The organism is Agrobacterium sp. RAC06 (assembly GCF_001713475.1).
Taxonomy (GTDB): domain Bacteria; phylum Pseudomonadota; class Alphaproteobacteria; order Rhizobiales; family Rhizobiaceae; genus Allorhizobium.
In genome coordinates, this window is sequence record NZ_CP016499.1 from 908726 (window position 1) to 1133646 (window position 224921).

The 224921-nt window shown below is 61.3% G+C and carries 222 protein-coding genes, 10 tRNA genes and 2 pseudogenes (2 of these 234 running past the window's edge); 89 read left to right on the forward strand and 145 right to left on the reverse strand.

The window, feature by feature from the left end:
- The 7 genes from BSY240_RS04300 to BSY240_RS04335 all read right to left on the reverse strand — a co-directional run.
- Positions 1-996: the 5' portion of an ABC transporter ATP-binding protein gene (locus tag BSY240_RS04300; RefSeq protein ID WP_069043820.1), read on the reverse strand. 132 nt of this gene lie to the left of the window's left edge; only the first 996 of its 1128 coding nucleotides appear in the window; its start codon is at positions 994-996; the stop codon falls past the left edge of the window.
- Between the two features lie 89 nt (positions 997-1085).
- A complete protein-coding gene (scpB, locus tag BSY240_RS04305) occupies positions 1086-1811 on the reverse strand; it encodes an SMC-Scp complex subunit ScpB (protein WP_371418477.1) in 726 nt (241 codons plus the stop codon).
- A gap of 12 nt (positions 1812-1823) precedes the next feature.
- A complete protein-coding gene (locus tag BSY240_RS04310; protein WP_069041524.1) occupies positions 1824-2693 on the reverse strand; it encodes a segregation and condensation protein A in 870 nt (289 codons plus the stop codon).
- Positions 2693-3721: a beta-N-acetylhexosaminidase gene (gene nagZ, locus BSY240_RS04315; protein ID WP_069041525.1), complete on the reverse strand. Its 1029-nt coding sequence runs from the start codon at positions 3719-3721 to the stop codon at positions 2693-2695. Before nagZ ends, BSY240_RS04310 begins: the two co-directional genes overlap by 1 nt.
- 126 nt (positions 3722-3847) lie before the next feature.
- A complete protein-coding gene (locus tag BSY240_RS24535; RefSeq protein WP_171901547.1) occupies positions 3848-6043 on the reverse strand; it encodes an SPOR domain-containing protein in 2196 nt (731 codons plus the stop codon).
- A gap of 924 nt (positions 6044-6967) precedes the next feature.
- Positions 6968-8728, reverse strand: a complete 1761-nt coding sequence (gene argS, locus BSY240_RS04330; RefSeq protein ID WP_069041528.1) for an arginine--tRNA ligase — start codon at positions 8726-8728, stop codon at positions 6968-6970.
- A 60-nt stretch (positions 8729-8788) separates the two neighbouring features.
- The gene (locus BSY240_RS04335; RefSeq protein ID WP_069041529.1) at positions 8789-10006 is read right to left on the reverse strand and encodes a deoxyguanosinetriphosphate triphosphohydrolase; all 1218 of its coding nucleotides are present in this window, start codon (positions 10004-10006) and stop codon (positions 8789-8791) included.
- A gap of 197 nt (positions 10007-10203) precedes the next feature.
- Between BSY240_RS04335 and erpA the strand changes: the two genes are divergently transcribed.
- Entirely contained in the window at positions 10204-10536 is a 333-nt protein-coding gene (gene erpA, locus BSY240_RS04340) for an iron-sulfur cluster insertion protein ErpA (RefSeq protein ID WP_054150140.1), read from the forward strand.
- 5 nt (positions 10537-10541) lie between these two features.
- Entirely contained in the window at positions 10542-11327 is a 786-nt protein-coding gene (xth, locus tag BSY240_RS04345) for an exodeoxyribonuclease III (RefSeq protein WP_054150223.1), read from the forward strand.
- A gap of 75 nt (positions 11328-11402) precedes the next feature.
- Here the strand turns inward: xth and exoR are convergent, their stop codons facing one another.
- The 8 genes and pseudogenes from exoR to BSY240_RS04385 form a co-directional block, all read right to left on the reverse strand.
- The gene (gene exoR / locus BSY240_RS04350; protein WP_236759355.1) at positions 11403-12164 is read right to left on the reverse strand and encodes an exopolysaccharide production regulator ExoR; all 762 of its coding nucleotides are present in this window, start codon (positions 12162-12164) and stop codon (positions 11403-11405) included.
- A gap of 574 nt (positions 12165-12738) precedes the next feature.
- Positions 12739-13964: pseudogene (locus BSY240_RS04355) on the reverse strand (OmpP1/FadL family transporter).
- Positions 13965-14399: 435 nt separating this feature from the next.
- The gene (locus BSY240_RS04360; RefSeq protein ID WP_069041530.1) at positions 14400-17330 is read right to left on the reverse strand and encodes a valine--tRNA ligase; all 2931 of its coding nucleotides are present in this window, start codon (positions 17328-17330) and stop codon (positions 14400-14402) included.
- 114 nt (positions 17331-17444) lie between these two features.
- Entirely contained in the window at positions 17445-18407 is a 963-nt protein-coding gene (locus tag BSY240_RS04365; protein ID WP_069041531.1) for a PopZ family protein, read from the reverse strand.
- 195 nt (positions 18408-18602) lie between these two features.
- Positions 18603-19271 carry a protein-L-isoaspartate O-methyltransferase family protein gene (locus tag BSY240_RS04370; protein WP_069041532.1) on the reverse strand — a complete coding sequence of 223 codons (669 nt, stop codon included), beginning with the start codon at positions 19269-19271 and terminating at the stop codon, positions 18603-18605.
- Between the two features lie 211 nt (positions 19272-19482).
- Positions 19483-19556, reverse strand: a tRNA-Cys gene (locus BSY240_RS04375).
- A 129-nt stretch (positions 19557-19685) separates the two neighbouring features.
- Entirely contained in the window at positions 19686-19910 is a 225-nt protein-coding gene (locus tag BSY240_RS04380; RefSeq protein ID WP_150127398.1) for a hypothetical protein, read from the reverse strand.
- 155 nt (positions 19911-20065) lie between these two features.
- The gene (locus BSY240_RS04385; protein ID WP_069041534.1) at positions 20066-20347 is read right to left on the reverse strand and encodes a hypothetical protein; all 282 of its coding nucleotides are present in this window, start codon (positions 20345-20347) and stop codon (positions 20066-20068) included.
- A 164-nt stretch (positions 20348-20511) separates the two neighbouring features.
- Between BSY240_RS04385 and BSY240_RS04390 the strand changes: the two genes are divergently transcribed.
- The 10 genes from BSY240_RS04390 (at position 20512) to sseA (ending at position 27393) form a co-directional block, all read left to right on the forward strand.
- A tRNA-Asn gene (locus BSY240_RS04390) sits at positions 20512-20586 on the forward strand.
- Between the two features lie 170 nt (positions 20587-20756).
- On the forward strand, positions 20757-20981 hold the full coding sequence (locus tag BSY240_RS04395; RefSeq protein WP_054150124.1) for a hypothetical protein: 225 nt from the start codon (positions 20757-20759) through the stop codon (positions 20979-20981).
- A 108-nt stretch (positions 20982-21089) separates the two neighbouring features.
- Positions 21090-22535: a cryptochrome/photolyase family protein gene (locus BSY240_RS04400; RefSeq protein WP_069043822.1), complete on the forward strand. Its 1446-nt coding sequence runs from the start codon at positions 21090-21092 to the stop codon at positions 22533-22535.
- 90 nt (positions 22536-22625) lie between these two features.
- On the forward strand, positions 22626-22880 hold the full coding sequence (locus tag BSY240_RS04405; protein ID WP_054150137.1) for a type II toxin-antitoxin system Phd/YefM family antitoxin: 255 nt from the start codon (positions 22626-22628) through the stop codon (positions 22878-22880).
- On the forward strand, positions 22877-23131 hold the full coding sequence (locus tag BSY240_RS04410) for a Txe/YoeB family addiction module toxin (protein ID WP_069041535.1): 255 nt from the start codon (positions 22877-22879) through the stop codon (positions 23129-23131). The genes BSY240_RS04405 and BSY240_RS04410 overlap by 4 nt, the downstream gene beginning before the upstream one ends.
- Positions 23132-23250: 119 nt before the next feature.
- Complete coding sequence (locus tag BSY240_RS04415) at positions 23251-23505, forward strand: type II toxin-antitoxin system Phd/YefM family antitoxin (protein WP_054150122.1); 255 nt, start codon at positions 23251-23253, stop codon at positions 23503-23505.
- Positions 23498-23944, forward strand: a complete 447-nt coding sequence (locus BSY240_RS04420; protein ID WP_069041536.1) for a type II toxin-antitoxin system VapC family toxin — start codon at positions 23498-23500, stop codon at positions 23942-23944. The genes BSY240_RS04415 and BSY240_RS04420 overlap by 8 nt, the downstream gene beginning before the upstream one ends.
- Before the next feature lie 208 nt (positions 23945-24152).
- Positions 24153-25190, forward strand: a complete 1038-nt coding sequence (locus BSY240_RS04425) for a cysteine synthase A (RefSeq protein WP_069041537.1) — start codon at positions 24153-24155, stop codon at positions 25188-25190.
- Positions 25191-25210: 20 nt separating this feature from the next.
- Positions 25211-25942 (forward strand): alanyl-tRNA editing protein, encoded by a 732-nt coding sequence (locus BSY240_RS04430; RefSeq protein ID WP_069041538.1) that lies wholly within the window; start codon positions 25211-25213, stop codon positions 25940-25942.
- A gap of 26 nt (positions 25943-25968) precedes the next feature.
- Complete coding sequence (sseA, locus tag BSY240_RS24540) at positions 25969-27393, forward strand: 3-mercaptopyruvate sulfurtransferase (RefSeq protein ID WP_069041539.1); 1425 nt, start codon at positions 25969-25971, stop codon at positions 27391-27393.
- Between the two features lie 12 nt (positions 27394-27405).
- Here sseA and BSY240_RS04440 read toward each other — a convergent pair whose 3' ends face one another.
- Positions 27406-28305 carry a DUF4344 domain-containing metallopeptidase gene (locus tag BSY240_RS04440; RefSeq protein WP_069041540.1) on the reverse strand — a complete coding sequence of 300 codons (900 nt, stop codon included), beginning with the start codon at positions 28303-28305 and terminating at the stop codon, positions 27406-27408.
- Between the two features lie 166 nt (positions 28306-28471).
- Here BSY240_RS04440 and BSY240_RS04445 point away from each other — a divergent pair, with 166 nt between their 5' ends.
- From BSY240_RS04445 to BSY240_RS04455, 3 genes are all read left to right on the forward strand, one after another.
- Positions 28472-28972: a DUF1203 domain-containing protein gene (locus tag BSY240_RS04445; protein WP_069043823.1), complete on the forward strand. Its 501-nt coding sequence runs from the start codon at positions 28472-28474 to the stop codon at positions 28970-28972.
- Positions 28969-29919, forward strand: a complete 951-nt coding sequence (locus BSY240_RS04450; protein WP_069041541.1) for a DMT family transporter — start codon at positions 28969-28971, stop codon at positions 29917-29919. The genes BSY240_RS04445 and BSY240_RS04450 overlap by 4 nt, the downstream gene beginning before the upstream one ends.
- 81 nt (positions 29920-30000) lie before the next feature.
- Positions 30001-31098 carry a catalase family protein gene (locus BSY240_RS04455; protein WP_069041542.1) on the forward strand — a complete coding sequence of 366 codons (1098 nt, stop codon included), beginning with the start codon at positions 30001-30003 and terminating at the stop codon, positions 31096-31098.
- Between the two features lie 110 nt (positions 31099-31208).
- Here the strand turns inward: BSY240_RS04455 and ald are convergent, their stop codons facing one another.
- The gene (gene ald / locus BSY240_RS04460) at positions 31209-32327 is read right to left on the reverse strand and encodes an alanine dehydrogenase (protein WP_069041543.1); all 1119 of its coding nucleotides are present in this window, start codon (positions 32325-32327) and stop codon (positions 31209-31211) included.
- A 159-nt stretch (positions 32328-32486) separates the two neighbouring features.
- On the opposite strand from ald, the gene BSY240_RS04465 reads away from it, so the two are divergent.
- The 4 genes from BSY240_RS04465 to BSY240_RS04480 all read left to right on the forward strand — a co-directional run bounded on the left by BSY240_RS04465 (position 32487) and on the right by BSY240_RS04480 (position 35975).
- Complete coding sequence (locus tag BSY240_RS04465; RefSeq protein WP_054150114.1) at positions 32487-32948, forward strand: Lrp/AsnC family transcriptional regulator; 462 nt, start codon at positions 32487-32489, stop codon at positions 32946-32948.
- A gap of 95 nt (positions 32949-33043) precedes the next feature.
- Entirely contained in the window at positions 33044-33379 is a 336-nt protein-coding gene (locus tag BSY240_RS04470) for a PilZ domain-containing protein (RefSeq protein WP_054150113.1), read from the forward strand.
- A gap of 164 nt (positions 33380-33543) precedes the next feature.
- A complete protein-coding gene (locus BSY240_RS04475) occupies positions 33544-33882 on the forward strand; it encodes a PilZ domain-containing protein (protein ID WP_069043824.1) in 339 nt (112 codons plus the stop codon).
- A 104-nt stretch (positions 33883-33986) separates the two neighbouring features.
- A complete protein-coding gene (locus BSY240_RS04480) occupies positions 33987-35975 on the forward strand; it encodes a bifunctional 2',3'-cyclic-nucleotide 2'-phosphodiesterase/3'-nucleotidase (protein ID WP_069041544.1) in 1989 nt (662 codons plus the stop codon).
- Positions 35976-36038: 63 nt separating this feature from the next.
- Here BSY240_RS04480 and BSY240_RS04485 read toward each other — a convergent pair whose 3' ends face one another.
- Positions 36039-36980, reverse strand: a complete 942-nt coding sequence (locus BSY240_RS04485; RefSeq protein WP_069041545.1) for a LysR family transcriptional regulator — start codon at positions 36978-36980, stop codon at positions 36039-36041.
- A gap of 129 nt (positions 36981-37109) precedes the next feature.
- Here BSY240_RS04485 and BSY240_RS04490 point away from each other — a divergent pair, with 129 nt between their 5' ends.
- On the forward strand, positions 37110-37721 hold the full coding sequence (locus tag BSY240_RS04490) for an FMN-dependent NADH-azoreductase (protein WP_054150110.1): 612 nt from the start codon (positions 37110-37112) through the stop codon (positions 37719-37721).
- Positions 37722-37783: 62 nt separating this feature from the next.
- Here the strand turns inward: BSY240_RS04490 and amt are convergent, their stop codons facing one another.
- Positions 37784-40963, reverse strand: a complete 3180-nt coding sequence (gene amt, locus BSY240_RS04495; RefSeq protein WP_442855998.1) for an ammonium transporter — start codon at positions 40961-40963, stop codon at positions 37784-37786.
- A gap of 159 nt (positions 40964-41122) precedes the next feature.
- Positions 41123-41443 (reverse strand): HlyU family transcriptional regulator, encoded by a 321-nt coding sequence (locus BSY240_RS04500; RefSeq protein ID WP_069043825.1) that lies wholly within the window; start codon positions 41441-41443, stop codon positions 41123-41125.
- A gap of 114 nt (positions 41444-41557) precedes the next feature.
- Here BSY240_RS04500 and BSY240_RS04505 point away from each other — a divergent pair, with 114 nt between their 5' ends.
- Positions 41558-42547, forward strand: coding sequence for an alpha/beta hydrolase (locus BSY240_RS04505; protein ID WP_083229552.1), 990 nt, complete (start codon positions 41558-41560; stop codon positions 42545-42547).
- Here BSY240_RS04505 and ilvA read toward each other — a convergent pair.
- Positions 42540-43754, reverse strand: a complete 1215-nt coding sequence (gene ilvA / locus BSY240_RS04510) for a threonine ammonia-lyase (protein ID WP_377278530.1) — start codon at positions 43752-43754, stop codon at positions 42540-42542. The genes BSY240_RS04505 and ilvA overlap by 8 nt on opposite strands.
- Positions 43755-43886: 132 nt before the next feature.
- Here ilvA and BSY240_RS04515 point away from each other — a divergent pair, with 132 nt between their 5' ends.
- On the forward strand, positions 43887-45341 hold the full coding sequence (locus tag BSY240_RS04515) for a TrkH family potassium uptake protein (protein ID WP_054150107.1): 1455 nt from the start codon (positions 43887-43889) through the stop codon (positions 45339-45341).
- 104 nt (positions 45342-45445) lie between these two features.
- The gene (locus tag BSY240_RS04520; protein WP_069043827.1) at positions 45446-46036 is read left to right on the forward strand and encodes a hypothetical protein; all 591 of its coding nucleotides are present in this window, start codon (positions 45446-45448) and stop codon (positions 46034-46036) included.
- A gap of 30 nt (positions 46037-46066) precedes the next feature.
- On the opposite strand, the gene BSY240_RS04525 is transcribed toward BSY240_RS04520, so the two are convergent.
- From BSY240_RS04525 to wrbA, 6 genes are all read right to left on the reverse strand, one after another.
- On the reverse strand, positions 46067-46885 hold the full coding sequence (locus BSY240_RS04525) for an ABC transporter permease (protein ID WP_054150105.1): 819 nt from the start codon (positions 46883-46885) through the stop codon (positions 46067-46069).
- Positions 46882-47670, reverse strand: a complete 789-nt coding sequence (locus BSY240_RS04530; protein WP_069041548.1) for an ABC transporter ATP-binding protein — start codon at positions 47668-47670, stop codon at positions 46882-46884. The genes BSY240_RS04525 and BSY240_RS04530 overlap by 4 nt, the downstream gene beginning before the upstream one ends.
- A 145-nt stretch (positions 47671-47815) precedes the next feature.
- The gene (locus BSY240_RS04535) at positions 47816-48850 is read right to left on the reverse strand and encodes an ABC transporter substrate-binding protein (RefSeq protein ID WP_054150103.1); all 1035 of its coding nucleotides are present in this window, start codon (positions 48848-48850) and stop codon (positions 47816-47818) included.
- A gap of 194 nt (positions 48851-49044) precedes the next feature.
- A tRNA-Leu gene (locus tag BSY240_RS04540) sits at positions 49045-49130 on the reverse strand.
- Positions 49131-49213: 83 nt separating this feature from the next.
- Positions 49214-49477, reverse strand: a complete 264-nt coding sequence (locus BSY240_RS04545) for a PilZ domain-containing protein (protein WP_054150102.1) — start codon at positions 49475-49477, stop codon at positions 49214-49216.
- Positions 49478-49640: 163 nt separating this feature from the next.
- Positions 49641-50237, reverse strand: a complete 597-nt coding sequence (gene wrbA, locus BSY240_RS04550; RefSeq protein ID WP_069041549.1) for an NAD(P)H:quinone oxidoreductase — start codon at positions 50235-50237, stop codon at positions 49641-49643.
- Between the two features lie 190 nt (positions 50238-50427).
- Here wrbA and BSY240_RS04555 point away from each other — a divergent pair, with 190 nt between their 5' ends.
- The 5 genes from BSY240_RS04555 to BSY240_RS04575 all read left to right on the forward strand — a co-directional run bounded on the left by BSY240_RS04555 (position 50428) and on the right by BSY240_RS04575 (position 55211).
- The gene (locus BSY240_RS04555; protein ID WP_069041550.1) at positions 50428-51213 is read left to right on the forward strand and encodes a competence/damage-inducible protein A; all 786 of its coding nucleotides are present in this window, start codon (positions 50428-50430) and stop codon (positions 51211-51213) included.
- A gap of 121 nt (positions 51214-51334) precedes the next feature.
- The gene (locus tag BSY240_RS04560; protein ID WP_069041551.1) at positions 51335-52177 is read left to right on the forward strand and encodes a universal stress protein; all 843 of its coding nucleotides are present in this window, start codon (positions 51335-51337) and stop codon (positions 52175-52177) included.
- A gap of 224 nt (positions 52178-52401) precedes the next feature.
- Positions 52402-52899: a xanthine phosphoribosyltransferase gene (gene gpt, locus BSY240_RS04565; protein WP_054150099.1), complete on the forward strand. Its 498-nt coding sequence runs from the start codon at positions 52402-52404 to the stop codon at positions 52897-52899.
- 195 nt (positions 52900-53094) lie between these two features.
- A complete protein-coding gene (locus BSY240_RS04570) occupies positions 53095-53535 on the forward strand; it encodes a DUF2231 domain-containing protein (protein ID WP_069041552.1) in 441 nt (146 codons plus the stop codon).
- Positions 53532-55211, forward strand: a complete 1680-nt coding sequence (locus tag BSY240_RS04575; protein WP_069041553.1) for a PQQ-dependent sugar dehydrogenase — start codon at positions 53532-53534, stop codon at positions 55209-55211. Before BSY240_RS04570 ends, BSY240_RS04575 begins: the two co-directional genes overlap by 4 nt.
- Positions 55212-55292: 81 nt before the next feature.
- Here BSY240_RS04575 and BSY240_RS04580 read toward each other — a convergent pair whose 3' ends face one another.
- From BSY240_RS04580 to BSY240_RS24080, 3 genes are all read right to left on the reverse strand, one after another.
- Positions 55293-55832, reverse strand: coding sequence for an SRPBCC family protein (locus BSY240_RS04580; RefSeq protein ID WP_442855999.1), 540 nt, complete (start codon positions 55830-55832; stop codon positions 55293-55295).
- Positions 55829-56191: an ArsR/SmtB family transcription factor gene (locus BSY240_RS04585; RefSeq protein ID WP_069041555.1), complete on the reverse strand. Its 363-nt coding sequence runs from the start codon at positions 56189-56191 to the stop codon at positions 55829-55831. The genes BSY240_RS04580 and BSY240_RS04585 overlap by 4 nt, the downstream gene beginning before the upstream one ends.
- A gap of 69 nt (positions 56192-56260) precedes the next feature.
- The gene (locus BSY240_RS24080; RefSeq protein ID WP_156322874.1) at positions 56261-56431 is read right to left on the reverse strand and encodes a hypothetical protein; all 171 of its coding nucleotides are present in this window, start codon (positions 56429-56431) and stop codon (positions 56261-56263) included.
- 142 nt (positions 56432-56573) lie between these two features.
- On the opposite strand from BSY240_RS24080, the gene BSY240_RS04590 reads away from it, so the two are divergent.
- Positions 56574-57401: a DUF1206 domain-containing protein gene (locus BSY240_RS04590; RefSeq protein WP_069041556.1), complete on the forward strand. Its 828-nt coding sequence runs from the start codon at positions 56574-56576 to the stop codon at positions 57399-57401.
- A 26-nt stretch (positions 57402-57427) separates the two neighbouring features.
- On the opposite strand, the gene BSY240_RS04595 is transcribed toward BSY240_RS04590, so the two are convergent.
- Both BSY240_RS04595 and BSY240_RS04600 read right to left on the reverse strand, forming a co-directional pair.
- Complete coding sequence (locus BSY240_RS04595) at positions 57428-58057, reverse strand: oxidoreductase (RefSeq protein ID WP_069041557.1); 630 nt, start codon at positions 58055-58057, stop codon at positions 57428-57430.
- A gap of 164 nt (positions 58058-58221) precedes the next feature.
- Positions 58222-60132, reverse strand: coding sequence for a methyl-accepting chemotaxis protein (locus BSY240_RS04600; RefSeq protein ID WP_054150092.1), 1911 nt, complete (start codon positions 60130-60132; stop codon positions 58222-58224).
- 846 nt (positions 60133-60978) lie between these two features.
- Between BSY240_RS04600 and BSY240_RS04605 the strand changes: the two genes are divergently transcribed.
- Positions 60979-64761, forward strand: coding sequence for a vitamin B12-dependent ribonucleotide reductase (locus tag BSY240_RS04605; protein WP_069041558.1), 3783 nt, complete (start codon positions 60979-60981; stop codon positions 64759-64761).
- A gap of 73 nt (positions 64762-64834) precedes the next feature.
- Positions 64835-65569: a DUF4145 domain-containing protein gene (locus tag BSY240_RS04610; RefSeq protein WP_069041559.1), complete on the forward strand. Its 735-nt coding sequence runs from the start codon at positions 64835-64837 to the stop codon at positions 65567-65569.
- Positions 65570-66111: 542 nt separating this feature from the next.
- On the opposite strand, the gene BSY240_RS04615 is transcribed toward BSY240_RS04610, so the two are convergent.
- Positions 66112-66393 (reverse strand): GIY-YIG nuclease family protein, encoded by a 282-nt coding sequence (locus tag BSY240_RS04615; RefSeq protein ID WP_069041560.1) that lies wholly within the window; start codon positions 66391-66393, stop codon positions 66112-66114.
- Between the two features lie 1202 nt (positions 66394-67595).
- Between BSY240_RS04615 and BSY240_RS04620 the strand changes: the two genes are divergently transcribed.
- Positions 67596-67835, forward strand: a complete 240-nt coding sequence (locus tag BSY240_RS04620) for a DUF378 domain-containing protein (RefSeq protein WP_054150998.1) — start codon at positions 67596-67598, stop codon at positions 67833-67835.
- A gap of 222 nt (positions 67836-68057) precedes the next feature.
- Complete coding sequence (locus BSY240_RS04625) at positions 68058-68369, forward strand: DUF1883 domain-containing protein (RefSeq protein ID WP_054150997.1); 312 nt, start codon at positions 68058-68060, stop codon at positions 68367-68369.
- Between the two features lie 32 nt (positions 68370-68401).
- Here BSY240_RS04625 and BSY240_RS04630 read toward each other — a convergent pair whose 3' ends face one another.
- The 5 genes from BSY240_RS04630 to BSY240_RS04650 all read right to left on the reverse strand — a co-directional run bounded on the left by BSY240_RS04630 (position 68402) and on the right by BSY240_RS04650 (position 75300).
- A complete protein-coding gene (locus BSY240_RS04630) occupies positions 68402-69814 on the reverse strand; it encodes a flavin monoamine oxidase family protein (RefSeq protein WP_171901548.1) in 1413 nt (470 codons plus the stop codon).
- Positions 69804-71285, reverse strand: coding sequence for a diguanylate cyclase domain-containing protein (locus BSY240_RS04635; protein ID WP_069041561.1), 1482 nt, complete (start codon positions 71283-71285; stop codon positions 69804-69806). The genes BSY240_RS04630 and BSY240_RS04635 overlap by 11 nt, the downstream gene beginning before the upstream one ends.
- 82 nt (positions 71286-71367) lie before the next feature.
- Positions 71368-72678 (reverse strand): replication-associated recombination protein A, encoded by a 1311-nt coding sequence (locus tag BSY240_RS04640; protein WP_069041562.1) that lies wholly within the window; start codon positions 72676-72678, stop codon positions 71368-71370.
- The gene (locus tag BSY240_RS04645) at positions 72675-74081 is read right to left on the reverse strand and encodes a DegQ family serine endoprotease (protein ID WP_069041563.1); all 1407 of its coding nucleotides are present in this window, start codon (positions 74079-74081) and stop codon (positions 72675-72677) included. Before BSY240_RS04645 ends, BSY240_RS04640 begins: the two co-directional genes overlap by 4 nt.
- A gap of 106 nt (positions 74082-74187) precedes the next feature.
- Positions 74188-75300, reverse strand: coding sequence for a serine hydrolase domain-containing protein (locus BSY240_RS04650; RefSeq protein ID WP_150127401.1), 1113 nt, complete (start codon positions 75298-75300; stop codon positions 74188-74190).
- 144 nt (positions 75301-75444) lie between these two features.
- Between BSY240_RS04650 and BSY240_RS04655 the strand changes: the two genes are divergently transcribed.
- Complete coding sequence (locus BSY240_RS04655; RefSeq protein WP_236759311.1) at positions 75445-75843, forward strand: lysozyme inhibitor LprI family protein; 399 nt, start codon at positions 75445-75447, stop codon at positions 75841-75843.
- Positions 75844-75851: 8 nt separating this feature from the next.
- Here the strand turns inward: BSY240_RS04655 and BSY240_RS04660 are convergent, their stop codons facing one another.
- Entirely contained in the window at positions 75852-77336 is a 1485-nt protein-coding gene (locus tag BSY240_RS04660) for a ferredoxin reductase family protein (RefSeq protein WP_069041564.1), read from the reverse strand.
- 126 nt (positions 77337-77462) lie between these two features.
- Here BSY240_RS04660 and BSY240_RS04665 point away from each other — a divergent pair, with 126 nt between their 5' ends.
- On the forward strand, positions 77463-78569 hold the full coding sequence (locus BSY240_RS04665) for a polyheme membrane-associated cytochrome C (RefSeq protein ID WP_236759312.1): 1107 nt from the start codon (positions 77463-77465) through the stop codon (positions 78567-78569).
- A 7-nt stretch (positions 78570-78576) separates the two neighbouring features.
- Here the strand turns inward: BSY240_RS04665 and BSY240_RS04670 are convergent, their stop codons facing one another.
- Entirely contained in the window at positions 78577-79479 is a 903-nt protein-coding gene (locus BSY240_RS04670) for a LysR substrate-binding domain-containing protein (protein WP_069041566.1), read from the reverse strand.
- A 117-nt stretch (positions 79480-79596) separates the two neighbouring features.
- Between BSY240_RS04670 and BSY240_RS04675 the strand changes: the two genes are divergently transcribed.
- Together BSY240_RS04675 and BSY240_RS04680 are read left to right on the forward strand one after the other, a co-directional pair.
- Positions 79597-80733: a TauD/TfdA family dioxygenase gene (locus tag BSY240_RS04675; protein ID WP_069041567.1), complete on the forward strand. Its 1137-nt coding sequence runs from the start codon at positions 79597-79599 to the stop codon at positions 80731-80733.
- Entirely contained in the window at positions 80730-81494 is a 765-nt protein-coding gene (locus BSY240_RS04680; protein ID WP_054150991.1) for a class II aldolase/adducin family protein, read from the forward strand. Before BSY240_RS04675 ends, BSY240_RS04680 begins: the two co-directional genes overlap by 4 nt.
- An 85-nt stretch (positions 81495-81579) precedes the next feature.
- Here BSY240_RS04680 and ilvD read toward each other — a convergent pair whose 3' ends face one another.
- Positions 81580-83415 carry a dihydroxy-acid dehydratase gene (ilvD, locus tag BSY240_RS04685; protein ID WP_054150990.1) on the reverse strand — a complete coding sequence of 612 codons (1836 nt, stop codon included), beginning with the start codon at positions 83413-83415 and terminating at the stop codon, positions 81580-81582.
- Positions 83416-83647: 232 nt separating this feature from the next.
- Here ilvD and BSY240_RS04690 point away from each other — a divergent pair, with 232 nt between their 5' ends.
- The 5 genes from BSY240_RS04690 to BSY240_RS04710 all read left to right on the forward strand — a co-directional run bounded on the left by BSY240_RS04690 (position 83648) and on the right by BSY240_RS04710 (position 87170).
- A complete protein-coding gene (locus BSY240_RS04690) occupies positions 83648-84250 on the forward strand; it encodes a thermonuclease family protein (RefSeq protein ID WP_171901549.1) in 603 nt (200 codons plus the stop codon).
- A gap of 158 nt (positions 84251-84408) precedes the next feature.
- Positions 84409-85359, forward strand: coding sequence for a protein-methionine-sulfoxide reductase catalytic subunit MsrP (gene msrP, locus BSY240_RS04695; protein WP_069041568.1), 951 nt, complete (start codon positions 84409-84411; stop codon positions 85357-85359).
- A complete protein-coding gene (gene msrQ, locus BSY240_RS04700; RefSeq protein WP_171901614.1) occupies positions 85356-86003 on the forward strand; it encodes a protein-methionine-sulfoxide reductase heme-binding subunit MsrQ in 648 nt (215 codons plus the stop codon). Before msrP ends, msrQ begins: the two co-directional genes overlap by 4 nt.
- Positions 86004-86041: 38 nt before the next feature.
- Positions 86042-86446, forward strand: a complete 405-nt coding sequence (locus BSY240_RS04705) for a thioredoxin family protein (RefSeq protein ID WP_069041570.1) — start codon at positions 86042-86044, stop codon at positions 86444-86446.
- Positions 86447-86450: 4 nt separating this feature from the next.
- Entirely contained in the window at positions 86451-87170 is a 720-nt protein-coding gene (locus BSY240_RS04710; protein WP_069041571.1) for a cytochrome c biogenesis CcdA family protein, read from the forward strand.
- 22 nt (positions 87171-87192) lie between these two features.
- On the opposite strand, the gene BSY240_RS04715 is transcribed toward BSY240_RS04710, so the two are convergent.
- Positions 87193-87612 carry a ribosomal maturation YjgA family protein gene (locus BSY240_RS04715; protein ID WP_069041572.1) on the reverse strand — a complete coding sequence of 140 codons (420 nt, stop codon included), beginning with the start codon at positions 87610-87612 and terminating at the stop codon, positions 87193-87195.
- Between the two features lie 49 nt (positions 87613-87661).
- Between BSY240_RS04715 and BSY240_RS04720 the strand changes: the two genes are divergently transcribed.
- The 4 genes from BSY240_RS04720 (at position 87662) to BSY240_RS04735 (ending at position 90876) form a co-directional block, all read left to right on the forward strand.
- On the forward strand, positions 87662-88534 hold the full coding sequence (locus BSY240_RS04720; protein WP_069041573.1) for a DUF817 domain-containing protein: 873 nt from the start codon (positions 87662-87664) through the stop codon (positions 88532-88534).
- A gap of 112 nt (positions 88535-88646) precedes the next feature.
- Positions 88647-89084, forward strand: a complete 438-nt coding sequence (locus BSY240_RS04725; RefSeq protein ID WP_069041574.1) for a YciI family protein — start codon at positions 88647-88649, stop codon at positions 89082-89084.
- Between the two features lie 6 nt (positions 89085-89090).
- The gene (locus tag BSY240_RS04730) at positions 89091-89519 is read left to right on the forward strand and encodes a VOC family protein (RefSeq protein ID WP_069041575.1); all 429 of its coding nucleotides are present in this window, start codon (positions 89091-89093) and stop codon (positions 89517-89519) included.
- A 31-nt stretch (positions 89520-89550) separates the two neighbouring features.
- Complete coding sequence (locus tag BSY240_RS04735; protein WP_335622535.1) at positions 89551-90876, forward strand: RNA polymerase sigma factor; 1326 nt, start codon at positions 89551-89553, stop codon at positions 90874-90876.
- 49 nt (positions 90877-90925) lie between these two features.
- On the opposite strand, the gene BSY240_RS04740 is transcribed toward BSY240_RS04735, so the two are convergent.
- From BSY240_RS04740 to rpsL, 32 genes are all read right to left on the reverse strand, one after another.
- Entirely contained in the window at positions 90926-91504 is a 579-nt protein-coding gene (locus BSY240_RS04740) for a DoxX family protein (RefSeq protein WP_069041577.1), read from the reverse strand.
- Positions 91505-91787: 283 nt separating this feature from the next.
- Complete coding sequence (gene rplQ, locus BSY240_RS04745) at positions 91788-92210, reverse strand: 50S ribosomal protein L17 (protein ID WP_054150978.1); 423 nt, start codon at positions 92208-92210, stop codon at positions 91788-91790.
- Positions 92211-92326: 116 nt separating this feature from the next.
- A complete protein-coding gene (locus BSY240_RS04750; RefSeq protein WP_006728661.1) occupies positions 92327-93337 on the reverse strand; it encodes a DNA-directed RNA polymerase subunit alpha in 1011 nt (336 codons plus the stop codon).
- Positions 93338-93434: 97 nt separating this feature from the next.
- Complete coding sequence (gene rpsK, locus BSY240_RS04755; RefSeq protein WP_006728663.1) at positions 93435-93824, reverse strand: 30S ribosomal protein S11; 390 nt, start codon at positions 93822-93824, stop codon at positions 93435-93437.
- A 129-nt stretch (positions 93825-93953) separates the two neighbouring features.
- Positions 93954-94322 (reverse strand): 30S ribosomal protein S13, encoded by a 369-nt coding sequence (rpsM, locus tag BSY240_RS04760; RefSeq protein ID WP_054150977.1) that lies wholly within the window; start codon positions 94320-94322, stop codon positions 93954-93956.
- A gap of 230 nt (positions 94323-94552) precedes the next feature.
- On the reverse strand, positions 94553-95203 hold the full coding sequence (locus tag BSY240_RS04765; RefSeq protein ID WP_054150976.1) for an adenylate kinase: 651 nt from the start codon (positions 95201-95203) through the stop codon (positions 94553-94555).
- On the reverse strand, positions 95200-96540 hold the full coding sequence (gene secY / locus BSY240_RS04770) for a preprotein translocase subunit SecY (RefSeq protein ID WP_069041578.1): 1341 nt from the start codon (positions 96538-96540) through the stop codon (positions 95200-95202). Before secY ends, BSY240_RS04765 begins: the two co-directional genes overlap by 4 nt.
- A gap of 238 nt (positions 96541-96778) precedes the next feature.
- Positions 96779-97258, reverse strand: coding sequence for a 50S ribosomal protein L15 (rplO, locus tag BSY240_RS04775; protein ID WP_069041579.1), 480 nt, complete (start codon positions 97256-97258; stop codon positions 96779-96781).
- 16 nt (positions 97259-97274) lie between these two features.
- Positions 97275-97484: a 50S ribosomal protein L30 gene (gene rpmD / locus BSY240_RS04780; protein ID WP_006728669.1), complete on the reverse strand. Its 210-nt coding sequence runs from the start codon at positions 97482-97484 to the stop codon at positions 97275-97277.
- A 14-nt stretch (positions 97485-97498) separates the two neighbouring features.
- On the reverse strand, positions 97499-98068 hold the full coding sequence (rpsE, locus tag BSY240_RS04785) for a 30S ribosomal protein S5 (RefSeq protein WP_054150973.1): 570 nt from the start codon (positions 98066-98068) through the stop codon (positions 97499-97501).
- A 143-nt stretch (positions 98069-98211) separates the two neighbouring features.
- On the reverse strand, positions 98212-98574 hold the full coding sequence (rplR, locus tag BSY240_RS04790) for a 50S ribosomal protein L18 (protein ID WP_054150972.1): 363 nt from the start codon (positions 98572-98574) through the stop codon (positions 98212-98214).
- Between the two features lie 12 nt (positions 98575-98586).
- Positions 98587-99120: a 50S ribosomal protein L6 gene (rplF, locus tag BSY240_RS04795; RefSeq protein ID WP_006728672.1), complete on the reverse strand. Its 534-nt coding sequence runs from the start codon at positions 99118-99120 to the stop codon at positions 98587-98589.
- Between the two features lie 43 nt (positions 99121-99163).
- Positions 99164-99562 (reverse strand): 30S ribosomal protein S8, encoded by a 399-nt coding sequence (gene rpsH, locus BSY240_RS04800; protein ID WP_006728673.1) that lies wholly within the window; start codon positions 99560-99562, stop codon positions 99164-99166.
- A gap of 12 nt (positions 99563-99574) precedes the next feature.
- Positions 99575-99880, reverse strand: coding sequence for a 30S ribosomal protein S14 (rpsN, locus tag BSY240_RS04805; RefSeq protein ID WP_054150971.1), 306 nt, complete (start codon positions 99878-99880; stop codon positions 99575-99577).
- Positions 99881-99913: 33 nt separating this feature from the next.
- The gene (rplE, locus tag BSY240_RS04810) at positions 99914-100471 is read right to left on the reverse strand and encodes a 50S ribosomal protein L5 (RefSeq protein WP_054150970.1); all 558 of its coding nucleotides are present in this window, start codon (positions 100469-100471) and stop codon (positions 99914-99916) included.
- Positions 100464-100772 carry a 50S ribosomal protein L24 gene (gene rplX, locus BSY240_RS04815; protein WP_054150969.1) on the reverse strand — a complete coding sequence of 103 codons (309 nt, stop codon included), beginning with the start codon at positions 100770-100772 and terminating at the stop codon, positions 100464-100466. Before rplX ends, rplE begins: the two co-directional genes overlap by 8 nt.
- A gap of 14 nt (positions 100773-100786) precedes the next feature.
- Positions 100787-101155, reverse strand: coding sequence for a 50S ribosomal protein L14 (gene rplN / locus BSY240_RS04820; protein ID WP_006728677.1), 369 nt, complete (start codon positions 101153-101155; stop codon positions 100787-100789).
- A gap of 229 nt (positions 101156-101384) precedes the next feature.
- The gene (gene rpsQ / locus BSY240_RS04825; protein WP_054150968.1) at positions 101385-101621 is read right to left on the reverse strand and encodes a 30S ribosomal protein S17; all 237 of its coding nucleotides are present in this window, start codon (positions 101619-101621) and stop codon (positions 101385-101387) included.
- A 12-nt stretch (positions 101622-101633) separates the two neighbouring features.
- Positions 101634-101834, reverse strand: a complete 201-nt coding sequence (rpmC, locus tag BSY240_RS04830) for a 50S ribosomal protein L29 (RefSeq protein ID WP_006728679.1) — start codon at positions 101832-101834, stop codon at positions 101634-101636.
- An 11-nt stretch (positions 101835-101845) separates the two neighbouring features.
- The gene (gene rplP / locus BSY240_RS04835) at positions 101846-102259 is read right to left on the reverse strand and encodes a 50S ribosomal protein L16 (RefSeq protein ID WP_006728680.1); all 414 of its coding nucleotides are present in this window, start codon (positions 102257-102259) and stop codon (positions 101846-101848) included.
- Positions 102260-102298: 39 nt separating this feature from the next.
- Positions 102299-103030, reverse strand: coding sequence for a 30S ribosomal protein S3 (rpsC, locus tag BSY240_RS04840; RefSeq protein ID WP_054150967.1), 732 nt, complete (start codon positions 103028-103030; stop codon positions 102299-102301).
- Positions 103030-103419 (reverse strand): 50S ribosomal protein L22, encoded by a 390-nt coding sequence (rplV, locus tag BSY240_RS04845; protein WP_054150966.1) that lies wholly within the window; start codon positions 103417-103419, stop codon positions 103030-103032. The genes rpsC and rplV overlap by 1 nt, the downstream gene beginning before the upstream one ends.
- Positions 103420-103421: 2 nt before the next feature.
- Positions 103422-103700 (reverse strand): 30S ribosomal protein S19, encoded by a 279-nt coding sequence (gene rpsS / locus BSY240_RS04850; RefSeq protein ID WP_006728683.1) that lies wholly within the window; start codon positions 103698-103700, stop codon positions 103422-103424.
- A 15-nt stretch (positions 103701-103715) separates the two neighbouring features.
- Positions 103716-104552: a 50S ribosomal protein L2 gene (rplB, locus tag BSY240_RS04855; protein WP_006728684.1), complete on the reverse strand. Its 837-nt coding sequence runs from the start codon at positions 104550-104552 to the stop codon at positions 103716-103718.
- Between the two features lie 17 nt (positions 104553-104569).
- The gene (locus BSY240_RS04860; RefSeq protein WP_006728685.1) at positions 104570-104863 is read right to left on the reverse strand and encodes a 50S ribosomal protein L23; all 294 of its coding nucleotides are present in this window, start codon (positions 104861-104863) and stop codon (positions 104570-104572) included.
- The gene (gene rplD, locus BSY240_RS04865; RefSeq protein WP_054150965.1) at positions 104860-105480 is read right to left on the reverse strand and encodes a 50S ribosomal protein L4; all 621 of its coding nucleotides are present in this window, start codon (positions 105478-105480) and stop codon (positions 104860-104862) included. The genes BSY240_RS04860 and rplD overlap by 4 nt, the downstream gene beginning before the upstream one ends.
- 13 nt (positions 105481-105493) lie before the next feature.
- The gene (gene rplC, locus BSY240_RS04870) at positions 105494-106132 is read right to left on the reverse strand and encodes a 50S ribosomal protein L3 (protein ID WP_006728687.1); all 639 of its coding nucleotides are present in this window, start codon (positions 106130-106132) and stop codon (positions 105494-105496) included.
- 172 nt (positions 106133-106304) lie between these two features.
- Positions 106305-106613 (reverse strand): 30S ribosomal protein S10, encoded by a 309-nt coding sequence (gene rpsJ, locus BSY240_RS04875; RefSeq protein WP_009109911.1) that lies wholly within the window; start codon positions 106611-106613, stop codon positions 106305-106307.
- A gap of 376 nt (positions 106614-106989) precedes the next feature.
- A complete protein-coding gene (gene tuf, locus BSY240_RS04880; RefSeq protein WP_069041580.1) occupies positions 106990-108165 on the reverse strand; it encodes an elongation factor Tu in 1176 nt (391 codons plus the stop codon).
- A 72-nt stretch (positions 108166-108237) separates the two neighbouring features.
- Positions 108238-110337, reverse strand: coding sequence for an elongation factor G (gene fusA / locus BSY240_RS04885; protein ID WP_054149590.1), 2100 nt, complete (start codon positions 110335-110337; stop codon positions 108238-108240).
- 32 nt (positions 110338-110369) lie between these two features.
- Entirely contained in the window at positions 110370-110840 is a 471-nt protein-coding gene (gene rpsG, locus BSY240_RS04890) for a 30S ribosomal protein S7 (RefSeq protein ID WP_006728778.1), read from the reverse strand.
- An 86-nt stretch (positions 110841-110926) separates the two neighbouring features.
- Entirely contained in the window at positions 110927-111298 is a 372-nt protein-coding gene (gene rpsL / locus BSY240_RS04895) for a 30S ribosomal protein S12 (RefSeq protein WP_003507760.1), read from the reverse strand.
- Positions 111299-111807: 509 nt separating this feature from the next.
- Between rpsL and BSY240_RS04900 the strand changes: the two genes are divergently transcribed.
- Positions 111808-112101, forward strand: a complete 294-nt coding sequence (locus BSY240_RS04900; protein ID WP_054149591.1) for a hypothetical protein — start codon at positions 111808-111810, stop codon at positions 112099-112101.
- 201 nt (positions 112102-112302) lie between these two features.
- Here BSY240_RS04900 and rpoC read toward each other — a convergent pair whose 3' ends face one another.
- From rpoC to BSY240_RS04950, 10 genes are all read right to left on the reverse strand, one after another.
- On the reverse strand, positions 112303-116514 hold the full coding sequence (gene rpoC, locus BSY240_RS04905; RefSeq protein ID WP_054149592.1) for a DNA-directed RNA polymerase subunit beta': 4212 nt from the start codon (positions 116512-116514) through the stop codon (positions 112303-112305).
- A gap of 196 nt (positions 116515-116710) precedes the next feature.
- Positions 116711-120844, reverse strand: a complete 4134-nt coding sequence (rpoB, locus tag BSY240_RS04910; protein WP_054149593.1) for a DNA-directed RNA polymerase subunit beta — start codon at positions 120842-120844, stop codon at positions 116711-116713.
- A gap of 246 nt (positions 120845-121090) precedes the next feature.
- Positions 121091-121465 (reverse strand): 50S ribosomal protein L7/L12, encoded by a 375-nt coding sequence (rplL, locus tag BSY240_RS04915; RefSeq protein ID WP_054149594.1) that lies wholly within the window; start codon positions 121463-121465, stop codon positions 121091-121093.
- A 69-nt stretch (positions 121466-121534) separates the two neighbouring features.
- Positions 121535-122053 carry a 50S ribosomal protein L10 gene (gene rplJ, locus BSY240_RS04920; RefSeq protein ID WP_054149595.1) on the reverse strand — a complete coding sequence of 173 codons (519 nt, stop codon included), beginning with the start codon at positions 122051-122053 and terminating at the stop codon, positions 121535-121537.
- A 342-nt stretch (positions 122054-122395) separates the two neighbouring features.
- On the reverse strand, positions 122396-123091 hold the full coding sequence (gene rplA / locus BSY240_RS04925) for a 50S ribosomal protein L1 (protein ID WP_069041581.1): 696 nt from the start codon (positions 123089-123091) through the stop codon (positions 122396-122398).
- A gap of 2 nt (positions 123092-123093) precedes the next feature.
- Positions 123094-123525: a 50S ribosomal protein L11 gene (gene rplK / locus BSY240_RS04930; protein WP_006728786.1), complete on the reverse strand. Its 432-nt coding sequence runs from the start codon at positions 123523-123525 to the stop codon at positions 123094-123096.
- A 149-nt stretch (positions 123526-123674) separates the two neighbouring features.
- On the reverse strand, positions 123675-124205 hold the full coding sequence (gene nusG, locus BSY240_RS04935) for a transcription termination/antitermination protein NusG (RefSeq protein ID WP_054149597.1): 531 nt from the start codon (positions 124203-124205) through the stop codon (positions 123675-123677).
- A gap of 16 nt (positions 124206-124221) precedes the next feature.
- Positions 124222-124422, reverse strand: coding sequence for a preprotein translocase subunit SecE (gene secE, locus BSY240_RS04940; RefSeq protein ID WP_054149598.1), 201 nt, complete (start codon positions 124420-124422; stop codon positions 124222-124224).
- Between the two features lie 179 nt (positions 124423-124601).
- A tRNA-Trp gene (locus BSY240_RS04945) sits at positions 124602-124677 on the reverse strand.
- 117 nt (positions 124678-124794) lie between these two features.
- A complete protein-coding gene (locus BSY240_RS04950) occupies positions 124795-125424 on the reverse strand; it encodes a hypothetical protein (RefSeq protein ID WP_069041582.1) in 630 nt (209 codons plus the stop codon).
- Positions 125425-125659: 235 nt separating this feature from the next.
- On the opposite strand from BSY240_RS04950, the gene BSY240_RS04955 reads away from it, so the two are divergent.
- A complete protein-coding gene (locus BSY240_RS04955) occupies positions 125660-126034 on the forward strand; it encodes a pentapeptide repeat-containing protein (protein WP_006728790.1) in 375 nt (124 codons plus the stop codon).
- 10 nt (positions 126035-126044) lie between these two features.
- Here BSY240_RS04955 and BSY240_RS04960 read toward each other — a convergent pair whose 3' ends face one another.
- The 4 genes from BSY240_RS04960 to BSY240_RS04975 form a co-directional block, all read right to left on the reverse strand.
- Positions 126045-126575, reverse strand: a complete 531-nt coding sequence (locus tag BSY240_RS04960) for a hypothetical protein (protein WP_150127402.1) — start codon at positions 126573-126575, stop codon at positions 126045-126047.
- Positions 126576-126652: 77 nt separating this feature from the next.
- Positions 126653-127828: an elongation factor Tu gene (gene tuf / locus BSY240_RS04965; RefSeq protein WP_069041580.1), complete on the reverse strand. Its 1176-nt coding sequence runs from the start codon at positions 127826-127828 to the stop codon at positions 126653-126655.
- A gap of 224 nt (positions 127829-128052) precedes the next feature.
- Positions 128053-128126, reverse strand: a tRNA-Gly gene (locus BSY240_RS04970).
- A gap of 21 nt (positions 128127-128147) precedes the next feature.
- Positions 128148-128232, reverse strand: a tRNA-Tyr gene (locus BSY240_RS04975).
- Positions 128233-128450: 218 nt separating this feature from the next.
- Between BSY240_RS04975 and rlmB the strand changes: the two genes are divergently transcribed.
- The 3 genes from rlmB to BSY240_RS04990 are packed head-to-tail and all read left to right on the forward strand — an operon-like array spanning position 128451 to position 131379.
- Positions 128451-129332 carry a 23S rRNA (guanosine(2251)-2'-O)-methyltransferase RlmB gene (rlmB, locus tag BSY240_RS04980; protein WP_069041584.1) on the forward strand — a complete coding sequence of 294 codons (882 nt, stop codon included), beginning with the start codon at positions 128451-128453 and terminating at the stop codon, positions 129330-129332.
- Positions 129332-130126 (forward strand): HAD-IIB family hydrolase, encoded by a 795-nt coding sequence (locus BSY240_RS04985; RefSeq protein WP_069041585.1) that lies wholly within the window; start codon positions 129332-129334, stop codon positions 130124-130126. Before rlmB ends, BSY240_RS04985 begins: the two co-directional genes overlap by 1 nt.
- Positions 130127-130164: 38 nt before the next feature.
- Positions 130165-131379, forward strand: coding sequence for a glycosyl transferase (locus tag BSY240_RS04990; protein ID WP_069041586.1), 1215 nt, complete (start codon positions 130165-130167; stop codon positions 131377-131379).
- Positions 131380-131403: 24 nt separating this feature from the next.
- Here the strand turns inward: BSY240_RS04990 and BSY240_RS04995 are convergent, their stop codons facing one another.
- Together BSY240_RS04995 and BSY240_RS05000 are read right to left on the reverse strand one after the other, a co-directional pair.
- Positions 131404-132378 (reverse strand): MliC family protein, encoded by a 975-nt coding sequence (locus BSY240_RS04995; RefSeq protein WP_054150699.1) that lies wholly within the window; start codon positions 132376-132378, stop codon positions 131404-131406.
- Between the two features lie 85 nt (positions 132379-132463).
- A tRNA-Thr gene (locus BSY240_RS05000) sits at positions 132464-132539 on the reverse strand.
- 194 nt (positions 132540-132733) lie between these two features.
- On the opposite strand from BSY240_RS05000, the gene BSY240_RS05005 reads away from it, so the two are divergent.
- The 3 genes from BSY240_RS05005 to BSY240_RS05015 all read left to right on the forward strand — a co-directional run bounded on the left by BSY240_RS05005 (position 132734) and on the right by BSY240_RS05015 (position 134803).
- Positions 132734-133507: an NAD kinase gene (locus BSY240_RS05005; protein ID WP_054150698.1), complete on the forward strand. Its 774-nt coding sequence runs from the start codon at positions 132734-132736 to the stop codon at positions 133505-133507.
- An 8-nt stretch (positions 133508-133515) separates the two neighbouring features.
- Positions 133516-133992 carry a hypothetical protein gene (locus tag BSY240_RS05010; RefSeq protein ID WP_069041587.1) on the forward strand — a complete coding sequence of 159 codons (477 nt, stop codon included), beginning with the start codon at positions 133516-133518 and terminating at the stop codon, positions 133990-133992.
- Between the two features lie 91 nt (positions 133993-134083).
- On the forward strand, positions 134084-134803 hold the full coding sequence (locus tag BSY240_RS05015; RefSeq protein ID WP_236759313.1) for a class I SAM-dependent methyltransferase: 720 nt from the start codon (positions 134084-134086) through the stop codon (positions 134801-134803).
- Positions 134804-134858: 55 nt separating this feature from the next.
- On the opposite strand, the gene prfB is transcribed toward BSY240_RS05015, so the two are convergent.
- The 3 genes from prfB to BSY240_RS05030 form a co-directional block, all read right to left on the reverse strand.
- A protein-coding gene (prfB, locus tag BSY240_RS05020) for a peptide chain release factor 2 (RefSeq protein WP_171901550.1) occupies positions 134859-135987 on the reverse strand; the annotation gives its coding sequence in 2 pieces (ribosomal slippage) (positions 134859-135917 and positions 135919-135987; 1128 coding nt in all).
- A 104-nt stretch (positions 135988-136091) separates the two neighbouring features.
- Positions 136092-138545: a penicillin-binding protein 1A gene (locus BSY240_RS05025; protein ID WP_069041588.1), complete on the reverse strand. Its 2454-nt coding sequence runs from the start codon at positions 138543-138545 to the stop codon at positions 136092-136094.
- Between the two features lie 242 nt (positions 138546-138787).
- The gene (locus tag BSY240_RS05030) at positions 138788-140056 is read right to left on the reverse strand and encodes an N-acetylmuramoyl-L-alanine amidase (protein WP_069041589.1); all 1269 of its coding nucleotides are present in this window, start codon (positions 140054-140056) and stop codon (positions 138788-138790) included.
- A 675-nt stretch (positions 140057-140731) separates the two neighbouring features.
- On the opposite strand from BSY240_RS05030, the gene BSY240_RS05035 reads away from it, so the two are divergent.
- On the forward strand, positions 140732-143656 hold the full coding sequence (locus BSY240_RS05035; RefSeq protein WP_069041590.1) for an Rne/Rng family ribonuclease: 2925 nt from the start codon (positions 140732-140734) through the stop codon (positions 143654-143656).
- A 74-nt stretch (positions 143657-143730) separates the two neighbouring features.
- On the opposite strand, the gene BSY240_RS05040 is transcribed toward BSY240_RS05035, so the two are convergent.
- Positions 143731-144288: a GNAT family N-acetyltransferase gene (locus tag BSY240_RS05040; protein ID WP_083229557.1), complete on the reverse strand. Its 558-nt coding sequence runs from the start codon at positions 144286-144288 to the stop codon at positions 143731-143733.
- A gap of 115 nt (positions 144289-144403) precedes the next feature.
- On the reverse strand, positions 144404-145570 hold the full coding sequence (locus BSY240_RS05045; RefSeq protein WP_069041591.1) for a pyridoxal phosphate-dependent aminotransferase: 1167 nt from the start codon (positions 145568-145570) through the stop codon (positions 144404-144406).
- A 191-nt stretch (positions 145571-145761) separates the two neighbouring features.
- Between BSY240_RS05045 and BSY240_RS05050 the strand changes: the two genes are divergently transcribed.
- From BSY240_RS05050 to aat, 5 genes are all read left to right on the forward strand, one after another.
- Entirely contained in the window at positions 145762-146523 is a 762-nt protein-coding gene (locus BSY240_RS05050) for a DsbA family protein (RefSeq protein WP_069041592.1), read from the forward strand.
- Positions 146524-146680: 157 nt separating this feature from the next.
- Positions 146681-147121 carry a type II 3-dehydroquinate dehydratase gene (gene aroQ, locus BSY240_RS05055; protein WP_054150689.1) on the forward strand — a complete coding sequence of 147 codons (441 nt, stop codon included), beginning with the start codon at positions 146681-146683 and terminating at the stop codon, positions 147119-147121.
- A gap of 23 nt (positions 147122-147144) precedes the next feature.
- Positions 147145-147621 carry an acetyl-CoA carboxylase biotin carboxyl carrier protein gene (accB, locus tag BSY240_RS05060; protein WP_054150688.1) on the forward strand — a complete coding sequence of 159 codons (477 nt, stop codon included), beginning with the start codon at positions 147145-147147 and terminating at the stop codon, positions 147619-147621.
- A 4-nt stretch (positions 147622-147625) separates the two neighbouring features.
- Positions 147626-148978: an acetyl-CoA carboxylase biotin carboxylase subunit gene (gene accC, locus BSY240_RS05065; protein WP_054150687.1), complete on the forward strand. Its 1353-nt coding sequence runs from the start codon at positions 147626-147628 to the stop codon at positions 148976-148978.
- 3 nt (positions 148979-148981) lie between these two features.
- A complete protein-coding gene (gene aat, locus BSY240_RS05070) occupies positions 148982-149596 on the forward strand; it encodes a leucyl/phenylalanyl-tRNA--protein transferase (RefSeq protein WP_069041593.1) in 615 nt (204 codons plus the stop codon).
- Positions 149597-149631: 35 nt separating this feature from the next.
- Here aat and BSY240_RS05075 read toward each other — a convergent pair whose 3' ends face one another.
- Entirely contained in the window at positions 149632-151116 is a 1485-nt protein-coding gene (locus tag BSY240_RS05075; RefSeq protein ID WP_069041594.1) for a phospholipase D-like domain-containing protein, read from the reverse strand.
- A 248-nt stretch (positions 151117-151364) separates the two neighbouring features.
- Between BSY240_RS05075 and BSY240_RS05080 the strand changes: the two genes are divergently transcribed.
- From BSY240_RS05080 to BSY240_RS05090, 3 genes are all read left to right on the forward strand, one after another.
- Positions 151365-153644 carry an FdhF/YdeP family oxidoreductase gene (locus BSY240_RS05080; protein WP_069041595.1) on the forward strand — a complete coding sequence of 760 codons (2280 nt, stop codon included), beginning with the start codon at positions 151365-151367 and terminating at the stop codon, positions 153642-153644.
- Between the two features lie 145 nt (positions 153645-153789).
- On the forward strand, positions 153790-154533 hold the full coding sequence (locus tag BSY240_RS05085) for a cytochrome c oxidase assembly protein (RefSeq protein WP_069041596.1): 744 nt from the start codon (positions 153790-153792) through the stop codon (positions 154531-154533).
- Positions 154533-155033, forward strand: coding sequence for a CopD family protein (locus tag BSY240_RS05090; protein WP_054150680.1), 501 nt, complete (start codon positions 154533-154535; stop codon positions 155031-155033). The genes BSY240_RS05085 and BSY240_RS05090 overlap by 1 nt, the downstream gene beginning before the upstream one ends.
- Here the strand turns inward: BSY240_RS05090 and BSY240_RS05095 are convergent.
- A complete protein-coding gene (locus BSY240_RS05095; RefSeq protein WP_054150679.1) occupies positions 155011-155517 on the reverse strand; it encodes a DUF2231 domain-containing protein in 507 nt (168 codons plus the stop codon). The two genes, BSY240_RS05090 and BSY240_RS05095, sit on opposite strands and share 23 nt — an antisense overlap.
- Positions 155518-155559: 42 nt before the next feature.
- On the opposite strand from BSY240_RS05095, the gene coxB reads away from it, so the two are divergent.
- Genes coxB through BSY240_RS05110 form a run of 3 tightly spaced genes read left to right on the forward strand, consistent with a single transcriptional unit; the run spans position 155560 to position 159117 of the window.
- A complete protein-coding gene (coxB, locus tag BSY240_RS05100) occupies positions 155560-156258 on the forward strand; it encodes a cytochrome c oxidase subunit II (RefSeq protein ID WP_069043834.1) in 699 nt (232 codons plus the stop codon).
- A complete protein-coding gene (gene ctaD / locus BSY240_RS05105; protein ID WP_069041597.1) occupies positions 156255-158780 on the forward strand; it encodes a cytochrome c oxidase subunit I in 2526 nt (841 codons plus the stop codon). Before coxB ends, ctaD begins: the two co-directional genes overlap by 4 nt.
- A gap of 1 nt (position 158781) precedes the next feature.
- Positions 158782-159117 carry a hypothetical protein gene (locus BSY240_RS05110; protein WP_069041598.1) on the forward strand — a complete coding sequence of 112 codons (336 nt, stop codon included), beginning with the start codon at positions 158782-158784 and terminating at the stop codon, positions 159115-159117.
- Between the two features lie 164 nt (positions 159118-159281).
- Here BSY240_RS05110 and BSY240_RS05115 read toward each other — a convergent pair whose 3' ends face one another.
- The 5 genes and pseudogenes from BSY240_RS05115 to BSY240_RS05135 all read right to left on the reverse strand — a co-directional run bounded on the left by BSY240_RS05115 (position 159282) and on the right by BSY240_RS05135 (position 162737).
- Positions 159282-160316: a sensor histidine kinase gene (locus BSY240_RS05115; protein ID WP_069041599.1), complete on the reverse strand. Its 1035-nt coding sequence runs from the start codon at positions 160314-160316 to the stop codon at positions 159282-159284.
- A 122-nt stretch (positions 160317-160438) separates the two neighbouring features.
- A complete protein-coding gene (locus BSY240_RS05120; RefSeq protein WP_054150675.1) occupies positions 160439-160678 on the reverse strand; it encodes a hypothetical protein in 240 nt (79 codons plus the stop codon).
- Between the two features lie 542 nt (positions 160679-161220).
- Positions 161221-161655, reverse strand: a pseudogene (locus tag BSY240_RS24325) (DUF2155 domain-containing protein); the annotation flags it as partial.
- 107 nt (positions 161656-161762) lie between these two features.
- Complete coding sequence (locus BSY240_RS05130) at positions 161763-162161, reverse strand: NADH:ubiquinone oxidoreductase subunit NDUFA12 (RefSeq protein ID WP_054150672.1); 399 nt, start codon at positions 162159-162161, stop codon at positions 161763-161765.
- A 108-nt stretch (positions 162162-162269) separates the two neighbouring features.
- A complete protein-coding gene (locus BSY240_RS05135; RefSeq protein ID WP_069041600.1) occupies positions 162270-162737 on the reverse strand; it encodes a GNAT family N-acetyltransferase in 468 nt (155 codons plus the stop codon).
- A 57-nt stretch (positions 162738-162794) separates the two neighbouring features.
- Here BSY240_RS05135 and BSY240_RS05140 point away from each other — a divergent pair, with 57 nt between their 5' ends.
- Positions 162795-163229: a hypothetical protein gene (locus tag BSY240_RS05140; RefSeq protein WP_150127404.1), complete on the forward strand. Its 435-nt coding sequence runs from the start codon at positions 162795-162797 to the stop codon at positions 163227-163229.
- Positions 163230-163256: 27 nt separating this feature from the next.
- Here BSY240_RS05140 and BSY240_RS05145 read toward each other — a convergent pair whose 3' ends face one another.
- Both BSY240_RS05145 and gatB read right to left on the reverse strand, forming a co-directional pair.
- Positions 163257-163754 (reverse strand): GNAT family N-acetyltransferase, encoded by a 498-nt coding sequence (locus BSY240_RS05145; protein WP_069041602.1) that lies wholly within the window; start codon positions 163752-163754, stop codon positions 163257-163259.
- Positions 163755-163759: 5 nt separating this feature from the next.
- Entirely contained in the window at positions 163760-165265 is a 1506-nt protein-coding gene (gene gatB, locus BSY240_RS05150; protein ID WP_069041603.1) for an Asp-tRNA(Asn)/Glu-tRNA(Gln) amidotransferase subunit GatB, read from the reverse strand.
- A gap of 138 nt (positions 165266-165403) precedes the next feature.
- Here gatB and BSY240_RS05155 point away from each other — a divergent pair, with 138 nt between their 5' ends.
- Positions 165404-165739: a DUF1294 domain-containing protein gene (locus BSY240_RS05155; protein ID WP_069041604.1), complete on the forward strand. Its 336-nt coding sequence runs from the start codon at positions 165404-165406 to the stop codon at positions 165737-165739.
- On the opposite strand, the gene BSY240_RS05160 is transcribed toward BSY240_RS05155, so the two are convergent.
- On the reverse strand, positions 165736-166245 hold the full coding sequence (locus tag BSY240_RS05160) for a GNAT family N-acetyltransferase (protein ID WP_069041605.1): 510 nt from the start codon (positions 166243-166245) through the stop codon (positions 165736-165738). The genes BSY240_RS05155 and BSY240_RS05160 overlap by 4 nt on opposite strands.
- A gap of 274 nt (positions 166246-166519) precedes the next feature.
- Here BSY240_RS05160 and BSY240_RS05165 point away from each other — a divergent pair, with 274 nt between their 5' ends.
- Genes BSY240_RS05165 through BSY240_RS05175 form a run of 3 tightly spaced genes read left to right on the forward strand, consistent with a single transcriptional unit; the run spans position 166520 to position 167344 of the window.
- Positions 166520-166777, forward strand: coding sequence for a YjhX family toxin (locus tag BSY240_RS05165; RefSeq protein WP_069041606.1), 258 nt, complete (start codon positions 166520-166522; stop codon positions 166775-166777).
- Between the two features lie 50 nt (positions 166778-166827).
- Positions 166828-167112: a BrnT family toxin gene (locus tag BSY240_RS05170; protein WP_069041607.1), complete on the forward strand. Its 285-nt coding sequence runs from the start codon at positions 166828-166830 to the stop codon at positions 167110-167112.
- Positions 167087-167344 (forward strand): BrnA antitoxin family protein, encoded by a 258-nt coding sequence (locus tag BSY240_RS05175; RefSeq protein WP_069041608.1) that lies wholly within the window; start codon positions 167087-167089, stop codon positions 167342-167344. Before BSY240_RS05170 ends, BSY240_RS05175 begins: the two co-directional genes overlap by 26 nt.
- Here the strand turns inward: BSY240_RS05175 and BSY240_RS05180 are convergent.
- The 4 genes from BSY240_RS05180 to BSY240_RS05195 all read right to left on the reverse strand — a co-directional run bounded on the left by BSY240_RS05180 (position 167341) and on the right by BSY240_RS05195 (position 170435).
- Positions 167341-167823: a GNAT family N-acetyltransferase gene (locus BSY240_RS05180; protein ID WP_083229559.1), complete on the reverse strand. Its 483-nt coding sequence runs from the start codon at positions 167821-167823 to the stop codon at positions 167341-167343. The genes BSY240_RS05175 and BSY240_RS05180 overlap by 4 nt on opposite strands.
- A complete protein-coding gene (gene gatA, locus BSY240_RS05185) occupies positions 167817-169298 on the reverse strand; it encodes an Asp-tRNA(Asn)/Glu-tRNA(Gln) amidotransferase subunit GatA (protein ID WP_054150662.1) in 1482 nt (493 codons plus the stop codon). Before gatA ends, BSY240_RS05180 begins: the two co-directional genes overlap by 7 nt.
- Before the next feature lie 78 nt (positions 169299-169376).
- Entirely contained in the window at positions 169377-169664 is a 288-nt protein-coding gene (gatC, locus tag BSY240_RS05190; RefSeq protein WP_054150661.1) for an Asp-tRNA(Asn)/Glu-tRNA(Gln) amidotransferase subunit GatC, read from the reverse strand.
- 66 nt (positions 169665-169730) lie between these two features.
- Complete coding sequence (locus tag BSY240_RS05195; RefSeq protein ID WP_069041609.1) at positions 169731-170435, reverse strand: metal-dependent hydrolase; 705 nt, start codon at positions 170433-170435, stop codon at positions 169731-169733.
- A gap of 147 nt (positions 170436-170582) precedes the next feature.
- Here BSY240_RS05195 and BSY240_RS05200 point away from each other — a divergent pair, with 147 nt between their 5' ends.
- On the forward strand, positions 170583-170879 hold the full coding sequence (locus BSY240_RS05200; RefSeq protein ID WP_054150659.1) for an alkylphosphonate utilization protein: 297 nt from the start codon (positions 170583-170585) through the stop codon (positions 170877-170879).
- Between the two features lie 13 nt (positions 170880-170892).
- Positions 170893-171390, forward strand: a complete 498-nt coding sequence (gene ruvX / locus BSY240_RS05205; protein WP_069041610.1) for a Holliday junction resolvase RuvX — start codon at positions 170893-170895, stop codon at positions 171388-171390.
- Here ruvX and BSY240_RS05210 read toward each other — a convergent pair.
- Together BSY240_RS05210 and BSY240_RS05215 are read right to left on the reverse strand one after the other, a co-directional pair.
- Positions 171324-171659, reverse strand: coding sequence for a DUF6105 family protein (locus BSY240_RS05210; protein WP_054150657.1), 336 nt, complete (start codon positions 171657-171659; stop codon positions 171324-171326). The two genes, ruvX and BSY240_RS05210, sit on opposite strands and share 67 nt — an antisense overlap.
- Positions 171656-171838, reverse strand: a complete 183-nt coding sequence (locus BSY240_RS05215; protein WP_236759315.1) for a hypothetical protein — start codon at positions 171836-171838, stop codon at positions 171656-171658. Before BSY240_RS05215 ends, BSY240_RS05210 begins: the two co-directional genes overlap by 4 nt.
- Positions 171839-172041: 203 nt before the next feature.
- Between BSY240_RS05215 and BSY240_RS05220 the strand changes: the two genes are divergently transcribed.
- A complete protein-coding gene (locus BSY240_RS05220; RefSeq protein WP_069041611.1) occupies positions 172042-172977 on the forward strand; it encodes an AEC family transporter in 936 nt (311 codons plus the stop codon).
- On the opposite strand, the gene BSY240_RS05225 is transcribed toward BSY240_RS05220, so the two are convergent.
- Entirely contained in the window at positions 172959-174602 is a 1644-nt protein-coding gene (locus tag BSY240_RS05225) for an acyl-CoA dehydrogenase family protein (protein ID WP_069041612.1), read from the reverse strand. The genes BSY240_RS05220 and BSY240_RS05225 overlap by 19 nt on opposite strands.
- Before the next feature lie 217 nt (positions 174603-174819).
- Here BSY240_RS05225 and BSY240_RS05230 point away from each other — a divergent pair, with 217 nt between their 5' ends.
- From BSY240_RS05230 to dprA, 4 genes are read left to right on the forward strand one after another with little or no spacing between them, the layout of a single operon-like run.
- A complete protein-coding gene (locus BSY240_RS05230) occupies positions 174820-175776 on the forward strand; it encodes an aspartate carbamoyltransferase catalytic subunit (RefSeq protein ID WP_069041613.1) in 957 nt (318 codons plus the stop codon).
- A complete protein-coding gene (locus tag BSY240_RS05235) occupies positions 175773-177065 on the forward strand; it encodes a dihydroorotase (protein ID WP_069041614.1) in 1293 nt (430 codons plus the stop codon). The genes BSY240_RS05230 and BSY240_RS05235 overlap by 4 nt, the downstream gene beginning before the upstream one ends.
- A gap of 22 nt (positions 177066-177087) precedes the next feature.
- Positions 177088-177699, forward strand: a complete 612-nt coding sequence (plsY, locus tag BSY240_RS05240) for a glycerol-3-phosphate 1-O-acyltransferase PlsY (RefSeq protein WP_069041615.1) — start codon at positions 177088-177090, stop codon at positions 177697-177699.
- A 9-nt stretch (positions 177700-177708) separates the two neighbouring features.
- Positions 177709-178863, forward strand: coding sequence for a DNA-processing protein DprA (gene dprA / locus BSY240_RS05245; protein ID WP_069041616.1), 1155 nt, complete (start codon positions 177709-177711; stop codon positions 178861-178863).
- On the opposite strand, the gene BSY240_RS05250 is transcribed toward dprA, so the two are convergent.
- Positions 178816-179049: a hypothetical protein gene (locus BSY240_RS05250; protein ID WP_054150650.1), complete on the reverse strand. Its 234-nt coding sequence runs from the start codon at positions 179047-179049 to the stop codon at positions 178816-178818. The genes dprA and BSY240_RS05250 overlap by 48 nt on opposite strands.
- A 245-nt stretch (positions 179050-179294) precedes the next feature.
- Here BSY240_RS05250 and topA point away from each other — a divergent pair, with 245 nt between their 5' ends.
- The 5 genes from topA to rpmG all read left to right on the forward strand — a co-directional run bounded on the left by topA (position 179295) and on the right by rpmG (position 186509).
- Positions 179295-181994, forward strand: coding sequence for a type I DNA topoisomerase (gene topA / locus BSY240_RS05255; RefSeq protein ID WP_069041617.1), 2700 nt, complete (start codon positions 179295-179297; stop codon positions 181992-181994).
- Between the two features lie 137 nt (positions 181995-182131).
- Complete coding sequence (gene rnr, locus BSY240_RS05260) at positions 182132-184354, forward strand: ribonuclease R (RefSeq protein ID WP_236759356.1); 2223 nt, start codon at positions 182132-182134, stop codon at positions 184352-184354.
- Between the two features lie 23 nt (positions 184355-184377).
- Entirely contained in the window at positions 184378-184827 is a 450-nt protein-coding gene (locus BSY240_RS05265; protein WP_054150647.1) for a DUF983 domain-containing protein, read from the forward strand.
- Between the two features lie 239 nt (positions 184828-185066).
- Positions 185067-186251 (forward strand): MFS transporter, encoded by a 1185-nt coding sequence (locus tag BSY240_RS05270; RefSeq protein WP_069041619.1) that lies wholly within the window; start codon positions 185067-185069, stop codon positions 186249-186251.
- A 90-nt stretch (positions 186252-186341) separates the two neighbouring features.
- A complete protein-coding gene (gene rpmG / locus BSY240_RS05275; RefSeq protein WP_006727600.1) occupies positions 186342-186509 on the forward strand; it encodes a 50S ribosomal protein L33 in 168 nt (55 codons plus the stop codon).
- Between the two features lie 751 nt (positions 186510-187260).
- Here rpmG and BSY240_RS05280 read toward each other — a convergent pair.
- Both BSY240_RS05280 and BSY240_RS05285 read right to left on the reverse strand, forming a co-directional pair.
- Positions 187261-188634, reverse strand: a complete 1374-nt coding sequence (locus BSY240_RS05280) for a PleD family two-component system response regulator (RefSeq protein ID WP_069041620.1) — start codon at positions 188632-188634, stop codon at positions 187261-187263.
- 12 nt (positions 188635-188646) lie between these two features.
- The gene (locus tag BSY240_RS05285; RefSeq protein WP_054150644.1) at positions 188647-189018 is read right to left on the reverse strand and encodes a response regulator; all 372 of its coding nucleotides are present in this window, start codon (positions 189016-189018) and stop codon (positions 188647-188649) included.
- Positions 189019-189156: 138 nt separating this feature from the next.
- On the opposite strand from BSY240_RS05285, the gene BSY240_RS05290 reads away from it, so the two are divergent.
- From BSY240_RS05290 to BSY240_RS05310, 5 genes are all read left to right on the forward strand, one after another.
- A complete protein-coding gene (locus BSY240_RS05290; RefSeq protein WP_054150643.1) occupies positions 189157-189450 on the forward strand; it encodes a DUF3572 domain-containing protein in 294 nt (97 codons plus the stop codon).
- Positions 189450-190085, forward strand: a complete 636-nt coding sequence (locus BSY240_RS05295) for a hypothetical protein (RefSeq protein ID WP_054150642.1) — start codon at positions 189450-189452, stop codon at positions 190083-190085. The genes BSY240_RS05290 and BSY240_RS05295 overlap by 1 nt, the downstream gene beginning before the upstream one ends.
- Positions 190086-190175: 90 nt before the next feature.
- A complete protein-coding gene (locus BSY240_RS05300) occupies positions 190176-191459 on the forward strand; it encodes a DNA polymerase IV (protein ID WP_069041621.1) in 1284 nt (427 codons plus the stop codon).
- A 71-nt stretch (positions 191460-191530) separates the two neighbouring features.
- On the forward strand, positions 191531-192262 hold the full coding sequence (locus BSY240_RS05305; RefSeq protein WP_236759316.1) for a YoaK family protein: 732 nt from the start codon (positions 191531-191533) through the stop codon (positions 192260-192262).
- A gap of 139 nt (positions 192263-192401) precedes the next feature.
- On the forward strand, positions 192402-193634 hold the full coding sequence (locus tag BSY240_RS05310; protein WP_069043837.1) for a L,D-transpeptidase family protein: 1233 nt from the start codon (positions 192402-192404) through the stop codon (positions 193632-193634).
- 3 nt (positions 193635-193637) lie between these two features.
- On the opposite strand, the gene dnaE is transcribed toward BSY240_RS05310, so the two are convergent.
- The 26 genes from dnaE to BSY240_RS05440 form a co-directional block, all read right to left on the reverse strand.
- A complete protein-coding gene (dnaE, locus tag BSY240_RS05315; RefSeq protein ID WP_069041623.1) occupies positions 193638-197138 on the reverse strand; it encodes a DNA polymerase III subunit alpha in 3501 nt (1166 codons plus the stop codon).
- A 340-nt stretch (positions 197139-197478) separates the two neighbouring features.
- The gene (locus BSY240_RS05320) at positions 197479-198168 is read right to left on the reverse strand and encodes an ABC transporter ATP-binding protein (protein WP_054150637.1); all 690 of its coding nucleotides are present in this window, start codon (positions 198166-198168) and stop codon (positions 197479-197481) included.
- 14 nt (positions 198169-198182) lie between these two features.
- The gene (locus BSY240_RS05325; RefSeq protein ID WP_054150636.1) at positions 198183-199490 is read right to left on the reverse strand and encodes a lipoprotein-releasing ABC transporter permease subunit; all 1308 of its coding nucleotides are present in this window, start codon (positions 199488-199490) and stop codon (positions 198183-198185) included.
- Positions 199491-199554: 64 nt separating this feature from the next.
- Positions 199555-200877, reverse strand: coding sequence for a proline--tRNA ligase (gene proS / locus BSY240_RS05330; protein WP_069041624.1), 1323 nt, complete (start codon positions 200875-200877; stop codon positions 199555-199557).
- A 503-nt stretch (positions 200878-201380) separates the two neighbouring features.
- Positions 201381-201659 (reverse strand): DUF1467 family protein, encoded by a 279-nt coding sequence (locus BSY240_RS05335; RefSeq protein ID WP_054150634.1) that lies wholly within the window; start codon positions 201657-201659, stop codon positions 201381-201383.
- A 155-nt stretch (positions 201660-201814) separates the two neighbouring features.
- The gene (mce, locus tag BSY240_RS05340; protein WP_069041625.1) at positions 201815-202219 is read right to left on the reverse strand and encodes a methylmalonyl-CoA epimerase; all 405 of its coding nucleotides are present in this window, start codon (positions 202217-202219) and stop codon (positions 201815-201817) included.
- A 55-nt stretch (positions 202220-202274) separates the two neighbouring features.
- Entirely contained in the window at positions 202275-203942 is a 1668-nt protein-coding gene (locus tag BSY240_RS05345; protein ID WP_069041626.1) for a ribonuclease J, read from the reverse strand.
- Positions 203943-203960: 18 nt separating this feature from the next.
- Entirely contained in the window at positions 203961-204728 is a 768-nt protein-coding gene (locus BSY240_RS05350) for a biotin--[acetyl-CoA-carboxylase] ligase (protein WP_069041627.1), read from the reverse strand.
- Entirely contained in the window at positions 204725-206170 is a 1446-nt protein-coding gene (gene nuoN, locus BSY240_RS05355) for an NADH-quinone oxidoreductase subunit NuoN (protein ID WP_054150630.1), read from the reverse strand. Before nuoN ends, BSY240_RS05350 begins: the two co-directional genes overlap by 4 nt.
- 18 nt (positions 206171-206188) lie before the next feature.
- A complete protein-coding gene (locus BSY240_RS05360) occupies positions 206189-207700 on the reverse strand; it encodes an NADH-quinone oxidoreductase subunit M (protein ID WP_069041628.1) in 1512 nt (503 codons plus the stop codon).
- On the reverse strand, positions 207700-209694 hold the full coding sequence (gene nuoL, locus BSY240_RS05365) for an NADH-quinone oxidoreductase subunit L (RefSeq protein ID WP_069041629.1): 1995 nt from the start codon (positions 209692-209694) through the stop codon (positions 207700-207702). The genes BSY240_RS05360 and nuoL overlap by 1 nt, the downstream gene beginning before the upstream one ends.
- A gap of 7 nt (positions 209695-209701) precedes the next feature.
- The gene (gene nuoK / locus BSY240_RS05370) at positions 209702-210010 is read right to left on the reverse strand and encodes an NADH-quinone oxidoreductase subunit NuoK (RefSeq protein ID WP_054150627.1); all 309 of its coding nucleotides are present in this window, start codon (positions 210008-210010) and stop codon (positions 209702-209704) included.
- A 29-nt stretch (positions 210011-210039) separates the two neighbouring features.
- Positions 210040-210654 (reverse strand): NADH-quinone oxidoreductase subunit J, encoded by a 615-nt coding sequence (locus BSY240_RS05375; RefSeq protein ID WP_069041630.1) that lies wholly within the window; start codon positions 210652-210654, stop codon positions 210040-210042.
- 151 nt (positions 210655-210805) lie between these two features.
- Positions 210806-211294, reverse strand: coding sequence for an NADH-quinone oxidoreductase subunit NuoI (gene nuoI, locus BSY240_RS05380; RefSeq protein WP_054150625.1), 489 nt, complete (start codon positions 211292-211294; stop codon positions 210806-210808).
- 39 nt (positions 211295-211333) lie between these two features.
- Positions 211334-212377: an NADH-quinone oxidoreductase subunit NuoH gene (gene nuoH / locus BSY240_RS05385; protein ID WP_069041631.1), complete on the reverse strand. Its 1044-nt coding sequence runs from the start codon at positions 212375-212377 to the stop codon at positions 211334-211336.
- Between the two features lie 12 nt (positions 212378-212389).
- Positions 212390-214471, reverse strand: a complete 2082-nt coding sequence (gene nuoG / locus BSY240_RS05390; protein WP_054150623.1) for an NADH-quinone oxidoreductase subunit NuoG — start codon at positions 214469-214471, stop codon at positions 212390-212392.
- Between the two features lie 142 nt (positions 214472-214613).
- Positions 214614-215369, reverse strand: a complete 756-nt coding sequence (locus tag BSY240_RS05395; RefSeq protein WP_069041632.1) for a hypothetical protein — start codon at positions 215367-215369, stop codon at positions 214614-214616.
- A 12-nt stretch (positions 215370-215381) separates the two neighbouring features.
- Positions 215382-216686, reverse strand: a complete 1305-nt coding sequence (gene nuoF, locus BSY240_RS05400) for an NADH-quinone oxidoreductase subunit NuoF (protein WP_054150621.1) — start codon at positions 216684-216686, stop codon at positions 215382-215384.
- A gap of 11 nt (positions 216687-216697) precedes the next feature.
- Positions 216698-217819 (reverse strand): NADH-quinone oxidoreductase subunit E, encoded by a 1122-nt coding sequence (locus tag BSY240_RS05405; RefSeq protein ID WP_069041633.1) that lies wholly within the window; start codon positions 217817-217819, stop codon positions 216698-216700.
- A gap of 18 nt (positions 217820-217837) precedes the next feature.
- Entirely contained in the window at positions 217838-218080 is a 243-nt protein-coding gene (locus BSY240_RS05410) for a hypothetical protein (RefSeq protein WP_083229560.1), read from the reverse strand.
- A complete protein-coding gene (locus BSY240_RS05415) occupies positions 218080-219270 on the reverse strand; it encodes an NADH-quinone oxidoreductase subunit D (RefSeq protein ID WP_054150618.1) in 1191 nt (396 codons plus the stop codon). Before BSY240_RS05415 ends, BSY240_RS05410 begins: the two co-directional genes overlap by 1 nt.
- A 17-nt stretch (positions 219271-219287) precedes the next feature.
- Positions 219288-219890, reverse strand: a complete 603-nt coding sequence (locus BSY240_RS05420; RefSeq protein WP_069041635.1) for an NADH-quinone oxidoreductase subunit C — start codon at positions 219888-219890, stop codon at positions 219288-219290.
- Between the two features lie 18 nt (positions 219891-219908).
- Positions 219909-220490: a NuoB/complex I 20 kDa subunit family protein gene (locus BSY240_RS05425; RefSeq protein ID WP_069041636.1), complete on the reverse strand. Its 582-nt coding sequence runs from the start codon at positions 220488-220490 to the stop codon at positions 219909-219911.
- Entirely contained in the window at positions 220481-220846 is a 366-nt protein-coding gene (locus BSY240_RS05430) for an NADH-quinone oxidoreductase subunit A (protein ID WP_069043838.1), read from the reverse strand. The genes BSY240_RS05425 and BSY240_RS05430 overlap by 10 nt, the downstream gene beginning before the upstream one ends.
- Before the next feature lie 262 nt (positions 220847-221108).
- A tRNA-Asp gene (locus BSY240_RS05435) sits at positions 221109-221185 on the reverse strand.
- A 64-nt stretch (positions 221186-221249) separates the two neighbouring features.
- Positions 221250-221326: transfer RNA gene (locus BSY240_RS05440), tRNA-Asp, on the reverse strand.
- A 336-nt stretch (positions 221327-221662) separates the two neighbouring features.
- Here BSY240_RS05440 and BSY240_RS05445 point away from each other — a divergent pair.
- Positions 221663-221738 (forward strand) — tRNA-Val (locus tag BSY240_RS05445).
- An 18-nt stretch (positions 221739-221756) separates the two neighbouring features.
- Here BSY240_RS05445 and BSY240_RS05450 read toward each other — a convergent pair.
- The 4 genes from BSY240_RS05450 to BSY240_RS05465 all read right to left on the reverse strand — a co-directional run.
- Complete coding sequence (locus tag BSY240_RS05450) at positions 221757-222479, reverse strand: NYN domain-containing protein (RefSeq protein ID WP_069041637.1); 723 nt, start codon at positions 222477-222479, stop codon at positions 221757-221759.
- A gap of 151 nt (positions 222480-222630) precedes the next feature.
- Entirely contained in the window at positions 222631-223533 is a 903-nt protein-coding gene (locus BSY240_RS05455; protein ID WP_069041638.1) for a dihydrodipicolinate synthase family protein, read from the reverse strand.
- Between the two features lie 96 nt (positions 223534-223629).
- On the reverse strand, positions 223630-224367 hold the full coding sequence (locus BSY240_RS05460) for a GntR family transcriptional regulator (RefSeq protein ID WP_083229561.1): 738 nt from the start codon (positions 224365-224367) through the stop codon (positions 223630-223632).
- Between the two features lie 95 nt (positions 224368-224462).
- On the reverse strand, positions 224463-224921 hold the end of the coding sequence (locus BSY240_RS05465) for a UDP-glucose dehydrogenase family protein (protein WP_069041640.1). It continues 951 nt past the right edge of the window; the window shows 459 of its 1410 coding nt (coding positions 952-1410); its start codon lies beyond the right edge, outside the window; its stop codon occupies positions 224463-224465.

The window sequence follows — 224921 nt, forward strand, 5'->3', positions numbered from 1 at the left end:
CGGTCGCTCTGTGCCGGGAACGGCAAGATCGAGCAACTCGACGACGCCAAGGAAGCGCCGCGCGATGATGCGGGCCGGAATAGGACCGCCGCTTTCGCGAACCGACAGACCGGAGAGCCGCACGGCGACCTCAACCTCGGCGCCTTCGGCAATGTCTCCGGAATCGGCGGCCCCCAAGGGCGTCTCGACGCGACCGCCACGCACTCTCCCGGAGAATTCGTTAATCTCCGAGAAGAAGGCAGCCGCGAAAATGTCGTTGGGCCGGCGATAGAGATCGTCCGAGGTCCCAACCTGCACGAGCCGACCATTCTTCAGCAATGCAATCCTGTCGGCCATGCGCATGGCTTCCTCGGCGTCATGGGTGACGACGACGGCAGTCGCGCGGGTCTCACGAAGAATTGCGAGCGTGTCCGCCCGCACGGTGTCTTTCAGGCGCGAATCGAGGCCGGAAAAGGGCTCGTCCATCAAGAGCACGCTCGGCCGGGGTGCGAGCGCTCTCGCCAGTGCCACGCGCTGCTGCTCGCCGCCCGACAGGGCATGCGGAAACTTCTCGGCATAATGCGCGAGGCCGACGCGCTCCAGCGCAACCATGGCTTCGGCCACAGCCTCTTTGCGTGGCAGTGCAGTCAGGCCGAAGCGGGCATTGTCGAGAACGCTCATGTGCGGGAATAGGGCAAAATCCTGAAACATCAGCCCGATGCCACGCTTCTCCGGCGGCAGAAAGGTTTGGGGACCGGCCACTTCGCGATCGTTGATCAGAACCCGGCCTGCGGCCTGCGCCTCAATACCGGCAGCGATCCTGAGCAGTGTCGTCTTACCCGATCCGGAGGGACCCAGCAGGCAAAGCACTTCGCCCGGTTGGGCGGTCAGCGACACGCCACGGATCGTCTCCTTGCCGTGATAGCGATGCTGAATGTCCTCGAAGGTCAGGCGCGCGGCAAAGGTTACGCCCGCCGTGCGCTGGCCGTCTCCATGCTGGATCTTCGCTGGGTTCATTCTGCCGTCCGCGCGGCTCATCCCGGATCGTTGCGGATTTTTGGAGCCGCACGACCCGGCATCACCGGTCACCGTTGAAAAAGCTGACCCTATTCCTCTGCTTCACCGCCCGGAGTCAAGAGGCCGAGTTCCTCAAGGTCGAGCTGGGTAATCGGATCTTCCTCGTCGGTCAGATCGTCGTGGGCCATGGGAAGCGGTATGTTGAAGTTGGCGGGGATGCGGCCAGACAGCAGCCCTGCCCCCTTCAATTCTTCGAGACCGGGCAAATCACGCAGCTCTTCCAATCCGAAATGGTCGAGGAAATCGCGGGTCGTGCCGAGCGTGACAGGACGGCCGGGCGAACGACGGCGACCGCGAAACCGCACCCAGCCGGCCTCCATCAGCACGTCGAGCGTGCCCTTGGAGGTCTGGACGCCTCTGATGTCCTCGATCTCGGCGCGCGTTACCGGCTGGTGATAGGCAATGATCGCAAGCACTTCGAGGGCGGCACGCGAGAGCTTCTTGACCTCCGCCTCGTCGTTGCGGATGGCAAAGGACAGGTCTGCGGCTGTGCGAAAGGCCCAGTGGTCATCGACCTGCACGAGGTTCACCCCGCGCGCCGCGTAGTCCTGCTTCAGCTGGTGGAGGATTTCGGGCGCGGAAATACCGCGTGGCAGGCGCTCCTCGATAAAGCTTGTCGAGACGGGCTGGGCCGAGGCGAAGACGAGGGCTTCAGCGATCCTCAGCGCCTCGCGGCGATCGAGCTCGGCGCGCAGGGATGCGGAATGACCGCCCTCCTCTGGTTCCATGCCCTCCTCCGGCTCGAGATCGTCCACATCGGCCACGGCTTACTCCACCGCCTTGAGCGCCTCGGCCCTCGGGCCGCTGCGCATGTAGATCGGCTGAAAGGCACCGTCCTGGCGGAGTTCGAGGCGGCCCTCGCGCACCAGCTCAAGCGAGGCTGCGAAGGCACTGGCGATCGCGGTCACCCGCTCCTCCGGGCTCGGCAAGTAGCGCAGCAGGAAATGGTCGAGCGCCGTCCAGTCGGAGATCTCGCCGATCATGCGGGTGAGAATGCCGCGCGCGTCCGAGAGTGACCAGACGCGCCGCTTCTCAATGGTCACCTGCGTGATCGCCTGGCGTTGACGCAGTGAGGCGTAGGCGGTCAACAGATCGTAGAGCGACGCCTCATAGGCACTCACCGCGCGCGAGGGCACATGCTCCGGCGCCCCGCGCTGGTGGACATCACGACCGAGACGATTGCGATTGATGAGGCGGCTTGCGGCCTCGCGCATCGCCTCCAGCCGCTTCAGGCGGAAGGCAAGCGTCTGGGCCATTTCCTCGCCCGAGGGACCATCGTCCTTCGGCTGCTGCGGGATCAGAAGACGCGACTTCAGATAGGCGAGCCAGGCGGCCATCACGAGATAATCGGCGGCAAGCTCGATGCGAATGCGCCGCGCACTTTCAATGAAAAGAAGATATTGCTCCGCCAATGCCAGCACCGAGATGCGGGCGAGATCGACCTTCTGGTTTCGGGCGAGGAAGAGCAGCAGATCCAGCGGCCCTTCGAAGCCGGCGACATCGATCAGCAGCGCGGGGTCGCTTGCGGCCCTCTCCTCGGCCGTATCCTGCCAGAGGCTGTCCATCGGCGTCGGTGCCGGTGTCTCCCCGTTGGAAGTCCGGTTCAAAACCGTCGGCTGGACGGGGCCACGCACCATCAGGCCACCGCCATCAGGTTGGCGAATTCGTCGCGAAGGGCCTGCTCGTCGGCAGCTTCCGGAACACCAAATGCCGCCTCGACGGCATCCGCCCGCTCCCGTGCCTTCCGGGAGAGCTCCGACACGGCTGCTGCAACGCCTTTCATCTCGTCCATATGGCCATGGCAATGCAGGACAACGTCAAGGGCCGCAGCGACACGCACCGCCCGCTCGCCGATCGTGCCCTTCAGTGCATTCATCGAGATATCGTCGGACATCAGCAGCCCCTCGAAGCCGATCGCCTTGCGCACGATTTCCTCGGTGACAATCTGGGAGGTCGAGGCGGGATGATCGGGGTCGATGTCGGTATACACGACATGGCAGCTCATGCCCATCAACTCGTGGGCCAGCGCCTTGAAGGGCACGAAATCATGGGCTTCGAGTTCAGCCCGCGGCACGGTCACAACAGGCAATTCGTGGTGGCTGTCGGCCATACCCCGACCGTGGCCAGGGATGTGCTTGATGACCGGCAGCACGCCGCCGGCCTTCAGGCCATCGGCTGCCGCCTGCCCCATCTTGGCAACGACATGCGGATCGTTGGAATAGGCCCTGTCGCCGATGACGTTGGAGGCACCGACGATCGGCACATCCAGCACCGGGAGGCAGTCGACATTGATGCCGAGGCGATAGAGATCGAAGGCGTGCAGGCGCGACATCAGCCATGCGGCGCGCAGCCCCTTCTCAGCGTTCCGGTCATAGAGCGCACCGAGATCGGAGCCGGAGGGATAACGCGGTGCGATCGGCTCGCGGATGCGCTGCACGCGCCCGCCTTCCTGGTCGATCAGCACCGGAACTTCGTGACCGCCACCGACCGTCTCGCGCATTTCGGCGACCAAATCCTTGACCTGCTCCGCCTCGCCGATGTTGCGCCCGAAGAGGATGAAACCCCAGGGCTGTTCATCACGATAGAAAGCCTTCTCGTCAGGGCTCAAGCGCTGGCCGAGGCAACCGAGGATCATGGCTTTGGCGGGTCGGGACTGTGTTGTCATGGCAAGACCATATCGAGAGGGAGAGGAAAGCGAAGGGCCCGGCAGTGAGCGCCAAGCCCTCATACACAAAAAAAGAGGCGGAACACGCGGTTCCGCCTCTCGAAGATCTGAAAATTGGGTCTGACCTCAGCGTGAGACGAGGCAGCTTCCGCCGGCGGCGCGATACTGCTCACAGAGCGCCACGGCGTCATCCTTGGAGCCCGCGACGACCCGCACGCGGTAGAAGGTGCCCTTGCCGGGAATGTCCGCCTGACGGATTTCCCAGGGCTTGCCACCCAATACGCCAGCAAACTTGGTGGACAGGTTGCGATAGCTCTTCTGGGCGTCGGCCTCGGACGGCAGGGACGCGATCTGAACGCCGAAGCTGCCCGCCGGTGCTGCAGTGGCAGGAGCAGGCGTTGCCGCGGCCGGTGATGCGGCAGCAACCTCAGTCGGGGCTGCTGGCTGCGCCGGTGCCGTGGCAGCAGGAGCAGACGGACGAAGATTGCCCTGATCCGTTACGGTGCCGACGACGTTGACCGGCTGGTCGGCCGGGCGGGTCGTCGGGACCGGCGCACGCGATGCGGTTGTATCTGCGGGAGCCGCTACCGTCTCTGCCGTCACAGGCGTTGCGGCAGCCAGCTCAGCTGCAGCGGTCGTCGTGGCGGCAGGGGCAGTCGCCGACGCCGCAGCGTCGGTCGTACCACCCGGGGTCACGACGCGGGTATCGACGGTCCTCACAGTATCGGCGGCATTGGTGTTCGGGACGCTCGGCGGTGCAAGCACCGGAGCGTCGGCTGTCGATTGCGACGAAGGCGCAGACGCCGTCTCGACCGGAGCCGGTGTCGGCTCGGCTGGGACTTCCTGAGCGACTAGCGTGCCGTCGGGGCGAACGATCATCGTGCGCACCTTGCGCGGCGTGATCGTCGCCGGGTCTTCGGCGGCGGCCTGCGGCAGCTGGCCATCGGGGAGCAGGCGCGGATCCTCGGTTTCGCCAACAGGCGTCGCCAGGGCTTCGCTTCCACCATCCATCGGCAGCGTTTCCGGAATCAGGGTACGCTGGACAACATCGATCGGCTGCTCTTGCGAGGAAATCAGGCTGGGCTGCGTGGGATCCTCGACCCCATTGCCGGCCACGCGATCATAAACTGCCTTGTCCTGGTTCGGGACGGACTTGCCGCCCGGGTCCTCGGGGACAATCTTGACCGGAGACTTGTCAGCAGCGATCACCTGCGGCTCGCCGCTGCTCAGCGTGCCAACTGCTCCGCTGCCGAGCCAGGCAAAGAGGCCGCCTGCACCAGCGAGCAGCACGATGACGGCCGTGCCTGCCATCAAATACGGCTTGATGTGACGGAAACGGAAGCCCTGCCCCTCACCTGAAATGGTGATGTGGCCACGACTTTCAGGCTCCAGAGCCCCCGAGGAGGTCATCGAGCTGCGGAAATCTTCCTCCAATGCCTTCTCGAAAGCGTCGAAGTCATCCAGCGGTGCGCCAGGTGCTCGGGCGCCCGTTGCTGCGGCCGGTGCAACCTCTGCAGCAACACGGCTCACTGCGGTCGGGTTCGGCTGGCGTGCTGCCGGTACCACGGGCTGCTCGAACAAGGTTGCCAATTCCGCATCGATGTCGATGTCGTAATCTGGCTGGGGCGCCTGTGCAGGGCGTGCATCAGCCACCGGAACGTCCGGCACGTCCATGCCGCTCAGGGTTTCCAGCAAATCGTCCTGCTCGGAGATCTCGGACGGATCGAAGGCAAAGCTGTCGTCGACCGGCGTTGCAGGGCGCGCGGGCGCGCTTGGCATGGCGGGCGTAGCCACTTGGCTTTCAAAAGCCGGGCGAGCGACGGCCGCTGCAAAGGCGGAGGCCGATACGGTCGGCGCGGCAACATAGGCAGGTGCCGAGGTGCTGGCGCCGTAGGACGGTGCCGTGACAGCAGGCTCGACGCGGGCCGGTGCGACAGCAGGGGCAGTGGCAGCCGCGAACGCAGCAGCGCTGACGGCCGGTGCAGGCTGCGGCACAGATTTCTGAGGTGCGACGTCGAGTTCGGAAAGATCGAGCTCGATATCGTCAAGCTGCAGATCGAATTCCTGGTCATGGAAAGGATCGAATTCCTCGTCGGCAATCACAGGGGCCGCGCGCTGAACGACCGGCTCTGCGGCCTGGGGCTGAACGACAACATCCTCGTCGATAGCCAGTTCGTCGAGAAAATCGAAGCTGAAATCGACGTCGTCGCGGTCCGCTACAGGCGCTGCCGGAATGGGCGCAGGTGCCGCAACCGTCGAGGTGGTACGCGGCTCCCGCCTGCACGGCGAAGCCTTCGAAATCAGCCGAAACGGCAGGAGCAACAACGGGCTCGATCCGCTGCGGAGCGGGAGTGCTTGTCGGAATGGGCTCTACCGGACCCGCAGCCCAGTCAAAGCTTGCCTTGCCGAAATCAAGCGCCATCGGCTCCTTCTCGACCGAAATCGACTGAACGCTCGGGGCATCGTAACCCTGCAGATCGAGTGCCGGAATTTCGCGTGGCGGCTCGACCGCGAGCTGCGGCTCCGGGCGACGGGCCGGCTGGGCGGAAAAATTGGCGAGCGGCAGCCGCAGACGCGGCGGCTCGACCTGAGCCGGCTGCGGCGGCGCGACCGGGCGCAGATCAGCATCGGCGACAGCGAATTCAAGCTCGTCGGCAAGATCGAACGTCACTTCCGGCTCGACCTGCTCCGCGACAGGCGCGTGATCGACACGACCCGGCTCCTGGGCATCGGCCACGTACAGATCCATATCCGATACATAGGCGTCTTCATAAGCCGAGACGGACTTAGAATATTCGACCGATTCGGGCGCATAGGCCGCCTGCGGCGCAGAATAGGAAACGGTCGGCTCCGACTCGAAACGCGGCTCTTCGCGGTACTGAGCCACAGGAACGCTCTCGACGATGGCCGGACGCGCGACGACCGGCTCGGGCACAGACAGCGGCGGCGCATAGGACGGCGGCGCGGGCGAGGCCTCATAGCCCTCGAACTCGCGCATCAATTCGTCTTCGAGATTGAATTCGGCCGAGCGCATGTCGGGCGCCTGCGGAAGCGAGACAACCGGCTCACGCTTCAGCGGCTGATCGAACCCAACGATGCGGGCGAGTTCCGCCAACGGATCATCATCCGCGAAACCGTCGCCCTGCGATCGAATGCTGTTTGCAGCCTGCTTCTGTACCATTACCTGTTCCACTCACTCACGCGACTCAACGCCTGCCAGCGCAATGTGGGGAATTGGTGACGATACTATCGCATTTCTACCGGAGCTTCGGTGCCAGTAATGGCCAGTCCCGACTTCAACACGGAGGCGACAGCATGCACCAGCCCAAGCCTGGCGATGGTTAATTCTCTATGTTTATCGTTAACAAAGCGTAATTCGGGCGAATCCTTGCCCTTGTTCCAGTGAGTATGGAGCGAGCTTGCCAGATCATGCAGGTAAAATGCAAGTCGATGCGGCTCCTGCGACAGTGCGGCCGCCTCGATGATTCGGGGATATTCGGCAAGCTTGGCAATCAGGGCGAGTTCCGTCGGATCTTCGATCTGTCCCATTACGGCACCGGCAAGGTCGAGCTGCTCGATATCGAGATCGGGCAAGGCTTCCTTCGCCTGGCGCATGATCGACATGCAGCGGGCATGGGCATACTGCACGTAGAAGACCGGGTTGTCCTTCGACTGCTCGGTTACCTTGGCGAAGTCGAAATCGAGCGGTTCGGAGTTCTTCCGGTAGAGCATCATGAAGCGCACCGAATCGCGGCCGACTTCCTCAACCACTTCACGCAGCGTTACGAAGTCGCCCGAGCGCTTCGACATCTTCACCGGCTCGCCGTCGCGGTAGAGCTTGACCAGCTGGCAGAGCAGCACGGTCAGCTTCGACTTGCCTTCCGAGACCGCGCGGTTTACGGCTTCCAACCGCTTCACATAGCCGCCGTGGTCGGCACCGAGCACGTAGATCATCTCGGAGAAGCCGCGGTCGAACTTGTCCTTGAAGTAGGCGACGTCGGCGGCAAAGTAAGTGTAGGAGCCGTCAGACTTCATCAACGGACGGTCGATGTCGTCACCGACCTCGGTCGAGCGGAACAACGTCTGCTCGCGGTCTTCCCAGTCTTCCGGCAGTTGCCCCTTCGGCGGCGGCAGCGTGCCGCGATAGACGTGGCCCTTGAAGGTCAGGTCGTTGATGGCGGTACGGATCTTGGCGGCACCATTGGCATGCAATGTGCGCTCAGAGAAGAAGATGTCGTGATGCACATTCAGCGTGGCGAGATCGTCGCGGATCATCACCATCATCGCATCGATGGCCTTTTCCTTGACGATGGCCAGCATGTCCTCTTCCGGCATGCCGTAAAGCTTGGTGCCGTATTCGTCGGCAAGCGCCTTGCCGACCGGTACGAGATAATCGCCCGGATAAAGCCCCGTCGGGATCTCGCCGATATCCTCACCGAGCGCCTCGCGATAGCGCAGGAAGGCCGAGCGGGCGAGCACGTCGATCTGTGCGCCGGCGTCGTTGATGTAGTATTCTTTGATTACCTCATAGCCGGCAAAGCCAAGCAGGTTGGCGAGTGTGTCACCGACGACGGCGCCACGGCAGTGGCCGACATGCATCGGCCCGGTCGGATTGGCCGAGACATATTCGACATTGACCTTGTGGCCGGCACCGACGGTCGCGCGACCGAAATCGGTCCCCTGACGGATCATGGTCGCCAGCAGACGCTGCCAATAGGGCACCGACAGGCGGATGTTGATGAAGCCTGGACCGGCGACGCCGACGTCTGCGATGTCGGGATCCTGCTTCAGCTTTTCGCCGATCAGGTCGGCGAGCGCGCGCGGGTTCATGCCCATGCCCTTGGCGAGCACCATCGCGGCATTGGTCGCGGCATCGCCATGGCTCGGATCGCGTGGCGGCTCGACAACGATGCGGCTGAAGTCGAGGCTGTCGCGCTTCTCGCGCACCGCCTCGATCTCGTCGAGCGCTGCTTTGATCCGGATTTCGAAATCGGCGAAAAGGTTCATGGCGTGTCCCTGCGCGCCGGAGCTCAGTCCCGGCGTTCTCTAAAGAATTTCGTCGGGTGCCTATCGCAATTCAGGAGTCCGGTCAAACAGCTCGCGATGCGTTCGCACCGCATAGGTGTCGGTCATGCCGGCCAGATAGTCCCCGACATGGCGGGCCTTCTGGCCATCGTTGAGGCCCGAGATATGGTTCACCCAGAAGTGGCTCTTCATCAGCTTCGGGTCGTTCATATAGGCATTGAAAAGATCGGTGACGATCTCGGCCGCCGCGGCCCGGATGCGCATGATGTCGGGGTGGCGGTAGATACGGCTGAACAACAGCTTCTTGATTGCCTTATCGGTCTCGGCCATCTGATCGGAGAAGGTCGCGATCGTCATTGAGGCCGCCCTCACCTCCTCGACGCTCTGCGGTTGGACCGTCTTCAGCCGCTCCTGCGCCACGCTGATCACGTCCTCAACCATGCGGGTGATCTGCCGGCGCATGATCTCGTGGGTGAACCTGTCAGGATCGAGATGCGGATAACGGTCGCGCACCTCCTTCATCAGGCCGGCGAGGAAGGGAACGTCTTCCAACATCTCGAAGGTCAGGTAGCCCGAGCGCAGGCCGTCGTCGATGTCATGGGTGTTGTAGGCGATGTCATCGGCAATCGCTGCGACCTGCGCTTCCAGACCGGCGAAACTTGCCAGTTCCAGATCGTGGATTTCGCAATAGTCGAGGATCGGCTGCGGAACCGGGCCACGCGTCCCCTGCCCGTCCCTGGTCAGCAGAGGCCCGTTGTGCTTGACCAAACCTTCAAGCGCTTCCCAGGTGAGGTTCAGCCCGTCAAAATCCGCATAGCGGCGCTCCAGCTTGGTGACGATGCGCAACGACTGGGCATTGTGGTCGAAGCCGCCATAGGGTTTCAGCACCTCGTGCAGCGCATCCTCGCCCGTATGCCCGAATGGCGTATGACCGAAGTCGTGAACCAGCGCCACACCTTCTGCCAGGTCCTCGTCGAGCTTCAGGGCGCGGGCGAGAGCACGGGCGATCTGGGCCACCTCGATCGTATGGGTAAGCCGGGTGCGGTAGTGGTCGCCATCCGGGCCGATGAAGACCTGGGTCTTGTGCTTGAGGCGGCGAAAGGCGGTCGTATGGACGATGCGGTCACGGTCGCGCTGGAATTCGGAGCGGGTGAGGCTGCCGCCCTCTTCGAAGAGACGGCCGCGGCTCGCCCACGGATTGGTCGCGTAGATCGCCCGTTCTCCGGTCCCGAAACCCAATGCTGCTTGATCGATCGTCATGCGCGTGCCGCCTGCTCCCCATTGACGCAACTCGTGTGCCTTCATACCTATAGCGGACAAAGCCGCAAGGCGATGCAGGTTCCGAAGGGTCTTCGGGCCGTCTCGCCGGATCAAAAGTCGCGCAATTGCGTGACATTGTGGTGATTTGCGCCGAATAGAACCGTTTTCACCGGGCCTTGAACCCGGCAGGAGGCAGAATGAGCACCGAAACCGTTACCCTTTCCGAAGCCGCAGCGAAGCGAATCGCCGCAATCGTCGCAGCCGATGCCGACAAGCAGGCGCTGCGCGTGTCCGTCGAAGGCGGCGGCTGTTCCGGCTTTTCCTATAAGTTTGACCTGGACGGCCAGCCTGCTGGCGACGACATCGTGATCAGCCGTGACGGCGCCACGGTGCTGATCGACCCGATGTCGATCATCTACATGGCTGGCTCCGAGATCGACTTCGTCGACAACCTGCTCGGCCAGTCCTTCCAGATCAAGAACCCCAACGCGGTGGCGAGCTGCGGCTGCGGCACCAGCTTCTCCGTATGAGCATGATGAAAATAGCCACCTGGAACATCAACGGCGTCAAGGCGCGCATCGAGAACCTGTGCCAGTGGCTGAAGGATAGCCAACCGGATATTGCCTGCCTGCAGGAGATCAAGTCGGTCGACGAAGGGTTTCCGCGTGGAGAGATCGAGGCGCTTGGCTATCACGTCGAGACCCATGGTCAGAAGGGCTTCAACGGCGTGGCGCTCCTCTCGAAGATGAAGCCCGACGAAGTGAACCGCGGCCTGCCGGGTGACGAGACCGACGAGCAGGCGCGCTTCATCGAAGGCGTCTTCTCCGTCGAGGGCGGCGTCCTTCGTGTCGTCTCGCTCTATCTACCCAACGGCAATCCGTCTGACGACCCGGTGAAATATCCCTATAAGCTCGCCTGGATGGCACGCCTTGAGGCCTTTGCGCGCGATCGTATGGCGCTCGAAGAGCCGCTGATCCTTGCCGGTGACTACAATGTCATCCCCGAGCCGCATGATGCCAAGGACCCGAGCCAGTGGGTCACGGATGCACTCTTCCTTCCGCAGACACGGGCGGCCTTTCGCCGCCTGGAAAACCTCGGCTTCGTTGACGCCGTTCGTGCGACCAATGACGAGACGCCGCTGTTTTCCTTCTGGGACTATCAGGCGGGTGCCTGGCAGAAGAACAATGGCATCCGCATCGACCACCTGATGCTTTCGCCCGAGGCGTCCGACCGGCTGCGTTCGACGGCGATCGAAAAACACGTGCGGGCCTGGGAAAAGCCATCCGACCACGTGCCGGTCGTCGGGCATTTCGCGTTCTGAGACAGCGACGGATCGCAGACACAGAAATGGGCGCCGAGGCGCCCATTTTCATATGCACCATCAGCCACAAAGGGTTCAGTCGCCCTGCTCGTAGACCTGTGGCGCAAGCGCCACCGCCACCCTGCGGTCGTCTTCGGTGGCGAGGGAAAACGCCCGCTCCTGCAATTCCTGCATCCAGGGACAATCCTTGGCGCTGCAACGATCCAGGGCTGCAGTCAGGAAAGCGAGCCCGCGCACCGTCTGGCCTTCTTCGAACAGTACATTGCCGAAGATCGACATGGCGCCGGCATGGCCGCTCTTGCGGGCCATGTTCAGCCACTTCTTGGCCTGCTGGACATTCACCCTGCCGCCCTCGCCAGCAAGGATCATACGCGCCAGCTGGAATTGCGCTTCCGGCACACCAAAGGTCGATGCTACCTGGAAATAGATCTGCCGTGCCTGCGCGAGGTCCGCCTTGACGGGGCTGTCCGGGATCCCCTGCCGGTAATAGCGGGCAAGCGAAAGAAGCGCGTTGACGAAGAAACCGGTATCCGCCGACCCCGGCTCGACACCCTGATTGGCAATCTCCGCATAGATCTTGAAGGCCTCGAAGTCGTTTTCGACGACGCCGTCGCCAGCCGCATACATGTTGGCCAGCGCCCAGCGCGAGCCGGTATGGCCCTTTTCCGCTGCGTAGCGATAGGCCTCAACCGCCTCTTCCTTCTGGCCCTTCTTGTAGGCGTTGAAGCCGAACTTGAAGAGATCGAAGGGACCGGATTCCTTATTCACGCCGGCGTTCATATCGAATGCACGAGCAGACGGGCTCGAGGACAGCAGAAGAGCCGCCGTCAGAAGCATTGCCGAAGTCTTCCAGTCACCGAGACGCATGGGTCCGCACAATTTCCAAGTCATGATGGACATCAGAAGCCTCGCCCCACGTGTGCGACGAGTTCACCTGCGCCCGATCCGAAGAATACATCCAACCGATGAATAGACGGTTCATGACCGATTGCCCGGTCGGAGCTTCCGTCATCGCTCCTTCTTGTTCTCGTCTGCATGGAAGAGAGACTAGACTCGATTTCCGGCAAGACCGGGGCGATCGATCGCGCCCGATCCATTTTCCCTTCGAGACAGTCTGGACGCTCCCCAAAAGCGACCGAAGTCATTGCTATCAGCACCGAATTTTCGCCCCAGAGGCTCATGTGAAACTCTTAACACCACGCTCGGAAACAGCCCCCGCCGTTCCACGCAACACCGGTGCTCTTCGTTTGTGGCGGGAAATGGACAAATTCGCCCGATGAGCGGCCTGACAGGAAGGATAGAGGCGATGTTGCAGAATCATCACATTCCGGAAAGCTGAAAGACCGTTGCACGGGCTTAAACGAAAGAAGCCCGGACAAGCCGGGCTTCGATCAATTCGATGTCGCAGAGATCAGAAGCGAACCTTGAGCGAGGTCGAGACTGCTGCGGCGAGGTCGGTGCCGAAGTCGTAGGAGACGTCGCTGCCATAGGTTTCACCGCCAGTGGTGATCTGGCCCGAACTACCCGACGTGAGCACGCTGACAGCACCTGCGAGACGGAATTCAACATTCTCCGTCGGCGTGTAGGAAACACCGGTGCCGAAGATCCACGTGTCGCTCTGAGCACCAAAGCCCTGAGAGGTGCCACGATCCCAGGTCACGGAACCTGCAACGCTCCACTGGTCATTAAGCTTGTGCCCGATGCCGCCACTGACCGTCCAACCGTCACGATAGGCCAGATCAAGCGAGGTGCGCTCAGTGGTAGTCCCTACACGGTAGAAAACGCACTTTCTGCAACTGGCTCCAATCGGTCCACTTAACCGAACCGAAGGCCAACCAGTCAGGGGCAATACCTGACTGAATCTTCATTTCGATGGAGTCTGGCATCGCCGCCGAGCCATAGACATTTTCGAGGGTCTGACCAACTTGCCTTAAGTCAAGTGTGCCGGTGATGTCATCCAACTTCACCTGGCTGTTGTAAACAAGGCTTGCACGAAGCGCATACTCGGGAATTTCGTATGCGGCACCAATCCTCCAGCCGTAACCATCGCCCTCAAGATCCAGGCGCCCAACCCCCGTCAAGGTACCGAGGCCGGCTTGAACAGGATCGATTACAAGCCGCTCCTTGAATCCGTCAACTTCCTGATAGAAGCCGCCGCCGATGATCCTTGCCTGTCCAGGACCAAGATCGAACTTGTAAGAGCAGGTCAGCCCGTAATTGTGGCTATTGACCTTCGTCTCGATATTTTGGTTTGCGCCAGCCCAGTTAGATCCAGGCTTGGTATGGGCACCCCATGGCTGGGAGTAGTCCGCGACGCAATCAACGCCCTCGACAAGTCTTGCCTTGACGCCGATCCGTGGCACGAAATAGCTTTCGGTCTCCCCGACGCTCGTGGCGCGGTTATTCAAGTTACCACCCTGAATTGCGTTAACGCCAGTTTGCGTATCGCGTACGTTCTTAAGCGTGCGGTCCGGCGCGACATACGTCACGCCACTCTCGAACACATACTGGCCCGGATCGAAACAGAAGGTCGATGTTGTAACCGCCACGTTCAAGACCGCCTGCCTGCGCGCCTCCCACGAATGCGCATGCTGCGATCAGCCCGAGGGCCGTTGTCTTCATCAAATGGTTCGCCATGTCTCTCCCCAATTCAGGCAAAACTGTGATTGGCATACTAGACATGTGCGAGAGGATGGCAATCCGGTGACGGCCATCACAGGATTGTTCCCTCACCCAAATTTTTACGTAACGATCCTTACGCGCACGTCAAAACGCCGGGGCCATGGACAAAAATTCTCCAATGCCGCCCAAAGATCCTGATCCGTGAGAAAAAAATTTTACACAAAACACCATGCGTTGCGCGTGCGCCACAGTATTGCCGATCATCACCTTGGTCGAATTTTATGCATCTCGCCCGACCCAGGCAGGCAATGAGGACCTTGGCAACGAGATAACGCTCAGAATCAATATGAAATAGAGCAAAACACCCTTTTCAGCATGGTGCAGCGCAAAAAAGAAAAGGCCGGATGCAAGATCCGGCCTTTAGAATTTCATTCCTGAAGCTTTTGCAGATCAACCTGCCTCGATAACCCGCGAAAGCGCGGTCAGGAGGCTCGCCTTCTGCACTTCAAGCTCCTGCTGGCGTTCGCGCTCGGCAGCCACCACCTCCGGATTGGCATTGGCGACGAACTTCTCGTTGCCCAGCTTTCCGGCGATGCGGCCCAGTTCCTGGTCCACCTTGGCGATTGCCTTTTCGATTCGGGCCTTTTCGGCAGAGAGATCGATCAAGGCCCCCAGCGGCAGGCAGGCGGTTGCCTCACCGACGACGATCTGGGCAGCGCCCTTCGGTGCGACATCGGCAACGGTAATCGCCTCGACACGGGCGAGACGCTTGATCGCCGCATCATGGCGGATCAACCGCTCCTGGGTCACGCCATTGGCGCCGACGACGACGAGCGGGGCTGTCGCGCCCGGCGGCACATTCATTTCCGAACGGGCAGAGCGGATACCGGTGACCAGATCGATCAGCCAGTTGATGTCAGCTGCCGAATTCTCATCGGAGAATTCCGGCGTCGGCCAGTCGGCGTGGCAGAGTAGCATATCGCGGGACACACCCTCGCCTGCCGTATGGGCCCAGAGCTCTTCCGTCATGAAGGGCATGAAGGGATGCAAGAGCTTGTAGATCTGCTCAAGCACAAAGGCCGCGCAGGCCTGCGCTTCCTTCTTGGCGCTTTCGTCCTCGCCCATGAAGACGGGCTTGAGCAATTCCAGATACCAGTCGCAGAACTGGTTCCAGACGAAGCGATAGAGGCTGCCGGCGGCGTCGTTGAAACGATAGTTCTCGATCGCCTCTGTCACCTCGGCTTCCGTGCGGGCAAGCTCGGTGAGGATCCAGCGGTTGATGGCGAGCGAGGTTGTCTCCGGCAGGAATGCCGGATCGGCCTTCACGCCGTTCATTTCGGCAAAACGCGTGGCGTTCCACAGCTTGGTGCCGAAGTTACGGTAGCCAGCAATACGTGCCGGGTCGAGCTTCACGTCGCGACCCTGGGCTGCCATGATCGCCAGCGTAAAGCGCAGCGCGTCGGCACCGTATTCGTCGATCAGCTCCAGCGGGTCGATGACGTTGCCCTTGGACTTCGACATCTTCTGGCCGTTCTTGTCGCGAACCAGCGCATGCACATAGACCGTGTGGAAGGGCTCGACCGGCTTGCCGTCCTCGTCCTTCATGAAGTGCAGGCCCATCATCATCATCCGGGCGACCCAGAAGAAGATGATGTCGAAGCCGGTGACCAGCACGTCGGTCTGGTAATACTTCGCCAGTTCCGGCGTCTCGTCCGGCCATCCGAGCGTCGAGAAGGGCCAGAGTGCGGACGAGAACCAGGTGTCGAGCACGTCCTCGTCGCGAGTCAGGATCTCGCCGGGCTGGAAATTCTCGAGCTTCTCTTCGACCCAAGCCTTCCAGGGGCCTTCATGGGCGATGTAGTGCTGGATCGCCGAATGCAGCGCCTCTTCCTCGGTCTTCTCGACGAAGACCTGACCGTCGGGACCATACCAGGCAGGGATCTGGTGACCCCACCAGAGCTGGCGGGAAATACACCAGGGCTCGATATTCTCCATCCACTCGAAGTAGGTCTTTTCCCAGTTCTTCGGCACGAAGTTGGTGCGGCCTTCGCGCACGGAAGCAATCGCCGGCTCGGCCAGCGTCTTTGCGTCAGCAAACCACTGGTCGGTCAGCATCGGCTCGATGACGACGCCGGAACGGTCGCCGAAGGGCTGCATGATTTTCTTGTTCTCGACGAAGGGCATGTCATTGCCTTCGGCGTCCTTCACCGTGACGGCGAGACCTTCCGCATTGATCGTCTCAACGATGCGTTTGCGGGCTTCGTAACGGTCGAGGCCGCGATACTCTTCCGGGACCAGATTGATATCGTCAACCTCGGTCTCGTTCGGCAGTTCGCCTGATTTGGCGATGTCGAGGGCACGCGCGGCGTAGACGGCATAATCCTCGCCATCGGCGCGCATCTTCGCCTGGGTGTCCATCAAGCGGTAGAGCGGGATCTTGTTGCGGCGGGCGACCTGGTAGTCGTTGAAGTCATGCGCGCCGGTAATCTTCACCGCACCCGAGCCAAACTTCGGATCCGGATATTCGTCGGTGATGATCGGGATCAGACGACGATGCTCCTTGGGTCCAACAGGGATCTCGCAGAGCTTGCCGACGATCGCCGCGTAACGCTCATCCGAGGGATGGACGGCCACCGCGCCATCGCCGAGCATGGTCTCAGGCCGCGTCGTTGCGATCGCGATATAGTCGCGCTCCTCCTGGAAAGTGACGTTGCCGTCCTCATCCTTCTCGACATAGGTATAGGTCGCACCACCGGCGAGCGGATATTTGAAGTGCCACATATGGCCTTCAACTTCCTTGTTCTCGACCTCGAGGTCGGAGATCGCCGTCTCGAACTTCGGATCCCAGTTGACCAGCCGCTTGCCGCGATAGATCAGGCCCTCTTTATAAAGCGAAACGAAAACTTCGAGGACTGCGGCCGACAGACCCTCATCCATGGTGAAGCGCTCGCGCGACCAGTCACAGGAGGCGCCGAGGCGCTTCAGCTGGTTGAAGATCAACCCGCCCGATTCTTCCTTCCATTCCCAGACCTTCTCGATAAAGGCCTCACGGCCCATGTCACGGCGCGAAAGGTTCTGGCCGTTTTCAGCAAGCTTGCGCTCGACGACCATCTGGGTCGCAATGCCGGCATGGTCCATGCCCGGCTGCCACAGCACATCCTTGCCGCGCATACGCTCGAAGCGGACCATGATGTCCTGCAGCGTGTTGTTCAGCGCGTGACCCATATGCAGCGAACCGGTGACGTTCGGCGGCGGGATCACGATGGTGAAGGTGTCCTCGCCCGGCTTCGCATTGGCGCCGGCACGAAACGCATCGGCGTCTTCCCATGCTTTCGCGATTTTCGGTTCGACGGCGGCTGAATCATAGGTCTTTTCGAGCATTTTCCGACCGGATTTTCGAGTTCTGGATGTGGCTTGGTAAATAGGACTGACAAAACCAAGTCAATAAAAAAGGCCGCTCTTGCGAGCGGCCCATGATCCCCAAAGGGAGTTCAATCAGCGTCGCGGGCCGCGGGCGACGCGTTCGATTTCCTCGCGCACGAGACGCTCCACCAGCGTCGGCAGATTGTCGTCGAGCCAGTCCTTGAGCATCGGACGCAGCATCTCCTCGGCAACCTCGTCGAGTGAACGGCGCTCGCTGCCGTCAAAGGCGGCCGCGAGTTCGGAGAAGGAGCGCGAAACCTGCTCGACTGTTGCGGCGGAAACAAGGGCGGTCAGATCCCGTCCCTCGTTTTCCGTCTTCTGATGCATATCGGTGGCGGCGGACGTCGTCTGCATGTCCACCTCGAACGATGGCTCTGCCTGCTCCGTGGCGGGTTCCAGGAATGTCGGCTCCCTGCGTTCAGCGCGAACCTCAACATGGGCCATGCGCCCGATCGGCGACGGTTCTGCGGGGCGCTCGGCTTCCCGTTCGACACGCGGCGCTGGTGCCTGAGCCGGTTCGGCGGCGTTCGTCGGGCGCAGCTGCTGGTCGCGCATCTCGGAGAGACGCGTCGACATGACAGGCACCCTATGCTGCGCCTCGTCGGCCGAAATTTCGCTGTCGCGACGTGGCTGCGAGACCGTCACATGGGCAGTCGTGTTGGACAATTGCGGCGGGCTCGGACGTTCGGTGCGTTCGGAGGCGGATCGTACACGGGCGGCGAGATCGGCAAGCGACACGCTCTTGGGTGCTTCCGGAGCCTGTTCGAGGACCGGCTCGCGACGCGGCTCGACTTCGGCGCGCTCCATGTCCCGCTGCGGAAACAGGGGGAAAGCGGAACCGGCATCGTTGGCCGGGACGAATTCGCCGCCGTCATAGCCCATGTCCTCGTCGCTTTCGCCCTGATCGTCGGTCAGCGACGCTGCATCCTGCGTCAGGCTTCCACCGTTCACGGGATCATTGCTCTCGATGATCCGGCGGATGGATGCCAGGATCTCTTCCATGGACGGTTCACGCGCTACGCTTGGCTGAGCCATACTAATCCCCGTTGTCCTCAGAAATTCTCGGTCGGGAGATAAGCACCCACACCGATTCGCGCTCACCCTAGGATACGCGCCTCTCGAAAAAAATCACGTGCGCAGAATGAATTGCCGTGATGCACAGCTTTGTTGCGCACCAACGAAAAGGCCCGCACGCGGCGGGCCTCAAACGCACTCGTTGAACGTCGAGCTTCAGAAGACGAATTCGGCTGCCTTACGGAAACCGGGCAACGGCTTCACGGCGGCATTGAAATATTCGGTGTGGGAGGTGATGCCGCTATTCTTGACATAGAGGCGGGCGCGGGCCGCATTGCCATAACCGACGACGGCGACAAGACGACCACCCTCGCGCAGCTGCGCCAGCAGGGCTTCCGCCAGCTCCTCGACGGCACCGTTGACGAAGATGACATCATAGGGTGCTTCGGCGGCATAGCCGTCCTCCAGCTTGGCGGAGACGACGGCGACATTGTCATAACCGAGTTCGGAGAGCGTTTCGGTCGACCGGGCCACAAGCGCCTCGTCGCTCTCGGTCGCCACGACGGAACCGGCGAGCAGCGACAGGAGCGCTGCGGCGTAACCTGCACCACAGCCGATCTCGAGCACCAGGTCATCCTTGGTGATGGCGGCCAGCTGCAGAAGCTTGGCGAGCGGCGACGGCTCCATGATGTAGCGAGCCGGATTGCCATTGGCGGCGGGCGCCACCTGCATATCCTCGTCGATATAGGCGAGCGGCTTCAGCTCGGCTGCAACGAAGGCTTCGCGCGGCACCGAAAGAAAGGCGGTCAGCACGGAATGGGACGTGACGTCCGTCGTCCTGATCTGGTTGTCCACCATCTTGGTGCGTGCTGCTACGTAATCCATCATTTCATTCGCGCCCCGTGTCGACCGGCCATAGCGGCTTATTCCACCCGTGTCTTTAATTGCAGGGCGAGGCGCTTTCAAGCCGGTCTTCTTCTCGCACACGAGAATATCGCGGTCGCGAAGTGACGCAGTCGCTCTTGCGGAACGCGCAAAGACGACATCACCGATGCCGCCGGGATAAGGTCGATTGTATCTATGGAGAGAGTTCGGATGGAGGCCTCGCCCGGAATTGAACCGGGGTACAAGGATTTGCAGTCCTCTGCGTCACCACTCCGCCACGAGGCCATCCGAGTAGAAAAGTGCGTGTGGTGGGCGGCATTTAGAACGGATCGAGAGTGAGCGCAAGGGGAAATTCATCAAATTTCGCGGCGCTCCTGTGGATGCCCGAAGGCGCCCTTCCCCGCCCGATTTTCCTTAAGAGTCCTCTCGCCAGCGACGACGATCAAGCAGGCGTGTTGCGGCCATGGTGCTGGCGGCTTCGGCCAGGCGTCCGGGATCGGTCATGCCCGATGTATAAAGCCGGATCACCGCCTTGCCCACCGCTTCGCGATGGCCGTCATCGGAATAAGCGGGCTGTGCCGGTTCGGCCGCCCGCATCGCGTGATCGATAATGTGAAAATCTCTTGGCGTCAGAATCAAGGAACTCTCCGCCTGGATTAATATGTTCATGTCGTATGACCTTTCCGGGAACCAGACGGCGAGCGCCGCGTTCGGTATCCCCGATTGAGTCCGCCCAGGGTATCGGGTTGGAACCATCAGGTCATTTCACTATGACATGTGCCGCGTTGTGGGAGTCAGCTCCCGCTGCCGGGGCGTGACGCGTCCTTGCGGCGACTCCACCAGACGGTCAAACGCCGACGACGGCGTCGAACGGCCGGTAGGTCATGCGAGAGAACGATCAGGCCAAGCGGCACCATCCAGAAGCCCAGGATCGGCAGGAAGCCCAGAAAGCCACCGCCGACGAGTGCCGTTCCCGTCACGATTCGACCGGCCTTGGAGCGCGGAACGGGGATCTCGAGCCTGCCGAGGACAAGGCGCCCTCGCTGTTGGTCGAGCCGATACCGACGTTCTGGCATTCACGAGACTCCCTACGTTTCAGCGGTTTTGGGCCCCCTTCCCACGGCCCTCCAGATGGTGAGCCCACAAATAAAAACAAGACGATGACATTTTTTTTGAAAAACCGCTTGGCAAACGGAGCGAGCATCAGTATTACCCCGCTCACACCGCGGCAAGCGGCTGTTCCCTGGTAGCTCAGCGGTAGAGCATTCGACTGTTAATCGACAGGTCGCCGGTTCGAATCCGGCCCGGGGAGCCATCTAATTTCAAAGCCCGCGCCTCACAAAGGCAGCGGGCTTTTTAATTGAATGCTCGTTGCCGGCCCACAAGATCCAATGTGGACTTTCCGGCAATGGTTCCGAAACCCCCTCTTCACCTTTCGCTGCTATCTCCCTCCTCGTACGGAAAAGAATGCAAGGAGGACGGCCGATGTGGCTTGAGCTTCACGATGGGGACGGCTTTCCCTTCTACGTCAACATGGACAATGTGGTGGATTTCCGCTGGTACGAGCGGGAAGGCTATACCTGCCTGCTGACCACCGCCCCGGTCGCCGAAAAGCTGCATCGCCTCTATGTCCGCGAAAACGCCCAGGAAATCATGGCCATGCTTCGGGCCGAACAGGCCCGTCGCATCCCTGCACGCTCCGCCGCCTGACAGACCGGGCTGCAGGCGCATGCCAGAGTGTGAGATTCGTGACAGCGGCGTGATCTTGTCGCGGTAACCCTTCGTATGGCTTTGAAAGCCAACGAAGAAGAACAACGCATGCCGCAATCCGCCAAGACGCTCATCCTCTGGTTCCGCAAGGATCTCCGGATCTCCGACCACGCCGCGCTCGCAACCGCGGCGGACGAGGGGTTTCGCATCGTCCCTCTTTATATAAGGGAGCCGGAGCACGCCGGCACCGGACCGCTCGGCGCGGCGCAAGCCTGGTGGCTGCATCACTCGCTTGAAGCCTTCGGGGAATCGCTGGCAAGGCTCGGCTCCAATCTGATCCTGCGCAGCGGCGCCGCAGACGCCATGCTCGCCGATCTCATCACAGAAACCGGCGCTTCGGCCGTCTTCTGGAATCGTCGTTATGATCCCTCAGGCATTGCTGTCGACAAGGCGTTGAAGGCAAAACTGATCGCTGATGGCATCGACGTGCGCACCTTTGCCGGCCAGATCCTGCACGAGCCGACCAAGCTCAAGACCGGCGCCGGCGGCCATTTTCGCGTCTATACGCCCTTCTGGAAGGCGCTGGACGGGTCCGGCGAGCCGCCCGAGCCGATCCCTGCCCCGAAGTCGCTCACCGCACCTGAGCATTGGCCGAAGAGCGAGACGCTTTCGGACTGGAACCTGCTGCCGACCAGGCCGAACTGGGCGAAAGGCTTTGAAAGCGAATGGCAGCCCGGCGAAGACGGCGCAAGCAAGCGCCTCGCCGCTTTCATCGCATCCGGCCTCAAGGGCTATCGCACCCGCCGCGATTTTCCCGGTGAAGCGCATGTCTCGATGCTCTCGCCGCACTTAGCGCTGGGCGAAATTTCGCCCGCGTCCGTCTGGCACGCGACGCGCGGGCTGCCGGACGCCTATTCGAGTGAGGACTATATCCACTTCCGCAAGGAGCTCGTCTGGCGCGATTTTTCCTATCATCTGCTCTTCCATTTTCCCGATCTCGCGACCAAAAACTGGAACGCCAAGTTCGACGTCTTCCCCTGGCGCGACGCGCCGGATCTGCTCGAAAAGTGGCAGCGTGGCCAGACCGGCTACCCGATCGTCGATGCCGGCATGCGCCAGCTCTGGCAGACGGGCTTCATGCACAACCGCGTGCGCATGATTGTCGCCTCCTTCCTGATCAAGGACCTTTTGATCGACTGGCGCGAAGGCGAACGCTGGTTCCGCGACACGCTTGTCGATGCCGACCCGGCCTCGAATGCAGCCAGCTGGCAATGGGTCGCCGGCTCCGGCGCCGATGCCGCTCCCTTTTTCCGCATCTTCAACCCCACCAGCCAGGGCGAGAAATTCGATCCCGAAGGGGCTTACATCCGTCGCTTCGTACCGGAGCTGAGAGGCATGTCGAACAAGTTCATCCACAAGCCATCGGAGGCGCCCTTCGCGATGCTGAAGGAAGCAGGCGTGAGCCTCGGCAAGACCTATCCGCTGCCGATCGTCGATCACGGCAAGGCAAGGGATGCGGCGATGGCGGCGTTTCAGGGGTTGAGGGGGGAGTGATGCGGCCACGCCGAGTTGTGCAAATCGACGGGCGCCCAGCAAAAAGAGAGCAAGAGTTGCTTCTTGTACGCGATCAAGTACAATAAAGGGATGAGAACGACATCCTACAGCGACCTGCGCAAGAACCTGGCCTCTCTGCTCGACAGCGTGACTGAGGACCGGACGCCTGTGCTGATCACCCGTGATCGCGGAAAACCAGCTGCCGTTCTGATGTCGGTGGAGGATTTTGCGTCCTATGAGGAAACGCAGCATCTCCTAAAGAGCCCCCGCAACGCCGAACGCCTGCTTGAAGCGGTGCGGGACCTCGATGAAGGCAAGGGCGAGGCGCGCGAGCTCTCGGAGTGAAGCTCATCTTCCATGCGCGTGCCTGGGAGGACTACCTGTATTGGCAGTCTACCGATCCGAAGATGCTGGCGCGCGTCAATCAATTGATCAAGGACAGCAGCCGATCACCCTTTCATGGCATCGGCAAACCGGAGCCGCTGCGGGGCGAGTTGCGCGGCTGGTTGTCGCGGCGGATCGATCAGGAGCATCGGCTCGTCTATCGTCCGAAGGAAGACGGGCTCCTGATCGCGCAGTGCCGCCATCACTACTGATCGACTTTGGGAAGGACCCTAGTGGCCAGTTCGACGGCCAGCAAACTCAGCCCCCCGCACTGGACCTTGATCCATCTCTCCGCTAAAATGACCATACATAGTCATTTTAGGAGATCCACATGTCGAGCATGAGTGTTGCCGATGCCAAGGCAGGATTCGCCAGCCTCGTCGATGATGCCGCCAACGGCGAATTCGTTACGATTACCCGTCACGGGAAGCCTGCCGCCATGTTGGTCAGCGTCGAGGCCGGAGAGGCGGCGAAACGGGCGATGTCGAAGCCGAGACCGAATTTCGGAGAGTTCCTGATGTCTTATCCCGGCCCCGCCGATCTAGTCCGCAATCCATCCCCCATGCGGGACGTCGAGCTTGAGTAACGGCTTCGTCATCGACACCAACATTATCTCGCTCTTTTCGCCCGACCGGAAGCAGGCGCCATCAGAGGCGATGCGGATGTGGTTTCGAAATGAAGGCGAAGTCCTCTATGTGTCGGCCATCACGCTGGCGGAGATCGAGAAGGGCCTGCGCAGATTGTATCGTCGCGGCAGCTTCGAGCGGTCGCAGCGCTTAAGCGACTGGCTCGATACGATCACTGAAACCTTCGGCGACCGAATCTTGCCCGTCGACCCCATCGTTGCCCGGATCGCCGGCGGGCTCGACGATGTCGCTACCGCGAGCGGCGCGCATCCCGGGTTCGCCGACATCCTGATTGCCGCCACAGCAAAGGCTTACGGGCTGACAGTGATTACCGCCAATCTGAAGCACTTCATGCCTCTTGGCGTGGCCTGTGATTTTCCAGAAGCCCTTAAATCCTAGTCCCGAACGCATTTTCCCTCTCTCCGCCGCCACGCGAAAAGCCATTCCTTGCCTTTGCCTGCCCTCGGGCGGAAAAGACCTGTCCACGTTTCGCGCTGACCGCTGCCCCGCAGAATCTTGCCCAGAAGGACAAAATTGCGCGGCATACCGGTTTTCTTCCCCGCGCATTTGGTTCTAGTGTCCGCGTCAGACAAAAAAGGCAGGCATCATGGCATTTCACCCCTCCGTGCTCGAGGCGATCGGCAATACGCCCCTCATCCGGCTGAAAGGCGCCTCGCAGGCGACCGGCTGCACCATTCTCGGCAAGGCCGAATTCCTCAATCCCGGCCAGTCGGTCAAGGATCGCGCGGCGCTGTTCATCATCCGTGATGCCGAGCGGCGCGGGCTGTTGCGCCCCGGCGGCGTGATCGTCGAGGGCACGGCCGGCAATACCGGCATTGGGCTGACCATGGTGGCCAAGGCGCTTGGCTACCGCACCGTGATCGTCATCCCCGAGACCCAGAGCCAGGAAAAGAAGGATGCGCTGAAGCTGCTCGGCGCCGAACTCGTCGAAGTGCCGGCGGTGCCGTACAAGAACCCGAACAACTATGTGAAGATCTCCGGCCGTCTCGCCGCCCAGCTAGCGAAGAGCGAGCCCAACGGTGCGATCTGGGCGAACCAGTTCGACAACACCGTCAACCGTGACGCCCATATAGAGACGACGGCGAAAGAGATCTATGAGCAGACCGGCGGCGCCGTCGATGGCTTCATCTGCGCGGTAGGCTCAGGCGGCACGCTCGCCGGCACCGGCATCGGTCTTCGCAACATGAAACCATCCGTCAAGATCGGCCTTGCCGATCCGGAGGGTGCTGCGCTCTTTGAGTATTACAAGAACGGCGAGCTCAAGTCCTCGGGATCCTCGATCACCGAGGGTATTGGCCAGGGCCGCATCACCGCGAACCTTGAAGGTTTTGCGCCTGACTTCGCCTATCAGATCCCCGATTCCGAAGCGCTCGACATTGTCTTCGACATCGTCGAGAACGAGGGCATCTGCCTCGGCGGCTCGTCAGGCATCAACATTGCGGGTGCCATGCGTCTGGCTCGCGAACTCGGCCCCGGCCACACGATCGTGACGATCCTCTGCGACTACGGCAACCGCTATCAGTCGAAGCTCTACAACCCGGATTTCCTGCGTTCGAAGGGTCTGCCGGTTCCGGCCTGGCTGGAAAAGCGCCCCGCCTTCGACCTGCCCTTCGAAACTGCCTGATTGTTATTGAAAGCATAGCCATGACCACCATCGCCCTCTACCGCGACGATTTCTATCTCTCGACGGCGGAAGCGGTGGTCACGGCCGTGCATGAAGACGGCGCGGTCGAACTCGACCAGACCTGTTTCTATGCGGCCTCCGGCGGGCAACCGGGCGATACCGGTTTCCTGGAGCGGGAGGATGGCAGCCACATTCAGCTTGCCGAGACGCGCCACGGCGCCAGCAAGGATATCATTTTGCACCGCCCTCTCGACGGCGAGCCTCTGCCCGCAGTCGGCGAAAAGCTCGTGCTGCATGTCGACTGGGCGCGCCGTTACAAGCTGATGCGCATGCACACAGCCTGCCACCTGCTCTCCGTCGTCTGCTCCTATCCGATCACGGGGGCCGCCGTCGGCGAGGAGGAAAGCCGCGTCGATTTCGACATGGGCGAGACCATCGACAAGGATCAGGTCACGGCAGACCTGATGAAGCTCGTCGGCGAAAATCACCCCGTTTATCTCCAGTGGATCACCGACGAGGAGCTCGCGGCCAACCCCGGCATCGTCAAGTCGAAGAATGTCCGCCCGCCCGTCGGCCTTGGTCGGGTGTCTTTGGTCTGTATCGGCGAGCATTCCGCCGTTGACAGTCAGCCCTGCGGGGGCACACATGTTTCCGAGACCCAGGAGGTCGGTGCGATTCATATCGCCAAGATCGAAAAGAAGGGCAAGGAGAACCGCCGGTTCCGCATTCGCTTTGGAGCCCCGGAGACCTAAGCCATAGGAACGTACGGGAGAAGTGCATGTCCGGTGAAAGAAGCCGTTTCGTCGTTTCGGCGGATTGGGTGGAAAAGAACCTCGGGTCTCCCGGCTTCAAGCTCGTCGATGCCTCCTGGTATTTGCCGGCTCATAACCGCAACGGCGCCGTGGAATATGCCTCCGGCCACATTCCAGGTGCGGTCTTCTTTGATCAGGACGTGATTGCCGACACGACCACCGGCCTGCCCCATTCCCTGCCCTCGCCCTCCTTTTTTGCCCAGGCCGTCGGCCAGCTCGGCATTTCCGCCGAGGATACGATCGTCGTTTATGATGGTCCCGGCTTCTTTTCGGCGCCGCGTGTCTGGTGGATGTTCCGTGTCATGGGCGCGCGGCGCGTCTACGTGCTTGAAGGCGGCATCGATGGCTGGAAGGCGGAAGGGCGAAAGCTTGAAACCGACCTGCCGGAACCGGCACCTGTTACCTTCGAGGCGCAGTTCGACCGCTCGAGACTCACCTCCTTCGACCAGATGTCGGCGATTTCAGACGAGGGCGACAAGCAGATTGCCGACGCCCGTCCTGCCGGCCGCTTCACCGGCGAAGAGCCTGAGCCTCGCGAAGGCATGCGCTCCGGCCATATCCCCGGGGCACGCAGCGTGCCTGCATCATCGCTGTCGGAAAACGGCCGCTTGAAGGATCTCGCCACGCTGCGCTCGATCTTCACCAGTGCCGGTATCGATCTCAACAATCCGGTGGTGACGTCCTGCGGCTCAGGTGTGACGGCAGCCGTCGTGACGCTGGCGCTCGAAAGCCTGGGGCATACCGACAATTCGCTCTATGACGGCTCCTGGTCGGAATGGGGGTCGAAGACCGATACGCCTGTCGTCACCGGCGACGCTTCATCGCTCAGCTCGAAGACGTCGGGGCCGCTGACCGCCCATGTCACGCGGCTCGAAATGACGGCCCCGCCGAAATCCAGCCTTCCGGTGCCGGTCAACATTCAGACGGCAATCATGCGCACGCATGAAATCCCGCTTTCCTTCTACCGCTTCCTGCACCGCCAGGTTGGTGCACGCTGGCACTGGTATGAGCGCCTGCGTTTGCCCGACGAGCAGCTGAAGGCGATCATCCATGCCGAGAAGGTGTCGATCTCAGTTCTCTATGTGAACGGGGCGCCGGCCGGCTTCTACGAGCTCTCACAGGAAAGCGACGATCTCGTCGAGCTCTCCTATTTCGGCCTCTTCGAACATGCGCTGGGGCTCGGCATCGGCAAGTGGTTTCTGCTCCAGTGTCTCTATGCCGCATGGGCGAGTAATCCGAAGACAGTCACCGTCACCACCAATTCGCTCGACCATCCGCGCGCGCTGCAGCTCTACCAGCAGTTTGGCTTCTCGCCCGTCGGCACCTATGACGCCCTGGTCGATCCCCTGACCGATCAGGAGCTGTTGGCGCTCATCAAGCGCGACGGCTGACGCCGCCGTCGCTCATTCCTTCCTCTTCAGCTTGACGGACGTCGCCTCATCGCCGGAACCGGTCGCGTCGTCGTCGCTCGAGGTCTCCTCTGAGCCCTGGTTCTCGAACCAGTTGGCGATGAGACCGGCATGGAAGGCGGCCATCTCGTAGCAGTAGGTGATTTCGCGCGCCTCTGGATCCCAGAAGGCATTCTCAACGCCACAGGCCGTGCCGGTGATCTTGATGCCGTCCTTCAGATTGTAGCCCTCGCCGAAGACGGTGGCGATCGTCTCCAGAGCGCCAGCGCTCTTCAGCAGATCGGCAAAAGCCTGCAGATCCGCGTCACCCGCCGGTTCGTAGCGGACGTCGAAGCGGGTCTTGGCGCCTTCCTTCATGTTGGCAGCGAGCAGGCTCATCCAGCTGTCGCGCGCCTTCTCGTATTCGAAGAGGCATTCCTCGCGACGATCCTCGGGAAATTCAAGCGAGTCGGCAAACTCATCGAAGAACTCCGCATTCGCCCCGGTCATCATGCAGACGATCGAATAGGCACGCTGGCGATCCAGGCCATGGGTGCCCATGAAGTCATCTTCCTGCGGACCATCCTCATTGGCTTCATCGAGCAGGAACCAGCCATCGGCGGCATCCTGCATGGTCGTGTAGAGATCCTCGTCCTCGGCGCCGAGCAATAGCACAGAGGAGAGCGCATCGACCGCGTCCTCCTCGCGTCCGAGCACCGGCAGATTGAACTCGGAGACCAGCATGTGGCCGGCCTCGTGGAAGAGGATGAAGATGGCATTGTTGACAACGAATTGCTGGCCTTCCTCCACCTGTTCGGCAGTCAAATCTTCTGCCTGAACACGCGTGGTTGGCTGGAAAAGCCATGCTGCAGCGAAGGCCAGCATGACTGTTGTGACGGACTTGAGCGACAGCATATGAGAGACCCCGAACCCCTGATACCTCGCCCATTCTCTACAGCAGAGATGCGGCGAGAGAGAAGCACCATTTCTGACCGCACGAACGCACGCAGGAATCGGGTGGCCGCAGATGCCTCAGTGACAGAAGCTAGCCTATCTCAACTGTCGACATGAGGCTTCCATGATGTCCGATCTCCGTTTTCTCGCCATGCCTTCGCAACAGGCCGCAGCCTATCGTCAGGGGGCCCCCGACGCCTATGGGCTCGCGCCCGAGCGTCGCATCTCCCCCGGCGGTTATCCCTGCCGCCATTGCCTAGGCGTCATTGCCGAAGGTGAGGCCTATCTGACGCTCGCCTATCGCCCTTTTCCCACGCTCCAGCCCTATGCCGAGACCGGGCCGGTCTTCCTGCATGCCGATGCCTGCCCGCGCTATGAAGCAAGCGACGTCCTGCCGCCGATGCTGGAAAGCCCCGACTACATCGTGCGCGGCTATGGCGCGGACGACCGGATCGTCTACGGCAGCGGTAGCGTGGTCCAGACAGAGGCCATCATCGCGCGGGCGCAGGAACTGCTCGCCAGTCCAGGGATCGCCTATCTGCATGTCCGATCGGCACGCAATAACTGCTATCAATGCCGGATCGAGCGCGGCGACACGGCAGTGACCGACGGCCGGAGACAAGCATGACTACCGCCCGCCCCTCCATGACCGCCACCGAATGGGGCCTGCTGCTCTTGCTTTCCGTCATCTGGGGCGGATCCTTCTTCTTCACCGGTGTTGCCGTTCGCGAATTGCCGCCGCTCACGATCGTCGCAGCGCGCGTTGGTCTTGCTGCCCTTGCCCTGCACGCCGTGGTGCGCCTCTCCGGAAAACACATGCCGACTTCACCGAAGATCTGGCTCGGCTTTCTCGGCATGGGGCTTCTCAACAACATCCTGCCTTTCAGCCTGATCGTCTGGGCGCAGACCCATATCGAAAGCGGCCTCGCCTCGATCCTGAATGCCACGACGCCCCTGTTCGGCGTGGTTGTGGCGCATCTGCTGACGAGCGACGAGAAGATGACGGGTAACCGCCTCTCAGGCGTGCTTGTGGGCTTTGCCGGCGTTGCCGTGATGATCGGCCCATCTTCGCTGTCCCATCTTGGACAGGATCTGCTCGCACAGATCGCCATCCTCTGCGCCGCTCTCTCCTATGCTTTCGCAGGCGTGTATGGCCGTCGGTTTCGGCTCTGGGGGCTCAGCCCGATGGTCACCGCCTGCGGCCAGCTCACGGCGTCGAGCGTCGTCATGCTGATCTTCGCCATGGCTTTCGATCACCCTTGGACCCTTCCGGCTCCAAGTGCTGCCACCATCGCCGCCGTGATCGCCATCGCGCTCATCTCGACTGCGCTTGCCTATGTCATCTTCTTTCGCATTCTGGCGAGCGCCGGCGCCACCAATATCATGCTGGTGACCTTCCTGATCCCAGTCAGCGCCATCATGCTCGGCGCCGTCTTTCTGGGTGAACGCCTTGATCCGGAGGATTTTACCGGCATGGCGATCATCCTTCTCGGCCTCGCCCTGATCGACGGTCGGGCATGGCCTCGTGTGCGACGCATCGCGACCCATGCTCTTGATCGCAGCGGGCGGGGCTGAAGCAACGGCCTTTCGTCTCTGAGGAACCCCGGTCACTGGCGCTGCGTTCCGTCCGCTTGTCTACAGAGAACGGAGCCCTTGATGCAGCCCACCCCGCCAATCCGCTACCATGCCGACCTCGAAAGTCCCTCCGCCGACGAAAAGGAGGCGATCGAGGATATCAAGGAGAGCATGCTCTACATCATCGAGAAGACACACGAGGATCTTGGCCATGCGCAGCGCAGCGTACATGCCAAGAGCCACGCCCTGCTCGAAGCCTCTGTCACCGTCCATCCGGATCTTTCGGCCGAACTGCGGCAGGGGATCTTCGCCGAACCGGGTCGGACCTATCCGGCGATCATCCGCATATCCACCATCCCTGGCGATCCCTTGCGCGACAGTGTTTCACTGCCGCGCGGTTTCGCCATCAAGCTCTTCGACGTCGAGGGCACGCGGTTGCCAGGCAGCGAAGGCGATCTCACGCAGGATTTCCTCTTTGCCTCCGCGCCGGCTTTTGCTGCACCGGATGCCGCAGGTTTTGCCAAAAACCTGAAACTGATTTCCCGCACCACCGATCGGGTGGAATGGGCCAAGAGTGCGCTCAGCTGGATCCTGAGACCCATCGTCCGTGGACTGGAAGCCATGGGCGCGGATGCCGGAGCGTTGAAGGCGATGGGCGGCTATCCGGAGACCCATCCACTCGGCGAGCACTACTACACCCAGGTTCCCTTGCGCTTCGGCGAGTATGTGGCAAAGCTCGACATCGTGCCACGGTCCGAGAGCTTCAAGCGCCTGGTCGACGACAGAATCGATCTATCCGAGGGGCCCGACGTGCTGCGCGAAGCGGTTGCCGAGGTGATGGCGCGCGATGGCGGAGAATGGACCTTGCGCGCACAGCTCTGTCGCAATCTCGAAACACAGCCGATCGAGGATGCTTCCGTCGTCTGGCCAGAGGAAGACAGCCCCTATCTGGAGATCGCGACCATCAGTGTTGCTCCGCAGACGGGCTGGTCGGAAGGTCGTTCGCGTGCCGTCGATGACGGACTGACCTTCCGCCCCTGGCGCGGCATCGAGCAGCATCGACCCCTCGGCAATGTCATGCGGGCCCGCAGAGAGGTCTATCCGGTGGCGGCGGCAAAGCGCAGCGCCTTGATCGGCTGCCCGATGCATGAGCCGAAGAGCCGGCCCGATCTGCCTTGATCTAGGCATAAAAAAACGGGCCGGCCGATGGGAAGGCCGGCCCGGATCGGCCGCTTTACACGTTACATTCGCGGACCTGACGCCGCGTGAGGCGACCGGAGAGTGCAGCCTTACGCAACGTTGAGTACGGATTCCGGCGCATGGGCCGGATAACCCAGGGCATCGGCCACCGGCTTGTTGGTGATCCGGCCCTTGTGAACGTTGAGACCGTTGCGCAGGTGACGATCCTCGGCAATCGCGCGCAGACCGCGATCGGCGAGCGCCAGACCGTTGACCAGCGTTGCATTGTTGAGGGCATGCGCCGAGGTAATCGGAACCGCGCCCGGCATGTTGGCGACACAGTAATGCACGATGCCGTCGACGACATAGGTCGGATCGGAATGGGTCGTGGCATGCGAGGTCTCGAAGCAACCGCCCTGGTCGATGGCGACGTCGACTATGACAGCGCCCTTCTTCATGCCGGACAGCATCTCGCGCGTGACGAGCTTCGGGGCAGCCGCACCGGGGATCAGGACCGCGCCGATGACGAGATCGGCGGAGAAGGTTTCCTGCTCAAGCGCATCGATGGTGGAGTAAACGGTGTGAACGCGACCGCCGAAGATGTCGTCGAGCTGGCGCAGACGCGGCAGCGAGCGATCGAGGATTGTGACATCGGCGCCGAGACCGACGGCCATCTTGGCCGCATGCAGGCCGACAACGCCGCCACCGATGACGGTGACCTTGGCCGGCAGCACGCCTGGCACGCCGCCAAGCAGGATGCCGCGGCCGCCATGGGCCTTCTGCAGGGCCGTCGCACCCGCCTGGATCGCCAGGCGTCCGGCGACTTCCGACATCGGCGCCAAAAGCGGCAGGCCGCCACGCTCGTCGGTTACAGTTTCATAGGCGATGGCAGTCACGCCCGAATCGAGCAGCCCCTTGGTCTGGTCCGGATCCGGCGCTAGATGGAGATAGGTATAGAGAATCTGGCCTTCGCGCAGCTGCACCCATTCGGAGGGCTGCGGCTCCTTGACCTTAACGATCATGTCGGACTTTTCGAACACGTCCTTGGCCGAGGCTGCGATCTTCGCGCCAGCGGCGATATAGGCGTGGTCGTCTGCGCCGATGCCGGCGCCTGCTCCCGTTTCGATCAGGACATCATGGCCATGAGCCACATATTCTCTGACGGCACCGGGGGTCAGACCGACACGGTATTCATGGTTTTTGATTTCCTTCGGGCAACCGACACGCATGAAGCGTTCCTCTCTCTTATTCGCAGCCGAAGCTGCTTTGTTTCAGATACGGAAATTCAAACATTCTCCGCGCAAAATGTCCTTGCAAAGTGAAGCCTGGGACATCAGACAATTCGCAGCTTCTTGCGTCAGGCAGCTGCAAAACGGAGAAATCTACGAATGGCGGAACTGGATGCCATTGATCGTGCCATTCTGAAGGCGCTTCAGGAGAATGGACGGATGACCAATGCCGAGCTCGCCGAAACGGTGGGCTTATCGCCCTCCGCCTGCTCGCGACGCCATGACATGCTCGAAAAATCGGGCGTGATCAGCGGCTATCATGCGCGCCTGTCGCACAAGGCGATCGACTACAAGATGATGGTGATCGTGCACATCTCGCTGTCCGGCCAGTTCGCCAAGACGCTGACCGAATTCGAGGCCGCCGTGAAGCGCTGTCCGAACGTGCTTGTGTGCTATCTGATGTCGGGAGAATACGATTACATTCTGCGTGTGGCCGCCAAGGATCTCGAGGATTACGAGCGCATCCATCGCGACTGGCTCTCGGCGCTGCCGCATGTGGTGAAGATCAATTCGAGCTTTGCGCTGCGCGAAGTGATCGAACGTCCAAATGTGGGTCTTTGATGGGGGATCCTGAAAATCCTAATGAATTGATTTAGGCCATTCTCACAGATCGGGCGTAGGTTCGTGCCATTCCCTTTTCTATTCAGGACGGCATCATGAGCAATAATCTCGGTATGGATGTTCGTAAATCACCCCGCAACCGCTGCCGGATCGATAGCAAGATCCGCTATTTTCAGCAGCAGGCGGATGCGCGCGTGATCAATATTTCGCGCACCGGCCTCGCCCTGGAGCTCGCCACCAAGCTGACCGCCGCCGCCGGCAGCCAGGTGACCATCGAGAACGCGGATATCGGCCATCTCGAAGGCGTAGTCCGCTGGAATTATGGTGGCCGCATCGGCATCATGTTCCGCCCGAACAGCAACTCGATCGCCAAGGTCGCGGCCTATTTCCGCAACTACCACCAGGAAGTCCGGCCGGTCCTGCGCGGCTGACCCTGCCGAGCGGAAGTTAACGGTAAACACCCCGCATAACTGGCAAAACCCCCAAAATCTCCTGAGGAGATCGCTCGCATTCTAATGACCTTGGCCAGATGCCGTTAAGGCGCCTGACCGAGGTTTTCTGCGTTTCTTTCATCAATTTGACGGAGCGCAATTTTATGCTTGCTGCCAAACTCAATCCGGACGGCCGCCGAAGCCACCGTATCCGCTGTCACATCAGGGGCACGCTGGAATTCATCGGCCAGAAGTTCAACGTCCGTATTCTCGATATTTCCCGAACCGGCATGGCCCTGCATCTGGAGGGCTGGATCGAAGCCAAGCGCGGCGCGACTGTTACCGTCAGCTGCGCCGAACTCGGTCACATCGAATGCACCGTCCGCTGGTACCGCGCCGGCAAGATGGGGCTCGAATTCGAGCAGACCACCAATGCGGTTGCGCAGGTCACCGCCTATTTCCGCCACTTCCATCGGGATCCGCGGAACCTCGTGCCGAGCTAGACACGGCCATGGCAACGTCTCACCCCTGTCATTTTACAGGTGCAAGCCTCTTGAAAGCGACTTAACCTCTGTCGCTTTCAGAACCTGTTCTTCGCGAGGCCCCCATGCCGTCTTTGCTCGATCTTCATCCGATTTCCCGCCGATCTTTGCTCAGCGGCGTCGCGGCCTCCGCGGCGCTAATCACGCTTCATCCGTTTGCGGCGCGCGCCAATGGCAATCAGGCGCATCTCAGGCTGATGGAGACCACCGACATCCACGTCAACGTGATGCCTTACGACTACTATGCCGACAAGCCGAACGACACGATGGGCCTTTCGCGCACCGCAAGCCTGATCGATTCCATCCGCGCCGAGGCCGGCAATTCGATGCTGATCGACAATGGCGACTTCCTGCAGGGCAATCCGATGGGCGACTATATGGCCTATCAGAAGGGCATGAAGCCAGGCGACGTACATCCGGTGATCAAGGCGATGAACGTGCTCGGCTATGATTGCGGAACGCTCGGCAATCACGAATTCAACTACGGCCTCGACTTCATGTTCAACACGCTGGCGGGTGCGCAGTTTCCCTTCGTTTGTGCCAACCTGACCAAGGGCCAGCTTGCGGCCGATCCCAAGCAGGATCCACTCTATTTCAAGCCCTACCACATCATCGAAAAGCAGATCCGCGACGGATCCGGGGCCACCAGCCCGATCAAGGTCGGCTTCATCGGCTTCGTGCCACCACAGATCATGCTCTGGGATGCGAAGAACCTCGAGGGCAAGGCGATGACGCGCGACATCCTGCAGGCGGCCCGCGCCTGGGTGCCGCAGATGAAGGAAGAAGGCGCCGACATCGTGATTGCCCTTTCCCATTCCGGGATCGACGGGCAAGGCGAAACAGAAGGCATGGAAAATGCCTCGCTGTATCTCGCAGGCGTCGAAGGTATCGACGCGATCTTCACCGGCCACCAGCATCTCGTCTTCCCCGGCCCGAAGGATTTCGAGGACGTGCCTGGCGCGGACGCCGTCAAGGGCACGCTGCTCGGCAAGCCTGCCGTGATGGCCGGTTTCTGGGGCTCGCATATGGGGCTGATCGACCTGCTTCTCGAAAAGGACGGCGCAAGCTGGAAGATCGTCGACTTCACCTGCGAGGCACGCCCGATCTATCATCGCGACGACAATCGCAAGGTCGTTGCCGACGTCAAGGACAAGCCCGAGGTCATCGCCTCGGTCGCGACAGAACATCAGGCGACACTCGACTACGTGCGCACGCCGGTCGGCAAGTCGTCTGCTCCCCTCTATTCCTATTTCGCCCTCGTGGCCGACGATCCCTCGATCCAGATCGTCTCGATTGCGCAGTCCTGGTACATCAAGGACATGTTGAAAGACGGTCCGCACAAGGATCTGCCGGTGCTGTCGGCGGCGGCCCCGTTCAAGGCCGGCGGTCGTGGCGGCGCCGATTACTTCACCGACGTGCCGGCCGGCGATATCGCGATCAAGAACGTCGCCGATCTCTATCTCTATCCGAACACCATCCAGGCCGTGTCGATCACCGGCGAACAGGTGAAGAACTGGCTTGAAATGTCGGCCGGCATCTTCAACCAGATCGAGAAGGGCGCGAAGGACGCGGCACTGATCAATCCGGATTTCCCGTCCTACAATTACGACGTCATCGACGGCGTGACCTATCAGATCGATCTCACCAAGCCCGCCCGCTACGACAAGGACGGCGTGGTCGTCCATCCGGAGGCGAGCCGCATCGTCAACCTGCAGTTCGACGGCAAGCCGATCGACCCCGGCCAGACCTTTGCGGTCGCGACGAACAACTACCGCGCCGGCGGCGGCGGCAAGTTCCCGGAGATTGCCTCCGACAAGGTGATCTTCGTCGGCCCGGATACCAACCGGGACATCATCGTTCGCTACATCGTCGAACAGGGCACGATCAATCCGTCAGCCGACGGCAACTGGTCGTTTGCACCGATCGGCGAGACCAGCGTGATCTTCGAGACCGGCCCGAAGGCACGCGAATTCCTCGCCGACTTCAAGGGCGGCCAAATCGAAGATGCCGGCGAAGCGGCGGAAGGTTTCGCGAAGTTCCGGCTGATGCTCTGAGCAGGGCCAGCATGATGCTGATCCATCAAGAACGGAGTCGATTCAGGATGTTGAATCGATTCCTTAAACTACCGTTGCAAGTGGCGGTGGGGATGCCAGATCCATGGGGCAGTTCGAAAGCTGTTCTTCGAAGGCCCGGATCAGCCAGGTTCCGGCGGGGCCCGGCGGATTGTCGGTCCGCCTGATGGCATAGAGATTGTAGGACCCCTGCTCATAGGCCGGCAGATCGAGATGCACGATCCGGCCGCTTGCCATGTCTTCGCGAATGATCGAGGCCGGCAGCCCGCCCCAGCCGAGACCGCCACGGATCAGCTGATGTTTCGTTGCCATGTCGCTCACGCGCCAGGTCTTGAACGACAGGACGTTGAAATCACGTCCCGACGTCAGATCCGAGGCGTCGCTGACGACGATCTGGGTTTCCTCACGCACATCCTGCAGGGACAGCGTGCCTCTGCGCTCAGCGAGCGGATGATCGGCCGCGGCAGCCGGCAACAGGAAATTGTGGCCAATGCGGGTGACGATCAGCGTGTCGTCCTGCCGGGTCGGCGCACCGCCGATGCCGATGGTCGCCCTGCCGCTCATCACCAGCTCGACCAGCCGTCCGAGTTCGCCCACTTCCAGTCGCAGCGAAACGGACGGAAACTGCCGCTGAAACTCGCGGAGCACCGCCAGCATGGCGCCGGTCGGCACGAGTACGCTGATGGCCACCGACAACTCCGCCTCCAGCCCCTGATGCATGCTGCGCACCTTGGCGCGCATCACCTGCAGATCGCCGACGATGCGGCGGGCATCGGTCAGCATCGCTCTGCCCTCTTCCGTCAACTTGGGTTGCCGTGTGCCGGTCCGCTCGAACAGCGTCACGCCGAGCTGGCTTTCGAGATTGCCGATCGTATAGCTTACTACGGATTGGGCGCGATTGAGCTGCCGGGCGGCCGCGGAAAAGCTGCCGGTATCAGCCACGGTGAGAAAGACCTGCAACTGGTCGAGAGTGGGATTGGCATCCATGCGATCGGGCATCCATCCAGTTATTCGATATGACCGATCTAGATTATCACAGTTTCATTGATGCGTGCTCGGACATAGATGCATGGCAGGCCTGCTCCCAAGGGCCCACCACCATTCGAGGAATTGCACATGTCTTCCATCCTTCTCGTCACCTCCAGCCCGCGCGGCTCGGAATCCCTCTCGAACGCGATCGCCACCGAGCTCGCCGAGAAGTTCGCCGGTCAAACCGGTACGCTGGTCCGCCGGGATCTCGTCGAAACCCAGCTCGACCACGTCGACGGCGCCTTCACCACTGCGATCCGCAAGTCGGCCGATGCACGCACCGCTGAAGAAACCGCTTCTGTTGCTATCTCCGACGCGCTCGTCGCCGAACTGATGGCCGCCGACACGATCGTCATCGGCACCGGCCTCATCAACTTCAACATCTATTCTTCGCTGAAGAGCTGGATCGACCACATCGCCCGTGCCGGCCTCACCTTCAGCTACACGGAAAACGGCCCGGTCGGCCTCGCCAAGGGCAAGAAGGCCTATCTGGTTCTCGCCGCCGGCGGCATCTACTCCTCCGGCCCCGGCGCCCCGATGAACCATGCCGAACCCTATCTCAAGACGGTTCTCGGCTTCCTCGGCATCGAGCTGGTCGAGACTGTCTATGTCGAAGGCGTGGCATACGGTCCGGAAGCCGCCGAAAAGGCCGTGGCTTCAGCCAAGGCCAAGGTCGAGGAACTGGCGCGCGCCGCCTGATCCATTGACGATCCAGCGCGGCAGCCTCGCTGCCGCCCCACTTCTGCAAACGGCAAGAACCTTCAGTTGCCGTTTGCCGCCAGAGCAAGCCCTGTCTCGCTCCCCGTTCGGGACAGGCGCTTGTGGCGATGCGCTGCCAGCCGCGCGACACTGGTCAGCTCGGAGACAATCTCTGCGCTCACCTCGGATGCGACGCTGTCGAGCGGCTGAGGCCGGCCGAGCAGATATCCCTGCAGCTCGTCACAGCCCGCGACGCTCAGGTAACGAGCCTGGTCCACCGTCTCCACACCTTCCGCCACGACCCGCATGCCGAGCCCGCTGCCGAGATCGATGATGGTGCGGACGATGGCGTCGGCGGTCTCCTCTGTGCCGAGGGCAGACACGAAGCTGCGATCAATCTTGATCACGTCGAAGGGGTAGCGGCTCAGATAGCTGAGCGACGAATAGCCGGTGCCAAAATCGTCGAGCGCAATCCTCAAGCCCAGGGTCTTCAGATGGCCGAGAATGAGGCGCGCCCGTTGATCGTCGTCGATCAGCACGCTCTCCGTGATCTCAAGCTCCAGCTGATGCGGCGAAACCCCGGACGCATCCAGGATCGCTTCGATCCGTTCCAGAAACTGCGGATGGCGGAACTGCACCGGCGAGACGTTGACGCTGATATGCAGATGCTCTGGGAAATCGGTTGCCAGACGGCAGGCTTCGATCAGTACCCATTCTCCCAGTTCGATGATCTTGCCGGACACCTCGGCGACCGGGATGAAATCACCCGGCTGCACCATGCCGCGCTCCGGATGTTTCCAGCGCACCAGCGCCTCGTATCCGACGATCAGAGCATCCGATGCCGAGACCCGAGGCTGGAGATAGAGCTCGAACTCACCGCGCTCCAGTCCGCGCTCGATATCGGCTTCGAGCGCACGTCGCTTCTCGATCAGTTCGTCCATGCCCCTGCGGTAGGATCTGAACGTGTTCCGACCGGACTTCTTGGCGTGATAGAGGGCGATGTCAGCACGGCCGATCAGTTCGTCGAGCTCGCCCGCATGCTCCGGGCAAAGCGCACCGCCGATGCTGACACCGCATTTGATGCGTTCGCCCTGGCCGGTGTCAAAGGGTTGCCGGAAGGCTTCAACCAGGCGGCGACCGAAATCTTCGCATTGGGCTTCGAAATGGCAATTGCCGAGGATGATCGCGAACTCGTCACCGCCGAGGCGAGCCGCCATGTCGGCGGGACCGAGTGCTGCGGACAGACGCCGCGCCGTCTCTCTGATCACCTCGTCGCCAGCAGGGTGCCCGTAAAGATCGTTGACGTCCTTGAAATGGTCGAGATCGACCAGAAGAACCCCGCAACCCCACCCGTCATTCGCCTGTTTGACATGGGCGGCGAGCGTTTCGGTAAACAGCGCACGGTTCGCAAGCCCTGTCAGCGGATCGTGCTGCGCCAGATGGCGCATGCGGCTTTCGACGGCCTTGCGCTCACGAAGATCGACGAGGCAGCTGATCCGGATATGCCGGCCGCGATATTCTATATTGCGGCCCCGAGCCTCGATCGGGATGCTTGAGCCGTCGGCGCGGACGATCTGGAACTCTCGCGACACGTCGGGCGCCGGATTGGGATCCTCGATGAGCATGCGCCGCCCGGTCTGGTCGACAACATCGAGGATCGACGTTCCGATGAGATCTGCAATCTTGCGACCAGTCAGCACCTCGAACTGCTCGTTGCCGTCAATGATCACGCCGCCTTCGTGCATGACGATCGCTTCAAAGGTGGCGTTGGCGAGCGCCGACACCCGATCCGCCTCTTCCTGGTCGCGGACCTGGGATTCGAGTACGCTTCGATTGCGTTCCTGTTGCTGGATATTGTCCATCAGGTGGTTGAACAGCCGGGTCAGCTTCTCCGCCTCGTCGCCCGGATCGACCGGTAACCGGTCGCCCAGATCGGCCTTGCCGGAAACGAGCTTTGAAAGAGCGTCCTCGACATGGCCGACACCGAGCCGCGTCCCATGTTCGGCGACGTTCAGGCCGATGTCTTCGGCCTCGGCCGTGACGCGAACCGGCACGAGTTTGTCGAGCGTCCAGAAGAAGGCATAGCCGAGGCCGAAGGCCCAGTAGAAGTTCAGCGCGGAGCCAAAGATCTGGATGTAGAGCTGATCGAATCGTCCACCGAGCGGCAGCCGATCGACCGGCGCCAGCAGTGCAAGTGCCACGGTTCCGGCGACACCGGCGAAAGCGTGCACGCCGACGGCTCCGACGGCATCGTCGACCTTGAGCTTCTCTTCGAGATACTGGTTGCCGACGATGGCGACGATGGCGCCGAGCGCGCCCGTGATGAGGGCCCCACCCGGCTCAAGCAGGTGGCAGCCCGCCGTGACGGCGACCAGCGCACCCAGCATGCCACACAGCGCCTTTTCCGGCAGCACCACACCATCTTGCCTCGCACCGATCACATAGCCGACGCAGGTGCCCATTCCGCCGGCGAGAACCGTGTTGAGAATGATCGGCGCCACATCCGCATTGGCTGCCAGGGTGGAACCGCCATTGAAGCCAATCCAGCCGAAAAACAGGATGAGGCCTCCGGTGGTCGCCAGAACCGGATTGTTGCCGGCAAGGCGCACCGGGCGTCCCTCGGCATCAAAACGCCCGCGTCTTGCGCCGATCACCAGGCATGCAGCAAGTGCTACCCAGCCACCCGTGGCGTGCACCACCGTGGAGCCGGCAAAATCGACGAAGCCGAGATTGGCGAGAAAGGCACCTGAGTTCGGCCCGATCGCCGCTCCCCAGACCCAGTGCACGAAAATCGGATAGATCAGCGTCGACAGGATGATTGACCCGAGAACATAGGCCGAGAGTGTCATGCGCTCGGCGACGGCACCGGAAACGATGGTCGCCGCCGTACCGCAGAACATCACCTGAAAGACGAAGAACCCGGCGAGCCAGCTATCGAGGTCCTGCAGCAGGAAATAGTCAGGATCGAGCCCGACCGGCAGGAAGCCGGAGCGGCCGAAGGCGAGCATGAAACCCGCGACCGCGAAGCCGACAACGCCGAAGACAAAATCCAGGAGGTTCTTCTGGGCGACATTGATGGAATTCTTCGAGCGCACCATGCCGGCTTCAAGAAGCAGGAATCCCACCTGCATCATCATCACCATGCCGGCCGCCGCCATCAGCCAGGCGAGATCGGCAGAAGCCTTGGCCGCCTGAACGGACACTGCGTCAGCGGCATGAACAGGGAAAGCTGCGCCCAACACGAGGCTCGCTGCCAAACCGTGAAAAGCAAGGAATGAAACGGAGCGAAACGCAATGATCACTGGAAAACCCGGACAATATCTCAGGGGCCAGTGTTGCGACGCATCATTAACATTCGGTGATCGCGAAGAAACATTTCTTCGCAATATCAAAGTGCAACGTCAGACGATGCGCGTTTCCTCGCCATCACCGAACAGCGAGGGGCCATTCTGATCGATGATCTGCTGCGCCTTGCGGAAGGTGCAATCGAGGGCATCATCGAGCGAGGTGAAGACGTCGGCGCGGATGAACTTGCGCTCGAGCACCCGACCATCCACGGTCTGTAAGATGCGACCGGCCAGACGATACTGACTGCCTTCACGCATGGGTTCGGCATGGATGACGCAGTCCTTATAGGTCTGCGGCTCGGCCAGGGGCTTGGCAGCGGTCTCGGAAGAGGAACCACCGGTGAAAATGGAGAGGATGCTGGACAGAATAGACATGGCCTGACCTAGCATAACCGGGCCTGCCGAGGAAGAGCAGGTGGGACGGCTTCCCGCATCATGATGGCGTGATACAGTCGGCACCGGTCGGGAGGGACCGTGGGAGGCTTGAGGATGCGGATCGTCATGGGCTTGTTGCTTGCACTCGTTTTTCTCAGCATCGCGGCTATCGTCTTTCTCTATCTCAGACCTCCGGTACTCGCCCTGGAACGAGAGGCAGAGATCGGTGCGGACACGCCGCTCGATTCGCTTGAAGCCCTGATCGCCGACAATGAGCATGACGCAGGCCGCATCCGCGAAGGGCTTGCCAAGCAGATCGTCTGGGCGGACCCCATCCGCAAAGCGAAGACGCCGCTCGCGGTGGTCTATGTGCACGGCTTTTCCGCCTCATCCGCCGAGGTTCGCCCCCTGCCCGACCTCGTGGCACAAGCGCTCGGCGCCAATCTCTTTCTCACCCGGCTCACCGGTCATGGCCTTGATGATCCCGATGCCATGGGCCTCGCGACGATCGATGACTGGGCGGCGGATGTGGGTGAAGCGCTGGCCATCGGTAAACATCTGGGGGAGCGCGTCGTCATTATCTCGACATCCACCGGCGCCTCGCTTGTCACCTGGGCGCTCGGTCGCCCTAAGCTTGCGGACAAGATCGCGGCTTCGGTGTTCCTCTCACCCAATTATGGCGTACAGGCATCCGGCAGCTTCCTGCTGACAGGCCCGTTCGGCGCCCAACTGGCCCGCCTGATCATCGGCAAGCGCACGGGATTTGAACCGATCAGCCCGCTCAACGCGCACAACTGGACGACAAGTTACCCGGTGGCCGCGCTCATTCCCATGGCGCAATCGGTCCAACTGGCCAACCACACACCGGTTCGGGAGATCCGCGTCCCCGCCCTCTTCCTCCAGTCGGCCGAGGACAAGGTTGTCAGGCCGGATCGGACGGCGGCGGTTGCGGCGCGCTGGGGTGCCGATCACAAGCTCGTCGATCCAGGCCCGACCGGCGACGCCAACAACCATGTAATTGCCGGCGACACCTATTCGCCCGAGACCACCGAGCCGATTGCGAAGATCATCGTGGACTGGCTCGCCGGCCAGGGCATCAGATGATCAGGTTGGCCAGGATCTCGTTCTCGGTGATGTCCTCGAAGCCAAGACCTGCCTGATCGAAACGGTCGAACAGCTCTGCGAAGTTCTCGCGCTTGCCCGTCTCGATGCCGATCAGGATCGAACCGAAGTTGCGCGCCGACTTCTTCAGATATTCGAAGCGGGCGATATCGTCTTCGGGCCCGAGAAGATTGAGGAAATCCCGCAGGGCGCCTGGACGCTGCGGCAGACGCAGGATGAAGTATTTCTTCAAGCCGGCGTAGCGCATGGCGCGTTCCTTGACGTCAGGCAGCCGCTCGAAATCGAAATTGCCGCCGGAGACGACGGCGACGATTGTCCGCCCACTCAGGGCAACCCGCGGCAGAAGGTCGAGTGCGGCAAGTGCCAGCGCGCCTGCCGGCTCCAGAACCACGCCCTCGACATTCAGCATGTCGGTCATCGTCACGCAGATCGCGTTTTCCGGCACGATCAGCACCTGATCGGGGCGGAAAGCCTTCAGCGCCTCGAAATTATGGTCACCGATCCGGGCGACGGCTGCCCCATCGACGAAGTTGTCGACCTTGGGGAGCGTGACGACCTTGCCGGCCTCGAGGCTCTTCTTCAGGCTCGGCGCGCCCTGGGGCTCGCAGAAGATCATCGCCTCGGGCGAAACCTTGCCGGCGAGATAGCCGGTCATGCCCGACGAGAGCCCGCCACCGCCGACCGGCATGATGACGAGATCCGGCGTCACGCCTTCCGGCAACTGCTGCATCATTTCAGCCGCGACCGTCGCCTGGCCTTCGATGATATCGGGATGGTCGAAAGGCGGGACCATGTAGCCGCCGATCGCCTCGACATGTTCGCGGGCAGCCTGATAGCACTGATCGAAAATGTCGCCGATCAGGCGGATGGTGATGAATTCGCCGCCGAAGATGCGGGTCTTGTCGATCTTCTGCTGCGGCGTCGTCACCGGCATGAAGACCACGCCCTGAACGCCGAAATGGCGGCAGACATAGGCAAAGCCCTGGGCATGATTGCCGGCAGAGGCGCAGACGAAGGTGGTACCGGAAGGGCTGTCTTCGACGATCTTGCGGAAGAAATTGAAGGCGCCGCGAATCTTGTAAGAGCGAACCGGCGTCAGGTCCTCGCGCTTCAGGTAGACATTGGCACCGTAACGGGCACTCAAATGCTCGTTGAGTTGCAGCGGTGTCTCGGGAAAAAGCCCGCGCATGGCTTCCAGCGCTTCGTCGACCTGATTGGGGGTCACGTCAGCCTCCGTTGAATTTTGGACAGAGCCCCGCTATGGCATAGACATCGGGCAGAGACAAAGCCTCTTTGCGCTGCAACAGACGGAAGTCATTCCTTGAACACCAATCTGCTCCGCTCCGTCGTCTATATCGCAGCCCTTTGCGGGCTCTATCTGTCCACGGCCATGCTGATCCCGGCCATGGTGGACCTCTATTACGGCGACCCGCACTGGTCTGTCTTCACGGTGTCTGCCGCCATGGTCGGCGGTCTATCGGTCACGGCTGCCATGGCGACGCGGGGGCCGCCGCCGGCCTTCTCCAAGCGCATGGGCTTTCTGCTCGTCAACGTGCTCTGGGCCACCTTTTCGCTGGTCGGTGCGATCCCGATCTATTTCTCCGAACTGGACCTGACCTTCGCCCAGGCCCTGTTCGAATCGGTTTCGGCCATCACCACGACAGGCTCGACGGTTCTTGCCGGACTGGACGACATGGCGCCCGGGCTTCTCGTCTGGCGCTCGCTGCTACAATGGCTGGGCGGCATCGGGATTGTGGCGCTCGGGCTGTTCGTGCTGCCATTCCTGAGAGTGGGCGGGGTCTCCTTCTTCAAGATGGAATCCTCCGACATCGCAGACAAGCCGTTCGCGCGGATCGCCACCTTTACCAGCGCCTTCGTCGCCATCTATGTCGCGATCACCCTGATTTGCATGATCGCCTACGACATCTTCGGCATGAGTCATTTCGATGCGCTCAACCATGCCCTGACAACGATCGCCACAGGTGGCTTCTCCACCCATGACGCCTCCTTCGGCTATTTCGACAGCTATGCGCTTCGCGGGATCGCAACCTTCTTCATGACGGTCTGCAGCCTGCCTTTCTCGATCCTGATCGTCTTCTTCATAAAGGGGCGCCTCGACGCCCTGCGCGATCCACAGATTCTCGTCTTTCTTGGCTATCTCGCAGCCTTCGCCGTATCTGCAGCACTCTACAACCACCTGCGCAATGGCGTGGACCTGCCGCTCGCGCTGTCGCATTCCTTGTTCAATTTCGCATCGATCCTGTCGACCACCGGCTATGCCAGTGAAGACTACACTCTGTGGGGGCCGTTTGCAGTGGCCGCAGCCTATTTCGCCACCTTCATGGGCGGCTGCTCCGGCTCGACGGCCGGGGGCATCAAGGCCTACCGTTTCGTCATCATTTTCAACATCATCGTGACGGGGCTGAAGCGGCTCATCTATCCGAACGCCGTCTATTCTGTCCGCTACGGCAACCAGATCGTCGATGCAGACACGCAGCGCGCCGTGTTCCTGTTCTTCAGCGCCTATATCTTCATCTGGGTGATCGGCAGCCTCGCCATGGCGCTGGCCGGCTACGATTTCGCCACTGCCTCATCCGCCATGATCACGGCGCTCTCGAATGTCGGCCCCGGCATCGGGTCGCTGATCGGCCCGGCCGGCAACTTCGCCACGATGCACGATCCGGAACTCTACATCCTGTCGCTTGCCATGCTGCTCGGTCGTCTCGAAGTGCTGACCGTCATGGTGCTGCTGGTGCCAATGTTCTGGCGCTCGTGACCATCAGGCCAACGTGATCGCACAGAACCGCTCTGCGCTTGACGCCCGGGCCTGGTTCTTCCCACACTCCCGCAAGATCAATGCGGGAGAATCACGTGTCCCTGATGCCCTCAGCCCCTGCCCGCGGCCTTGCCGTCACCCTGATCGGCGCATTCCTTTCTGCGGCACCGGTTGCGGCCGGCCCGCTTCTCGATGCGGCGATCGAGGCGGAGAAACTTGCGGCACAAAACGATGCGAAGGGCGCCTTCGAGGCCATGCGTTCGGGGCTTGCAGCCTTCAGCCAGAGCTTGCCGCTCACGGTCCCGCGCGCCGTCTTCATCACGGAAGTCCCGAAGGCCTACAGGGCCTATACCGCAAAAGCGGAGCCGGTCTTCGTCACCGGCGAGAAGCTCATCACCTATGTCGAGGTGGCTGGGCTCAAATGGCAACAGGCGCCTAACAACCAGCGGCAATCGCATTTCACCGTCGATCTCGAACTCACCGACGACGAAGGCAAGACGCTCGCGCTGCAAAAGGAATTCGGCAACTTCACCTTCACCGGCCATTCGGATGCGATCGAGGTCTATACCCATCTGACGCTCGACGTCGATGGCGCCAAGCCCGGCGCCTATGTGCTGCGCTATACGGTGAACGACGTGATCGCCGAACGCTCGACGCCTTTCGAACTGGCCTTCACGCTGAAGGACAAGAGCTGAACGCCCACATCGGGCGTCCAGTTTTTCGGATCAATTCGCCATGGTCGAGCGATGCGCCCAGCCGGTCATGCGCTTTTCGAGCCAGGCCATCAGCGCATACATGGCGATGCCCTCGACGGCGAGCGCCAGAAGCCCGGCAAAGACCAGGGGCACGTTGAACTGGCTCTGGGCCGAGCTCATCATGTTGCCGAGGCCGTAATTCGAGGCCACCGTCTCCGAAACAACAGAGCCGACGAAGGCGAGCGTGATCGCAATCTTCAGCGAGCCGAAGAAATAGGGCATCGACCGGGGAATGCCGACCTTCAGCATGATGTCGAGCTTCCTGGCGCCCAGCGCCCGCAGCACGTCTTCCGTCTCCGGCTCGATCGTGGCGAGACCCGTCGCGACATTGACGACGATCGGGAAGAAGGAAATCAGGAAGGCGGTCAGCACCGCCGGCACGGTGCCGATGCCGAACCAAATGACGAGGATCGGCACGAGCGCCACCTTGGGGATCGCATTGAAGCCGATCATCAGGGGATAGAGCCCGGCATAGATGGACTTCGACCAGCCGATGAAGAGACCGAGCCCCAGTCCGGCGACAACGGCGATCATGAAGCCGAGCGTCGTCGTGTAGAGCGTCTGCAGCGAGTTCTTCCAGATCGGCGACCAGTATTGCACCACCGCTTCAAAGACCCGTGACGGTGCCGGCAGGATGGTCGGCGGCATGTCGAGCACGATGACCGTCAGTTCCCAGATGGCGAAAAGCGCCAGCGTGTAGAGGAAGGGTGCGGCCCGCACCCAGTTGATGCGCTGCATCAGGGGCTTTACGACCGGGCGGGTCGGCGCTGTCTCGATCGTCATCGTCATGCCGCAACCCTCGCCTTTGCGATCTCGCCGTGCAGCACATGCACCATGTCGTTGAATTCGGTCTGGTACATCAATTCCAGATCCCTTGGTCGCGCGAAGGGCACTGTGTGTTCCTTGACCACCTTGCCGGGTCTGGCACTCATCACGAAAATCCGGTCGGCGAGGAAGACTGCCTCGCGCAGGTCATGGGTCACAAGCACGATCGTCACGCCCTGGGCCGCATGCAGATCGCGGATGACGCACCACAGCTCCTCGCGGGTGAAGGCATCCAGCGCACCGAAGGGCTCGTCGAGCATCAGGAGTTCCGGTTCGTGGATCAGCGCCCGGCAGAGATTGGCGCGCTGCTGCATGCCACCCGACAGCTGCCAGGGGAATTTCGAGCCGACGCCCTTCAGGCCGACGATCTCCAGGAGGTTCTCGGCCTTTTCGACATATTCCTTCTTGTTCGCTCGCAGGCGATGCCGATGCTTCTCGACGATTTCGAGCGGCAGGAGAATGTTCTCGAGCGTCGTGCGCCAGGGCAACATGGTCGGGTTCTGGAAGGCCATGCCGACGATCGACACCGGCTTGGTCACCTGCTGGCCGGCGACGATGACGACGCCGGATTGCGGGATGTGCAGCCCGGTCACGAGCTTCATCAGGGTGGACTTGCCACAGCCGGACGGGCCGACCACGGCGGAGAATTCGCCCTTGTCGACGCGCATGGTAAGGCCGGATACGGCAAGCGTTCCGTCGGCGCCGCCATAGCGCATGTCGACATTGTCGATGGAAACGAGGTGGGACATCGGGGCTCCGGTCTAAATGGGATTACCCAACCTCCCCTTGAGGGGGAGGTCGCTGCGAAGCGGCGGGTGGGGTGATCTCGCAAAAAGGTCACCCCACCCCGAACCTGCGGTTCGACCCTCCCCCCTCAAGGGGAGGGTGAGGTCATCAAGGCAACATCCGCTCTTCCTTGGCCGGCAGGAAGCTTGCATCGAAGACCTGCTCGGCCGTGACATTGCCCTTAAGGCCCATGGAGACCTTGAGGGTCTCGATCGAGGCGGAAAGGCGCGCCATGTCGACGCTGCCCATGCCGTTTTCGACAACATAGGGCGTCTTGATATTCATGGCGTTGGCCATTTCGAGACGTTCCTTCTCGATGTCGACATTCAGCGTCTCGTTGCGCTTCAGGACAGCGGCGGCACCCTCTTCCGGATTGGCAACGGCATCGGCAAAGCCCTTGGCCAGCGCCCTCAGGAAGCCTTTCACAGCCTCAGGGTTTTCGGCGGCGAAGTCGGAGTTCACCAGAACGCTGTTGCCATAGAGGTTCAGGCCGTTATCGGCCATCAGGATGGTCGCGATGTCGTCTGCCGGGATGCCTTGCGCCTTGAGGTTCAGGATGACCGAGAAGGCAAAGCCGAAGACGGCATCGACGTCGCCCTTGGCGAGCATCGGCTCGCGCACGGGAAAGCCGATCGATTCGATGGTGATGCCGCTGTCGTCGATGCCGGCGGCCTGCTTGAAGGCCGGCCACTGGGCAAACGCGCCATCCGGCGGCGGTGCGCCGAGCTTCTTGCCTTCCAGCGACTTCGGATCTTCCGTCACGCCGAGCGACTTGCGGCCGACGACCGAGAAGACGGGCTTGTCATAGACCATCATCACGGCCTTGACCTTCTGGGACGGATCCTCATCGAGGAACTTGATCACCGAGTTGATGTCGCCGAAGCCCATCTGATAGGCGCCGGTTGCCACGCGCGGAATCGCCTCGACCGAGCCATTGCCCGAATCGATCGTCACATCCAGGCCTTCCGCTGCGAAATATCCCTTGTCCTGCGCCAGCAGGAAGCCGGCGGCCGGGCCCTCGAACTTCCAGTCGAGCGTGAACTTGATGGCCGTCTCGGCATGCGCCTGACCGACCGGCAGCGTCACGCCGGCAAGCAGACCCGCCGCCACAACGGCGGCCGAAAAGAGACGTCTTGATATCATGGATTTGAGCTCCCCTTGTTTTTGGTGGGAGCATCAAAGCAGGAAATAGCGAGGCCGCAAAGCGGAAAATGCTCAAACTTTCGTCAAAAATAGATCTGCACAAATTTGGCGCATTGAGTGCAAAGAGATGTACGACACCAAGAACCTGTCCCGAAGAGAACGGGCCAGCGCTAACAGTCAAAACACAGGAAGTTTGGTGCGGACGGCGGGGATCGAACCCGCATGACCTAAGGCCGAGAGATTTTAAGTCTCTTGCGTCTACCAGTTTCGCCACGTCCGCGTGCGGGCCCTGTTTCGATCAGATCGGCGGACGCGTCAAGGGTAGTGGGCCAATGCTGTGGCCCGCCCCGTGTCATCGATCACTCAGCTTGCGAGCGCATCCAGGAATTCGACGCCGATCTCGCGGGGGCTGCGCCATTTGACGGCGCAGTCATGGGTCGTGCCGTCCTCCAGGCGCAGGCGGAACTGAGGGGGAATGTCGGCGGTCGATTCGAAGCTCATCTTGGCGCCGAGAGGCGACAGATTGCGAATCATGCAGTCGAAGGTGGAATGGCCGCCGGGGAGGATGGCGCGGCCGGCTTTGAGCGCCCGCAGGCGGGGCTGGCGACGACGATCTGGCTGTTCCATGGCATGCGTCCTTTCAGGTCTTACAACCCGAAGCATGCGCCAAAGCGCTCAAGAGACCCTTGAAACGATCGATCGCCTTTTACCGATCGGGTGGCCCAGTTGCCCCAAAGACGAAAAAAGGCGGAGCTTGCGCCCCACCTTTTGACGATAGTCAATTCTATGCTCAGGCCAGCTTGGCAGCTAGCTTCGCCACATGGGCACCCTGATAGCGAGCACCTTCGAGTTCGATCTCGGAGGGCTGGCGCGAACCGTCGCCGGCCGTGATCGTGGAGGCGCCGTAGGGCGAGTTACCCATGACTTCGCTCACACCCATCTGGCCCTGGAAGGCGTAAGGCAGGCCTGCATAGAGCATGCCGTGATGCAGGAAGGTCGGGATGAAGCCCATGATGGTGGTTTCCTGGCCGCCATGCTGGGTCGCGGTCGAGGTGAACATCGAGCCGAGCTTGCCGGTCAGCTTGCCCTGCGCCCAGAGGCCGCCGGTCTGATCCCAGAAATTGCGCATCTGCGAGGCGACCGTGCCGTAACGGGTGCCGGCGCCGACGATGATGGCGTCATACTGATCGAGCTCGGTCGGGTCGGCGATCGGCGCCTGCTGGTCCATCTTGTAATAGGAAGCCTTGGCGACATCGTCCGGCACCAGTTCCGGAACGCGCTTGACAGTGACGTCGGCACCGGCCGACTTTGCGCCTTCGGCAACGGCATAGGCCATGGTTTCGATGTGACCGTAAGCGGAATAATAGAGAACCAGTATCTTGGCCATGTCGTATCTCCCTTTGAACATGCGGCCCTGCCGCGCTGTGGATGTGCGAGATGTAGCGCATTCCGCATCGGGAACCAGTCGCGGCTGCGGGAACGCAGTGTTCAATCAATGAGTGCCTTTACTTCTCTTCACGGACATAAAACGGTAACCTCTCGGTCCCCGCCTGCCCCATTCCCATAGGACTTAATCCATGACCTCGACGATCAAGACCGCCGCCATGCTCGCCATCGGCGACGAACTCCTGTCCGGCCGCACCAAGGACAAGAATATCGGCCATCTCGCCGACCTGCTGACGGTTGCCGGCATCGATCTGAAAGAGGTCCGCATCGTCTCGGACGAGGAGGATGCGATCGTCGAGGCGCTGAATGCGCTCAGGTCGAAATACACCTATGTCTTCACCTCGGGCGGCATCGGCCCGACGCATGACGACATCACGGCCGATGCCGTGTCGAAGGCCTTCGGCGTGCCCTGCCTGCACGACCCTGACGCCATGAAGCTGCTCGGCGACATGTATGCCGGCCGAGGACTGGAATTCACCGAGGCCCGCCAGCGCATGGCGCGCATGCCGCAAGGCAGCCGCCATATCCCGAACCCGGTCTCGACCGCCCCCGGCTTCATCATCGGCAATGTGCATGTCATGGCCGGCGTGCCGCAGGTCTTCCAGGCGATGATGGCGCATGTGATCGAAACACTGCCGGCCGGCCAGCGCGTGCTGTCGCGCTCGATTGCCTGCCCCTTCGGTGAAGGCGATATCGGCACGGCACTTGGCGCGATCCAGAAAGCGCATCCGGAAACCTCGATCGGCTCCTATCCGCATTTCGACGGTCGGCGCTTCTCGACCGAACTCATTGTCCGGGCGCGCGACCAGGCGATCGTCGATGCGGCAGCCGCCGATGTCGAGGCGATGATCGATGCGATCCGGAACGAGAAGGATGCGGCCGCCACGCGCGATCTCGGCACCGGCGAGGTGGCCTGAGCCCGCTTTCCTTTGTGCCTCAAACCCCTCCCGACTTGACCTCGGTCAAGGCGGAACCTGGTGATGGAACCCATAGTTATCTCATGCGGACATTAAATAAGGGCCGCAAGAGGAGACGACCATGGGTTACCGCACACTTCTTGCCATATTGGACACACCCAAAACCACGCAACAGGTGACGGATTTTGCCGTCGCCATTGCCAACCAGTTTCAATCGCATGTGATCGGCGCCCATGCGGAGGCCGTGGCCATGGTGCCGCTGGTCGCGCCGATGGAAATACCGGACCCTGCGACCGTGCAGGCGCTGCAGGACATGGCGCATCAGGAGACGGAAAGCGTGGAGCGGATCTTCCGCGAGATCGGCAACCGCGAAGGCTTCTCCCATGAATGGCGCAGCTTCGTCACATCCTCGGGCTTCAATTCCGCCGCCCTGATCGACAGTGCGCGCAGCGTCGATCTCGTCATCGCCGCCCAGGGTGAAGCGGGTATGCTGTCGGAGACCCGCTCGGAACTCGAAAGCTTCCTGTTCGAAAGCGGGCGGCCGGTACTGCTCATCCCGCATATCCTGAAGGCGCCGAAGCCGATCCGCCGGGTGCTCGTTGCCTGGAACGGCTCGCGCGAGGCGGCCCGCGCCACCTTCGATGCCCTGCCCTTCCTGATGGCGGCGGAAGAGGTCGAGATCTTCACCGTCGACGCCTCCGACACCTCCACACAGACCGGCGCAATCGCCGGCGCCGAGATCGCCGCTTCGCTTGCCCGTCATGGAATCAAGGTCACGGTCACGGCGTCGGAAAAGACCGGCCTCGACCCGGCGATCGCCATCGAGAACCGGCTGTCGGACAGCTCCATCGATCTCCTGGTCATGGGCGCCTATGGCAACAAACGCTGGTGGGAAATGCTGTTCGGCGGCGTCACCCGCACGCTGCTCGATTCGATGACGGCACTGACGCTTCTGTCGCGCTGATTGATCGGCTGACCGGGCGGGAACGCGAGGCCTTGCCAGAGGCTTCGGATTCCCGCTAATAGCAACGGCCAAAGACTGGAACCCTTTGAGGGGACGAGGTTCGCGCGGTATCTGCCGCGCGAAACGCGTTTCGGGACCGCGCAAGACGGTCCGCCTGAAAGGATCCGGTCGACGGCGCCGCAATCCGGCGCGGACGATATCATCCAGCCAGCGGAGCCCCGTGCATGTCTCTCCCCGATAAAGCCTTTCCCGTTTCCTGGGATCAGTTCCACCGCGATGCGCGTGCGCTCGCCTGGCGCCTCGCCGGCCTCGGCCAGGACTTCCGCGCCATCGTCTGCATCACCCGCGGCGGCCTGGTACCCGCGGCGATCATCTCGCGCGAACTCAACATCCGCCTGATCGAGACGGTCTGCATCGCCTCCTACCATGACTACGTCAACCAGGGCGAAATGAACCTCCTGAAGGGCATCACCGCCGAGCTGATGGTCAATGGCGGCGAAGGCGTGCTCGTGGTCGACGATCTGACAGACACCGGCAAGACCGCACTTGAAGTGCGCGAAATGATGCCGAAGGCGCATTTCGCCTGCGTCTATGCCAAGCCGAAGGGCGTGCCGACCATCGACACCTTCGTTACCGAAGTGTCCCAGGACACCTGGATCTATTTCCCCTGGGACATGGGCTTCACCTATCAGGAGCCGATCGCCAAGGGCTCGAAGGGCTGATCCAAGCCCCGCCGCCAGCATCAAACCCGCCTGTCACCGCAGGCGGGTTTTTTCTTGGCCGGCAAAAGCCCTCCTACCCTCCAATATCTCGGCCAGCCGCCTCGCTTGTTGCGCACGCGTGGTGATGGGACGGAACAATTCGGCCGCTCGGCCGTATGGCTCTCATGTTCCACTCCCAACGGTAGAGAGCAACTGATGGCCACCTTCCACTCGCCGCCGACAGCCTCGAACGCCTATCCGGCTTCGGCGCTATTCGTCCCCTTCCCCTTCGTCTGCTTCACGCTGACGCTGATCACCGACATCCTCTACTGGCGGACGTCACATCTGATGTGGAGCAACTTCTCCGACTGGCTCTTGTTTTTCGGCCTGATCTTCGGCGGCTTGTCCATCCTGGCCGGCCTCGTCGATCTCGCCCGCCCGGCAACTCGTGCCCTGCGCCCGAGCTGGCCTGCAGTGCTGGCCTATCTCGCGGTTCTGGTGCTCGCCTTCATCAACAGCTTCATTCACGCCGGCGACGGCTGGACGGCGATCGTACCTTACGGTCTTGCCGCATCCCTGATCACCGTGATCGCGATGATCGCCTGCGTCTACCTCACCGCCGAACAGCGCAGCGCCGACGCCTGGAGAACACCATGACCCGCACCACCTTCACGCTCCGTCACGCCGCCCTCGCCTCGACCGCCGTCCTGGCGCTGGCGCTTGCCGGCTGCAGCGACGACAACGGCAATTTTGACGTCACCAGCCAGATCGGCCCCGACCCCGTCCTGCCCGAACCGAGCCAGTCGCTTGTGCCCGACCTCAAGGTCGCGGAGGTCATTGGCTGGGGTGCGGACGAAACACCCGACGTCATCGACGGCTTCACGATCACGGCCTATGCGAAAGATCTCGTCAATCCGCGCACGGTGCACACGCTGCCGAATGGCGATGTGCTTGTCGTGCAGAGCAAGGCACCTCCCGGCAAGCCGGTCGAGCGACCGAAGGACGTCATTCGCGGCTTCATCATGTCGATGGCATCGGGTGGCGGTGGCGGCGACAAGCCGACCAACCTCATCACCCTGCTGCGCGACACGGACCGCGACGGCACAGTCGATGAACGGCACGATCTGCTCACCGATCTCAATTCGCCCTTCGGCCTCGCCTTCGCCGACGACACGCTTTATGTCGCGGCCGCCGACGCGGTGCTCGCTTACGACTACCAACTCGGGCAGAACGCGATCACCACGCCACCGCGCGTGCTCAGCCCCTTGCCGGGTGGCCCGATCAATCACCACTGGACCAAGGATCTGGCGCTCAGCCCCGACGGTCGTTTCCTCTACGCCTCGGTCGGCTCGAACTCGAATGCCGGCGAACGCGGTCTGGAGGCCGAGAAAGGCCGCGCCGCGATCTGGCAGATCGACCGGGAAACCGGTGCCTCGCGCGTCTATGCATCAGGCCTGCGCAATCCGAACGGCCTGACGATCAATCCGGAGAGCGGCGCGCTCTGGACCGTCGTCAACGAGCGCGACGAACTCGGCCCCAATCTCGTGCCCGACTACATGACCTCGGTGCAGGACCGCGGCTTTTACGGCTGGCCGTGGAGCTATTATGGTCAGCATGTCGATCCGCGCCTGCATCCGCCACGGCCTGACATGGTCGAGCAGGCGATCAAGCCGGACTATGCGCTCTCGAGCCATGTCGCCGCGCTCGGTCTCGCCTTCTCCATGGGCATGGCCATGCCTGAGGATTTTGCCAACGGCGCCTTTGTCGGCAATCGCGGCAGCTGGAACCGCGACCAGTTCAACGGTTACAAGGTGCTTTACGTGCCCTTCGAGAACGGCGCACCCGCAGGCGAGGCGCGTGATGTCGTGACCGGCTTCCTCAATGGCGAGGAACAGGCGCGCGGCCGCCCCGTCGGCCTCGGCTTCGATGGCACCGGCGCCCTGCTTGTCGCCGACGATGCCGGCAATACGGTCTGGCGGGTCGCGGCGCAGAATGCGACGGCGCTTGCCGAACCACTCGGCACGGACGAAATGCCGCCGGGCTCCCCGGTTGCTGCTGAACAGGCTGCCGCGGCGGAAGCCTTGGAAGGCACGCCTCCGGCGAACGCACCGGCCGAGGGCACACCAGCCAGCGACACCCCTGCGCCGGACGCCACAACGCCGTCCTCCACGCCGCCGACCTTAGAAGATCCGGCGGTAGCACCAACCCCGGATGCGCCGGCCAATACTGGCGATGGCACGCTCGCAGCCCCGACCCCGCCACAGACGGATGTCCCGGCAACGGGACCGGAGGGTGCTGTCCAGGATGCAACGCCAGCGCCTGCACAGCCCTGACCTTTTGCGGCTTCGAAAGACCAGAAAGCCCTCTGCCGATAAGGCGGAGGGCTTTCGATTTGGTTGAGCTCACTTCTGTGGTCAGGCTGGCAAACGCCGATCGTATTCGCCCTTGAGCTTGAGCCAGCCATCCCAGAACGGTTCCGCCCGCGTGCCGTCGAGCTTGGCCTTGAGAATGTCGATATGCATGTGCCAGCCGGCACCGACCATGAGCAGATTGGCACGATCAGAAATGCGGCGATGGGTGATCGTCAGGAGCACCTCATCCCCGTCCGCCTGCAGATCGAAGGCGACCTCACCACTCTCGCCCCAGGTGAAAACGAGGCGTTTCTCCGTCTGCACCTCGAGCACGCGGCTCGTCATCCGCATCTCCTCACTGAACCCTTCCGGCCTATGCCCGGGCGGGTCCGTCAGTTCCTCGTTGCGCCATACCAATTCAAAGGTCGAACCCGCCTTTGCTTCCATCGCGCCTGCCGCCAGCCATTTGCGCCGCATCTCGCCATCGGTCAGGTATGACCAGATTCGCGAAGCGGGTCCGGGCAACAGCCGTTCGATCACCAGCGTTGCGGGCTCGGTCAGTCGGCCATAGGGATTTATGTCCAGTCTTTCCGTCATCGTCATTCTCCATCAGGTTTCTGTCGGGGAAATGCGGCATCCTCCGCGTGAAGGAGCCGTTCGAGGACATCCAGCCGGCCGGTCCAGAAGTGCTCGTAGGCGCTCAGCCACTGGTGGGCACCGGCGAGCGGTCCCGGATCCAATCGGCAGAGATGGGTGCGGCCCCGGATCTCGCGGCGGATGAGGCCGGCGGCTTCCAGGACCTTGATGTGTTTGGAGGCGGCGGCCAGCGACATGGAAAAAGGCTCGGCCAGTTCGCCGACGCTCCTTTCTCCTTGCGACAGGGCCGCCAGCATGCGCCGACGCGTTTCGTCGCCCAGCGCGTGAAAGATCATGTCCAAGGGGTTTTGCGCAATATCAACCATGTGGTTGAATATCTGCGGACATCACTCGATTGTCAACCTCTTGGTTTAATGACGGATGATCTGGGAGCTCTAGAAGAGTAGCAGCCCAGCGACAAACAGCAGGATGAAGCCGCCGCCGATGACGAGTGACCAGGCCGAGAGCGCAAAGCCGGGCTTTGCGCCACTGTCTGACTGGGCGGAGTAATCGGTGGTCCGTAGCACCTCCGTGCCTTCGCCGTTTTCGCTTGGCTCCGTCGCCATCAGTGTCTCCCTTGTCGTTACCTCAGCAGGTAACCCGTCGATTATCCCTTGGTTCCGATGACCGTCCGGTTGGCTGACGCAAGAAGGCAAGGAACCCTGCCTCCCCTCCTCCGTTTCTTCCTCACAGCAGGAGAGGATTTCCATGAACACGCGGTCGAAATTTCAACTGATGGCACGGGCCGGTTATGGCGCCCGTGGCATCGTATTTCTGATGATTGCAGCTATCGCTCTGTTTTCGAGCTTCGCCGGGTCGAAGCCGGACACCAATTCGGCGCTGGAGACAATCCTGCAGCAGCCATTCGGACGGATCTGGATCGGCCTCATCGGCCTTGGCCTTGCGGGCTTCGTCGTCTGGCGTCTCGCCCAGTCGCTCGCCAATGCCGACGGACAGGACGACGACATGAAGGGCTATGCGATCCGCGCCGCCCTGTTCGGCAGCGCGATTACCTATGCGGGTCTTGCGATGACAAGCCTGTTGATGGCGCTGCAGATGCCCGGCGGCGGTGGCTCCGGCGGCGAGGAAGGCCTTGCCGCCTGGGTAATGGCCCAGCCCTTCGGTCGCTATCTCGCCGGTATCATCGGCATCGGCTTTGTCATCGGCGGTATCGTCACGGCCATGAAGGGGATCAAACGCAAGTTCGGCCGCTATCTCGACCTCGACGCAGAGAAGAACTCGCCGGCCGTGCTGATTTCGATCTACGGGCTCGTCGCGCGCGGCCTGGTCTTCGGCATCATCGGGGTCTTCTTCCTCTATGCCGCTTTCACTGTTGATCCTGACCAGGCCGGCGGCATGGCCGACGCTCTGGCCTGGGTGCAGAGCCTGCCCTTCGGCGGCATCATCTATGCCGTGGTCGCAGTCGGCCTCGCCGCCTTCGGTGTCTACAACTTCGTGGAGGCCCGCTACCGGCACATCAATGCACCCGAAGCCGACGACCTGCGCCGTCATCTACCGATCGGTGGCACGAACTGACCTTTGAGAAGGTGTTACGCGTGCCGTCACAGCAGAGCCTGTGACGGCACGATGGTCACCCCCGATGTCGTCGACACGGCGGCATCGAGCATGGCACGGGCGATCGCGTCCGGCGGGTTCGGCTTGATGGAGGGCGGCAGGATCGGATCCAGAATCGAAAGCACCCTGCCCGCCCAATGCTCCATAGGCCGCCGCTCGGGGCGCGGACCATCGATGAGCCCGGGACGAACCAGCACGGTCCGTTCGAAGCCGAGCTGAAGGATATCACGCTCCGTCTCTCCCTTGACCCGACTGTAGAAAAAGAGCGACGTCACATCCGCTCCCTTTGCCGAATTGAGAACGAAGGTCCGCGCGCCATGGGCCTTTGCCAGCCTTGCAATCTCCAGAGGATAGTCGTGGTCGACCTGACGGAAGCGCTCGCGTGATCCGGCCGTCTTCAGCGTTGTGCCGAGAGCACAGATCACCGCATCGACGGCCCAGATCGACGGATCCTGCGGAAGATTGTCGAAATCCACCACCGGCGCCGAAAGGCCAGCTCGTTCCGGCAGCGGCCGGCGGGTCGGGGCGGTTACCGCCGATACGCGTGGGTCGGCGAGCGCCAGGTTGAGGACATGACTGCCGACAAGTCCGGTGGCGCCCAACAGCAACAGATGCATGATCCCGTCTCCTTCGTTCCGATGTCTCGCCTCAAGGCCAGTGCCAAGGCGCAATGCAGGCCTCAATGCACGCCAAGACTGCCCGTTCCATCACACAAACGAAAGAAGCGCCGCATCGCTGCGGCGCCTCTGTATTTAACTAGTTAGCAATTTCCCGAAGTTTCTCAGGCGGCCGTGCGATAGCCGGCCGAGCCGGCCGATGCGCCACCTTCCAGCTTGAAGCGGGCGAGCTGCGCCTGCAGCTGGCGGGCTTCGCTGGCGAGAACCTGGCTGGCCGCCGTTGTCTCTTCGACCATGGCGGCGTTCTGCTGGGTCATCTGGTCCATGTGGTTGACCGAGGTGTTGATCTCGCCGAGCGCTGCCGACTGCTCTTCGGCAGCACGGGCAATCGTCACGACGTGATCGTTGACGCGGTTGACCAGCGATTCGATTTCCTTCAGCGCCTCGCCGGTGGACAGAACGAGCGACACGCCGCCCTTCACTTCCTCGGCCGAGGTGTTGATCAGGGTCTTGATCTCCTTCGCAGCATTCGCCGAGCGCTGGGCCAGTTCACGCACTTCCTGAGCGACGACGGCGAAACCACGACCGGCTTCACCGGCGCGCGCAGCTTCGACGCCTGCGTTCAGCGCCAAGAGGTTGGTCTGGAAGGCGATCTCGTCGATCACGGAGATGATCTGGCTGATCTTCTGCGAGGACTGCTCGATGCGGCCCATGGCGTCGATCGCGTTGCGAACGATATCGCCCGACTTGCCAGCGCTCGACTTGGTCTCGTCGACCATGTGCGAGGCTTCCTTGGCGCGCTGGGTCGAGGTCTTGACCGTTGTGGTGATTTCCTCAAGCGCTGCGGCGGTCTCTTCCAGCGAAGCAGCCTGCTGCTCGGTGCGGCGGGCGAGCTGGTTGGCGGCCGACGACAGCTCGCCGGAATTGCCGGTGATGGTGCCAGCAGCGCTCAGGATGTTCTGCATGGTCTGGCGCAGAACGGCCATGGTCTGGTTGACGTTGCCCTGCAGTTCGGCAAAGGCGCCCTGGAACTGGCCCTGCATGTCATGCGTGAGGTCAGCATCGGCAAGCGCTGCAATGACGCGGCGCACTTCGGTCACGCCGCGATCGACGCTTTCGACCAGCTCGTTGACCGAGGCTGCAAAGCGCTGCAGGTCCGCATCCTCATAGGTCTTGGAGATGCGCTTTGAGAAGTCGCCGGCAGCAGCAGCGGCGACGATATCGCTGATCGAGGTTTGCAGGTCACGGCTCTGGGCGTGGAGGGCCGCTTCCTGCGCTTCCATGGCACGCATCTGCGCTTCATTGGTTCGGAAGACTTCGAGCGCACGCGCCATCTCGCCGATCTCATCCTTGCGCTCGGTACCGGCAATCGCGTTGCCGAGCTTGCCGGAGGCCATTTCCGTCATGACGGCGGTCAGGCTGCGGATCGGGTTGACGATGCCGCGGCGGGCAAGCAGGAAGCTGATCGCGACGCCTGCGAGAATGCAGACGGCGGCGGTGACGATCTGGACCAGCATGGTGAAGCCAGAGGCGGCCAGCGCGTTTTCACGCGAACCTGTCAGGCTCTCGGCCGACGAGGTCGAATATTCCTTGACGACTGATGTCACTGTCTTCTGCGCCTCGAGCGCCTTGGCGAGCTCGGCCTTCATGACGGCGAGATCCTGACCAGCCGGCGTGGCGGCGACGGCCACCATGGCGCGGATCTGGTTGAAATAGGCATCCAGCGCCTGCTTGGTGCGATCGAGGATCTGGGCTTCGGCCGGGCTCGCGGTGGTCGCGATCTTCGGCAGGCGTGCGAGCATCTCGGCGGCACGCTTGTCGGTTTCGGCCGCGAAATCTGCGGCCTTTTCAGGCGCCAGCGCCAGTTGGTAGGTCATGCGCGAAATGGCGATGATGTCGACGCGCAGGTCCATGGCCTCGCGGGCCACCTCCTCGCGGGCGCCGGTATCCTTGAGGGCCGCGCCCAGCGAGGAGAGACCGCTTGCGCCGACGGCTGCAATCGCGGCAGCCGCCACGCCCATCAGGACGACGACAAGGCTGACCTTCTTCAGAATGGAAAGATTGGCAATACTCATGGAAAATCTCACTCCGTGCGAACCCGCCATCCTGGCAGGCGGCCCTGACCGGCCGGGCATGGAGCTCATTCCATACGTCTGCACCTCTTCTACGCGTCACATGTTGCAATTTCGTTGCTGCGCAATACAGGAAAGACGCAGATGATTTTTAGGCCACTCCCCGCGGGGCGCGGACGGGGCGGGCGATGCAGCGTGTCAATGAGCAAATTCTTGGCAGGCCTAATCCCCAGGTTTTTGAGCAACAGGTGCAGCCTTTCGCGAAAGCCCCCAAATGCGGGGCGCCGTTTGCCCCGGCGGCTCATTTCGGCACGAATTTTATCCCGTGACATCTGGTTGACGGAGCGACATGCGGGGCCGCTTGCATCACATCGTCCGAGAAAGCCCTTTCATTCCCGTGACTTCGCTCTTTTGCCCGTTATCCACAATCCAACACCACAAGATATAGCGTTAACATTTCCTTCACAGACCACCCCTTGACGGAATCAGTCGGGACGATGTTAATGGACCCTGTTGCGGCGGCGACTGGACCGGGCATTAACGAGGCCGGGTTTCATCAAACATTGTGGCGGCTTTCTTTGAGGTGGAACGGCGTTCTGACGGCGCCCTCCACGGCAGGAAATTTGTGCGATTTTTGACCGCCGGACAGGGGGTCTGGGTCTGGCGGCAATTGTGTGGTAAAACTATATTTAGTATTTGCAGCCACCATCACCACAAGATAGAGGGTGCACTCATCTCCGGATGAATCACCTGACGGACGAACCAGTGAACGGCTGCGCGACCCATCGTGCGACCGAACGAAATTTCTCGCGCCGATTTCCGGCGCCCTAGATCGAGGGACACAGGCAGATGCGCATTGAACGTCGCTTCACCAAACCGGGACAGTCCGCTTACGCGGAGATCGAGTTCCGCAAGGCCATCAGCGAAATCAAGAACCCCGACGGCTCAATCGTATTTCGTCTTGCCGACATCGACGTCCCCGCCCAGTTCAGCCAGGTGGCGGCGGACATTCTCGCCCAGAAGTATTTCCGCAAGGCCGGCGTGCCGAAGGTGCTGAAGAAGGTTGAGGAGAACGATGTTCCTTCCTTCCTCTGGCGCTCGGTTGCCGATGAAAAGGCACTCGCTGCCCTCCCCGAGAACGAGCGTTATGGCTCGGAAACCGATGCTCGCCAGGTCTTCGATCGCCTGGCCGGCACCTGGGCCTATTGGGGCTGGAAGGGCAAATATTTCTCATCCGAAGAAGATGCTGCCGCCTTCAAGGACGAGCTCGCCTATATGCTCGCCACCCAGCGCGTCGCACCGAATTCGCCGCAGTGGTTCAACACCGGCCTGCACTGGGCCTATGGCATCGACGGCCCCGGCCAGGGCCATTTCTATGTCGACCCCTTCACCGGCAAGCTCGTCAAGTCGAAGTCGGCCTATGAGCACCCGCAGCCGCATGCCTGCTTCATCCAGTCCGTCGAGGACGATCTCGTCAACGAGGGCGGCATCATGGACCTCTGGGTCCGCGAAGCCCGTCTGTTCAAGTACGGCTCCGGCACCGGCTCCAACTTCTCCTATCTGCGCGGCGAAGGCGAAAAGCTGTCCGGCGGCGGTCGCTCGTCCGGCCTCATGTCCTTCCTGAAGATCGGCGACCGTGCAGCGGGCGCCATCAAGTCTGGCGGCACCACGCGTCGTGCGGCCAAGATGGTCGTCGTCGACATCGACCATCCGGATATCGAAGCCTATATCGACTGGAAGGTGAAGGAAGAGCAGAAGGTTGCCGCCCTCGTCACCGGTTCCAAGGTCGTCGCCAAGCATCTGAAGGCGATCATGAAGGCCTGCGTCAACTGCGAGGCTGACAACGGCGCCTGCTTCGACCCGAACGAGAACCCTGCCCTCAAGCGCGAAATCAAGGCCGCGAAGAAGGACCAGGTTCCGGAAAACTACATCAAGCGCGTCATCCAGTTCGCCCAGCAGGGCTACAAGGATCTCGACTTCAAGACCTATGACACGGACTGGGATTCGGAAGCCTATCTCACGGTCTCCGGCCAGAACTCCAACAACTCGGTCTCGCTGAAGGACGACTTCCTACGCGCCGTCGAGAATGATGGCGACTGGAACCTGACCGCCCGCAAGGACGGCAAGGTGATGAAGACGCTGAAGGCCCGCGACCTCTGGGACAAGATCTCCTATGCCGCCTGGGCATCGGCAGATCCTGGCCTGCACTTCAACACGACGATGAATGACTGGCACACCTCGCCGGCAGCGGGCCCGATCCGCGCGTCGAACCCGTGCTCGGAATACATGTTCCTCGATGACACGGCCTGCAACCTGGCTTCGCTGAACCTGCTCCGCTTCAAGGATCAGAAGACCAAGAACATCGACATCGCCGACTACGAACATGCCGTTCGTCTGTGGACCGTCGTTCTCGAAGTCTCCGTGATGATGGCGCAGTTCCCGTCGCGCCAGATCGCCGAACGCTCCTATGAATACCGCACGCTCGGCCTCGGCTACGCAAACATCGGCGGCCTGCTGATGTCCTCGGGCATCCCGTATGATAGCGCCGAAGGCCGTGCCATCGCCGGTGCGCTCACCGCCATCATGACCGGCGTCTCCTATGCGACGTCAGCCGAAATCGCCTCGGAACTCGGCCCCTTCCCGGGCTTTGCGCCGAACCGCGACAACATGCTGCGCGTCATCCGCAACCATCGCCGCGCAGCACTCGGCCTGTCGGACGGCTATGAAGGCCTCTCGGTCAACCCAGTCCCGCTCGTCCATGCCGAATGCACGGATCCGGCCCTGATCGCCCATGCCACGGCTGCCTGGGACAAGGCTTTGGCGCTCGGCGAAAAGCATGGCTACCGCAATGCCCAGGTCTCGGTCATCGCGCCCACAGGCACGATCGGTCTCGTCATGGACTGCGACACGACCGGCATCGAGCCCGACTTTGCGCTGGTCAAGTTCAAGAAGCTCGCCGGTGGCGGTTACTTCAAGATCATCAACGCTGCCGTTCCGGAAGCGCTGCGCTCGCTCGGCTATTCGGAAAGCCAGATCGCCGAAATCGACGCCTATGCCGTCGGCCATGGCAACCTGAACCAGGCGCCGGGCATCAATCCCTCGACGCTCAAGGCCAAGGGCTTCACCGACGAGAAGATCGAAGCCGTCAACGGCGCGCTGAAGGCCGCCTTCGACATCAAGTTCGTCTTCAACCAGTGGACGCTCGGCGCTGACTTCCTGAAAGAGACCCTCAAGGTCTCCGACGAGCAGCTCGCCGACATGAGCTTCAACCTGCTCGACCACATGGGCTTCTCGAAGAAGGACATCGAGGCCGCCAACATCCATGTCTGCGGTGCGATGACGCTGGAAGGCGCCCCCTTCCTCAAGAAGGAGCACCTGCCCGTCTTCGATTGCGCCAACCCCTGCGGCAAGATCGGCAAGCGTTATCTCTCGGTCGAATCCCACATCCGCATGATGGCGGCTGCCCAGCCGTTCATCTCGGGCGCGATCTCCAAGACGATCAACATGCCGAACGAAGCCACCGTCGAAGATTGCGGCTCCGCCTACATGCTGTCCTGGAAGCTGGCACTGAAGGCCAACGCGCTTTACCGCGACGGCTCGAAGCTCTCCCAGCCGCTCAATGCCTCGCTGATCGAGGACGAGGATGACGAGGACGGCGTCGACGAACTGCTCCAGCAGCCGATGGCGGCCCAGGCGGTCACCATCACGGAACGCATCGTCGAGCGTATCGTCGATCGTGTCGTGCGCGAGCAGGAAAAGCTGCCGACCCGCCGCAAGGGTTACACCCAGAAGGCCAAGATCGGTGGTCACACCATCTTCCTGCGCACCGGCGAATATGACGACGGCCGTCTCGGCGAAATCTTCCTTGACATGAACAAGGAAGGCTCGGCCCTTCGCGCCTTCATCAACAACTTCGCCATCTCCGTCTCGCTCGGCCTGCAATATGGCGTGCCGCTCGAGGAATATGTCGACGCCTTCACCTTCACCAAGTTCGAGCCGGCCGGCATGGTCACCGGCAACGACGCGATCAAGAATGCGACGTCGATCCTCGACTACGTCTTCCGCGAGCTGGCGATCTCCTATCTCGGTCGCCACGATCTCGCCCATGTCGACACCTCTGACTTCTCGACCACGGCACTTGGCCGCGGCATGAAGGAAGGCAAGGCAGACGTCGTCTCCAAGGGCCTGACCCGCGGTTACAAGCCGACGCTCGTCTCCAGCCACATGCCGGCAGCGGCGGGCAGCGAGCCCAAGGGTGCCGCCACCGCCCTCCCCGCCAAGGCGTCTGCCACCGTCACCGCCTTCTCCTCTTCGGGCGCCACCGCCCGCAAGCTCGAAGTGACGACCGCTGTTGCAACCTCTGAAGTCGTTTCCTTCAAGCGCGACTACGAGGAGCGCGCCGTGGAACTGGCCGAGGAGATCGCCTCCGAAAGCGTCTTCACCGACGCTGCGGCGGATGAGGCGGCAGCTGCCAAGGCCGACGCCAAGAAGCTCGAGGCCTCCCGCCGCATGCGCTCGATCGCGCAGGGGTATACGGGCAACATGTGCTCGGAATGCCAGAACTTCACGATGGTGCGGAACGGCACCTGCGAGAAGTGCGACACGTGTGGCGCGACGAGCGGGTGCAGCTGATTAGCTGAGAATTGAACGAGATTTCGGCCCGGGGGAAACCTCGGGCCTTTTGTTGCGATGATGAGGTCAGCCAATGAATGAATTCAACTGGACGTGTCCTTACTGTTCAAATCATCAAACCGTGGTCAGCGCCAAGTTCGATGCCTCCACAGTACGCCTTAATGTCGGAGATACAGCCGATGGAAACTGTGTTGGCGTGAAAATCACGTCAATCGGATGCTCTAATACCTCGTGCAAGAACGTAACAATCGATGTTTCTTATGGAAAGCTGACTCAAAGCCAGTTCACTCATGACTACATACTTAGCAGAGCGACACTAACCGTACCAATAAAGCCGGAGAGCCGTGCGCGCGCGCTGCCACAGTGTATTCCCGCGCCAATTGCCAATGACTATTCCGAAGCTTGCCGGATTTCAAATCTGAGCCCGAAAGCATCAGCGACCCTTGCAAGACGTTGCTTGCAAGGCATGCTTAGAGATTTTTGCGGCATTACAAAGCCGACCCTCCATCAGGAAATCAACGACCTCAAGAAGCAATTCGATGAAGGACATGCCCCCAGGGGCGTATCTGAAGAGAGCTTCGAAGCCATTGAAGCGATCCGTAAGATTGGCAATATCGGTGCTCATATGGAGAAAGACATTAACGTGATCGTCGATGTCGAACCGGATGAAGCAGAACTGCTACTCAGTCTCGTGGAGAACTTGTTCGACGATTGGTACATTGCCCGCCAAAAGCGGCAAGACAGATTAGCACGCGTAACCGCGAGTGTTGAAGAGAAAGAAGTCATCCGGAAGGGTCCTTCGGAATAGCATCTGAGGGGACCCCACCTCCCCATGCGGGGGAGGCCGGAAAATCGAAGGCTTAGGCCAGCGCAAGCGGCCTAAACTTCAGATTTTCCTGGAGAGGGGCGCGGTTCCGTTGCCACCCGCCTCACCGAGCCCCTCTCTTGCGAAATCTGAGGTTTGGCCCTGATCGGCGAAGGTCTAGGCTTGCGTCTGGATCCTCGGGTCAAGCCCGAGGATGACGGAGTGTGGGGAGGCTGCGGGTATCCTCCTCCACCGTCTTCATCGCACGAGGCCTGAGGAGAATACCTAGCCACACCCCTAAGGTCGTCATCCTCGGGCTTGACCCGAGGATCCAAACACAAGCCCTTCAGCGGCAGCGACTGGCACAAGTGCCACCGGAACCCTAACATCAACTCGTAACGCTAGCTGCTGGGTATCCTTCCCTACCCGTCTTCATCGCACAAGGCCTGCGGAGAATACCCTTCCACTCCCCCATACTCCGTCATCCTCGGGCTTGACCCGAGGATCCAGACACAAGCCGTTCAACGACCGCGGCAAGCTCACCCTCACAACTCGTAATACAGATCCCGCCAGTCGGGATTGAACCCCTCGATCAACTCGATCTTCCATTGCCGATACCAGCGCTTCAGCAACTTCTCCCGCTGGATCGCCGTGCCGATACGGTCGTGCTCTTCGTACCAGACCAGTTGCCGGCAGCCATACTTGGACGCGAAGCCTGGCGTCTGACCTTCCCGATGCTCGTAAATCCGCCGCTCCAGATCGGATGTCACACCGATATAGAGGGTGCCGCGTTTGTGGTTGGTGACGATGTAGACATATCCCGCCATGCGTGCAGTGTGCTTGTGACTGGATCCTCGGGTCAAGCCCGAGAATGACGGAGTGTGGGGGAGCTATCCTCCTCTACCGTTTCAATCGCCTAACGCCGGAGGAGAATACTTGCGCCTCCCTGAAGGTCGTCATCCTCGTCCTCGGGTTTAACCCGAGGATGACCCGAGGATCCAGACACAAGCCTTTCAGGCCAGCCGGTCACGTCAGCCCCCCACTTCCCGAAAAAAAGGGGGACGACTTCCGAAAATCCTCCAACAAAATCAACAAAACAAAGTTTTTTCATCCCCGCCCATTTCCACCCCTTTACCCTAGTCCCAGTCCCGCCCTCGGATACACCTGACGATGCGATGTCAGGCGAGGCGGGGCCGGCGCCGGGGTGATGGGCTTTCGCAGGCACGAATCCCCGGCCCGCTGCAACGGTCTCCCTCTGGACGTGGGGCTGGTAACGAAGGTGAAGGGGTCGGATGCCCCGACGCCGGATACCCCGATCGGAAGGACGTGCCTCAGAGGCACACAGACAAGGCGCCCACGCCGTCGCGAACTTGACCAGACGGCGGGGCGGATAAAACGGCGGGGATGATCGGCCGAGGTCGCCAATGACCGGAGCCCCCATCCCCCGGGCGAGGGTCCCGGTCGGAATGGTGCACCATCCGGCGGGAACCTCCCGGGCCACCGGCCAGGCTCTGGCAGAACACTCTTCGGAGGACTCTGTCAAAGCCGGACCCTACGCCCGGTCATCCTCGGTCCTCGGGTCAAGCCCGAGGATGACGAGACCGTCGCCGCCTTGCCAGAGAGACGCATGCAGTGGGAATAGACGCCGAACGAGGCGCCGGAAGGAGCCACATACATTACTTAGACAGGTTGCTTCTGGCGCCTCGTCCGATCCCTCGGGTCAAGCCCGAGGACAAGTTTCAAACCACCCGGAGGGAGTTGATCCCGACCGGCGGCGAAGCTTGGGGTTTTTGAAATCGACAGATCACCCTCACCCTGAGGTGCCCGACACATCAGGGCCTCGAAGGGCGAGGCCGCCGTACATCAATGCAGAGGAATGCTTCGAGGCCCGCGCTTCACGCGGGCACCTCAGCATGAGGGCGTTCAACCGCCCGCAGTCCCCGTGGGCCCCGTGGGGCGAGAAGCAGGACACCGGAACCAATTGCAATTGAAACTGTTAGCCCCTTACAACAGCCAAGGAGAGAACATCATGCGCGCACTCAACCTCGTCACCCTGCTGCTCGTCATCGTCGGCGGCGTCAACTGGCTGCTCGTCGGGCTGGCCGATTTCGACCTCGTCGCCACCCTGTTCGGCGGTCAGGATACAGCACTTGCCACGATCGTTTACGTTCTGGTCGGCCTGTCGGCCCTCTGGCAGATCGTCCCCTTCGCGAAGGCCATGCAGGTCGGCGAGACGCGGGCAGAAGCCAATATCGGCGGTCATCGCTGATTGAAGCCATCTTCCGGATTGCAGCCCCATTTCAGGCTGCAACTCACAGGGCCAGCCACGCCGGCCCTGTTTTCGTTCGGATGGCACCTTTCATTCCGATGAACCCCGCGTCCCAAAAAAGTCCGCCCTGCCCCGTCCTTCGGCACCGCCCGGCCAACGCTTCCTTAACGGCCTTGCGGTACATTATGATAGATTAAAAGACTGGACGGAGACCCAAGCGAAATGTCCAAACCGACCTTCCGCTTCACCCATTACGACCTGAAAGAACAGCGCGCCGGAACGATCATCGAGGTGACGCTGTCGGCCGTGAACAATGTGCGGCTAATGACGCCGACAAATTTCCAGCGGTTCAAGGAAACGCTGGACTTCAAGTTCCTCGGTGGCGTGGCGAAGAAATCGCCGATCAATATCGTCATTCCCGAGAGTGGCCACTGGCACTTGATCGTCGACATGGAGGGCCATCACGGACTGGCCGAATCCAAGGTCAAGATGATCGCGGCCCCTGCCGTGCAGCCGAAGCAGAAGGCCTCCTAAGGCCTCCATCCCCTTCCGCCAAACCTTGACCGTCAGCCCCTGCCGCGCTCGAGGACGGCCAAGGCGGCGCGTTGGCCGCTTTCCAGCGCGCCATGCACCGTGCCGAAATGGTCGCGGCTGGTATGCTCGCCGGCAAGCAGCAGCCGGCCTGAAGCCGGTCCCGCCAGGACATCGTGATCCCCAGGCCTCGCCCCGACGGCAGGATAGGAATAGGTCCCCAGCGCCAGAGGGTCGGTCGACCAGGCGTGGCGGGTGATGGCTTCAGGTGCCGGCACCGCCTGCCCGAACATCTCGCGCAGCACCGCCGTCACATCGGCGCGCAGGGCCGCCTCGTCCATGGCATCCACCTTGTCGGCGTAATCGCCGCTCGCCATCAGCGTGAGCACCGGAGCGTCGTGGATCGGCACCAGGCTGAGCATGTCGGCAAAGCGGCCACGCTCCTTGCCGGCATAGCCGAGATAATGCAGGTCCGTCGGCCAGAAGACCCTGTCGAACAGCACGGAAACCTTGGCGAGATTGCCGAAGCCGATGGCGGCAATCGCGGCCTGATGTTCCGGCGGCAGCGGCGGATCGAAGGTGATGGTGCCAGCCTTCAATACGCCGAGAGGCACGGCAACCACACAGTGGTCGGCCTCGAACCGTGCCGTTGCGGTCTCCACGGTCACGGCATCTCCCGCATGGCGGATGTGGCGGACCGCCTCGCCCAGCCTGATGTCGAGACCGTCGGCAAGATGGCGCGGCAGGAGATCATAGCCCTGGAGCAACACGGCGTCCGGACCCGGATAGACCTCGCCGGCATTGAAATGCAGCGCCGAAATCGCCGAGAGCGGCGCACCGAGCTCGTTCTCCCACATGTCGGTGAGGCCCCATTTGCCGATCGGCTCCTGCAAGAGTGCAGGGTCGAGCAGTTCGATGATGTCGAGGAGCGAGAGTGCGGCATCACCATCGGCTTCCTCGGCCGCCTTTTCCTCGATGCGCTCGATCTCCTCCCAGAGATCATCGATCTCGAAATCCTCGGGCTCCTCGCCGCCCGAAAGCAGGACGGAGGACTGCTCCTCGTCGACAAAGAAGGGCATGCCACCTGCCTTGGAGGCGAGCGCCGCGACGGGATTGCCGTTGAAACCGTGGATGAAATTGGCACCCTGCTCGACCGGCACACCGAGGCTGCGGTCGGTGAAGATTCGGCCACCGATCCGGTCACGGGCCTCGAGAACAACGACTTCGGCACCGGCTGCAACCAGCGTTGCGGCGGCAGAAAGGCCGGCCATGCCCGCGCCGACAACCACGACCTTCAGCCCCTTGCCGGCATCGGATGCTGGCGCCTGTGTGCCACCGAGTGAGGGCCGCGCGGCCTCGGCGAGCGCCCGGCGTGCAAGCGGTGCGGAATACAGTGTTGAGGCCGTGAGCAACAGCAACAGGCGGCGTCGACGCAGGTCAGGCCGCATGCACCGCCTCCCCGGGGGGCAGGTCCTCGGCAAAGAAGGCGCGGCCGCGGCCACCTTGCTTGGATGCATAGAGCGCCCGGTCGGCGTTCGACATGATGGCACGGGCCGAAGCGCCGTCTTCCGGCGCCGTGGCAATGCCAAGGCTGATGCCGACATCGACGTCGGCTCCGTTCGACAGCGTCATGGGCTGGGAGACCGAGGCGATGGTCGACTGGGCGAGCATCGACAAGCGCGCCCTGTCGCGGAAGGCATGGACGAGGATGACGAATTCGTCGCCGCCGACCCGGCCGACCAGACCGTTTTCACCAACGGCCTCGCGGAGCCGCTCGGCCACCACGCGGATGACCTCGTCGCCGGCGCCGTGGCCATGGAGATCGTTGACGGCCTTGAAGCGGTCGAGATCACAGGCGATCACCGCAAACGGCGCATGGGCCAGCCGATCCGCGGCCTCGTTCAGCGCCTTGTCGAAGCAGAGGCGGTTGGCAAGGCCCGAGAGCGCATCCCGATGGGCGAGCTCGCGATTGCGCCACTCGCTCTCCTCCAGACGCTCCGACAGCCGGCCGATATAGCGGCCGAGCACGAAGCTTGCGGCGAACATGAGGCCGCAGAGCAAGACGACGGCGGGAACGACGATGGTCCAGATATCGGCACCCGGCTTGAACAGCGTGAAGTCGAAACTGCCGAGTGCCTGACCATCGGCGCTTTTCACCGTCAGCAAGCCGTCGCCATTGCGGTTGAACTGCAGGTATTCATATTCGAGTTGCGAATTGAGGTCCGCCACCAGATCGGCATCGATCGGACGGGCGGAAACCAGGATGACCGGATCGCCTTCCGGCAGCGCCACCTCGCCGTCATCGGGCACGATCGCCATGGCGGTCGCCAGCATGACCTCTCCCTCGACTTCGGCAAAGCCGAAAGCCGCGATGGCATGGACCTGCGATGCCGGCACCGGCCGCTGGCCGAAACCGCCGTCGATCGTGGTGCGATGCGCATGGTGGCGGGTCAGCGCGAGTTCGGCGATTGCCCTCAGGTCATCGCCGGGCTTGAGATCGCGGGCGGTCAGATCCACCTCGTCCTGCCAGGCCGACATCAAGACACGGCCATCAGGGCCGATCAGGAAACTGCGCTCATGGCCAAAATCGTACCAGAGCGAAGAGACGAATTCCTCGATGACGTAGGAGGCGTGGAATTTGAGGGTGATGTATTTGACCGAGCGATCCCAGCGCGCCAGACCCAGCTGGTCGCGCGCCAGCAGGCTCTGGCGATCGCGCAGCACATTCTCCAGCAGTATGATCTGCTTTTTGGCAGCGATATCGTCGGCCTTGCGTGAGGCGATATAGCCGATGAAGAGCAGCGACAGAGCTGAAAGCGTGATGAGCACAATAGAGAACAGCTTGACCATGGCCGGCAGGCCAAAACGCGGCGCGACGGTCGCGCCCTGCATGTGCCATCCATCCATCTCTTTCGCCATGCACGATCCCCTGTTCGACCAGGAGCCTAGAGCACAGCGCTTAAATTCGGCTTAAGCTGAAATGACGATAAGCAAGTCTGTTTCAGCCGCCTCGCTCGCGGCGAAGCTTCGCCCACCAGTCGAGGCGCTTCTTGATCTCCCGCTCGAAGCCACGCTCCGGCGGATCGTAAAAGGTCTTGCGGCCCATCTTCTCCGGGAAATAGTCCTGGCCGGAAAAGGCGTCCGGCTGATCATGGTCGTAGAGATAGCCTTCGTTATAGCCTTCCGCCTTCATCAGCTTGGTCGGGGCGTTCAGGATATGCTTGGGCGGCAGAAGCGAGCCGTGCTCCTTGGCGGCGCGCATGGCGGCCTTGTAGGCGACATAGACGCCGTTCGACTTCGGGGCCGTCGCGAGATAGACGCAAGCCTGCGCCAACGCCAGCTCACCTTCCGGGGAGCCCAGATAGTCATAGGCGTCCTTGGCGGCATTGCAGACGACAAGCGCCTGCGGATCGGCAAGCCCGATGTCCTCGACGGCCATGCGGACCAGGCGACGGCCGAGATAAAGCGGATCTTCGCCTGCATCGAACATGCGGCAGAGATAGTAGAGCGCCGCATCCGGATCCGAGCCGCGGACGGCCTTGTGGAGGGCCGAGATCAGATTGTAATGGCCGTCCTGACCCTTGTCGTAGACGGGCGCGCGGCGCTGGACGATGCGGCCGAGGCCCTCGGTGTCGAAGACCTCATCCGGACGGGCGGCGCGCCAGACTTCCTCGGCCAAGGTGAGCGACGCCCGGCCGTCACCATCGGCCATGCGGATGAGGGCCTGACGGGCATCGGCATCCAGTGGCAGCGGCTTGGCTTCGGCTTCCTCGGCGCGTATCAAAAGCGTCTCGATGCTTTCGGCATCATGGCTCTTGAAGGTGAGGACCCGGGCACGGGACAAAAGAGCGGCGTTCAGTTCGAAGCTCGGATTTTCCGTCGTGGCACCGACCAGAATGACGGTGCCATCCTCCATGACGGGCAGGAAACTGTCCTGCTGGGCGCGATTGAAACGGTGGATCTCGTCGACGAAGAGCAGCGTCTGGCGGCCTTCCATGCGCCGCAGGCGGGCACTTTCGAAAACTTTCTTGAGGTCGGCGACGCCGGAAAAGATCGCCGAGATCTGCTCGAAGGCAAGGCCCGCCTCGCCGGACAGGAGCCGGGCGACGGTGGTCTTGCCGGTACCCGGCGGCCCCCAGAAGATCATCGAACCGAGCGAGCCGGAGGCGATCATGCGGGCGAGCACGCCATCCTCGCCGGTCAGGTGCTCCTGGCCCGTGACTTCACTCAGGCTTTTCGGCCGCAGACGATCGGCGAGCGGACGGCGCTCGGCCATTTCCTTCGACATCTGCGGCGCAAAGAGATCACTCATCGGAAGATCTGCCGGATGCGCTGACCGCCACGCTCGATCTCGACGCGCCAGAAACCGGGATCGCTTTCGGCCATGGTTTGCAGGTCATCAACCGAATTGATCGCCTCGCCATTGACCGAGACGACAATATCGCGCGGTGCAAAGCCGAGCCGGGCGGATGGAGAACCGCGCAAGACTTCGGTGACGACAACGCCGGTTACGTCGGAGGGCATCTTCAGCTCAGAGGCAAGACGCGGCGACAGATTGCCGGCACGGATGCCGGCAAAGGGGCTGCGGCCTTCGATCAGCTGGATATCACGCGGGCGGGTTTCAGGCGCGGAGGCAAGTTGAAGCGCCATAGTTTCCTGCGCGCCGTCCTGCTGGATCGTCAGTTCGGCCCGTTTGCCAAGACCGGCTGTGGACAGGCGGTACCCCAGGGCATCGGGATGCTCGACGGGGATGCCATTGACGGCGGTGATGACCTGGCCGGGTTTCAAGCCCGCCTTTTCCGCCGGGCCGCCTTCGACCACGCTCACCACGAGCGCGCCGCGCACGGTCTTCAGCCCGAGTGCTTCGGCAACGTCGGAGGTGACAGGCTCGAAACTTGCGCCGATATAGGGGCGCTCGAAGGAGGCATCGCCGCGGTCGGCTGCATCGAGGAAGACGCGAACGAGATTAGCGGGAATGGCGAAGCCGACGCCGTTGGAGCCGCCGCCGCGCGAGAAGATCGCCGTGTTGATGCCGATCAGTTCGCCATTCATGTTGACCAGCGCGCCACCGGAGTTACCAGGATTGATCGCGGCATCGGTCTGGATGAAGAAGCCGAAATCGCCTTCCGTCACCTGGTTTCTGGCAAGTGCCGAAACGATGCCCGAAGTCACCGTCTGGCCGACACCAAAGGGGTTGCCGATGGCCAGCACGAGATCGCCGACCTCGGTCGCATCGGAATTGCCGATCGGCAGCGTCGGCATGGCCTCGTTGGTCTCGAATTTCAAAACCGCGAGATCGAGCCGGTCGTCCTTCAGCACAACCTTGACCGGAAACTCGCGGCCGTCAGCGAGCGCCACCTTGATATCGTCGGCGCCATCAATGACGTGGTTGTTGGTGACGACGACGCCATCCGCCTCGACGATGACGCCGGAGCCGAGCGAAGACTGCTTCTCCGTGCGGTTCGGCATGCGCTGGCCGAAGAACTGTTCGAAGAAGGGGTCGCCGGCAAACAGGCTGGAGCGGGTCTGAACGAGGCGCTCGGCATAGACGTTCACGACGGCGCCCCGCGCCTGCTTGACCAGAGGCGCGAAGGAGAGCTGCATCTCGATCTGGCTTTGCGGCACCGCCTTGTCCTGGGCAAGCGCCGGCGATGCGACAGGCGCGATCAGGGCGATGATGACGGCAACAGGTTTGAGGCAGTCGAAGCGCGGCATTCGAAGATCCTTCATGCGATATGGACGTTCTAGACCCGGTTCGTGCGCCGTCAAATAGGCAGAACCAAGGAAGGTGTATCGCAGATGGGGATAACGCGCGTCGGCCTCAAGTGCTGACGGTTTCGATGATGCGTGTCATGAGGCCGTGAAGCTCGTCCCGGTAGCCGGTGCGTGCCGATGGGGCGCTCTCATTCGATGTCATGGTGACGGTTACACCAAGGCTCGGTGTGATGTAGAGCATCTGGCCGCCATAGCCCCAGGCATAGTTCACCTGCTCGCCGGCCATTTCCTTGAGGAACCAGGCGTAGCCATAGCCATCGCCGTTGAAAACGGAGTTGGTGCGGCGGATCCAGCTTTCGCGGATCCATTCTTCCGAGATCAGCCGTGTACCGTCCTCGGTGACGCCACCGCGTCGATACAGTTCGCCGAAGGCGTGGAGCGACCGCGGCGTCATCGCCATCTGATTGCCGCCGAGATAGTAGCCCTGCGGGTCGCGGTGCCAGGAGCCGATGCGGAAACCTTCAAGCGGCTCCAGCCATTCACGGGCGAGCGCCAGCGTCGGCTTGCCGGAGACCTTGGTGAGGATGACGGAGAGGAGGTGGGTGGACGCGGTCGAATAGAGCATGCCGCCGCCGGGCTCCCCGACGAAATCGGCGGCGAGCGCGAAACGGGTCCAGTTCCGGCTCGCGACCCAGCGGCCATAATTGGGGCCGGACATGCGATCAAGGCCAGCGCGCATCGAGAGCAGGTGGCCGATCGTGATCTGTGACAGGCGGGGATCGGGATCGGCGGGAAACTCCGAGCGCAAGACAGTTTCGATGCGCTGGTCAACGCCTTCCAGAAGCCCCTTGTCGATGGCGATACCGACCAGCGCGGAGACGACGCATTTCGACGCCGACTTGATGTTGGTCGAACCTGTCAGCGAGTTGTTGCCATAGGCGCGCTCGGCGAGCGTCTCCCCATTGCGCGTGACGATCACCGTTTCCAGCGTCTCCAGGCGGCGCGCCTCCTCCAGCAGATTAGCGATTCGTGGTCGCAAAGCATCGAGATCCAAGGGGGCTGCTGTGGCCGGGGCTGCTGTTGCCGGCGTTGTCGCAGGCGACGGCTCAACCGTGGGCCCGGCCTCCGGCGCGGCGGTTTGTGCCAAGGCGTGTCGGCCGGAGATGACGGAGACAGCACCGGAGGCGCCGAGGATGGAAAGGAATGTTCTTCTCTGCATGTGTCCCAAGGTAGTGAGCATCGCGCGTGAGGGAAGCCTGAGCAGCCAAGATCTCACCGGATCGTGACGGATTTGCAAGAGACGTCGCGCGGAACGTTCTCCACGCGGCAACCGTTGCCCTGTTATCAGGAAAGGAGACCGACCATGTCCCGAACCCGCCCAGTTATATCCACCCTTGCCGCCTTCACGCTGACCAGCGCCCTGTTGATCGCCCTTCCCCAACCGCTCCAGGCCGCCAGTTTCGATTGCCGTACGCCTGGCCTTGCGCCCGACGAGGCGGCGATCTGCCAGAACATCGACCTCAACGACATGGATGTGCGCATGGTGACGACGTTCGAACTGTTGCGCGAAGTCTTGCCGATGGGCAGCCGTGGCGCGTTGGAAGCCTCTCAAATCGAATGGCTGGAAAAGCGCCGAGCATGTGAGGCGAACCTCGACTGTCTGGCCGCCGCCTATGCCAGCCGCATGGCAGAGCTGCGCAATGGCGTGGGCGAAGTGCTGAGCCTCATCGAGGGCGTGCCGCCCATCCAGAAAGTCAATTAGCATATTGCCTAAGTGGCGAAATAATACAGCCACAGGACAGCAGCCAGCAGTGCCGCGACGCTGCCAAAGACGAGGCTCCGACGACGATCTTGGCGCGAGGTCGCTCCTCCGGCGTAGTCGAACCGCTCGTAGACCACGTTCTTCATCGGAAGGCCGAGATCAAGCAAGGTGTCGGACACAGCCGTAACCATGCCGCCGGGGCCACACATCATTGCGACACAGCTGCGCGGCTCGATCCCGACAAGGAGATCCTTCAGCCGGGCATGATCGAGCCGACCGACCGCACCCTCGTAGCCGGGCGGCGAATCCTCACTGATCAACACGACTTCCAAGTCGAGCGCAGCACCGGCAGCGGCTATTTCGTCCAGACAGGCGAAATTGCTTGGCGTTCCCACAGCATAGGCGAGCCGGATGGGCCGCTTGTCGCGCCGTGCGGTCAGATCCCTCAGCATGCCGATGATGGGCGCAATCCCGACACCACCGGCGATAAGGAGGACGGCATCGCCTGGATGTGCCTCCATGGCGAATTCGCCATAGGGCCCGTCAATGCCGATGGGGGTGCCGGGTTGCAGATTGCCGATGCGACGGGTGAAATCGCCGACCTCCTTGATGATCAGGCTCAAGCCCGGACGAGTCGGGCTGTCGGCGATCGAAAACGGATGATCAAACAGCGGGAAGCGCCTTCGGCCTTCCGTCATCCAGACGAACTGGCCGGCATGATAATCGAGCGTCGGAGTGTTGTCGGCGGGCTGGATGTCGAGCTCCCACAGACGATCGGCGCGGCGCGTGACAGACCGAAGCCGCCACGGCTTGCGATGCAGATTGAGCCAGCGATAACCATAGAGGATCGCAAGCACAGCAAGAATCGTGGCGGCGATCAGGAACCAGTAGATCTCCAGAGGCCCCCTCGCCGCAAATCGGCCCGTGGAAATGGCATGGAGCAGCCCGCCGGCGGTTGCCACTGTGCCGAGAACGAGATGCGTTCCCCGCCAGACTTCGTAACGCCAGGGCAGACGGTTGCGCAACACTGACGACAGGACCAGGAGGATCAGGGCTGCCCAGGCAACCACGCCAGAGCGATAATGCGGCTGGGTCAGGTATGCGACCAGACGCTCCGTACCGAGGTTGGGATCCTCAAGCCAGGTCGGAGCGACATAGGCCAGAGGATGAAGGACGATGGCCAGAAGGATCCACCAGGCGGCAAGCTTGTGAAAGGCCATGATCTTGTCGATGCCGAGACGGCCGGAGACTACTTCGAAACGGCCGGAGGTCACAAACTGCACGGCCATGGCAGCCAGTCCGACCATGCCGAGGCCGGCGGCCAGTCGCTCCAGCGGATCGTGCGGCGAAACATCCGTCATCAGGGAGAGAGCAAGTGGCAGGGTGCATAGCCCGAGATAAAGGGCTGCCAGAAGGCTGGCCGGCAGACGGGGCAAGCGGCGGGCGGAGCGTTGCGACATGGTGGCGATGTCAGGCGTCACGGTTTCGGTCATGAGGTCCTCCTGAATGCCTTTCTAGCAGAAGAACGCGGTCCGGATTTGATCTCGGTCATGTCGCGACGTCGCTTTGCAGCGCATCATGCTCCCATCGCCACGACGCATACGACCGAGGAGGATCCCATGACGCCGCGACGACCAACCCGCATTTTCACCCTTTTCGCCAGCCTGGCGGCATGGACCGCCGTACTGATCGCCGCACCGTCCGTGCAGGCGAGCGACGACAGTCCGATCAGCAAACTGGTCGAAGCCTGGCTCTCTTCGCCACATGGCAACTACCATTCCCCGTCCTTCACTTACTGGAACAAGGAAGGGGAAGTTCCGAAGAACTGTGCCACCTGCCACTCCGAGACGGGCTTCCTCGATTTTCTCGGCGCAGACGGCAGCGCTGCAGGCAGCATCGAGCAGCCGGGTGTGATCAATTCGCCGATCGGCTGTGCCTCCTGTCATGCCGAGGCGGCGCATGCGCTGGATGCGGTGCGCTTCCCATCCGGCACGCAGGTGAGCGGACTGGGTAGTTCCGCGACCTGCACCGTCTGCCATCAGGGTCGGCAGTCGGGCGCTTCGGTCACCAAGGCGGTCGGCACGCTCGGGGAGGACGAGGTTTCGGCCGATCTCTCCTTCATCAACATCCATTATGCCGTGGCCGCCGCGACCCTGCATGGAGCGGATACGGCAAGCGGCTATCACTATCCCGGCAAGACCTATGCAGGGCGCTTCCAACATGTGCCAAGCGCCAACAGCTGTGTCGCCTGTCATGATCCGCACACCACCAACGTGGCTGAAGACAGCTGCATGACCTGTCACAGGGGCGTCGAGACCATTCGCGACATCCGCATGCGGCATGCCGATTACGATGGTGACGGCAATACCAAGGAAGGCGTGCATGGCGAGATCGGCACGCTGCATGAACGGCTCTACGCCGCGATCCGGGCCTATGGCGACGCCGTGCTCGACACGCCGATTGGCTATCACAAGGGACGTCATCCCTATTTCTTCGGGGATACGAACGGAGACGGGATCATCGGCGACGACGAGGCAGTGCGCGACAATGCCTACAAGGCCTGGACCCCTCGCCTGCTCAAGGCCGCCTACAACTACCAGGTCGCGATGAAGGACCCGGCGGGCTATGTCCACAACCCGGCCTATCTCCTGCAATTGCTATATGACAGCCTCGAAAGCCTGTCATCGGCGGTGGAGATCGACATGCCCCAAATCTCCCGGCCTTGAGGTGGCGTCAGCGGGTTGAACTCTCCGCCTCCGCCCCAAGCCACGCCACGAAAGCGTTCACGGGAGGCCGCTTTGCCGCTGCCGGCGCGACCGTTGCGAAATAGGCGGTGCCGAGATCGAGGGCGCCATCGGGCCAGGACTTGAGGCTGCCATCGGCAACGAGTTTTTCGGTGATCGAGCGCCAGCCGAGCATCAAGCCACGGCTGTCGAGTGCAGCCTGAACCGCCTGCACGTAGTTGTCGAAGACATGGGACTGGCCGCGCTGCTTAGGCAGGCCGCGTCTTGCGAGATAATCGCTCCAACCTTCCCAGTGTCGCGCCTCCACTGTACGCACATGAATGAGCGGCGCGGCGTCCAGCCCGGCGCCCCTGGCCAAGAGGTCGTTGACCAGAGCCGGATGGCCGACAGGGCAAACGGTTTCGGAAAAAAGGCGCTGGGTCGTGCCATCTGTCCAGGTGCCACGGCCGTAGCGCAGGACGAGATCGGTGCCCGGCCAGATCTGCGGCAGGTCGGTGGGCGGCACCTGCACATTGACGAAGAGACCGGGATGGCGGGCGTAGAAATCGCTGAGGCGCGGCATCAACCAATGGGTGGCGAAACCCATGGTGCAGGCAACGGTCAAGCGCTGGTCTTCGAGGCCGCTGCTGGTGCGGATCTCCTCGATCGTCTCGGCGATCAGGTCGAGGCCATCGCGGGTAGCGCGGGCGAGTTGCTGACCGGGTTCGGTGAGCCTGGCCGGCCGGGTCGAGCGGTCGATCAGGACGGCGCCGACATGGTCTTCCAGCGCCTTCAGCGCCTGGGTGACGGCGGGCTGGGTGACATTCAAGGCGGCGGTTGCCTCGCGCATCGAGCCGAGCCGCGCGACGGCTTCGAAAGTGGTCAGCAGACGCAGGGGCGGCAGACGGCTCAACTTAACCTCCAGCTTAACTCAGCATAAGCATAATCGCTCTGTTTTCCCCTGGGAAGTCGGATGATGATCGCCAGATCAGATCTGCTCTCTCGCCAGCCAGACTTAAGGAAAACCGCGATGAACATGCATGTTGCGACCGGGGCCGTCACACTCGCCGAAAAAGGCCTGCACCTGCCGCTCGCTGACGGCAAACAGGCTTACTTCAATTATTACTGGCTGCGCGACAATTGCCCCACTTCGTTCGACAGCAAGACTCGCGAGAGGAGCTTCGACATTTTTCATCTCTCAGCTGCCCCGCGCGCGGAGAGCGCCGAGTTGGAGGGCGATACACTCGTCATCCGCTGGGCGGGCGAGAACCACGTGTCACGTTTTCAGCTCGCGCTGCTTGAGCTCTACAGCGAAGGCAAACAGCGGCCGGATCCGGCCGACCTGCCGCGCAAGGCGTGGTTCAGCGACCACTATCCTGACATTCCGCGTTTCTTGCAGGCGGAGCTGATGCGCGATCCGGCCAAGGTTGCGGAGTGGATCGAGGCGATGATCGTAGAGGGCCTGACGATCGTGACCGACATGCCCGATAGTAACGAAGGACTGACCGAGACGGTCAAGCTGATGGGCCATGTACGGCCGACCTTCTTCGGCGAATATTTCGACGTCAAGACGCATATCAACCCGACCAACACCGCCTACACGGCGAAGGCCTTGGAGCTGCATACCGATACCCCGGCAGAGGAACATGCGCCGGGCATCCAGTTCCTGCATTGCCGGGCCAATACCGTCGAGGGCGGCATGAGCATCTATTCCGACGGCGTCGCAGTCGCCAATGCTTTCCGCGAGATCGATCCTGATGGCTTCAAGCTGCTGTCAGAAATCGACATTCCGTTCTTCTGCGAGCATGACACTTATGACATGCGCTCGCGGCAGCGGGTGATCGAGCTCGACAAACATGGCGAGGTCTCCGGGCTGACGATCAGCCAGCATATGGCTGATCTGTTCGACCTGCCGCAGACGGTGCTCGACGATTACTATCCGGCCTTCTGCCGTTTTGGCAAAATGCTGCAGGACGACAAGTTCATGATGCGCTTCCTGATGAAGGCGGGTGACTGCATGGTGTTCGACAACCACCGCATCGTGCATGGACGGATGGCCTATTCGGCGACCAGCGGCGATCGCTATCTGCGCGGCTGTTATGCCGACCGCGAGGAGATGCGTTCGACCTACCGCGCGCTGACGACGGAAGGACGGTTCAAGACATGAATATCGCAGCTTCCGGAAACGATATGCTCGACGATGCGGCGCTGACCACGCTGCGTCAGGATCTCGCCGCTGCCTTCCGGCTCTGCCATCGCTTTGGCTGGAGCGAGTCGGTCGGCAATCATTTCAGCGCGGCGGTCTCGGCGAATGGGCGCAAGTTCCTTCTCAATGCGCGCTGGCAGCATTTTGCGACGATCAAGGCGAGCGATCTGCTGCTGCTCGATGCCGACGATCCCGATGTGATGAACCGACCGAATGCCCCCGACCCTTCAGCCTGGACCGTACATGGCACGCTGCACCGGATGCTGCCGGAGGCACGCGTGATCCTGCATTGCCATTCGCCCTATGCGGTGGCGCTTTCCTGCCTCAAGGACCCGACGCTTCTGCCGCTCGACAACAACACGGCACGTTTTTTCGGTCGGATCGGCTACGACCTCGACTTCGGCGGGATCGCCGATGCGGCGGAAGAAGGCGAGCGGCTTGTCGAGATGATACGCGGCAAGGCGGTGCTGGTCATGGGCAATCACGGCGTGTCGGTTGCGGGCGAGACGGTGGCGGATGCTTTCGAGGACCTCTATTTCTTCGAAAAGGCGGCGCAGACCATGGTACTGGCGCTCTCGACCGGCCAGCCGTTGGCCGTGCTTTCGGACGATATCGCGCAAGGCACGTCAGACGGCTGGCTCCCCTATCGCGGCATGGCGGAAAAGCATTTCGCCTATCTGAAATCGTGCCTGGATAAGGAAGATTCGTCCTGGCGGGATTAGAGTTCACAGATAAACGGGAATGACAAAGACCCGCCGGATCGCTCCGGCGGGTCTTTGATTTTGCAGGTGGCAGGACCGTTGACGTTTATTCCGGCAGCTGGCGCACCGCGCCCTTGTCGGCGGACGAGGCGAAGGCGGCGTAGGCCTTGAGTGCTGTCGTGACGTTGCGCTTGCGCTTTTCTTCGGGGAACCAGCCCTTGGCATCCTGTTCGGCGCGGCGGCGGTCCAGCTCGGCGGGGTCGACGACGAGGTTGATCGTGCGGTTCGGGATGTCGATGTCGATCAGGTCGCCTTCGCGCACCAGGCCGATCGCGCCGCCCTGGGCGGCTTCCGGCGAGGCATGACCGATCGAAAGACCGGAGGTGCCGCCGGAGAAGCGACCGTCGGTGACCAGCGCGCAGGCCTTGCCGAGGCCTTTCGACTTCAGATAGCTCGTCGGATAGAGCATTTCCTGCATGCCGGGGCCGCCCTTCGGGCCTTCGTAGCGGATGACGACGACGTCGCCGGCGACGACCTTGTTCGACAGGATGGCCTTGACGGCGTCATCCTGGCTTTCGAAGACGCGGGCCGGGCCCTTGAACTTCAGGATCGATTCATCGACGCCGGCCGTCTTCACGATGCAGCCGTCGAGCGCGATGTTGCCCTTCAGAACGGCGAGACCGCCGTCCTTGGAGAACGGGTGATCGACCGAGCGGATGACCCCCTTTTCGCCGTCGGTGTCGAGATCATCCCAGCGCGAGGCCTGCGAGAAGGCCTGGGTGGTGCGAACGCCACCGGGGGCGGCCTTGAAGAATTCGCGAACCGTTTCCGAATTGGTGCGGGTGATGTCCCAGCGGTCGATGGCATGGCCGAGGGTTTCGGCATGCACGGTCGGGCAATCGCGGTTGATCAGGCCGCCGCGATCGAGTTCGCCGAGGATGCGCATGATGCCGCCAGCGCGGTGGACGTCTTCCATGTGCACGTCCTGCTTGGCAGGCGCCACCTTGGACAGGCAGGGCACCTTGCGCGACAGGCGGTCGATATCGTCCATGGTGAAGTCGATACCGCCTTCATGGGCAGCGGCCAGGATGTGCAGAACCGTGTTGGTCGAGCCGCCCATGGCGATGTCGAGAGCCATGGCGTTTTCAAAAGCCTGCTTGGAGGCAACGTTGCGCGGCAGCACGCTTTCGTCGTTCTGTTCATAGTAGCGGCGGGTGATGTCGACGATCAGGTGGCCGGCCTCGACGAAGAGGCGCTTGCGGTCGGCATGGGTGGCGAGCGTCGAGCCATTGCCGGGCAGCGACAGGCCAAGCGCTTCGGTGAGGCAGTTCATCGAATTTGCGGTGAACATTCCGGAGCAGGAGCCGCAGGTCGGACAGGCGGCCTTTTCGATCTCATCTACTTCAGCATCGGAGATGCTGTCGTCGGCAGCGGCAACCATGGCATCGACCAGATCGAGTGCCACCTTGCGGCCCTGCAGGATCGCCTTGCCGGCCTCCATCGGACCGCCGGACACGAAGACGGCGGGGATGTTGAGGCGCATGGCGGCCGACAGCATGCCGGGCGTGATCTTGTCGCAGTTGGAGATGCAGACCATGGCGTCGGCGCAGTGGGCGTTGACCATGTATTCGACCGAGTCGGAGATGATTTCGCGCGACGGCAGCGAATAGAGCATGCCGTCATGGCCCATGGCGATGCCGTCATCGACGGCGATCGTGTTGAATTCCTTGGCCACGCCGCCGGCGGCTTCGATTTCACGGGCAACGAGCTGGCCGAGGTCCTTCAGGTGGACGTGGCCTGGCACGAACTGGGTAAAGGAGTTGACGACCGCGATGATCGGCTTACCGAAATCGCCGTCCTTCATGCCGGTCGCGCGCCAGAGGCCGCGGGCACCGGCCATATTGCGGCCGTGGGTGGTGGTTCTCGAACGATAGACGGGCATGGGTGTCACCTCGATGGCTTGTTCGCCGCCATGCCTGCACCCTCGGCGCCAAGGCAAGGCGGCCATTTTGGAACTGGTCTAAGCCATGTCCCCTGCCCTGTCACTAGCATCCAAGGGCAAATCGGTACGCCTTGACCTCACGGAGGGTGCGTCTTTGTTCGCATTTTAGTGATCGGCTTAAGCCTGCGGCAAGATGTGTTTACTAGAGTTTACCGCGGAAAGGGGAGTCATGATGACCCGGAAACCTGCCCGCGTGATTCTGCTGAAAGATGCCCGCCAGAAGCTCAATCCCGAGCCTGCGCCGCGCTGGAACCCGTTCAAAGCACTCTACCGGATGCGCCGCATCCTGATGATGGCCTGCCTTGCGGTGCTGGCCGTCATTCATTTCGAAAAGCTTCCCTATTCCTATCTGGTTGTCCCGGCATCGAACAAGCTGATCGACTACGCCATCACCGGCGCGGTCGCGCCCCGTACCGAGCCAATCGAAGGCCGCTTCGTTACCTGTGTCGGGGCGCAGCGGATCAACTGCGTCGTCGACGGCGATACCTTCTGGTATCGGGCGGTGAAATACCGGATCTCTGATATCAATACGCCGGAGATCGGGCGCCCTGCCTGCGAGCGGGAACGCGCGCTCGGGCTCGAGGCGCAGGTTGCGCTGCTTGATGCCCTGAATGGCGGCGATCTCGTGATGGAGCGCCGTGAGCGTCGCGACACCGATCGGTATGGCCGCAAGCTTAGGGTGGTCCTTCACGACGGACGCTCTGTCGGCGATGATATGATCGCACGCGGCATCGCTCATCGGTGGGAAGGGCACAAGCAGAACTGGTGCAGCTGAGGCGTGTCGGCGAACAACGCCGATCCTTACACGCGCCGGCCGGCGCGGACCTACACGAAATTGTTCCTGTCGGACTTCTTTTCCAGACGATGAAACTCTGGTCTCTATGCTCCCGTCTTCTATTTTAGAGTGACAGAGAAAGCCTCAAGAGGTCTGCCATGCCGGTCTACCATCCGCCGAAGATTGCAAGTTCCGAGATCACGCCAAAGTCGCTCTATCTCAAGCGACGGCATTTCATGGGTGTAGCGGCCGGCGGCATCGCCGCGGCCGGGCTCGGCGCTCCGGCTTTGGCGGCGCCACTGGCTGCAAAACCCAGCATCTACAAGCTCGATGAGAAGCTGACCTCGAAAGAGGACGTGACGACCTACAACAACTTCTATGAGTTCGGCACGGGCAAGGAAGATCCGTCCCGCAATGCAGGGTCTCTGACCACGCGGCCCTGGACGATCGAAGTGGGCGGACTGGTCGCCAAGCCGCAGGTGATCGACATCGAAACGATCATGAGCGAGATTGAGATGGAAGAGCGCGTCTACCGGATGCGCTGCGTGGAAGCCTGGTCGATGGTAATCCCGTGGATCGGCTTCCCGATCTCGGCTCTGCTCGACCGGGTCGAGCCTCTGGGTTCGGCGAAATATGTGGCGTTCGAAACGCTTGTGAGGCCTGAGGAGATGCAGGGCCAGGCCGGCATCTTTCAGGCGCTGGAATGGCCCTATCGCGAGGGCCTGCGCCTCGATGAGGCACGCCATCCGCTGGCGATCCTTGCGACCGGCCTTTACGGCGAGACGCTGCCCAACCAGAACGGAGCCCCGATCCGCCTCGTCGTGCCGTGGAAATACGGCTTCAAGGGCATCAAGTCGATCGTCAAGATCACGCTGACGGAAGAGGAGCCGGTGTCGACCTGGAATAAGCTTCAGCCGTCCGAGTATGGCTTCTACGCCAACGTCAATCCTGCTGTCGATCACCCCCGCTGGAGCCAGGCGACCGAGCGGCGGATCGGCGAAGCGGACGGGCTCTTCGGTGGCGCGCGGATCGATACGCTGCCGTTCAACGGTTATGCCGACGAGGTCGCAAGTCTCTATGACGGCATGGACCTAACGAAGTTCTACTGATGGCTGCGCTTGCACTCCCTGCCCTGCCCGCCCGCTACAAGCCGGCGTCGATCTGGGCGCTTTATGCCATCGGGCTGGTGCCGGGGCTCTACGCCTTCTATCTCGGGATCTATGGTGGCCTGGGCGCTGATCCCGTGCGTGCCTTCGAGCATCTGCTGGGGCTCTGGGCCTTCCGTTTCCTGTGCCTCGGGCTTGCGGTCACGCCATTGCGTGATCTGTTCGGGATCAATCTCATCGCCTATCGGCGGGCGCTCGGTCTGTTGGCATTCTACTACGTGCTGGCGCATTTTGCCGTCTACCTGACGCTGGACCGGGGTCTGATCCTGTCCTCGATCGTCGGCGACATCCTGAAGCGTCCCTACATCATGCTCGGCATGGCGGGGCTCTTGATGCTGATTCCGCTGGCGCTGACCTCCAACCAGTGGTCGATCCGAAGGCTCGGTTCGCGGTGGAACAGACTGCACAAGCTGACCTATCCGATCCTGCTCGTGGCAATCCTGCACTACGCGCTGTCGCTGAAGGTGATCGATCCGGAGGCGGCCTTCTATATCACAGTCACGATCCTGTTGCTCGGTTACCGGCTGCTACGGCCGAAGATCATGGAGCGGAAACGGGCCAAGCGCGTTGCGACGACGCGGGCCTGACAGCTTTTTCGACAATCGACAAACAAGGGGTGTAACCGATGAGAAGCCTTCGAAAGACATGGAGTGCGGCGCTTGCCGGTGCCGTGATGCTCGCCACGGCCGGTATTGCCAATGCGATCGAGATTGCGCCCTTCCAAGCTTCGGCTTTCGAAGCTGCGAAAGCGGAAGGTAAATCGGTGGTCGTCGACGTCACAGCCAGCTGGTGCAGCACCTGCAGGGCCCAGACCAAGATCATCGACACGCTGGCGGCCAAGCCGGAATTCAAGGACGTCCTCGTCCTGAAGCTCGACTACGACAAGCAAAAGGACGAGATGCGCAGTCTTGGGGCACAGAACCGCTCGACGCTGATCGCGTTCAAGGGTGCAGACGAGACGGGCCGCAGTGTCGCGGACACGAACCCGGCCTCGGTCGAACAGCTCTTCGCCTCGACCCTGGGACAATGATGCCATGCTGGGCAGCGCTCTGCTTGCCTTTCTCGCGGGCGTGCTGTCCCTTCTCAATCCCTGCACACTGCCGCTGATCCCGATTGTTCTGGGAACAGCGATCAACCGTCATCGCTACGGACCCGTCGCGCTTGCGGCGGGGCTGACGCTTTCCTTCGTGACGATCGGCCTCTTCGTCGCGCTGGTCGGCTTCTCGGTCGGTCTCGACTTCACCGTCTTCCGGATGGTGGCCGGCATCATCATGATCCTGTTCGGCGCGGTTCTCATCGTGCCGATCGCTCAGCACCGGGTGGCTGCCGCCGCCGGACCGGTTGCGGCGTGGTCGCAGGCACGGTTCGGTCAGGTCGACGACAAGGGTCTCAAGGGGCAGTTTCTGGTCGGTCTGCTTCTTGGCGCCGTCTGGAGCCCCTGTGTCGGTCCTACTCTGGGGGCTGCCTCGCTGATGGCGTCCCGTGGCGAAAACCTGCTGCAGGTGATCACGACCATGATCGCCTTCGGCTTCGGCGCGGCGCTGCCGCTGCTCCTGATCGGCATGCTGTCTCGCGAGACGCTTGCGCGGTCGCGTCATCGTCTGCTGACGCTGGGTCAGGCGGGAAAAAGCCTGATGGGCGGGCTGCTGATCGTTACGGGTGCGCTCGTTGTCTCAGGCTTCGACAAGACCATTGAGATCTGGATGTTGGAAAACTCGCCGGAGTGGCTGATCGACCTGACCACACGCATCTAGCTCGGATGGCAAGCGCCACGCGTCAGCCAGGCTTGCTGGCGCGGGCCGAATGGCGGTTCTCGAGCAGGGCAGCGATCACAATACCGACGGCATAGGCGACAATGTTCCACCAGGAGAAGATGCGCCCGAGCAGCAGAGCGCCAGCCAATGTCAGGCGGAATTCATCGAGCCAGGGCGTGTGATAGAGGCGGCTGAACTCGATGAGGGCTGCCGCGATGATGGACAAGAGCGCAAGGCGGCCGAGGGGCTGGCGGGGCAAAAGCGAGGCGAGGAGGAAAAAGACCATGCCGCCCCAGAGCGTCGAACCACCGTATTTCACCAGAAAAAACGGCAGTCCGATCTCATAACCGCCGAGCCTCAAAGCCACGCCACACGCGATGATGGCAAGCGCTATCCCCAGCCGGCGCATGCGTTGTGACATCGTTGCCTTGATTTCGTCCATCAGCGCTTAGTACTGAGGTTGCAACGGAATGCAACAGCGGGGCTGGCAAATGACATTGGTGGCAGAGGGGCGCAGGGATCTGCTGAGTGCGCTGGATCGGCGACTGATCGACAATGCCCCGCACCCTCATCTCACCGGCATCAGGCGATTCGTCGTCGAGTTCGTCATGTTCGGCATCAAGGAGGCGCGCGCCTGCCTGTTTGCCGGCCTGTTCTTCATCTCGATATTTGCGGTGCCACGCGCCGGCCTCTTCGGTATTCCGCGCTACGACGTGCTGCTGATCATCGCGCTTGCCATACAGATCTGGATGGTCTGGACCAAGCTCGAGACGATGGACGAATTGAAGGCGATCTGCCTCTTCCACGTGGTCGGTTTCGCGCTTGAAGCCTTCAAGACCGCTGGCGCCAATCCGTCCTGGACCTATCAGGACTTCGCCTATACGAAGCTGCTCGGCGTGCCCCTGTTCTCCGGTTTCATGTATGCTGCGGTCGGCAGCTACATCATCCAGGCCTGGCGATTGCTCGATGTCAGGATCCGCCATCACCCGCCCTACTGGATGGCGATTGGCGTGGCTGTCGCGATCTATCTGAACTTCTTCACCCACCATTATATCGGCGATTATCGCTGGTATCTGGCAGCGCTTGCCATCGGGCTCTATGCGCGCACCACCGTCATCTACCGGCCCTTCGACCGCGACCGGCAGATGCCGATGCTGCTTGCCTTCATCCTGATCGGCTTCTTCATCTGGGTGGCGGAGAACATCTCGACCTTCTTTGCAATCTGGCACTATCCGAACCAGCTGGGCGCCTGGTCGACCGTGCATCTGGGCAAATGGAGTTCCTGGACGCTGCTGGTGATGATGACGTTCACGATCGTCGCCTCACTCAAGCATATACGCGCGACGATCCATATTCCGAAGTGACAGACATAGACCGCGATAGATTTTTTTCGCATGTCGTGTCGAAATGGGTTTAGCTCATTCGTTGGGGGAGCAGGATCGCAAGGGCGGTCCTGACAACGAGAGGAGTGAAGACATGCGTGTCATGGTGATGGTGAAGGCGACCGAAGATAGCGAAGAAGGGATCATGCCGCCGCCCGAATTGTTCGAGGCCATGGGCAAGTTCAACGAGGAACTGGTGCAGGCCGGGATCATGCTCTCGGGCGACGGCTTGAAACCCTCGAAGATGGGCAAGCGGATCGCCTTCGACGGTCCGGACCGCCGGGTGATCGACGGGCCCTTTGCCGAGACCCGGGAGCTGGTTGCCGGCTACTGGATCTGGGAGGTCAAGGACATGGACGAGGCCGTTGCCTGGGTCAAACGCTGCCCGAATCCGATGATGACACCGAGCGAGATCGAAATCCGGCCCTTCTACGAGATGGAAGATTTCGCCGATGTCGCCTCCCCTGAGGGACAGGCGAGCCATGACCGCGCGGCGGAAGGGCTTGCAACTCAGCAGAAGTCTAAGGGCTGAACCGTCATGAGCAAGATGATCTTCATCAACCTGCCGGTGACGGATCTTGGTGCCTCGACCCGCTTCTACGAGGCGCTGGGGGGGACGAAGAACCCGCAATTCTCGAACGACAACGCCACCTGCATGATGCTGACCGATACGATCGGCGTGATGATCCTGACGCATGACTTCTATCGGACCTTCACCAGCCGTCCGATTGCAGACGCCAAGGCGACGAGCCAGACGCTTCTGGCGCTGACTGTCGAAGCGCATGCGGATGTCGACCGGGTTGTGGGGGCAGCGAGCGCTGCCGGCGGGCGGGCCGACCCCAACCCGCCGCAGGATCACGGCTTCATGTGGAGCCGTTCGGTGGAGGACCCGGATGGACATGTCTGGGAGATCTTCTGGATGGACCCGGCGGCTGCCGGTGGCGACACGACTGGTGTTGACGCCTGACACGATGACCGCGGTTGACCGGGCTCAAGCCGTGTCCATACTCCGGACCATGACACGAAACGGACAGGCGGGGCCGAACGTTGCAGACAGCCAGGCGCTGGCGCCCCCGGACATCGAGAGGATCTATCGTATGGAGCGGGTCCGGCTGGTCGCCGGGCTCGCAAGACATGTCCGCGATCTGAGCCTCGCCGAGGACCTGGCGCAGGAAGCGCTTGTGGCGGCACTCGCGGCATGGCCGGCTTCCGGCATACCGCCCAATCCCGGCGGCTGGCTGATGACGACGGCGAAGCGCCGGGCCGTCGATCTCTGGCGCCGACGGCGGATGATGGCCCGGCACGAGGCCGCATTGGCGCATGACATCGAGACCGGCAGGGCGGACGAACAGGCTGCCATCGAGGCCGCGCTCGACAACGAGATCGGCGACGAGCGGCTGTCGCTGATCTTTACTGCCTGCCATCCGCTCCTATCCCGCGACCAGCGCACGGCGCTGACGCTGAAGGTCATCGGCGGACTGGCGACGGAGGAGATCGCCCGGGCCTTTCTCACGCAGGAAACGACAGTGGCGCAGCGGATCGTGCGGGCGAAGAAGATCCTGTGCGAGGGCGATGTGGCGTTTGAAGTACCTGTGGGTGAGGCGCGCAGTGCCCGCCTCGCCTCGGTGCTGGAAGTCATCTACCTGATCTTCAACGAGGGTTATGCGGCGAGCTCAGGCGAAGACTTGATCCGACCGCAGCTTTGCGAAGAGGCGATGCGGCTCGGACGCATCCTGGTGGGGCTGGCACCGGAGGAACCGGAGGCGCATGGCCTGCTGGCACTGATGGAGTTGCAGACCTCGCGCTTAAAGGCGCGGATCGGACCGGATGGCAGCGCTCAGACACTCGAGACCCAGAACCGGCGGCTTTGGGACAGGTTGCTGATCCAGCGCGGGCTGGACGGCTTGTTAGCGGTGAAGCGGCTTAGCGGCGAAGACGGGATCTATGCGCTGCAGGCGGCGCTCGCAGCCGTGCATGCGCGGGCGGCAAGGTTTGAGGATACGGACTGGGCGCTGAGTGCTGCGCTTTACGACAAGCTGTTGGCACGCTCCCCCTCGCCCGTGGTGGCGCTGAACCGGGCGGTGGCGCATGCGATGGCGTTTGGACCCGAGACGGGTCTGCTGCTGCTGGCGGAGATCGAGGCAGAGCCGCAGCTTGCGGGTTACGCGGCGCTCTATGCCGCGAAGGGCGATTTTCTGATGCGGCTGGGACGGATGTTTGAGGCGCGCGTGGAGTTTGAGCGAGCGGCTGAATTGAGTGGGAACGAGACAGAGCGGTCGTTTCTGATGGGGCGGGTGCGTAGCTGCACCGAGGCACCAGACTGAATAAACGACACCCGGCCATTCGACCGGGTGTCCTTGTGCTTCGCAAGTATCAGAACTGCTTCTTGAACAGCAGCCGGTCGAGCGAGAGGTAACCGCCACCAAAGGCGGCGAAAAGGAAGGCGCCACCCGTCCAGAAGAGCGAAGCGAGTTCTGCCTTGCTCTGCACCTGATGCAGGAAGACATGGCCGCCATCAGCAAGCCGTGCCATGGCCTGCGGCGTGAAGAAATCGCTGCCAGCCTTCAGCGCATCGATGCCGGCCTGGGTGAGGAAGGCGTCGCCATACGGGTTGGCCATGTGGAAATAGAGGGTGATTGCCAGCATCACGCCATTGGCCAGCGCTGCGGGCCTCGTGAAGAGGCCGAGCGCGATCAGGAGGCCGCCCAAGACCTGCATGACGGCCAATGTCGGGGACCAGAGCCAGCCCGGATAGAAACCGAGCTTCTCGACGAAACCAACCTGGGCGAAAGGCGCCATGATTTTCGGCAAGCCTTCGATAACCAGCATGCCGCCGACAGCAAGGCGGAAGATCGTCCAGGCCATGGGCTGGGCAACCTTATCATAAAAGGTCGAGAGCGGCGGGATGATGAGCTTGTCTTTGTCATTGCTGAAAATGGATGCAGTAATCATTGGGAACCTCGCTTACATCGATAATTCGATGCAGGGAGATTAGCGCTGTTCGTCAGCTTGACCTTGACGCAGATCAATTAGTTATATTGCACATCTATTAGCATTCAATTTCTAATATAGATACCCCTACCCCATCGGCGGGCTCCCTGCGGCTGGCCTTGCAGACGCCTCACGCCACTCAACGCTGAGGAAAGAAGCGCCCATGCCAGAGATACCCCAACGTCAAAAGGCCGGGTGATCGCTCACCCGGCCTTTTGCACATCCTTCCCTTAGGGGAAGTAACTTACGCTGCTTCAGCTTCGGCTTCAGCGGCGACGCGGGCCTTGTCGGCTGCGCCCTTGGCATCAACGTCGCGCTCGACGAACTCGATGACAGCCATGGCGGCATTGTCGCCCTGACGGAAACCGGCCTTCATGATACGCAGGTAGCCGCCGTTGCGGGTGGCGTAGCGCGTCGCGATGGCGTCGAACAGCTTGGCAACGACGGTAACGTCGCGGATCTGCGAGATCGCCTGGCGGCGAGCATGCAGGTCGCCGCGCTTGCCGAGCGTTACGAGCTTTTCGACGATCGGGCGAATTTCCTTCGCCTTCGGCAGGGTGGTGACGATCTGCTCATGCAGGATGAGCGAAGCCGCCATGTTGGCGAACATCGCCTTACGGTGGCTGGCGGTACGGTTCAGCTTGCGGCCGGCTTTCTGGTGGCGCATTGCTATTCTCCTTTAAGTGCAGGCTCTGTCTCAGAGGCTGCCGTTTCCTGACACATACGGGCATTCACCCGCAGTTTGACGGGGAAAGGCAGATTTAGAGGCTGCCTTCACTGTTATTAATACTGGTCTTCGTAACGCTTCGCGAGATCTTCGATGTTCTCGGGCGGCCATGCCGGTACTTCCATACCGAGGTGCAGGCCCATGGAAGCGAGAACTTCCTTGATTTCGTTCAGCGACTTGCGGCCGAAGTTCGGCGTGCGCAGCATCTCTGCCTCGGTCTTCTGGATCAGATCGCCGATGTAAACGATGTTGTCGTTCTTCAGGCAGTTTGCCGAGCGGACCGAAAGCTCCAGCTCGTCGACCTTCTTGAGCAGCGCCGGGTTGAAGGCGAGCTCGGTGACGGCTTCCTCTTCGGCTTCCTTCTGCGGTTCGTCGAAGTTGACGAAAACGCCGAGCTGGTCCTGAAGGATGCGGGCAGCGAAAGCGACAGCGTCCTCACCGGTGACGGAACCATCGGTTTCGATGGTCATCAGCAGCTTGTCATAGTCGAGAACCTGGCCCTCACGGGTGTTTTCGACCTTGTAGGACACCTTCTTGACCGGCGAATAGAGGCTATCGACCGGGATGAGACCGATCGGTGCATCTTCCGCGCGGTTGCGCTCGGCCGGCACGTAACCCTTGCCGTTGTTCACCGTGAACTCCATACGGATTTCGGCTCCCTCGTCGAGGGTGCAGATCACGTGGTTGGGGTTCAGGATCTCAATGTCGCCGACCGTCTGGATGTCACCGGCGGTTACAACGCCCGGACCCTGCTTGCGGACAACCATGCGCTTGGCATCGTCGCCGTCCATCTTGATGGCGATTTCCTTGATGTTCAGGACGATGTCGGTGACATCTTCGCGAACGCCCGGGATAGACGAGAACTCGTGCAGAACGCCGTCGATCTGGACAGCCGTGACGGCTGCACCACGAAGCGACGACAGGAGAACGCGACGCAGAGCGTTGCCGAGCGTCAGGCCGAAGCCACGCTCAAGCGGCTCAGCGACGAGCGTCGCCTTGGTGCGGCCGGAGGAGGAGAATTCCACCTTGTTCGGCTTGATCAGTTCCTGCCAATTCTTCTGAATCATGATTTTACCTTCCGTTCGCCATCACCATTCAATCGTGACGGCCGAATATGAGAAGCACCGGGAAGGCGAACCGCCTGCCCGGCAAAACGAAGAATGATTAGACGCGACGCTTCTTGCGCGGACGGCAGCCATTGTGCGGGATCGGGGTCACGTCGCGGATGGACGTGATCATGAAGCCGGCAGCCTGGAGGGCGCGCAGAGCGGATTCACGACCGGAGCCCGGACCGCAAACTTCAACTTCCAGCGTCTTCATGCCGTGTTCCTGGGCCTTCTTGGCGCAGTCTTCAGCAGCGATCTGGGCAGCGAACGGGGTCGACTTACGCGAACCCTTGAAGCCCTTGGCACCAGCAGACGACCAGGCAATTGCGTTGCCCTGTGCGTCGGTGATGGTGATCATCGTGTTGTTGAAGGTCGAGTTGACGTGAGCAACGCCCGACGAGATATTTTTACGTTCGCGACGGCGAACGCGTGTGGCTTCCTTGGCCATGGTCTTCCTTTCAGTTGATCTAAGCACCGCCGTAATGCCAGCGGCTACACCAATCGCGGCAACAGGATGAAGGCAGTGGGCATCAGGTCACCCTGACGCCCACTGCCCTTTTCCGAATGCCGCGAAAAATTACTTCTTCTTACCAGCGATCGCCTTCGCCGGACCCTTGCGGGTGCGGGCGTTGGTGTGCGTGCGCTGACCGCGAACCGGCAGACCACGACGGTGGCGCAGGCCACGGTAGCAGCCGAGGTCCATCAAACGCTTGATGTTCATCGCGGTATCGCGACGCAGGTCACCTTCGACCTGGTAGTCGCGGTCGATGGTTTCGCGGATCTGAAGAACTTCAGCGTCGGTCAGCTGGTGAACGCGCTTGTCAGCCGGAAGACCGACCTTCTCCATGATTTCAGATGCGAACTTCGGTCCAATCCCGTGAATGTAGGTCAGCGCGATAACAACGCGCTTCGCAGTCGGGATGTTGACGCCAGCGATACGTGCCACGCCTATTCTCCTTGCTTCCAGTTGCCATCCGGCAAGTGGTGTCTCGTTACACGGCCCAAAGGGACCGCAATTACAATTCGGGTTCTCGACAAACCAAAACGATCGAACCCGGTCTCCCAGCGTTTTGGAAGAACGCGCCGATCGCAGTCATGTCGCGAGTTGGCGCGGTCTTTAGCGGAATCGGCTGCCAAAAGCAACCGGCCCCGCGAAGATTCTTGGACTGCCAGCCTTTAGAGCTTGGCGAGAATGGCCTCGATCTCGCCGGTGACGGCATCGATCTCACCCATGCCGTCGACCGAATGCAGCTTACCCTTGGCGTGGTAATAGCCGATCAGCGGCGAGGTTTCCTTGTAATAGGCCTGCAAGCGGGTGCGGACCGTATCACGGTTATCGTCGGGACGACGCTTGAAATGGGTCGAACCACACTTGTCGCAGACGCCATCCACCTTCGGCTTCAGGTTCTCGTCGTGATAACCGGCGCCACAGTTTGCGCAGGTGTAGCGGCCGGCGATTCGATCCGCGAGGATCTCGTCATCGACGCGGATCTCGACGACTGCCGACAGATCGAGGTCCTTGCCCTTGAGCATCGCCTCGGTGGCATCCGCCTGGACGAGCGTCCGGGGAAAGCCATCGAGGATGAAGCCATTGGCACAGTCGGGCGCATCGATGCGCTCGGAGACGATGGCGATGACGATATCGTCGGAAACCAACTTGCCAGCATCCATGACGGCCTTGGCGCGCTTGCCGACCTCCGTGCCCGCGGATACCGCGGCACGGAGCATGTCACCGGTGGAGAGCTGCGGAATGCCGTGCTTCTCCACGATCCGCTGGGCTTGGGTTCCCTTCCCCGCGCCCGGCGGTCCTAACAGAATCAGTCTCATCGTCCCCTCTTTCCTCCACGCAACTTCGACTTCTTGATCAGGCCCTCATATTGCTGGGCGATCAGATGTCCCTGAACCTGTGCTACAGTATCAAGGGTCACGCTGACAACAATCAAAAGCGAAGTACCACCAAGGGCTAATGGGATCCCGGTGCGTGCGATGAGGATTTCGGGCAGTACGCAGACGAAAACGAGGTAGGCGGCGCCAACGACCGTAATACGGGTCAGCACGTAGTCGATGTACTCGGCAGTGCGCTCACCCGGGCGGATGCCGGGGATGAAGCCGCCATGCTTCTTCAGGTTGTCAGCCGTATCCTTCGGGTTGAAGACGATGGCCGTGTAGAAGAAGGCGAAGAAGGCGATCAACGCGCCGTAGAGCATCATATAGACCGGGTGACCGTGCTGCAGAGCGGCGATCACAGTGGTCGCCCAGCCCGGAAGCTGACTGTTGCCGGAGAAGCCAGCGGCGGTGGCCGGCAGGAGCAGAAGCGACGAGGCAAAGATCGCCGGAATGACGCCTGCAGTGTTCAGCTTCAGCGGCAGGTGCGAGGTGTCGCCCTGGAACATGCGGTTGCCGACCTGGCGCTTCGGATACTGGATCAGAAGACGGCGCTGAGCACGCTCGACGAAGACGATCAGCGCGATGACGGCGATGGCCACGAAGATGACGGTGAGAATCATCAGGGTGGACAGCGCGCCGGTGCGGCCGAGTTCAAGCGTCTGGGCGACAGCGGCCGGCAAACCGGCCGCGATGCCGGCGAAGATGATCAGCGAAATACCATTGCCGATGCCGCGCGAGGTGATCTGCTCACCGAGCCACATCAGGAACATGGTGCCGCCAAGCAGCGTCAGAACGGTCGAAATGCGGAAGAACCAGCCTGGATCGGCAACGATTCCCTGACCCGATTCGAGACCGACGGCAATGCCGTAGGCCTGCAGCGTGCCGAGAAGCACGGTGCCGTAGCGGGTATACTGGTTGATGATCTTGCGGCCCTGCTCGCCCTCTTTCTTGAGCTGCTCGAGGGACGGCACGACCGACGTCATCAGCTGCACGATGATCGACGCGGAGATGTAGGGCATGATGCCCAGCGCGAAGATCGCCATGCGCTCGACGGCGCCACCGGCAAACATGTTGAAAAGACCGAGGAGACCACCGGACTGGCCCTGGAAGGCCGCGGCATAAGCCTCCGGGTTGAGGCCGGGCAGCGGAATATGCGTGCCGAGGCGATAAACCAGCAATGCGGCCAGAGTGAACCACAGACGCTTCTTCAGATCTTCCGCCTTGGCGAAAGTCGAGAAGTTGAGGTTCGAGGCCAGTTGTTCCGCTGCAGAAGCCATAGAATTCTCCGCAAACCTAAACCGGCGACGGTAATCCGTCGAAACCGGAGGCTATTCGTTCAAACTGTTTTTAAGAAAACAGGGCGCGGGAGAAGTTGCGAACAACCGCATGCCTCACACTCGTGTTTTCCAGATGACCCGGAAGACGAAACGACGTCCATTCCGTCCTGGGATCGTGAGGCTCACATATGGGAGCAAAATCGCCCGGTGTGAAGCACCCCGGGCGATTGTCTTTCACTTATTCAGCGGCTTCCTTGGCTGCTTCGAGCAGCTTGATGGAACCGCCGGCCTTTTCGATCTTCTCGACGGCTGCCTTGGAGGCGCCGGCGACTTCGATCGTGACCTTGGCCTTCAGTTCGCCATCGGAGAGCACGCGCACGCCGTCCTTGGTGCGACGGATCACGCCGGCTGCCTTGAGCGAAGCGGCATCAACCGTTGCCTTGGCGTCGAGCTTGCCAGCATCGATCGCGGTCTGAATACGGCCGAGCGAAACGGTGACGTATTCCGATGCGAAGATGTTGTTGAAGCCGCGCTTCGGCAGACGACGGTAGATAGGCATCTGACCGCCTTCGAAGCCGTTGATGGCAACGCCAGAACGAGCCTTCTGACCCTTGACGCCGCGACCACCGGTCTTGCCCTTGCCAGAACCGATACCGCGACCTACGCGGATACGTTCCTTGGAAGCGCCTTCGTTGTCTTTGATTTCATTCAGTTTCATGATGACTTCCCCCGTCTCACTTCTCGTCGACGACGCGAACGAGATGCTGGACAGCACGGATCATGCCACGAACGGAAGGTGTATCTTCCAGGGTGCGGACCCGGTGCATCTTGTTGAGGCCCAGACCAACCAGCGTTGCGCGCTGGACAGCCGGACGGCGAATAGGCGAACCGATCTGCTCGACCGTGATCGTCTTTGCTTCAGTCTTCTTCGTAGCCTTGGCCATGGATCAGACTCCTCTTATTCTTCAGCTGCGTTGCCAGAAGCAGCGCGGCGAGCCTGGAGGGTAGCATACTTCAGACCACGCTGAGCAGCGACGTCCTTCGGATGCACCTGGTGCTTCAGGGCGTCGAAGGTAGCGCGAACCATGTTGTACGGGTTCGACGAACCGGTCGACTTGGCGACAACGTCGGACATGCCGAGCGTTTCGAACACGGCGCGCATCGGACCACCGGCGATGATACCGGTACCGGCCTTGGCGGAGCGCAGCAGAACCTTGCCGGCGCCGTGGCGGCCATTGACGTCGTGATGCAGCGTACGGCCGTCACGCAGGGGAACGAAGATCAAGTCGCGCTTTGCAGCTTCGGTCGCCTTGCGGATGGCTTCCGGCACTTCACGTGCCTTGCCATGACCGAAGCCTACACGGCCCTTCTGGTCGCCGACGACGACGAGGGCTGCGAAGCCGAAACGACGGCCGCCCTTGACGACCTTGGCGACGCGGTTGATGGCGACCAGCTTGTCGACAAACTCGCTATCGCGCTCTTCACGGTTCTGACGGTCATCCCGCGAACCACGCTTTTCTTGTGCCATTGTCCTTTTCCTTTTTCTTTTCCGGGTGCAATCGGCAGATTACGCAAAGTTCCACCCTGCCCTGTCGGGTCAAGGTGGAATCCGGTGTGACCGGCATAAAGCCGGAAATCCACCCGGACGCAAGCCCGGGTGGAAATTCAGTCTTAGAAGGTCAGACCACCTTCACGCGCCGCTTCGGCGAGAGCCTTGATGCGGCCGTGATAGATGAAGGCGCCACGGTCGAAGACAACTTCGTTCACGCCAGCCTTGACGGCGCGCTCGGCAACCAGCTTGCCAACGGCAGCAGCTGCTGCGATGTCGGCTCCGGTCTTGAGCTCGGCCTTCAGGCCACCATCGAGGGTCGAGGCAGCCGCAAGGGTCTTGCCAGCGACGTCGTCGATGATCTGAGCGTAGATGTTCTTCGAAGAGCGATGTACCGACAGACGCGGACGGCCATTTGCCACCGCCTTGATCTGACGCCGTACGCGGTTCGCACGGCGAACAAGTGCTTCTTTTCTGCTTGCCATTTCGCGCGATCCTTACTTCTTCTTGCCTTCTTTGCGGACGATCCGCTCTTCGGCATACTTGACGCCCTTGCCCTTGTAGGGCTCCGGACCGCGATATTCGCGGATCTCGGCGGCAACCTGGCCGACCTGCTGCTTGTTGATGCCGGACACGATGATTTCGGTCGGCTTCGGAACAGCAATCGAGATGCCAACCGGCGGCTCATAGACGACATCATGGCTGAAGCCGAGTGCCAGCTGCAGGTTCTTGCCCTGAAGCGACGCACGGTAACCAACGCCGTTGATTTCGAGCTTGCGCTCGTAACCGTCCTTAACACCCTTCAGGATGTTTTCGATCATCGTGCGGGACATGCCCCACTTCGAACGAGCATCCTTGGAGTCGTTGTTCGGCTGAACGACAACAGCGTTGTCTTCGAGCTTCACGGAGATTTCGTCGTTTGCGACGAAGAAAAGTTCACCCTTCGGGCCCTTGACGGAGACCTTCTGGCCTTCGACAGAGGCGGTCACACCAGCCGGAACCGGAACGGGCTTCTTACCGATACGAGACATAGTTTTTATCCTGTCTGTTCGCTATGGAGATCACCTGCCCGTCTTAGAAGACGGAGCAGAGTACCTCACCACCAACGTTCTGTTCGCGAGCCTGGTGATCGGCCATCACACCCTTCGGAGTCGAAAGGATGGTGATGCCGAGGCCGTTCGCGACCTGCGGGATGGACTTAACCGAGACATAAACTCGGCGGCCCGGCTTGGATACGCGGCCGATTTCGCGAATGACCGAAGAACCTTCGTAGTACTTCAGTTCGATCGTGATCTCGGACTTGCCATTGTCGTAATCGACCTGGCTGTAGCCACGGATGTAGCCTTCGGCCTGCAGAACGTCGAGAACGCGGGCACGGAGCTTGGAGGCCGGGGTGGTGACAGAGCTCTTGCGGCGAGCGGCACCATTCCGGATACGGGTGAGCATATCGCCCAACGGATCAGTCATCGTCATATTGGCGTCTCCTTACCAGCTCGACTTCACAACGCCCGGCACCTTGCCGGTGTTGCCAAGCTCACGAAGCGCGATACGCGACATTCCAAGCTTGCGGTAGAATGCACGCGGACGACCAGTGACTTCGCAACGGTTGCGAATACGGGTCTTGGAGCCATCGCGCGGCAGTTCTGCCAGCTTCAGGGTGGCCTTGAACCGCTCTTCAATCGAAAGAGACTGGTTCATGATGATCGCCTTGAGCCCGGCGCGCTTTGCGGCCTGGTTTGCGACGATCTTGCGGCGGCGCTTGTTCTTTTCAACTGCGCTTGTCTTCGCCATATTGAAGTTCCTCTTCTACGCTCGTCGTTACGGTTACTGACGGAACGGGAAGTTGAACTCTTTCAGAAGAGCCCGAGCTTCGTCGTCGTTGGTCGCCGTCGTGCAAACGATGATGTCCATGCCCCACATCTGATCAACCTTATCGTAGTTGATCTCCGGGAACACAATGTGCTCCTTGATGCCCATGGCGAAGTTGCCACGGCCGTCAAAGGACTTCGGGTTCAGGCCGCGGAAGTCGCGAACGCGCGGAAGCGCGATGTTGACCAGGCGGTCCAGGAACTCATACATGCGGGCGCCGCGCAGGGTGACCTTTGCGCCGATCGGCATGTGCTCGCGAACCTTGAAGCCAGCGATCGAGTTGCGGGCCTTGGTGATGACCGGCTTCTGGCCGGCGATCGCAGCAAGGTCAGCAGCAGCAACGGTGGGCTTCTTGGAGTCGGCAGTTGCCTCACCCACGCCCATGTTGATGACGATCTTGTCCAGCTTCGGGATCTGCATCTCGTTGGCGAAGGAGAACTGCTCCTGCATCGCCTTGCGGATGCGGTTTACGTATTCAACCTTGAGCCGCGGCTCGTACTTGGACTCAGCCATCGATCACTTCTCCCGAACGCTTGGCCACACGAACCTTCTTGCCGTCGACGACCTGGAAACCGACGCGGGTCGGCTTGCCGTCCTTGTCGACGATCGCGATGTTCGACAGATGGATCGAAGCTTCCTTGCTGATGATGCCGGCTTCCGCGGTCTGCGTCTGGCGCTGGTGGCGCTTGACAACATTGATGCCACGGACGACCGCACGGTCTTCCTTCGGCATGACCTGGAGGACTTCGCCCGAACGGCCCTTGTCCTTGCCAGCGAGTACGACGACCTTGTCGCCCTTACGAATCTTGTTCATCGCTCGTCGCTCCCTTACAGTACTTCCGGAGCCAGCGAGATGATCTTCATGTGGTTCTTGGCGCGAAGTTCGCGCGGAACCGGTCCGAAGATACGGGTGCCGATGGGCTCTTTCTTGTTGTCGATAAGAACAGCTGCGTTGTTATCGAATCTGATGACGCTGCCGTCGGCGCGACGGATGTCCTTGGCGGTGCGCACGACAACCGCCTTCATCACGTCACCCTTCTTCACGCGGCCGCGCGGAATGGCTTCCTTGATCGAAACGACAATAATGTCGCCGATGGAAGCGTACTTGCGCTTGGAGCCGCCCAGCACCTTGATGCACATGACACGACGTGCGCCGGAATTATCCGCCACGTCGAGGTTAGTCTGCATCTGAATCATGTCAGGTCGCCTTCTTGTTGTAACCCGAACGGTTGGGCCGAGGCCCCCTATTCCGGCTTATGATAAATTTCTGGTGTGCGCGGGAAGACAAATACAGGGTGGTTTCCCATATGGGACCTTCCGTGCGCTCAAAGCAAAAGAACGCCCGATTCCGAGCGTTCTCAGCCAGTGGCCTGCTTCATACAGATTTCTGCGCAAGGTGCAAGCCCTTGCGCAGGAAGTCCGTAAATTAAGCCTGGGCGGTGATAACCGTCCAGCACTTGTCCTTGGAGATCGGAGCGCATTCCTGGATGGAAACGACGTCACCGGTCTTGAACTGATTGTTTTCGTCATGTGCCTTGTACTTCTTGGACCGGCGAACGGTCTTCTGAAGCAGAGGATGGGCGAATCGACGCTCAACGCGAACAACGATGGTCTTGTCGTTCTTATCGCTGACAACTACGCCCTGCAGAATGCGTTTCGGCATATTTCTCGGTCCTTAGGCCTTGGCTTCTGCCGCCTTCTGGCGGGCAATGGTTTTCACGCGTGCGATGTCACGACGGACTTCCTGAATACGGGAAGACTTCTCGAGCTGGCCGGTGGCCTTCTGGAAGCGCAGGTTGAACTGCTCCTTCTTCAGCTTTGCAAGCTCGTCGTTCAGCTGGTCAGCGCTCATGGCGCGTACGTCTACGGCTTTCATCGACTTGATCCTCACTCTGCAATGCGCTGTACGAAGCGCGTCGTGACAGAGAGCTTGGCGGAACCGAGGCGGAGAGCCTCGCGCGCGATCTCTTCCGATACGCCGTCGATCTCGAACATGATACGGCCGGGCTTGACCTTGCATGCCCAGTATTCGACCGAACCCTTACCCTTACCCATACGAACTTCGGTCGGCTTGGCCGTGACCGGAACGTCAGGGAATACGCGGATCCACACGCGACCAGCACGCTTCATGTAGCGGGTGATCGCACGACGGGCTGCTTCAATTTCGCGAGCGTTCACGCGGTTCGGTTCCAGAGCCTTCAGGCCGAATTCACCGAATGCCAGATCAAAACCGCCCTTGGCGACGCCCTTGATGCGGCCCTTGAACTGCTTGCGGTACTTTGTACGCTTTGGCTGCAACATTTTCTTACTTCTCCGAGCTTATCTTTCGCCAGCGTTCAATCAAGCGTTCTCGCGGCGACGGTCGCCACGATCACCGCGTTCGCGGCTTGCGGGACCCTGGGCATCGCCCTCCATCGCACGGCGTTCCGATGCCATCGGATCGTGCTCGAGGATTTCGCCCTTGAAGATCCAGACCTTCACGCCGCAGATGCCGTATGCGGTTTCGGCTTCAGCCGTACCGTAATCGATGTCTGCACGCAGGGTGTGGAGCGGAACGCGACCTTCGCGGTACCATTCGGTACGAGCGATTTCGGCACCACCGAGACGGCCGGCGCAGGTGATCTTGATGCCTTCGGCACCGAGACGCATGGCCGACTGAACGGCGCGCTTCATGGCGCGACGGAATGCAATACGACGCTCGAGCTGCTGGGTGATCGACTGAGCAACGAGCGTTGCGTCGACTTCCGGCTTGCGCACTTCAACGATGTTGAGGTGGGTTTCCGAGTTGGTCATCGAGGAGATCTTCTTGCGAAGCTTCTCGATGTCTGCACCCTTCTTGCCGATGATCAGACCCGGGCGAGCCGAGTGGATCGTGACGCGGCACTTCTTGTGCGGACGCTCGATGACAACCTTGGCGATGCCGGCCTGCTTCAGCTCGTCCATCAGATACTTGCGGATCTTCAGGTCTTCGTGGAGCAGCTTGCCGTATTCGGCGTTGTCGGCGAACCAACGGCTATCCCAGGTGCGATTGATCCCGAGGCGGAAGCCAATCGGATTGATTTTCTGACCCATTATGCGGCCTCCCCTTTGGCTTCGACTTCACGCACCACGATGGTGAGGTGCGAGAACGGCTTTTCGATGCGCGATGCGCGGCCGCGGCCACGAGCGTGGAAACGCTTCATGGTGATCGACTTGCCAACATAGGCTTCGGCGACGACCAGCTGGTCGACGTCGAGGTCATGGTTGTTCTCGGCGTTGGCGATCGCAGACTCGAGAGTCTTGCGAACGGTCGCGGCGATACGCTTGCGGGAGAATTCCAGCTCAGCGAGAGCGCGCTCGACCTTCTTGCCGCGGATGAGCGCGGCAACCAGGTTGAGCTTCTGGGGGCTGACGCGGATCGTGCGGGCGACTGCCTGCGCTTCGTTGTCCTTGAGCCGGCGTTCGGTTTTAGCCTTGCCCATCGTTACTTCCTCTTCGCCTTCTTGTCCGCACCGTGACCGTAATAGGTCCGGGTGGGAGCGAATTCACCAAACTTGTGTCCGACCATGTCTTCGTTGACCGAGACGGGCACATGCTTCGAGCCGTTGTAAACGCCGAAGGTGAGACCTACGAACTGCGGCAGGATGGTAGAGCGACGGCTCCACATCTTGATCACTTCACTGCGGCCGGTCTCGCGAACCTTCTCAGCCTTCTTGAGAAGATAGCCGTCGACGAACGGGCCTTTCCATACTGAACGAGCCATTTCTGACTACCTCTCTTACTTCTTCTTCAGGTGGCGCGAACGCATGATGAACTTGTCAGTCGACTTGTTCGAGCGAGTCCGCTTGCCCTTGGTCGGCTTACCCCACGGGGAAACCGGGTGACGACCACCGGATGTGCGGCCTTCACCACCACCGTGCGGGTGGTCGACTGGGTTCATGACGACACCGCGGTTGTGCGGGGTCTTGCCGCGCCAACGGGTACGACCGGCCTTGCCGTCGTTGGTGTTGCCGTGGTCCGGGTTGGAAACGGCGCCGATGGTTGCCAGGCAGGAGCCCGGAACCAGACGCTGCTCACCCGAGTTCAGGCGCAGGATTGCCATGCCGGCATCGCGGCCGACCAGCTGGACGTAGGTGCCAGCCGAACGTGCAATCTGACCGCCCTTGCCAGGCTTCATCTCGACGTTGTGGACGATCGAACCGACCGGGATGTACTGCAGCGGCATGGTGTTGCCGGGCTTTACGTCGACAGCCTTTTCCGATGCGATGACCTTGTCGCCGGCAGCGATGCGCTGCGGAGCAAGGATGTAGGCCTGCTCGCCGTCGGTGTAGGTGACGAGAGCGATAAAGGCCGAACGGTTCGGGTCGTATTCCAGGCGCTCGACGGTGCCTTCGACGTCGAACTTGCGACGCTTGAAGTCAACCAGACGATAGGTGCGCTTATGACCACCACCGATGAAGCGAGCGGTGATGCGACCGTAGTTGTTACGGCCACCGCTCTTCGAGAGACCTTCCGTCAGCGCCTTGACCGGCTTGCCCTTCCAGAGGCCAGAGCGGTCGACGATGACCAGCTGACGCTGGCTGGGGGTCGTCGGATTGTAGCTTTTCAATGCCATTGTTCTTGTTCCCTACCTCAGACGCCCGTCGACACGTCGATGGACTGACCTTCGGCGAGCGTCACGACGGCTTTCTTGACGTCCTTCTGCTTGCCGGCGAAGCCGCGGAAACGCTTGGTCTTGCCCTTGCGGACGAGCGTATTGACGGCGGTGACCTTGACGCCGAAGAGGGCTTCGACAGCAGCCTTGATTTCCGGCTTGCTTGCACCCTTGGCGACGTTGAAGACGACCTGGTTGAACTCAGACACCATGGTCGACTTTTCCGTGATCGACGGAGATACGATCACATCATAGTGGCGAAGATCCGTCATTTGAACCGCTCCTCCAGAGCTTCCACCGCAGCCTTGGAAAGCACGAGCTTGCCACGGCGCAGGATGTCATAAACGTTGATGCCCTGAACCGGCAGAACATCGATGTTCGGGATGTTCGAAGCGGCGAGCTTGAAGTTGCTGTCGATTTCGGCGCCGCCGATGACGAGAGCGTTGGTGAGGCCGAGCGAGGCGAAGCTACCGACGAGCAGCTTGGTCTTGGCTTCAGCCGCAACCAGGTTGTCGACGATGATCACGTCTTCCGACTTCATCTTGGCAGAGAGAGCGTGGCGCAGAGCGAGCGCACGAACCTTCTTCGGCAGATCATGAGCGTGGCTGCGAACAACCGGGCCATGAGCCTTACCACCGCCGCGGAACTGCGGAGCGCGGGCCGAATGGTGACGAGCACGACCGGTGCCCTTCTGCTTGTACATCTTGGAGCCAGTGCGGGAAACTTCCGAACGGCCCTTGGTCTTGTGCGTACCGGCGCGCTTCTTGGCGAGCTGGTAGCGGATCATGCGAGCGATCAGGTCTTCGCGGGGCTCAAGGCCGAAGATTTCGTCCGACAGAGAAAGCTTGCCGGCGTCCTTGCCCTCGAGGGTCTTGACGTTCAATTCCATGTGCTTGGCTCCCTTACTTCGCCGACTTCACGGCGTCGCGGACGATGATCCAGGAACCCTTGGAGCCGGGAACGGCGCCCTTCACAAGGATAAGACCACGATCTTCATCGGTCGAAACGACTTCGAGGTTCTGGGTGGTGACGCGCGTCTGGCCCATGTGACCAGCCATGCGCTTGCCCTTCCAGACCTTGCCCGGATCCTGGTTCGAACCGGTCGAACCATGCGAGCGGTGCGAAACGGAAACACCGTGGGTCGCACGAAGACCACCGAAGTTGTGACGCTTCATGGCACCGGCGAAACCCTTACCGATCGTCGTGCCCGTGACGTCGACCAGCTGGCCGGCTTCAAAATGGCTCGCGGTCAGCTGTGCGCCGACATCGATGAGGTTGTCTTCGGAAACGCGGAATTCAACGAGCTTGGCCTTGGGCTCAACGCTCGCAGCTGCGAAGTGACCACGAAGGCCCTTCGACGTGTTCTTGACCTTCGACGTACCGGCACCGAGCTGAAGCGCGACATAGCCGTTCTTGTCGGCCGTGCGCTGAGCCACGACCTGTACGTTATCCAGACGCAGAACTGTTACCGGGATATGTTCGCCGGCGTCGTTATAGACGCGGGTCATTCCCACTTTCTGTGCAATCACACCTGAACGCATTGGTTCATTCCTCTTGAGAGTCGCGGCCGGGAAAAGTGATCCAGGCCTTTCCTCTTTGTTTAAGGATTCCACTCAGGCCCTTCCGAACCATCGGGTTTCCCGTTTCGAGAAGTCGTTGGCAGGTCTTGCCACGTACCTTCCTTGTTATTACGGCTCTCGCCGGAATTTCTTCTTAGAGCTTGATCTCGACGTCAACGCCGGCAGCCAGGTCGAGCTTCATCAGCGCGTCCACGGTCTGCGGGGTCGGGTCTACGATGTCGAGCAGGCGCTTATGCGTGCGCATTTCGAACTGTTCGCGGCTCTTCTTGTCGACGTGCGGCGAACGGTTGACGGTAAATTTTTCAATGCGTGTCGGGAGCGGTACCGGGCCGCGAACGCTTGCACCGGTGCGCTTTGCCGTCTGCACGATCTCGCGCGTGGAGGCATCGAGAACCCGGTGATCAAACGCCTTCAGGCGGATGCGGATATTCTGGCCGTTCATTCGACTTGTCCTTGTTTCTTTTCTTGCGTCCCGCATACGCAGAGACAGTGAATTACCATGACTGGCCGGCCCCTAATTTTCAAAAATCACAGCAGCACCGCGGGGTGCCCCTGTCACTCTCTTCATTCATGAGGAGCCCTGCCGAACTCAGCCCGTCACCAGGCCTTGAAATCTGCAGCGCTGAGAACCGCGGTGCAAATCACCGTGCGATTCTGATCGTGGCCGGCGACATACACCGCAATCGGCCTCTCGTCAATCCGCCCGACTGGACGAATTGGCGACATGCGCGCTGTCTGCATGACTGGCTTGCACCAATCAGCAGACGGAAACGAAAAGCGGCCCCGGGCTTGTGGCCCAGGGCCGCCATCTCAATCGATTACTCGATGATCGAAGCGACGATGCCGGCGCCGACGGTACGGCCGCCTTCGCGGATCGCGAAGCGCAGCTTTTCTTCCATCGCGATCGGAACGATCAGCTCGACTTCAACCGTGACGTTGTCGCCCGGCATAACCATTTCCGTGCCTTCCGGAAGCGACACGATGCCGGTCACGTCCGTCGTGCGGAAGTAGAACTGAGGACGATAGTTGGTGAAGAACGGCGTATGACGGCCGCCTTCTTCCTTCGTCAGGATGTAGGCTTCTGCCATGAACTTCTTGTGCGGCTTGACAGAGCCGGGCTTGCACAGGATCTGGCCACGCTCAACCGCATCGCGGGTCACGCCACGCAGAAGTGCGCCGATGTTGTCGCCAGCCTGGCCCTGATCGAGCAGCTTGCGGAACATTTCAACGCCCGTGCAGGTCGTCTTCGTCGTCGGACGGATGCCGACGATTTCGATTTCTTCGCCGACCTTGACGATACCGCGCTCGACGCGACCCGTCACAACCGTACCACGGCCAGAGATCGAGAACACGTCTTCGATCGGCATCAGGAACGGCTGGTCGATCGGACGCTCAGGCGTCGGGATGTAGGCGTCAACCTGAGCCATCAGCTCGCGGATCGCGTCTTCACCGATCGTCTTGTTCGAGTCTTCCAGAGCGGCCAGAGCCGAACCCTTGACGACCGGGATGTCGTCGCCCGGGAAGTCGTAGGACGACAGAAGTTCGCGAACTTCGAGTTCAACGAGCTCGAGCAGTTCGGCGTCGTCGACCTGGTCAACCTTGTTGAGGAAGACGACGATCGCGGGAACGCCAACCTGACGGGCGAGCAGGATGTGCTCGCGGGTCTGCGGCATCGGGCCGTCAGCGGCCGAGCAAACCAGGATCGCGCCGTCCATCTGCGCTGCACCGGTGATCATGTTCTTGACGTAGTCGGCGTGGCCGGGGCAGTCGACGTGCGCGTAGTGACGGGCAGGCGTCTCATACTCGACGTGCGCCGTCGAGATGGTGATGCCGCGTGCCTTTTCTTCCGGAGCGGCGTCGATCTGGTCATAGGCCTTGAACTCACCGAAATACTTGGTGATCGCTGCCGTCAGAGACGTCTTGCCGTGGTCGACGTGGCCGATCGTGCCGATGTTGACGTGCGGCTTGTTGCGCTCAAACTTACTCTTTGCCATTTTCGGCTCTCCATTTTCTGGTCCCCGTCAGGGGAAATTCACAAATTCAATTGAATGGGCGGGGTATCCCGGTCACTTCTGACCGGAATACTTTGCCTGGATTTCAGCAGCAACGTTCGACGGGACCGGTGCGTAGTGATCGAAGGTCATCGAGTACTGTGCGCGGCCCTGCGACATGGAGCGCAGGTTGTCGACGTACTTGAACATGTTGGCGAGCGGGACGTGAGCATTGATCACGATCGCGATGCCGCGCTGTTCCTGGCCCTGGATCTGACCGCGACGCGAGTTCAGGTCGCCGATGACGTCGCCGACATAGTCTTCCGGCGTCACAACTTCGACCTTCATCATCGGCTCGAGCAACTGTGCGCCGGCCTTCTTGGCTGCTTCACGGAAGCAGGCACGCGATGCGATTTCGAAGGCGAGAACCGAGGAGTCGACGTCGTGGAAGGCGCCGTCGATGAGGGTCGCCTTGACGCCCAGCATCGGGAAGCCCGCGAGCGGACCAGACGACAGAACGCTTTCGATACCCTTCTGAACGCCCGGGATGTATTCCTTCGGAACAGCACCGCCGACGATCTTCGACTCGAACTTGAAGTCTTCGCCTTCCGGGTTCGGTTCGAAGACGAGCTTGACGCGCGCGAACTGACCGGTACCACCGGACTGCTTCTTGTGCGTGTAGTCTTCTTCGTGCGTCTTCGTGATGGTTTCGCGATAAGCAACCTGCGGCGCACCGACGTTGGCTTCAACCTTGAACTCGCGACGCATGCGGTCGACGAGGATGTCGAGGTGAAGTTCGCCCATGCCGGCGATGATGGTCTGGCCGGATTCCTGGTCGGTCTTGACGCGGAAGGACGGGTCCTCGGCAGCGAGGCGATTGAGCGCGAGGCCCATCTTTTCCTGGTCGCCCTTGGACTTCGGCTCGATCGCGATCTGGATGACCGGCTCGGGGAATTCCATGCGCTCGAGGATAACCGGCTTCAGGGGATCGCAGAGCGTATCACCCGTCGTGGTTTCCTTGAGGCCGGCGAGAGCAACGATGTCGCCTGCAAAGGCTTCTTCGATGTCTTCACGGCTGTTGGAATGCATCTGCAGCATGCGGCCGACGCGCTCGCGCTTGTCCTTGACCGTGTTCAGAACCGACACGCCCTTTTCGAGCTTGCCCGAATAGATGCGTGCGAAGGTGAGCGAACCGACGAAGGGGTCGTTCATGATCTTGAACGCGAGCATGGCGAGGGGCTCGGCATCGTCAGCATGACGCTCGATCTCGGCTTCCGTCTTGAAGTCGATACCCTTTATCGCCGGGATGTCCAGCGGCGAAGGCAGGTATTCGACGACGGCGTCGAGCAGCGGCTGAACGCCCTTGTTCTTGAAGGCGGTACCGCAGAACATCGGATGGAACTTGACGTCGATGGTGCCGCGGCGAACCAGGGCACGGATCTTGTCGTTATCCGGCATGATGCCGTTCAGGTAGTCTTCCATCGCCTGTTCGTCGATCTCGACAACCGTCTCGATCAGCTTCTCGCGATATTCTTCGGCCTTGTCCTTCAGGTCGTCCGGGATCTCGACAACGTCCCAGGCAGCGCCGAGGGACTCGTCACGCCAGACGAGAGCGTTCATCTCGATCAGGTCGACAACGCCCTTGAACTCGGACTCAGCGCCGATCGGGAGCTGCATGACAACTGCGGTGGCGCCGAGACGGGTCTTGATCATTTCTACCGAGCGGTAGAAGTCAGCACCGGTCTTGTCCATCTTGTTGCAGAAGATCATCCGCGGGACGTTGTACTTTTCAGCCTGACGCCAGACGGTTTCGGTCTGCGGCTCAACGCCGGCATTGGCGTCGAGAAGGGCTACTGCACCGTCGAGAACGCGCAGCGAACGCTCGACTTCGATGGTGAAGTCAACGTGGCCGGGGGTGTCGATGATGTTGAAGCGGCGCATCTTGCCGTCGCGACCCTTCCAGAAGGTCGTCGTGGCAGCGGAGGTGATCGTGATGCCACGCTCCTGCTCCTGCTCCATCCAGTCCATGGTGGCTGCGCCGTCATGAACTTCGCCGATCTTGTGCGACTTACCGGTGTAGTAAAGGATACGCTCGGTGGTCGTGGTCTTGCCGGCGTCAATGTGCGCCATGATGCCGAAGTTGCGGTAGTCTTCGATTTTATATTCGCGAGCCATAACGGACTGCCTTTCGATATTCGATCGGTTGATTACCAGCGGTAATGCGAGAAGGCGCGGTTTGCATCGGCCATCTTGTGGGTGTCTTCGCGCTTCTTGACGGCGCTACCGCGGTTGTTCGCTGCGTCGAGCAGCTCGCCGGAAAGGCGGTCGACCATAGTGGTCTCGTTGCGCTTGCGGGCAGCAGTGATCAGCCAGCGGATCGCGAGAGCCTGACGGCGCTCCGGACGAACGTCGACCGGGACCTGGTAGGTCGCACCACCAACGCGGCGCGAGCGGACTTCAACATGCGGCGCGACGTTGTCGAGCGCCTGATGGAAGATCGCAATCGGTTCCTGCTTGGACTTGTTCTGAACGACGTCGAAGGCACCGTAGACGATGCTTTCAGCGACCGACTTCTTGCCGTGAAGCATGATGGCGTTCATGAACTTGGTGACGACGAGATCGCCGAACTTCGGGTCCGGATTGATTTCGCGCTTTTCTGCACTGTGGCGACGGGACATACTATTTGTCTCTCAACGGTTAGGGACGCTTCATCACGCGGAGAACCTCGCGCAGCGCCGGTATCTTGTGGATGAAGGACCGAAGCTTACTTCGGACGCTTCGCACCGTACTTCGAACGGCGCTGCTTACGGTTCTTGACGCCCTGGGTGTCGAGAACGCCGCGGATGATGTGGTAACGAACGCCCGGCAAGTCCTTTACGCGGCCGCCACGGATCATGACGACAGAGTGTTCCTGCAGGTTGTGACCTTCACCCGGAATGTAGCCGATGACTTCGAAGCCATTGGTCAGGCGGATCTTGGCAACCTTACGGAGAGCCGAGTTCGGCTTCTTCGGGGTCGTGGTGTAGACGCGGGTGCAAACGCCACGCTTCTGCGGGTTTTCCTGCAGAGCAGGAACCTTATTGCGCTTTACCTGTGCCTGACGCGGCTTGCGGATCAGCTGGTTTACGGTAGGCATATACCCATCCCTTGCAAAATCTAGTCTCAAGCCCTTTCAGGCCCTGGTGGTTTGCCGTTTCCGGCGGCGGCCGCACAGTTTTCTTCATGCGCAAAATGTGGCCCGACCCGTTTTCGCGGATGGACCACAAAAGACAGAGGACGCACTGCAAGAGTGCGTCGTGCGAGCAGCATTTGTGTCGTCAACGTGCGTTTGGAGACCTGTTTGAGATGAACTTCAGGACGAGTCGTCCCGAAAAATGCGATCTCACATGGGCTCCGATGGCCGGGGTACTACTGTTTTCCCCCCTGAACGTCAAGTCACATCTCACAATTAATGGCCTGAGCCCCCTGCCCGGCCGGGAGTCTGGCCGTTTCCGCACGGGAAAACGGAGATGCGAAGACGATTTGGCTTGGCTTGCGCCGCGAAACTTCTAGATAGGTAGAGACAGAGGGTCAACCGCCCTTACCGTCTGGTCGAATCGGCCGAGGCGAAAGAATCGTTCCGCCACAACAGGAAGACCAGGCGCCATGATCACCAGCCCCGACAATGACAACAACCGCGACGAGCCCATGGTGTTCATCGTCATCGCCAAGGCCTATGAGACCGAAGGCGGCCAGCCGATCGATCTGCACGTCATGCTGACCGCCCCCGACGATGACACGGCCGTGCGTCTCACGCTGAACGCGCTCTCGGAAGAAGGCTTCCTGGAAGCCGATCTCGACCAGATCGGCATGATCACGGGTGCGCCCGACGAAGAGCCGCATGCCTCAGCCTATCAGGGCGCGCTCGAAGGCGAAGTCGCGATCATCCGTTTCGCCTGAGATTACACCCACACAGCCGCTGAGCCAGAGGCCGGTCCCATCGACCGGCCTTTTTCGTTGCGTGTTTCAGGACGCATGCTCGTGGCGACGGCAGCCGAAAGCGTGGCTGACGCCCACCCTCCCGCCAAGAGCCGGAATGAAAAGACCGCCCGGAGATGGCTCCGGGCGGTCTTTCTAGGTTCAGAACGGTCCAGCTTCCGATTACTCGGCAGCAGGCGCGCTTTCGCCAGCGAGGTTCTGCAGCATCGGCGTTGCGACATCTGCGCCGGTGCCCTTCTTGCGTTCCTCGAGGATGAGGTCGTCGCGAGACGTGGCGATGCGGCGGATCTGCGTCATGGTACCACCGGTACCGGCCGGGATCAGGCGGCCAACGATGACGTTTTCCTTCAGACCCTGCAACGTGTCGGTCTTGCCGGCGATCGCAGCTTCCGTGAGAACCTTGGTGGTTTCCTGGAAGGATGCGGCCGAGATGAACGACGGCGTCTGCAGCGAGGCCTTGGTGATGCCGAGAAGGACCGGATCGCCGTATGCCGGCTTCTTGCCCTCTTCGACCAGGCGGTCGTTGTTGTCGTCGAGCTCGATGCGGTCGACGTTGTCACCCACGATGTAGTGGCTGTCGCCCGCGTCGGTGATCTCGACCTTCTGCAGCATCTGGCGAACGATCACCTCGATGTGCTTGTCGTTGATCACAACGCCCTGCAGACGGTAAACTTCCTGGATTTCGTTGACCAGGTACGAGGCAAGTGCCTCGACGCCCTTGATCGCCAGGATGTCGTGCGGAGCCGGGTTACCGTCGAGGATGTAGTCACCCTTTTCGATGTAGTCGCCTTCCTGAAGGTGGAAGGGCTTGCCCTTCGGGATCAGGTATTCGACAGGCTCGACACCGTCTTCAGCCGGCTCGATGATGACGCGACGCTTGTTCTTGTAGTCGCGGCCGAGGCGGATCGTACCATCGATCTCAGCGATGATGGCATGGTCCTTCGGACGACGGGCTTCGAACAGTTCGGCAACGCGCGGCAGACCACCGGTGATGTCCTTGGTCTTGGCGCTTTCCAACGGCGAACGTGCAAGCACGTCACCCTGAGAAACCTTCTGACCAGGCTCGACCGAAAGGATCGCTTCAACCGACAGCTGGAACCGGGCTTCGCCACCACGGGCAACCTTCAGAACATTGCCGCTGGCATCCTTGATGACGATTGCCGGCTTGAGGTCCGTACCGCGCGGGGTCGAACGCCAGTCGATAACCTGACGCTTGGTGATGCCGGTCGACTCGTCGGTGGCTTCGAGCACCGAGATACCGTCGACGACGTCCTCGAAATGCACGATACCCTCGACTTCCGTCATGATCGGGCGTGTGTACGGATCCCACTCGGCCAGACGCTGGCCGCGCTTCACCTTGTCGCCATCGTCGACGAAGACCTTCGAACCATAGGCCACGCGCTGAGACGAACGCTCAACGCCACGCTCGTCCAGGATCATCACCGCCATGGAGCGACCCATGGCGATCAGGGTGCCATCGGAATTGCGCAGCATGTTGCGGTTCTTGATCTGCACCGTACCTTCGTACGAGGCCTCCAGGAACGACTGGTCGACCACGGTCGCGGTACCGCCCAAGTGGAAGGTACGCATGGTAAGCTGGGTGCCCGGCTCACCGATCGACTGTGCGGCGATAACACCGACGGCTTCGCCCATGTTGACGGGCGTACCGCGTGCAAGGTCGCGGCCGTAGCAGATCGAGCAAACGCCGGTCTGAACTTCGCAGGTCAGGGCCGAACGGATGCGGATCGACTGGATACCAGCCTTTTCGATCTCGATGACATCGGGCTCAAGGATCATCTTGCCGGCATCGACGATGCGCTCACCCGTGATCGGATGATCGATATCATCGAGGGCCGTACGACCGAGAACGCGGGCACCGATGGAGGCAACCACCTGACCGGCATCGACGATCGCCGTCATGGTGAGGCCCTTGTCGGTGCCGCAATCCACGAGGTTGACGATGCAATCCTGGGCCACGTCGACGAGACGACGGGTCAGGTAACCGGAGTTCGCGGTCTTCAGAGCGGTGTCTGCGAGGCCCTTACGGGCACCGTGGGTCGAGTTGAAGTACTCGTTAACGGTCAGGCCTTCCTTGAAGTTCGAGATGATCGGTGTCTCGATGATTTCGCCCGACGGCTTGGCCATGAGGCCACGCATGCCGCCCAGCTGACGCATCTGGTTCGGTGAACCACGAGCACCCGAGTGAGACATCATGTAGATGGCGTTCATCGGCTTCTGGCGGTTGGTTTCCGGATCGAACTCGACAGCCTTAATGCGGGCCATCATGTCTTCGGCGACCTTTTCAGTGGCCTTGCCCCAAGCGTCGACGACCTTGTTGTACTTCTCGCCCTGAGTGATCAGGCCGTCGTTGTACTGCTGCTCGTATTCCTTGACCAGCGTTTCGGTGTCGCCAACGATCTTCGCCTTGGTTTCCGGGATGATCATGTCGTCCTTGCCGAACGAAATGCCAGCCTTGCAGGCGTGGGTGAAGCCGAGCTGCATGATGCGGTCGCAGAAGATGACCGTGTCCTTCTGGCCGCAATGGCGGTAGACCGTGTCGATCATCTTGGAGATGTTCTTCTTGGTCATTTCCTGGTTGCAGGTCTCGAAGGGCACGTTGACGTTCTTCGGCAGAAGTTCGCCGATGATCATGCGACCAGGCGTGGTCTCATAGATCTTCGATACCGGGTTGCCCTCGGCGTCGACGGTCTTGAAGCGGCCACGGATCTTGGCGTGCAGCGTGACGACCTTGTTCTCCAGAGCGTGGTGCAGTTCGCCCATGTCGGAGAAGGCCATGCCTTCGCCCGGCTCGTTCTGGTTCTGGATCGACAGATAGTACAGGCCGAGAACCATGTCCTGCGACGGAACGATGATCGGCTGACCGTTGGCCGGGTGCAGGATGTTGTTCGTCGACATCATCAGGACGCGGGCTTCGAGCTGAGCTTCGAGCGACAGCGGCACGTGAACGGCCATCTGGTCACCATCGAAGTCGGCGTTGAAGGCCGTGCAGACGAGCGGGTGCAGCTGGATGGCCTTGCCTTCGACCAGGATCGGTTCGAAGGCCTGGATGCCCAGGCGGTGCAGCGTCGGTGCGCGGTTCAGCAGGACCGGATGCTCGCGGATGACCTCGTCGAGGATATCCCAGACTTCCGGCTTTTCCTTTTCAACCAGCTTCTTCGCCTGCTTGACGGTCGAGGAGTAACCCTTGGCGTCCAGGCGGGCGTAGATGAACGGCTTGAACAGTTCGAGCGCCATCTTCTTCGGCAGGCCGCACTGGTGCAGCTTCAGTTCCGGACCTGTTACGATGACCGAACGACCGGAATAGTCGACGCGCTTGCCGAGCAGGTTCTGACGGAAGCGGCCCTGCTTGCCCTTGAGCATGTCGGACAGCGACTTCAGCGGACGCTTGTTGGCGCCGGTGATGACGCGGCCACGGCGGCCGTTGTCGAAGAGCGCGTCTACAGATTCCTGCAGCATGCGCTTTTCGTTGCGGATGATGATGCCCGGAGCGCGCAGTTCGATCAGGCGCTTCAGACGGTTGTTACGGTTGATGACGCGACGATAGAGATCGTTCAGGTCAGACGTCGCGAAGCGGCCGCCATCGAGCGGGACCAGCGGGCGCAGGTCCGGCGGGATGACCGGAACGACCTTCATGATCATCCATTCCGGACGGTTGCCCGACTCCATGAAGTTCTCGACGATCTTCAGGCGCTTCATCAGCTTCTTCTGCTTGAGATCCGAGGTGGTCTCGGCAAGCTCAGCGCGCAGATCGCCAGCGATCTTCTCGAGGTTCATCGAGGCCAGCATCTCGTATATGGCTTCAGCGCCGATCATGGCGGTGAACTGGTCTTCGCCGAACTCGTCGACGGCCATCATGTACTCTTCTTCAGAGAGCAGCTGGTTTTCCTTGAGCGAGGTCAGGCCCGGCTCGGTCACGATGTAGTTCTCGAAGTAGAGAACGCGCTCGACATCCTTCAGCGTCATGTCCAACAGCGTGGAGATGCGCGACGGCAGCGACTTCAGGAACCAGATATGGGCGACCGGGGCTGCGAGCTCGATGTGGCCCATGCGCTCGCGGCGAACGCGCGACAGCGTAACTTCGACGCCGCACTTTTCGCAGATGATGCCCTTGTACTTCATGCGCTTGTACTTGCCGCACAGGCATTCGTAGTCCTTGATCGGTCCAAAGATACGCGCGCAGAAGAGGCCGTCACGCTCGGGCTTGAACGTGCGGTAGTTGATGGTTTCCGGCTTCTTGATCTCGCCGTAGGACCACGACAGGATCTTTTCCGGGCTCGCGATCGAGATCCGGATGGAATCGAAGTGCTGAGCCGGCACTGTCGGGTTGAAAAGGTTCATGACCTCTTGGTTCATGCCTGTCTCCTTGATGGGGCTAAAAAGCCCTCGATTGGGTCGCGGTGGCGGCGAATTCCCGGGATGCCGCACCAGACCCTGAAATGACAATAACCGCGAAATGCGGCGAAACTCCCCTTCCCGTCCCGATATTGGCCTTCGGGGCGATCAGGGAATGGCGTGCGCGGCCGAAGCCTCGCACGCCTTTGTCAAACCGTTATTCGGCGGCGTCCGGCAGCTGACCGTCTTCCGTCAGGAGCTTCGAGTTCTCGAGTTCGACGGAAAGGCCGAGAGAGCGCATTTCCTTGACGAGAACGTTGAAGCTTTCCGGAATACCAGCCTCGAAGGTGTCGTCGCCACGGACGATCGCCTCATAGACCTTGGTACGGCCGGCCACGTCGTCCGACTTCACCGTCAGCATTTCCTGCAGGGTGTAGGCAGCGCCGTAGGCTTCGAGTGCCCAGACTTCCATTTCCCCGAAGCGCTGACCGCCGAACTGCGCCTTACCACCGAGCGGCTGCTGGGTGACGAGCGAGTACGGGCCGATCGAGCGAGCGTGGATCTTGTCGTCAACCAGGTGGTTCAGCTTGATCATGTACATGTAGCCAACGGTGACCTGACGGTCGAAGGCTTCACCGGTACGACCATCGTACAAGGTCGACTGACCCGACGGGTTGAGACCTGCACGCGTCAGCATCTCGGAGACGTCGCTTTCATGCGCACCGTCGAAGACCGGCGTGGCGATGGATACGCCGCGCTTGGCTTCTTCGGCGAGCTTGACGAGTGCGTCGTCGTCGAAGTGCTTCACTTCGTCATGCGCTTCCGACTCGTAGATCTCCGTCAGTTCCTTGCGCAGATCGGTGATGTCGAGGTGCTTGCGATAGTCCTCAAGCATCTGACCGATCTTCTTGCCCATGCCGGCGCAAGCCCAGGCAAGGTGGGTTTCGAGGATCTGACCGACGTTCATACGCGAGGGAACGCCGAGCGGGTTCAAGACGATGTCGACATGCGTGCCGTCTTCGAGGAACGGCATGTCCTCAACCGGTACGATGCGCGAGACAACACCCTTGTTGCCGTGACGGCCGGCCATCTTGTCGCCTGGCTGGATCTTGCGCTTCACAGCGACAAAGACCTTGACCATCTTCATGACGCCCGGGGGCATCTCGTCGCCGCGCTGGACCTTTTCGACCTTGTCCATGAAGCGCTGTTCAAGGCGCGACTTGGATTCGTCGTACTGGCCGCGGAGCGCTTCGAGTTCGCCCTGCACCTTTTCGTCTTCGACTGCAAACATCCACCACTGCGAGCGGGGATATTCGGAAACGACGGCGTTCGTGAGTTCGACGCCCTTCTTGAAGCCCTTCGGACCCGCGATCGAGACCTGACCACGCAGCATGTCGATCAGACGGCCGTAAACGTTACGGTCGAGGATCGCCTGCTCGTCGTCGCGGTCCTTGGCGAGGCGTTCGATTTCCTCGCGCTCGATGGCCATCGCGCGCTCGTCCTTCTCAACGCCGTGGCGATTGAAGACGCGAACTTCGACAACGGTACCAAACGTGCCGGGCGGCATGCGCATGGAAGTGTCGCGAACGTCGGAGGCCTTTTCACCGAAGATGGCGCGCAGAAGCTTTTCTTCCGGCGTCATCGGGCTTTCGCCCTTCGGCGTGATCTTGCCGACCAGGATGTCGCCAGGAGCAACTTCCGCACCGATGTAGACGATACCGGCTTCGTCGAGGTTCTTCAGCGCTTCTTCCGAAACGTTCGGAATGTCGCGCGTGATTTCTTCCGGACCGAGCTTGGTGTCGCGGGCCATGACTTCGAATTCCTCGATGTGGATCGAGGTGAAGACGTCTTCCGAGACAATGCGCTCCGACATGAGGATCGAGTCCTCATAGTTGTAGCCGTTCCAGGGCATGAACGCGACGAGCGCGTTGCGGCCGAGCGCCAGATCGCCGAGGTCGGTCGACGGACCGTCCGCGATGATGTCGCCCTTGTTCAGAATGTCACCGACGGTGACCAGCGGACGCTGGTTGACGCAGGTGTTCTGGTTCGAACGCTGGAACTTCTGCAGACGGTAGATATCGACGCCGGACTTGGACGGATCGAGATCTTCCGTGGCGCGGATAACGATACGCGTGGCATCGACCTGGTCGACCACACCGCCGCGACGGGCACCGATGGCAGCACCGGAGTCACGGGCAACGATCGGCTCCATGCCGGTTCCAACGAACGGGGCTTCGGCACGCAGAAGCGGCACGGCCTGACGCTGCATGTTCGAGCCCATGAGAGCGCGGTTGGCGTCGTCGTTTTCGAGGAAGGGAATGAGAGCGGCCGCTACTGACACCAGCTGCTTCGGCGAGACGTCCATCAGGTTGATGGTGTCGCGCGGGGACAGCATAACTTCGCCAGCGTGACGGCAAACGACGAACTCTTCGACGAACTGGCCATCGGCGGTCAGCTCGGAGTTGGCCTGGGCCACGTAGTACTTGGCTTCTTCCATTGCCGAGAGATAGACGACGTCCATCGTCACCTTGCCGTCGATGATCTTGCGGTACGGGCTTTCGATGAAGCCGTACTTGTTGACCCGTGCGAAGGTGGCGAGCGAGTTGATCAGACCGATGTTCGGGCCTTCCGGCGTCTCGATCGGGCAAATACGGCCGTAGTGGGTCGGGTGAACGTCGCGGACTTCGAAGCCAGCGCGCTCGCGGGTCAAACCGCCCGGACCAAGAGCCGAAAGACGGCGCTTGTGGGTGATTTCCGAAAGCGGGTTCACCTGGTCCATGAACTGCGACAGCTGCGAAGAGCCGAAGAATTCGCGGACGGCTGCAGCAGCCGGCTTGGCGTTGATCAGGTCCTGCGGCATGACGGTGTCGATTTCGATCGACGACATGCGTTCCTTGATCGCGCGCTCCATGCGGAGCAGGCCAAGACGGTACTGGTTTTCCATCAGTTCGCCAACGGAGCGAACGCGACGGTTGCCGAGGTTGTCGATATCGTCGATCTCGCCCTTGCCGTCGCGCAGTTCGACCAGCATCCGGACTACCGCCAGGATGTCGTCCTTGCGCAGAACGCGGACGGTATCCGGGCAATCGAGGTCGAGACGCATGTTCATCTTGACGCGACCGACGGCCGACAGGTCATAACGCTCGGCGTCGAAGAACAGCGACTGGAACATGGCCTCGGCCGAGTCCATGGTCGGCGGCTCACCCGGACGCATGACGCGGTAGATGTCGAACAGAGCGTCCTGACGGTTCTCGTTCTTGTCGGCTGCAAGCGTGTTGCGGATGTAGGCGCCGACATTGATGTGGTCGATGCCGAGAACCGGGATCTCTTCGAAGCCAGAATCGAGGATCTGCGGGAGCGTCTTCTCGTCGATCTCCGCGCCGGCTTCCATGTAGATTTCACCGGTCGACATGTTGACCAGATCTTCTGCAAGGTAGTTGCCGAACAGGTCTTCGTCCGATGCCTTCAGGAACTTCAGGCCCTTGTCGGTCAACTGACGCAGAAGACGCGGGGTGAGCTTCTTGCCGCCTTCGACGACGACTTCGCCGCTGTCGGCGTCGACGAGGTCGGAAAGCGCCTTCGCACCCTTGAGGGTCTCAGGGTTGAACGGGAAACGCCAGCCCTTGCCATCACGCTCGTAGACGGACTTCGAGTAAAAGGTCGACAGGATTTCTTCGCCGTCCATGCCAAGCGCCATCAGCAGCGAGGTCACGGGGATCTTGCGGCGACGGTCGATACGGGCGTGGACGATGTCCTTGGCATCGAATTCGATGTCGAGCCAGGAACCACGATAGGGGATGACGCGCGCAGCAAACAGAAGCTTGCCCGAGGAGTGGGACTTGCCCTTGTCATGGTCGAAGAAGACGCCCGGCGAACGGTGCATCTGGGAGACGATGACGCGCTCGGTACCGTTGACGATGAAGGTACCGTTGTTGGTCATCAGGGGCATGTCGCCCATGTAGACGGACTGTTCCTTGATGTCCTTGATCGAGCGTGCGCCCGTATCCTCGTCAATATCGAACACGATCAGGCGAAGCGTGACCTTCAGCGGTGCAGCATAGGTCAGGTCGCGCTGACGGCATTCGTCGACGTCGAACTTCGGCGGCTCGAATTCGTAGGAGACGAACTCCAGCATCGATGCACCGGAGAAATCGGTGATCGGGAATACGGACTTGAAAACGGCATTCAGCCCCTCGTCGGGACGGCCACCCTTGGGCTCGTCAACCATGAGGAACTGGTCATAAGATGCCTTCTGAACCTCAATGAGGTTCGGCATTTCTGCGACTTCTGGAATTTTTCCGAAAAACTTGCGTACGCGCCTGCGACCGTTAAAGGTAAGGGTCTGAGCCATCGTCGCTCCTTGTCAGTTTGCACCCGGGCCTGCAACAGACGGTGACCGCTGGCCAGGCGGCTCCGTCAAAAAATGGATCGCTCAATCTCGTCTCGAGATCCGGACGGCCGGCCGGTTTGCCGGGCGCGCGGGTCAAGACCATCCTCTTGAGAACCCATTACCCAGGAACCGTTTTCATACGGTTCCTGGGTAATATGTTCGGAGGAAACGGGCGGGAGAAGAAACTTCCCCCGCCGCATTCCGATATTACTTGACGTCGACCTTAGCGCCGGCTTCTTCAAGCTTCTTCTTGAGGTCAGCAGCTTCAGCCTTCGAAACGGCTTCCTTGACAGCCTTCGGAGCGCCTTCGACGAGATCCTTGGCTTCCTTGAGGCCCAGGCCGGTGATGGCGCGGACTTCCTTGATGACGTTGATCTTGTTGGCGCCGGCATCCGTCAGGATGACGTCGAATTCGGTCTTTTCTTCTTCAACGACAGCAGCAGCAGCGCCGCCAGCAGCAGCAACGGCTACAGGTGCAGCAGCAGATACGCCCCACTTTTCTTCGAGCAGCTTGGAAAGCTCAGCAGCTTCCAGAACGGTCAGAGAGGAGAGGTCTTCAACGATCTTTGCGAGATCAGCCATGATACTAGTTCCTTAATAGATGTTCGGTTCGAAGCGAACGGGTTAGGGTATGAACAGCGAAAAACCGCCTTACGCGGCTTCGTCCTTCTTTGCATAGGCCGCAAACACGCGAGCAAGCTGAGCTGCCGGTGCTGCCACAACACCTGCGATGCGGGTAGCCGGGGTCTGAATCATGCCGACCAGCTTTGCACGCAGTTCGTCCAGCGAAGGCAGGGTCGCAAGCGACTTGACTGCATCTGCGGACAAGGTGGTTGTTCCCATGGCGCCGCCCAGTACAACGATCTTGTCGTTGGTCTTGGCGAAATCCATGACGACCTTCGGAGCCACAATCGGATCAGCGCTGAATGCAATCAGCGTCTGGCCCTTGAAGAGATCGGTGATCCCTTCGGCTTCCGTGCCCTGAAGAGCGATCTTGGCCAGGCGGTTCTTCGCGACTTTGACGGTGCCGCCAGCAGCGCGCATCTTCGAACGGAAGTCGTTCATCTGCGCAACCGTGACACCAGCATAGTGGGCCACAACAACCGAACCGGAAGCCTTGAAGACTTCGTTCAGTTCTGTGACGAATTCGCGTTTTTCCGCTCTTTCCACTGTCTGTCTCCAGTTGATGGGACCGCAATCCTGCAGGCCCCACCGGGTTTGCCTTTGCCTCAAGGGATCCATGTATCAGATCCCAAGCGACGCTTGAGGATCCTGTCCCCTCCGGTTGGAAAATGTTTCCAGCCAAAAGGCGAATAAGGCTCGAACCGAACTTCAAGACGTCATCAGACGTTTAAATACCGGATCTCACCCGTCTCATGCAGGCATGTATTAAGGCCCTAAGGCCGCCCACAATCTCGGACAGGAGTGCCCGGTTTTGACACCAGGCATTTCCGGCCCCGAAAGGCCGGAAACTTGGTCAGGCCGGCGCTTTCGCCCCGGCCGAATTGATAATCAGGCCGTAACCGTGGACGGGTCGATCTTGACGCCCGGGCCCATGGTCGAGGAGATGGCTACGCGCTTGACATAGTTGCCCTTGGCGCCAGCCGGCTTTGCCTTGATGACGGCGTCAGCGAAAGCCTTGATGTTTTCTTCGAGCGCCTTGGCGCCGAAGGAAGCCTTGCCGATGCCGGCATGGATGATACCAGCCTTCTCGACGCGGAACTCGACGGCACCGCCCTTGGAAGCCTTGACGGCGCCCGTGACGTCCATGGTCACCGTACCGACCTTCGGGTTCGGCATCATGCCACGCGGGCCGAGAACCTTACCGAGGCGACCGACGAGCGGCATCATGTCCGGGGTCGCGATGCAGCGATCGAAGTCGATCTTGCCGCCCTGAACGATTTCGAGCAGGTCTTCGGCGCCGACGATGTCTGCACCAGCAGCCTTGGCTTCGTCAGCCTTGGCGCCACGTGCGAAAACGGCAACGCGAACGTCACGGCCCGTACCGTTCGGCAGGTTGACCACGCCGCGGACCATCTGGTCTGCGTGGCGCGGGTCGACGCCGAGGTTCATGGCGATTTCGATCGTTTCGTCGAACTTGGCGACGGCACGTTCCTTGACCATCGAGATGGCGTCGGTGAGGGCGACGAGCTTCGTCGGGTCAACACCTTCACGGATCTTCTGAATACGCTTTGCTACCTTGGCCATGATCAACCTACCACTTCCAGGCCCATGGAGCGGGCAGAGCCCTCAACCATCAGCATTGCGCCTTCGATGTCGGCGGCGTTAAGATCCTTCATCTTGCCTTCGGCAATTGCGCGGACCTGCGCCTTGGTGATCGTACCGACCTTCGCACCCTTGCCCGGAGTCTTCGAGCCAGAGGTGATCTTTGCTTCCTTCTTCAGCCAGTAGGTAACCGGCGGCTGCTTCATTGCGAAGGTGAAGGACTTGTCCTGGTAATAGGTGATGACGACCGGGATCGGCATACCCTTTTCCATTTCCTGCGTGGCGGCATTGAACGCCTTGCAGAATTCCATGATGTTAATGCCACGCTGACCAAGTGCCGGGCCGATCGGCGGGGACGGGTTAGCCGATCCTGCCTTGACCTGGAGCTTGAGCTGGCCTGCAACTTTCTTAGCCATTACTCTCTGCCTTTCATTTCAGACCGGTTTCCCGATCCATTATGCCAACTTTAAGTTGGCGGCTGCGGTTGCGTGGTGCGTCTGGACGGTCCGGCTTAAGAGACCGCCATCCTCCCACGCGGGTCGGGGAGTTACCTCCCCTTCTCCGATCAGACCTTTTCGACCTGACCGTATTCGAGTTCGACGGGGGTCGCGCGACCGAAGATCGAGACCTCGACCTTGAGGCGCGAGCGCTCTTCGTCCACGTCCTGGACGATCCCGTTGAAGGAGGCGAAAGGACCGTCGGAGACGCGAACCTGTTCGCCGATTTCGAAGGACACGGAGGACTTCGGACGCTCGACGCCTTCCTGGACCTGGCCCAGGATGCGCTCAGCCTCGAAATCCGGGATCGGAACCGGCTTGTTGTCGGAACCGAGGAAACCCGTGACCTTCGGGGTATTCTTGATCAGGTGGTAGGCTTCGTCGGTCAGGTTTGCCCGCACCATGACGTAGCCCGGGAAGAACTTGCGCTCGCTATCCACCTTGCGGCCGCGACGAACCTCGACGACCTTTTCGGTCGGAACGAGGATCTTTTCGAAGAGATGATCAAGACCCTTCTGCTTGGCCTTGTTCTCGATGTCTTCCGCGACCTTCTTCTCAAAATTAGAATACGCGTGGACGATGTACCAACGTGCCGCCATGTTCGTCTCCGCCCGATTAATTGCCGACGCTCAGCACAAGGCCAAGCAACCAGCTGATCAGCTGGTCCGCGCCGAAGAAAAACAGCGCAGCGAAAAACACCATCGCCAGGACCATGAGCGTCGAAATCGTGGTCTCGCGACGCGAGGGCCACGTCACCTTGGACGTCTCGGAGCGAACCTGCTGCAGAAACGCGAATGGATTACCCTTGGATGCCATTTATTGCCCACGCATTTACGGCGCGTAAAGCCGACCTTCGTCAGCCCCACGCACCGCGTGTCTGTTTGAACCCTACATAGAGACCGATTCCCCTTTTCACAAGAGGAAATCGTCTCCAGCACTCTTTCGGCTTTGCCAGATCCTTATGCTCGTCGCAGCATGATGCGCGCCGTGCGACTTGGCAGGGGCAGCCGGGCTTGAACCGACGACCTGCGGTTTTGGAGACCGCCGCTCTACCAACTGAGCTATACCCCTAAGCCTTACATCGGACCGGAACGTTCCCGTCCGAGGCATGGAGCACCCTTTAAGGCGGGCGCGCCGGATTGGCAAGTGTCTTTTTTCTGCTTTTCACAGAGCGGTCAATGGCATCGCTCACCACTTCCGCTCAAACCGCGCATCGAGCCGCGCGGCAGGTTCGTGCGCAATATCGGAAATCACTGCGCGCAGCTTGATGCCGGGCCGCAGGCGTTTCTCGAAAGCCAGTTCGGCATGAAATGGCGCGGCACTGTCCATCACCACACCGCCGGTCACGATGGTATCTATCCCGCCGAGGAAAAGCCGGAGATCCTGGCGCGCGACAAACACCGCACCGCCATCATGGCGGCGTCCCGCCTCCAGTGCGCGGTCGAGCGAGAGCGTCGCCGGGCCCTCGTCCACGAGGGCGCGGTGTTGGCGGAGTGCTGCGCGGGCTGCACCGCTCACGAGATCGACCGTGAGGCCGACAGAGGCGGGGTTTGGCGCAGTCTTGCGCAGATCAACCTCACCCCAGAGGCGCATGGGCGGATGAGTCGTGCCCGAATTGGTGGAGGTGGCACGACGCAGGTTCGATTCGGCGCCGAGCCGAGGGCGCCCGGGCATATCGAGGGCGACACCGGTGCGGATACCAAGATCGTCGGCAGAGCCGGTGGCATTCCACACAAAGGCGCCTTCCTCGGCCGCAGCCGCCCAAGGCCAGAGGGGCAGCGCAATCAGCAACCAGGTAGCAAGAGGTGAGCGGGCCATCGGCAGTTCGTCCGATATGTGGGGCACAGCCAACGGCAGGCCTGGGCGAATCAGGATGGTTTCAGAAGTAACCGAGCGGGAATCAGACGAGAAGTAGCAAGCGCGCATGGAAGCCATGCAGAGAGGAGGTCACGAGTTTCCAGACGTTACGGGTCCAGGAGTGGCGCCGGGCGCCCGCTTGCCATGTTCTCGGCTTTGGCTGATACTTGGCCCTGAGCCCTCGCGGAGGACAGCCATGATCCGTATCAGCAATGCCGCCCTGCCCGGTTCCGAGTTCGACGATGCCGACCTGTCGGAAGCCCGCTTCAGCGACGTCTCGCTCAAGGAAGCCGTGTTCAGCAACGTCGACCTCGGCCGGAGCCTGATCACAGATGCCAATGCCGAGCAGATGGTGATCCGCAATGTGGCGATGAATGCCGCGGTCATGGAGAATGTGGTGATGCATGCGGCAAGCCTCACCCATGTCGACCTCAACGGCAGCACCATCCGATTCGCCAGCCTCGCCGGCACGTCGATTGCCGAATGCGATCTCACAGGACTGACGATCAACGGCTACCTGGTGACGGATCTCCTGCGGCTTGCCGAAGAGCAGCTGCTGCAGCGGGCTTGAGGCCGACACATCACTCCAGACCAGCTATGTCATAGCCACGTGTGCGATAGCGATCTCGCATTTTCGCGAACATCGGATAGATGGCTGCGCCCCTCCGGAACCAGGCGAGATAGGAGGTCGCGTCGGCAAGCCACCAGCCGGGAAACAGCATCTTCCGCGCCTCTTGCTCGTCCCAGAACGTCTGATCGGACATACCGGCATAGGCCCGTGCCGCGAGCCAAGCTATCTCATTCGGATTGTGTGCCGCCGTGTACTTTTCTCTATACCGTGAAAAGTCTGGCGTGCCCTCGGGGTGTACGGCAATGTCGAGCCCCTCGCCGAATTGGTCGGCCGTGCCATCGAGGAGGCAACCATCGGGCATTGAGTTCCACGAGTGCAGGAACACAGGGCGGCCGTCCGGCAATGCATAGACGCCATCGACCCGTCGCCAACCATAGCGATGCTCGATGAAACAGGCGACTTCAAAACAAGCCCCCCAGCACCCCGCCAGTCGCTTCTGGTGGCGATAGGCGCAGACCTCTTCGCGCTGCAAGTCCGTCATTATCATAATGTTGCCCAAACGAAAAAGGCCCCGCTGTTTCCAGCGAGGCCCTTTGATCTTGTCGATCAGATCAGCGATTACTCGATGATCGAAGCGACGATGCCGGCGCCGACGGTACGGCCGCCTTCGCGGATAGCGAAGCGCAGCTTTTCTTCCATCGCGATCGGAACGATCAGCTCGACTTCAACCGTGACGTTGTCGCCCGGCATAACCATTTCCGTGCCTTCCGGAAGCGACACGATGCCGGTCACGTCCGTCGTACGGAAGTAGAACTGCGGACGATAGTTGGTGAAGAACGGCGTATGACGGCCGCCTTCTTCCTTCGTCAGGATGTAGGCTTCTGCCATGAACTTCTTGTGCGGCTTGACAGAGCCGGGCTTGCACAGGATCTGGCCACGCTCAACCGCATCGCGGGTCACGCCACGCAGAAGTGCGCCGATGTTGTCGCCAGCCTGGCCCTGATCGAGCAGCTTGCGGAACATTTCAACGCCCGTGCAGGTCGTCTTCGTCGTCGGACGGATGCCGACGATTTCGATTTCTTCGCCGACCTTGACGATACCGCGCTCAACGCGACCCGTCACAACCGTACCACGGCCAGAGATCGAGAACACGTCTTCGATCGGCATCAGGAACGGCTGGTCGATCGGACGCTCAGGCGTCGGGATGTAGGCGTCAACCTGAGCCATCAGCTCGCGGATCGCGTCTTCACCGATCGTCTTGTTCGAATCTTCAAGAGCGGCCAGAGCCGAACCCTTGACGACCGGGATGTCGTCGCCCGGGAAGTCGTAGGACGACAGAAGTTCGCGAACTTCAAGTTCAACGAGCTCGAGCAGTTCGGCGTCGTCGACCTGGTCAACCTTGTTGAGGAAGACGACGATCGCGGGAACGCCAACCTGACGGGCGAGCAGGATGTGCTCGCGGGTCTGCGGCATCGGGCCGTCAGCGGCCGAGCAAACCAGGATCGCGCCGTCCATCTGCGCTGCACCGGTGATCATGTTCTTGACGTAGTCGGCGTGGCCGGGGCAGTCGACGTGCGCGTAGTGACGGGCAGGCGTCTCATACTCGACGTGCGCCGTCGAGATGGTGATGCCGCGTGCCTTTTCTTCCGGAGCGGCGTCGATCTGGTCATAGGCTTTGAACTCACCGAAATACTTGGTGATCGCTGCCGTCAGAGACGTCTTGCCGTGGTCGACGTGGCCGATCGTGCCGATGTTGACGTGCGGCTTGTTGCGCTCAAACTTACTCTTTGCCATTTGAATGCTTCCTGTGAACGAAACGGGGTTGCCCCGGCGAACCGGTTTGGTCCCGCCGTTTAAGGCTTTCATGCGCAATGCGCAAGCGTTAAATAACAAGCCTTCCGGAGGCCGAAACGCACGGTTTCCACAGCCGAATCCTGCAGCTGCGCAAAGCACTTCACGCAAGGCGAAGCAGCGCTGGAAAACCGTTTGAAATTCGGAGGTTAGGATCGGAAGGTGTCTGGAGCGGGTAACGGGAATCGAACCCGTGTATTCAGCTTGGAAGGCTGCTGCTCTACCATTGAGCTATACCCGCATTTTCAGATCCGAGGACGAATGGTGGAGAGAGTTGGATTTGAACCAACGTAGGCTGAGCCAACGGATTTACAGTCCGTCCCCTTTAACCACTCGGGCATCTCTCCATTCTTTCGTCCGGATCTGGCGACCAAGCTTTCTAGTCCAGACCAGAGTGCGTCGCCCCCTGATCTGCGGCGGGTATATGACGGCCCAACCGGCTCATGTCAACACGAAGTTTGACGAAAAATTCCGAAAAGTTTCATAGGCCAGACACATGCCCGGACGCACAGGGGATTTTCTGCCTGGGTCTATGCCCGTCCCCTGCCCGCCGCTATAAGGGCGCATGGCCAAAGATCCGAAAACCGAAAAAACCGCCCGTGACACCCATTATGCAACGCTGCGCCGACAGGTGCGCGATGCCAAGCGCGAGCGGGGCGAAATCCCGACGCCGGGGCCGCAGAAGCCACGCAAGAGCAATGCAGACTGGACGCCGCCGAAGCTCGCGCCAGAGCAGGTCCTGCTCTACGGACTGCATACTGTGCGCGCCGCCCTCGACAATCCCGAGCGCAAGCTGATCAAGCTTTCGGCGACACAGAATGCGCTCGTAAGGCTCGAGATCTCGTCTGTGGAAAACCTCGGCATCCCCTTCGAGACGGTGACGCCGCAGGACCTCGACAAGATCCTTGGTCCCGAAGCGATCCACCAGGGCGTGATGCTGGAAACCCGTCCACTTCCCCCGAGACGACTGGAAGCGCTGAAGGACAGTCCGCTGATCCTCGTGCTCGACCAGGTGACCGACCCGCATAATGTCGGCGCGATCATGCGCTCCGCGGTCGCCTTCGATGCGGGTGCCGTCATCACCACCCAGCGGCACAGCCCGACGGAATCAGGCGTGCTGGCGAAGTCGGCTTCCGGCGCGCTGGAACTCATCCCCTATATCCAGGTCACCAACCTTTCGGATGCACTGGGCGAGTTGCACAAGCTCGGCTTCTTCTCGGTTGGACTCGATTCGGAAGGACCGGCCCCGATGGAAGGCACGCTCACCGGCGACCGCATTGCGCTGGTGCTCGGGTCCGAAGGCAAGGGCTTGCGACAGAAGACGCGTGAAACCGTATCGGCACTCGCACGCCTCGACATGCCCGGCGCCATCAAGTCGCTCAACGTCTCCAATGCGGCGGCGATTGCACTCTACGCCTCACGCCAGCATCTGGCGGCCAAGGGCTGATGAAGCTCGTCTTCACCGATCTCGACGGAACGCTGCTCGATCACGACAGCTATTCCTTCGAGGCGGCGCGGCCGGCGCTCGATCTACTGGCGTTACGCGGCATTCCCGTCATTCTCGCCAGCAGCAAGACAGAAGCAGAGATGCGACCGATCGCGGAAGCGATCGGCATTACCCATCCGATGATCGTCGAAAACGGCGCGGGCGTCGTTGGACTTGATGCGGAAACAGCCTTCACCAAGGGGAGTTTGCAGAGTCCTTACAGCGACCTGCGTTCTTTTCTTAGGAAATTACCTAAGGAGCTCGGCGCCTGCTTCGAAGGCTTTGGTGACTGGGACGTTGCGCGGGTCGCCTCTGAGACCGGGCTGCCATTCCCCGCAGCCGAACTTGCTCGCCAACGGCACTTTTCCGAGCCGGGGCGCTTTACCGGCTCCGAGGTGCAGAGGCAGGCATTTATCGCGCTGCTTGACGCGCAAGGTTTCAGCGCCGTGCAGGGCGGACGCTTCTTCACCTTGATGCCCAAGACCTCCAAGGCCGAGCGCATGGCCGAGGTCGTCGCACATTACCAGCGCCTCAACGGCGGCGAGATAATCCGCACAGTCGCGCTCGGCGATGCGCCGAACGATCTTGCGATGCTGGAAGCCGCCGATTGCGGCATCATCATCGCCAATCCCGCACACAAGGCCCTGCCCGTCACAGAGCGGGAAGAGCGGGGCTTTATCCTGCGCTCGGAACAAATCGGCCCGGAGGGCTGGAACATCATGATCCACCAACTCGTTGCCACGGGGTTTCTCTGAGTCGGCAGCAACCGGCTTCATCACGAAAGGAATTAGACATGGCGGATTTTCACCAGAACGGCGTGGTTGCCACCCTGCACAATCTCAGGGAGCGATCGCTAGAACGGATGGAGAAAGAGCTCACCGTCTTTTCCGCCTCGCGACCGATCACGCTGATCCTGCCATCGCTCTATTCCGAACTTGAGGCCCCTGCCCTCGAACACATCGTATCCGAGCTGTCGCAGGCACCCTACATATCCGAGATCGTCATTGGCCTTGACCAGGCCGACCAACAGCAGTTCCGCCATGCGAAGCAATACTTCTCGCGGCTGCCGCAGAAGCATACGATTCTCTGGCATGACGGGCCCCGGCTGCGTGCCGTCGACGAGAAACTGAAGGCCGAGGCCCTTTCGCCCGACCAGCCCGGCAAGGGACGCAATGTCTGGTTCTGCATGGGTTATGTGTTGGCCGCCCGGCAGGCCGGCGTGGTTGCCCTGCATGACTGCGATATCACCACCTATTCGCGCGACATGCTGGCACGGCTCGTCTATCCCGTCGCCAATCCGCGTTTTCCTTACGTTTTCTCCAAGGGCTATTATCCGCGCATCGCCGACCGATCGCTCAATGGTCGCGTGACAAGGCTGCTGGTCACGCCGCTGCTGCTCAGCCTGGAAAAGGTCATCGGACACCACCCCTATATCGACTTCCTCAAGGCATTCCGCTATCCGCTCGCCGGCGAGTTTGCCATGCAGACCCAGATCCTCTCCGATATCCGCATTCCCTCGGACTGGGGGCTGGAGATCGGAGTCCTCTCGGAAATGTGGCGCAACTACTCGACCCAGTCGATTTGCCAGGTGGATATTGCCGATTCATATGACCACAAGCACCAGCCGCTCTCGCCCGAGGATGCGGCCAAGGGTCTGTCGCGCATGTCTGTAGACATCACCAAGGCGCTCTACCGCAAGCTCGCGACCGACGGGGTCGTGTTCGGCAATGACGCCTTCCGGACGCTCAAGGCCACCTATTACAGGACGGCACTCGATCTGGTGGAAACCTATTACCACGATGCCCGGATGAACGGGCTCACCACCGACCGGCATCGCGAGGAACAGGCTGTCGAGCTGTTTGCGGCGAACCTGATCGAGGCGGGCCAGGTCTATCTCGACAATCCGAATACCACGCCCTTCATGCCGAGCTGGAACCGCGTGCAGGCCGCCCTGCCCGACCTGTTGCGCGACATACAGGATGCCGCGCGGCTCGATGCCGAAGACTGAACGGGAAGCTGCCGGCCCTCTCCTTCACATGGAAGGACGGCAGACGAGGTCGCCATCCACGGCAACGAAGGACGTACCGGATGCTGAAAGCTTGCGCTCGACCGGATAGTCGATGACGCTTGGCCAGGCTTCGATCGCCTTGGCAGCGTCCGGATCGGCATCGATTGCCGGCTGATAGGCGGGGCGGCAATCGGGCATAGGACGATCGGCAGCGAGACCAAGCTCCTGGCGGATGGTCGCAGCACAGGTCTCCGGAGCCGCCAGTAAGGAACAGGAAGCGGCATAGGTGCGGCGATAGCGCAGGGTAAGCTCCTCTCCGACCAGGGAGAGAGCGGCAAAATCGCCGGCAATCAGATCCTCAATCAGTCGTGCACCAGTGCGGGCGTCATAGACGACGAATGGCAGGCCGCCATTCAAGCCATCGGCACCGCGGAAGAAGGCGTAAGGACCGACCGCACCCCAGAGATAGCCGGCCGTGTCGTCCTCTATCTTGCGGTCGAGCGTCGGATTGAGCTGGCAGGGGCCCTCGGAGGACGCGATGTAGATCCCTGCTGCTCCCTTTTCGCCGAGATCGAGTTCTTTCAAGGCGAAGTTCGGATAGCGCAGGCAGGTGAGCTTGCCCTTCATGTCAAAGCCGGTGTCCTTTTCGGCGAGTTCGACCTCGGCGCGCGTGGCGCGATCGAACTGACCCGCCGCCTCGCCGGCATTGCGGCAGGTGACCGGCGCCATGCGGCCGATGGCAAACTGTATTTCCTCGCCCTTGCCGCGCATCTCGTAGCGGCCATTCGAATACCAGAAGCCGCTCGCCGCCTCCTGCTGCGGCAGCCCGATCTTCGTGCCGTCGGGGATCGTCACCTCGGCTTGCGCGTCGCTGAACGCAACGGTGAGCGAGGTGCCGTCTTCACATGCATATTTGATGTCGGCAGCCCGGCTCTCGGCCGACAGCAGAAACAAGGCAGTCGCGGCCAAAGCCAGACCGGCATGAAATGTCTTGCGCATCGGATCTCCATCGGCTGTCGGCCGAGACCATGCCAAACAAGTGCCTGTTAGGACAATGGGAAAAACGAAAATGTGTGGCGAGAAGTGGTGCCCCCGGCAGGGTTCGAACCCGCGACCCCCTGATTACAAATCAGGTGCTCTACCAACTGAGCTACAAGGGCAGTGCGGGGTGTTTAGGCGGAAATCGGTTTGCGGTAAAGCAAAAAATCGGGCCAGGGTTAGCGGAAATGGTGAATAAGTGACCGCAGGCCAAATGCTTCGCCCGCCGGCGCGCCGAACCGATTCCGGGGCAAAACGGCTTGTGGTTACAGGTAGATGTCATGTACCACTTGGCGACATTTCATCAGGGCTCGCCATGTCTCGCACGTTCCGGTCGCTCGCCTTCATCGCCTCCAATACGGACGAAGCCCAGGCTTCGCGCAATGAGCTGATTCGTCGCTACGGCCATACCGAGCCGGCCGAGGCCGACGTCATTGTGGCCCTCGGCGGCGATGGCTTCATGCTGCAGACGCTGCATGACACGATGAACACCGGCAAGCTGATCTACGGCATGAACCGCGGCTCCGTCGGCTTCCTGATGAACGACTATTCGACCGACAATCTTCCCGAGCGGATCTCGGCGTCGGTCGAGAACGAATTTCATCCGCTGAAGATGACCACGAGTAATTCGGACGGGTCGGTCTCCTTCGCATTGGCGATCAACGAGGTCTCGGTGCTCCGGCAGTCCTACCAGGCAGCCAAGCTCCGGGTGATTGTCGATGGACAGGTACGGCTCGAGGAACTGATCTGTGACGGTCTGATGGTGGCGACGCCGGTGGGTTCGACCGCCTACAATCTTTCCGCCCATGGGCCGATCCTGCCGCTGGAGGCACCGCTTCTGGCGCTGACACCCGTCAGTGCGTTCCGGCCACGACGCTGGCGTGGAGCGCTGCTGCCCGACAAGGTGACCGTGGTGCTTGAGGTGCTGGAGCCGGAGAAGCGGCCGGTCAATGCGGTGGCCGACCATACCGAGGTCAAATCGGTTCTTCGGGTAGAGATAGCGCAATCGGAAGACACGACGGCGCGTATCCTGTCGGATCCCGATCGCTCCTGGTCGGACCGGATCATAGCCGAACAGTTTTCCGATTGAGGTTCCCCATGAAGGCTCTCACCGTCTCCGCCCTACTGGCCCCTATCCTGTTTTCCGCTCCCGTCATCGCGGACGAGATCAGTGCGCTGCCGGTGACGGCAACCTTTGTGATCAGCGGCGGCTATTGGGAATCAGGGGCGGAAGGTGCGGCTGATGTCGAGGCGCCGGTTGAAGCCGGCGAACGCGGCTATTACAAGCTCGTCGCGATCCGCCAGCAGGACCGAACCGCCCGCCTCCATCTGCAGATGATCGCCTCTGGCGAAGGCGGGCTCAGGCTTGTCGAGAGCGTCGAGCTCGAAGAATTCACGGCCATCAAGCCCTATGTCACCGGCATTCGTCCCGAAAGCATGACCGGAGTTGCGGCAACGCCCGGATTCTTTGCCACCGTCTATCTCAAGACTTCGCCGGAAACCGATCGTGTCGAGGAATGGACAGTGCTGATCGACGAACTCGGCGACATCAAGGTGGAACGCGCGAGCAACTGATGCTGCGTTAACCAAGCATTAAGCATCAGATTTACAAGCACAACACGAATTGCCTATGGGTTTCCTTCTCTGCCAGCGTCAGGAACCCTTTATGCTCAACATTTCCCCGACTTCTTCGGGCAATCGGTTCCGTCGCAGACGCATCGAACAACTTGGACGAATGATCGACGATGTCGTTCGGATGAAGGGCACCTGCCGCATCATCGATCTTGGAGGGACTGCCGAGTTCTGGCAGACATGGCAATACCAGCTCGATCTGGCGCACACTTCGGTCGAATGCATCAACGTTGCGGACCAGTCCGAGAACCAGGGCGGCCATCTGCCAGGCGTGAAAACCACGATCGGCGATGCCTGCTCGCTTCCGATGTTCGAAGACAATGCCTTCGATATCGTCTTCTCCAACTCGGTGATCGAGCATGTGGGATCCTGGGCCAGGAAGCGGGCCTTCGCCGCTGAAGTCAGACGGCTTGCGCCATCCTACGCGATCCAGACACCGAGCTTTTCTTTCCCGATCGAGCCGCATGCGAGGCTGCCCTTCATCCACTGGCTACCCAACCCGATGCGGTATCGGACACATCTGATGATGCGCACGGGATTTTATCCGAAGGCCGCCAACCTCGACGAGGCCATGGGCGCGTTGGAGGATGCGAGCCTGCTGGATCGGCGTCAGATGCAGCACCTGTTCCCGGACGCCTCGATCTGCACGGAGACGTTCCTCGGATTTGCGAAGTCCTTCACAGCGATACGCCACACCGTGGCGGGTGCTCAGGCCGGGGATACGCCTGGGGTGGCGAGCAAGGTATCGGCATGAAAAAAAGGCGGTGCACCCGGTGCCCCGCCTTTTTAATGTCCATTGACCGATCTGATCAGTCGATGTCGGAAACCTCAGATGCCTTGCCGCTGATGCGGTGGGCGAGAGCGGCTTCCATGAACTCGTTAAGCTCACCGTTCAGGACGCTATCCGGATCGGTGCTTTCGACGCCTGTGCGCAGGTCCTTGACCAGCTGGTAGGGTTGCAGAACGTAGGAGCGGATCTGGTGACCCCAGCCGATATCCGTCTTGGAGGCGGCTTCGGCATTGGCCAATTCTTCGCGCTTCTTCAGCTCGACCTCGTAAAGGCGTGCGCGCAGCATGTCCCAGGCCTTGGCCTTGTTCTTGTGCTGCGAGCGTTCCTGCTGGCAGGCAACCGCGATGCCGGTCGGAATATGCGTGATGCGCACGGCCGAGTCGGTCGTGTTGACGTGCTGGCCGCCGGCACCCGACGAGCGGAAGGTATCGATGCGGCAATCGCTCTCGTTGATGTCGATCTGGATCGAATCGTCGACCACGGGATAAACCCAGATGGACGAAAACGAGGTGTGGCGACGGGCGTTCGAATCATAGGGCGAGATGCGGACCAGACGGTGCACGCCCGATTCGGTTTTCATCCAGCCATAGGCATTGTGGCCCTTGACCAGGATGGTCGCGGACTTGATGCCTGCCTCTTCGCCGTCATGCACTTCCAGCACTTCAACCTTGAAGCCCGAGCGCTCTGCCCAGCGGGTATACATGCGCAGAAGCATGTTCGCCCAGTCCTGGCTTTCCGTGCCGCCGGCGCCGGAATGGACTTCGATATAGGTGTCGTTGCCGTCGGCTTCGCCAGACAGCATGGCCTCGACCTGGCGGCGCGCCGCTTCCGTCTTCAGTGCCTTCAGCTGGTCTTCGGCGTCCTTGACGACGCTCTCGTCGCCCTCTTCCTCGCCCATCTCGATCAGTTCGATGTTGTCGTTCATCGCCTGTTCGAGGCGCTTGACGCCCGCAATGCTGTCATCCAGCTGCTGGCGCTCGCGCATCAGCTTCTGGGCTTCCTGGGCATCGTTCCAGAGGTTTGGATCCTCGGCCTTGTTGTTCAACCAGTCCAGTCGTCTTATCGCCTGGTCCCAGTCAAAGATGCCTCCTCAGCAGGCTTATGGCCTGCTTGATTTCGTCGACGACATTCTCGATTTCATTACGCATGCGTTCGGTTCTCAACCTCTGAAACTGGTGAAAATCTGGTCTTCCGCATAGTTGCGCCCGGCCCTGATGTAAAGGGCCGGGCGCAACTGATGCAAAGGAATGGCTTAGAACAGACCACCGGAACCGGAGGTGACGGCCTGGTTGGCCTGCGGCGAGTCGCGCAGAATTTCTTCTGGCGGCGCGTAGCCGTCCATGCCGATGATCGAGAGCGTGTCGGCAGGACCCGTGCCGGGCTTGAAGGCCTCGATGATCGTGTCCGGCTCGCCCTCATAGGCGAACATGCCAGTGGTTCTGTTGACCGGAATGAAGCTCATGCCGGCGGGCACGAAGAACTGGCCGGGTGGGGTGTCGGCCGTCGCCATCTGCATGAAGTCGTTGAAGACGGGGGCTGCGAGCGAACCACCGGTCGAGCCACGCCCCATGGGCGCCGGCTGATCGAAACCGATATAAACGCCGGCGACCAGATCGGGCGTATACCCGACGAACCAGGCATCTTTTTCGTCATTCGACGTACCGGTCTTGCCAGCAACGGGGCGGTCGAGCTTGATCTTGCCGCCTGCCGTACCGCGGGTCACAACACCTTCCATCATAGAGGTGATCTGGTAGGCGGTCATCGGATCGAGAACCTGTTCGCGGTTGTCGACGACGACAGGCTCTTCCTGACCGGTGAAGCGCTCGGCGTTGCAGGCCTCGCAGATGCGGTCTTCATGACGGAAGATGGTCTTGCCGTGACGGTCCTGGATACGGTCGATCAGTGTCGGCTTGATCTGCTTGCCGCCATTGGCAAACACGGCGTAGGCGGAGACCATGCGCATGACGGTGGTTTCACCCGAGCCGAGCGACATGGCGAGCACCGGGTTCATCTTGTTGTAGATACCAAAGCGTTCGGCATATTCAGCGACGAGGTTCATGCCCATGTCGTTGGCGAGGCGCACCGTCATCAGGTTACGCGACTTCTCGATGCCGAGGCGCAGGGTCTGTGGGCCGGCCGATCCGCCGCCATAGTTCTGCGGACGCCAGACCTGGCCGCCGGAGACGAATTCGACGGGCGCATCCATGATGACCGACGCCGGGGTGTAACCGGTGTCGAGAGCGGCCGCGTAGACAAAGGGCTTGAAGGACGAACCCGGCTGACGCATCGCCTGTGTCGCGCGGTTGAATTCGGACTGGGCGTATGAGAAGCCACCGGCAAGTGCCAGCACGCGGCCGGTATGCGGGTCCATGGCGACGAGACCGCCCTGCACCTTCGGCAACTGGCGGAGACGGTAGGCACTTGAACCCTCTTCCTTGGCCTCGACATAGACCACATCACCCGGATTGAGGACACCGACGGGCGACTTGGTCGACTTCCGATCGGCACTCGCGGAGCGGAAGGCCCATTCCATGTCATCGGGTGCAATGCGGCCACGAACCCGCTCGGCGACGACCTGACCACCGCCTTCCTTGGCCGGCTGCAGGCCAATATCGACGCCATCGGCGGCGACGTCGAGCACGACGGCGACCTTCCATTCCGGCACGTCGGCAAGCCCGGAGATTTCGGCGAGCGGAACGCCCCAGTCGCCGTCCAGCGAAATGGTCTTAATCGGCTCACGGAAGCCGCGACGCTGATCGTAGGTCAAGAGGGCCGATTGCAAGGCCTTGCGGGCTGCGATCTGCATTTTCGGGTCGAGCGAGGTGCGGACCGAAAGGCCACCTTCGTAAAGTGCCTTGTCACCATATTTCTCGATGATCTGGCGGCGGACTTCCTCGGCGTAATAGTCGGACGCGAAGAGCGAGGAGCCGGTGCGACGCAGATTGACGCCGAGCGGTTCCTTCTTCGCCTCTTCGCCCTCTTCCCGGACAACGAAGCCATTTTCGACCATGCGGTCGATGACCCAGTTGCGGCGCTCAATCGCCGCCTCGGTGCGGCGGAAGGGATGGTAGTTGTTCGGCCCCTTCGGCAGGGCTGCGAGATAGGCTGTCTCGGCGATGGTGAGTTCAGTCACCGACTTGTCGAAATAGGTGAGCGCTGCGCCGGCGATGCCATAGGCGTTCAGGCCGAAGAAGATCTCGTTCAGATAGAGTTCGAGGATCTTGTCCTTCGAATAGGCCTGCTCGATGCGGAAGGAAAGGATCGCTTCCTTGATCTTGCGGTCCATGGTCTGGTCGGATGACAGAAGGAAGTTCTTTGCCACCTGCTGGGTGATCGTCGAAGCGCCCACCGGGCGACGGCCAGACCCGAGGTTCTGGACGTTCACCAGGATCGCGCGGCCGAGGCCGGTGATATCGACGCCAGGATGGTTGTAGAAATTCTTGTCTTCAGCGGAAAGGAAAGCCGCCTTGACGCGGTCCGGGATCGCCTGGATCGGCAGGAACAGCCGGCGCTCGCGGGCATATTCAGCGACAAGCGCGCCGTTGCCAGCATGAATGCGGGTCGTTACCGGCGGCGAATAGCTGGCGAGAACCTCATAGTCCGGCAGGTCCTTGGTCACACCCATCAGATAGACGGCAACGACCGCCGCGACGCCGAGCGCAAGCACGGACGCCAATCCGAAGAGATATCCAATCAGTCTGATCATGTTTCCGCTACCGGCTCTGCTTCAGGTTCGCGCGCCCTTTTTTAGAGCTTCGCATACCCTGTGGCGTTTTGCACGTCATGCGGTGGATGGCAAGACATGCGGACTTCACGTGTAAGGCCCCGCGATTCGAGATCGCTCACCTTTGCGTAACCTACATCGGAGTAACGGAGACAATGTGAGGAAAATAGGGCCGTTAGCGGCAGAAATCCGCCTCGACCACAGGTTCCCTCGGCGGATGTTGCCTAACCGCCATTGGCGAACTGCGGCTCGCGATAGCGCTTGATCGCCTCGACCAGAAGATCGGCCACCCTGTCGCGCCAGACCGGGTCTAGCAGGAGCTTTTCGTCTTCCTTGTTCGACAGGAATCCGAGCTCGAGAAGAATGGAGGGCACATCGGGCGCCTGCAGCACGCGGAAGCCGGCGTGGCGATGGGGATTGTTGATCAGCGAGATCTGCCCCTCGAAGGAGCCAACGACAGCCTGGGCCATGGCGATCGAGAAAGCCTGCGTCTCCCGGCGGGTCAGGTCAAGCAGGATATCCCCCACCTCCGCCTCGGTTTCCGTCGGCAGTTGCACCCCGCCGATGGTGTCGGAAAAGTTCTCGCGCTCCGCCAGCTGGGCCGCCATGTGGTCGGAGGCCTTGTCCGAGATTGTATAGACGGTGGCTCCCCGGATGTCCGCCTGGCGCAGCGTATCGGCGTGCAGCGAGATCAGGAGATCCGCACCCTTCTGCCGCGCAATCAGCACGCGCTCGGAGAGCGACAGGAATTTGTCGGCGTCACGCGTCATGACGGCGCGGATGCCGGGCTGGCCCTTCAGCTTTTCATTCAAGATCTTGGCAAAGGCGAGCGTGATGTCCTTCTCTGCCGCCTTAGTGGACGCCCCTGTGGCGCCGGCATCGATCCCGCCATGGCCAGCGTCGATCGCAATGACGAATTCGTCGGTCGCGGCTGTAGCAACCGGCAGCGCGCTCGTGGACGAAGCTGCTTCTTGCGGTTCGCTCCAGGCCTGGCCCGACACGAGGGCTGCGAAGTCCTGGGCAGGAACCAGTTCGGCATCAAGCACCAGCCGATAGCCGCCTTCGGCTTCGTTCGGCATCACGGTGGCGGCTGCAAGCCGTGCGGGACGTGCCGCCGTCAGGACCAGACGGGCAGAGGTGGAATCCATAGACCCATAACGGATGTCACTGAACAGTCCGGTCGCCTTCAAGTCGCCTTCCGCGAAGGCAAAGGCCGTGGCCGGAAGGTCGACGACGATCCGGTCGGGGTTGGCGATGTAGCGGGTGGCGATCGTCGGTGCGCGATCGAAATCGAGAACGATGCGGGTCCGCGCCTCGTCACCAGCGATGCGCGCGCCATAGGCTACGAGACGCTCGACAGGCGCCTCAGCGGTTACGGCATGGGCCGTGCTGACGACAGGCGCAATCGGCGCCAGCCAGACGAGCGCCGCCAGACCGATTCGGGCCCAAAGCGCAGGTTTTCGCCCCGCCGGCACCGCCAATGCTCTTGTCAAATCCTGCCCCCGTCGCGGCAACGTCACAACTGTGATACAAATCACAAGCCGCACGCTTCGCCATTTTCTGCAATTGTCCGCCGCATGCCTCGTCCTGTCGGCCCGATGAGCGTCGAAATTGCGGTTCGGAACCGCTTTCACCCTCGGAATCACGCGCACAGAGGCAATGTCTCTAATTCACTGCCATTATGGCATAAATCCGTTTGCTCTTGCTATTGTGACGTAGAAAACATACAAGGCACACGAGGGATAAAAGTGCAAACGGGATAGAATTCCGCCCACGGCTGCCAACCTCAGATAATGGAATTGGCGCCTGTTCAACCGGACATTCATCTGCCGTCGCCGCATTTTTTCCTGAAACTGGTTCAACACGCCGACAAGGTCGGCACATCATCGGTGGCTCTCCACCATCAGCTCTTTACCGAGCATTCATCGGGCCCCGTGGGGTTCATATCATTGTCGTTGACGTACGGTTTTTGATGTCTTTGCAACAGGTTTACATAACCAGGAACGGATCGGGATCAGAAAGTGTCCCGCTGTCCGTCCGTATGTTGCAAACCCGGTCCTCCGTGCGTCCACATCTATATCCGGCGCACAGTCCGCTAGGTTCCAGCCGCTTTAAAGTTCAGCGCGCGGGTGGACCACCGACCGAGGGCGCCGAGGAGCACAGCTTAAATGGCAGACAAAATGCTAATCGACGCGTCTCACGAAGAAGAGACGCGCGTTGTCGTCGTTCGCGGTAACCGTATTGAAGAATTCGACTTCGAATCCCAACACAAGAAGCAGATACGCGGCAACATCTATCTGGCGAAGGTAACGAGGGTCGAGCCCTCGCTGCAGGCCGCTTTCGTCGATTACGGCGGCAACCGTCACGGCTTCCTGGCTTTCGCCGAAATTCACCCCGACTACTATCAGATCCCCCTCGCCGACCGTCAGGCACTGCTTCGTGCGGAAGCCGAAGAGCACCGCAAGGAAAACGACGTCGAAGGCGATGAGGTCTTCAACGACCCTGCCCAGCAAGATCAGCCCGACATCGGCATCAACACCACCAACTCCGTCACCTCGGCGATCGTCGATGACGTGGCAGCCGAACTGGCGGCTGAGGCCGATGCAGATGTCGCCGCGACAGCCGTGGTCGAAGGCGAGAGCGAAGCCGCAGCCGAAGAGCCTGTGGCCAAGGCCAAGCCGAAGCGTGTCCGCAAGCCGCGTGCCAAGAAGGCCGCCGCAGAGGAGACCGCAGCCGAAGAAGGCAGCGAAGGTTCTGATGACGTCGAAGGCGGCACGATCGCTGCCATGGTCGACATGGACGAGATTTCCGAAGAAGCCGGCGGACGCCGTGGCGGCCGTCGCGACGATGATGACGGCGACGATGATGACGACGATCACATCGAGGAAAAGGAAGAAATCGAATCCGTTGGCGCTGAAGACGCCATGGAAGAGGTTCCGGACCGGATCCAGCGCAAGCCGCGCAAGCAGTACCGCATCCAGGAAGTGATCAAGCGCCGGCAGATCCTGCTGGTGCAGGTTGCCAAGGAAGAACGCGGCAACAAGGGTGCTGCTCTCACCACCTATCTGTCGCTCGCCGGCCGCTACTCGGTCCTGATGCCGAACACAGCGCGCGGCGGCGGGATTTCCCGCAAGATCACCCAGCCGACCGACCGCAAGCGTCTGAAGGAAATCGCCCGCGGCCTCGAAGTGCCGCAGGGCATGGGAGTGATCCTGCGTACCGCAGGTGCCAACCGCACCAAGGTCGAGATCAAGCGCGACTTCGAATATCTGATGCGCCTGTGGGAGAACGTCCGCACGCTGACGCTCGCCTCGACCGCGCCGTGCCTCGTCTATGAAGAAGGTTCGTTGATCAAGCGCTCGATCCGCGACCTCTACAACAAGGACATTTCCGAGATCATCGTCTCGGGCGAAGAAGGCTATCGTGAAGCGAAAGACTTCATGAAGATGCTGATGCCGAGCCATGCCAAGGTGGTTCAGCCCTATCGCGACCTGCATCCGATCTTTGCGCGCTCGGGTATCGAAGCCCAGCTCGACAAGATGCTGCAGCCGCAGGTGACGCTGAAGTCGGGCGGCTACATCATCATAAACCAGACGGAAGCGCTCGTCTCGATCGACGTCAACTCCGGTCGCTCTACCCGCGAATACTCGATTGAGGACACCGCACTCCAGACGAACCTCGAAGCGGCGGAAGAAGTCGCCCGCCAGCTGCGTCTGCGCGACCTGGCCGGCCTGATCGTCATCGACTTCATCGACATGGAAGAAAAGCGCAACAACCGCGCCGTCGAGAAGAAGCTGAAGGATTGCCTGAAGAACGACCGTGCCCGCATTCAGGTCGGCCGGATCTCGCATTTCGGCCTGCTGGAAATGTCGCGTCAGCGCATCCGCGCCTCGGTGCTGGAATCGACCACGCAGGTCTGCCCGCATTGCGCAGGCACCGGCCTCATCCGCTCGCAGTCGTCCGTTGCCCTGCATGTTCTGCGCGGCATCGAGGAGTTTCTGCTGAAGGCGACGACGCACGACATCATCGTGCACACGACGCCGGAGACGGCACTCTACCTCCTCAACCAGAAGCGCGACACGATCGTCGACTATGAAGGCCGCTTCGGCGTGTCCATCGTCATCGATGGTGGCATGCCCGCTCAGCATGGCGGCTCGCAGCACTTCACCATCGAGCGCGGCGAAGCCGTCGAGAACCCGGTGAAGATCGAGAGCCTGTTGTCGCTCCTGCCCGAGATCGAGGAAGAGGACGACTACGTTCCGGAACCCGAGGACGAAGACGAGGAAGAAATCGTCGTCGCTGCCGCCAAGGCCGAGAGCGCACCGCAGCCGCCTCGCGCCGACAGCGAAGAAGGCAATCGCAAGCGCAAGCGTCGTCGTCGTCGCCGCGGCAAGAATGGCCAGAACGGCAATGGCACCCATGCGGACGGCCAGAATGGCGACAACGGCGCCGACCTCGATGACGAGGATGGCGACGAGGGCGAGGACGATGCCAGCGAGAGCAATGGCGAAATCCGCGCAGTCGAAGCCGAAGGTGACGGCAATGGTGACGACGCCCAGAAGCGCAAGCGCCGCCGTCGCGGCAAGCGCGGTGGCCGTCGCAATCGTCCGGGCGAAGAAGGCTCGATGGAAGCATCCGACGAGAACGACGATAATGGTGATGGCGATGACGCGGACGATGCGCCCGTCGACGCCGCAGCCACCGAGACCGTAGAGGTCGTTGCGCCGGAGACTGCAGAGGTCGTCGAGGAGGCTGTTGCGGCCACAAAGCCGAAGCCGCGCCGCACTCGCAAGGCCAAGTCTACCGCAGAGCCCGAAGCTGTGGCTGAGGTGGCACCTGCCGCCGTTATCGCCGCGCCAGTGGCACCTGTCGCCGAGACCGTCGTCGAAGAAGCACCGGTTGCCGCACCGGCTCCGGTCACTGCGCCGGCCCCTGCCCCGGCTGCCGAAGAGGCAAAGGCCGCCCGCGCCAATCGCGAATCCAACGTGGCGTCGTCCGAACCAGTCGTGACTTCGGTCAAGGCCACGGAAGACAGCACCGATGCCAAGCCCAAGAAGGGCGGCTGGTGGCAGAAGCGCGGTGGTTTCTTCTAAGACCCGCGCGGTTGTGATCGAATGCAAGAAGGGCCCTTCACGGGGCCCTTTTTTTGTCTCCAGAATCTCGCCGGTCAGGCGCTGGGACGTGCGCGTTTCATCACTGATGTCAGACCACCGGCGAAGGTGGTGTCATAGGCGTGGGCATAGCCGCATTTCTCTGCCACGCGGATCGATGCAGCGTGTTCTGGCGCCAGGATACAGACGGTCTGGCCATGGGTACCATGAGCATCGATCCACGCATGGGCGGCCTGCATGGCTTCGGTTGCGAGACCGCGCCCGTGGCTTGCCGAGACGATCGCCCAGCCGGCTTCCGGCGCGGAGCCGGGCGGTGGATCCATGTCGCGGTGAAAATCGGCGAAGCCCGCTTCTCCGAGGTAAAGCCCCGTCTCACGGTCCTCGATTACCCAATAGCCGAAGCCGAGGGCATGCCAGTGGCCGATATAGCGCAGGAGCCGGGACCAGGTTTCGTTTGACGTCGAGGGGCGACCGGTGATGTGGCGGACGATGGCGTCGTCCTGCCACATGGCGAGCATCGCCTCGAAATCCTCGAGCCGGTGGGCGCGCAACCGCGTCCGCTGGGTGAGAATGTCGGGCGCGCTGACCAACTGGCTGATCCGTTGCGGTGTCATGACCCCACCTCCCCATGCCTTCAATCCGCGACTTCAGAAACTGATTCAGCTTGCTTTCAAACCGAGTCAGCAAAATTCCTGAAGCCCTTGATTGCGAATCTATTTCGCTCAATGCCTAAGCGCTTTTCGGCAGCCACTTCTCCAACCGAAAGGTCGCCTCGACCATGTCGGCCATGGTGCCGGCATAGGACAGTCGCAGTGCCAAATGGCCATCGATCGGATCGAAATCACGGCCGGGTGTGACGGCCACATCGGTCTCGGCGAGAATGCGCTTCGCAAAGCCCATGCTGTCATTCGTAAAGCTGCTTGCATCGACATAGGCGTAGAAGGCGCCGTCCATCGGCGACAGCAGCGGCAGGCCAAGCGCCGGCAGGCGGGCCATCAGGAAGTCGCGGTTCGCCTGGCAGGCGGCCTTGTAGTGCTCCAGCTCATCGGTCGCGCTCAGGGCGGCAAGCGCTGCGATCTGCGAGAGTTCCGGGGCGGAGATGTAGAGGCTCTGGGCGACACATTCGACGGGACGCACCAGTTCCTCTGGCAGCACCATCCAGCCGATGCGCCAGCCGGTCATGCAATAGTATTTGGAGAAGGAATTGATGATGACGGCATCGTCGCCGATCTCCAGCGCGGTCGCCTCTTCTGCGCCATAGGTCAGGCCGTGATAGATCTCGTCGGAGATCAGGGTGATCCCCTCACCCTGGCAGTAGTCATAGACGGCCTTCAGCTGCGCCTTGGTCGTGACCGTGCCGGTCGGGTTGGCCGGGCTTGCGAGCAGCACGCCCTTGAGGCGAACGCCCGCTTCGGCCTGCGCAAGTTCCAGACTTTCCGGCGTCAGAGTGAAGCCGGTATCCGGACCAACGGCGACCTCGACCACTTTCAGGCCAAGCGCTGCCAGGATGCTGCGATAGGCGGGATAGCCGGGCCTGGCGATTGCCACGGCATCGCCGACATCGAAGAGCGAGAGGAAGGCTAGATTGAAGCCGGCGGAGGACCCCGTGGTGACGACGATCCGGTTCCAGTCGACGGAGACATTGTGGCGACGCTGGTATTCCTCGGCGAGCGCCTGGCGAAGGCCGGTCAGCCCAAGCGCATCGGTATAGCCGATACGGCCGCCTTCCAGCGCTTGGCGGGCGGCATGAAGCGCCGCCTGCGGTGCAGGATGGCCGGGTTGACCAACGGCCATGGAGATAACCGGGCGGCCCTCCTGGCGTCTGCGGGTAGCCTCAGCCAGGATGTCCATGGCGTGGAAGGGTTCGACGGCACTGCGCTTGGAAATGGAAATCAACGGATCGCTCCTCGGTCTGACGCCCGACATTTGCCGCAAAGCGCGTGGCATCACAATGGAGAGGCTGGACAAGGCAGTGCAAAAAAGCCATTCCGCTTGAAAGCATGAGCCTTTAGGCTCGATATCAGCCGGTGGCGACGAGCCGATATCGGCACGCCTGACGAATGAAGACGGCAAGGACGAGGAACAACATGGCCCTGAACTTCAAGATGATCGCCAGCGCAAGCGTGGCACTCCTTCCCGCCCTGATGCCGCTTCCGGCCGTGGCTCTCGACGAGGCACAGAAGAAGGAATTCGGCGAATTCATCCGCGAATACCTGATCGCGAACCCCGAGATCATGCTCGAAGTGCAAGATGCCCTGCAGAAGAAGCAGGAAGAGATCCGCTCGCAGCGCTCGGCCGAGGCGTTGTCGACCAATCAGGATGCGATCTTCAACTCCGCCTATGATCTGGCCATCGGCAATCCGCAAGGGGATGTCACCGTGGTCGAGTTCTTCGACTACAATTGCGGCTATTGCCGCCGCGCCCATGCCGACATGGAAGCCGTCATCGCCGAGGACAAGAATGTCCGCTACGTCCTGAAGGAATTCCCGATCCTTGGACCGGACTCGGAAGCCGCGCACAAGGTCTCGGATGCCGTGCGCAAGCTGTCGCCCGACAATTACGGTGCCTTCTTCCGTGCCATGATGACCCAGGACGGCCGGGCCTCGGAAGAGAGCGCGATTGCCATTGCCGGCGAACTCGGCATCGCCGAGGATGCCATCCGCGCCAAGATGGCCGAAAGCCCGAATTCCGCACAAGTGCAGGAAGCCTATCAGCTGGCAACCAGCCTTGGCATCACCGGTACGCCTTCCTATGTGATCGGCAATGAAACCGTTCCCGGCGCCGTCGGCAAGGAAGCGATCGTCGCCAAGGTCGGCAATGTGCGCGCCTGCGGGAAGGCCACCTGCTGAGGGGCGACCTGCTGAAGGGCAAAACCACTCTTTTCCCCTCCCCGCGCCTGCCCAATACCCGGTTTTCCGGGGACGGTTTGGCGCGATCACGGCAAAGGGCTTTCCCTACAGGGGCTCTCGGTCTATAGGAGGCGGTTGAAAGTCGACGGAAGCGTAGATGAGCAAAACCATTTTCGTGCTGAACGGCCCCAATCTCAACATGCTGGGAAAGCGGGAACCGGGGATCTATGGCGGCAAGACGCTCGCCGATATCGAGGCAGACTGCAAGGCCGCCGGCGCCGAACTCGGGCTGACCATCGACTTCCGCCAGTCCAATCATGAGGGTGACCTCGTGAGCTGGTTGCACGAGGCAGGCGAGAAGTCGGTCGGCGTCGCAATCAATGCCGGAGCCTATACGCACACGTCGATTGCCCTGCATGACGCGATCAAGGCCGTATCCCCGCTTCCGGTGATCGAGGTGCATATTTCCAACGTGCATGCGCGCGAGGAATTCCGCCATAAATCGGTGATAGCGCCCGCGTGCAAGGGCGTGATCTGCGGCTTCGGACCTCATAGCTACATCCTGGCGCTTCAGGCGCTGAAAACCATCACGCAATAACAAGAATTACAGGACATCCACCCATGGCTGAAAAGAAATCGGGCATCGATCAGAAGCTGATCCGCGATCTCGCGAACATCCTCAACGACACCGATCTCACCGAGATCGAAGTGGAGCAGGACGACCTGCGCATCCGCGTTTCGCGCAATGGCACCCCTGTCATGATGCCGCAGCAGATGCAGGGCTATGCCTACCAGGCACCGGCCGCACCGGCTGCTGCTCCTGCCGCTGTCGCTGCACCCGCTGCCCCTGCCGCCCGTGACCTTTCCAACGCTGTCACCGCACCGATGGTCGGAACCGTTTACCTGTCGCCGGCCCCGGGCGCGCGCGCCTTCGTTGAAGTCGGCCAGATGGTCAAGGAAGGCCAGACGCTTCTCATCATCGAAGCCATGAAGACCATGAACCAGATCCCCTCGCCCAAGTCCGGCAAGGTCGTCGAGATCGTTATCGATGATGCAAGCCCGGTCGAATACGGCGAGCCTCTCGTGATCATCGAGTAAGCCGATGACAGCCATCTCGAAGATCCTCATCGCCAACCGCGGCGAAATTGCGTTGCGCGTTCTGCGCGCCTGCAAGGAGCTCGGCATCCAGACGGTGGCGGTTCACTCCACCGCCGACGCTGACGCCATGCATGTGCGGCTTGCCGACGAAAGCGTGTGCATCGGCCCGCCGCCGTCGCGCGACAGCTATCTCAACATCCACCAGATCGTGGCTGCCTGCGAGATCACCGGCGCTGACGCAGTGCATCCGGGCTATGGCTTCCTGTCTGAGAACGCCAAGTTCGCCGACATCCTTGACGCCCATGGCATCACCTTCATCGGACCGACGGCTGAACATATCCGCCTGATGGGCGACAAGATCACGGCAAAGAAGACCGCGGTCGAACTCGGCATTCCCGTCGTTCCCGGCTCGGACGGCGAAGTAAAGCCGGAAAACGCGCTGGAAATCGCCCGCGAAATCGGCTTCCCCGTGCTGATCAAGGCGACGGCCGGTGGCGGTGGTCGCGGCATGAAGGTGGCAAAGACCGAGGAAGAGCTGGAAGAGGCTGTTTCGACGGCGCGCTCCGAAGCGCTCGCTGCCTTCGGCAACGATGCCGTCTACATGGAAAAATATCTCGGCAAGCCGCGCCATATCGAGGTGCAGGTTGTCGGTGACGGAGCGGGCAACGCCATCCATCTCGGTGAACGCGACTGCTCTTTGCAGCGCCGCCACCAGAAGGTCTGGGAAGAGGCGAACTCCCCGGCCCTGAATGTCGAGCAGCGGATGAAGATCGGTTCGATCTGCGCCGAAGCCATGAAGAAGATGAAGTACCGGGGCGCCGGCACGATCGAATTCCTCTACGAAAACGGCGAGTTCTATTTCATCGAAATGAACACCCGCCTGCAGGTGGAGCATCCGATCACCGAAGCCATCACCGGCATCGACCTCGTGCATGAGCAGATCCGTGTCGCCTCCGGCGCCGGCCTCTCGGTCACGCAGGATCAGGTGGTGTTTTCGGGCCATGCCATCGAATGCCGCATCAATGCCGAGGACCCGCGCACCTTCGTGCCGTCGCCCGGCACGATCACGCATTTCCATGCACCGGGTGGCCTCGGCGTTCGCGTCGATTCGGGCGTCTATGCCGGCTACAAGATCCCGCCTTACTATGACAGCCTGATCGGCAAGCTGATCGTGCATGGACGCACCCGCGTCGAATGCATGATGCGTCTGCGCCGCGTGCTCGACGAATTCGTCGTCGACGGCATCAAGACGACGCTGCCGCTGTTCCAGGATCTCGTGGCCAATCAGGACATCGCCAACGGCGACTACGACATCCACTGGCTGGAAAAATATCTGGCCGAAACTTCGGCCAAGTAAAAAATGGCTGGGCGACGCAGCAGGGACCGAAGCATCACGCCGGAGCTCCTGCTGCGCGCCTATTCCATCGGCATGTTCCCGATGTCGGAATCGGCCGATGACCCCGAGCTCTTCTGGGTCGAGCCAGATATCCGCGGGATTATCCCGCTCGACGGTTTCCACGTCTCGAAAAGCCTGCAGAAGGCGATCCGCAAATCCCCCTTCGACATCCGCTTCGACACCGCCTTCGACCAGGTGGTGGCCAAATGCGCGGAAGCGGCAGACGACCGGCCGAGCACCTGGATCAATCAGACCATCCGCGACCTCTACAGCGCGCTGCACCGCCTCGGCCACGCCCATAGCGTCGAAGCCTGGGAAGGCGACGAACTCGTCGGCGGCCTCTACGGCGTCACGCTCGGCTCCGCCTATTTCGGCGAGAGCATGTTCTCACGGCGCACGAATGCCTCGAAGATCTGCCTCGTGCATCTGGTGGAGCGGTTAAGGGAGCGCGGTTTCACGTTGCTCGACACGCAGTTCACCACGGAGCATCTGAAGACGTTCGGGGCGGTGGATATCCCGAAGGCGGAGTATGGGGTGTTGCTGGATAAGGCGATGGAGAGTGAGACGTTGAGGTTTTAAGAGGGCGATCGAAGGCCGACGGACCAAGCCCGTCTCTACCCGCCCAGCTTCCGCCGTCTCGGCCGCTTCAACATCCCTCGGAAAAGCCCCCGCTTCTCGATAGGCTCAAACACCGCCTCAGAACCTTCGGGATCGAGAATTTCGTGGTCGGCGAGCCATTCTTCGAGGTCTGATATCGCCGGCGTCTCGTAGGGCTTCAGCGTTTCGCCCCCTGCGGCCTCGTTTTCTGCCCTCAGCATATCGATGGCCGTAATCAGCGAGCCGCCTTGGCGGATGGCCTGGTCGATTGCGTCGGGTGTTACCCCCAGGTGCTCGGCCAGCAAGTCGTTGCGGAAGCTTGTGATCTTCGCCGAGAGGTCTTCCGAACCGCCCGCCTCAAGCGCCACATCGCATTCCTGGTCGAAGCGCATCGAGCGGTTGTTGATGTTGGACGAGCCGACGCGGAGATACCGGTCGTCGACGATCATCAGCTTGGCGTGGACGTAGATCGGCTGGCCCTTGGCGGTGACCGGGTGGTAGATTTTGAAGCGTCCAAAGTAGTCGTGTCGGCGCATGGATTCGGCAAGCCGGGCGCGGGCCGTGTCCATGGCGATCGTGCCCAGCCAGTTGTCCGAGATGACAGGGTTGATCAGCACGACTTCCGGCCCGTCCGGTTCGGCGAGCCTCCGGGCGATGGCCTGTGCGATGGCGCGCGAGGCGAAATACTGGCTTTCGGCATAGACGGTGTGTCGGGCCGCGTTGATCATGTCGAGATAGAGCTGCTCGATCTCGGTGACGGCGCTCTCGTTCTGATAGGCCGGGCTCGTGCGGGCGATCGCGAGGTTGACGCTGCCGAAGGAGAAGTTCGGCGCAACCTCCGCCTGAGCCGGCTCTGACGTCACCGGGGCCACGTCCTTTCCGCCGGCACGCGTCCAGCGATGACGGCAGAGTTCGCCGAGCGCCTGCGCGGCAGGACCGGTAAATCGGCTCGAGATGTCGTGCCAGGGGCCGTAGGGCTTGCCATTGGGGCGGCGCCTGTCGGGGTTTTCATCGAGATGCTCGCGCGTGTCCCAGCGGTCGAGCGTCACGTCGATGCCGCCGCAATAGGCAACCGCCTCGTCGATCACCAGCATCTTCTGATGGTGCGAACTCCCCAGGGGATGCTTGCCGTCGAGGCGGACGGTAATCTGCCTGTTCCACTTCCAGCGCAAGAGATAGGGCAGGTTCGAAGGCCTCGCCCAGCTGGCCAGTGGAGCCGGGCTCCACAACAGGATCTTGATTTCGAGGCCCGGCGTTCGGCGGGCCAGCCAGAGCAGGAAGTCGCCAACCCGGCGGGGGGCTCCATCATCGACCTTGGGATGACCAAGGGTGATCGTGGCATCGAAGTCCCAGCCGACAAAGTATATCACCCGCTTTGCCGCCATCATCGAGGCACGGATCGAGGCGAAATAGTCATTGGCATCGATCAGGATCGAAAAATCGTCGGCTTTCTCGACGCGCCAGCAATTCCGGGAAGGCGAAAAAAAGGGGGAAGGCGCCATCTCATACTCCAGACACTGGGTCGCCCTATCCGGCTATCGCAATGGTGGCTTGAGGTCCAGTCTTTAGGGTCGTGGCTACGCTCCGGCTTGCTGACCGCCGGGGATGAGAATGCCCGGCGCACACCGTATTCCAAGAGCGGACGCCTCACCCGGTATGTGTCGACGCGCAAGCTGTTGTTCCCCGCCCCGCGCAACCAATCGCGCCTCCAGTCGTTCTCCCTTCGAAACACTTTGGAAGGGAGCGGATAATGGCGAAGGATGATGCGACGGTGACGTATGACGGGCCGGCAGGCGGCTGGGGTTCGCTTCGGGGCATTGCCCGGATCGCCGGCGACGAAGGCATCAGCGCCGGGGCGATCGCGACACTTCTGGAACAGAACAAGCCGGGTGGTTTCGCCTGTGTCTCCTGCGCCTGGACGAAGCCCGCCGATCACCATCCCGTCGAGTTTTGCGAAAACGGTGCCAAGGCGACGCTCTGGGAGCTGACCAGCCGAACGGCCACTCCGGACGTCTTTGCCCGGCACAGCGTGACCGAGCTCAAGACCTTCAGCGATTACGATCTGGAGCAGCTGGGACGGCTGACCCATCCGATGCGCTGCGACCGGGCGAGCGACCATTACGTGCCCTGCTCCTGGGACGAGGCATTCGCCGAGATCGGGCGCGAGTTGAAGGCCATGGATCCGAAGAAGACCGTCTTCTACACCTCCGGCCGCGCCAGCCTTGAGACGTCCTATTGCTGGGCGCTGTTTGCCCGCGCCTATGGGCACAACAATCTGCCCGACAGTTCCAACATGTGCCATGAGACGACGTCGGTGACGCTGAAAAAGGTGATCGGCTCGCCGGTCGGCACTGTCGTGCTCGACGATTTCAAACATTGCGACGCGCTCTTCTTTTTCGGTCAAAACACCGGCTCGAACAGCCCGCGTTTCCTGCATGTGCTGCAGGCGGCGGTCAGGCGCGGCTGTCGGATCGTGACCTTCAACCCCGTTCGCGAGCGGGGGCTGGAAAGCATGATCAATCCGCAGGAACCGACGGCGATGGTGACGGGCAGCGAAACGGCGCTGTCCTGCCAGTATCACCAGGTGAAACCGGGCGGTGACATCGCCGTGCTCCTTGGGCTCTGCAAACATGTTCTGGCCGCCGACGATGCGGCGCGGGGGGATAATCGCCATGTCATCGACCGCGCCTTCATCGCCGAGCATACCGTCGGCTTCGAAGACTTCGAGGCGCGGCTGAGGGCGCTCGACTGGGCCGAGATCGAGGACGTCTCCGGGCTCACGCGTGCGGCGATCGAGGCGGCGGGGACGGTCTATGTGGAAGCCGAAAACACCATCGGCATCTATGGCATGGGGCTCACCCAGCATGTGCATGGCTTCGAGAATGTCTCGACCTATGTGAATTTGCTGCTGATGAAGGGCAATATAGGCCGACAGGGAGCCGGGATTTCACCCGTGCGCGGTCATTCCAATGTTCAGGGTCAGCGCACCGTCGGCATTGCGGAAAAGCCGGAACTCGTGCCGCTAGACCGGCTTGCGGAGATGTTCGCTTTCTCGCCGCCGCGCGAGAAGGGCATGAACACGGTCGAGGCCTGCGAGGCGATCCTGAAAGGCGAGGTCTCGGCCTTTGTCGCGCTCGGCGGCAATTTTCTGCGCGCGATCCCCGAACAGAAGGCGATGGAGGAGGCCTGGCCGCAGCAGCGGCTCACGGTGCAGATCGCCACCAAGCTCAATCGCGGTCACCTGTTCAACGGCGAGATCGCCTATCTCCTGCCCTGTCTCGGGCGGAGCGAAATGGATCCATTGACCGGCCATCCGCAAGTCGTGTCGATGGAAGACAGCCTGAGCTGCGTGCATGGTTCCGTCGGCAAACGCACGCCGGCGAGCGAACACCTGAAATCCGAGATCGAGATCGTCAGCCGGCTCGCTGAGGCGACCCTGCCGCAAAACCCGAAAATGCTGTGGAGCCACTGGGCGCGCGACACGGCGTCCGTCCGCGATCTGATCGAGAAGACCTATCCGGAGGAATTCCGCGATTTCAATGCCCGGATCTTTACGCCCGGTGGCTTCTATCGCGGCAATTCCGCCCGCGAGCGGCAGTGGAAGACGGAGAGCGGCAAAGCCGAGTTCGTCACGCCCGAGATGCTCTCGGCCACCGGGTTTCAGCCAACACCGGGCCGAATGAGCCTGGTGACCCTGCGCAGTAACGACCAGTTCAACACGACGGTCTATGGCTATAGCGACCGTCTGCGAGGCATCGAGGGCAAGCGCGACGTGCTGCTGATCAGCCCCGCCGAGATCGAGCGGCATGGGCTCACCGTCGGCGAGCGGGTGACGCTGGTGAGCGATGCCGAGGATGGGGTCGACCGTCGCGTCGGCGGGCTTGAGGTTCTGCCCTTCGACCTGCCGGACGGCTGCGTCGGCGGCTATTACCCGGAGCTCAATCCGCTGGTGCCGCTTGCGCATCACGACCGCGCGTCAAAAACCCCGGCCTACAAGTCGGTGCCGGTCCGGATCGAGCGAGGCGGCTGAGGTCGTTCCCTCCGGCTTCTCCGATCTCCCGAGCCAATGGAACAATGTGGCGTCACGCGTGTTGCCCTCGCAGGGCAGCGGCCGAACGGAGGGTGCGCGTGCGCGGGGCAATGACCGACTTTGACGGCAATTCGGGACTGACATCATGAACCTCGATATCTATTGCGGCCCGGCGCCGACACCGGAGATGCTCTGGCGTGACTGGAATTTCGATCCGCCCCTGCTTGCGGCGATCGGTGCGATTTTCGTGCTTCTGATGACCACGGCCAGCAATCCGCGGCAGCGGATGGCGGCCGGTGCTGCCCTTGTGGTGATGCTAATCGCCTTCGTCTCACCGCTCTGTGCGCTGGCGTCTGCGCTGTTTTCGGCCCGGGTCCTGCACCACATCCTGCTCGTCACGTTTCTGGCGCCGTTCATCATTCTTGCAATCCCGCCCAAGGCGCGCGAGCGTCAACCCCTGCCGGCGCAGCTCTCCTTTCTCGTGCACACGATCCTGATGTGGACCTGGCACGCCCCGGAGCCCTATCTCTTCGCCCTCTCATCGCCTGCCGCCTACTGGCTGATGGAACTGACGCTGATCGGGTCGGCGGTCTGGCTCTGGTACGACATTCTTTCGCCACGGCGCACGGTCGGGCCTTCGGTGGCACTTCTGCTAGGCACGACGATCCAGATGGGCATGCTGGGGGCTTTGCTGACATTTTCGCGCGAGCCGCTGTTTGCCGCGCATATGGACACAACGCATCCCTTCGGCCTCTCCCCGCTCGCCGACCAGCAGCTTTCAGGGCTTCTGATGTGGGTGCCGGCGGCCCTGCCCTATCTCTTCGCCGCTCTTCTCAAGCTGCGCAGTCTGTTTGCGGGACGAAGCTTCGACAGCGAGGCGCCACGCTGATGATCGCCCTCCTGAAATTCGTCCATATCGCAGCCATTGCCATCTGGACCGCCGGGCTTATCAGCCTGCCGAGCCTCTACGTCCAGCGGGCACATGTCGAAAACGACGATGCGCTCTACCGCATGCAGCGGATGACACGCTTTGCCTTTGTCGTGCTGATCTCGCCGGCGGCCTTCCTGGCGGTCGCAAGCGGGATTGCGCTCAGTTTCATGAGAGAGGTGTTTGCACCCTGGTTTTCATGGAAACTCGCCTTTGTCGGGCTGCTGGCCATCTTCCACGTCTTTTCCGGACTGGTGGTCATCCGGCTTTTCAGAAAGGGGGAAGTCTATCCGGCCTGGCGCTTTGTCGTGGCGACCGTGAGCTGCGGCGTCGTGGTGCTGGCGATCCTCATTCTCGTGCTGGCCAAGGAGGCGCCCCAGTTCACCCTGCCTCCGGTCATGTCCGAGCCGGGCGGGCTGAAGCGCCTTCTCGAACCACTCAATCCTTGGGCGACACCATGAGGCCGATTCCGTGATCGAAGATCAGCTTACCACCGTGCCAGCCAGCAACACCGGTCAGGACGGCCGCCAGAACCGAGAGCAGCATGCCATGCGGCAGAACCACATTGGGATCGATGAGCCGCAAGCCCCAGTTGGCGCCGGCAACCGAGATCAGGGTAATGGCCGCAATCGCATGGGCCCAGCTTGCGGCACGCGCGCGAATGCCGGGCACGAGCAAGAGCTCGGCCGTTCCGACAAGGCCCGCGGCGACACCGGCCCCAAACGCCGTGCCGGAGGACCAGAGGCCGACGCGCAGCCAGAAGGGGTCCGCCGTGAACCAGTAGAAGACATCGACGGCGAGCGTGCCGAAGACCAAGGCAATCGGGAAATGCACGCTCATGGCATGCAAGGGGTGACCGGCAACCGCGACGGCGGAGGTCTTGTCCTTTTCTTCCAGCTGTTCAATGACGGGATTGGCAGCGTCGGTCTGAGATGTTTCGGCCATGGGGGTTCTCCGTTTGCGGGGAAAAGGCCTGTGATCGGCGGAATGTTCCATCGCCTTGCGCCGCTCTCTCTGGGCGCGCTGTTTCTCACTTCCTGTTCCGGCGATCTCTCAGCGCTTGATCCCGCAGGGCCTTATGCAGGCGCGATCGCCGACCTCTGGTGGATCATGCTTTTCGGGGCCGGATTGATCCTTTCGCTCGTGCTCGGGCTTCTCGGCCTCGTTTTCTTCAGGCCCGGCTTCGGACGCAGCCTTTCACCCAAGGGCTGGATGATCGCCGGCGGGCTATTCCTGCCTGTTCCCATGCTGATCGCGCTGATGACCTATGGCATGGCGCAGGGGGAATATCTGATCGGCGCCTGGCAGAACGAGCCGGTGGTCGCCCGTATCGAGGCGCATGGCGCCATGTGGCATTGGGGCTTCCGCTATCCGGATCTCGGGGATGATGTCAGTACCGACGGGACCTTGCATATTCCGGCCGGCGGCGTGGTGGAGGTGCGGGTCACCAGTGCCGATGTCGTGCACAGTTTCTGGATACCGAGGCTCGCCGGCAAGATCGATGCCGTGCCTGGGCATGAGACGGTCGTGCGCATCCGGGCCGATGTGCCGGGCCGCTATGGCGGCATCTGCGCCGAATATTGCGGCAACGGCCATGCCGGCATGCGCTTCACCGTCGAAGCCCATCCGCCCGAAACCTATCGCCAACGTCTCACAGCACTGTCCGCAGGAGTGTCCGCACCATGAACGATGCCAGACCCGAGACGGGCTATCAGACACCGGAAACGGCGATCCGACTGCACCATGAGCTCGACGCCGTCTGGGGCTCGGGCCATGGCCTCGAGAGGCTGTCGGCGGTGAACCACACCGTTGTCGGCAAGCGCTTCATGGTGACGGCACTCGTGTTCTTCGCGATCGGCGGCGTACTGGCCATGCTGATCCGGGCACAGCTCGCCTCGACCAACAGCGCCTTCCTCGATGCCGCCCAATATGCCCAGGTCTTCACGATGCATGGCGTCATCATGATGTTCCTGTTCGCCATCCCCTTCTTCGAGGGCCTGGCGATCTATCTCCTGCCGAAGATGCTCGGCGCCCGCGATCTCGCCTTTCCGCGCATGTCTGCCTATGGCTACTGGTGCTACCTGTTTGGCGGCACCTTCCTGGTCGCAGCCCTCCTCTTCGGCATTGCCCCAGATGGCGGCTGGTTCATGTATACGCCGCTCTCCTCGCGGCCCTATTCGCCGGGGATCAATGCCGATGTCTGGCTGCTCGGCATCACCTTCGTCGAGATCTCGGCGCTGTCGGCGGCGATCGAGATCATGGTGACGATCCTCAAGCTCCGGTCACCGGGCATGTCGCTCACCCGGATGCCGATCTTCGCGTGGTACATGCTGGTTGTCGCGGCGATGATGATCATCGGCTTCCCGCCGCTGATCCTCGGCTCCATTCTGCTGGAGGTGGAGCGGGCCTTCGACCTGCCCTTCTTCGACCCTACACGCGGCGGCGATCCGCTGCTCTGGCAGCACCTGTTCTGGCTGTTCGGCCATCCGGAGGTCTACATCATCTTCCTGCCCGCGGCCGGCGCGCTATCGACCATCATTCCGGTTCTGTGTCGCACCCGGCTAGAGGGCTACGGTCTGATAGTTGCGGCGATCGTCGCCATGGCTTTCCTGTCCTTCGGGCTCTGGGTGCACCACATGTATACGGTGGGCATTCCGCATGTAGCGCTCTCTTTCTTCTCGGCGGCCAGTGCGCTGGTTGCCATCCCCACCGGCATCCAGATCTTCGCCTGGCTTGCCACCATGGCGCATGGCAGGCCCCGCTATTCCATCCCCATGCTGCATGTCTTCGGCTTCTTCTTCGTCTTCGTGGCGGGAGGTCTGACCGGCGTCATGCTGGCCATGGTGCCCTTCGACTGGCAGGCGCATGACACACACTTCGTCGTGGCGCATCTGCATTACGTGCTGGTCGGCGGCTTCGTCTTTCCGATGATGGCGGCCGCCTATTACTGGCTGCCGCACATCACCGGGCGCCAGCCCGTGCAGCATCTGTCGAAGCCAGCCTTCTGGCTGATCTTCATCGGCTTCAACGTCACCTTCTTCATCATGCATCTGACGGGCCTGCGCGGCATGCCGCGCCGGGTCTTCGAATACCCACAGGCCGCCGGCTGGGAGGTCTTGAACTTCATCTCCTCGGTCGGCAGCTTCGTGATGACGATCGGTTTTGCGCTGGTGGCTCTCGACCTGATCATGCTCATTCGCCATGGCCGGCCATTCCGTCGTGACCCTTGGGAAGCCGGCACGCTGGAATGGGCGACGCCCACGCCGCCGCCGTCCTATAATTTCGGCTCGTTGCCACACATCGACACCCGCGCCGATGCGCTCGCGCCGCGCAGCCTCGGTCCGGAGCTCGCCGCCGGACGGGGCTATCTCGGCTTCATGCGCAATGGCTGGATGGAAACGCTGACCGTCGACATGGTGAGCGGTCGCCTCGACCATGTGGTCGTACTGCCCCGCCCGACCTATCTGCCGCTCTGGACGGCGATCGCGACGGCCGCCTTCTTCGCCAGTCTGCTCGCCAAGATCTACTGGTTCACACCCGTCGCCTTCATCGCGGTCGTCATCCTCTTCTTCCTCTGGACGCCGGCGACGGGGCTGAAGCAGGATGTCGGCCCGCTGGAAGTCGGGCGCGGCGAGCGGGCTCTGCATCACCAGGAAGTGGCGCAACCGCCCTCGTGGTGGGCCGTGGTCTTTGCGCTCGCCGCCAATGCGACGCTCTACACGTCACTGGTCTTCGGCGCCCTCTTCCTCTGGCTATCCGCCCCCAACTGGCCGCCGCTGGATCTCGACTTCACCTTCGTTCTACCGTCGCTGATCGGTGCTGGCACGCTCGTCACAGCCGCCATCGCCGGACGGTTCGCCAATGGTCAGGCCGGTCGGACGGTCACGAGCCTCGCGGTGACGCTTGTCGCACATATGATCAGCGTCGGCGCGGTCGCGGTACTGCTGATGTCGATCCCGGCGCCAACCGGGCATGCTGCCTCTGCGGCCGCCTTCGCCGTGGCCGTTTACGTCGGGCTGCATGCGGCGATCGGCGCGGTGCTGGCGATCTACGGTCTGTGGCGCTGGAACAGCGGGTATATCGGGCCGTCACGCATGCTCGATCTGCGGATCGGGCGGCTGTGGCACGACTATACCGCCGTTGCCGGTCTGATCGGGCTCGCCTTCCCCTTCGTGTTGCAGAGCCTGACCGGGATCGGAGGGCGATGAGATGAAAGTATCCCCGTTCGTCCTGCTGCTCACAGGCTTCGTGATCTGGTCAGGTGCCTTCCTGCTTCTCTATGGGGTGCAGGCGACAGGATGCCATCTCGGCTGGCACCAGATCGATGTCGGCCCGACCTCGGCGCTGCGACTTTTGCTGGCGGTGATGCTCGTCATTGTTTTGGCGCTGATCGGTGGGCTACACTGGTTTGCGACCAGGGCACTCACAGAGCCGCAAACCGATGAGGTACGGCTGCTGCACAAGATCGGCGGAATGCTGCAGGCGGCCGCCCTGGTGGCGACGCTGATCACCTATGGCGGGGTAATGTGGCTGACCTTGTGCTAGAGGCTCGCCTCAACCACGCCTAGCTGCGACGATCTTGGCGACGCCGATCTTGCTCTCTTCGCTCATCTCTTCAAAGGCCCGCTTCGCCGTCGCCTGCGGCCATGACTCTCGCGCGCCCGTCAGAGCGGGTCAGCCGGCAGCTTGCGAGTCGTCATGATCCCCGCTTATTGCGGGATCGGCGCCCTCATCGTGCAGACGAGGCCTGTCGGGTGGTATTCGACGCTGACCTGTCCGGCGAAATCGGCAGCGAAGATGCGCGAGATGAGCTTAGAGCCAAAGCCTTGCGTCTTTGGCTCATGCACATGCGGCCCACCACTTTCCTGCCAGACGAAGTGGAAAGCTTCGTTGGGATTGTCAGCCTTGCGATCGACCTGCCAGCGAATGTCAATCTTGCCATTGCCATCAGAGAGCGCGCCATATTTCGTCGCGTTGGTGGCAAGCTCGTGGATGGTCAGCGCCACCGTCAGTGCGTGTTTGGCGGTCAGGTCGAGATCGTGACCGGAAATCGAGAACCGCTGCTCGCTCTGCACATGCGGGCGCAGCGCGTTTTCGACCACGGCACGGATCGGCGCATCCTGGAGGGCCTTCGTCGAAATCATGTCATTGGCCTCGGCGAGCGCCTGCAAGCGGCCGGTAAAGGCATCACGGCGATCGCGGATATCGTCGCCTTTCAGCGTCTGACGCGCGATAGCGCTAACCACGGCGAGCGTATTCTTAATGCGGTGTTGCAGTTCACCGTTCAAAAGCTCCAGCCGCTGCCGGGCGTCGGTGACGTCCGAGATGTCCTTGGATATCGACAGGATATGGGAGGGGCTGCCATCGACGTTGAAAATCGGTGCCACCTGAACATCCCAGAAGCGGCTATTGCCCTTCACGGTGTTCGCTTCACCCACGAAGCGGGACGGCTTTCCGGCAATGGCCGCTTCCACGGCCTGTCTGGCGGCGGTGTTGCCATCGCCACTCCAGAGGTCCGGCCAGGGGCAGCCCTTGAGCGGCGCGAAATCGTCGACTTCCATGACCCGCTTGCCGCCTTCGCTCATGAATTGCAAGCGACCCTGGAGATCGAGCACCTTGATGCAGTCGCCGCAGCCACTCAGGACCGCCGCGAGAAGCGCATCGTTGCCGACCAATAGCGGATCAGCCGCCGTCAGTTCGCCAACCATGCTGTCAACGGCACCAGCCGTCGTTGTGGACCGCATCACAGGGTCAGTCATTTCAAATATTGGTCCAATTGAAAAAGAAAGTATCCGGCTGAATCCTTGCTATCAAAAACGACAACTAGCAACCCAGAAACGTCACTCTGGGATACGTGAAGGCTCTGTCAGTTCACGGTCAGGTCTGCGGTTTCGCCGAAGGCGATGATCAGCTTGGGACTGTTCATGTCGCCGCTCTCCTCGTCGACCTGAATGGAATAGGCGGCGACACCGAGGTGGCGGGCGGACATGGCGGTGGCGATTTTCTCCGCGGCGGCGGCACTGGAGGCCTGTCGCATTTCGCCGGGCACGATATTCCCGCGGTTCTTCTTGAAAGGAAGGACGATGAATTTTTCAGAGAGAGACATGGTTGTGAACTCCTGTTCGTTCACCTCTTGTTCTCCCTATTGGTGAGGATGTCAACCGCGAAGCGTCTCGCCGTCGAGGCGCCCGCAGGGAGGCGCTGTCGTTTCCCGGTGCCTCCCTGTTCTCAGGTCACACTCTTGTCGAAGTCGGGCACCGCCCAAGCAGAGGAGACCACATTTCGGGAAAAGCAGGCGCGGCGCCCGGTCGTCTGGAAGCACAGCTATCGTGTCTGATTTGACCGACCTTAATCGCCTCAGAAGAGACCAACGCCCGGAGGCGGTGTCACCTGGGTCGGTGGCGGCAGCGGCTGGCCGCCCGGAATGAGATCGTCCTGCTGCAGACCGTCCTGCTCCGGCAGCGCGCCTCCGAAAACCTCATTGGGGACTTCCACCGGTGCGTCGAGTGGCGGCAGGGCGGTCTGGTTGGGATCTGCACCCGGACCGGTGGCCTGAGACGGATCCGTGACTGCCGCACCCGGCTGCGCGGAGGCTGCGGTCGGTGCCGGCGTAACGGCATCAGCAGTCTTTGCGGGTTCCGGCGCGGGCTTGGCGACAGCCTCGACACCCGGTGGTGGCGGGACTTCCGACTCGACCTTGCAGCCGGTCAGCCAGACGTCATAAATCGGGTGCTCGACGGCATTCAGCGCCGGGCTGTCAGCAAACATCCAGCCGGAAAAGATGCGGCGGATCTTGCGGTCGAGCGTGATTTCGTCGACCTCGATAAAGGCGTCGATCTTCTGCGCTTCCGTCTCGTCACGCGAATAGCAGACCTTGGGCGTCACCTGGAGGGCGCCGAACTGGACAGTTTCGTTGACATAGACGTCGAAGGTGGTGATGCGGCCGGTGATCTTGTCGATACCAGAAAACTCAGCGACGGGATTTTCGAGGCGGGCGGCATCAGCCTTGCCGGCAAGACCAAGCGACGCCGCGGCGGCAAGCCCGACAACCGGAATGGCCCATGCCCATGCACTCAACTTCATCGTCCCGCTCGCTTTCATCGATCCTCTTGCCCATCTCGACCGTATGCCAGATACAAGAAGGGCCTCACGATAGAGGCCCTAATGCCGGATTATGGCCAAATCGGGTATCAGCTGCCCGGCGTCCAGGCATCATAGTCGCCGGTGACGCGCGGACGCTCGCCGGTGGCGGAAATCGAGCCCTGCGGGCGATAGGCAGCAGCCGTGCCGGTCTGGTTCGGGCGATGCGCCTTTTCCCATTCGCGCGGCTTGTAGTCTTCCTTCGACGGCGGGGTATCGGTGCGGTAATGCATCCAGCCGTGCCAGCCGGAGGCGATCTTCGAGGCTTCGGCGTAACCGCTATAGATTACCCAGCGCTTCGGTTGACCCCAGCTCGTCATCGGACCTTCGTAATAGACATTGCCGAACTCGTCTTCGCCGACGCGCTTGCCGTGACGCCAGGTGAAGAAACGGGTGCCCATGGTCTGGCCGTTCCACCAGGTGAAGATCTGCAAGAGAAACTGCTTCATCGTGTATCCTTGGGCAATTAACGCAGGCCGCAGAACGGCCTTGTCGAACCTGTCTCGCTTATGCCGCCTCGACCGGCTGTTGTCCAGTGATTCCCCGTCGCACCCCCGTCATTTCAGCTTCAGCTTGAAGCCGATATGGGAAGGCGTGAAGCCGAGCCGTTCGTAGAAGCGATGGGCATCCTTGCGCACGGCGTTCGAAGTCAGCTGGACGAGGCGCATGCCGGTTTCGCGGGCATGCTCAATGGCAAAGTCGATCATGGCCGCGCCAATACCCCTGCCCCGCATGTCGGCCCGCGTCTGAACCGCTTCAATGATCAGCGAGGAAGAACCGAGCGCTGTCAGGGTGGTGGTGACCATCGTCTGGAAGGTGCCGACCACCTGACCGTGGAGTTCCGCGACATAAAGCGTCTCGTTTGGAGACGCGGCAATCTTCCGGAATGCGGCGCGATAGTTGGGCAAAGCCTCAGGATCGGTCGTGTCGCCATGGCCGCCGAGCGGATCATCGGCAAAGAGGGAGACGATCGCCTCCAGATCATTCTCGGTGGCTTCTCTTATCTGCACTGATTGGACTTGCATGCCGCCCCCACTGTTGCACTAGTCTCGTGCTCCATAGCGATCCCGGGGGACTTCTTGATGACAGTGATGCGACGGCTGGTGACAATTCTGTGCGTAACTCTTTCTGCCATGGCGGCCGAAGCTCAGGAAGGCGGACGCAAGGCGATTGCCTATGTGCAGGCGCCGGAGATGAGTTCGGGGCTCTGCGCGGAGAAGGATGCGGCCAGCGCCATCGACTGTGCCGTCAAGCAGTGCATCGAGGGCGGCGGAACGGTCGATGCCTGCGAGGTAAATGCTGTCTGTTCCCCGGGCAACTGGAGCGTCGACATCTTCATGATGGCCGATGGCGGACCGCACTGGCACAAGTTTTCCTGCGGCTGGCAGACTAGGGAATTGGCGCTGAAGGCCGCAGAGCTTGCCTGCAGCAATGCCAAAGCGGACGGGCTTATCGAATGCACCGCCGTGCAACTGATCGACGAAGATGGCACGGTGACGGAAGCACCGTTCAACTGACTGTCGCGCAAGCAACAAAAAAGCCGCTCACTTGAGCGGCTTTTCCATGATCACAGCCTCGATCCCGCTGTCGGGACCGCCGCAATTCTTGGTACGGTCGACCTCGACGAAGTCATGTGCCTGGTAAAAGGCGATGGCGCCAGCATTCTGCGGCTCGACTTCCAGCCGCAGGATCTCGGCATCCGGAAAGCAGGTCTCGATCTCGGCGAAGAGATCGCGACCGATGCCCTGGCGCTGACGGTCCGGGTGGACATAGAGCTGATGCAGAATGGCGGTCTTGGTCAGCTTCTCGGAGATGGCCGCGAAGGCCATGCCGCCGATCCGCTTGCCGTCGTCGGCGACGAGATATTCGCCGCCTTCGACGTGAATGCGCCGCTTGATTTCGGCCGGCGAATGCCAGACCGCGATCAGCTCGGCGACCTTGGCCGGTCCGTAGAACCGGTCATAGGTCGCGTGGAAACTCTGCGTCAGCAAGGCGCGAAGCGGTTCTACATCCCGGTCGTTGGCCGTGCGGACGAAGAACACCGATCTTACTCCTCGACGATGCCGAGCTTGGCCTTAACGAGTGCCTGGACAGCCTGCGGATTGGCCTTGCCGCCGGTCGACTTCATCACCTGGCCGACGAACCAGCCGGCGAGTGTCGGCTTGGCCAGCACCTTGGCGACCTGGTCAGGGTTGGCGGCAATGATCTCGTCGACGGCCTTTTCGATGGCGCCGGTGTCGGTCACCTGCTTCATGCCGCGGCTCTCGACGATTTCCGCCGGGTCGCCGCCCTCGTTGAATACGATCTCGAAGAGGTCCTTGGCGATCTTGCCGGATATGGTCTCGGCCTTGATCAGGTCGATGATGCCGCCGAGCTGAGCGGGCGAAACGGGAGTCTCTTCAATGGCTTTGCCGGCTTTGTTCAAGGCGCCCAGCAGGTCATTGATGACCCAGTTGGCGGCCGTCTTGCCGTCACGGCCTTCGGCCACGGCTTCGAAATAGTCGGCGATCGCCTTTTCCGAGACGAGCACGGAGGCGTCGTAGACGGAGAGGCCGAGTTCCGCCACGAAACGCGCCTTCTTGTCGTCGGGCAGCTCGGGAAGCGACTTCTTCAGCTCCTCGACGAAGGCATCGTCGAATTCGAGCGGCAGCAGGTCCGGATCGGGGAAGTAGCGATAGTCATGCGCATCTTCCTTGGAGCGCATCGAGCGCGTCTCGCCCTTGCCCGGATCGAAGAGACGGGTTTCCTGGTCGATCGTGCCGCCATCCTCGATGATCGCGATCTGGCGACGGGCCTCATATTCGATGGCCTGGCCGATGAAACGGATCGAGTTGACGTTCTTGATTTCGCAACGCGTGCCGAATTCGCCGCCGGGCTTGCGCACGGAGACGTTGACGTCGGCGCGCATCGAGCCTTCGTCCATGTTGCCGTCGCAGGTACCGAGGTAACGCACGATCGAGCGCAGCTTGGTCATATAGGCCTTGGCTTCGTCCGAGGAGCGCATGTCGGGCTTCGACACGATTTCCATCAGAGCGACGCCGGAGCGGTTCAGGTCGACATAGGACATGGTCGGATGCTGGTCGTGCATCGACTTGCCGGCATCCTGCTCCAGATGCAGGCGCTCGATGCCGATCTCGATATCCTCGAACTGGCCCTGACGGTCGGGGCCGAGCGAGATGATGATCTTGCCCTCGCCGACGATCGGGTCCTTGAACTGCGAGATCTGGTAGCCCTGCGGCAGATCCGGATAGAAGTAGTTCTTGCGGTCGAAGATCGAGCGCTTGTTGATCTGGGCTTTCAGACCGAGACCGGTGCGCACGGCCTGGGCGACGCATTCCTCGTTTATGACGGGCAGCATGCCGGGCATGGCGGCATCGACCAGCGAGACATTGGAATTCGGCGCATTGCCGAAGACAGTCGAGGCGCCGGAAAACAGCTTGGAATTCGACATCACCTGGGCATGGACTTCCATGCCGATGATGACTTCCCAGTCACCGGTGGCACCGGGGATGAAGCGTTTCGGATCGGGCGTGCGGGTGTCTACCAGGGTCATCGGATGCTCGTGTCATGCGTGGACGTGTTGTCTCGTGAGGTAGAGCAATTGGGCCGAAGGTGCAAGACTTGTGGGATGTTGGCAAAGCGCCCCTCCGTTGACGGAAAAGGCACAATGACTGGCTAGACTTCGGTCGCCATGCCAACTGACACCGTCCTCACCCTTCTCGCGATCTTTGCCCTGTGGAACGGGATCGTGTTCTGCGTCTATGCCTTCGACAAGATTGCGGCCACGCAAGCGGCGTGGCGCGTACGCGAGGACACACTCATCCTGCTTGCGGTTCTCGGTGGCGGCCTGGGCGCCTTTGCCTGCCAGCGGCTCCTGCGTCACAAGACACGGAAAGCGCCCTTTCCTGTCCTGTTGCCGCTGATGGCGGGGCTGCACATTGTTATCATCCTGCTGATTGCACTCGTTCCAGACGCGGTCCTTCATACGGCGGACGAGGCTGCTCTTCTTTTGGAACGGCTCATCTAGAATTCCTGACCATAGCCGCTGCCGCCAGCATCGGATAGTAACTTGGACAGGCCGACCGACTGCACATCGCGATCGAGCTTGGGATTGTAGCTGACGGTAAGCCAGTTCACCTGATAGCCCTTTCTTTCGAAGAACTTCAGTGCATCGGTGTTCATCGCATGGGTCTGAAGGCGGGCGAGCGGGATGCCTTGTGCCCTGAGTTCATCCTCGACCGCCTCAAGCAAGGCAGTGCCGAGCCCCTGGCCTTCCAGATCCGGTTCGATCCAGAAATCGGTGATGTTCTCATCCATGTCTTCGCGCGCGGCCCAGCCAGCGAGAACACCGGAGACCTCGACGACGGTAATGGTGATCCAGCCATCTTCCGCGAAGCGCGCAAAAGCGTCCCGTGCATTGGCCGCCATTTCCTCCGCCTCGCCGACGGACGCCATGGCCTTGCGCCAGGCACGCATGCCGACCTCCGTCAGCAGCCTTGCATCATCCTTTCGTGCCTTGCGGATCGTGACCATCCTCACCTCGTCGTTGAGAATAGTAAAACATCGGTGATGATTCTTGGCCAGAGCGTGTGACATTGCGGTCATGGACGCCGCAAAGCGCATCGTGATATCAAAACACTGTCTACAGGAGTTTTGATGTTCGGTTTGTCCGAGACCCGGTAAAGGCCCTGCCCGCGCCCCTTCGAGGGAGCGATCGGCCAGGGCCAGAAAACGAAGCCCCGACGCCTTCAGGCGCCGGACCCGTTTTCATGCGTGTTTTCAAGCGCGCTTCTCCGGACATCACAACATGGATATTTCACGCACGGATCAGCGTATCCTTCATCTCATGGCCCAGGGCGGCTGGATCGAACTTCACCGCGACGACCGCCGCAAGATCGAGAAGGCCCTGTGCTTCTCCCGCGACGGCTGGCTCTATCCCGGCTTCGACGTCGAGCTCTTTCGCAGGCTGAAACGCCTGAAGGCGATCAGTTCGAAACAGGGCAAGCCCTATCGCATAACTGAACGGGGCTTGAGGCTCGTCAGGGCTGAGCTGGATAACCGGTGAGCTAGACGCGAGACTCTTGCCCGCCACTACATTCGTAGTTACACTTAAACATGAACTACGAGTGGGACGCCGCGAAGAATATCACCAACCAGATCAAGCACGGCATCTCCTTTGAGGAAGCCCGGCTGATCTTCGAGGGCGATGTTCTGACCGGCGTCGATGGGCGTCGCGATTATGGTGAAACCCGCTACATGAGCATCGGCGCAATCCAGGGATTGATCGTGATCGCCGTCATACATACAGACCGCGACGGCACCACCCGCATCATCTCAGCCCGTCTCGCGAACCGCAGCGAAAGGCAAAAGTATCATGACCATCTCGGCCGCTCGTATTAAGGAGCTTCAGTCCCGTCCGGACGCAGAGATTGATTACAGCGATATCCCGGAACTCGATGACGCGTTCTTCGAGACGGCCGTCCTCGTGACACCATCCGCTAAAACGCAGATCACGGTTCGGCTCGATAGCGACGTGCTTGACTGGTTTCGACAGCAGGGCAAGGGGTATCAGACGCGGATGAATGCGGTATTGAAGGCCTATATGGAAAGCCAGCGTCGGCGCTCGCGCTAAAACACCAGCTGCATCTTCACCTTGTCGACCGCCATGCCCATGGACGGCGAGTGCTGCATGCCGCGCCAGACGATGGTGAAGCCCAGATCCTTGTAGAGCCGGATCGCAGCTTCGTTGGCGGCGTGCGTGTCGATCCGTGCGCGTTTCAAACCTTCGGCGCGCATCTCGCGCAGCAGCCTCGAGACGAGCGCCGAGCCGATGCCGAGGCCCTGATGGGCGGGGCTGACCCAAAGATCGGAGATGTAGTCGCGCGCACCGTCACGGGCGATCCAGCCCGCAATTTCGTCGCCGAGTTCACCGATGGTGATCAGGCTGTAATGCTCCTGGGCAAAACGGCGGAAGCTCAGGCGAATGCGAACCATCATGTCGACGCCGAAGGCATTCAGCACGGGGTTGGCGGCCCAGGCGTCGAAACCGACACGGCCGACGCTATCCGCATCGGCCGCTGTCATGTCACGGATGACGAAGTCCTTTACCACCACTTGGCCGGCGTGAACTTGCCGGCAGCCTGTTCGATGACATGGGCCGTCTTGAAGAGGGTTTCCTCCTCGAAGGGCTTGCCGATGACCTGAAGACCGAGTGGCAGGCCCTTGGCATCGAGGCCGGCGGGGACAGAGATGCCCGGCAGACCGGCCATGTTGAGCGTGATGCTGAAGACGTCCTGCTGATACATCTTGACCGGATCGGCCGCGAGTTCCTTGTCGCCGATCGCGAAGGCAGACGACGGCGTGATCGGCGTCAGGATTGCGTCGACGCCGGCTTCGAAAGCGAGTTCGAAGTCGCGCTTGATCAGCGTGCGGACCTTCTGGGCCTTCAGATAGTAGGCGTCGTAGTAGCCGGCGGACAGCACATAGGTGCCGATCATGATGCGACGCTGGACTTCCTTGCCGAAGCCTGCCGCGCGCGTCTTCTCGTACATGTCGACGATGTCCTTGCCGTCGACGCGCAGACCGTAACGAACGCCGTCATAGCGGGCGAGGTTTGACGAGGCTTCGGCGGGTGCCACGATGTAATAGGCAGGCAGCGCGTATTTCGTGTGCGGCAGGGAAATATCGACGATCTCGGCGCCGGCCTCCTTGAGCCAGGCAATGCCCTGTTGCCAGAGGGCCAGGACCTCTTCCGACATGCCTTCGATATGGTATTCCTTGGGAATGCCGATCTTCATGCCCTTCACCGAGCCGCCGATGGCCTTTTCGTAGTCCGGAACCGGCAGGTCGACAGAAGTCGTATCCTTCGGGTCAACGCTGGCCATGGATTTCAGAAGGATCGCAGCATCGCGGACGTCGCGGGCGATGGGACCGGCCTGATCGAGCGACGAGGCAAAGGCGACGATGCCGAAACGCGAGCAGCGGCCGTAAGTCGGCTTGATGCCGACGGTGCCGGTCAGAGCAGCCGGCTGGCGGATCGAGCCGCCGGTGTCGGTTGCCGTAGCACCGGCGCAGAGATGCGCAGCAACGGCTGCGGCAGAGCCACCGGAGGAGCCGCCGGGAACCAGCTTCTCATCCGACCCCTTGGCCTTCCACGGGTTGACGGCAGGACCGTAATAGGAGCTCTCGTTCGACGAGCCCATGGCGAATTCGTCCATGTTGAGCTTGCCGAGCATGACAGCGCCGGCATCCCAGAGGTTCTGGGTCACGGTCGATTCATACTTCGGCTTGAAGCCGTCGAGGATGTGGCTGCAGGCCTGGGTATGCACGTCGCGGGTGGCGTAGAGATCCTTGACGCCGAGCGGAATGCCTTCGAGCACACCGGCCTTGCCATCCGCGATGCGGGCGTCGGATGCCTTCGCCATGTCGCGGGCAACATCCGGGGTCACGGCGACATAGGCGTTCAGATCGTTATTCGCACCCTCGATCGCGGCGAGATAGGCGTCCGTCAGTTCGACGGCCTTGATCTCCTTGGCGGCGAGTTTCGCGCGGGCTTCGGCGATGGTGAGGCTGATCAATTCGCTCATGGTCGGTTCACTTCAAACTGTCGGCGGGCCGGCAGGCCCTCAAGAAACGGGAGGCGCTCTTAGGATGCGGACGGCGTCTTATTCGACGACCTTCGGCACCTGGAAGAAATTGCGATCGGTGGCCGGCGCATTGGCGACGATGTCGTCGGCCTTGTTACCGTCGGTGACGACGTCTTCACGCTTCTTCATGGCCATGGGGGTGACCGAGGTCATCGGCTCGACACCGGTCACATCCACTTCGTCGAGCTGCTCGACGAAACCGAGAATGCCATTCAATTCCCCGGTCATGCGTGCAGCATCCTCCTCGCTGACAGCGATGCGGGCAAGGCGCGCGACGCGCTTGACGGTGGCGAGGTCAACAGACATGGCATTCTCCGGATAAGCTGTTTTCTTCGCTATAATGGCCGTCAAGCGCCGAAGCAACGGGGTTTGTCAGACCTCGATGGCCGTTCCGGCCTGCGGGGTCGCCACACGGGTGCGCGTTCCATCCATGCCGGCGACGAATTTCTCCGGCGTCTGGTCGATGATCGGGAAGGAGCCGTAGTGGCAGGGTATCGCCGTCTTGAAGTCGAAGAAGCGCTGGCAGGCCAGTGCCGCCACCGCGCCGCCCATGGTGAAACGGTCGCCGATCGGGACGATGCCGACATCGGGCTGATGCAATTCGTGGATCAGCTTCATGTCGGAAAAGATGTCGGTGTCGCCCATGTGGAGCACCGAAGCTTCGTCGTCGAAATGCATCATCAAGCCGTTGGCATTGCCAAGCGCGTGCGACACGCCGTCTTCGGTGATCTGAGCGGAGGAATGCAGGGCGTTGGTGAAGGTCACCGTGAAGCCCTCGAAATGGATGGTACCGCCGGTATTGCCCATTTCCAGCTTGTCGACACCCTTGGAGCCAAGCCAGGCGGCGAGATCGGCATTGGCGAGGACGGTCGCGCCGGTTTCCTGGGCAAGCTGGACCGTATCGCCGACATGGTCGCCGTGACCGTGGGTGAGCAGAATATGCGTGACCCCCTTGGTCATTTCCTTGCGGTCGAGACCGGCGAAGCCTGGATTGTGGGTCAGAAAGGGATCGATGAGGATCGATGCCTTGGCTGAATCGAGACGGAAGGCGGCGTGGCCGAGCCAGGTGATTTTCATGCGTTGAGTCTCCGGTCCTTGAATATGGTCTGCAATATATGGCGAGCCGCTCCGTCGGCAACGGGCGCGCCGAGTTGCTTCTATGCCTATGCTGGTCTAAGCGACCAGCATGACAGCCGTAGCGCTGAGTGCAAGAAAGGAACCACCATGGCCGATGACGACTACGTGTATGACGAGGCGACCGGCGAATGGCGTCCGGCGTCCGAAGTTGCAGCGGCAGCCGCGGCCAAGCCCGTCGCCCGTGACGCCTCCGGGACCGAACTTGCCGATGGCGATTCGGTGGTGCTGATCAAGGATCTCAAAGTGAAGGGTGCCGGCCAGACGCTGAAGCAGGGCACTGTTATCCGCTCAATCAGACTGACGGATGATCCCGAGGAAATCGACTGCCGCTTTGACGGGATCAAGGGCCTGGTGCTCAGAACCGAATTCGTACGCAAGCGTTGATCGGCAAGACAAGATGGCCACGCTGACGATCGAGGAACTGGCTGAACGGTTGAGACCTGGCGAGGCCATTGCCGGGCTCGACCTGGGCACGAAGACGATCGGGCTTTCGGCTTCCGATCTCGGCCGGCGCTTTGCCACCCCTCGCCCTGTTATCAAACGGGTGAAATTCACGCAGGACGCGGAGGTTCTGCTCGCCTTTGCGGCGAAGGAGAAGATTGTCGCCTTCGTCATCGGTCTGCCGGTCAACATGGACGGCTCGTCGGGCCCGCGCGTCCAGGCGACACGGGCCTTCGTGCGCTCGATGTCGGAAAAGACCGACATCCCCTTCGTCTACTGGGACGAGCGGCTGTCGACGGTCGCGGCCGAAAGAGCGCTTCTGGAAATGGATGTCTCCAGGGCAAAGCGCAGCGAGCGGATCGATTCCGCCGCGGCGAGCTTCATCCTTCAGGGGGCGCTCGACAGGCTCTCAGGGCTTGCCCGCACTTCGGACAATTCCGCCGACTTCGCCTGACGGGCGGCCCACCAGGCCCTGATCTGCTTGCGACGGCGGAAGCCGATGATCGCGAACAGGATGAGGCTGTCGACGATGATGGCGCGCAGCACCAGCGGCGGTATTGTTTCAGGCGCAATGCCGAGGACGTTGCCATAGATCTGGAAGACCAGATCATGGGCATCCCGCGTCAGCATGAATATGCCGAAGCTCATGTCGTAGTAGGACAGACCGTACCAGGCGCCGAGGATCGTGATGGGCAAAGCCCACAAGAGCAGAAGTGTCTTCATGCCGTTTCCGCCTTTTGATCAAACGACAAATCATTTGCCGCCGGCCAGTTTTCCACCAGCCATTTCAGGGAAGCCATGACGGACAGCACGGCAGCCGGGACGGCGATATCGAGCGCCAACCCCGAGAAAAATACCATCATCATGATGGTCGCTACCGGCCGTGAACCAGCGTCCGTCACCACTCTACCCTTTAACGTCTGTCCCGTGCAAAAGGTGGCCTGTTCGACACGAACACGCAACGTAAACCCTTTGTTAAGGTTAACGCCGCCTGTGGATGAGCAGTTACAGCCACTTGGCCGAAAATGTCGCCGGGACACGATTTTCGATTGAAAGCAGGGGTTGCCGGGTCTACCCCTCCCCTGCCCGCCATCCTGGACCTGCCATGCTCATCATCTTCGAAAGCATCCTGCCGATCTTCCTGCTCGTGATTCTCGGGGTCGTGCTGAAACGCACCAGGCTCATCAATGAGAGCTTCTGGAGCGGGCTTGAGCAGTTCGGCTATTTCGTTTTGTTTCCGGCCCTGCTTTTTCAGACGCTATCGACCACCGACTTCTCGTCGCTCGACAGCGGAAGCGTCGGATTGGTGTCGCTGCTCGCGGTCGGGGTCATGACCGCACTCGTTCTTGCGATCTGGCCCCTGCTCAAGGCGCGCGGCATGGGCGGGCCTTCCTATACCTCCGTGTTCCAGACATCGACGCGCTGGAACGGCTTCATGGCACTCGCCATCGCGGAGAAGCTGACGGGACAGACTGGCCTCTCCGTCATCGCCATCATCATGGCGTCGATCATCGTACCGCTCAATCTCATCAATGTCGGCGTGATGGTCTGGTTCTCCGGCGAGAGTCGGGGCTTGAAGACCTTCGTCGTCCGGATCGTCACCAATCCAATCATCATCGGTGCCTTGCTGGGTGTGCTCGTGAACTTTGCGGGGATTTCGATCTATGCGCCTGTCATGACCGCGGTCGACCTGATTGCCAGCGCCTCGCTCGGGCTGGGTCTTGTGACCGTCGGCGCAGGTCTGCGGGTCGCGGATGCCCTCAAACCGCAGCCGAGTGTGCTGATGACGGTCGTGCTGAAGCTCCTGGTCTTTCCGGCTGTCGCGGTGCTGCTCGCTCTAGTTTTCGGTCTCTCAGGCGAAATCGTCGTGATGATCGCGCTGGGTGCCGCAGTTCCCACCGCGATGAACGGCTATGTGCTAGCCAAGCAGATGGGTGGCGACGCCGATCTCTACGCGGCAGCGGCCACCGTGCAGACGGTCGCAGCCTTCTTCACGATCCCCGTCGTGCTCTATCTCGCCGGTCAGGCAGCCGGCGGATAGAGGAGATCGAGCACGTAGCGCGAATCAAATCGCGCATCGAGCACGCCATAGGTATGGCGCCATCCACCCGCGAGGCGTGATTCGAGGAAGGCATCGGCGATCTTGCCGGCACCCAGACGATAGAGCTCGGCGGCACCGGCTGCGAGCGCCAGTTGCTCGATCAAGAGGCGACCGGCGGCTTCATCGCGTTCGGCAAGCGCGGTCGCTGCGCGCAGCACTTCCACCGTCTTCTTGCCGGAGGGGCCGAGATCGCGCTCAAGGCCGGCAAACAGCGTTTCGAAGAGATCCTTGCCACGGCTCAAGACGCGCAGAACATCGAGCGCCATGACATTGCCGGAGCCTTCCCAGATCGCGTTGACCGGAGCCTCGCGATAATGTCGGGCGATGGGGCGCTCCTCGACGTAACCGCTGCCGCCGATGCATTCCATCGCCTCGTAGATCAGCCCGGGGGCGATCTTGCAGATCCAGTATTTGGCAACCGGTGTCATGACGCGGGCATAGGCCGCATCAATGGGACTTTCGCGCGCCTTGTCGAAACTGTCGGCCAGACGGAAGGCGAGTGCGGTCGCTGCCGCGACATCGAGCGCCATGTCGGCGAGCACGCGGCTCATCATCGGTTGGTCTATCAGCGTCTTGCCGAAAACCATGCGGCCACGTACGTGGTGAACCGCCTCGGCCATAGAGGCGCGCATCATGCCGGCAGAGGAGAGCGCGCAGTCAAGGCGCGTCAGCGTCACCATGTCGAGGATGGTGCGCACGCCGTCACCGGGCGTGCCGAGCAGGAAACCGAAGGTCTCGGAGAATTCGACTTCGGAAGAGGCATTCGAGCGGTTGCCGAGCTTGTCCTTCAGGCGCTGGAATTCAAGCCCGTTGGCAGAACCGTCTTCGAGCAGGCGCGGCACCAGGAAGCAGCCCATGCCATCCTTGGTCTGGGCGAGCATGACGAAGGCGTCGCTCATCGGGGCCGACATGAACCACTTGTGGCCAGCGAGGCGGTAGATCCCCTCGCCCACCCGTTCGCCCATCGTGGTGTTGGCGCGCACATCCGTGCCGCCCTGCTTTTCGGTCATGCCCATGCCGATGGTGACGGCGCTCTTCTGCATCGGCGGCTTGTTGCTGCTGTCGTATTTGCGCGACAGGATGCGCGGCGTCCATTCCTTCTGGACAGCCGGAGACGCGACGAGGGCGGCGACCGAGGCACTGGTCATGGTGAGCGGGCAGAGATGGCCCGATTCGAGCTGGGCGGTCAGGAAGAAGCGGACAGCGCGCGCCTTGTGCTCATGGCCGCGGGCTTCCGGTGCATTTTCCCAGACGGAGGAATGCAGGCCTGATGCCATCGAGCGGCGCATCAGGGCGTGCCAGGCGGGGTGAAATTCGACGACGTCGAGGCGTTCGCCACGCACGCCATGGGTTCTGAGCTGCGGCGGGCTGGCATTGGCCATGCGCGCCAGTTCCTGGGCTTCCGGCGAGGTCACATATTTGCCGATGACATCGTATTCCTCGCGCAGCGGGCGTGACAGCGAGGATGTAAGATCGACGAGAAGCGGATCGGACCGATAGGCATTGATGCCGGACCAGGGCTTGGGCTGGTTCAACGCTGCGAGTTTTTCTTCAGTCCGGTTCATCAATCCTGCCGATCTTGAAAGGAGACATGCGCTGGCCCGCCAACGCTTCGTCTTCGTCATTCCATTGCGGTCGGAGCATCCAGGGCGAAATCTGCCGGTGTTCCCTACCGTTCATTCGCTCCTATTACATGGGGACCGTGCGTCAATCCACCTAGCATGTGCTTGCCCGGCCCGATCCCACACTTTATAGACCGCGTGACATCTCAGGAGGACGTCCATGGTCTTCTTTCCCCATCGCCATCTCATCGGCATCAAGGGCCTTACCGAGCAGGACATCACGTTCCTGTTAGACAAGGCAGACGAAGCCGTCAAAATCAGCCGCCAGCGGGAGAAGAAGACTTCCACGCTGAGGGGCCTCACCCAGATCAACCTCTTCTTCGAAGCGTCGACGCGGACGCAAGCCTCGTTCGAGCTCGCAGGCAAACGCCTTGGCGCCGACGTCATGAACATGTCGGTCGGCAATTCCTCGGTGAAGAAGGGCGAAACGCTGATCGATACGGCGATGACGCTGAACGCCATGCGGCCGGACGTGCTGGTGGTGCGGCATTCTTCGGCGGGTGCGGCAGCGCTGCTCGCGCAGAAGGTTGCGTGTTCAGTTGTCAATGCCGGTGACGGGCAGCACGAGCACCCGACACAGGCGCTGCTCGATGCGCTGACCATCCGGCGCGCCAAGGGCAAGCTGTCCCGCATTATCGTCGCGATCTGCGGCGACGTGCTGCATTCGCGCGTGGCGCGCTCCAACATCCTGCTGCTCAATGCCATGGGTGCCCGCGTCCGTGTCGTGGCACCGGCGACGCTGCTGCCCGCCGGTATTGCCGACATGGGCTGCGAAGTCTTCCATGACATGATGGAAGGGCTGAAAGACGCCGACGTCGTGATGATGCTGCGCCTGCAGCGCGAGCGCATGTCCGGCTCCTTCGTGCCTTCGGTGCGCGAATACTTCCACTTCTATGGCCTGGATGCTGAAAAGCTGAAGGCTGCCAAGGAAGATGCGCTCGTGATGCATCCGGGACCGATGAACCGCGGCGTCGAAATTGCATCCGAAGTCGCCGACGGTCCGCAGAGCGTGATCGAGAGCCAGGTCGAGATGGGCGTTGCCGTTCGCATGGCCGTCATGGAAACGCTGCTTGTCTCGCAGAACCAGGGACCGCGTTCGGAGGGAATGGGCGCATGAAAAAGCCGCTTGTCCTCAAGAATGCCCGCATCGTCGATCCCTCGCGCAAGCTGGACGAAATCGGGACAATCATCGTCGGCGCAGACGGCAAGATCCTTGCCGCTGGCGCCGACGCCCAGAACCAGGGCTCGCCCGAGGGCGCTGAGATCCGAGATTGCCGGGGCCTCACCGCCATTCCGGGTCTCGTTGACGCTCGCGTCTTCGTCGGCGAGCCGGGGTCGGAGCATCGCGAGACGATTGCGTCCGCAAGCCGGGCGGCTGCGGCCGGTGGCATTACGTCCTTCATCATGATGCCGGAAACGGATCCTGTCATCGACGACATCGCGCTCGTCGAGTTCGTCAAGAAGACGGCCCGCGATACGGCCGATGTGCGCGTCTATCCGGCAGCGGCTCTGACCAAGGGCATGACCAGCGCCGAGATGACAGAGATGGGTCTCCTGCAGCAGGCCGGAGCCGTTACCTTCACCAATGGCCGCTACGGGTTGAACGACAGCCAAGTTCTGCGCCGTGCCATGACCTACGCCCGCGAATTCGGCGCCGTGATCGCGCTGGAAACGCGGGAGAAGTATCTCGCGGCCAATGGCGTGATGAACGAAGGGCTGCTTGCAAGCTGGCTCGGGCTTGGCGGCATCCCGCGTGAGACCGAACTCATTCCGCTGGAGCGCGACCTCAGGATCGCGGCGCTGACGCGGGCCAAGTATCACGCCTCGCAGATCTCTATTCCTGAATCGGTCGAGGCGATCGAGCTCGGGCGCAAGCGCGGTGCCAAGGTCACCTGCGGCATCTCGATCAATCACCTGAGCCTCAACGAAAACGACATCGGCGAGTACCGGACCTTCTTCAAGCTCTATCCGCCGCTGCGCTCGGAAGACGATCGCATGGCAATGGTCGATGCGCTGGCCAAGGGGCAGATCGACATTATCGTTTCCTCGCACGATCCGCAGGACGTCGACACCAAGCGCCTGCCTTTCGGCGAGGCCGCCGATGGTGCCATCGGCTTGGAAACCATGCTCTCGGCAGCGCTCCGCCTGCATCACGCGGGCCAGGTACCGCTGATGCGGCTCATCGACGCAATGTCGACGCGTCCAGCCGAAATCTTCGGGCTGCCCGGTGGCACGCTGAAGCCGGGTTCTCATGGCGACATCGCGCTTGTCGATCTCGACGAGCCGTGGCTCGTGTCGCGCGACAATCTTCTTGCACGCTCGAAGAACACGCCTTTCGAAGATGCCCGCTTCTCGGGCCGGGCCGTTGCGACCTATGTTGCAGGCCAGTGCGTCCACGCGCTCTAGACTAAAGAGGACAGGGATACCCATGATCGACATTTCCGCCCTCGGCTGGGGCAATCTCGCAATCGTCCTCTTGTTCGGTTACCTGCTCGGCTCCATTCCCTTCGGCCTCGTGCTGACCAAGATGGCGGGCCTCGGCGATCTGCGCTCGATCGGTTCGGGCAATATCGGCGCGACCAACGTGCTGCGCACCGGCAACAAGAAGCTGGCGGCCGCCACCCTCCTCCTCGATGCGCTGAAGGCCACGGCTGCGGCGCTGATTGCGCATGCGATCTTTGGCCACAATGCTGCTCTCTTCGGTGGCTTCGCAGCCTTCATTGGTCACCTTTTCCCAGTCTGGCTGGGTTTCAAGGGCGGCAAGGGTGTCGCGACCTATATCGGCACCTTGCTCGGGGTTGAGCCTCGGATGGTTCTGGTCTTCGCTATCGTCTGGCTCGCGGTCGCCTTCATCACCCGCTACTCTTCGTTGTCCGCGCTCGTCGCCACACTTGTCATTCCGGTTGCATTGTGGATACTTGGGGTTGAAGAGGCTGCGGTCGTGACGGCGGTCATGACCGTCATCACTTACTGGCGTCACAAAGAGAATATCGGGCGGCTGATCGCGGGAACGGAAAGCAAGATCGGCAAAAAGGGCTAGAGGAAAGCCATGGGGTCAGAAAGCGCAAGACGAAAGGGGATTGCGCTGACGGACCGCCAGAGGATCGCCTGGCTGAGGCTCATCCGCAGCGACAATGTCGGCCCCGCAACCTTTCGGGACTTGATCAACCACTTCGGCTCGGCCGAAACGGCGCTCGAAGCCCTTCCGGAACTCTCGAGGCGCGGCGGATCGACCCGCAGCATTCGTATCGCAACCGTCGGTGAGGCCGAGCGCGAAATCGAGACGGCCTCTCGTTTCGGCGCCCGCTTCATCGGCATCGGCGAGCCCGACTATCCGGCAGCGCTCAGACAGATCGACGCAGCCCCTCCCCTGCTTGCCGTCAAGGGCGACCTAGACGTCGCGACCCTCCCGGCAGTCGGCATCGTCGGATCGCGCAATGCCTCGATCAGCGGCGCTAAGTTCGCAGCGATGATGGCGGGGGAGATCGGGCGTGCCGGCTATGCGATCGTGTCGGGCCTTGCCCGCGGCATCGACGCATCAGCGCATCGGGCCAGCCTCGACACCGGCACGATTGCGGCCATGGCGGGCGGTCTTGACCAGCCTTACCCTCCAGAGAATGTCGATCTGCTGGACCAGATCTGCAGCGGTCGCGGCCTCGCCATTTCCGAAATGCCCTTCGGCTGGGAACCGCGGGCACGGGATTTTCCCCGACGCAACCGGCTGATCGCCGGCGTGGCTCTGGGTGTGGTGGTGATCGAAGCGGCTGCACGCTCCGGTTCGCTGATCACCGCAAGACTTGCGGGAGAATTCGGTCGGCAGGTCTTTGCCGTTCCCGGCTCACCACTCGATCCGCGCTGCGAGGGCACCAACGGCTTGCTCAAGGATGGGGCGACCGTCACCACCAGACCACAGGATGTGCTGCAGGCGCTGGCTCCGATCTCCGAGCTCGATCTCTTCAGTCCGAACGAAGCAGACGAGCCCGCTGACGAGCCCGGCGAGAGACCGCTTGCACCTCCGCCGAATGACAACGAACGCCTCGTCATCGTGCAGGCGCTTGGCCCGACGCCTGTCGAGATCGACGATATCATCCGCCACACAGCCTTGCCGGCGTCTTCGGTCTATCTGGTCTTGCTGGAGCTCGATATTGCCGGACGGCTAGAGCGGCATGCGGGAGGGTTTGTCTCGCTGAGCATGATGGATTGAAAGCGCACGACGGCCGGACTGGACATCGCCGGCTTCGACATAGGCCATCTCGATCAGATAACAGAGCATCTCGGCGCCTTCATTTTCGGCGACAAGCCGCAACTCGGCGAGCATCTGGCGGATGTAGGCGATGTTTTCCATCGTGCGGGTTCCGCGACCGTTCGTGTCGGCTGTGTCTCTTGCCATCGCATTTGTCCGTCTTCACCGGAGGCCATCACAACCCAGCCTCGCCATGCCCTGTAAAATACAATAGAGCATTTATCTAAGATTGCAATCTACCTGTGATCTCTCTCCGGTTGCATATATTCACAGGTCGGAAAATAGGCCCCGCCTCTTGACCGCAGACGTTTCGCCCTCCATGTCGGAAAACCGTGTTCCGAAGACTGTGGTGCGGTGCCGCTGATCGGATGCGTTGAAGGTATAGTTGTCCAATGAACGTCGTAGTCGTAGAATCCCCGGCCAAGGCCAAGACGATCAACAAGTATCTGGGTCCCGGATACAAGGTGCTCGCCTCGTTCGGCCATGTGCGCGATCTGCCGGCCAAGGATGGCTCCGTTCTGCCGGACCAGGATTTCGAGATGTTCTGGGAGGTCGATGCCGCCTCGCAAAAACGCATGAAGGACATTGCCGATGCGGTGAAGTCCTCCGACGGCCTGTTTCTCGCGACCGACCCGGATCGCGAGGGTGAGGCTATTTCCTGGCACGTGCTCGACCTTCTGAAAAAGAAGAAGGTGATCGGCGACAAGCCTGTGAAGCGCGTTGTCTTCAACGCGATCACCAAGAAGGCCGTGCTCGACGCCATGGCCAATCCGCGCGATATCGACACGCCGCTGGTCGACGCCTATCTGGCGCGCCGTGCACTCGATTATCTCGTCGGCTTCAATCTGTCGCCGGTTCTCTGGCGCAAGCTGCCGGGTGCGCGCTCAGCCGGTCGCGTGCAGTCTGTGGCGCTGCGCCTCGTCTGCGACCGCGAAAACGAGATCGAACGTTTCGTCGCCGAGGAATACTGGAACATTTCCGCGCTGCTGAAGACGCCGCGCGGTGACGAGTTCGAGGCAAGGCTTGTCTCGCATCTCGGCAAGCGCATGCAGCGCAACTCGGTGACCAATGGCGACCAGGCCTCAGGCATCAAGGCATTGCTCGAGGGTGCAGCCTTCGCTGTTGACAGCGTCGAGGCAAAGCCGGTCAAGCGCAATCCTGGCCCGCCCTTCACCACGTCCACGCTGCAGCAGGCCGCATCCTCGAAGCTCGGCTTCTCTGCGTCGCGCACCATGCAGATCGCCCAGAAGCTCTATGAAGGCATCGACATCGGCGGCGAAACCGTTGGTCTCATTACCTATATGCGTACCGATGGCGTGCAGATGGCGCCCGAAGCGATCGAGGCGGCGCGTGCAGCCGTGCTCGACCAGTTCGGCCCGCGCTATGTGCCGGAGAAGGCGCGCCTCTATTCCACCAAGGCGAAGAACGCCCAGGAAGCCCACGAAGCCATCCGTCCGACCGACTTCAACCGCTCGCCGGACAAGCTTCGCCGCTTCCTCGACAGCGACCAGATGCGGCTCTACGACCTGATCTGGAAGCGCGGCATTGCGAGCCAGATGGCGTCCGCCGAAATCGAGCGCACGACGGTCGAGATCCTCGCCGACAACAAGGGCGAGAAGGCAGGCCTGCGCGCCGTCGGTTCCGTCATTCGTTTCGACGGTTTCATTGCCGCCTATACGGACCAGCGCGAGGAAGGCGAGGCGCCCGAGGATGGTGACGACGAGGATGGCCGCCTGCCCGAGATCAATGCCCGCGAGGCATTGGCCAAGAACAAGATCAATGCCAGCCAGCATTTCACCGAGCCGCCGCCGCGTTATTCGGAAGCCTCGCTGATCAAGAAAATGGAAGAGCTCGGCATCGGCCGCCCTTCGACCTATGCGGCGACGCTCAAGACGCTGAGCGACCGCGAATATGTGGTCATGGACAAGCGCAAGCTGATCCCGCATTCGAAGGGGCGTCTGGTCACGGCTTTCCTGGAGAACTTCTTCAACAAGTATGTCGAATATGATTTCACCGCCGAGCTCGAGGAGAAGCTCGACAAGATCTCGGCCGGTGAGCTCAACTGGAAGGACGTGTTGCGCGCCTTCTGGCAGGATTTCTTCGCCCAGATCGAAGACACGAAGGAGTTGCGCGTCACCAACGTGCTCGACGCGCTGAACGAGGCGCTTGCGCCGCTCGTCTTCCCGAAGCGCGAGGACGGATCCGATCCGCGCATCTGCCAGGTCTGCGGCACCGGTAATCTATCGCTGAAGCTCGGCAAGTACGGCGCCTTTGTCGGCTGCTCGAACTATCCGGAGTGCAACTTTACCCGCCAGCTGTCCTCCGAAGGTGGTGCCGAAGCCGAAGCCGGCGGCAATGAGCCGCGGGCACTTGGGAAAGACCCGGTCACCGAAGAAGAGATCACGCTACGTTCGGGCCGGTTCGGGCCTTACGTCCAGCGCGGCGACGGCAAGGAAGCCAAGCGCTCCTCGCTGCCGAAGGGATGGGCGCCGGCCGATATCGATTTCGAAAAAGCACTCTCGCTTCTATCGCTGCCGCGCGACGTGGGTGCGCATCCGGAAACCGGCAAGATGATTTCGGCCGGTCTCGGGCGCTACGGGCCCTTCGTGCTGCATGACGGCACCTATGCCAATCTCGAAGGTATTGAGGACGTGCTGTCGATCGGCCTCAACCGCGCCGTGACCGTGCTCGCCGAAAAGAAGGCCAATCCGGGCGGCCGTGGCCGCACGGCCGCGGTTGCGCTGAAGGAACTCGGAGAGCATCCTGACGGTGGAGCGATGACGGTCCGCGAAGGTCGTTTCGGTCCCTACGTCAACTGGGGCAAGGTGAATGCCACCCTGCCGAAGGGCAAGGACCCGCAAAGCGTCACCGTCGAGGAAGCGCTTGTGCTGATCGCCGAGCGGGCGGCCAAGGATGGCGGCGGCAAGAGCAAGACCAAGAAGGCTCCGGCCAAGTCTGCCAAGGCGAAGTCGGACGACGGTGCGGCGGAAAAGCCGAAGAAGACGGCCGCCAAGCCGAAGGCCGCTGCCACCAAGAAGGCGCCGGCCAAAACGGCCACGAAGGCAAAGACAACGAAGAAGAGTGCGACTTGAGCAAGAGACACCGCGACCCCTCCGAGACACCCGGCTCCGGCAACCGCAAGAGCCGGCGTGCGGAAGGTGCGGCCAAGGCGAGGAGCGAAAACCCCACCGCCCTCATCCACGGGGAAGTGCCTCCCCGTGAAGTGCTCATGCAGTTCATCACCGACAACCCCGACCGCGCCTCGAAACGCGAGATCGCCAAGGCCTTCGGGCTCAAGGGCGAGCAGCGGGTCGAACTCAAGCAGGCGCTGAAGGATCTCGAAGAAGACGGCCTCGTGCAGAAGAGCCGCAAGTCCCTGACACGACCCGGCGCCCTGCCCCCGGTCACGGTTCTCGATATCACGACACGTGACAAGGACGGTGAGCTGATCGGCAGGCCGGCCGAGTGGCCCGAAGAGGGTGGGGCGGCGCCAGCTGTTTTGATCCGCCAGTCGAGTTCCGACCGTTCCAAGGGCAAGACGCCTGTTGGGGGCCTCGGCGACCGGGTGCTTGCCAAGATCTTCGCCAACAAGGACCGATCCGGTCCAGCCTATACCGCCCGTGTGATCAAGATCCTCGATCGTCATGTCGGTGCCGTGATGGGCGTGGTGCGGATGATGCCTGACGGTGGGGCACGCCTGATGCCGATCGAGCGCCGCGGCGAGGAAATGCAGATCGACGCCAGCGACATCGGCGAGGCCAAGGATGGTGATCTGGTCGAGGTGGAAGTCGCGCGTGCCAGCCGTTTCGGCCTGACGCGGGCCAAGGTGCTCAACGTCGTCGGCTCGGTTGCCTCGGAAAAGGCGATCTCGATGATCGCGATCCACGCCCATGGCATTCCGCATATCTTCCCGCAGTCGGTAATATCGGAGGCCGAGGACGCCAAGCCCGCGTCCATGTCGCATCGCGAGGACTGGCGCGACCTGCCGCTCATCACCATCGACCCGCATGACGCCAAGGACCATGACGACGCCGTCTATGCCGAACTCGACACCTCGCCCGACAATCCTGATGGCGTGATCGTGACGGTGGCCATCGCCGATGTCTCCTATTACATCCGGCCGAAATCGGCGCTGGATCGCGAAGCTCTGAAACGCGGCAATTCCGTCTATTTCCCTGATCGCGTCGTGCCGATGCTTCCCGAACGGATCTCCAACGATCTCTGCTCGCTGCGCGAGGGCGTCGACCGGCCGGCGCTTGCCGTGCGCATGGTCTTCTCGCATGAGGGCCGCAAGGCGAGCCATACCTTCCACCGCATCATGATGAAGAGCGCGGCGAAACTCTCATACCAGCAGGCGCAGGCGGCAATCGACGGCAAGACCGACGACAAGACCGGGCCCCTCCTGGAGCCGATCCTGAAGCCCCTGTGGCATGCCTATGCCGTGATGAAGCGCGGCCGTGACCGTCGCCAGCCGCTCGAGCTCGACATGCCGGAGCGCAAGATCATCCTCAAGGAGGACGGCACGGTCGATCGCGTGCATGTGCCCGAGAGGCTTGATGCGCACAAGCTGATCGAAGAGATGATGATCCAGGCGAACGTCGCGGCTGCCGAGACGCTGGAGAAGAAGCGGCAGGCGCTGATCTACCGGATCCATGACGCGCCGACGCTCGCCAAGCAGGAAGTTTTGCGGGAGTTCCTCGCCACGCTCGGCATGTCGCTGGTCAAGGGCGGCAACATGCGCTCCAACTCGTTCAATGGCATTCTGGCGAAAGCCGAAGACACGCCGCATCAGGTCATTGTCAACGAGATGGTGCTGCGCAGTCAGAGCCAGGCGATCTACAGCCCCGACAATATCGGCCATTTCGGCCTCAACCTGATGAAATACGCCCACTTCACCTCGCCGATCCGCCGTTATGCCGACCTCATCGTTCACAGGGCGCTGGTGGGTTCGCTTGGTTTGGGCGAAGGCGGCATCACGCCGGACGAGGAAGCAAGCCTCGAGGACATCGCGGCTGAGATCTCGACCTTCGAGCGCCGCGCGATGGCGGCCGAGCGCGACACGGTTAACCGCTTGATCGCGCATCATCTTGCCGGGCGTATCGGCGATGAGTTCGAGGGACAGATCCGGGGCGTGACCAAGTCCGGCCTTTTCGTCGCCCTGCCGCAATTTGGCGCAGATGGCTTCATCCCGGTTTCCACGCTGGGCCGGGACTACTATATCTACGACGAAGCGCATCAGGCCCTGACGGGCGAGAAGTCCGGGCTCGGTTATCAGCTCGGCGACATCGTCGAGGTCAAGCTTGTTGAAGCGGTGCCACTGGCCGGCGCGCTGCGCTTCGAGATGCTGAGCGAGGGACGTAAGATGCCGGTGGCGACGCGTTCCTTCCACAAGGCAGGACGGCGGAACGGGCACAAACAGCCCGGCACACGTCCGCCGCGCTCGCGACGTTGACACTTTCGCCCCGGAGGCATGACATGAGCGGCAACCAGACCCAGGCAACGATCCAGTACGGCGGCGGCGAGAAGGCCGATCGCCCGCTCGGTCGCTCGATCAAGCGCGGCATGCTCAATCAATGTCCGTCCTGCGGCTCGGGCAAGCTCTTCCGCAGCTATCTCAAGGTGGTGGATAACTGCGCGGCTTGCGGCGAGGATTATCATCACCATCGGGCGGACGACCTGCCGGCCTATCTCGTCATTCTCATTCTCGGCCATGTCCTGGTCGGCGGCTTCATGGCCACCGATCTGGTCTTCGTTCTGCCTGCCTGGGTGCATTTTGCCATCTGGGCACCGATCGGCGTCGTTACGTCCCTGCTCTGCCTGCAGCCGATCAAAGGCGGAGTGGTCGGGCTGCAATGGGCACTGCGGATGCACGGATTCGGTGGGCATGATGACGCGCCAGAAACCTTCAAGGACGGCCGCGACTGAGTCATCGATCCGTCACGCGGCTGTGGCGGTTTTTCGTTAAACGTCGCCCAGAGGCGCAGTCTTGATTCGTACCGTGAGATCAGAAGCGCTTGACAGGCGTGCGGTTTCCAGTCTGAACATGCCGCGCCGATCGACTATGCCCAGGAGCTGGTACGCGCCGATGCCATCACAGATTTCGACACCTGCGCGCCTGCGGCCATGCCTCAGGCCGGAATGCGACATGAGCGACCGGGTGTCCGATGTCTGAGACGAATGTCGGCCTGAACGGCGATCGCGAGGACATCCACTGGCCCTCGCTCTTCGCAGCGATTTCAGCCATTTCGGCTGTGGGCATTGCAATTGGCCTCGGCCTGCCGTTGCTCAGCATCATTCTCGAAAAGCGCGGCATCTCCTCGACGCTGATCGGTCTCAACTCGGCGATGGCCGGGATCGCCGCCATGGCGGCTGCTCCCGTGACCACCAAGCTCGCCCACAAGCTCGGCGTCGTGCCGACCATGCTCTGGGCCGTAGTCCTGTCGGCAGTAAGCGCGATCGGCTTCTATTATGCCGAACAGTTCTGGATGTGGTTTCCGCTGCGCATCGTGTTTCACGGTGCGACCACGACACTCTTCATCCTCTCCGAGTTCTGGATCAATGCGGCGGCCCCTTCGCGCAAGCGCGGCCTGGTGATGGGCATCTACGCCACCATGCTGGCCGTCGGATTTGCCTGCGGCCCCCTGCTCTTTTCCGTGCTGGGGAGCGACGGGCTCCTGCCCTTTGGGGTCGGCGCCATCGCGATCCTCGCGGCCGCCATTCCGATCTACATCGCCCGCAACGAAAGCCCGGTGCTGAGCGAAAAGCCGGAGATGCATTTCTTCCGCTACATCTTCCTGGTACCGACAGCGACGGTTGCCGTTTTCGTCTTCGGGGCGGTCGAAGCCGGCGGCCTTTCCCTCTTCCCGATCTATGCCACCCGCAGCGGCTTTACAGAGACGCAGGCGGCGCTTCTCCTGACGGTCATGGGTGTCGGCAACATGATCTTCCAGATCCCGCTGGGGTTGCTCTCCGACCGTATGCGTGACCGGCGCCTGCTTCTGTCGATTCTCGCCATTGTCGGGCTTGCCGGATCCCTGACATTACCCTGGCTGTCCGGCCACTGGCACCTGATGGCCATCGTTCTGCTGTTCTGGGGCGGATGCGTTGCCGGGCTCTACACCGTCGGCCTGAGCCATCTCGGCTCGCGACTCACCGGCGCCGACCTCGCGGCGGCCAATGCCGCCTTCATTTTCTGCTATGCTGTCGGCACCGTCGCCGGTCCTCAGGCCATAGGAGCGGCCATCGATATCACCGGCAATGACGGATTTGCCTGGGCAATTGCGGGCTTCTTCGCGCTCTACGTGGTGCTTTCCCTGGGACGCCTGCTTTTTAAGCCGAAACACACTTGACTTTTCGGGCGCGATTTGTAGTTTCGCGCCAGATTTGCCGTGGGCCTCGTTCGGTCGTCCACGGCTTCGTTTATTAGAGGCAGGACGACCATGGCCAAGGCTACAACCATCAAGATCAAGCTTCTGTCGACGGCTGACACGGGTTTCTTCTACGTAACCACGAAGAACAGCCGCACGATGACGGAAAAGATGACGAAGACCAAGTACGACCCGGTTGCTAAGAAGCATGTCGAGTTCAAGGAAACCAAGATCAAGTAAGACTTGATCGAGGGCTTCTCAAAAAAGGCGTGTCGCATTCTGCGACACGCCTTTTTCTTTTGCAGTGATGCCACCTGCTCCAGGCATATCGCCAAACGAAAAACACCGGCTTCCTTGCGGAAGCCGGTGTCCTATTAGGGGGTCGGCCGGCACACAACACGGCACGAGGAACCGTTTTTGACGTTGCATACCAACCGACCGACCCCACGACCCAGGAGATGCGGCGGACCTGAGCATCATGGGGTATTGATGACCTCCGAAGGGGTCTTGTCCGATGGCTGCAAGTTCTCTCAAGTAGAGACAAAAATCAACAGATTATTAACTGCTTACCCGGGCTTCGCTGCTTTATGGTTAAATTAGGCTCAGATGAACTTGCGATTCACAGGTGATAGTCAGTTCTACACACATTGAGACTTGAGAATACCGCAGACACATTTCGGATGTTCTCAAGCTTAGTTGTGAAAGATCACAGAGACTGACTTGAGCGGGTGAGATCAGTCAGCGACAGCGGAACCTAATATTCAATTAAATACAAAACCGAGTAAGCACATTCTCGATCCAGTCGGGCGCCATTGGCAGGATCAGCCTCAATACTATTCGGGCTGCTAAAAATAAGTCGTTTTGTAACTGCTCAAAAAGTCAGCAAGATTTACCCGGCATGCCAAGGATGGCGGCAATTGAAAAAGCTGTGAAGATCTTTCAGGGCGACGGTCGAAACTTGAGAATTTGTCACTGCCCTTGGGCCCTGGGGTCAAGCAGCAGCGCCCACGACGCGGTTGCGACCGGAGTTCTTCGCTTCATAGAGAGCCCGGTCGGCCTGCTTCAGAAGCTGCTCGGGCGTTTCGATACCGGGACCGATCGTGGCAATGCCCATGGATGCTGTCAGCATCAGAGGGGTCTCACCCGATCGAAGCTGGAAGGGCCGTGCCTCGATCATGCCACGCAGCCTCTCGGCAACGGTTGCGGCGACTTCCGCCGGTGTGTCGGGCATCACGACGACGAATTCCTCGCCGCCAAAACGGCAGGCAAGATCGGCTCCCCGCACGGTCGAGCGGATCCGGCCGGCAAACTCCTTCAGCACTTCGTCGCCGGCATCGTGCCCGTAGACATCGTTCACCTGCTTGAAGCGGTCGATATCGGTGATGCATAGCGTCAGCGGCCGACCACGCACCTTGGCGCGGGCGAACAGTGTGCGCAGATGCGTATCGAGATAGCGGCGATTGTGGAGGCCCGTGAGCCCATCGGTGACGGCAAGTTCGATCGTCTGACGCACACTGTTGCGCAGGCGATCGTTGAAGCGCTTGCGGCGAACCTGTGTCAGCGTGCGGGCGATCATTTCGTTGGGATCGAGCGGGCGCACGATGTAGTCGTTCACGCCGAGATCAAGCGCCCGGATGATCATCTGCTCATCCCCCTGCTCCGTGATCAGGAGAATCGGAATGAAGCGGGTGCGTTCCAGCGAACGGATCTGCGAGCAGAGACGCAAGGGGTCGTAGTCTTCGAGATTGCTGTTGACGATGACCAGATCGAAGGCGTTTTCAGCCGCCTCGAACACCGCCGCCTGCGGGTCTGACATGGCGCTGACTTCGGCAATCGGCTTCAGCGCCTTGATAATGCGCTCCTGGGAGGCACCGCGGCTGTCGACGAGCAGAACCTGCGCCTGCTCTTCGAGGCGCCCCTCCTGGAGCCTGAAGACATCACCGATGCCGGCCTCACGGGTCGTGTCGTGGCGGATGCGCAGCTCGTCCGTCAGCGTCTTCAAGCGCACCAGGCTCTTCACCCGGGAGATGAGCTGCAGGTCGTTGACCGGCTTCGTCAGGAAATCGTCGGCACCGGCCTGCAGACCGCGGACACGATCAGAAGGCTGATCGAGGGCAGTGACCATGACGACCGGGATATGCGCCGTACGCGGGTTGGACTTCAGCCGCTCGCAGACCTCGAATCCGTCCATCTCCGGCATCATGATGTCGAGGAGGATGACGTCGACCTGGGTGCGATCGCAGATATCCAGCGCATCACGGCCATTGCTTGCCGTCAGCACGTCGAAATACTCCGCCATCAGCCGCGCTTCGAGCAGCTTGACGTTGGCAGGAATATCATCGACGACCAGAATACGGGCAGTCATGGCTGTCAGTCCTCACGCATCTCCGAGATAGGTCTTGATCGTCTCGATAAACTTGGGGACCGAGATGGGTTTGGAGACATAGGCTTCACAGCCACCCTGCCGGATCCGCTCCTCATCGCCCTTCATGGCGAATGCCGTTACGGCAATCACAGGGATCACGTGGAGCTCGGGATCGTCCTTCAGCCACTTGGTCACTTCAAGTCCTGAGACCTCCGGCAACTGGATGTCCATCAAGATCAGATCCGGGCGGTGGCGCCGCGCGAGATCCATGGCTTCCATGCCGTTGCGGGTCTGCACTGTCTCATAGCCGGATGCCTCGATCAGATCGCGGAAGAGCTTCATGTTGAGCTCGTTGTCTTCGACAATCATCACTTTTTTCGGCATTCACCCGGTCCTTTGTCTCGCGCATTCAGTCAGTCCGGAACACCGGACCCAGCGCGAGTTGCGTCTTCCGTCAGCGAACATGCTAGTGCTATTTGGTTTCGAAATCGGTAATTTGCCAGGGCAAGAGGAAAAGACTTTATGAAAAACAGAGATATACCTGCCGATGCCGAAGCCACTGCGGTTGCCGTGCTTGGCTGGTTGGCAAATGAACCGGAGATGCTGTCGCGTTTCCTCGCATTGTCTGGCGTACAGCCGACACAGCTTCGCCAGGCGGTCGGCGACCCGGCCTTTCTCGCCGGCATGCTAGAGTTTCTGATGCAGCACGAACCGACGCTGATGGAATTCTGCACCGCGACGGACACCAAGCCTGAAACGGTGGTCGAGGCCTATCACCGATATGCGGGTCCGAGCTTCGATTCGGCCGATTTCTGATGCTGACGGATCTCGACCACATCCGCCTGACGGACAGGCCTTTGATCGTCTGCGATGTCGATGATGTCGTCCTGCAGTTCGCCGCACCGTTCGAGGCCTTCCTGCAGAGCCGCGGCCACAGGCTGTTGCCGCGCTCCTTCAAGCTGACCGGCAACATCGTCACCGGCGCCGATGAAAGCGTGATCGAAGCGCCAGCCGTCAAGGCGTTGATCGATGATTTCTTCGTCGAGCAGGAGCGCTGGCAGACGCCGTTTGCCGATGCGGTCGACAGCCTTCATGCGCTCGGCCAGAATGCCGATCTTGTGTTCCTCACTGCCATGCCGCCTCGCCACGCCGAGGTGCGGCGACGGCTGCTCGACCAGCTGACACTGACCTTTCCAATGATTGCAACGGAAGAGGCCAAGGGGCCGATGGTAGCGGCGTTGCAAGGGGAAAGGCCCCTGCCCGTCGCCTTCGTCGACGACATGGTGCACAATCTGCACTCGGTCGGCCAGCACGTGCCAGACTGCCTTTTGATCTATCTTCCGCCACCGCTCGAAATCTTCCGCTTCGCACCCGAGCCACCCGAAACGGTCCGGCGTGTCGGCACCTGGCCGGAGGCGTCCGAGCTGATCCGATCGCATTTCGCGGGCTAACCGAACGACAACCGCTCGTCCCGGCCTTGCCGCCCTTGCCTGCATTCGCAGCGCGGCCTATGGTGGGAATGTTCAACCTTTGTTCTGGCCATGACGCGCGCTGCTCCTGATCACCCTGGCTTTTGTCGTGACTGCCTGACCGGGCAGGCAGAGGGTGCACGGCGCTGTCGTTCCTGCGGCAGCCCGAGGCTCGTCTACCATTCCGAACTCTACGACTTGTCGATCGCCCATATCGATTGTGATGCTTTCTACGCCTCGGTGGAGAAGCGCGACAATCCGGAGCTGATCGACAAGCCCGTGATCATCGGCGGCGGCAAGCGCGGGGTCGTCTCCACCGCCTGCTACGTCGCACGCATCCATGGGGTGCGGTCTGCCATGCCGATGTTCAAGGCTCTCGAAGCCTGTCCGCAGGCCGTGGTCATCAAGCCCGACATGGAGAAGTATTCCCGTGTCGGTCGCGAAATCCGGGCAATGATGGAGGAGCTGACACCGCTCGTGCAGCCGATTTCGATCGACGAGGCCTTTCTCGATCTGCGAGGCACCGAACTGCTGCATCACGATCCGCCGGCCCGGGTGCTGGCAAGGCTTGCCCGACGCATCGAGCAGGAGATCGGCATTACCGTTTCCGTCGGGCTGTCCTACTGCAAGTTCCTCGCCAAGGTCGCTTCCGACCTGCAGAAGCCGCGCGGTTTCTCCGTCATCGGCGAGGCCGAGGCGGTCTCCTTCCTTGCCGACAAGCCGGTCACGATGATCTGGGGTGTCGGAAAGGCACTTGCCACAACGCTACAGGCCGACGGCATCCGAACCATCGGCCAGCTGCAGGTGATGGACGAGAGCGATCTCATGCGCCGCTATGGCTCGATGGGACAGCGTCTGGCGCGTCTGTCCCGCGGCATCGACGAGCGGACGGTGCATCCGAACGACCCGGCCAAGAGCGTCTCGGCCGAGACGACCTTCTTCGACGACATTCACCGGCTCGACGAGCTCGTGGTGCATCTGCGTGCCTTGTCCGAAAAGGTCGCCTGGCGGCTGAAGCGACACGAGATCGCCGGGCAGACCGTCGTCTTGAAGCTCAAGACGGCCGATTTCAAGCTCAGAACGCGCAATCGACGGCTGGATGACCCCACCCAGCTGGCCGATCGGATCTTCCGCACCGGCATGTCGCTGCTGGAGAAGGAAACGGATGGAACGCGATTCCGGCTGATCGGCATCGGCGTCAGCGATCTGCAGGATCCAATGCTTGCCGACCCGCCTGACCTCGTTGATGCCCAGGCAGCAAGGCGGGCAGCGGCAGAGGCGGCGATGGACAAATTGCGCGACAAGTTCGGCAAGGGTACGGTTCAGACGGGTTACACTTTCCCGTCCAAACGATAGGCGACTACGTGGCGCAGGCACCCTCCATCATCACGGATCACAGCCGGCTCCCAGGGCGCCAGGGCGGATACATGCGGCTCTTGCGGTTTGCCGCCGCCCATCGCCGCACGCGGCCTAACGACCTGCTGCTCGGCACAATCCTGGCTTTTGTCGCGGGCGCGATGAATGCCGGCGGCTTCCTTGCCATCGGTCACTACACCTCGCACATGACCGGCATCGTCTCCGCGATTGCCGACAATCTGGCACTCGGGCTTTTCGGGCTGGTCGGCGCTGGCATCGCACTTCTCGTCAGCTTCACGCTCGGCGCTGCCTGCTCGGCAGTCCTTATCAACTGGGCCCGGCGCCATGCGCGCCGACAGCAATATGCCTATCCGCTGGCGCTCGAATCCGGCCTGCTGATCGCCTTTGCCGGGATCGGCGCCGTCGTGCCGGCGGCTTCAGCCGCAGCGGTGACGGCCCTTCTCCTCTGCTTCGTGATGGGCCTCCAGAATGCGACGATCACCAAGATTTCCGGCGCCCGCATCCGCACCACCCACCTGACCGGCATGATTACCGATGTCGGCATCGAATTCGGCAAGCTCGCCTATGGCCGGATCGTCCGGCTCCTCGATCATCCACCGCTTGCAACGGACAGCCGCAAGCTCGGCATCCTGCTGCCCATCGTTGGCATGTTCTTCGTCGGCGGCCTCGTCGGTGCTCTCGGCTTCAAGCATATCGGCCATGCCTTTTCCCTGCCGCTTGCGGCCCTGCTGCTCGTGGTCGTCTCACCGCAACTGCGACCGCGGCAGACAGCCACCCCGTGAACAAGTCACAGCTCGTGACAAGTGTGGAAACACGATCACAGCCGCGTGAGTAGCAACGCAACGGCTTTTCGCGAAACTTTTCTTAAACATCGTCGCTTACACTGCGATTGCTTGTGTATTGCGTTTCAAATGGTCGACCATGTTTCAGCGTTTCGCCCTCGCCGTCAGCCTGTCTCTCATGTCCAGCACGGCGCTTGCCGCCGATGGTCCGCTCCAGATCTATATCTCAAAGGCGGAACAGACGCTGACCGTCTACGACGGTGACGAGGTGGTGGCGACGACAAAAGTCTCGACCGGCAAGCCCGGACATACCACGCCATCGGGGATCTTCTCGATCCTGGAGAAGCGCAAGTATCACGAGTCCAACCTCTATTCGAACGCGCCCATGCCCTTCATGCAACGTCTGACCTGGTCGGGCATCGCGTTGCACGAGGGCAAGCTGCCCGGCTATCCGGCCTCGCATGGTTGCGTGCGCCTGCCGAACGGCTTCGCCAAGACGCTCTTTTCCATGACCGAGCGCGGCGCGCATGTGATCATCACCGACGATGCCATAGCGCCAAAGTCCATCACCCACGCCAATCTGTTCACGCCGCGCCTCCCGGTTGACGATGGCGGGCTGCTGTCGGACGTAGAGCTCAGGCCCGGACGTGTCGAGGCGGGGCTGGGCCCCGTCGAAGTGGCCATGAACGCAGTTCCACCGCGCAGCGGTGCCGAGACAAAGGTGACGATCGAGGAACCACCTCCGCTGCGTATCCTGATTACACGACGCACCCAGCGCGACGTCGTGTCCGACGTCCAGCGGCTTCTCGGCACGCTCGGCTTCGATGCCGGCGTTTCCGATGGCTTGCTCGGCACGCGGACCATTGCGGCGGTCAAGGCGTTCAAGGAGAAGCATGAGATAGCAAAGGACGCACAGATCCTGTCTGAGACTTTTCTCGGGACGCTCTATATGCAGGCCGGCGAGGACCACCCGCCGACGGGCCAGCTGATGATCCGGCAGAAATTCGCGCCACTCTTTTCAGCCCCCGTCAACATCCGGGAGCCAGAGAAGGCGCTTGGCACCCATTTCATCGAAGCGACTGCTGTCGATCGCTACAAGCGGAAGGCCGAATGGCGTGGCGTGACGCTCGATGACCACCTTCCTGCATCGACGCAGAAGCGTCTTGGCATCGTCACCCCGGCGGACGACAAGTCGATCTTCTCGGCCGAGGCGGCGCTGTCGCGCATCGTCATCCCGGACGACGTGCGCGCCCGCATCGAAACCATGCTGAGCGAGGGATCCTCGATCACCATCTCGGATACCGGCATCGGCCCGGAGACCGGCGACGGGACGGACTTCATCACCGTGACACGTTCGAAGCCGCGGGCCTGACGATCAGACCAGTTCTACGTCGAGCACGCCGGGCGTCGAGCGCATGGCGGCGGCGATCTCCGGGGAGATGCGGAAGCGCTCCGTCAGTTCTACCTCGATTTCACGCTGGCCTTCATCCTTGATCACGATGAAGGAGACAAGGCCGTCGCCCCTTGCGTTCAGATGTGCAGCGACGGCGCGCAAGGGACCGGAATCCCGGACGAAAACGCGCATCGCCTTCTGCATGCGGATCGACTGTTCTTCGAGCGACTGCGCCGTCTGGATGCGCAGGCCGATGCCCTCGGGGCGCTCTTCCGCCTGCACAGTCAGCACCAGCGACTTGCCGGCCTCGAGCAGGTCGCGATACTGGTTGAGACCTTCCGAGAAGAGAACCGCTTCATACTGGCCCGAGGCATCCGAGAAGGTGACGATGCCCATCTTGTTGCCAGTGCGGGTCTTGCGCTCCTGACGGGAAATGACGGTGCCGGCGAGCCGGCCGGCGGAGGCGCCCTGCTTTACGGCAACCGAGAAATCCGCGAAATTCTGGACGCGCAGTTTGTCGAGCAGGTCTCTGTACGCGTCGAGGGGGTGAGCGGAGAGATAGAAGCCGAGCACCTGGAATTCCCGCATCAGCTTTTCCGAGGAAAGCCAGGGCGTATAGGGTGCAAAGGCGATCCGTTCGGGCCCGCTTGCGCCGCCGGAGCCGAACATGTCGGACTGGCCGCTGACGGCATTTTCCTGGGCCCGCTGGGCATAACCCATGATGCGATCGATGCTGCCGACGAGTTCGGCGCGGTCGCGACCGAAGCAGTCGAAGGCACCGGCGGCGATCAGGCTTTCAAAGACACGGCGGTTGATCTGTTTCGGATCGATCCTGAGGCAGAAATCCTCGATGCTGTCGAAAGGCTTGTCGCCTCGGACCTCAACGATGTGATCGACGGCGCCTTCACCGACACCCTTGAGTGCGGCGAGCGCGTAGTAGATGCGGTTCGGCCCGGTCTGGAAGTGACGATAGGAAGTCTGAACAGAAGGCGGCACGACTTCGATGCCGAGGCGGCCGGCATCCTGGCGGAAGTCGACGAGCTTTTCGGTGTTCGACATATCGAGCGTCATCGATGCCGCGAGGAACTCGACCGGATAATGCGCCTTCATGTAGGCCGTCTGATAGGAGACGATGGCGTAGGCTGCGGCGTGCGACTTGTTGAAGCCGTAGTTGGCGAATTTTGCCAACAGTTCGAAGATGTTGTTCGCCTGTGGCTTGGAGACCCCATTCTTCATCGCGCCGTCGACGAAACGGACCGACTGCTGGTCCATCTCCGCCTTGATCTTCTTACCCATGGCGCGGCGCAAAAGGTCAGCTTCGCCGAGCGAGTAGCCCGACAGGACCTGCGCGATCTGCATGACCTGTTCCTGGTAGACGATAACGCCCTGGGTTTCCTTGAGCAGATAGTCGATCTTGGGATGGATCGAGGCGATCTCCTCTTCGCCATGCTTGCGGGCATTGTAGACCGGGATGTTTTCCATCGGGCCCGGACGATAAAGCGCGACGAGGGCGATGATGTCCTCGATGCAGTCGGGGCGCATGCCGATGAGGGCCTTGCGCATGCCGGCACTTTCTACCTGGAACACGCCGACCGTTTCACCACGCGAGAGCATTTCGTAGGTCAAGGTGTCATCGAGCGGGATGGCCGCGAGATCGACCTTGTGGCCACGCTGCTCCTCGACGAAATCGACAGCCGTCTTCAGGACAGTCAGCGTCTTCAGGCCGAGGAAGTCGAACTTAACGAGACCGGCCTGTTCGACCCATTTCATGTTGAACTGGGTGACCGGCATGTCGGAGCGCGGATCGCGGTACATCGGCACCAGCTTCGACAGCGGGCGATCGCCGATGACGATACCGGCAGCGTGGGTCGAGGCGTGGCGGTAGAGACCCTCGATCTTCTGGGCTATCTCAAGAAGCCGCGCGACCACGGGCTCCTCCTCGGCAGCCTCTTGAAGCTTGGGCTCCTCCTCGATCGCCTTTGAGAGCGGCGTCGGATTGGCAGGATTGTTCGGCACCAGCTTGCAGATCTTGTCGACCTGGCCATAGGGCATTTCCAGCACGCGGCCGACGTCGCGGAGCGCCGCACGCGCCTGCAGCGAACCAAAGGTGATGATCTGGCCCACCTGCTCGCGACCATACTTGCGCTGAACGTAGCGAATGACCTCTTCGCGGCGCTCCTGACAGAAGTCGATGTCGAAGTCGGGCATCGAGACGCGTTCCGGGTTGAGGAAGCGTTCGAAGAGCAGCGAGAAGCGCAAGGGATCGACGTCGGTGATGGTCAGGGCATAGGCGACGAGCGAGCCCGCACCCGAACCACGGCCCGGGCCGACCGGGATGTCATGCTGTTTCGCCCATTTGATGAAGTCCGAAACGATCAGGAAGTAGCCTGGGAACTTCATGCGTTCGATGACCGAGAGTTCGAACTCCAGCCGGTCACGATAATCCTTTTCCTCGTAGCCCGGCGCCATGCCGAGGGCTGCCAGACGCTGGTCGAGCCCCTCCTCCGCCTGACGGCGCAGCTCGAGTGCTTCCTCTCGTTCGGCTTCTTCTGGATCGTCGCTGCCACCGGTAAAGCGCGGCAAGATGGGCTTGCGGGTATCGAGAACGAAGCAGCAGCGACGGGCGATCTCGACGGAATTCTCCAGCGCTTCCGGCAGGTCGGCGAAGAGCTTCATCATGTCCGCCCGGCTCTTCAGATAATGATCGGGGGTCAGGCGGAAGCGGTCGTCGTTCGAGACGATGGCATTGTGAGCGACCGCCATCAGGGCGTCATGGGCATCGTAATCGTCGCGGGCCGGGAAGAAAGCCTCGTTGGTCGCGACCAGCGGCAGATCATGCTCATAGGCGAGCTGGACCATGCGCCGCTCATGCGTGCGATCATAGTCGCCATGGCGCTGCAGTTCGACATAAAGGCGATCGCCGAACAGGTGCTTCAATGCGACGAGGCGGCTTTCGGCCTGGGTCTTGTGACCGTCTTTGAGGATACGATCGACCGGCCCGCCACCGGCGCCCGTCAACAGGATCAGGCCCTCGGTGCCGCTCTCTTCGAGCCAGGAAAGCTTTACATGGGTCGGCTGCCCCGCGTCGCCGCCGAGATAGGCCCGGCTGACGAGATCCACGAGGCGCTCATAGCCGTCAGCGTCGGAGGCCAGGACCACAACCGACGGCAGATCCGGCATATGGCCATTACCGCCGCGCTTCTCGCCGGTCGAATCTTCCATGTCGATCGACAGCTGGCAGCCGATGATCGGCTGGATGCCATCGCCGAGCGCCTTCTGGGAAAACTCGAGCGCAACGAAAAGATTGTTTGTGTCAGTGATCGCGATCGCCGGCTGGTCGTCGGCGACAGCTTTGCCAAGGATCTTCTTGAGCGGCAGAGCGCCCTCAAGCAGCGAATAGGCAGAATGCACCCGCAAGTGCACGAAACCCGGGCCATCACCCAGTCCACCGGACGCCTGCCTGTCGACGCTGTCCTCGCCCATACCGCTTCATTCCCTGATTTCTGAATCGGTCGGGATTTTCGGCTTTCAGGCTCACGAAGTCCAGAAGGAAGTCGGGCGGCAAAGCCTTCCTCACCAGCTTTGCCGCCCGCAGTATCAGAGCGCCATCATCAGCAGCGCCATGCTGGATACGAAAACGGCCATCGAGGCAAATGCAGCAACGTCACGAAGAATTTCGGTCATTTCTGTCTCCTTGTCCCTTTATGTTTTTATTTTGTTCCGCTCTTGTTCCAATGTCAACCTAAAAAAACCGCAACCTCGGCGGAACAAATTCCACCGAGGCGCACGGCCATCCGGAAAGAAGACAGAAACTGGAGAGAGGTCAGACCTGGAGTTCGACGACCTTGCCATCGACCAGGGTGACGCAGCGGTCCATCCGGCGGGCGATGTCGTGATTGTGGGTCGCAATCATCGCTGACAAACCAGACTGGCGGACCAGTGCTTCGAGCGCCGAGAAGACATAACTTGCCGTCTCGGGATCGAGGTTGCCGGTCGGTTCGTCGGCAAGCAGCACCAGCGGTGCGTTGGCGACTGCGCGGGCGATCGCCACGCGCTGCTGTTCGCCGCCGGAGAGTTCGGCCGGGCGGTGATCGGCGCGATTGCCGACACGCATATAGTCGAGAAGCTGCTTGGCGCGTTCGGCGGCCTCCGGCTTGGTGAGTCCGGCGATCAGCTGCGGCATCATCACGTTTTCCAGCGCGGTGAATTCAGGCAGCAGATGGTGGAACTGATAGACGAAGCCGATCGACTTTCGGCGAATTGCGGTGCGCTGCTCGTCGCCCAGTTCCTGGCAGGCAACGCCGCCAACCGTCACGTCGCCGCCATCGGGGTGCTCAAGAAGCCCGGCAACATGCAGAAGCGTAGACTTGCCGGTGCCCGACGGGGCGACCAGCGCCACGGTCTCGCCAGTGCGCAAGGTAAAGTCCGCACCTTTCAGGATCGAGAGCACTGTTTCGCCCTGACCGTAATGGCGATCGATGCCGGCAAGCGAGAGAACCACGTCTTTTGCCATTGATTTTGGCATCCTCATTCGTAACGCAGGGCCTGGACAGGATCCAGGCGCGAGGCCCGCCAGGCCGGGAAGATGGTGGCCATGAAGGACAGGCTGAGCGCCATGATGACCACCGAGATGGTCTCACTTGCATTCATGTCCGCCGGCAGCTGGCTCAGGAAATAAAGCTCGGGATCGAAGAGCATCGTTCCCGACACCCAGGAGAAGAACTGGCGGATGCTTTCGATGTTGAGACACACGACCACACCCATCACGACGCCGGCAAGCGTGCCGGCCGTGCCGATCGCTGCACCCGTCATGAAGAAGATGCGCATGATGGCGCCCGATGTCGCGCCCATGGTGCGCAGGATCGCGATGTCGCTCGCCTTGTCCTTCACCAGCATGATCAGACCGGAGATGATGTTGAGTGCCGCCACGAGAACGATCAGCGTCAGGATCATGAACATGACATTGCGCTCGACCTGGAGCGCCGAGAAGAAGGTCTGGTTGCGCTGGCGCCAGTCGGTCAGGAAGATCTGGCGGCCGGCGGCTTCCTCGATCAGCGGGCGCAGTTCGTCGACTGCGTCAGGATCCGAAATGAAGAGCTCGATCGACTGCACGATGCCTTCGACGTTGAAATAGAGCTGCGATTCCTCAAGCGGCATATAGATGATCGACGCATCATATTCCGACATGCCGATCTCGAAGATGGCCGCAACGGGGTAGGACTTCACGCGCGGATTGACGCCGAGCGGCGTGATGTCGCCTTCGGGCGAAACCAGCGTAATCGTATCACCGGCGGACAAGCCCAGTTGTGCTGCCATGCGCGAGCCGATCAGCACACCCTGCCCCGTGGCAAAGCCGACCATGTCGCCCTGTCGGATATTGGAGGAGACGACGGTGAGCTTGGTCAGGTCATCCGGACGGATGCCGCGCACCAGCGCACCCGTGCCAGCGCCCTGGCGACCCGAGGCAAGCGTCTGGCCTTCAACCAGCGGCAGCGCCATGGTGACGCCCGGAACGGCAGCAAAGCGCTCGGCAAGCCCCGCATAATCGGTCAGCGGCTGATCGACGGCTTGAACGATCATGTGGCCATTGATGCCGAGAATGCGCGAGACGAGTTCGGTGCGGAAGCCGTTCATGACCGCCATGACGATGATCAGCGTCGCCACACCGAGCATTATGCCGATGAAGGAGAAGCCGGCAATGACGGAAATGAAGGCTTCCTTGCGCCGGGCGCGCAGATAGCGCCAGGCCACCATGCGTTCAAAGCCGGAAAAGGCGCGCGCTGATGCGGCCTTGTCCGTGTCCACCGTCTCTTTGCCAACGGCCGTCGTCGCCATGGTTTCTCCTTGCCTCGGGATCAAGTCTCAAGACCCGACCTTGGTTCGGCGTAAGGCTTTTGCCTCAGGCCGTCAGCTTGTTGATCGCCGCTTCGATCGTCAGCGTCTCACGGGCACCGGTCTTGCGGTCCTTGAGCTCGACTTCGCCGGCAGCAACGGCACGCGGGCCCGCAATGACCTGGACCGGCACGCCGATCAGATCGGCGGTCGCGAACTTCGTGCCTGCACGATCGTCGGTGTCGTCGTAGAGCACGTCCTTGCCAGCATTCTGCAGCGCGACGTAGAGGCGGTCGCAGGTCGTGTCGCAAGCCTCGTCACCCGGCTTCATGTTGATGACAACAGCATCGAAGGGCGCGACCGAAGCCGGCCAGATGATTCCGTTCTCGTCATGCGAGGCTTCGATGATGGCCGGAACAAGGCGCGTCGGGCCGATACCGTAGGAACCCATGTGGACAAGATGCTCCTTGCCGTCGGGCCCTTGCACCTTGGCGCCCATTGGCTCGGAATATTTGGTGCCGAAATAGAAGATGTGACCGACCTCGATGCCGCGCGCCGAGAGACGATCATTCTCGCCGATGGCGTCAAAGGCGGCTTCGTCATGCATTTCGGAGGTGGCGGCGTAAACCGAGGTCCACTTGTCAAAAACGGACTGCAGGCCATCGACGCTGTCGAAATCGGTGTCGGCAGCCGGAATGTCGAAATCGACGAAGCTCTTGTGGCAATAGACTTCAGATTCGCCGGTGTCGGCCAGAATGATGAATTCGTGACTGTGATTGCCGCCGATTGGGCCGGTGTCGGCGCGCATAGGGATGGCGCGCAGACCGAGGCGATCGAAGGTGCGCAGGTAAGCGACGAACATCTTGTTATAGGAATGGATCGCGTCGGCCTGGGTCAGGTCGAAGGAATAGGCATCCTTCATCAGGAATTCGCGCGAGCGCATGGTGCCGAAGCGCGGACGGATCTCGTCGCGGAACTTCAGCTGGATGTGATACAGGTTGAGCGGCAGGCTCTTGTAGGACTTGACCGACGAGCGGAAGATGTCGGTGATCATTTCCTCATTGGTCGGGCCATAGAGCATCGGACGGTCCTGCCGGTCGCGAATGCGCAGCATTTCCTTGCCGTAATCCTCGTAACGACCGCTTTCCTGCCAGAGCTCGGCCGACTGCAGTGTCGGCATGGAGAGTTCGATGGCGCCGGCGCGGTTCTGCTCTTCGCGGATGATGGCGTTGACCTTGTCGAGCACGCGCTTGCCGAGCGGCAGCCAGGAATAGATCCCCTGGCTCTGCTGGCGGATCATGCCCGTCCGCAGCATCAGGCGGTGGGAAACGATCTCGGCTTCCTTGGGGTTTTCCTTCAGGATCGGCATGAAGTAGCGCGACAGACGCATAACGAATTCCAGATGGTTATCGATGCCGCCAAATCAGGCGGAATCAGCGATTGAAACGGGATGTCAGGAAGCGTTCATAGCCGGTTGGACATGAGAAGAAAACCCGCAAGCGCCGTTCGCTGCCCTCGCCCACAGCCGGCACCTCAAGCGCGCCATTGGGTCGCGCAGGGGACACGTGATTGCGACGTCGAAACCTGAAAATCAGATCATTCCATGACGCTTATGCGACAAAGCGACATGAGGAATTTTTTTTGGATGGGTGTAACAAATCTGCAAGATTCAGGGGTGACAAGGGTCACTGATTGGGCTAGGTTCAGCCCATAAAAGAGGCAGGGAGTACAAATCTTTGCCACACTCGCGGTCAAGTCTTGGGAGGATCAGATCTAGGCGCGCCCGTTCGCAGCCCCTTAATTGGTGAAGGATCACGCGAAGCTTCGAACAAGGTCTTTTGACCTTGTTTTTTTTTGCCTAGTCGACGGAATGGGCGCGATGAGAGGCGCCGATCAGCCTTGCGGCTCAACGCCCGGCATGATGACCGGCAGATCGTTGAAGCTGATGCCAAAATAAGTGCCGGCGACATACCAGGCGCCATAGATCAGTGCAGAGACGATGGAAGTGGTCAGGAAGATGCGCGCCGCGCGGAAGCGGGTGGGAGCACTGGCCACGGTTCCCGGCACGACGTTCTGATCCTCGTCCTGGGTGCGAAGGCCGATAGGCAGCACCGCAAACAGCACCAGCCACCAGATCACAAAATAGACCGCCAGTCCCGACAGGATCGCCATGATGTTTCGCTCCAGACATGAGATGGCGCCAAACGTTACGCCTGCGCCGCTCTTTCTCTCCCTATAATCGCGGAAGCTCCCGGGCACAAAGACAAAAGCGTCGCAGGCCCGTCCGAGCCGCGATCAACAAGACTTCATCGGTTCGTGAATGGGCCTCAGACCTGTTCGAGCTCGATCAGGGTGCCGAAGAAATCCTTGGGATGCAGAAACAGGACCGGCTTGCCATGGGCGCCGATCTTCGGCTCGCCACTGCCGAGTACACGAGCTCCGGTTGCTGAGAGCTGGTCGCGGGCGGCAAGGATATCGGCGACCTCGTAGCAGATGTGGTGCATGCCGCCCGAGGGAGCCTTCTCAAGGAAGGCAGCAATCGGCGAATTCTCGCCAAGCGGTTCGAGAAGTTCGACCTTGGTGTTCTCGAGTTCGACGAAAACGACGGTCACACCATGCTCGGGAAGCGCCTGTGCCTGGGACACCTTGGCGCCGAGCGTATCACGATAACTCGCGGTCGCGGCCGTGAGATCCGGAACGGCGATGGCGATGTGATTGACGCGGCCGAGCATGTCTTCCTCCAGTCGTTGCGGGCAAAGATTAGGTCATCCCTGCCCGCCTCGTCCCTCAGACTTTGGTCAGGAACACCGTGACGATCGGCTTCTTGCCCCAGACTTCGTTGGCAGTCGAGCGCACCGCGCGGCGGATGGACTCGCGAACAGTATCGAGATCCTTGCGACGGCTGCGCGGAATGCTTTCCACCGCTCCGAGAACGGCATCGTAAAGCGTATCCTCCATCAGTTCTCCCTCATGGTCGACTTCCGGAAGGCCGAAAGCCACGACATCGGGATCACCAAGGAAATCGAAGCGACTGTCGAGAAGCACACTGACGGCAACATGGCCGACATAGGAGAGCTTCTTGCGATCGGCGATACCCATTTCCTCGATGTCGCCGACGAGTTTGCCGTCCTTGTAGACGCGGCCGAAGGGTGCCTGATCGATGACTTCGGCAGGGCCCGGCGCGATGCGCAGCATGTCGCCATTGCGGACACGCGGTACGGTCGGGATGCCGGCCTGAAGCGCCAGTTCCTTCTGGGCGACCAGATGGGCGGCCTCACCATGAACGGGCACGAGGATCTGCGGACGGACCCACTCGTACATCTTGAGCAGTTCGTTGCGGCGCGGATGGCCCGAAACGTGGACAAGTGCGTCACTGTCGGTGACGATGTGGACGCCCTGCTCGATCAGACCGTTCTTGATTTCGAGGATGGCTTTCTCGTTGCCTGGAATGGCGCGCGAGGAGAACACGACCGTGTCGCCTTTCGTCAGCGCCACGTTGCGCATCTCGTCACGCGAGAGCTTGGCGAGTGCTGCGCGCGGCTCGCCCTGGCTACCGGTGAGGATAACGACGATCTTGTCGCGCGGGATGAAACCATATTCGTCTTCGGCAATGAAGGGCTTGATGCCCTGCATGATGCCGATGTCATCGGCGACCGCCGTTACGCGCTTCAGCGAACTGCCGAGCAGCAGGACTTCGCGGCCGGCCGCTTCCGCCGCCTGGGCGATCGAGCGGATACGACCGACATTCGAGGAAAAGGTGGTGATTGCCACACGGCCTTCCGCAGCTTCGATGATCTTCTGCAAACCTGCCGAAACCTCCTCCTCGGAGGGCGAAACACCATCACGCATGGCATTGGTCGAATCGCAGAACATCGCCAGCACGCCCTCGTCGCCGACGGCACGGAAGCGCTCTTCGTCGGTCAGTGGGCCGAGCGAGGGATTGTGGTCGATTTTCCAGTCACCCGTATGGATGAGATTGCCGAGCGGCGTGCGGATGACGAGCGACATCGGCTCAGGGATCGAGTGGTTCACGCCGATCGCTTCAATTTCGAACGGGCCAACATTGATCCGGTCGCCCTGCTTGAAGGGCGTGATCGGGATCTCGGCGCGCGAGCCCTCATAGTCGCGCTTGGCTTCGAGCATGCCGGCCGTGAAGCGCGAGGCATAGACAGGCACATTGAGGCCTGGCCACAGATCGTTCAGTGCACCGTAATGGTCTTCATGGGCATGGGTGATGATGATGCCCTTGAGGTTCTTCTTCTGCTTCTTGATGAAACTGATATCGGGCAGCACGAGATCGACACCCGGCAGATCCGGCCCGGCGAATGTCACGCCGCAGTCGACCATGATCCACTGGCGATTGGACGGCGGACCATAGCCGTACAATGCGAGGTTCATGCCGATTTCACCCACGCCGCCCAGCGGCAGGAAAACCAGTTCGTCGTTATTGGCCATTCTCAGTTCCGATCCAGTCTACCCGAAAAACACATCTCCGGCGGCAACCGACATCATTCTGTCGGAGCCCCGGTCGAGCAACAAAATTCCCTTATCATCGATTCCGGAAAAGATACCGGAAATCGAGCGGTCAGGGAGGTTCACAGTTATTTTCTCGCCGATGCCACAGGCGACGCAACGCCAGCGCCGCACGATCTCGGCGATCCCCCTGCCCTCGTCCCAGACGTAAAGAGCCTCTGACATCTCGACGAACAGATGGGCGAAGAACTCCGGCGGCGAAATCGAAACGCCCTGATCGGCAAGCGAGGTCACCGGATAAAGCGTCAGGTCAGGACGGTGGGCGATATTGATGCCGATCCCGATGGCAAGTGCCATGCGGCCATCGGCGATACGTTCCGCCTCGAGCAATATTCCTGACGTCTTCTTACGACCGATCAGTACGTCGTTCGGCCATTTGATCTCGACGGGTTCGCCGCCCGGCGGCATCACCGCCTGTACAGCGGCATGAACGGCCAGCGCCACGGCAAGCGGCAGCGATCCCAGTTGTTCGGCCGGTGCTGGATCCATCAGCAGAAGGGTCGAATAGAGATTGCCACGCTCGGACACCCATGGCCGGCCGCGGCGGCCGCGGCCACCGGTCTGGCGCTCGGCCGTCAACCACAGAAAACCGGAATCGCCCGCGCGAGCGCGGGCGAATGCTTCCGTATTGGTGGACGAGACTTCGTCGAGGGATTCGTGCCGGAAGTCGTCGAGCGAAATCCGGCGCGGTCTACCGAGGCTGGTCAATTAAACAACGTCTTTGCAGCTGCTTCCGCCGCGGTCCCGAGCGGACCGCCGAAGAGGACGTAACCGACCACAAAGAAGCCGGAGAGACCGAAGACGAGGCGCAGCTCGATAGACGTGCGGGCGAATTCACCCTTGGCTTCGTCGAACCACATGACCTTGATGATGCGCAGGTAGTAATAGGCGCCGATGACCGAGGCCAGAACACCGATGATCGCAAGCGCATAGAGCTTGGCTTCGATGGCAGCCACGAAGACGAAGTACTTGGCGAAGAAGCCTGCGAGCGGCGGAATGCCGGCGAGCGAGAACATCAGCGCGGTCAACACGAAGGCCATGAACGGCCGCGTGGTCGACAGGCCAGCGAGATCGTCGATGTTCTCGACATTGCCGCCTTCCTTCTGGCGCATCGCCATGATGCAGGCAAAGGTGCCGAGCGTCATCACCAGATAGATCATCATGTAGAGCAGAACGCCGGCGACGCCGGTGTCATTGCCGGCGGCGAGACCGACCAGCGCATAACCCATGTGACCGATGGAGGAATAAGCCATCAGTCGCTTGATGTTCTTCTGGCCGATCGCGGCGACCGAACCCAGGACCATCGATGCAATCGCGATGAAGACGACAATCTGCTGCCACTCGGCGAAGATCGGCAAGAAAGCGTCGATGACGATGCGCACGAAGATCGCCATGGCACCGATCTTCGGGGCCGCGGCGAGGAAGGCGGTGACCGGGGTCGGAGCGCCCTCGTAAACGTCTGGCGTCCACATGTGGAACGGAACGGCGGAGATCTTGAAGGCAAGGCCGGCGAGAACGAACACAAGGCCGAAGATCAGACCGAGCGACGGTTCGCCCTGCGACAGAACGGCGGCAATCTCGTCGAAGCCGGTATTGCCGGTGAAACCATAGACCAGCGACATGCCGTAGAGCAGCATGCCCGACGAGAGCGCGCCAAGCACGAAGTACTTGAGGCCGGCTTCAGTCGAACGCAGGCTGTCACGGTTGATGGCAGCGACGACATAGAGCGCCAGCGACATCAGTTCGAGGCCGAGATAAAGGGCGATCAGGTCATTGGCCGAGATCAGCAGCATGACGCCGAGGGTCGCGAGCACGAGCAGGACCGGGAATTCGAACTTGTCGAGGTGGTCGTAGCGGGCATGACCGACCGCCATAATCATCGCCGTCACCGAACCGATCAGGGCGAGGATCTTCATGAACTTGGCGTAGCCGTCAGCGAGATAGGCGCCATTGAAGGCCTCTCCTTCCGCGCCGGAGAAGACCAGCCAGGCACCCGAGAAGATCAGCAGCGCGATCGCCAGTCCCGTGACGACACTGTTCGACTTCTCGCCCGAAAACACGCCGATCATGAGCAGCACCATGGCGCCCACGGCCAGGATCAATTCCGGCGTGACCAGATGCAGGCTAGCAATGAGAGTTTCAACGGTCATGTCCAAAGGATCCTGTCGTCAGTTCGCAATCAGCGCCAAGGACTGGGCTGCTTGCAAGGCTGCGGAGTAGTTGTTCACCAGATTGTCGACGGAGGCGGCTGTCGCATCGAGGATGGGAGCCGGATAGACGCCGAAGAAGATGGTGAGGGCGATCAGCGGATAAAGGGTCAGCTTTTCGCGGGTGGAAAGGTCGAGCATGCTCTTCAGGCTCTCCTTTTCGAGCGCACCGAAGACGACCCGGCGATAGAGCCAGAGCGCATAGGCTGCCGAAAGGATGACGCCGGTTGCGGCAAACAGAGCGACCCAGGTGTTGACGCGGAACACGCCGATCAGGGTCAGGAACTCGCCGACGAAGCCCGAGGTGCCCGGCAGGCCGACATTGGCCATGGTGAAGACCATGAAGGCGAGCGCGTATTTCGGCATGTTGTTGACCAGACCACCATAGGCCGCGATCTCGCGGGTATGGAGACGGTCGTAGATCACGCCGACGCAGAGGAAGAGCGCGCCGGAGACAAAGCCGTGGCTGATCATCTGGAAGATCGCACCCTGTACGCCCTGCTGGTTGGCGGCGAAGATACCCATGGTGACGTAGCCCATGTGCGCGACCGAGGAATAGGCGATCAGCTTCTTCATGTCTTCCTGCATCATCGCGACCAGCGAGGTGTAGATGATGGCAATCACGGACAGCGTGAAGACGAAGGGCGCGAAGAAGTCGGATGCCAGCGGGAACATCGGCAGCGAGAAGCGCAGGAAGCCGTAGCCGCCAAGCTTCAGGAGGATGCCGGCGAGGATCACGGAGCCTGCCGTCGGTGCTTGAACGTGCGCATCCGGCAGCCAGGTATGCACAGGCCACATAGGCATCTTCACCGCGAAGGAAGCGAAGAAAGCAAGCCATAGCCAGGTCTGCATCTGCGGCGGGAAATCGTGCTGCAGAAGCGCTGCGATGTCAGTCGTGCCGGCATCCCAGTACATTGCCATGATGGCGAGCAGCATCAGCACCGAGCCGAGCAGCGTGTAGAGGAAGAACTTGTAGGATGCGTAGACGCGATCCTTGCCACCCCAGACACCGATGATGATGAACATCGGGATGAGGCCGGCTTCGAAGAAGACGTAGAAGAGCACGATGTCGAGCGACACGAAGACGCCGATCATCAGGGTCTCGAGCACCAGGAAGGCGATCATGTATTCCTTCAGGCGCTTCTCGACCGAGGTCCAGCTCGCAAGAATGCAGAAGGGCATGAGCAGCGTCGTCAGGATGACGAACAGCATCGAGATGCCGTCGACGCCGACGTGGTAGGAGATGCCGGTACCAAGCCAGGCATGCTTCTCCACCATCTGGAAGCCGGTGTTCGAATTGTCGAAGTTGATCCAGATGAAGAGCGACACGACGAAGGTGAAGACCGTCGTCAGCAGCGAAACGTTCAGGATGTTGCGGCGGCCGAGAGAAGTATCACCACGGGTCAGCAGAAGCAGAGCCACGCCGACCAGAGGAAGGAAGGTGACCGTCGAGAGAATGGGCCAATCGGTCATCAGAGGGAGCTCCCGAGCATCATCCAGGTAACAAGTGCCGCAATGCCGATGAGCATCGCGAAGGCATAGTGATAGAGGTAACCCGACTGCAGGCGGACGACCTTCTGGGTCAGGCCGCCAACGGCAGAGGCGACGCCGTTCGGGCCATAGGCGTCGATGGTGGCGACGTCACCCTTCTTCCAGAGGAAGCGCCCGAGCGCCTTGGAGGACCGAACGAAGAGGAAGTCGTAGAGCTCGTCGAAGTACCACTTGTTGAGCAGGAACTGGTAGAGCATCCACTGCTGTTCAGCGAGCTTCTTCGGCGCCGACGGGTTCTTGATATACATGTACCAGGCGGTGACGAAGCCGAGCGTCATAGCAATGAACGGGCTCCACTTCACCCACTTCGGAACGTCATGGAACTCTTCCAGTACCGTGTTGGTCGGAAGCGTGAAGAGCGCGCCCTTCCAGAACTCGGCATAGTGATGGCCGAAGAAGTAGTCGTGGAAGATGAAGCCGGCAAACAGTGCGCCGAAACCGAGCAGGTAGAACGGGATCAGCATCACCTGCGGGCTTTCATGCACATGGTGCATGACGTCAGCAGACGCACGCGGCTTGCCGAAGAAGGTCAGGAACGCCAGGCGCCAAGAATAGAAGCTCGTGAACAGAGCCGCAATCACCAGCATTGTGAAGGCAAAACCACCGACGGCCGAGCTCGAGGCGAAGGCAGACTCGATGATGTAGTCCTTCGAGAAGAAGCCAGCGGTACCGATCAGGGTTCCCGGGATACCGACACCGGTCAGAGCGATCGTACCGATCGTCATGGCCCAGAAGGTCACGGGGATGTGCTTCCTCAGACCACCCATGTAGCGCATGTCCTGCTCGCCATCGACGGCGTGGATGACGGAGCCTGCGCCCAAGAACAGGAGTGCCTTGAAGAAGGCGTGCGTGAAGAGGTGGAAGACGGCTGCGCCATAGGCGCCGACGCCGAGCGCCACGAACATGTAGCCGAGCTGCGAGCAGGTCGAATAGGCGATGACCCGCTTGATGTCGTTCTGCACAAGGCCGACGGTCGCCGCGAAGAACGCCGTGATTGCGCCGACGATGGTGACGACGGTCAGCGCATCCGGCGACAGTTCGAAGACGGGCGACATACGGGCGACGAGGAAGACGCCGGCGGTGACCATGGTTGCGGCGTGAATGAGCGCCGAAACCGGCGTCGGGCCTTCCATGGCGTCCGGCAGCCAGGTGTGCAGCAGGAACTGCGCCGACTTACCCATCGCGCCCATGAAGAGCAGCAGGCAGGCGCCGGTCAGCGCATGGCTGCGGTCAAGCTGCATGCCGAAGAGGTTCAACACGACTTCGGGCGACGCTGCAGGATCGGTCGGCAGATAGGACTGGGCCGAGGCGAAGATCGTTTCGAGGTTGATCGAGCCGAACATCACAAAGAGCGCCGAGATGCCGAGGATGAAGCCAAAGTCACCGACGCGGTTGACGATGAAGGCCTTCATGGCAGCGGCGGAAGCGGACGGCTTCTTGTACCAGAAGCCGATCAGCAGATAGGACGCAAGACCCACGCCTTCCCAGCCGAAGAACATCTGCAGCAGGTTGTCCGACGTGATGAGCATCAGCATCGCGAAGGTGAACAGCGACAGATAGGCGAAGAAACGCGGCCGATGCGGGTCGTGGTGCATGTAGCCGATCGAGTAGAGGTGCACGAGGCACGACACCGAGTTGACCACTACGAACATCACAGCCGTCAGGGTATCGATGCGGAAGGCCCATTCGACGTCGATGCCGCCGGACTGGATCCAGCGCATCACGGGCACCTTGATGACCTCGTGGGCCTCGTGGCTCATCGCGACGTTGAAGAACACGATCCAGGAGAGGATCGCCACGATGATCATCAGACCCGTGGTGATGTATTCCGACGCCTTGGCGCCGATCTGGCGGCCAAACAAGCCGGCGATCAGGAAGCCGATCAGGGGGAGAAAGACGATAGCCTTGTAGATCATGACCCGATCAGCCCTTCATCATGTTGACGTCTTCGACGGCGATGGAGCCGCGATTACGGTAGAAGACCACCAGGATCGCGAGACCAATGGCCGCTTCGGCGGCCGCGACCGTCAGGATAAACAGCGCGAAGACCTGGCCGACGAGGTCGCCGAGGAAGCTCGAGAAGGCCACCATGTTGATGTTCACAGCGAGCAGGATCAGTTCGATCGACATCAGGATGACGATGATGTTCTTGCGGTTCAGGAAGATGCCGAAGACGCCCAGGGTGAACAGCAGTGCACTGACTGTCAGGTAGTGGGAAAGACCGATTTCCATAATTCTTGTTCCTTGACCTCGTGCTCGGCTCAGACGCCCTGGCCCGGCTTGACCTTGACAACCTTGACGGCGGTTTCCGGCGTGCGGGCGACCTGGGCGGAGATGTCCTGGCGCTTGATGTTGGTGCGGTGGCGCAGCGTCAGCACGATCGCGCCGATCATGGCGACGAACAGGACGAGACCGGCGATCTGGAAGAAGAAGACGTAGTCCGTGTAGAGCACGTCGCCAAGCGCCTGGGTATTCTGGCGGTCTGCCACAGCGGGAATAGGCTGGGTGATCGCGTTCAGGGCTTCCGGGCTGATCGTGGTTCCGCCGATGACGACGACAAGTTCAACCGCAACGATGAGGCCGACGAGCGCGCCAACCGGTGCGTATTTCGCAGCCCCTGCCCTCAGTTTCGTGAAGTCGATGTCGAGCATCATCACGACGAAGAGGAAGAGAACCGCGACCGCGCCGACGTATACGACCAGCAGGATCATCGCCAGGAATTCAGCTCCCGTGAGGAGCAGAAGACCCGCCGCGTTGATGAAGGTCAGAATGAGGAACAGGACCGAATGGACCGGGTTCCGAGCCGATATCACCATGAAGGCCGAAGCCACAGCGACAAAGGCGAAGAGATAGAAAAAGAGAGCCTGAAGACCCATGTTGGTGCCTTTTCATCTTCCCCCGGACGAGGGCCCTGCCCCGCCGCCCGATAAGGCGTGACCGATATCCCCATCGGCACGCCCGTTACAAAATTCATCATGTGCCCCGGCGAAGCCCCGCGCTCCGCCAAAGGCGATCGATCCCAAGGGATCAGCGGTAGGGCGAGTCGATCGCGATGTTGCGCGCGATTTCCCGTTCCCAGCGGTCGCCGTTGTCGAGCAGGCGCGCCTTGTCGAAGTAAAGTTCTTCGCGGGTCTCGGTGGCGAACTCGAAGTTCGGTCCCTCGACGATCGCGTCGACCGGGCAGGCTTCCTGGCAGAAACCGCAATAGATGCACTTCACCATGTCGATGTCGTAACGCACCGTGCGGCGAGTGCCGTCATTGCGGCGCGGCCCGGCCTCGATGGTGATGGCCTGGGCAGGACAGATCGCCTCGCAGAGCTTGCAGGCGATGCAGCGCTCTTCGCCATTCGGATAGCGGCGCAGCGCATGCTCGCCGCGGAAGCGCGCCGATACCGGGCCCTTTTCGAACGGGTAGTTGATCGTTGCCTTCTGCTTGAAGAAGTAGCGCATCGACAGAAAGAAAGCGCCGACGAACTCCTTCAGGAAGACCGAATTGATAGCCTGTGCAATTGCCATCTTATTCTCCAATGCAGCTGAGGTTGCGGCCGGGCGTCATCACGCCCAACCCATCAGCTTGAGCACGAATGCCGTGATGATGACCATGGCGAGCGAGATCGGAAGGAAGACCTTCCAACCAAGACGCATCAGCTGGTCATAGCGGTAGCGCGGAACGAATGCCTTCACCATGGCGAACATGAAGAAGACTATTGACGCCTTCAGCACGAACCAGACGATGCCGGGGACCCAGTTCAGGAACCAGACGTCGACCGGCGGCAGCCAGCCCCCGAGGAAGAGGATCGTGGTCAGCGAGCACATCAGGACGATGGCGGCATATTCGCCGAGCATGAACATCATGTACGGGGTCGAGCCGTATTCGACCATGAAGCCGGCGACGAGTTCGGATTCGGCTTCCGGAAGGTCGAAGGGCGGACGGTTGGTTTCTGCCAATGCCGAGATGAAGAAGATCACGAACATCGGGAAGAGTGCCAGCCAGTGCCAGTCGAGGAAGGACGCCGGAAGACCCATCATCGTGCCGAGACCGGTGTTCTGGGCAAGCACGATGTCGGTGAGGTTCAGCGAACCGACGCAGAGCAGAACGGTGACGATGACGAAGCCCATCGAGACTTCATAGGAGACCATCTGCGCTGCCGAGCGAAGCGCGCCGAGGAACGGGTACTTCGAGTTCGACGCCCAGCCACCCATGATGATGCCGTAGACTTCGAGCGAGGAGACCGCAAAGACGAAGAGGATGCCGACATTGATGTTGGCGATCACCCATCCGGCATTGACCGGAATGACGGCCCAGGTTGCGAGCGCGAGCGTCACGGCAACGAGCGGGGCGAGCAGGAAGACGCCCTTGTTGGCACCGGCCGGAATGACAGGCTCCTTGAAGACAAACTTCAGAAGGTCGGCGAAGGACTGGAACAGACCCCAGGGGCCGACGACGTTCGGGCCGCGGCGCAACTGGACGGCAGCCCAGATCTTGCGGTCTGCGAGCAGGATATAGGCGATGAAGACCAGAAGGCAGACGAGCAGAAGAAGCGACTGCCCGATCATGATGGCCGCCGGCCACACATAGGTGGAAACGAAATTATCCATGGTCCCCTGCCCTTACTCTGCCGCGGCCTTGAAATTGTTGCGGGCCAATGCCGAGCACTCTGCCATGACGGCCGAAGCGCGTGCGATCGGGTTCGTCAAATAGAAGTCTTTGACCGGCGACGCAAACAGAGACTTGCCCATCTTCCCGGGTTTTTTCGCCAGTGCAGCAATATCGGCCGAAGAGCCTGGTGCGATCTCGTCGATCTCGGCGAAATGCGGGTAGGCTTCATAAAGCTTCACGCGCAGCTGCGACAGCGAATCAAAGGGCAGCTTCTTGCCAAGCACGTCGGAGAGTGCACGCAGGATCGCCCAGTCTTCGCGGGCCTCGCCCGGCGCGAAGCCGGCGCGGTTGCCCATCTGGACGCGGCCTTCGGTATTGACCCAGGTCCCCGACTTCTCGGTGTAGGTCGCGCCCGGCAGGATGACGTCGGCATAGTGTGCGCCGTTGTCGCCATGGCTGCCGATATAGACCACGCACTTGGCGGACTTCGCGGAGAAGTCCAGCTCATCGGCACCGAGCAGGAAGACGACGTCGAGCGAGGACAGCATCTGACCGGCGGCAACAGCCCCTTCGCCCGGCACGAAGCCGAGGTCGAGAGCGCCGACGCGCGAGGCTGCGGTGTGCAGGACGCAGAAGCCGTTCCATTCGTCGGAGAGCGCGCCGACATCGGCAGCGAGCTTTGCGGCGTTTGCCAGAACGGCGTTGCCGTCGGCGCCCGAAAGCGCACCCTGGCCGATGATAACAAGCGGGTTCTTTGCGGCCTTCAGAGCTTCAGCGAAGTTGTTCTTGCCAGAAACGAGGTCAGACAGCGTCTCGGTGCCAGCACCGAGATACTCATACGGGTAACGCAGCTCACCGCCTTCGCCGATCACGCCGATCGGCAGACCGCCGCGGCGCCAGCGCTTGCGAATACGGGCGTTCAAGACAGCTGCTTCGTAGCGCGGGTTGGCGCCGACGATCAGGATTGCGTCTGCGGCTTCAATGCCTTCGATGCCGGCGTTGAAGAGGTAGGTCGAGCGGCCGAGCGACGGATCAATTGCCGTCCCATCCTGGCGACAGTCGGTATTCGAGGACCCGAGTGCGTTGACGAGCGACTTCAGCGCGAAGATTTCCTCGACGGAAGCGAGGTCTCCGGCGACAGCGCCGATCTTGTCCGCGGAGGTCGAGGCAACGGCCGACTTGATCGCCGCAAAGGCTTCGGCCCAGCTTGCGGGCTGCAGGCGGCCATCCTTCTTGACATAGGGACGGTCGAGACGCTGGGTCTTCAGGCCATCCCAGATGAAGCGGGTCTTGTCGGAGATCCACTCTTCGTTGATCTGCTCGTTGACGCGCGGCATGATGCGCATGACTTCGCGACCACGCGTATCGACGCGGATCGCCGAGCCGAGCGCGTCCATGACGTCGACCGATTCGGTCTTGTTCAGTTCCCAGGGACGAGCCGTGAAGGCGAAGGGCTTGGAGGTCAGAGCGCCGACCGGGCAGAGGTCAACGACATTGCCCTGAAGCTCCGACGTCATCGCCTGCTCGAGATAGGTGGTGATCTCGGCGTCCTCGCCACGGCCGATCAGGCCGAGTTCGGCAATGCCCGCGACTTCGGTGGTGAAGCGGACGCAGCGCGTGCAGTGAATGCAGCGGTTCATCACGGTCTTGACCAGCGGTCCGATATACTTGTCTTCGACAGCGCGCTTGTTCTCGGTGTAGCGCGAGCTATCGATACCGAAGGCCATGGCCTGGTCCTGCAGGTCGCATTCGCCACCCTGGTCGCAGATCGGGCAATCCAGAGGATGGTTGATCAGCAGGAATTCCATCACGCCTTCGCGGGCCTTCTTGACCATCGGCGTGTTGGTGAAGACTTCCGGCAGTTCGCCGTTCGGGCCGCCACGGATGTCGCGCACGCCCATGGCGCAGGAGGCTGCCGGCTTCGGCGGGCCACCCTTCACCTCGACGAGGCACATGCGGCAGTTGCCGGCAACCGACAGCCGTTCATGGAAACAAAAGCGCGGAACCTCGGCGCCAGCTTCCTCGCACGCCTGCAACAGCGTGAAATGATCCGGAACCTCGATCTCTTTTCCGTCGATCTTCAGCTTAGTCATATTCGCCTTCCTGCCTCACGCTTCCGCGCATCCTGCCGGGGCATCCCTGCCGCGACTGACAGTCTTCGTCCGCACCGGATGAAAACTGCCGGTTTTATCCCTCAAGTCCGGCGCATCGCCCCCGCGCGGCCGAACCTTAATCTTAACTGCCTGACCGAGCCTTGCCACCCGCCAACCGGCGCGCCTGGCCTGCCCAGTCGTCTCGCAGCACGCGGCCGCCGAGACCCAATTCCTTGTCCAGCGCATCAAGCGCCTTCTCATTCATCTCAGCGAGGTCCTTGAAGCGGGTAATCCCCCTGCCCTTCAGGACCTGCTCGACCTTCGGCCCGATGCCATCGATCTTCTTCAGATCGTCGACCTTGCCGCTGGCCTTCCTCGGCTTCGCCGCCGGCGCGGCGGGCTCGACCTTTGCATCCGGCAGAGCCTTCGCTTGTGCTGCGGCCTTTGCCTTTGTTCCAACGGCCGGCTTTGCAGCCGCCTTGGCCTTCGGTGCAGGCTTCGGCTTTTCAGCCTTGGCTTTCACCGGGGCTGCGGCCTTGGCCTTCGCCTTCGCCAGAACCGGCTTTTCCGCCGTCACCTTGGCCGGGGTCGGCTCAGGTTCAACCTTTTCGACCGGGGCCTCGACCTTCGTCTCAGCCCCAGCTGCCGGCTTCGCCTCCGCCGCCTTGCGCTCTTCTTCGAGTTGCCGCGCAATCTGGCCGGTTACTTCCATGGCGCCCTGAATGGAGCCAAGGAAGAGCTTGCCCATCTGCGCCGCCATGCCGAAGCCGAAGGCGGTTGCGGCGGCCATGGCGGCCGCCGGATTGGTCATCAGGTCCTCAAGGCCTTCGGAGGCGCGAGCGTCAGATGCCGGTTCGTCCGGCCCCTTTTTCCCGTCCTTGTCCGAAGAGCCTGTCATCCCCTTTGTCCCTTACTCTGCCGCTTCCATGACCACGCCATGGGCGATCGCGTTGCGGGTGTACTGGTCGATGCGCTTTTCCATCTCCGGACGGAAATGCTTGATCAGGCCCTGGATCGGCCAGGCGGCGGCATCTCCAAGCGCACAGATGGTGTGGCCCTCGACCTGCTTCGTCACCTGGAAGAGCATGTCGATTTCACGCTTTTGGGCATTGCCCTTCACCATGCGTTCCATGACGCGCATCATCCAGCCCGTGCCTTCGCGGCATGGCGTGCACTGGCCGCAGCTCTCGTGCTTGTAGAATGCCGAGAGGCGCCAGATGGCCTTCACGATGTCGGTCGACTTGTCCATGACGATGACGGCGGCGGTGCCGAGGCCGGAGCCCAGCTCGCGCAGACCGTCATAGTCCATGATGGCGTCCTTCATCTGGGTGCCCGGTACGCAAGGTACCGAGGAGCCGCCCGGGATGACGGCGAGCAGGTTGTCCCAGCCGCCGCGGATGCCGCCACAGTGCTTTTCGATCAGCTCCTGGAAGGTGATCGACATGGCTTCTTCGACCGTGCACGGCTTGTTGACGTGGCCGGAGATCGAGAACAGCTTGGTGCCGGCATTGTTCGGACGGCCGAAGCTCGAATACCAGGACGCGCCGCGACGCAGGATGGTCGGGGCAACGGCGATCGATTCGACGTTGTTGACCGTGGTCGGGCAGCCGTAGAGGCCCATGTTCGCCGGGAATGGCGGCTTCAGGCGCGGCTGGCCCTTTTTACCTTCAAGGCTTTCCAGAAGTGCGGTTTCTTCGCCGCAGATATAGGCGCCGGCGCCGTGGTGGACGACGATATCGATGTCGTAGCCGAGCTTGTTGTTCTTGCCGAGCAGGCCGTAGTCGTAGCACTCGTCGATCGCAGCCTGCAGGGCTTCGCGCTCGCGCATGAACTCGCCGCGAACATAGATGAAGGCATGATGCGCGCCCATGGCGAAGGAAGCGATGACGCAGCCTTCGATAAGGGTGTGCGGATCATGGCGCATGATCTCACGGTCCTTGCAGGTGCCAGGTTCCGACTCATCCGCATTCACGACGAGGTAATGCGGGCGGCCGTCCGATTCCTTCGGCATGAAGGACCACTTGAGACCGGTGGGGAAGCCTGCGCCGCCGCGACCGCGAAGACCCGAGGCCTTCATCTCGTTGATGATCCAGTCACGGCCCTTTTCAAGGATTTGCTTGGTGCCGTCCCAATGGCCGCGGGACATCGCGCCCTTCAGGGACTTGTCCTTGAGGCCGTAGATATTGGTAAAGATGCGATCCTGATCTCTCAACATACCCTAACCTCTCAGCGCGGCTTCTTGCCGAAGACCTTGATGTATTCCGCTTCGCCGCCCTTGGCGAGCGCCTTGGCCTGCTTGACCCAGTCGTCCCGCTCGATACGGCCGGAGAACTTGAGATAGGTGTCGACCCACTCGCGCTCTGCCTTCTTCCACTTGGCGACCTGATCGAACGTGTAGACGCCGAGGCCGTTCAGTGTCGCTTCGATCTTCGGGCCGACGCCCGAGATCATCTTCAGGTCGTCAGGCGTTTCCGGGCGCTCGATGCCGGCCGGACGGTTCTTCTCGTCCATGACCGCGGCGGGAGCCGGAGCGACTTCCTTCTCGACCGGGCGGGCCGTATCGGCAGAATCGCCCTTCTGCTTGACGTTCTCGGCAGCAGCCTTTTTGGCAGTTGCCGGGGTCTTGAGCTTCTCGTCCGTCACCGGCGCATCCGTAACCGGTTTCGCGGCGTTGGCGGGCGGTACGGACATTTCCTCGGTCTGTGCCGGGGCCGTGTCGTTGAAGCGGATCGGCTGGATGTCACCGGTCAGGGTGGTCGGACCACCGACAGGCGCCGAGAAAATGCGATCAACCTGCGGGCCAGGCTTGACGTCGGAACCCTTGCCGGCGGCGAACCGATCGATGATGTGCTCGAGCTGGGTCACGGTCAGGTCTTCATAGGCATCCTTGAAGATCATCACCATCGGCGCATTGACACAGGCGCCCTGACACTCGACTTCTTCCCAGGACAAGGTGCCGTCTTCATTGCGTTCGAAGGGCTCCGGGTGGATCTTCGACTTGCAGACGTGAATGAGGTCTTCCGCCCCCCGCAGCATGCAGGGTGTCGTGCCGCAGACCTGGATATGGGCGCGCGTACCAACAGGCTTCAGCTGGAACTGGGTGTAGAATGTCGCGACTTCGAGGACCCGAATGAAGGGCATGTCGAGCATTTGGCCGACATACTCGATCGCAGCCTTGGTGACCCAGCCTTCCTGTTCCTGTGCGCGCATCAAAAGCGGAATGACCGCCGATTGCTGGCGCCCCGCCGGATACTTGCGAATGGTGGCTTCAGCCCAGGTCGCATTCTCCGCGGAGAAGGAGAATGCTGCGGGCTGGAATTGCTCTTCGGCTAGTCGACGAACGGACATACTTCCTCACGCCTTGTCTCAGTTTATGGAACCACACCGCGTATTCGTCACATTGGCGAATTCGCAGGCATAGGCCGAGTTGTCTTTCTGAAGGAATACGAAGAGCTTCGAGCCGGTCCAGCTGGAACTCTTGATCTCGTATCCATCCCGGATCAGCTTGGCCATCGACACTGTTTCCCTCGACGATAGAGCACTGTTCTCCTGAGCCACCGCCTGGGTGGCGCCGAGACAGATCAGCAATGCTGCGAGGGTCTTAAGCATCAGCGGTCAACTTCCCCGAACACGATGTCGAGCGAGCCGAGGATCGCCGAGACGTCGGCCAGCTGGTGGCCGCGGCACAGGAAATCCATGGCCTGCAGATGCGCATAACCCGGGGCGCGGATCTTGCAGCGATAGGGCTTGTTGGTGCCGTCGGAGACGAGGAACACGCCGAACTCGCCCTTGGGGGCTTCGACAGCGGCATAAACCTCACCGGCCGGCACGTGATAGCCTTCGGTGTAAAGCTTGAAGTGGTGGATCAGGCCTTCCATCGAGCGCTTCATCTCGCCACGCTTCGGCGGAACGACCTTGCCGTCGAGCGAGGAGACCGGGCCGGTCTTGGCATCGCCCAGCAGACGGTTGACGCACTGCTTCATGATCTTCACCGACTCGCGCATTTCGAACATGCGGATCAGGTAACGGTCATAGCAGTCGCCGTTCTTGCCGACCATGATGTCGAAGTCGAGATCGGAGTAGCACTCGTAGGGCTGCGACTTGCGCAGGTCCCAGGCAGCGCCCGAACCGCGGACCATGACGCCCGAGAAGCCCCAGGCCCAGCAATCATCGAGGCTGACGACGCCGATGTCGACGTTGCGCTGCTTGAAGATGCGGTTGCCGGTCAGAAGGTCGTCAATGTCATCGAGCTTTTCCGGGAACTGGTCGCACCACTTGCCGATATCCTCGACGAGCTGATGCGGCAAATCCTGGTGCACACCACCCGGGCGGACATAAGCGGCGTGCATGCGAGCGCCGGAGGCGCGCTCATAGAACACCATGAGCTTTTCGCGCTCTTCGAAGCCCCAGAGCGGCGGCGTCAGCGCGCCGACGTCCATGGCCTGCGTGGTGACGTTGAGGAGGTGCGAGAGAATACGACCGATTTCCGAATAGAGAACGCGGATCAGCTGACCACGGATCGGAATCTGGATGTCGAGCAGCTTTTCGACGGCCAGCGAATAGGCATGTTCCTGGTTCATCGGCGCGACATAGTCGAGGCGATCGAAATAGGGCAGCGCCTGCAGATAGGTCTTGGTCTCAATCAGCTTCTCGGTGCCACGATGCAGCAGGCCGATATGCGGGTCGACGCGCTCGACGATTTCACCGTCCAGCTCAAGCACGAGGCGAAGAACGCCGTGCGCCGCCGGGTGCTGCGGGCCGAAGTTGATATTGAAGTTGCGGACGTTGTGTTCGTTCATGGTCTCTGCCCTTCCGCTCACTTGGCCGCTTTTTCATCGCCGGGCAGCACGTAATCCGTGCCTTCCCAGGGCGAGAGGAAGTCGAAATTGCGGAATTCCTGCTTGAGCTCGACGGGCTCGTAGACGACGCGCTTGGCGCTGTCGTCGTAGCGAACCTCGACGAAACCGGTCGTGGGGAAGTCCTTGCGCAGCGGATGCCCCTCGAAACCATAGTCTGTCAGGATACGGCGCAAGTCCGGGTGATCGGTGAACAGGATGCCGTACATGTCCCAGGCTTCGCGTTCGAACCAGTCGGCGCCGGCAAAGACCGGACAGGCCGACGGGACCGGCTTGAACTCGCCGGTTGCGACCTTGATGCGGATGCGCAGGTTCTGACGCGGCGAGAGCAGGTGGTAAACCACGTCGAAGCGGTCTTCGCGCTTCGGGTAGTCGACGCCGCAGATGTCGATCAGGTTGACGAAGCCGCACTGGACGTCGTCACGCAGGAAGGTCAGGAGCGGTATCAGGTTTTCCGACTTCGCCGTCAGCGTCAGTTCGCCGAAGCTGATGTCGCTCGACGAAATCAGCGCACCGCGGACCTCTGCGAGGTAGGAAGCGAGCTCGTTCAGGGCTTCACTCATGTTTTCAGTCCCTTCGCCTTACCGCTCGATCGTGCCCGTGCGCCGGATCTTCTTCTGCAGGAGCATCACACCGTAAAGCAGAGCTTCTGCCGTGGGGGGACAGCCCGGCACGTAGATATCAACCGGCACGACGCGATCGCAGCCACGCACGACGGAATAGGAGTAATGGTAGTAGCCGCCGCCATTGGCGCAGGAGCCCATCGAGATCACGTAACGCGGTTCCGGCATCTGGTCATAGACCTTGCGGAGTGCGGGCGCCATCTTGTTGGTCAGCGTGCCGGCGACGATCATGACGTCAGACTGGCGCGGTGAAGCACGCGGTGCAAAGCCGAAGCGCTCGGCGTCGTAACGCGGCATCGACAGCTGCATCATTTCGACGGCGCAGCAGGCGAGACCGAAGGTCATCCACATCAGCGAGCCGGTACGTGCCCAGTTGATCAGCTCGTCGGTCGAGGTAACCAGGAAGCCCTTGTCGGCGAGCTCGTTGTTGATCTCGCCGAAGAAGCGGTCATCGGCGCCGATCAGCTTGCCGGTGTTGGGATCGATGATGCCCTTTGCCTGTGGCGCAATCATCGTCGTATCGGACTGGATCACTCCCATTCGAGCGCCCCCTTCTTCCATTCATAGATAAAGCCGACGGTGAGAACACCGAGGAAAACCATCATCGACCAGAAGCCGAACCAGCCGATCTCACCGAAAGATACTGCCCAGGGGAACAGGAAGGCGACTTCGAGGTCGAAGATGATGAAGAGGATCGACACCAGGTAGAATCGGATGTCGAACTTCATGCGGGCATCATCGAACGCGTTGAAGCCGCACTCATAGGCCGACAGCTTCTCCGAATCGGGCGCCTTGTAGGCAACGGCAAACGGCGCCACCAGGAGCGCAATACCGATGATCAAGGATATGCCGATAAAGATGGCGATCGGAAGGTAAGAACTGAGCAGATCAGTCATCATATCACCCTGCTTGTCTCGCATGCCTGATGGCATTTAGGGCGGAGGCGACAAGCCGTAAAGAGAGTTGCAACGCGCCGTGGTTAGCGCAGGCAGCCACCCAGCGCAAGTCCAACCAAAGCCTTTTCACCCGATACCGGATTGCACCTTACCAGCGGGTAAAATGCATGTCTCGCGCAATCGAGCGTGCAGTGCAAAAAGACGCAACACACCGAGCCTGCAAGCAGGCTCGTCACATGACAAAATCGTCTGAGAGAAGAAGTGGCGCGAGTGACGGGGCTCGAACCCGCGACCTCCGGCGTGACAGGCCGGCACTCTAACCGACTGAGCTACACCCGCGCATTTCATGAGGATTTCCCCATGTCTTCGCTGCCTTAAGCAGCACGCCCTGAAGGCTTTGGAATGGCGCGAGTGACGGGGCTCGAACCCGCGACCTCCGGCGTGACAGGCCGGCACTCTAACCAACTGAGCTACACCCGCGCATTTCCAAATCGGGGTTCAAGGCGATCCCCGTCGAGCGGCTTGCCGTTCGATGAGCGGCTCTCTACGGCGTTCATCTGGAGGTGTCAAGCAGCATCTGAGACAAAACCGTGACGGCCCGATTTTTTCCCCCGCCCCTCCCCCGGGGCCATCGGACGCTCGCTGCTCGCGACAACGCGCCGCAGGCGCAAAACAAGGATTCTGCTCGGTTTTCCACAAGGCGCGATCGGCCGCATGACAAAAAAACAAAAAATCTGCACAAACACTCTTGCAGATTTTCCGCGATCCGCATAGATCACGGCCACCGACGCGGCGGACATGATCCGCAAGGCGCACGGGCGATTAGCTCAGTTGGTAGAGCGCTTCGTTTACACCGAAGATGTCGGGAGTTCGAGTCTCTCATCGCCCACCATTTTTTCTCTTCCTTCGTTCAGTTTTTCTTGCGCAGCTTGATGCGCATCGCCTTTCCGTCTGTCTGATCGACGTCGAAGGCACCCGTCTTCCGGATCAGATCGCTCAATTTTGAACATCCATAAGTTCGCGAATCGAAATCCGACTTGAGGTTGGAGAGCTGCGTCCCCAACGCAGAAAGCGCGACCCAGCCTTCCTCGCTGTCGATGTCGGACAAGACGCGTTTGATGATCGGGACGGCAGCGCTCGGCGTTTTGAGCGGCGAGAGTGCCTTCGTGTCATCGTCCGGCGATGCCTGGACACTGATGTTTTCCGTGTAGATGAAGCGTCGGCAAGCCTGACGGAAACTCTCGGGCGTTTTCTGCTCCCCAAAGCCGAAAACATCGACACCCTGCTCACGAATGCGGGAGGCGAGTCGGGTGAAATCACTATCCGACGACACGAGGCAGAAGCCATCAAATCGCCCGCTCAGCAGGAGATCCATGGCATCAATGACGAGCGCAATGTCAGAGGCATTCTTGCCGGTCGTGTAGGCAAACTGTTGCTGAGGTATGATCGCGTGCCGCGTCAGCGTTTCGATCCACCCTTTTGATCTGGGACTGGCGAAATCGCCATAGATCCGTCTGACACTAGCCTCTCCAAGGCGAGCAATTTCCTCGAATAGCCCATCGGCGATCTTGCTTGAGGTATTGTCCGCATCAATCAAAACGGCGAGACGCTTCAAACGATCGTTCGGTGCCATTCCAACTCTCCCCGTTGCAACCAGAGCCAAAGCTGCCCTCAGACTTCAGCCTCGAAGACTCGCTTCGCATTGGCAAGTGCGACAACACCGATTAGCAATAGGCCCGCCGGATTGCTCCAGCGGGCCTCATTCATATCAATGTCTCTGCTTCTTACTTCCCGCCGATCGGGCGGGTCGCCGCCGCCTTCTCCACCATGGCCGTCACCTCGGCACGGCGCGCGCCTTCGAGCGGCATGCGGGGCATGCGGACACGCTCGGAGCCGCGGCCCATGATCTGCTCGGCGAGCTTGATTGACTGCACGAGGTCGTGTTCGGCGTCGAGATGCAAGAGCGGCATGAACCAGCGATAGATGCGGCGGGCTTCCATCCAGTCGCCACGGTCGGCGGCGGCAACCAGGGCCACCGATTCGGCCGGGAAGGCACTGGTGAGGCCGGAGACCCAGCCCTTGGCGCCGAGCATCATGCCTTCGAGCGCCACGTCGTCGAGGCCGGCGAAGATGTCGTAGCGGTCACCGAAGGCGTTGATCAGGTCGGTGAAGCGGCGCGGATCGGGCGCGCTTTCCTTGACGGCCTTGATGTTCTTCACGCCGTCGAGCGCTTCCAGGACTTCCGCGCCGATGTTGACGCGGTAGGCGGGCGGGTTGTTGTAGAGCATGATCGGCAGGCCGGTTGCTTCGGCGACGGTCTTGAAATGGGCAACCAGCTCATGCGGCTTCGGCACATAGACCATGGCCGGCAGCAGCATCAGGCCATCGGCGCCGATCTTTTCCGCATCGCGGGCATAGGCTGAGGCGCGGCGGGTGTCGAATTCCGAGACGCCGGTGACGATCGGCACGCGGCCATTCACCACCTCGACGGCGGCCTTCAGGATGGTGCGCTTCTCTTCCGGATCGAGCGAGTTGTTCTCGCCGCAGGTGCCCATGACGATCAGGCCGTTTACGCCGTCGTTGACGAGGGCGTCGAGCACGCGCTGGGTGGCGTCGATGTCGACCGAGAGATCTTCATGGAATTGAGTCGTTGCGGCGGGGAAAACGCCGTGCCAGCCGGTGGTCATGGGATGCTCCTGTTGAAGTGGTGAAATCACAGTATACAGTTTGTCGACAAAATCAAGACGCATGTTTCAGCGACCGCTGAAACGGGGTCGCAGGGGTCAGATGTCGGGAAGTTCGGCTGCAGCAGTGATGTTGCGGGCGACGTAATCCTGGATCTGGCGGACGATCTGGTCAGCATGGGCGACCGACAGCCGATCGGCCTCCTCGACATCGCCTGAACGGATCGCCTCGATGATCTTCTCGTGTTCCTCGACATAGCGGCGCGGCAGACGGTCATCGAAGGTCTGATAATAAAGCCGGAGAATGCGCCGCCCCTCGTCCAGGAGCCGGGCAAAGAAGGTGGTGTAATAGGGATTGCCGGCGCGCTCGGCGATCGCGACGTGGAATTCCCGGTTGGCCTCGATCATGGCGAAGGCGTCCTGGGCCTCGACGGCGCGGGAAAAGGCTTGCTGCTGCCTTATGATCTCGGCCATCCAGGCATCGCCGGAACGCTTTGCGGCGCCACGGGTCGTCACGCGATACATCAGGCAGAGCGCCTCGAAATAGGTGGGCAAGCTGGAGAAGTCGATGACCGCGACAATCGTGTTGCGATTCGGCAGACTGGTGACCAGGCCGTCCGAGGTAAGCCGCAGAAGGGCCTCGCGAATCGGGGTGCGCGACATGCCGAAATGTTCGGAGAGGCGCGTCTCATCGAGCGGACTGCCGGGCGGGCGCTCCATGGTCAGGATTTCGTGGCGCAGCGCCTTGTAGACCGATTCGGTGCCGGAGCCCCGGGTGCGTGCCCCCTCACCCTTGCCATTGTCGGCATCCGTGCCGCCCGTCTCGTTCATGCCCATCCATCGACCTGTTTGCTGCCTCGGTTTGAAGCCAGCACAGCGACGAACGGCGCTTAAAGTCAAGCGCCGAGGAGGACGGCGCGTCAGTCAGGCGATCAGGCGAGCTGGCCTGTCGGTGCATCGTCGCCCCAAAGCAGCGGGCTCCAGGCCAGTTCGGGCGGAACGGCATGGAAAAGGGTGCGCGCCGGATAGGCAGAGCGTGGACGCTTACCGAGCGGCACGAGCTGGAAGCCATGGCCGATCATCTCGTCTTCGTCGAAGACATTGCGCAGATCGACGACGACAGGCGATTTCATCAGATCTTTCAGACGCGGCAGATCCAGCGACTTGAACTGATCCCATTCGGTCACAAGAACGACGGCGTCCGCACCCTCTGCGACCTCGTAGGCGTTGCGTCGGTATTTGACCGCACCGAGGACCGCCCTCGCCGCCTCCATGCCTGCGGGATCGTAGACATGCACATCCGCGCCGCCATCGAGCAGGGTTCTGATGATGGCGATCGACGGCGCCTCGCGCATGTCGTCGGTATTGGGCTTGAAGGTCAGGCCGAGGAC

Excerpts from the sequence above, each read along its gene's own strand:
- BSY240_RS04310 (WP_069041524.1), bottom strand. The coding sequence starts at position 2,693 with ATGGTGCGTGGCCCCGTCCAGCCGACGGTTTTGAACCGGACTTCCAAC.
- nagZ (WP_069041525.1), bottom strand. The coding sequence starts at position 3,721 with ATGACAACACAGTCCCGACCCGCCAAAGCCATGATCCTCGGTTGCCTC.
- argS (WP_069041528.1), bottom strand. The coding sequence starts at position 8,728 with ATGAACCTTTTCGCCGATTTCGAAATCCGGATCAAAGCAGCGCTCGAC.
- BSY240_RS04335 (WP_069041529.1), bottom strand. The coding sequence starts at position 10,006 with ATGACGATCGATCAAGCAGCATTGGGTTTCGGGACCGGAGAACGGGCG.
- erpA (WP_054150140.1), top strand. The coding sequence starts at position 10,204 with ATGAGCACCGAAACCGTTACCCTTTCCGAAGCCGCAGCGAAGCGAATC.
- xth (WP_054150223.1), top strand. The coding sequence starts at position 10,542 with ATGAAAATAGCCACCTGGAACATCAACGGCGTCAAGGCGCGCATCGAG.
- exoR (WP_236759355.1), bottom strand. The coding sequence starts at position 12,164 with ATGCTTCTGACGGCGGCTCTTCTGCTGTCCTCGAGCCCGTCTGCTCGT.
- BSY240_RS04360 (WP_069041530.1), bottom strand. The coding sequence starts at position 17,330 with ATGCTCGAAAAGACCTATGATTCAGCCGCCGTCGAACCGAAAATCGCG.
- BSY240_RS04365 (WP_069041531.1), bottom strand. The coding sequence starts at position 18,407 with ATGGCTCAGCCAAGCGTAGCGCGTGAACCGTCCATGGAAGAGATCCTG.
- BSY240_RS04370 (WP_069041532.1), bottom strand. The coding sequence starts at position 19,271 with ATGGATTACGTAGCAGCACGCACCAAGATGGTGGACAACCAGATCAGG.
- BSY240_RS04385 (WP_069041534.1), bottom strand. The coding sequence starts at position 20,347 with ATGCCAGAACGTCGGTATCGGCTCGACCAACAGCGAGGGCGCCTTGTC.
- BSY240_RS04395 (WP_054150124.1), top strand. The coding sequence starts at position 20,757 with ATGTGGCTTGAGCTTCACGATGGGGACGGCTTTCCCTTCTACGTCAAC.
- BSY240_RS04400 (WP_069043822.1), top strand. The coding sequence starts at position 21,090 with ATGCCGCAATCCGCCAAGACGCTCATCCTCTGGTTCCGCAAGGATCTC.
- BSY240_RS04405 (WP_054150137.1), top strand. The coding sequence starts at position 22,626 with ATGAGAACGACATCCTACAGCGACCTGCGCAAGAACCTGGCCTCTCTG.
- BSY240_RS04415 (WP_054150122.1), top strand. The coding sequence starts at position 23,251 with ATGTCGAGCATGAGTGTTGCCGATGCCAAGGCAGGATTCGCCAGCCTC.
- BSY240_RS04425 (WP_069041537.1), top strand. The coding sequence starts at position 24,153 with ATGGCATTTCACCCCTCCGTGCTCGAGGCGATCGGCAATACGCCCCTC.
- BSY240_RS04430 (WP_069041538.1), top strand. The coding sequence starts at position 25,211 with ATGACCACCATCGCCCTCTACCGCGACGATTTCTATCTCTCGACGGCG.
- sseA (WP_069041539.1), top strand. The coding sequence starts at position 25,969 with ATGTCCGGTGAAAGAAGCCGTTTCGTCGTTTCGGCGGATTGGGTGGAA.
- BSY240_RS04440 (WP_069041540.1), bottom strand. The coding sequence starts at position 28,305 with ATGCTGTCGCTCAAGTCCGTCACAACAGTCATGCTGGCCTTCGCTGCA.
- BSY240_RS04445 (WP_069043823.1), top strand. The coding sequence starts at position 28,472 with ATGTCCGATCTCCGTTTTCTCGCCATGCCTTCGCAACAGGCCGCAGCC.
- BSY240_RS04450 (WP_069041541.1), top strand. The coding sequence starts at position 28,969 with ATGACTACCGCCCGCCCCTCCATGACCGCCACCGAATGGGGCCTGCTG.
- BSY240_RS04455 (WP_069041542.1), top strand. The coding sequence starts at position 30,001 with ATGCAGCCCACCCCGCCAATCCGCTACCATGCCGACCTCGAAAGTCCC.
- ald (WP_069041543.1), bottom strand. The coding sequence starts at position 32,327 with ATGCGTGTCGGTTGCCCGAAGGAAATCAAAAACCATGAATACCGTGTC.
- BSY240_RS04465 (WP_054150114.1), top strand. The coding sequence starts at position 32,487 with ATGGCGGAACTGGATGCCATTGATCGTGCCATTCTGAAGGCGCTTCAG.
- BSY240_RS04470 (WP_054150113.1), top strand. The coding sequence starts at position 33,044 with ATGAGCAATAATCTCGGTATGGATGTTCGTAAATCACCCCGCAACCGC.
- BSY240_RS04475 (WP_069043824.1), top strand. The coding sequence starts at position 33,544 with ATGCTTGCTGCCAAACTCAATCCGGACGGCCGCCGAAGCCACCGTATC.
- BSY240_RS04480 (WP_069041544.1), top strand. The coding sequence starts at position 33,987 with ATGCCGTCTTTGCTCGATCTTCATCCGATTTCCCGCCGATCTTTGCTC.
- BSY240_RS04485 (WP_069041545.1), bottom strand. The coding sequence starts at position 36,980 with ATGGATGCCAATCCCACTCTCGACCAGTTGCAGGTCTTTCTCACCGTG.
- BSY240_RS04490 (WP_054150110.1), top strand. The coding sequence starts at position 37,110 with ATGTCTTCCATCCTTCTCGTCACCTCCAGCCCGCGCGGCTCGGAATCC.
- BSY240_RS04500 (WP_069043825.1), bottom strand. The coding sequence starts at position 41,443 with ATGTCTATTCTGTCCAGCATCCTCTCCATTTTCACCGGTGGTTCCTCT.
- BSY240_RS04505 (WP_083229552.1), top strand. The coding sequence starts at position 41,558 with ATGCGGATCGTCATGGGCTTGTTGCTTGCACTCGTTTTTCTCAGCATC.
- ilvA (WP_377278530.1), bottom strand. The coding sequence starts at position 43,754 with ATGCGCGGGCTTTTTCCCGAGACACCGCTGCAACTCAACGAGCATTTG.
- BSY240_RS04520 (WP_069043827.1), top strand. The coding sequence starts at position 45,446 with ATGCCCTCAGCCCCTGCCCGCGGCCTTGCCGTCACCCTGATCGGCGCA.
- BSY240_RS04525 (WP_054150105.1), bottom strand. The coding sequence starts at position 46,885 with ATGACGATGACGATCGAGACAGCGCCGACCCGCCCGGTCGTAAAGCCC.
- BSY240_RS04530 (WP_069041548.1), bottom strand. The coding sequence starts at position 47,670 with ATGTCCCACCTCGTTTCCATCGACAATGTCGACATGCGCTATGGCGGC.
- BSY240_RS04535 (WP_054150103.1), bottom strand. The coding sequence starts at position 48,850 with ATGATATCAAGACGTCTCTTTTCGGCCGCCGTTGTGGCGGCGGGTCTG.
- BSY240_RS04545 (WP_054150102.1), bottom strand. The coding sequence starts at position 49,477 with ATGGAACAGCCAGATCGTCGTCGCCAGCCCCGCCTGCGGGCGCTCAAA.
- wrbA (WP_069041549.1), bottom strand. The coding sequence starts at position 50,237 with ATGGCCAAGATACTGGTTCTCTATTATTCCGCTTACGGTCACATCGAA.
- BSY240_RS04555 (WP_069041550.1), top strand. The coding sequence starts at position 50,428 with ATGACCTCGACGATCAAGACCGCCGCCATGCTCGCCATCGGCGACGAA.
- BSY240_RS04560 (WP_069041551.1), top strand. The coding sequence starts at position 51,335 with ATGGGTTACCGCACACTTCTTGCCATATTGGACACACCCAAAACCACG.
- gpt (WP_054150099.1), top strand. The coding sequence starts at position 52,402 with ATGTCTCTCCCCGATAAAGCCTTTCCCGTTTCCTGGGATCAGTTCCAC.
- BSY240_RS04570 (WP_069041552.1), top strand. The coding sequence starts at position 53,095 with ATGGCCACCTTCCACTCGCCGCCGACAGCCTCGAACGCCTATCCGGCT.
- BSY240_RS04575 (WP_069041553.1), top strand. The coding sequence starts at position 53,532 with ATGACCCGCACCACCTTCACGCTCCGTCACGCCGCCCTCGCCTCGACC.
- BSY240_RS04580 (WP_442855999.1), bottom strand. The coding sequence starts at position 55,832 with ATGACGATGACGGAAAGACTGGACATAAATCCCTATGGCCGACTGACC.
- BSY240_RS04585 (WP_069041555.1), bottom strand. The coding sequence starts at position 56,191 with ATGGTTGATATTGCGCAAAACCCCTTGGACATGATCTTTCACGCGCTG.
- BSY240_RS24080 (WP_156322874.1), bottom strand. The coding sequence starts at position 56,431 with ATGGCGACGGAGCCAAGCGAAAACGGCGAAGGCACGGAGGTGCTACGG.
- BSY240_RS04590 (WP_069041556.1), top strand. The coding sequence starts at position 56,574 with ATGAACACGCGGTCGAAATTTCAACTGATGGCACGGGCCGGTTATGGC.
- BSY240_RS04595 (WP_069041557.1), bottom strand. The coding sequence starts at position 58,057 with ATGCATCTGTTGCTGTTGGGCGCCACCGGACTTGTCGGCAGTCATGTC.
- BSY240_RS04600 (WP_054150092.1), bottom strand. The coding sequence starts at position 60,132 with ATGAGTATTGCCAATCTTTCCATTCTGAAGAAGGTCAGCCTTGTCGTC.
- BSY240_RS04605 (WP_069041558.1), top strand. The coding sequence starts at position 60,979 with ATGCGCATTGAACGTCGCTTCACCAAACCGGGACAGTCCGCTTACGCG.
- BSY240_RS04610 (WP_069041559.1), top strand. The coding sequence starts at position 64,835 with ATGAATGAATTCAACTGGACGTGTCCTTACTGTTCAAATCATCAAACC.
- BSY240_RS04615 (WP_069041560.1), bottom strand. The coding sequence starts at position 66,393 with ATGGCGGGATATGTCTACATCGTCACCAACCACAAACGCGGCACCCTC.
- BSY240_RS04620 (WP_054150998.1), top strand. The coding sequence starts at position 67,596 with ATGCGCGCACTCAACCTCGTCACCCTGCTGCTCGTCATCGTCGGCGGC.
- BSY240_RS04625 (WP_054150997.1), top strand. The coding sequence starts at position 68,058 with ATGTCCAAACCGACCTTCCGCTTCACCCATTACGACCTGAAAGAACAG.
- BSY240_RS04630 (WP_171901548.1), bottom strand. The coding sequence starts at position 69,814 with ATGCGGCCTGACCTGCGTCGACGCCGCCTGTTGCTGTTGCTCACGGCC.
- BSY240_RS04635 (WP_069041561.1), bottom strand. The coding sequence starts at position 71,285 with ATGGCGAAAGAGATGGATGGATGGCACATGCAGGGCGCGACCGTCGCG.
- BSY240_RS04640 (WP_069041562.1), bottom strand. The coding sequence starts at position 72,678 with ATGAGTGATCTCTTTGCGCCGCAGATGTCGAAGGAAATGGCCGAGCGC.
- BSY240_RS04645 (WP_069041563.1), bottom strand. The coding sequence starts at position 74,081 with ATGCCGCGCTTCGACTGCCTCAAACCTGTTGCCGTCATCATCGCCCTG.
- BSY240_RS04650 (WP_150127401.1), bottom strand. The coding sequence starts at position 75,300 with ATGCAGAGAAGAACATTCCTTTCCATCCTCGGCGCCTCCGGTGCTGTC.
- BSY240_RS04655 (WP_236759311.1), top strand. The coding sequence starts at position 75,445 with ATGTCCCGAACCCGCCCAGTTATATCCACCCTTGCCGCCTTCACGCTG.
- BSY240_RS04660 (WP_069041564.1), bottom strand. The coding sequence starts at position 77,336 with ATGACCGAAACCGTGACGCCTGACATCGCCACCATGTCGCAACGCTCC.
- BSY240_RS04665 (WP_236759312.1), top strand. The coding sequence starts at position 77,463 with ATGACGCCGCGACGACCAACCCGCATTTTCACCCTTTTCGCCAGCCTG.
- BSY240_RS04675 (WP_069041567.1), top strand. The coding sequence starts at position 79,597 with ATGAACATGCATGTTGCGACCGGGGCCGTCACACTCGCCGAAAAAGGC.
- BSY240_RS04680 (WP_054150991.1), top strand. The coding sequence starts at position 80,730 with ATGAATATCGCAGCTTCCGGAAACGATATGCTCGACGATGCGGCGCTG.
- ilvD (WP_054150990.1), bottom strand. The coding sequence starts at position 83,415 with ATGCCCGTCTATCGTTCGAGAACCACCACCCACGGCCGCAATATGGCC.
- BSY240_RS04690 (WP_171901549.1), top strand. The coding sequence starts at position 83,648 with ATGACCCGGAAACCTGCCCGCGTGATTCTGCTGAAAGATGCCCGCCAG.
- msrP (WP_069041568.1), top strand. The coding sequence starts at position 84,409 with ATGCCGGTCTACCATCCGCCGAAGATTGCAAGTTCCGAGATCACGCCA.
- BSY240_RS04705 (WP_069041570.1), top strand. The coding sequence starts at position 86,042 with ATGAGAAGCCTTCGAAAGACATGGAGTGCGGCGCTTGCCGGTGCCGTG.
- BSY240_RS04710 (WP_069041571.1), top strand. The coding sequence starts at position 86,451 with ATGCTGGGCAGCGCTCTGCTTGCCTTTCTCGCGGGCGTGCTGTCCCTT.
- BSY240_RS04715 (WP_069041572.1), bottom strand. The coding sequence starts at position 87,612 with ATGGACGAAATCAAGGCAACGATGTCACAACGCATGCGCCGGCTGGGG.
- BSY240_RS04720 (WP_069041573.1), top strand. The coding sequence starts at position 87,662 with ATGACATTGGTGGCAGAGGGGCGCAGGGATCTGCTGAGTGCGCTGGAT.
- BSY240_RS04725 (WP_069041574.1), top strand. The coding sequence starts at position 88,647 with ATGCGTGTCATGGTGATGGTGAAGGCGACCGAAGATAGCGAAGAAGGG.
- BSY240_RS04730 (WP_069041575.1), top strand. The coding sequence starts at position 89,091 with ATGAGCAAGATGATCTTCATCAACCTGCCGGTGACGGATCTTGGTGCC.
- BSY240_RS04740 (WP_069041577.1), bottom strand. The coding sequence starts at position 91,504 with ATGATTACTGCATCCATTTTCAGCAATGACAAAGACAAGCTCATCATC.
- rplQ (WP_054150978.1), bottom strand. The coding sequence starts at position 92,210 with ATGCGCCACCAGAAAGCCGGCCGCAAGCTGAACCGTACCGCCAGCCAC.
- BSY240_RS04750 (WP_006728661.1), bottom strand. The coding sequence starts at position 93,337 with ATGATTCAGAAGAATTGGCAGGAACTGATCAAGCCGAACAAGGTGGAA.
- rpsK (WP_006728663.1), bottom strand. The coding sequence starts at position 93,824 with ATGGCCAAGGAAGCCACACGCGTTCGCCGTCGCGAACGTAAAAATATC.
- BSY240_RS04765 (WP_054150976.1), bottom strand. The coding sequence starts at position 95,203 with ATGAGACTGATTCTGTTAGGACCGCCGGGCGCGGGGAAGGGAACCCAA.
- secY (WP_069041578.1), bottom strand. The coding sequence starts at position 96,540 with ATGGCTTCTGCAGCGGAACAACTGGCCTCGAACCTCAACTTCTCGACT.
- rplO (WP_069041579.1), bottom strand. The coding sequence starts at position 97,258 with ATGAAACTGAATGAAATCAAAGACAACGAAGGCGCTTCCAAGGAACGT.
- rpmD (WP_006728669.1), bottom strand. The coding sequence starts at position 97,484 with ATGGCCAAGGCTACGAAGAAGACTGAAGCAAAGACGATCACGGTCGAG.
- rpsE (WP_054150973.1), bottom strand. The coding sequence starts at position 98,068 with ATGGCACAAGAAAAGCGTGGTTCGCGGGATGACCGTCAGAACCGTGAA.
- rplR (WP_054150972.1), bottom strand. The coding sequence starts at position 98,574 with ATGGCAAGCAGAAAAGAAGCACTTGTTCGCCGTGCGAACCGCGTACGG.
- rplF (WP_006728672.1), bottom strand. The coding sequence starts at position 99,120 with ATGTCTCGTATCGGTAAGAAGCCCGTTCCGGTTCCGGCTGGTGTGACC.
- rpsH (WP_006728673.1), bottom strand. The coding sequence starts at position 99,562 with ATGACGATGACTGATCCGTTGGGCGATATGCTCACCCGTATCCGGAAT.
- rpsN (WP_054150971.1), bottom strand. The coding sequence starts at position 99,880 with ATGGCGAAGACAAGCGCAGTTGAAAAGAACAAGCGCCGCCGCAAGATC.
- rplE (WP_054150970.1), bottom strand. The coding sequence starts at position 100,471 with ATGGCTGAGTCCAAGTACGAGCCGCGGCTCAAGGTTGAATACGTAAAC.
- rplX (WP_054150969.1), bottom strand. The coding sequence starts at position 100,772 with ATGAACAAGATTCGTAAGGGCGACAAGGTCGTCGTACTCGCTGGCAAG.
- rplN (WP_006728677.1), bottom strand. The coding sequence starts at position 101,155 with ATGATTCAGATGCAGACTAACCTCGACGTGGCGGATAATTCCGGCGCA.
- rpsQ (WP_054150968.1), bottom strand. The coding sequence starts at position 101,621 with ATGCCGAAACGCATTCTGCAGGGCGTAGTTGTCAGCGATAAGAACGAC.
- rpmC (WP_006728679.1), bottom strand. The coding sequence starts at position 101,834 with ATGAAAGCCGTAGACGTACGCGCCATGAGCGCTGACCAGCTGAACGAC.
- rplP (WP_006728680.1), bottom strand. The coding sequence starts at position 102,259 with ATGTTGCAGCCAAAGCGTACAAAGTACCGCAAGCAGTTCAAGGGCCGC.
- rpsC (WP_054150967.1), bottom strand. The coding sequence starts at position 103,030 with ATGGGTCAGAAAATCAATCCGATTGGCTTCCGCCTCGGGATCAATCGC.
- rplV (WP_054150966.1), bottom strand. The coding sequence starts at position 103,419 with ATGGGCAAGGCTAAAACCGAACGCCGGCTCAAGGACAACGAAGCGCAG.
- rpsS (WP_006728683.1), bottom strand. The coding sequence starts at position 103,700 with ATGGCTCGTTCAGTATGGAAAGGCCCGTTCGTCGACGGCTATCTTCTC.
- rplB (WP_006728684.1), bottom strand. The coding sequence starts at position 104,552 with ATGGCATTGAAAAGCTACAATCCGACGACCCCCAGCCAGCGTCAGCTG.
- BSY240_RS04860 (WP_006728685.1), bottom strand. The coding sequence starts at position 104,863 with ATGACGGATCTTCGCCACTATGATGTGATCGTATCTCCGTCGATCACG.
- rplD (WP_054150965.1), bottom strand. The coding sequence starts at position 105,480 with ATGGAATTGAACGTCAAGACCCTCGAGGGCAAGGACGCCGGCAAGCTT.
- rplC (WP_006728687.1), bottom strand. The coding sequence starts at position 106,132 with ATGCGTTCAGGTGTGATTGCACAGAAAGTGGGAATGACCCGCGTCTAT.
- rpsJ (WP_009109911.1), bottom strand. The coding sequence starts at position 106,613 with ATGAACGGCCAGAATATCCGCATCCGCCTGAAGGCGTTTGATCACCGG.
- tuf (WP_069041580.1), bottom strand. The coding sequence starts at position 108,165 with ATGGCAAAGAGTAAGTTTGAGCGCAACAAGCCGCACGTCAACATCGGC.
- fusA (WP_054149590.1), bottom strand. The coding sequence starts at position 110,337 with ATGGCTCGCGAATATAAAATCGAAGACTACCGCAACTTCGGCATCATG.
- rpsG (WP_006728778.1), bottom strand. The coding sequence starts at position 110,840 with ATGTCCCGTCGCCACAGTGCAGAAAAGCGCGAAATCAATCCGGACCCG.
- rpsL (WP_003507760.1), bottom strand. The coding sequence starts at position 111,298 with ATGCCTACCGTAAACCAGCTGATCCGCAAGCCGCGTCAGGCACAGGTA.
- BSY240_RS04900 (WP_054149591.1), top strand. The coding sequence starts at position 111,808 with ATGATCACCAGCCCCGACAATGACAACAACCGCGACGAGCCCATGGTG.
- rpoC (WP_054149592.1), bottom strand. The coding sequence starts at position 116,514 with ATGAACCAAGAGGTCATGAACCTTTTCAACCCGACAGTGCCGGCTCAG.
- rpoB (WP_054149593.1), bottom strand. The coding sequence starts at position 120,844 with ATGGCTCAGACCCTTACCTTTAACGGTCGCAGGCGCGTACGCAAGTTT.
- rplL (WP_054149594.1), bottom strand. The coding sequence starts at position 121,465 with ATGGCTGATCTCGCAAAGATCGTTGAAGACCTCTCCTCTCTGACCGTT.
- rplA (WP_069041581.1), bottom strand. The coding sequence starts at position 123,091 with ATGGCCAAGGTAGCAAAGCGTATTCAGAAGATCCGTGAAGGTGTTGAC.
- rplK (WP_006728786.1), bottom strand. The coding sequence starts at position 123,525 with ATGGCTAAGAAAGTTGCAGGCCAGCTCAAGCTCCAGGTCAAGGCAGGA.
- nusG (WP_054149597.1), bottom strand. The coding sequence starts at position 124,205 with ATGGCGGCACGTTGGTACATCGTCCACGCGTATTCTAATTTTGAGAAG.
- secE (WP_054149598.1), bottom strand. The coding sequence starts at position 124,422 with ATGGCATCCAAGGGTAATCCATTCGCGTTTCTGCAGCAGGTTCGCTCC.
- BSY240_RS04950 (WP_069041582.1), bottom strand. The coding sequence starts at position 125,424 with ATGGCCCGCTCACCTCTTGCTACCTGGTTGCTGATTGCGCTGCCCCTC.
- BSY240_RS04955 (WP_006728790.1), top strand. The coding sequence starts at position 125,660 with ATGATCCGTATCAGCAATGCCGCCCTGCCCGGTTCCGAGTTCGACGAT.
- BSY240_RS04960 (WP_150127402.1), bottom strand. The coding sequence starts at position 126,575 with ATGACGGACTTGCAGCGCGAAGAGGTCTGCGCCTATCGCCACCAGAAG.
- tuf (WP_069041580.1), bottom strand. The coding sequence starts at position 127,828 with ATGGCAAAGAGTAAGTTTGAGCGCAACAAGCCGCACGTCAACATCGGC.
- rlmB (WP_069041584.1), top strand. The coding sequence starts at position 128,451 with ATGGCCAAAGATCCGAAAACCGAAAAAACCGCCCGTGACACCCATTAT.
- BSY240_RS04985 (WP_069041585.1), top strand. The coding sequence starts at position 129,332 with ATGAAGCTCGTCTTCACCGATCTCGACGGAACGCTGCTCGATCACGAC.
- BSY240_RS04990 (WP_069041586.1), top strand. The coding sequence starts at position 130,165 with ATGGCGGATTTTCACCAGAACGGCGTGGTTGCCACCCTGCACAATCTC.
- BSY240_RS04995 (WP_054150699.1), bottom strand. The coding sequence starts at position 132,378 with ATGCGCAAGACATTTCATGCCGGTCTGGCTTTGGCCGCGACTGCCTTG.
- BSY240_RS05005 (WP_054150698.1), top strand. The coding sequence starts at position 132,734 with ATGTCTCGCACGTTCCGGTCGCTCGCCTTCATCGCCTCCAATACGGAC.
- BSY240_RS05010 (WP_069041587.1), top strand. The coding sequence starts at position 133,516 with ATGAAGGCTCTCACCGTCTCCGCCCTACTGGCCCCTATCCTGTTTTCC.
- BSY240_RS05015 (WP_236759313.1), top strand. The coding sequence starts at position 134,084 with ATGCTCAACATTTCCCCGACTTCTTCGGGCAATCGGTTCCGTCGCAGA.
- BSY240_RS05025 (WP_069041588.1), bottom strand. The coding sequence starts at position 138,545 with ATGATCAGACTGATTGGATATCTCTTCGGATTGGCGTCCGTGCTTGCG.
- BSY240_RS05035 (WP_069041590.1), top strand. The coding sequence starts at position 140,732 with ATGGCAGACAAAATGCTAATCGACGCGTCTCACGAAGAAGAGACGCGC.
- BSY240_RS05040 (WP_083229557.1), bottom strand. The coding sequence starts at position 144,288 with ATGACACCGCAACGGATCAGCCAGTTGGTCAGCGCGCCCGACATTCTC.
- BSY240_RS05050 (WP_069041592.1), top strand. The coding sequence starts at position 145,762 with ATGGCCCTGAACTTCAAGATGATCGCCAGCGCAAGCGTGGCACTCCTT.
- aroQ (WP_054150689.1), top strand. The coding sequence starts at position 146,681 with ATGAGCAAAACCATTTTCGTGCTGAACGGCCCCAATCTCAACATGCTG.
- accB (WP_054150688.1), top strand. The coding sequence starts at position 147,145 with ATGGCTGAAAAGAAATCGGGCATCGATCAGAAGCTGATCCGCGATCTC.
- accC (WP_054150687.1), top strand. The coding sequence starts at position 147,626 with ATGACAGCCATCTCGAAGATCCTCATCGCCAACCGCGGCGAAATTGCG.
- aat (WP_069041593.1), top strand. The coding sequence starts at position 148,982 with ATGGCTGGGCGACGCAGCAGGGACCGAAGCATCACGCCGGAGCTCCTG.
- BSY240_RS05075 (WP_069041594.1), bottom strand. The coding sequence starts at position 151,116 with ATGGCGCCTTCCCCCTTTTTTTCGCCTTCCCGGAATTGCTGGCGCGTC.
- BSY240_RS05080 (WP_069041595.1), top strand. The coding sequence starts at position 151,365 with ATGGCGAAGGATGATGCGACGGTGACGTATGACGGGCCGGCAGGCGGC.
- BSY240_RS05085 (WP_069041596.1), top strand. The coding sequence starts at position 153,790 with ATGAACCTCGATATCTATTGCGGCCCGGCGCCGACACCGGAGATGCTC.
- BSY240_RS05090 (WP_054150680.1), top strand. The coding sequence starts at position 154,533 with ATGATCGCCCTCCTGAAATTCGTCCATATCGCAGCCATTGCCATCTGG.
- BSY240_RS05095 (WP_054150679.1), bottom strand. The coding sequence starts at position 155,517 with ATGGCCGAAACATCTCAGACCGACGCTGCCAATCCCGTCATTGAACAG.
- coxB (WP_069043834.1), top strand. The coding sequence starts at position 155,560 with ATGTTCCATCGCCTTGCGCCGCTCTCTCTGGGCGCGCTGTTTCTCACT.
- ctaD (WP_069041597.1), top strand. The coding sequence starts at position 156,255 with ATGAACGATGCCAGACCCGAGACGGGCTATCAGACACCGGAAACGGCG.
- BSY240_RS05110 (WP_069041598.1), top strand. The coding sequence starts at position 158,782 with ATGAAAGTATCCCCGTTCGTCCTGCTGCTCACAGGCTTCGTGATCTGG.
- BSY240_RS05115 (WP_069041599.1), bottom strand. The coding sequence starts at position 160,316 with ATGCGGTCCACAACGACGGCTGGTGCCGTTGACAGCATGGTTGGCGAA.
- BSY240_RS05120 (WP_054150675.1), bottom strand. The coding sequence starts at position 160,678 with ATGTCTCTCTCTGAAAAATTCATCGTCCTTCCTTTCAAGAAGAACCGC.
- BSY240_RS05130 (WP_054150672.1), bottom strand. The coding sequence starts at position 162,161 with ATGAAGCAGTTTCTCTTGCAGATCTTCACCTGGTGGAACGGCCAGACC.
- BSY240_RS05135 (WP_069041600.1), bottom strand. The coding sequence starts at position 162,737 with ATGCAAGTCCAATCAGTGCAGATAAGAGAAGCCACCGAGAATGATCTG.
- BSY240_RS05140 (WP_150127404.1), top strand. The coding sequence starts at position 162,795 with ATGACAGTGATGCGACGGCTGGTGACAATTCTGTGCGTAACTCTTTCT.
- gatB (WP_069041603.1), bottom strand. The coding sequence starts at position 165,265 with ATGACCCTGGTAGACACCCGCACGCCCGATCCGAAACGCTTCATCCCC.
- BSY240_RS05155 (WP_069041604.1), top strand. The coding sequence starts at position 165,404 with ATGCCAACTGACACCGTCCTCACCCTTCTCGCGATCTTTGCCCTGTGG.
- BSY240_RS05160 (WP_069041605.1), bottom strand. The coding sequence starts at position 166,245 with ATGGTCACGATCCGCAAGGCACGAAAGGATGATGCAAGGCTGCTGACG.
- BSY240_RS05165 (WP_069041606.1), top strand. The coding sequence starts at position 166,520 with ATGGATATTTCACGCACGGATCAGCGTATCCTTCATCTCATGGCCCAG.
- BSY240_RS05170 (WP_069041607.1), top strand. The coding sequence starts at position 166,828 with ATGAACTACGAGTGGGACGCCGCGAAGAATATCACCAACCAGATCAAG.
- BSY240_RS05175 (WP_069041608.1), top strand. The coding sequence starts at position 167,087 with ATGACCATCTCGGCCGCTCGTATTAAGGAGCTTCAGTCCCGTCCGGAC.
- gatA (WP_054150662.1), bottom strand. The coding sequence starts at position 169,298 with ATGAGCGAATTGATCAGCCTCACCATCGCCGAAGCCCGCGCGAAACTC.
- gatC (WP_054150661.1), bottom strand. The coding sequence starts at position 169,664 with ATGTCTGTTGACCTCGCCACCGTCAAGCGCGTCGCGCGCCTTGCCCGC.
- BSY240_RS05195 (WP_069041609.1), bottom strand. The coding sequence starts at position 170,435 with ATGAAAATCACCTGGCTCGGCCACGCCGCCTTCCGTCTCGATTCAGCC.
- BSY240_RS05200 (WP_054150659.1), top strand. The coding sequence starts at position 170,583 with ATGGCCGATGACGACTACGTGTATGACGAGGCGACCGGCGAATGGCGT.
- ruvX (WP_069041610.1), top strand. The coding sequence starts at position 170,893 with ATGGCCACGCTGACGATCGAGGAACTGGCTGAACGGTTGAGACCTGGC.
- BSY240_RS05210 (WP_054150657.1), bottom strand. The coding sequence starts at position 171,659 with ATGAAGACACTTCTGCTCTTGTGGGCTTTGCCCATCACGATCCTCGGC.
- BSY240_RS05220 (WP_069041611.1), top strand. The coding sequence starts at position 172,042 with ATGCTCATCATCTTCGAAAGCATCCTGCCGATCTTCCTGCTCGTGATT.
- BSY240_RS05225 (WP_069041612.1), bottom strand. The coding sequence starts at position 174,602 with ATGAACCGGACTGAAGAAAAACTCGCAGCGTTGAACCAGCCCAAGCCC.
- BSY240_RS05230 (WP_069041613.1), top strand. The coding sequence starts at position 174,820 with ATGGTCTTCTTTCCCCATCGCCATCTCATCGGCATCAAGGGCCTTACC.
- BSY240_RS05235 (WP_069041614.1), top strand. The coding sequence starts at position 175,773 with ATGAAAAAGCCGCTTGTCCTCAAGAATGCCCGCATCGTCGATCCCTCG.
- plsY (WP_069041615.1), top strand. The coding sequence starts at position 177,088 with ATGATCGACATTTCCGCCCTCGGCTGGGGCAATCTCGCAATCGTCCTC.
- dprA (WP_069041616.1), top strand. The coding sequence starts at position 177,709 with ATGGGGTCAGAAAGCGCAAGACGAAAGGGGATTGCGCTGACGGACCGC.
- BSY240_RS05250 (WP_054150650.1), bottom strand. The coding sequence starts at position 179,049 with ATGGCAAGAGACACAGCCGACACGAACGGTCGCGGAACCCGCACGATG.
- topA (WP_069041617.1), top strand. The coding sequence starts at position 179,295 with ATGAACGTCGTAGTCGTAGAATCCCCGGCCAAGGCCAAGACGATCAAC.
- rnr (WP_236759356.1), top strand. The coding sequence starts at position 182,132 with ATGCAGTTCATCACCGACAACCCCGACCGCGCCTCGAAACGCGAGATC.
- BSY240_RS05265 (WP_054150647.1), top strand. The coding sequence starts at position 184,378 with ATGAGCGGCAACCAGACCCAGGCAACGATCCAGTACGGCGGCGGCGAG.
- BSY240_RS05270 (WP_069041619.1), top strand. The coding sequence starts at position 185,067 with ATGTCTGAGACGAATGTCGGCCTGAACGGCGATCGCGAGGACATCCAC.
- rpmG (WP_006727600.1), top strand. The coding sequence starts at position 186,342 with ATGGCCAAGGCTACAACCATCAAGATCAAGCTTCTGTCGACGGCTGAC.
- BSY240_RS05280 (WP_069041620.1), bottom strand. The coding sequence starts at position 188,634 with ATGACTGCCCGTATTCTGGTCGTCGATGATATTCCTGCCAACGTCAAG.
- BSY240_RS05285 (WP_054150644.1), bottom strand. The coding sequence starts at position 189,018 with ATGCCGAAAAAAGTGATGATTGTCGAAGACAACGAGCTCAACATGAAG.
- BSY240_RS05290 (WP_054150643.1), top strand. The coding sequence starts at position 189,157 with ATGAAAAACAGAGATATACCTGCCGATGCCGAAGCCACTGCGGTTGCC.
- BSY240_RS05295 (WP_054150642.1), top strand. The coding sequence starts at position 189,450 with ATGCTGACGGATCTCGACCACATCCGCCTGACGGACAGGCCTTTGATC.
- BSY240_RS05300 (WP_069041621.1), top strand. The coding sequence starts at position 190,176 with ATGACGCGCGCTGCTCCTGATCACCCTGGCTTTTGTCGTGACTGCCTG.
- BSY240_RS05305 (WP_236759316.1), top strand. The coding sequence starts at position 191,531 with ATGCGGCTCTTGCGGTTTGCCGCCGCCCATCGCCGCACGCGGCCTAAC.
- BSY240_RS05310 (WP_069043837.1), top strand. The coding sequence starts at position 192,402 with ATGTTTCAGCGTTTCGCCCTCGCCGTCAGCCTGTCTCTCATGTCCAGC.
- dnaE (WP_069041623.1), bottom strand. The coding sequence starts at position 197,138 with ATGGGCGAGGACAGCGTCGACAGGCAGGCGTCCGGTGGACTGGGTGAT.
- BSY240_RS05320 (WP_054150637.1), bottom strand. The coding sequence starts at position 198,168 with ATGGCAAAAGACGTGGTTCTCTCGCTTGCCGGCATCGATCGCCATTAC.
- BSY240_RS05325 (WP_054150636.1), bottom strand. The coding sequence starts at position 199,490 with ATGGCGACGACGGCCGTTGGCAAAGAGACGGTGGACACGGACAAGGCC.
- proS (WP_069041624.1), bottom strand. The coding sequence starts at position 200,877 with ATGCGTCTGTCGCGCTACTTCATGCCGATCCTGAAGGAAAACCCCAAG.
- BSY240_RS05335 (WP_054150634.1), bottom strand. The coding sequence starts at position 201,659 with ATGGCGATCCTGTCGGGACTGGCGGTCTATTTTGTGATCTGGTGGCTG.
- mce (WP_069041625.1), bottom strand. The coding sequence starts at position 202,219 with ATGCTCGGCCGCGTCAATCACATCGCCATCGCCGTTCCGGATCTCACG.
- BSY240_RS05345 (WP_069041626.1), bottom strand. The coding sequence starts at position 203,942 with ATGGCCAATAACGACGAACTGGTTTTCCTGCCGCTGGGCGGCGTGGGT.
- nuoN (WP_054150630.1), bottom strand. The coding sequence starts at position 206,170 with ATGACCGTTGAAACTCTCATTGCTAGCCTGCATCTGGTCACGCCGGAA.
- BSY240_RS05360 (WP_069041628.1), bottom strand. The coding sequence starts at position 207,700 with ATGACCGATTGGCCCATTCTCTCGACGGTCACCTTCCTTCCTCTGGTC.
- nuoL (WP_069041629.1), bottom strand. The coding sequence starts at position 209,694 with ATGATCTACAAGGCTATCGTCTTTCTCCCCCTGATCGGCTTCCTGATC.
- nuoK (WP_054150627.1), bottom strand. The coding sequence starts at position 210,010 with ATGGAAATCGGTCTTTCCCACTACCTGACAGTCAGTGCACTGCTGTTC.
- BSY240_RS05375 (WP_069041630.1), bottom strand. The coding sequence starts at position 210,654 with ATGGGTCTTCAGGCTCTCTTTTTCTATCTCTTCGCCTTTGTCGCTGTG.
- nuoI (WP_054150625.1), bottom strand. The coding sequence starts at position 211,294 with ATGGCAATTGCACAGGCTATCAATTCGGTCTTCCTGAAGGAGTTCGTC.
- nuoH (WP_069041631.1), bottom strand. The coding sequence starts at position 212,377 with ATGGATAATTTCGTTTCCACCTATGTGTGGCCGGCGGCCATCATGATC.
- nuoG (WP_054150623.1), bottom strand. The coding sequence starts at position 214,471 with ATGACTAAGCTGAAGATCGACGGAAAAGAGATCGAGGTTCCGGATCAT.
- BSY240_RS05395 (WP_069041632.1), bottom strand. The coding sequence starts at position 215,369 with ATGACAGGCTCTTCGGACAAGGACGGGAAAAAGGGGCCGGACGAACCG.
- nuoF (WP_054150621.1), bottom strand. The coding sequence starts at position 216,686 with ATGTTGAGAGATCAGGATCGCATCTTTACCAATATCTACGGCCTCAAG.
- BSY240_RS05405 (WP_069041633.1), bottom strand. The coding sequence starts at position 217,819 with ATGTCCGTTCGTCGACTAGCCGAAGAGCAATTCCAGCCCGCAGCATTC.
- BSY240_RS05410 (WP_083229560.1), bottom strand. The coding sequence starts at position 218,080 with ATGCTTAAGACCCTCGCAGCATTGCTGATCTGTCTCGGCGCCACCCAG.
- BSY240_RS05415 (WP_054150618.1), bottom strand. The coding sequence starts at position 219,270 with ATGAACGAACACAACGTCCGCAACTTCAATATCAACTTCGGCCCGCAG.
- BSY240_RS05420 (WP_069041635.1), bottom strand. The coding sequence starts at position 219,890 with ATGAGTGAAGCCCTGAACGAGCTCGCTTCCTACCTCGCAGAGGTCCGC.
- BSY240_RS05425 (WP_069041636.1), bottom strand. The coding sequence starts at position 220,490 with ATGGGAGTGATCCAGTCCGATACGACGATGATTGCGCCACAGGCAAAG.
- BSY240_RS05430 (WP_069043838.1), bottom strand. The coding sequence starts at position 220,846 with ATGACTGATCTGCTCAGTTCTTACCTTCCGATCGCCATCTTTATCGGC.
- BSY240_RS05450 (WP_069041637.1), bottom strand. The coding sequence starts at position 222,479 with ATGGCACCGAACGATCGTTTGAAGCGTCTCGCCGTTTTGATTGATGCG.
- BSY240_RS05455 (WP_069041638.1), bottom strand. The coding sequence starts at position 223,533 with ATGACCACCGGCTGGCACGGCGTTTTCCCCGCCGCAACGACTCAATTC.
- BSY240_RS05460 (WP_083229561.1), bottom strand. The coding sequence starts at position 224,367 with ATGGGCATGAACGAGACGGGCGGCACGGATGCCGACAATGGCAAGGGT.